The organism is Pseudotabrizicola sp. 4114 (genome assembly GCF_031457365.1).
Lineage (GTDB): Bacteria > Pseudomonadota > Alphaproteobacteria > Rhodobacterales > Rhodobacteraceae > Pseudotabrizicola.
In genome coordinates this window covers 57,489-285,597 of the sequence record NZ_JAVDWP010000004.1, presented here as the reverse complement: position 1 = coordinate 285,597, position 228,109 = coordinate 57,489, and the positions used below count along the sequence as shown (strand labels likewise).

General features: G+C 63.6%; 210 protein-coding genes, 4 tRNA genes and 1 pseudogene (2 of these 215 only partly in view). 114 read left to right on the top strand and 101 right to left on the bottom strand.

All coding sequences use genetic code 11. The features are described 5' to 3' along the window. The 8 genes from J2X53_RS11525 to uxaC form a co-directional block, all read right to left on the bottom strand. A protein-coding gene (locus tag J2X53_RS11525) for a mannitol dehydrogenase family protein (protein WP_349037632.1) crosses the window boundary here: on the bottom strand, positions 1-145 show its 5' portion. It extends 1,280 nt beyond the left edge of the window; the window shows 145 of its 1,425 coding nt (coding positions 1-145); it begins with the start codon at positions 143-145; the stop codon falls past the left edge of the window. Beyond that, a complete protein-coding gene (kduD, locus tag J2X53_RS11520) occupies positions 123-845 on the bottom strand; it encodes a 2-dehydro-3-deoxy-D-gluconate 5-dehydrogenase KduD (protein WP_349037631.1) in 723 nt (240 codons plus the stop codon). Before kduD ends, J2X53_RS11525 begins: the two co-directional genes overlap by 23 nt. Beyond that, entirely contained in the window at positions 842-1,666 is an 825-nt protein-coding gene (kduI, locus tag J2X53_RS11515; RefSeq protein ID WP_349037630.1) for a 5-dehydro-4-deoxy-D-glucuronate isomerase, read from the bottom strand. The genes kduD and kduI overlap by 4 nt, the downstream gene beginning before the upstream one ends. An 11-nt stretch (positions 1,667-1,677) precedes the next feature. Then, a complete protein-coding gene (locus J2X53_RS11510) occupies positions 1,678-1,986 on the bottom strand; it encodes a cupin domain-containing protein (RefSeq protein WP_349037629.1) in 309 nt (102 codons plus the stop codon). Positions 1,987-1,993: 7 nt separating this feature from the next. After that, on the bottom strand, positions 1,994-3,274 hold the full coding sequence (locus J2X53_RS11505; protein WP_349037628.1) for a TRAP transporter large permease: 1,281 nt from the start codon (positions 3,272-3,274) through the stop codon (positions 1,994-1,996). Then, the gene (locus J2X53_RS11500) at positions 3,274-3,801 is read right to left on the bottom strand and encodes a TRAP transporter small permease (protein WP_349037627.1); all 528 of its coding nucleotides are present in this window, start codon (positions 3,799-3,801) and stop codon (positions 3,274-3,276) included. Before J2X53_RS11500 ends, J2X53_RS11505 begins: the two co-directional genes overlap by 1 nt. Before the next feature lie 95 nt (positions 3,802-3,896). Further along, entirely contained in the window at positions 3,897-4,880 is a 984-nt protein-coding gene (locus tag J2X53_RS11495) for a TRAP transporter substrate-binding protein (protein WP_349037626.1), read from the bottom strand. Between the two features lie 25 nt (positions 4,881-4,905). Continuing rightward, entirely contained in the window at positions 4,906-6,312 is a 1,407-nt protein-coding gene (gene uxaC, locus J2X53_RS11490) for a glucuronate isomerase (RefSeq protein ID WP_349037625.1), read from the bottom strand. Between the two features lie 100 nt (positions 6,313-6,412). Here uxaC and J2X53_RS11485 point away from each other — a divergent pair, with 100 nt between their 5' ends. Continuing rightward, on the top strand, positions 6,413-7,123 hold the full coding sequence (locus tag J2X53_RS11485; RefSeq protein WP_349037624.1) for a GntR family transcriptional regulator: 711 nt from the start codon (positions 6,413-6,415) through the stop codon (positions 7,121-7,123). Between the two features lie 39 nt (positions 7,124-7,162). On the opposite strand, the gene J2X53_RS11480 is transcribed toward J2X53_RS11485, so the two are convergent. Beyond that, positions 7,163-8,488, bottom strand: a complete 1,326-nt coding sequence (locus J2X53_RS11480; RefSeq protein ID WP_349037623.1) for an aspartate aminotransferase family protein — start codon at positions 8,486-8,488, stop codon at positions 7,163-7,165. Between the two features lie 204 nt (positions 8,489-8,692). Between J2X53_RS11480 and J2X53_RS11475 the strand changes: the two genes are divergently transcribed. The 6 genes from J2X53_RS11475 to J2X53_RS11450 all read left to right on the top strand — a co-directional run bounded on the left by J2X53_RS11475 (position 8,693) and on the right by J2X53_RS11450 (position 15,355). Beyond that, positions 8,693-9,298: a TetR family transcriptional regulator C-terminal domain-containing protein gene (locus tag J2X53_RS11475; RefSeq protein WP_349037622.1), complete on the top strand. Its 606-nt coding sequence runs from the start codon at positions 8,693-8,695 to the stop codon at positions 9,296-9,298. Positions 9,299-9,494: 196 nt separating this feature from the next. Further along, positions 9,495-10,802 carry a helix-turn-helix domain-containing protein gene (locus J2X53_RS11470; protein ID WP_349037856.1) on the top strand — a complete coding sequence of 436 codons (1,308 nt, stop codon included), beginning with the start codon at positions 9,495-9,497 and terminating at the stop codon, positions 10,800-10,802. Positions 10,803-10,878: 76 nt separating this feature from the next. Then, on the top strand, positions 10,879-11,247 hold the full coding sequence (locus J2X53_RS11465; protein ID WP_349037621.1) for a response regulator: 369 nt from the start codon (positions 10,879-10,881) through the stop codon (positions 11,245-11,247). A 4-nt stretch (positions 11,248-11,251) separates the two neighbouring features. Further along, on the top strand, positions 11,252-11,542 hold the full coding sequence (locus tag J2X53_RS11460) for a hypothetical protein (RefSeq protein WP_349037620.1): 291 nt from the start codon (positions 11,252-11,254) through the stop codon (positions 11,540-11,542). 12 nt (positions 11,543-11,554) lie between these two features. Next, complete coding sequence (locus J2X53_RS11455) at positions 11,555-14,242, top strand: ATP-binding protein (protein WP_349037619.1); 2,688 nt, start codon at positions 11,555-11,557, stop codon at positions 14,240-14,242. A 99-nt stretch (positions 14,243-14,341) separates the two neighbouring features. Then, the gene (locus J2X53_RS11450) at positions 14,342-15,355 is read left to right on the top strand and encodes a FliM/FliN family flagellar motor switch protein (protein WP_349037618.1); all 1,014 of its coding nucleotides are present in this window, start codon (positions 14,342-14,344) and stop codon (positions 15,353-15,355) included. Positions 15,356-15,371: 16 nt separating this feature from the next. Here the strand turns inward: J2X53_RS11450 and J2X53_RS11445 are convergent, their stop codons facing one another. Genes J2X53_RS11445 through J2X53_RS11430 form a run of 4 tightly spaced genes read right to left on the bottom strand, consistent with a single transcriptional unit; the run spans position 15,372 to position 17,561 of the window. Then, positions 15,372-15,797, bottom strand: a complete 426-nt coding sequence (locus J2X53_RS11445; RefSeq protein ID WP_349037617.1) for a protein tyrosine phosphatase family protein — start codon at positions 15,795-15,797, stop codon at positions 15,372-15,374. Then, complete coding sequence (locus J2X53_RS11440) at positions 15,779-16,231, bottom strand: DUF6691 family protein (protein WP_349037616.1); 453 nt, start codon at positions 16,229-16,231, stop codon at positions 15,779-15,781. Before J2X53_RS11440 ends, J2X53_RS11445 begins: the two co-directional genes overlap by 19 nt. Position 16,232: 1 nt before the next feature. Beyond that, complete coding sequence (locus J2X53_RS11435) at positions 16,233-16,658, bottom strand: YeeE/YedE thiosulfate transporter family protein (RefSeq protein ID WP_349037855.1); 426 nt, start codon at positions 16,656-16,658, stop codon at positions 16,233-16,235. A 39-nt stretch (positions 16,659-16,697) separates the two neighbouring features. Next, positions 16,698-17,561: an MBL fold metallo-hydrolase gene (locus J2X53_RS11430; protein WP_349037615.1), complete on the bottom strand. Its 864-nt coding sequence runs from the start codon at positions 17,559-17,561 to the stop codon at positions 16,698-16,700. 159 nt (positions 17,562-17,720) lie between these two features. Here J2X53_RS11430 and J2X53_RS11425 point away from each other — a divergent pair, with 159 nt between their 5' ends. The 3 genes from J2X53_RS11425 to J2X53_RS11415 all read left to right on the top strand — a co-directional run bounded on the left by J2X53_RS11425 (position 17,721) and on the right by J2X53_RS11415 (position 20,180). Further along, positions 17,721-18,050: a TraR/DksA C4-type zinc finger protein gene (locus J2X53_RS11425; RefSeq protein ID WP_349037614.1), complete on the top strand. Its 330-nt coding sequence runs from the start codon at positions 17,721-17,723 to the stop codon at positions 18,048-18,050. 13 nt (positions 18,051-18,063) lie between these two features. Then, positions 18,064-18,285, top strand: coding sequence for a hypothetical protein (locus J2X53_RS11420; protein ID WP_349037613.1), 222 nt, complete (start codon positions 18,064-18,066; stop codon positions 18,283-18,285). A gap of 98 nt (positions 18,286-18,383) precedes the next feature. Next, positions 18,384-20,180 carry an enoyl-CoA hydratase-related protein gene (locus tag J2X53_RS11415; RefSeq protein ID WP_349037612.1) on the top strand — a complete coding sequence of 599 codons (1,797 nt, stop codon included), beginning with the start codon at positions 18,384-18,386 and terminating at the stop codon, positions 20,178-20,180. Here the strand turns inward: J2X53_RS11415 and J2X53_RS11410 are convergent. After that, positions 20,173-20,388, bottom strand: a complete 216-nt coding sequence (locus tag J2X53_RS11410; protein WP_349037611.1) for a hypothetical protein — start codon at positions 20,386-20,388, stop codon at positions 20,173-20,175. The two genes, J2X53_RS11415 and J2X53_RS11410, sit on opposite strands and share 8 nt — an antisense overlap. 122 nt (positions 20,389-20,510) lie before the next feature. Between J2X53_RS11410 and J2X53_RS11405 the strand changes: the two genes are divergently transcribed. Then, entirely contained in the window at positions 20,511-20,765 is a 255-nt protein-coding gene (locus J2X53_RS11405; protein ID WP_118152849.1) for a DUF2312 domain-containing protein, read from the top strand. Positions 20,766-20,807: 42 nt separating this feature from the next. On the opposite strand, the gene J2X53_RS11400 is transcribed toward J2X53_RS11405, so the two are convergent. Beyond that, positions 20,808-21,680: a hypothetical protein gene (locus J2X53_RS11400; protein ID WP_349037610.1), complete on the bottom strand. Its 873-nt coding sequence runs from the start codon at positions 21,678-21,680 to the stop codon at positions 20,808-20,810. A gap of 189 nt (positions 21,681-21,869) precedes the next feature. Between J2X53_RS11400 and J2X53_RS11395 the strand changes: the two genes are divergently transcribed. Together J2X53_RS11395 and J2X53_RS11390 are read left to right on the top strand one after the other, a co-directional pair. Then, the gene (locus J2X53_RS11395; protein WP_349037609.1) at positions 21,870-23,531 is read left to right on the top strand and encodes an iron ABC transporter permease; all 1,662 of its coding nucleotides are present in this window, start codon (positions 21,870-21,872) and stop codon (positions 23,529-23,531) included. Between the two features lie 43 nt (positions 23,532-23,574). Continuing rightward, positions 23,575-23,650, top strand: a tRNA-Thr gene (locus J2X53_RS11390). Between the two features lie 1,223 nt (positions 23,651-24,873). On the opposite strand, the gene J2X53_RS11385 is transcribed toward J2X53_RS11390, so the two are convergent. Next, complete coding sequence (locus tag J2X53_RS11385) at positions 24,874-25,266, bottom strand: hypothetical protein (protein ID WP_349037608.1); 393 nt, start codon at positions 25,264-25,266, stop codon at positions 24,874-24,876. A 149-nt stretch (positions 25,267-25,415) separates the two neighbouring features. Here J2X53_RS11385 and J2X53_RS11380 point away from each other — a divergent pair, with 149 nt between their 5' ends. From J2X53_RS11380 to J2X53_RS11370, 3 genes are all read left to right on the top strand, one after another. After that, positions 25,416-26,060, top strand: coding sequence for a hypothetical protein (locus tag J2X53_RS11380; RefSeq protein WP_349037607.1), 645 nt, complete (start codon positions 25,416-25,418; stop codon positions 26,058-26,060). Next, positions 26,057-26,344 carry a hypothetical protein gene (locus J2X53_RS11375; RefSeq protein WP_349037606.1) on the top strand — a complete coding sequence of 96 codons (288 nt, stop codon included), beginning with the start codon at positions 26,057-26,059 and terminating at the stop codon, positions 26,342-26,344. The genes J2X53_RS11380 and J2X53_RS11375 overlap by 4 nt, the downstream gene beginning before the upstream one ends. A gap of 83 nt (positions 26,345-26,427) precedes the next feature. Continuing rightward, positions 26,428-27,375 (top strand): DUF4238 domain-containing protein, encoded by a 948-nt coding sequence (locus J2X53_RS11370; RefSeq protein ID WP_349037605.1) that lies wholly within the window; start codon positions 26,428-26,430, stop codon positions 27,373-27,375. 166 nt (positions 27,376-27,541) lie between these two features. Here the strand turns inward: J2X53_RS11370 and J2X53_RS11365 are convergent, their stop codons facing one another. From J2X53_RS11365 to ytfQ, 10 genes are all read right to left on the bottom strand, one after another. After that, entirely contained in the window at positions 27,542-30,334 is a 2,793-nt protein-coding gene (locus J2X53_RS11365) for a DUF5906 domain-containing protein (RefSeq protein WP_349037604.1), read from the bottom strand. Between the two features lie 121 nt (positions 30,335-30,455). Further along, positions 30,456-31,352 (bottom strand): hypothetical protein, encoded by an 897-nt coding sequence (locus tag J2X53_RS11360; protein ID WP_349037603.1) that lies wholly within the window; start codon positions 31,350-31,352, stop codon positions 30,456-30,458. Then, the gene (locus J2X53_RS11355; RefSeq protein ID WP_349037602.1) at positions 31,349-31,546 is read right to left on the bottom strand and encodes an AlpA family phage regulatory protein; all 198 of its coding nucleotides are present in this window, start codon (positions 31,544-31,546) and stop codon (positions 31,349-31,351) included. The genes J2X53_RS11360 and J2X53_RS11355 overlap by 4 nt, the downstream gene beginning before the upstream one ends. Positions 31,547-31,662: 116 nt before the next feature. Further along, positions 31,663-32,562, bottom strand: a complete 900-nt coding sequence (locus J2X53_RS11350) for a hypothetical protein (protein ID WP_349037601.1) — start codon at positions 32,560-32,562, stop codon at positions 31,663-31,665. Next, on the bottom strand, positions 32,559-33,791 hold the full coding sequence (locus J2X53_RS11345) for an integrase family protein (protein ID WP_349037600.1): 1,233 nt from the start codon (positions 33,789-33,791) through the stop codon (positions 32,559-32,561). Before J2X53_RS11345 ends, J2X53_RS11350 begins: the two co-directional genes overlap by 4 nt. Positions 33,792-34,068: 277 nt before the next feature. Beyond that, entirely contained in the window at positions 34,069-34,812 is a 744-nt protein-coding gene (locus J2X53_RS11340; protein ID WP_349037599.1) for a FadR/GntR family transcriptional regulator, read from the bottom strand. Between the two features lies 1 nt (position 34,813). Continuing rightward, positions 34,814-35,812, bottom strand: a complete 999-nt coding sequence (gene yjfF, locus J2X53_RS11335) for a galactofuranose ABC transporter, permease protein YjfF (protein ID WP_349037598.1) — start codon at positions 35,810-35,812, stop codon at positions 34,814-34,816. Beyond that, positions 35,809-36,825, bottom strand: a complete 1,017-nt coding sequence (locus tag J2X53_RS11330) for an ABC transporter permease (protein WP_349037597.1) — start codon at positions 36,823-36,825, stop codon at positions 35,809-35,811. The genes yjfF and J2X53_RS11330 overlap by 4 nt, the downstream gene beginning before the upstream one ends. Next, entirely contained in the window at positions 36,822-38,348 is a 1,527-nt protein-coding gene (locus J2X53_RS11325; RefSeq protein ID WP_349037596.1) for a sugar ABC transporter ATP-binding protein, read from the bottom strand. Before J2X53_RS11325 ends, J2X53_RS11330 begins: the two co-directional genes overlap by 4 nt. A gap of 103 nt (positions 38,349-38,451) precedes the next feature. Continuing rightward, positions 38,452-39,423 carry a galactofuranose ABC transporter, galactofuranose-binding protein YtfQ gene (gene ytfQ / locus J2X53_RS11320; RefSeq protein WP_349037595.1) on the bottom strand — a complete coding sequence of 324 codons (972 nt, stop codon included), beginning with the start codon at positions 39,421-39,423 and terminating at the stop codon, positions 38,452-38,454. 400 nt (positions 39,424-39,823) lie between these two features. On the opposite strand from ytfQ, the gene J2X53_RS11315 reads away from it, so the two are divergent. Genes J2X53_RS11315 through J2X53_RS11305 form a run of 3 tightly spaced genes read left to right on the top strand, consistent with a single transcriptional unit; the run spans position 39,824 to position 44,826 of the window. Continuing rightward, positions 39,824-40,960 carry a glycosyltransferase family 2 protein gene (locus J2X53_RS11315; RefSeq protein WP_349037594.1) on the top strand — a complete coding sequence of 379 codons (1,137 nt, stop codon included), beginning with the start codon at positions 39,824-39,826 and terminating at the stop codon, positions 40,958-40,960. Between the two features lie 3 nt (positions 40,961-40,963). Further along, positions 40,964-43,273, top strand: coding sequence for a rhamnan synthesis F family protein (locus J2X53_RS11310; RefSeq protein WP_349037593.1), 2,310 nt, complete (start codon positions 40,964-40,966; stop codon positions 43,271-43,273). Further along, positions 43,270-44,826 carry a glycosyltransferase gene (locus tag J2X53_RS11305; RefSeq protein WP_349037592.1) on the top strand — a complete coding sequence of 519 codons (1,557 nt, stop codon included), beginning with the start codon at positions 43,270-43,272 and terminating at the stop codon, positions 44,824-44,826. Before J2X53_RS11310 ends, J2X53_RS11305 begins: the two co-directional genes overlap by 4 nt. Here the strand turns inward: J2X53_RS11305 and J2X53_RS11300 are convergent. The 3 genes from J2X53_RS11300 to J2X53_RS11290 all read right to left on the bottom strand — a co-directional run bounded on the left by J2X53_RS11300 (position 44,810) and on the right by J2X53_RS11290 (position 46,895). Beyond that, complete coding sequence (locus tag J2X53_RS11300) at positions 44,810-45,535, bottom strand: acetyltransferase (protein WP_349037591.1); 726 nt, start codon at positions 45,533-45,535, stop codon at positions 44,810-44,812. The two genes, J2X53_RS11305 and J2X53_RS11300, sit on opposite strands and share 17 nt — an antisense overlap. After that, on the bottom strand, positions 45,532-46,653 hold the full coding sequence (locus tag J2X53_RS11295) for a DegT/DnrJ/EryC1/StrS family aminotransferase (RefSeq protein ID WP_349037590.1): 1,122 nt from the start codon (positions 46,651-46,653) through the stop codon (positions 45,532-45,534). Before J2X53_RS11295 ends, J2X53_RS11300 begins: the two co-directional genes overlap by 4 nt. A gap of 168 nt (positions 46,654-46,821) precedes the next feature. Next, positions 46,822-46,895: transfer RNA gene (locus tag J2X53_RS11290), tRNA-Cys, on the bottom strand. A 338-nt stretch (positions 46,896-47,233) separates the two neighbouring features. Between J2X53_RS11290 and J2X53_RS11285 the strand changes: the two genes are divergently transcribed. Together J2X53_RS11285 and J2X53_RS11280 are read left to right on the top strand one after the other, a co-directional pair. Further along, entirely contained in the window at positions 47,234-48,352 is a 1,119-nt protein-coding gene (locus J2X53_RS11285; RefSeq protein ID WP_349037589.1) for an efflux RND transporter periplasmic adaptor subunit, read from the top strand. Between the two features lie 10 nt (positions 48,353-48,362). Further along, complete coding sequence (locus tag J2X53_RS11280) at positions 48,363-51,458, top strand: efflux RND transporter permease subunit (protein WP_349037588.1); 3,096 nt, start codon at positions 48,363-48,365, stop codon at positions 51,456-51,458. A gap of 22 nt (positions 51,459-51,480) precedes the next feature. Here the strand turns inward: J2X53_RS11280 and J2X53_RS11275 are convergent, their stop codons facing one another. Next, positions 51,481-52,509 (bottom strand): ornithine cyclodeaminase, encoded by a 1,029-nt coding sequence (locus J2X53_RS11275; RefSeq protein WP_349037587.1) that lies wholly within the window; start codon positions 52,507-52,509, stop codon positions 51,481-51,483. Between the two features lie 15 nt (positions 52,510-52,524). After that, entirely contained in the window at positions 52,525-53,448 is a 924-nt protein-coding gene (gene rocF / locus J2X53_RS11270) for an arginase (RefSeq protein ID WP_349037586.1), read from the bottom strand. Positions 53,449-53,560: 112 nt separating this feature from the next. Between rocF and J2X53_RS11265 the strand changes: the two genes are divergently transcribed. After that, positions 53,561-53,992 (top strand): Lrp/AsnC family transcriptional regulator, encoded by a 432-nt coding sequence (locus tag J2X53_RS11265; RefSeq protein WP_349037585.1) that lies wholly within the window; start codon positions 53,561-53,563, stop codon positions 53,990-53,992. A 241-nt stretch (positions 53,993-54,233) separates the two neighbouring features. On the opposite strand, the gene J2X53_RS11260 is transcribed toward J2X53_RS11265, so the two are convergent. Then, positions 54,234-54,308, bottom strand: a tRNA-Asn gene (locus J2X53_RS11260). A 59-nt stretch (positions 54,309-54,367) separates the two neighbouring features. Further along, positions 54,368-55,267, bottom strand: coding sequence for an MBL fold metallo-hydrolase (locus tag J2X53_RS11255; protein WP_349037584.1), 900 nt, complete (start codon positions 55,265-55,267; stop codon positions 54,368-54,370). 48 nt (positions 55,268-55,315) lie between these two features. On the opposite strand from J2X53_RS11255, the gene J2X53_RS11250 reads away from it, so the two are divergent. Further along, positions 55,316-56,638, top strand: a complete 1,323-nt coding sequence (locus J2X53_RS11250) for an ATP-binding protein (protein WP_349037583.1) — start codon at positions 55,316-55,318, stop codon at positions 56,636-56,638. On the opposite strand, the gene J2X53_RS11245 is transcribed toward J2X53_RS11250, so the two are convergent. The 3 genes from J2X53_RS11245 to J2X53_RS11235 are packed head-to-tail and all read right to left on the bottom strand — an operon-like array spanning position 56,635 to position 60,154. Next, the gene (locus tag J2X53_RS11245) at positions 56,635-57,288 is read right to left on the bottom strand and encodes an ATP-binding cassette domain-containing protein (protein WP_349037582.1); all 654 of its coding nucleotides are present in this window, start codon (positions 57,286-57,288) and stop codon (positions 56,635-56,637) included. The genes J2X53_RS11250 and J2X53_RS11245 overlap by 4 nt on opposite strands. Next, positions 57,285-58,958: an ABC transporter permease subunit gene (locus J2X53_RS11240; RefSeq protein ID WP_349037581.1), complete on the bottom strand. Its 1,674-nt coding sequence runs from the start codon at positions 58,956-58,958 to the stop codon at positions 57,285-57,287. The genes J2X53_RS11245 and J2X53_RS11240 overlap by 4 nt, the downstream gene beginning before the upstream one ends. Beyond that, complete coding sequence (locus J2X53_RS11235; RefSeq protein WP_349037580.1) at positions 58,955-60,154, bottom strand: ABC transporter substrate-binding protein; 1,200 nt, start codon at positions 60,152-60,154, stop codon at positions 58,955-58,957. The genes J2X53_RS11240 and J2X53_RS11235 overlap by 4 nt, the downstream gene beginning before the upstream one ends. A 191-nt stretch (positions 60,155-60,345) precedes the next feature. On the opposite strand from J2X53_RS11235, the gene J2X53_RS11230 reads away from it, so the two are divergent. Continuing rightward, on the top strand, positions 60,346-60,975 hold the full coding sequence (locus J2X53_RS11230; RefSeq protein WP_349037579.1) for a CDP-alcohol phosphatidyltransferase family protein: 630 nt from the start codon (positions 60,346-60,348) through the stop codon (positions 60,973-60,975). Here J2X53_RS11230 and J2X53_RS11225 read toward each other — a convergent pair. Continuing rightward, positions 60,972-62,189: an FAD-binding domain-containing protein gene (locus J2X53_RS11225; protein WP_349037578.1), complete on the bottom strand. Its 1,218-nt coding sequence runs from the start codon at positions 62,187-62,189 to the stop codon at positions 60,972-60,974. The genes J2X53_RS11230 and J2X53_RS11225 overlap by 4 nt on opposite strands. A 187-nt stretch (positions 62,190-62,376) precedes the next feature. On the opposite strand from J2X53_RS11225, the gene J2X53_RS11220 reads away from it, so the two are divergent. The 5 genes from J2X53_RS11220 (at position 62,377) to J2X53_RS11200 (ending at position 65,861) form a co-directional block, all read left to right on the top strand. Beyond that, entirely contained in the window at positions 62,377-63,009 is a 633-nt protein-coding gene (locus tag J2X53_RS11220; RefSeq protein WP_164608672.1) for an ATP-dependent Clp protease proteolytic subunit, read from the top strand. Between the two features lie 97 nt (positions 63,010-63,106). Further along, the gene (clpX, locus tag J2X53_RS11215; RefSeq protein WP_349037577.1) at positions 63,107-64,372 is read left to right on the top strand and encodes an ATP-dependent Clp protease ATP-binding subunit ClpX; all 1,266 of its coding nucleotides are present in this window, start codon (positions 63,107-63,109) and stop codon (positions 64,370-64,372) included. A 201-nt stretch (positions 64,373-64,573) separates the two neighbouring features. After that, a complete protein-coding gene (locus J2X53_RS11210; RefSeq protein WP_349037576.1) occupies positions 64,574-64,948 on the top strand; it encodes an NADH:ubiquinone oxidoreductase subunit NDUFA12 in 375 nt (124 codons plus the stop codon). Then, on the top strand, positions 64,948-65,439 hold the full coding sequence (gene mlaD / locus J2X53_RS11205; RefSeq protein WP_349037575.1) for an outer membrane lipid asymmetry maintenance protein MlaD: 492 nt from the start codon (positions 64,948-64,950) through the stop codon (positions 65,437-65,439). The genes J2X53_RS11210 and mlaD overlap by 1 nt, the downstream gene beginning before the upstream one ends. Next, a complete protein-coding gene (locus J2X53_RS11200; RefSeq protein WP_349037574.1) occupies positions 65,436-65,861 on the top strand; it encodes a DUF2155 domain-containing protein in 426 nt (141 codons plus the stop codon). The genes mlaD and J2X53_RS11200 overlap by 4 nt, the downstream gene beginning before the upstream one ends. On the opposite strand, the gene aat is transcribed toward J2X53_RS11200, so the two are convergent. From aat to accB, 3 genes are read right to left on the bottom strand one after another with little or no spacing between them, the layout of a single operon-like run. Further along, positions 65,756-66,466, bottom strand: a complete 711-nt coding sequence (aat, locus tag J2X53_RS11195; RefSeq protein WP_349037573.1) for a leucyl/phenylalanyl-tRNA--protein transferase — start codon at positions 66,464-66,466, stop codon at positions 65,756-65,758. The two genes, J2X53_RS11200 and aat, sit on opposite strands and share 106 nt — an antisense overlap. 55 nt (positions 66,467-66,521) lie before the next feature. Then, positions 66,522-67,868 (bottom strand): acetyl-CoA carboxylase biotin carboxylase subunit, encoded by a 1,347-nt coding sequence (gene accC / locus J2X53_RS11190; RefSeq protein ID WP_349037572.1) that lies wholly within the window; start codon positions 67,866-67,868, stop codon positions 66,522-66,524. Between the two features lie 5 nt (positions 67,869-67,873). Next, complete coding sequence (accB, locus tag J2X53_RS11185; protein ID WP_349037571.1) at positions 67,874-68,359, bottom strand: acetyl-CoA carboxylase biotin carboxyl carrier protein; 486 nt, start codon at positions 68,357-68,359, stop codon at positions 67,874-67,876. 248 nt (positions 68,360-68,607) lie between these two features. Here accB and J2X53_RS11180 point away from each other — a divergent pair, with 248 nt between their 5' ends. Then, entirely contained in the window at positions 68,608-69,933 is a 1,326-nt protein-coding gene (locus J2X53_RS11180) for an NAD(P)-dependent oxidoreductase (protein WP_349037570.1), read from the top strand. 24 nt (positions 69,934-69,957) lie between these two features. After that, on the top strand, positions 69,958-71,256 hold the full coding sequence (gene preA, locus J2X53_RS11175) for an NAD-dependent dihydropyrimidine dehydrogenase subunit PreA (RefSeq protein ID WP_349037569.1): 1,299 nt from the start codon (positions 69,958-69,960) through the stop codon (positions 71,254-71,256). A 32-nt stretch (positions 71,257-71,288) separates the two neighbouring features. Here the strand turns inward: preA and J2X53_RS11170 are convergent, their stop codons facing one another. Further along, positions 71,289-72,149 carry a LysR family transcriptional regulator gene (locus J2X53_RS11170; protein WP_349037568.1) on the bottom strand — a complete coding sequence of 287 codons (861 nt, stop codon included), beginning with the start codon at positions 72,147-72,149 and terminating at the stop codon, positions 71,289-71,291. 162 nt (positions 72,150-72,311) lie between these two features. Between J2X53_RS11170 and J2X53_RS11165 the strand changes: the two genes are divergently transcribed. The 4 genes from J2X53_RS11165 (at position 72,312) to J2X53_RS11150 (ending at position 79,849) form a co-directional block, all read left to right on the top strand. Beyond that, positions 72,312-74,753, top strand: a complete 2,442-nt coding sequence (locus J2X53_RS11165) for an FAD-dependent oxidoreductase (protein ID WP_349037567.1) — start codon at positions 72,312-72,314, stop codon at positions 74,751-74,753. Positions 74,754-74,811: 58 nt separating this feature from the next. Continuing rightward, a complete protein-coding gene (locus tag J2X53_RS11160) occupies positions 74,812-77,262 on the top strand; it encodes an FAD-dependent oxidoreductase (protein ID WP_349037566.1) in 2,451 nt (816 codons plus the stop codon). 108 nt (positions 77,263-77,370) lie between these two features. Continuing rightward, positions 77,371-78,924 carry a trimethylamine methyltransferase family protein gene (locus J2X53_RS11155; protein WP_349037565.1) on the top strand — a complete coding sequence of 518 codons (1,554 nt, stop codon included), beginning with the start codon at positions 77,371-77,373 and terminating at the stop codon, positions 78,922-78,924. 25 nt (positions 78,925-78,949) lie between these two features. After that, entirely contained in the window at positions 78,950-79,849 is a 900-nt protein-coding gene (locus J2X53_RS11150; RefSeq protein WP_349037564.1) for an NAD(P)-dependent oxidoreductase, read from the top strand. Positions 79,850-79,968: 119 nt separating this feature from the next. On the opposite strand, the gene J2X53_RS11145 is transcribed toward J2X53_RS11150, so the two are convergent. Further along, the gene (locus tag J2X53_RS11145) at positions 79,969-80,892 is read right to left on the bottom strand and encodes a CehA/McbA family metallohydrolase (RefSeq protein ID WP_349037563.1); all 924 of its coding nucleotides are present in this window, start codon (positions 80,890-80,892) and stop codon (positions 79,969-79,971) included. Between the two features lie 124 nt (positions 80,893-81,016). Beyond that, complete coding sequence (gene tyrS / locus J2X53_RS11140; RefSeq protein ID WP_349037562.1) at positions 81,017-82,267, bottom strand: tyrosine--tRNA ligase; 1,251 nt, start codon at positions 82,265-82,267, stop codon at positions 81,017-81,019. A gap of 56 nt (positions 82,268-82,323) precedes the next feature. On the opposite strand from tyrS, the gene J2X53_RS11135 reads away from it, so the two are divergent. The 5 genes from J2X53_RS11135 to J2X53_RS11115 all read left to right on the top strand — a co-directional run bounded on the left by J2X53_RS11135 (position 82,324) and on the right by J2X53_RS11115 (position 88,202). Continuing rightward, positions 82,324-83,418 (top strand): anhydro-N-acetylmuramic acid kinase, encoded by a 1,095-nt coding sequence (locus J2X53_RS11135; protein ID WP_349037561.1) that lies wholly within the window; start codon positions 82,324-82,326, stop codon positions 83,416-83,418. 157 nt (positions 83,419-83,575) lie between these two features. Next, a complete protein-coding gene (locus J2X53_RS11130) occupies positions 83,576-85,546 on the top strand; it encodes a heme lyase CcmF/NrfE family subunit (RefSeq protein WP_349037560.1) in 1,971 nt (656 codons plus the stop codon). Positions 85,547-85,551: 5 nt separating this feature from the next. Then, a complete protein-coding gene (locus tag J2X53_RS11125) occupies positions 85,552-86,010 on the top strand; it encodes a cytochrome c-type biogenesis protein (protein ID WP_349037559.1) in 459 nt (152 codons plus the stop codon). 96 nt (positions 86,011-86,106) lie between these two features. Then, positions 86,107-86,883 (top strand): enoyl-CoA hydratase-related protein, encoded by a 777-nt coding sequence (locus J2X53_RS11120; RefSeq protein WP_349037558.1) that lies wholly within the window; start codon positions 86,107-86,109, stop codon positions 86,881-86,883. 71 nt (positions 86,884-86,954) lie between these two features. After that, positions 86,955-88,202 (top strand): cyclopropane-fatty-acyl-phospholipid synthase family protein, encoded by a 1,248-nt coding sequence (locus J2X53_RS11115; RefSeq protein ID WP_349037557.1) that lies wholly within the window; start codon positions 86,955-86,957, stop codon positions 88,200-88,202. Here J2X53_RS11115 and ilvN read toward each other — a convergent pair. From ilvN to J2X53_RS11085, 6 genes are all read right to left on the bottom strand, one after another. Then, positions 88,188-88,748, bottom strand: a complete 561-nt coding sequence (gene ilvN, locus J2X53_RS11110; RefSeq protein WP_118152832.1) for an acetolactate synthase small subunit — start codon at positions 88,746-88,748, stop codon at positions 88,188-88,190. The genes J2X53_RS11115 and ilvN overlap by 15 nt on opposite strands. 103 nt (positions 88,749-88,851) lie before the next feature. Next, entirely contained in the window at positions 88,852-90,612 is a 1,761-nt protein-coding gene (locus tag J2X53_RS11105) for an acetolactate synthase 3 large subunit (RefSeq protein WP_349037556.1), read from the bottom strand. Between the two features lie 403 nt (positions 90,613-91,015). Then, positions 91,016-91,930, bottom strand: a complete 915-nt coding sequence (locus J2X53_RS11100) for a calcium/sodium antiporter (RefSeq protein WP_349037555.1) — start codon at positions 91,928-91,930, stop codon at positions 91,016-91,018. A gap of 111 nt (positions 91,931-92,041) precedes the next feature. Beyond that, positions 92,042-92,767 (bottom strand): aminoglycoside phosphotransferase family protein, encoded by a 726-nt coding sequence (locus J2X53_RS11095; RefSeq protein ID WP_349037554.1) that lies wholly within the window; start codon positions 92,765-92,767, stop codon positions 92,042-92,044. Positions 92,768-92,775: 8 nt separating this feature from the next. After that, positions 92,776-93,459 carry a response regulator transcription factor gene (locus tag J2X53_RS11090; RefSeq protein ID WP_349037553.1) on the bottom strand — a complete coding sequence of 228 codons (684 nt, stop codon included), beginning with the start codon at positions 93,457-93,459 and terminating at the stop codon, positions 92,776-92,778. Beyond that, a complete protein-coding gene (locus J2X53_RS11085) occupies positions 93,456-94,859 on the bottom strand; it encodes a cache domain-containing protein (RefSeq protein WP_349037552.1) in 1,404 nt (467 codons plus the stop codon). The genes J2X53_RS11090 and J2X53_RS11085 overlap by 4 nt, the downstream gene beginning before the upstream one ends. 252 nt (positions 94,860-95,111) lie before the next feature. On the opposite strand from J2X53_RS11085, the gene J2X53_RS11080 reads away from it, so the two are divergent. The 25 genes and pseudogenes from J2X53_RS11080 to J2X53_RS10960 form a co-directional block, all read left to right on the top strand. Next, the gene (locus tag J2X53_RS11080) at positions 95,112-96,197 is read left to right on the top strand and encodes a TRAP transporter substrate-binding protein (RefSeq protein WP_349037551.1); all 1,086 of its coding nucleotides are present in this window, start codon (positions 95,112-95,114) and stop codon (positions 96,195-96,197) included. Between the two features lie 204 nt (positions 96,198-96,401). Next, entirely contained in the window at positions 96,402-97,280 is an 879-nt protein-coding gene (locus J2X53_RS11075; RefSeq protein ID WP_349037854.1) for a TRAP transporter small permease subunit, read from the top strand. A 15-nt stretch (positions 97,281-97,295) separates the two neighbouring features. Further along, positions 97,296-99,647 carry a TRAP transporter large permease subunit gene (locus tag J2X53_RS11070; RefSeq protein ID WP_349037550.1) on the top strand — a complete coding sequence of 784 codons (2,352 nt, stop codon included), beginning with the start codon at positions 97,296-97,298 and terminating at the stop codon, positions 99,645-99,647. A 115-nt stretch (positions 99,648-99,762) separates the two neighbouring features. Then, complete coding sequence (locus tag J2X53_RS11065; protein WP_349037549.1) at positions 99,763-100,548, top strand: ThuA domain-containing protein; 786 nt, start codon at positions 99,763-99,765, stop codon at positions 100,546-100,548. Next, entirely contained in the window at positions 100,545-101,597 is a 1,053-nt protein-coding gene (locus J2X53_RS11060; protein WP_349037548.1) for a Gfo/Idh/MocA family oxidoreductase, read from the top strand. Before J2X53_RS11065 ends, J2X53_RS11060 begins: the two co-directional genes overlap by 4 nt. A 142-nt stretch (positions 101,598-101,739) precedes the next feature. Continuing rightward, a complete protein-coding gene (gene fabF / locus J2X53_RS11055; RefSeq protein WP_349037547.1) occupies positions 101,740-102,999 on the top strand; it encodes a beta-ketoacyl-ACP synthase II in 1,260 nt (419 codons plus the stop codon). Positions 103,000-103,002: 3 nt separating this feature from the next. Next, a complete protein-coding gene (mltG, locus tag J2X53_RS11050) occupies positions 103,003-104,181 on the top strand; it encodes an endolytic transglycosylase MltG (protein ID WP_349037546.1) in 1,179 nt (392 codons plus the stop codon). A gap of 205 nt (positions 104,182-104,386) precedes the next feature. After that, entirely contained in the window at positions 104,387-104,722 is a 336-nt protein-coding gene (locus J2X53_RS11045; RefSeq protein ID WP_349037545.1) for a hypothetical protein, read from the top strand. Next, positions 104,673-106,025 (top strand): terminase family protein, encoded by a 1,353-nt coding sequence (locus J2X53_RS11040; RefSeq protein ID WP_349037544.1) that lies wholly within the window; start codon positions 104,673-104,675, stop codon positions 106,023-106,025. Before J2X53_RS11045 ends, J2X53_RS11040 begins: the two co-directional genes overlap by 50 nt. A gap of 47 nt (positions 106,026-106,072) precedes the next feature. After that, entirely contained in the window at positions 106,073-107,263 is a 1,191-nt protein-coding gene (locus tag J2X53_RS11035) for a phage portal protein (protein ID WP_349037543.1), read from the top strand. Further along, positions 107,260-107,502: a hypothetical protein gene (locus J2X53_RS11030; RefSeq protein ID WP_118152398.1), complete on the top strand. Its 243-nt coding sequence runs from the start codon at positions 107,260-107,262 to the stop codon at positions 107,500-107,502. The genes J2X53_RS11035 and J2X53_RS11030 overlap by 4 nt, the downstream gene beginning before the upstream one ends. Positions 107,503-107,506: 4 nt before the next feature. Then, positions 107,507-108,055: an HK97 family phage prohead protease gene (locus J2X53_RS11025; protein ID WP_349037542.1), complete on the top strand. Its 549-nt coding sequence runs from the start codon at positions 107,507-107,509 to the stop codon at positions 108,053-108,055. Between the two features lie 34 nt (positions 108,056-108,089). Beyond that, positions 108,090-109,286: a phage major capsid protein gene (locus J2X53_RS11020; protein WP_349037541.1), complete on the top strand. Its 1,197-nt coding sequence runs from the start codon at positions 108,090-108,092 to the stop codon at positions 109,284-109,286. Positions 109,287-109,439: 153 nt separating this feature from the next. Continuing rightward, positions 109,440-110,042, top strand: coding sequence for a hypothetical protein (locus J2X53_RS11015; RefSeq protein WP_349037853.1), 603 nt, complete (start codon positions 109,440-109,442; stop codon positions 110,040-110,042). Continuing rightward, complete coding sequence (locus tag J2X53_RS11010; protein ID WP_349037540.1) at positions 110,039-110,377, top strand: head-tail adaptor protein; 339 nt, start codon at positions 110,039-110,041, stop codon at positions 110,375-110,377. Before J2X53_RS11015 ends, J2X53_RS11010 begins: the two co-directional genes overlap by 4 nt. Next, complete coding sequence (locus J2X53_RS11005) at positions 110,374-110,772, top strand: DUF3168 domain-containing protein (RefSeq protein WP_349037539.1); 399 nt, start codon at positions 110,374-110,376, stop codon at positions 110,770-110,772. Before J2X53_RS11010 ends, J2X53_RS11005 begins: the two co-directional genes overlap by 4 nt. A 26-nt stretch (positions 110,773-110,798) precedes the next feature. After that, the gene (locus J2X53_RS11000; RefSeq protein ID WP_349037538.1) at positions 110,799-111,212 is read left to right on the top strand and encodes a phage major tail protein, TP901-1 family; all 414 of its coding nucleotides are present in this window, start codon (positions 110,799-110,801) and stop codon (positions 111,210-111,212) included. Continuing rightward, positions 111,212-111,532 carry a gene transfer agent family protein gene (locus tag J2X53_RS10995; protein WP_349037537.1) on the top strand — a complete coding sequence of 107 codons (321 nt, stop codon included), beginning with the start codon at positions 111,212-111,214 and terminating at the stop codon, positions 111,530-111,532. The genes J2X53_RS11000 and J2X53_RS10995 overlap by 1 nt, the downstream gene beginning before the upstream one ends. Next, positions 111,529-111,768, top strand: coding sequence for a rcc01693 family protein (locus J2X53_RS10990; protein ID WP_349037536.1), 240 nt, complete (start codon positions 111,529-111,531; stop codon positions 111,766-111,768). The genes J2X53_RS10995 and J2X53_RS10990 overlap by 4 nt, the downstream gene beginning before the upstream one ends. Next, positions 111,725-112,378, top strand: coding sequence for a phage tail tape measure protein (locus tag J2X53_RS10985; protein WP_349037535.1), 654 nt, complete (start codon positions 111,725-111,727; stop codon positions 112,376-112,378). The genes J2X53_RS10990 and J2X53_RS10985 overlap by 44 nt, the downstream gene beginning before the upstream one ends. A gap of 9 nt (positions 112,379-112,387) precedes the next feature. After that, positions 112,388-113,020, top strand: coding sequence for a DUF2460 domain-containing protein (locus J2X53_RS10980; protein WP_349037534.1), 633 nt, complete (start codon positions 112,388-112,390; stop codon positions 113,018-113,020). Continuing rightward, entirely contained in the window at positions 113,020-113,880 is an 861-nt protein-coding gene (locus J2X53_RS10975; RefSeq protein WP_349037533.1) for a DUF2163 domain-containing protein, read from the top strand. Before J2X53_RS10980 ends, J2X53_RS10975 begins: the two co-directional genes overlap by 1 nt. Positions 113,881-113,884: 4 nt before the next feature. Further along, positions 113,885-114,364, top strand: a complete 480-nt coding sequence (locus J2X53_RS10970) for an NlpC/P60 family protein (RefSeq protein WP_349037532.1) — start codon at positions 113,885-113,887, stop codon at positions 114,362-114,364. Beyond that, entirely contained in the window at positions 114,365-118,261 is a 3,897-nt protein-coding gene (locus J2X53_RS10965) for a glycoside hydrolase TIM-barrel-like domain-containing protein (RefSeq protein WP_349037531.1), read from the top strand. A 70-nt stretch (positions 118,262-118,331) separates the two neighbouring features. Then, a pseudogene (locus tag J2X53_RS10960) lies at positions 118,332-119,024 on the top strand (IS5 family transposase); the annotation flags it as partial. A 185-nt stretch (positions 119,025-119,209) separates the two neighbouring features. On the opposite strand, the gene J2X53_RS10955 reads toward J2X53_RS10960, so the two are convergent. Further along, positions 119,210-119,401 (bottom strand): hypothetical protein, encoded by a 192-nt coding sequence (locus J2X53_RS10955; RefSeq protein ID WP_349037530.1) that lies wholly within the window; start codon positions 119,399-119,401, stop codon positions 119,210-119,212. 782 nt (positions 119,402-120,183) lie between these two features. Then, the gene (locus J2X53_RS10950) at positions 120,184-123,873 is read right to left on the bottom strand and encodes a vitamin B12-dependent ribonucleotide reductase (RefSeq protein WP_349037529.1); all 3,690 of its coding nucleotides are present in this window, start codon (positions 123,871-123,873) and stop codon (positions 120,184-120,186) included. Between the two features lie 804 nt (positions 123,874-124,677). Here J2X53_RS10950 and J2X53_RS10945 point away from each other — a divergent pair. The 5 genes from J2X53_RS10945 to rarD all read left to right on the top strand — a co-directional run bounded on the left by J2X53_RS10945 (position 124,678) and on the right by rarD (position 128,832). Next, positions 124,678-125,097 carry a Fur family transcriptional regulator gene (locus tag J2X53_RS10945; RefSeq protein ID WP_349037528.1) on the top strand — a complete coding sequence of 140 codons (420 nt, stop codon included), beginning with the start codon at positions 124,678-124,680 and terminating at the stop codon, positions 125,095-125,097. After that, complete coding sequence (locus J2X53_RS10940; protein ID WP_349037527.1) at positions 125,094-125,993, top strand: DMT family transporter; 900 nt, start codon at positions 125,094-125,096, stop codon at positions 125,991-125,993. The genes J2X53_RS10945 and J2X53_RS10940 overlap by 4 nt, the downstream gene beginning before the upstream one ends. 39 nt (positions 125,994-126,032) lie before the next feature. Then, complete coding sequence (gene eno / locus J2X53_RS10935; RefSeq protein WP_349037526.1) at positions 126,033-127,310, top strand: phosphopyruvate hydratase; 1,278 nt, start codon at positions 126,033-126,035, stop codon at positions 127,308-127,310. An 82-nt stretch (positions 127,311-127,392) separates the two neighbouring features. Further along, positions 127,393-127,809: a cupin domain-containing protein gene (locus tag J2X53_RS10930; protein ID WP_349037852.1), complete on the top strand. Its 417-nt coding sequence runs from the start codon at positions 127,393-127,395 to the stop codon at positions 127,807-127,809. Positions 127,810-127,896: 87 nt separating this feature from the next. Beyond that, positions 127,897-128,832, top strand: a complete 936-nt coding sequence (gene rarD, locus J2X53_RS10925; protein WP_349037525.1) for an EamA family transporter RarD — start codon at positions 127,897-127,899, stop codon at positions 128,830-128,832. On the opposite strand, the gene xth is transcribed toward rarD, so the two are convergent. Next, on the bottom strand, positions 128,799-129,578 hold the full coding sequence (xth, locus tag J2X53_RS10920) for an exodeoxyribonuclease III (RefSeq protein ID WP_349037524.1): 780 nt from the start codon (positions 129,576-129,578) through the stop codon (positions 128,799-128,801). The two genes, rarD and xth, sit on opposite strands and share 34 nt — an antisense overlap. A gap of 198 nt (positions 129,579-129,776) precedes the next feature. Between xth and J2X53_RS10915 the strand changes: the two genes are divergently transcribed. The 3 genes from J2X53_RS10915 to J2X53_RS10905 all read left to right on the top strand — a co-directional run bounded on the left by J2X53_RS10915 (position 129,777) and on the right by J2X53_RS10905 (position 132,140). Continuing rightward, positions 129,777-130,055 carry a hypothetical protein gene (locus tag J2X53_RS10915; RefSeq protein WP_349037523.1) on the top strand — a complete coding sequence of 93 codons (279 nt, stop codon included), beginning with the start codon at positions 129,777-129,779 and terminating at the stop codon, positions 130,053-130,055. Between the two features lie 76 nt (positions 130,056-130,131). Then, on the top strand, positions 130,132-131,196 hold the full coding sequence (locus J2X53_RS10910) for a hypothetical protein (RefSeq protein WP_349037522.1): 1,065 nt from the start codon (positions 130,132-130,134) through the stop codon (positions 131,194-131,196). After that, positions 131,196-132,140 carry a DMT family transporter gene (locus tag J2X53_RS10905; protein ID WP_349037521.1) on the top strand — a complete coding sequence of 315 codons (945 nt, stop codon included), beginning with the start codon at positions 131,196-131,198 and terminating at the stop codon, positions 132,138-132,140. Before J2X53_RS10910 ends, J2X53_RS10905 begins: the two co-directional genes overlap by 1 nt. Positions 132,141-132,199: 59 nt before the next feature. Here J2X53_RS10905 and J2X53_RS10900 read toward each other — a convergent pair whose 3' ends face one another. Further along, a complete protein-coding gene (locus J2X53_RS10900) occupies positions 132,200-132,526 on the bottom strand; it encodes an iron-sulfur cluster assembly accessory protein (RefSeq protein ID WP_118155228.1) in 327 nt (108 codons plus the stop codon). A gap of 81 nt (positions 132,527-132,607) precedes the next feature. On the opposite strand from J2X53_RS10900, the gene J2X53_RS10895 reads away from it, so the two are divergent. Continuing rightward, the gene (locus J2X53_RS10895; protein WP_349037520.1) at positions 132,608-133,825 is read left to right on the top strand and encodes a deoxyguanosinetriphosphate triphosphohydrolase; all 1,218 of its coding nucleotides are present in this window, start codon (positions 132,608-132,610) and stop codon (positions 133,823-133,825) included. A 3-nt stretch (positions 133,826-133,828) separates the two neighbouring features. Here the strand turns inward: J2X53_RS10895 and J2X53_RS10890 are convergent, their stop codons facing one another. Together J2X53_RS10890 and J2X53_RS10885 are read right to left on the bottom strand one after the other, a co-directional pair. Beyond that, complete coding sequence (locus J2X53_RS10890) at positions 133,829-134,302, bottom strand: disulfide bond formation protein B (RefSeq protein WP_349037519.1); 474 nt, start codon at positions 134,300-134,302, stop codon at positions 133,829-133,831. Then, on the bottom strand, positions 134,302-134,880 hold the full coding sequence (locus tag J2X53_RS10885; protein ID WP_349037518.1) for a YqaA family protein: 579 nt from the start codon (positions 134,878-134,880) through the stop codon (positions 134,302-134,304). The genes J2X53_RS10890 and J2X53_RS10885 overlap by 1 nt, the downstream gene beginning before the upstream one ends. 121 nt (positions 134,881-135,001) lie before the next feature. Between J2X53_RS10885 and J2X53_RS10880 the strand changes: the two genes are divergently transcribed. From J2X53_RS10880 to J2X53_RS10865, 4 genes are all read left to right on the top strand, one after another. Next, entirely contained in the window at positions 135,002-135,844 is an 843-nt protein-coding gene (locus J2X53_RS10880; protein ID WP_349037517.1) for a neutral zinc metallopeptidase, read from the top strand. A 55-nt stretch (positions 135,845-135,899) separates the two neighbouring features. Continuing rightward, a tRNA-Leu gene (locus J2X53_RS10875) sits at positions 135,900-135,983 on the top strand. A 757-nt stretch (positions 135,984-136,740) separates the two neighbouring features. Further along, a complete protein-coding gene (locus tag J2X53_RS10870) occupies positions 136,741-139,968 on the top strand; it encodes a Hint domain-containing protein (protein ID WP_349037516.1) in 3,228 nt (1,075 codons plus the stop codon). 224 nt (positions 139,969-140,192) lie between these two features. After that, on the top strand, positions 140,193-142,865 hold the full coding sequence (locus tag J2X53_RS10865) for a Hint domain-containing protein (RefSeq protein ID WP_349037515.1): 2,673 nt from the start codon (positions 140,193-140,195) through the stop codon (positions 142,863-142,865). On the opposite strand, the gene J2X53_RS10860 is transcribed toward J2X53_RS10865, so the two are convergent. Then, on the bottom strand, positions 142,851-143,456 hold the full coding sequence (locus tag J2X53_RS10860) for a nucleotidyltransferase family protein (RefSeq protein WP_349037514.1): 606 nt from the start codon (positions 143,454-143,456) through the stop codon (positions 142,851-142,853). The genes J2X53_RS10865 and J2X53_RS10860 overlap by 15 nt on opposite strands. Before the next feature lie 219 nt (positions 143,457-143,675). On the opposite strand from J2X53_RS10860, the gene J2X53_RS10855 reads away from it, so the two are divergent. Then, on the top strand, positions 143,676-144,722 hold the full coding sequence (locus tag J2X53_RS10855; protein WP_349037513.1) for a DUF2332 family protein: 1,047 nt from the start codon (positions 143,676-143,678) through the stop codon (positions 144,720-144,722). Positions 144,723-145,176: 454 nt separating this feature from the next. On the opposite strand, the gene J2X53_RS10850 is transcribed toward J2X53_RS10855, so the two are convergent. From J2X53_RS10850 to J2X53_RS10840, 3 genes are all read right to left on the bottom strand, one after another. After that, positions 145,177-147,597, bottom strand: a complete 2,421-nt coding sequence (locus tag J2X53_RS10850) for an FAD-dependent oxidoreductase (protein WP_349037512.1) — start codon at positions 147,595-147,597, stop codon at positions 145,177-145,179. Between the two features lie 93 nt (positions 147,598-147,690). Next, positions 147,691-148,287, bottom strand: a complete 597-nt coding sequence (locus tag J2X53_RS10845; protein ID WP_349037511.1) for a hypothetical protein — start codon at positions 148,285-148,287, stop codon at positions 147,691-147,693. A 141-nt stretch (positions 148,288-148,428) separates the two neighbouring features. Next, positions 148,429-148,830 carry a RidA family protein gene (locus tag J2X53_RS10840; RefSeq protein ID WP_349037510.1) on the bottom strand — a complete coding sequence of 134 codons (402 nt, stop codon included), beginning with the start codon at positions 148,828-148,830 and terminating at the stop codon, positions 148,429-148,431. Between the two features lie 68 nt (positions 148,831-148,898). Here J2X53_RS10840 and J2X53_RS10835 point away from each other — a divergent pair, with 68 nt between their 5' ends. Continuing rightward, the gene (locus tag J2X53_RS10835) at positions 148,899-149,468 is read left to right on the top strand and encodes a TetR family transcriptional regulator (protein WP_349037509.1); all 570 of its coding nucleotides are present in this window, start codon (positions 148,899-148,901) and stop codon (positions 149,466-149,468) included. Between the two features lie 4 nt (positions 149,469-149,472). Here the strand turns inward: J2X53_RS10835 and J2X53_RS10830 are convergent, their stop codons facing one another. From J2X53_RS10830 to J2X53_RS10810, 5 genes are all read right to left on the bottom strand, one after another. Beyond that, entirely contained in the window at positions 149,473-150,789 is a 1,317-nt protein-coding gene (locus J2X53_RS10830) for a branched-chain amino acid ABC transporter permease (RefSeq protein ID WP_349037851.1), read from the bottom strand. Positions 150,790-150,812: 23 nt separating this feature from the next. Beyond that, entirely contained in the window at positions 150,813-151,823 is a 1,011-nt protein-coding gene (locus J2X53_RS10825) for a branched-chain amino acid ABC transporter permease (RefSeq protein ID WP_349037508.1), read from the bottom strand. A 3-nt stretch (positions 151,824-151,826) separates the two neighbouring features. After that, positions 151,827-152,537 (bottom strand): ABC transporter ATP-binding protein, encoded by a 711-nt coding sequence (locus J2X53_RS10820; RefSeq protein WP_349037507.1) that lies wholly within the window; start codon positions 152,535-152,537, stop codon positions 151,827-151,829. Positions 152,538-152,638: 101 nt separating this feature from the next. Continuing rightward, a complete protein-coding gene (locus J2X53_RS10815) occupies positions 152,639-153,427 on the bottom strand; it encodes an ABC transporter ATP-binding protein (RefSeq protein ID WP_349037506.1) in 789 nt (262 codons plus the stop codon). 129 nt (positions 153,428-153,556) lie between these two features. After that, positions 153,557-154,738: an ABC transporter substrate-binding protein gene (locus tag J2X53_RS10810; RefSeq protein ID WP_349037505.1), complete on the bottom strand. Its 1,182-nt coding sequence runs from the start codon at positions 154,736-154,738 to the stop codon at positions 153,557-153,559. A 220-nt stretch (positions 154,739-154,958) separates the two neighbouring features. Between J2X53_RS10810 and J2X53_RS10805 the strand changes: the two genes are divergently transcribed. Then, entirely contained in the window at positions 154,959-156,113 is a 1,155-nt protein-coding gene (locus J2X53_RS10805; protein ID WP_349037504.1) for a PQQ-dependent sugar dehydrogenase, read from the top strand. 6 nt (positions 156,114-156,119) lie between these two features. On the opposite strand, the gene J2X53_RS10800 is transcribed toward J2X53_RS10805, so the two are convergent. The 3 genes from J2X53_RS10800 to J2X53_RS10790 all read right to left on the bottom strand — a co-directional run bounded on the left by J2X53_RS10800 (position 156,120) and on the right by J2X53_RS10790 (position 159,258). Then, positions 156,120-156,899: a M15 family metallopeptidase gene (locus J2X53_RS10800; RefSeq protein WP_349037503.1), complete on the bottom strand. Its 780-nt coding sequence runs from the start codon at positions 156,897-156,899 to the stop codon at positions 156,120-156,122. Beyond that, the gene (locus J2X53_RS10795) at positions 156,896-158,179 is read right to left on the bottom strand and encodes a caspase family protein (RefSeq protein ID WP_349037502.1); all 1,284 of its coding nucleotides are present in this window, start codon (positions 158,177-158,179) and stop codon (positions 156,896-156,898) included. Before J2X53_RS10795 ends, J2X53_RS10800 begins: the two co-directional genes overlap by 4 nt. Before the next feature lie 62 nt (positions 158,180-158,241). Continuing rightward, entirely contained in the window at positions 158,242-159,258 is a 1,017-nt protein-coding gene (locus tag J2X53_RS10790; RefSeq protein WP_349037501.1) for a GlxA family transcriptional regulator, read from the bottom strand. A gap of 170 nt (positions 159,259-159,428) precedes the next feature. Between J2X53_RS10790 and J2X53_RS10785 the strand changes: the two genes are divergently transcribed. Then, positions 159,429-160,799: a 3-deoxy-7-phosphoheptulonate synthase class II gene (locus tag J2X53_RS10785; protein WP_349037500.1), complete on the top strand. Its 1,371-nt coding sequence runs from the start codon at positions 159,429-159,431 to the stop codon at positions 160,797-160,799. Positions 160,800-160,860: 61 nt separating this feature from the next. On the opposite strand, the gene J2X53_RS10780 is transcribed toward J2X53_RS10785, so the two are convergent. After that, a complete protein-coding gene (locus J2X53_RS10780; protein ID WP_349037499.1) occupies positions 160,861-161,502 on the bottom strand; it encodes a PAS domain-containing protein in 642 nt (213 codons plus the stop codon). A gap of 246 nt (positions 161,503-161,748) precedes the next feature. Between J2X53_RS10780 and J2X53_RS10775 the strand changes: the two genes are divergently transcribed. Genes J2X53_RS10775 through J2X53_RS10765 form a run of 3 tightly spaced genes read left to right on the top strand, consistent with a single transcriptional unit; the run spans position 161,749 to position 163,801 of the window. Beyond that, complete coding sequence (locus tag J2X53_RS10775) at positions 161,749-162,645, top strand: YicC/YloC family endoribonuclease (protein ID WP_349037498.1); 897 nt, start codon at positions 161,749-161,751, stop codon at positions 162,643-162,645. A 2-nt stretch (positions 162,646-162,647) separates the two neighbouring features. Next, positions 162,648-163,283 (top strand): guanylate kinase, encoded by a 636-nt coding sequence (gene gmk / locus J2X53_RS10770; RefSeq protein WP_349037497.1) that lies wholly within the window; start codon positions 162,648-162,650, stop codon positions 163,281-163,283. Beyond that, the gene (locus J2X53_RS10765) at positions 163,280-163,801 is read left to right on the top strand and encodes a gamma carbonic anhydrase family protein (protein ID WP_349037496.1); all 522 of its coding nucleotides are present in this window, start codon (positions 163,280-163,282) and stop codon (positions 163,799-163,801) included. Before gmk ends, J2X53_RS10765 begins: the two co-directional genes overlap by 4 nt. A gap of 16 nt (positions 163,802-163,817) precedes the next feature. On the opposite strand, the gene J2X53_RS10760 is transcribed toward J2X53_RS10765, so the two are convergent. Further along, positions 163,818-164,189 (bottom strand): hypothetical protein, encoded by a 372-nt coding sequence (locus J2X53_RS10760; protein WP_349037495.1) that lies wholly within the window; start codon positions 164,187-164,189, stop codon positions 163,818-163,820. A 182-nt stretch (positions 164,190-164,371) separates the two neighbouring features. On the opposite strand from J2X53_RS10760, the gene J2X53_RS10755 reads away from it, so the two are divergent. Next, positions 164,372-165,391 carry an ATP-binding protein gene (locus J2X53_RS10755; protein ID WP_349037494.1) on the top strand — a complete coding sequence of 340 codons (1,020 nt, stop codon included), beginning with the start codon at positions 164,372-164,374 and terminating at the stop codon, positions 165,389-165,391. On the opposite strand, the gene J2X53_RS10750 is transcribed toward J2X53_RS10755, so the two are convergent. Next, positions 165,392-166,339, bottom strand: coding sequence for a nucleoside hydrolase (locus J2X53_RS10750; protein WP_349037493.1), 948 nt, complete (start codon positions 166,337-166,339; stop codon positions 165,392-165,394). It lies immediately after the preceding gene. A 120-nt stretch (positions 166,340-166,459) separates the two neighbouring features. On the opposite strand from J2X53_RS10750, the gene J2X53_RS10745 reads away from it, so the two are divergent. After that, positions 166,460-167,536: an exo-alpha-sialidase gene (locus J2X53_RS10745; protein WP_349037492.1), complete on the top strand. Its 1,077-nt coding sequence runs from the start codon at positions 166,460-166,462 to the stop codon at positions 167,534-167,536. Between the two features lie 31 nt (positions 167,537-167,567). Here the strand turns inward: J2X53_RS10745 and J2X53_RS10740 are convergent, their stop codons facing one another. Together J2X53_RS10740 and mazG are read right to left on the bottom strand one after the other, a co-directional pair. After that, positions 167,568-168,575, bottom strand: coding sequence for a Fe(3+) ABC transporter substrate-binding protein (locus J2X53_RS10740; RefSeq protein WP_349037491.1), 1,008 nt, complete (start codon positions 168,573-168,575; stop codon positions 167,568-167,570). An 82-nt stretch (positions 168,576-168,657) separates the two neighbouring features. Then, positions 168,658-169,488, bottom strand: coding sequence for a nucleoside triphosphate pyrophosphohydrolase (mazG, locus tag J2X53_RS10735; protein ID WP_349037490.1), 831 nt, complete (start codon positions 169,486-169,488; stop codon positions 168,658-168,660). A 58-nt stretch (positions 169,489-169,546) separates the two neighbouring features. Here mazG and J2X53_RS10730 point away from each other — a divergent pair, with 58 nt between their 5' ends. The 5 genes from J2X53_RS10730 to J2X53_RS10710 all read left to right on the top strand — a co-directional run bounded on the left by J2X53_RS10730 (position 169,547) and on the right by J2X53_RS10710 (position 173,240). Next, entirely contained in the window at positions 169,547-170,710 is a 1,164-nt protein-coding gene (locus J2X53_RS10730; protein ID WP_349037489.1) for an amidohydrolase, read from the top strand. A 110-nt stretch (positions 170,711-170,820) separates the two neighbouring features. Beyond that, complete coding sequence (locus J2X53_RS10725) at positions 170,821-171,219, top strand: DUF6636 domain-containing protein (RefSeq protein ID WP_349037488.1); 399 nt, start codon at positions 170,821-170,823, stop codon at positions 171,217-171,219. Positions 171,220-171,350: 131 nt separating this feature from the next. Further along, entirely contained in the window at positions 171,351-172,316 is a 966-nt protein-coding gene (gene speB, locus J2X53_RS10720) for an agmatinase (protein WP_349037487.1), read from the top strand. A gap of 13 nt (positions 172,317-172,329) precedes the next feature. After that, on the top strand, positions 172,330-172,785 hold the full coding sequence (locus J2X53_RS10715) for a DUF1499 domain-containing protein (RefSeq protein WP_349037486.1): 456 nt from the start codon (positions 172,330-172,332) through the stop codon (positions 172,783-172,785). Next, on the top strand, positions 172,782-173,240 hold the full coding sequence (locus tag J2X53_RS10710; protein ID WP_349037485.1) for a GNAT family N-acetyltransferase: 459 nt from the start codon (positions 172,782-172,784) through the stop codon (positions 173,238-173,240). Before J2X53_RS10715 ends, J2X53_RS10710 begins: the two co-directional genes overlap by 4 nt. Here the strand turns inward: J2X53_RS10710 and J2X53_RS10705 are convergent, their stop codons facing one another. Continuing rightward, entirely contained in the window at positions 173,241-174,410 is a 1,170-nt protein-coding gene (locus J2X53_RS10705) for an AI-2E family transporter (RefSeq protein ID WP_349037484.1), read from the bottom strand. A 160-nt stretch (positions 174,411-174,570) separates the two neighbouring features. Between J2X53_RS10705 and prfA the strand changes: the two genes are divergently transcribed. From prfA to J2X53_RS10690, 3 genes are all read left to right on the top strand, one after another. Continuing rightward, complete coding sequence (gene prfA, locus J2X53_RS10700; RefSeq protein WP_349037850.1) at positions 174,571-175,626, top strand: peptide chain release factor 1; 1,056 nt, start codon at positions 174,571-174,573, stop codon at positions 175,624-175,626. A gap of 11 nt (positions 175,627-175,637) precedes the next feature. Further along, positions 175,638-176,456 (top strand): peptide chain release factor N(5)-glutamine methyltransferase, encoded by an 819-nt coding sequence (prmC, locus tag J2X53_RS10695; protein WP_349037849.1) that lies wholly within the window; start codon positions 175,638-175,640, stop codon positions 176,454-176,456. 254 nt (positions 176,457-176,710) lie between these two features. Next, entirely contained in the window at positions 176,711-177,742 is a 1,032-nt protein-coding gene (locus J2X53_RS10690; protein ID WP_349037483.1) for a DUF4167 domain-containing protein, read from the top strand. A gap of 93 nt (positions 177,743-177,835) precedes the next feature. Here the strand turns inward: J2X53_RS10690 and rsmA are convergent, their stop codons facing one another. From rsmA to lptF, 6 genes are all read right to left on the bottom strand, one after another. After that, entirely contained in the window at positions 177,836-178,678 is an 843-nt protein-coding gene (rsmA, locus tag J2X53_RS10685) for a 16S rRNA (adenine(1518)-N(6)/adenine(1519)-N(6))-dimethyltransferase RsmA (RefSeq protein ID WP_349037482.1), read from the bottom strand. Between the two features lie 104 nt (positions 178,679-178,782). After that, complete coding sequence (gene pdxA, locus J2X53_RS10680) at positions 178,783-179,769, bottom strand: 4-hydroxythreonine-4-phosphate dehydrogenase PdxA (RefSeq protein WP_349037481.1); 987 nt, start codon at positions 179,767-179,769, stop codon at positions 178,783-178,785. After that, positions 179,766-180,995, bottom strand: a complete 1,230-nt coding sequence (locus tag J2X53_RS10675; RefSeq protein ID WP_349037480.1) for a peptidylprolyl isomerase — start codon at positions 180,993-180,995, stop codon at positions 179,766-179,768. The genes pdxA and J2X53_RS10675 overlap by 4 nt, the downstream gene beginning before the upstream one ends. An 83-nt stretch (positions 180,996-181,078) precedes the next feature. Next, positions 181,079-183,247, bottom strand: a complete 2,169-nt coding sequence (gene lptD / locus J2X53_RS10670; RefSeq protein ID WP_349037479.1) for an LPS assembly protein LptD — start codon at positions 183,245-183,247, stop codon at positions 181,079-181,081. Continuing rightward, positions 183,247-184,344 carry an LPS export ABC transporter permease LptG gene (gene lptG, locus J2X53_RS10665; protein WP_349037478.1) on the bottom strand — a complete coding sequence of 366 codons (1,098 nt, stop codon included), beginning with the start codon at positions 184,342-184,344 and terminating at the stop codon, positions 183,247-183,249. The genes lptD and lptG overlap by 1 nt, the downstream gene beginning before the upstream one ends. Further along, complete coding sequence (lptF, locus tag J2X53_RS10660) at positions 184,341-185,477, bottom strand: LPS export ABC transporter permease LptF (protein WP_349037477.1); 1,137 nt, start codon at positions 185,475-185,477, stop codon at positions 184,341-184,343. The genes lptG and lptF overlap by 4 nt, the downstream gene beginning before the upstream one ends. 161 nt (positions 185,478-185,638) lie before the next feature. Between lptF and J2X53_RS10655 the strand changes: the two genes are divergently transcribed. Together J2X53_RS10655 and J2X53_RS10650 are read left to right on the top strand one after the other, a co-directional pair. Continuing rightward, positions 185,639-187,111: a leucyl aminopeptidase gene (locus tag J2X53_RS10655; RefSeq protein WP_349037476.1), complete on the top strand. Its 1,473-nt coding sequence runs from the start codon at positions 185,639-185,641 to the stop codon at positions 187,109-187,111. A gap of 5 nt (positions 187,112-187,116) precedes the next feature. Beyond that, positions 187,117-187,575 (top strand): DNA polymerase III subunit chi, encoded by a 459-nt coding sequence (locus J2X53_RS10650; protein WP_349037475.1) that lies wholly within the window; start codon positions 187,117-187,119, stop codon positions 187,573-187,575. A gap of 155 nt (positions 187,576-187,730) precedes the next feature. Here J2X53_RS10650 and J2X53_RS10645 read toward each other — a convergent pair whose 3' ends face one another. The 6 genes from J2X53_RS10645 to serS all read right to left on the bottom strand — a co-directional run bounded on the left by J2X53_RS10645 (position 187,731) and on the right by serS (position 193,678). After that, the gene (locus J2X53_RS10645) at positions 187,731-188,306 is read right to left on the bottom strand and encodes a TIGR02281 family clan AA aspartic protease (RefSeq protein WP_349037474.1); all 576 of its coding nucleotides are present in this window, start codon (positions 188,304-188,306) and stop codon (positions 187,731-187,733) included. A 65-nt stretch (positions 188,307-188,371) separates the two neighbouring features. Further along, the gene (locus tag J2X53_RS10640) at positions 188,372-188,986 is read right to left on the bottom strand and encodes a MarC family protein (RefSeq protein WP_349037473.1); all 615 of its coding nucleotides are present in this window, start codon (positions 188,984-188,986) and stop codon (positions 188,372-188,374) included. A gap of 71 nt (positions 188,987-189,057) precedes the next feature. Continuing rightward, on the bottom strand, positions 189,058-189,513 hold the full coding sequence (locus tag J2X53_RS10635; protein ID WP_349037472.1) for a DUF2267 domain-containing protein: 456 nt from the start codon (positions 189,511-189,513) through the stop codon (positions 189,058-189,060). 3 nt (positions 189,514-189,516) lie between these two features. Further along, the gene (locus J2X53_RS10630; RefSeq protein WP_349037471.1) at positions 189,517-191,364 is read right to left on the bottom strand and encodes an ABC-F family ATP-binding cassette domain-containing protein; all 1,848 of its coding nucleotides are present in this window, start codon (positions 191,362-191,364) and stop codon (positions 189,517-189,519) included. 239 nt (positions 191,365-191,603) lie between these two features. After that, complete coding sequence (locus J2X53_RS10625; RefSeq protein WP_349037470.1) at positions 191,604-192,320, bottom strand: hypothetical protein; 717 nt, start codon at positions 192,318-192,320, stop codon at positions 191,604-191,606. A 53-nt stretch (positions 192,321-192,373) separates the two neighbouring features. Next, complete coding sequence (serS, locus tag J2X53_RS10620) at positions 192,374-193,678, bottom strand: serine--tRNA ligase (RefSeq protein ID WP_349037469.1); 1,305 nt, start codon at positions 193,676-193,678, stop codon at positions 192,374-192,376. 224 nt (positions 193,679-193,902) lie between these two features. Between serS and yajC the strand changes: the two genes are divergently transcribed. Genes yajC through J2X53_RS10600 form a run of 4 tightly spaced genes read left to right on the top strand, consistent with a single transcriptional unit; the run spans position 193,903 to position 197,263 of the window. After that, positions 193,903-194,226, top strand: a complete 324-nt coding sequence (gene yajC / locus J2X53_RS10615; RefSeq protein WP_349037468.1) for a preprotein translocase subunit YajC — start codon at positions 193,903-193,905, stop codon at positions 194,224-194,226. A 14-nt stretch (positions 194,227-194,240) separates the two neighbouring features. Continuing rightward, positions 194,241-195,908, top strand: a complete 1,668-nt coding sequence (gene secD / locus J2X53_RS10610) for a protein translocase subunit SecD (RefSeq protein ID WP_349037467.1) — start codon at positions 194,241-194,243, stop codon at positions 195,906-195,908. 11 nt (positions 195,909-195,919) lie between these two features. Then, complete coding sequence (secF, locus tag J2X53_RS10605; protein WP_349037466.1) at positions 195,920-196,891, top strand: protein translocase subunit SecF; 972 nt, start codon at positions 195,920-195,922, stop codon at positions 196,889-196,891. A 3-nt stretch (positions 196,892-196,894) separates the two neighbouring features. Then, positions 196,895-197,263, top strand: a complete 369-nt coding sequence (locus tag J2X53_RS10600) for an Mth938-like domain-containing protein (protein WP_349037465.1) — start codon at positions 196,895-196,897, stop codon at positions 197,261-197,263. Between the two features lie 62 nt (positions 197,264-197,325). Here J2X53_RS10600 and J2X53_RS10595 read toward each other — a convergent pair whose 3' ends face one another. The 6 genes from J2X53_RS10595 to miaA form a co-directional block, all read right to left on the bottom strand. Beyond that, positions 197,326-199,407: an ABC transporter ATP-binding protein gene (locus J2X53_RS10595; RefSeq protein WP_349037464.1), complete on the bottom strand. Its 2,082-nt coding sequence runs from the start codon at positions 199,405-199,407 to the stop codon at positions 197,326-197,328. A gap of 264 nt (positions 199,408-199,671) precedes the next feature. Next, positions 199,672-200,823, bottom strand: a complete 1,152-nt coding sequence (locus J2X53_RS10590) for an ABC transporter permease (protein ID WP_349037463.1) — start codon at positions 200,821-200,823, stop codon at positions 199,672-199,674. A 12-nt stretch (positions 200,824-200,835) separates the two neighbouring features. Then, positions 200,836-201,921, bottom strand: a complete 1,086-nt coding sequence (locus tag J2X53_RS10585; protein ID WP_349037462.1) for an ABC transporter permease — start codon at positions 201,919-201,921, stop codon at positions 200,836-200,838. Between the two features lie 105 nt (positions 201,922-202,026). Then, on the bottom strand, positions 202,027-203,655 hold the full coding sequence (locus tag J2X53_RS10580; RefSeq protein ID WP_349037461.1) for an ABC transporter substrate-binding protein: 1,629 nt from the start codon (positions 203,653-203,655) through the stop codon (positions 202,027-202,029). A 277-nt stretch (positions 203,656-203,932) separates the two neighbouring features. Continuing rightward, complete coding sequence (locus J2X53_RS10575) at positions 203,933-204,730, bottom strand: AraC family transcriptional regulator (RefSeq protein ID WP_349037460.1); 798 nt, start codon at positions 204,728-204,730, stop codon at positions 203,933-203,935. 139 nt (positions 204,731-204,869) lie between these two features. Next, positions 204,870-205,736, bottom strand: coding sequence for a tRNA (adenosine(37)-N6)-dimethylallyltransferase MiaA (gene miaA / locus J2X53_RS10570; RefSeq protein ID WP_349037459.1), 867 nt, complete (start codon positions 205,734-205,736; stop codon positions 204,870-204,872). 187 nt (positions 205,737-205,923) lie between these two features. Here miaA and pyrH point away from each other — a divergent pair, with 187 nt between their 5' ends. The 13 genes from pyrH (at position 205,924) to lpxB (ending at position 218,220) form a co-directional block, all read left to right on the top strand. After that, complete coding sequence (pyrH, locus tag J2X53_RS10565; protein ID WP_349037458.1) at positions 205,924-206,658, top strand: UMP kinase; 735 nt, start codon at positions 205,924-205,926, stop codon at positions 206,656-206,658. A 121-nt stretch (positions 206,659-206,779) separates the two neighbouring features. Continuing rightward, a complete protein-coding gene (gene frr / locus J2X53_RS10560; protein WP_349037457.1) occupies positions 206,780-207,343 on the top strand; it encodes a ribosome recycling factor in 564 nt (187 codons plus the stop codon). A 105-nt stretch (positions 207,344-207,448) separates the two neighbouring features. Continuing rightward, positions 207,449-208,189, top strand: a complete 741-nt coding sequence (gene uppS, locus J2X53_RS10555; protein WP_349037456.1) for a polyprenyl diphosphate synthase — start codon at positions 207,449-207,451, stop codon at positions 208,187-208,189. After that, the gene (locus J2X53_RS10550) at positions 208,186-208,986 is read left to right on the top strand and encodes a phosphatidate cytidylyltransferase (RefSeq protein ID WP_349037455.1); all 801 of its coding nucleotides are present in this window, start codon (positions 208,186-208,188) and stop codon (positions 208,984-208,986) included. Before uppS ends, J2X53_RS10550 begins: the two co-directional genes overlap by 4 nt. Positions 208,987-208,991: 5 nt before the next feature. Beyond that, complete coding sequence (dxr, locus tag J2X53_RS10545) at positions 208,992-210,176, top strand: 1-deoxy-D-xylulose-5-phosphate reductoisomerase (RefSeq protein WP_349037454.1); 1,185 nt, start codon at positions 208,992-208,994, stop codon at positions 210,174-210,176. 47 nt (positions 210,177-210,223) lie between these two features. Next, positions 210,224-211,561, top strand: coding sequence for an RIP metalloprotease RseP (gene rseP, locus J2X53_RS10540; RefSeq protein ID WP_349037453.1), 1,338 nt, complete (start codon positions 210,224-210,226; stop codon positions 211,559-211,561). Between the two features lie 72 nt (positions 211,562-211,633). Beyond that, the gene (locus J2X53_RS10535) at positions 211,634-211,771 is read left to right on the top strand and encodes a hypothetical protein (protein WP_349037452.1); all 138 of its coding nucleotides are present in this window, start codon (positions 211,634-211,636) and stop codon (positions 211,769-211,771) included. Between the two features lie 132 nt (positions 211,772-211,903). Beyond that, complete coding sequence (gene bamA / locus J2X53_RS10530; RefSeq protein WP_349037451.1) at positions 211,904-214,288, top strand: outer membrane protein assembly factor BamA; 2,385 nt, start codon at positions 211,904-211,906, stop codon at positions 214,286-214,288. Then, a complete protein-coding gene (locus J2X53_RS10525) occupies positions 214,288-214,923 on the top strand; it encodes an OmpH family outer membrane protein (protein ID WP_349037450.1) in 636 nt (211 codons plus the stop codon). Before bamA ends, J2X53_RS10525 begins: the two co-directional genes overlap by 1 nt. A 95-nt stretch (positions 214,924-215,018) precedes the next feature. Beyond that, positions 215,019-215,492, top strand: a complete 474-nt coding sequence (gene fabZ / locus J2X53_RS10520) for a 3-hydroxyacyl-ACP dehydratase FabZ (protein ID WP_349037449.1) — start codon at positions 215,019-215,021, stop codon at positions 215,490-215,492. Positions 215,493-215,495: 3 nt separating this feature from the next. Beyond that, positions 215,496-216,293, top strand: coding sequence for an acyl-ACP--UDP-N-acetylglucosamine O-acyltransferase (gene lpxA, locus J2X53_RS10515; RefSeq protein ID WP_349037448.1), 798 nt, complete (start codon positions 215,496-215,498; stop codon positions 216,291-216,293). Further along, a complete protein-coding gene (gene lpxI, locus J2X53_RS10510) occupies positions 216,290-217,087 on the top strand; it encodes a UDP-2,3-diacylglucosamine diphosphatase LpxI (protein WP_349037447.1) in 798 nt (265 codons plus the stop codon). Before lpxA ends, lpxI begins: the two co-directional genes overlap by 4 nt. After that, positions 217,084-218,220: a lipid-A-disaccharide synthase gene (gene lpxB / locus J2X53_RS10505; RefSeq protein ID WP_349037848.1), complete on the top strand. Its 1,137-nt coding sequence runs from the start codon at positions 217,084-217,086 to the stop codon at positions 218,218-218,220. The genes lpxI and lpxB overlap by 4 nt, the downstream gene beginning before the upstream one ends. 57 nt (positions 218,221-218,277) lie before the next feature. Here lpxB and J2X53_RS10500 read toward each other — a convergent pair whose 3' ends face one another. The 10 genes from J2X53_RS10500 to J2X53_RS10455 all read right to left on the bottom strand — a co-directional run. Further along, the gene (locus J2X53_RS10500; RefSeq protein ID WP_349037446.1) at positions 218,278-220,026 is read right to left on the bottom strand and encodes a capsule biosynthesis protein; all 1,749 of its coding nucleotides are present in this window, start codon (positions 220,024-220,026) and stop codon (positions 218,278-218,280) included. Beyond that, on the bottom strand, positions 220,004-220,663 hold the full coding sequence (locus J2X53_RS10495) for an ATP-binding cassette domain-containing protein (protein WP_349037445.1): 660 nt from the start codon (positions 220,661-220,663) through the stop codon (positions 220,004-220,006). Before J2X53_RS10495 ends, J2X53_RS10500 begins: the two co-directional genes overlap by 23 nt. Positions 220,664-220,823: 160 nt before the next feature. Then, on the bottom strand, positions 220,824-222,038 hold the full coding sequence (locus tag J2X53_RS10490) for a Na+/H+ antiporter NhaA (protein WP_349037444.1): 1,215 nt from the start codon (positions 222,036-222,038) through the stop codon (positions 220,824-220,826). A gap of 180 nt (positions 222,039-222,218) precedes the next feature. Further along, on the bottom strand, positions 222,219-222,851 hold the full coding sequence (locus J2X53_RS10485; protein WP_349037443.1) for a TetR/AcrR family transcriptional regulator: 633 nt from the start codon (positions 222,849-222,851) through the stop codon (positions 222,219-222,221). Beyond that, entirely contained in the window at positions 222,848-223,735 is an 888-nt protein-coding gene (gene ppk2, locus J2X53_RS10480; protein ID WP_349037442.1) for a polyphosphate kinase 2, read from the bottom strand. Before ppk2 ends, J2X53_RS10485 begins: the two co-directional genes overlap by 4 nt. A gap of 45 nt (positions 223,736-223,780) precedes the next feature. Then, complete coding sequence (locus tag J2X53_RS10475) at positions 223,781-224,731, bottom strand: alpha/beta hydrolase (protein WP_349037441.1); 951 nt, start codon at positions 224,729-224,731, stop codon at positions 223,781-223,783. Next, positions 224,706-225,623 carry a homoserine O-succinyltransferase gene (gene metA / locus J2X53_RS10470; RefSeq protein WP_349037440.1) on the bottom strand — a complete coding sequence of 306 codons (918 nt, stop codon included), beginning with the start codon at positions 225,621-225,623 and terminating at the stop codon, positions 224,706-224,708. Before metA ends, J2X53_RS10475 begins: the two co-directional genes overlap by 26 nt. A gap of 38 nt (positions 225,624-225,661) precedes the next feature. Further along, positions 225,662-226,531 carry an ATPase gene (locus tag J2X53_RS10465; protein WP_349037439.1) on the bottom strand — a complete coding sequence of 290 codons (870 nt, stop codon included), beginning with the start codon at positions 226,529-226,531 and terminating at the stop codon, positions 225,662-225,664. A 111-nt stretch (positions 226,532-226,642) separates the two neighbouring features. Then, positions 226,643-227,701, bottom strand: coding sequence for a hypothetical protein (locus J2X53_RS10460; protein WP_349037438.1), 1,059 nt, complete (start codon positions 227,699-227,701; stop codon positions 226,643-226,645). A gap of 110 nt (positions 227,702-227,811) precedes the next feature. Then, positions 227,812-228,109, bottom strand: the end of a protein-coding gene (locus tag J2X53_RS10455) for a DMT family transporter (RefSeq protein WP_349037437.1). Its footprint extends 587 nt past the window's final position; the window shows 298 of its 885 coding nt (coding positions 588-885); its start codon lies off the right edge, out of view; the stop codon is at positions 227,812-227,814.

Sequence of the window (228,109 nt, the reverse complement as noted above, 5' to 3'; positions counted from 1 at the left end):
AGTCCCCGCCAGAGGCCGACATCGCCTCTTCGATGTAAACCGCGCCATGGGCACGGAAAAACGCGCCAAGGCCCAGATGGATGATGCCGACAGGAACGGTCGGCGCGCTTCGGGTCAGGCGATCAGCGGGCAAGCCAGCCTCCATCAACATTAAGAACTGCGCCGTGGATATAGGCGGCGGCGGGGGAGGACAGAAAGACAGCCGCCTCACCGATATCATCGGCGCGGCCCCAGCGTCCGGCGGGGATGCGGTCGAGGATGGATTTGTTCCGGTCCGGGTCGGCGCGCAGCGCTTCGGTGTTGTTGGTCTCGATATAGCCCGGCGCAATGGCATTCACATTGATGCCCTTGGCCGCCCATTCATTGGCCAGCAGTTTGGTGATCCCCGCCACGCCATGTTTGGACGCGGTGTAAGACGGCACCCGGATGCCGCCCTGAAATGACAAGAGTGAGGCGATGTTGACGATCTTGCCACCGCCGCGTGTGAGGGCGGCTTTGGCAAAGGCCTGGCAGGTGAAGAACACCGCCTTGAGGTTCACATCCATCACCGCATCCCAGTCTTCCTCGGTGAACTCCACCGAATCCGCCCGGCGGATGATGCCGGCGTTGTTCACCAGAATGTCGATCTGGCGGCCCGCGAACACATCGCGCGCCGCCATCGGGTCGGCGAAATCAAGCGTCAGCTCTTCGCCGCCGGTCAGCGCCACGGTCTCGGCACAGGACGAGCGGCCCGCCGCGATCACATGCGCCCCGGCCCTTGCAAACGCTGTTCCGATGGCCTGACCGATGCCGGTATTGGCCCCGGTGACAAGGGCGGTCCGGCCGGAAAGCGAAAACGGGTTCACCGCAGATCCTCCATCTTGACCATTTCCACGTCGCGGTAATCGACGTTGTCGCCCGCCATCGCCCAGATAAAGGTATAGCTTGCGGTGCCTGCGCCACAATGGATCGACCACGGCGGCGAAATCGCAGCCTCTTCATTCTTGATGACCAGATGCCGGGTCTCGGCCGGGTCGCCCATGAAGTGAAACACCCGCTGGCCTTCGGGAATGTCGAAATACAGGTAAGCCTCCATCCGGCGGTCATGCAGGTGGGCCGGCATCGTGTTCCAGACCGAGCCGCCGTGGAACTGGGTATAGCCCAGCACCAGCTGGCACGAGGTCATCACCTCGGGGTGGATGAACTGGTTGATGGTGCGGTGGTTGACGGTTTCCGCAGCCCCCAGTGTGACCTTTTTGGCATCTTCCAGCTTGATCAGCTTGGCCGGATAGGCGTGATGCGCCGGGCAGGAGTTGATGTAGAACCGGCCCTGACCGGAGAAGGTGACCGCACCCGCGCCCATCGGCAAATACAGCACATCGCCCTTGGACAGGGCATAGGTCTCCCCCCCGGCAGAAACTGACCCATCGCCGCCGATGTTGACGATGCCCATCTCGCGCCGGTCCAGAATGCTGGCGGTGCCGGTTTCCTTGACCGCATCCAGCACCAGATCCTTGCCCGCAGGCACCGCGCCGCCGACGATCATCCGGTCGTAATGGGTATACAGCAGACGGATCTGACCGTCCTGAAACAGCCCCTCGCCATGGAAATTCGCGCGCAGGGCGGTGGTATCCATGCCCTTGGCCTCATTGGCAGAGATCGCCTGACGGGTTTCGACGTACAGCATAGGGAGTCCTTTCAGAGAAAATCATCACGGCGGGGGGTAAACCCGTCGATCAGCGTGCCGGGTTCAAGGCAGACACAGCCATGAACGGCGTTGGAGGGAATGACAAAGGCATCCCCGGGGCCGACCTCGAAATCGCGGTCGGCGATGGTAAAGCGAAAGCGGCCCGATTGCACAAAGGTTGACTGCACATGCGGGTGATGGTGCAGCGCGCCCGTGGCCCCGGTGGCGGCAAAGCGGAACGCCACGGTCATCAGCTCGGGCGCGTCGGCCAGCACCTGACGGGTGACGTGTTCGCCGGTCTCGACAATCGGATAGGTCATATCAGCCTCAATGGAACAGGGCGGGCAGCCATAGGGACAGCGCCGGGATATAGGTGACAAGCATCAGCGTGGCAAAAGCCGCGCCATAGAACGGCCAGATCGTGCGCACCGCCTGCCAGACCGAGATTCTGCCGACGGCGCAGCCCACGAACAGCACCGCCCCCACAGGCGGCGTACACAGCCCGATGCCAAGGTTCAGCACCAGAATAACCCCGAAATGCACCGGGTCGATGCCAAAGGCCACCGCCACCGGCAGAAAGATCGGAGTGGTGATCACGATCAGCGGGCTCATGTCCATAAAGGTGCCCAGGATCAGCAGGATGACGTTGATCAGCAGCAAGATCACGATCGGGTTCTGGCTGACGCTCTGCATCAGTTCGATCATCGCGGTCGGCACCTTGAGGTAGGCCAGCAGCCAGCCGAAAGACGCCGCACAGCCGATCACCAGCAACACCATGGCGGTGGTGCGCACCGCCGCCTTGACCGCGCCGACAAAGTCGTTCCAGCCCATGGTGCGATAGGCCAGCGTGGTGACCCCCAGCGCATAGATTGCCGCGATGCACGACGATTCCGACGCGGTAAACACGCCCGAACGCACGCCGCCAAAGATGATCCCGATCAGCAACAGCCCCGGAATGGCGTTGATCAGCAACAGACCCAGCATGGTCCAGCCCGGAAAGGCCTCGGTCGGGTAGTTCTTCTTGCGCGCCACCCACCAGGCTGCAGCGGCAAGGGAAAGCGCCAGCACCATGCCCGGAATAATCCCGGCGGTGAACAGATCGGCAATCGACAAGCGGCCCCCGGCCGAGATCGAATAGATGATCATGTTATGGGACGGCGGTATCAGCAGCGCGATGATCGAGCTGACCACGGTAATGTTCACCGCATAATCAACGTCATAGCCGCGTTCTTTCATCTGCGGCACCATCAGCCCGCCGATGGCCGAGGCATCTGCCGCAGCCGAACCCGAAATGCCGCCGAACAGCACGGATGAGGCGATGTTGACCTGCCCCAACCCGCCCCGGAAATGCCCGACCGCAGCCCCCGCCACGGCAATCAGCCGCCGGGCAATGTCGCCGCGCACCATGATCTCACCGGCGAAGATAAAGAACGGGATCGCCATCAGCGCAAACACCGACACGCCGGAATTCAGCCGCTGGAACACCACCACCGGCGGCAGCCCCATATAGAGCACGGTGGCAAAGCTGGACACGCCCAGACAGAACGCCACCGGTGTCCCGATCGCCAGCAGCACCCCGAAGGTGCCAAAAAGAACCCAAAGCTCCATCACGCCACCTCTTCGAGTTCTGTTTCGCCGAAACGTGCCGTGGGCAAGCCAGCGGCCCGTCGTGCCAGTCGTTCCAGTGAGAAAATCACCATCAGCATCCCGCCAACGACCAAGGGAATGAAATCCACCGCCCCGGTGATGCCGAGTGAGGGCAGGGTGATGCCATAGGCCGACACCATCAGCTGCCCGCCAAACCAGACCATGCCGATGCCAAAGGCGGTCACCACGATGTCGGACAGCGAAAACAGGATCAGCTTGACCCGCTGCGACACCAGATAGAGCAGGATGTCGAACGACAGGTGATACCCTTCGCGGATGCCGACAGCCGCGCCCAGAAAGATGAACCAGCCCATCAGGATCACCGCCGCAGGCTCGCTCCAGATGATGGAGTCGTTCAGCAGATAGCGGAAAAACACCTGCGCGCCGATGATGGCGGTCATCGCCACCAGCCCTGCGCCCGCCACCCACAGGGAAGCTTTCGCGACATACCCCAGCCAGACGGCCAGACGTAACAAACCCGGTTGCATAAAGCCCCCCTATGCCGCGCGCGGCGCCCCTTTATCTTGGCTTAAATATCCCACGGGGGTCCGGGGGTGTGAAACCCCCGGTCCCGCCGCTTGCCTCACTCGGTCGCTTGGATACGGGTGACCAGATCCTGCAGCTTCGGTGTGTTGGCGTGCTTTTCATAGACCGGGACCATCGCTTCGATGAACGGGGTCTTGTCGATGTCGGAGATCACTTCCACGCCTGCGGCACGGACTTTTTCTTCCGACTCCTTCTCGCGCGCGGCCCAGAGCTCGCGGTTGACCGGGATCGAGTCTTTCGCAGCCTGAACCACCAGCGCCTGATCCTCGGCGCTCAGCTTGTCGTAGCTGACTTTCGACATCACCAGAACCTCTGGCACGATCAGGTGTTCGTTCAGGGTGTAATAGCCCGCAACCTCGTAGTGACCCGAGGATTCAAACGACGGCCAGTTGTTTTCCGCCCCGTCGATCACGCCGGTCTGGATGCCGGAATACACCTCGCCGTATGGCATCGGGGTGGCATTGGCGCCAAGGGCCGACATCATGTCGACGAATACGTCGGACTGCATGACGCGCATCTTCATGCCCTTCAGGTCTTCGACCGAAGTGATCGGCTTTTGCTTGTTGTAGAACGAGCGCGAGCCGCCGTCGAAATAGGCCAGACCGACAAAGCCATGCGGCTCGAACGCGGCCAGGATCTCTCCGCCGATCGGCCCGTCCATCACGCGGTGCATGTGGTCGGTCGAGCGGAAGATGAAGGGCAGCGAGACAACCTTGGTTTCCTCGATGATGTTGTTGAACGGGCCCATCGAGACGCGGTTGAAGTCGATCACCCCGAACTTGGTCTGCTCGATGGTGTCTTTCTCTTCGCCCAGCTGGGCCGAGTGGAACACCTCGATACAGATCCGCCCGGCGCTGCGCTCTTTCAACAGCTCTCCCATGTGCTTGACGGCATCTACCGTGGGGTAGCCGTCAGGATGGGTGTCGGATGATTTCAGGGTCACTTCGCAATCTGCGAAAGCGGCCCCGGCAAAGGCGGTCGTTGCCAGCAGGGCAGCGGCCAGAGTGTTGAATTTTTTCATTATAGTCTCCTCCCGTTGAATGGCTTCACAGCCGGTAGGCTTGCTTTGCAAGCCGGTATGCAAGGTCGTGTGCGACCTCGTATGCATCAGTCTCGGACAGCCTGCCGGTGCGGACCAGCGTGGCGAGAAAGGCGCAATCCACGCGGCGGGCCACATCGTGGCGCGCAGGGATCGACAGATAAGCGCGGGTGTCGTCGTTGAAACCGACTGTATTATAAAACCCGGCGGTTTCGGTGGTCATTTCGCGGAACCGGCGCATGCCCTCGGCGCTGTCATGGAACCACCAGGCCGGCCCCAGTTTCAGTGCCGGATAGACCCCGGCCAGCGGGGCCAGTTCGCGGGCATAAGAAGACTCGTCCAGCGTAAAGACGATCACCGACAGCCGCGGGTCCATGCCGACCGCGTTCAACAGCGGGCGCAATGCTGTGACGTAATCGGTGCGGCCGGGAATGTCGAAGCCCTTGTCGCGGCCGAACATCGCCAGCATCGGGTCCGAATGGTTGCGCCGTGAGCCGGGGTGGATCTGCAGCACAAGGCCATCATCCAGGCTCATCCGCGCCATTTCGGTCAGCATCTGGCCGCGAAAGGCGTCGGCCTCCTCTGCCGAGCACGTCCCGCGCAGGGCTTTTTCGAACAACAGCGCGGCCTGATCTTGCGGCAGATCCTCGGTACGGGCGGTGGCGTGGCCGTGGTCTGACGAGGTGCAGCCGTAGCTTTTGAAAAACGCGCGCCGGATCCGGTGCGCGTTCAGATAGCCTGCCCATGTGGCGGTGTTTTCACCTGTCATTTCGCCCAGTTGTGCGACGTTGTTCGCAAACCCGTTGAACTCGGGATCCACCACGGCATCGGGGCGATAGGCCGGGATAACCCTGCCGTGCCAGCCGGAGTCGCGGATCTGCCGGTGCCAGCGCAGATCATCAAGCGCACCATCGGTGGTGGAAATCACCTCGATGTTGAAGCGGTCAAACAGCGCGCGCGGGCGAAATTCGGGAGTGGCCAAGGCACTTGCGATGCGGTCGTAATAATCATCGGCGGTGGCCGCCGACAGCGGCACATCGAAGCCGAATATCGTCTCAAACGCATGGTCCAGCCAGATCCGCGACGGGGTGCCCCGGAACAGATGGTAATTCTGCGCGAACAGATGCCAGATCTTGCGGCCATCGGTTTCGGTTGGGCCGCCATCGGCGCGCGGCACCCCCAGATCGGTCAGCGCGATGCCTTGCGAACACAGCATGCGGAACACGTAATGGTCGGGGGTGACAAACAGCTGGGCCGGATCGGGGAACGCCTCATCGGTGGCATACCAGCGCGGATCGGTGTGGCCATGCGGGCTGATGATCGGAAGGTCCGCCACTGTGTCATACAGCGCGCGGGCCAGCCCACGGGCGTCTGATTCGAGCGGGAACAGGCGGTCAGAGTCCAGCAGTGGCACTTGTATTTCCTTCTCCCTGTGCGCTTGATCGGCGAAAGATGCTTTGCAAGCGGCTGGCAAACTAATATGCTAGTATGCGAAACCTGTCAACGGAGGGACGATGTCTGAGAGCGCGCTTCTGAAGGTGCTGGAACCGATCAGCCGGCCCTCTGTCACCGATGCGGTGTTTGAAGAATTGCACCGTCAGATCCTTGCCCTTGACCTGCCGCCGGGCACCCGGATGTCAGAGGTGGATGTGGCAAAAATCATGGGCGTGTCGCGCCAGCCGGTGCGCGATGCGTTTTACCGGCTGTCAACGCTGGGGTTTCTGACCATCCGCCCGCAGCGGGCCACGGTGGTTTCGGCGATTTCCGAGGCGGCGGTGATGCAGGCGCGTTTTATCCGCTCGGCCATCGAGGCCGAAACCGTGCGCATGGCCTGTGTGCGGCTGGGAGAGGGCGACTTTGCCGCGCTGGACCGGGTGCTGGATCAGCAGCGCGCCGCGGTCGAGGCCCGTGATACGGTGGCGTTTCATGCGCTGGACGACCAGTTCCACCGCGAGATCTGTGAGCGCAGCGGCCATGGCTTTGCCTGGGATATCATCCGCGAGAACAAGGCCCATATGGACAGGGTGCGGTTTTTGTCGCTGTCTTTTGCCTCGCACGACGCGTTTGACGATCATCTGAAGGTGATGGCGGCGCTGCGCACCCGCGACCCGGCCCGCGCGATCGAGGCGATGCATGCCCATCTGTCGCGGATCAAGGTACAGATCCGCCGCATCCGGGCGGAACATGAGGCGTTTTTTGACGGCGATCCGGTGCTGGAGATTTAGGGTCAAAGCCCGGACTGGTGCCGGGCTTTGACAGTCGGTTCAGTCCAGCGCTTTCAGCACATCAGCCAGCGTGCCGATCAGCGTGTCGATCTGCGCCTTGCTGATCATCAGCGGCGGTGACATGGCGATGATGTCGCCGGTGGTGCGGATCAGGATGTTTTTGTCGTAAGCTGCCAGAAACGCCGCAAATGCCCGCTTTGTAGGCTCGCCCGCAATCGGGTCCAGCTCCACCGCGCCGATCAGACCCATGTTGCGCACGTCGGTCACATGACGCGAGTCGCGCAGGGAATGCAGCGCATCCTCCCAATAGGGGGCGATGTCGGCGGCGCGCTCGAACAGCTGCTCCTCCTTGTAGGTCTCCAGCGTGGCGATCCCGGCGGCCGACGCAATCGGGTTGCCGGAGTAGGTATAGCCGTGGAACAGCTCGATCATGTGCTCGGGGCCGTCCATGAAGGCGTCATGCACATCTGCCGTGGTCAGCACCGCACCCATCGGAATCACGCCATTTGTCAGGCCCTTGGCGGTGGTCATCATGTCGGGCAAAACGTCGAAGTACTGCGACGCAAACGGCGCGCCGAGGCGGCCAAATCCGGTGATCACCTCGTCGAAAATCAGCAGGATGCCGTGTTTTTTCGTGATCGCGCGCAGCTTTTCCAGATAGCCCTTGGGCGGCAGGATCACCCCGGTCGACCCCGCAACCGGCTCCACGATCACGGCGGCGATGGTTTCGGCCCCGTGCAGCGCCACCAGCTTTTCCAGATCATCGGCAAGCCAGGCACCATGCTCCGGCTGGCCGCGCGACCAGCGGTTCTGGTCCGGCAAATGCGTGTGAGGAAGATGGTCCACCCCGTTGAGAAGGCTGCCGAAATGCCGACGGTTGTTGACAATGCCGCCGACCGAGATGCCGCCGAAGTTCACGCCATGATAGCCGCGCTCGCGCCCGATCAGCCGGGTGCGGGTACCTTGCCCCTTGGCGCGGTGATAGGCAATCGCCAGTTTCAGTGCGGTTTCAACACTTTCCGAGCCGGAGTTCGTGTAGAACACATGCTCGATCCCCTTCGGCGCGATCTCGACGATGCGGTTTGCCAGTTCAAACGCGACCGGGTGACCCATCTGGAACGCGGGCGCATAATCCAGCTCTGCCGCCTGCTTCTGGATTGCCTCGGTGATCTTGGGCCGGCAATGGCCTGCGTTGCAGCACCACAGGCCTGCCGTGCCATCCAGCACCTGACGGCCATCAGAGGTGGTGTAGTGCATGTCCTTGGCCGCCACAAACATGCGCGGGTTCTTCTTGAACTGGCGGTTGGCGGTAAAGGGCATCCAGAAGGCGTTCAGGTCATTGGGGGCTTTGCGGTCCAGCGCCATGGTGTCGGGGTTCCTGTTGGGGCGGCCTTGCGGCGCGCGGATGGGTTTTGACCGGATGGTCAGATGTTGCTATCACTGCGGCCAAGCCAGTCAAGTGCCCGCCGGATCACCCTTGATCTTAGCATAGCCAGCCAACGCTCTGCCAATTGCATGATGGCGCATTCTGCGCCAACCTGTCCCTTCGGCCGCAGGAATGACGACACAATGCCAAGACCAAAGACCCGTATCCAGATCAGGAATTCCGAAACCATTCTGGAGGCCGCGCTGGATGTGTTTTCCGCCCATGGCTTCCGGGGCGCGACGCTGGATCAGATCGCCGAGGGGGCGGGGCTGTCTAAGCCCAATCTGCTGTATTATTTCCCGTCGAAAGAGGCGATCCACCAGACCTTGCTGACCCGGCTTTTGGAAACCTGGCTGGATCCGCTGCGCGAGATGGACCCGCAGGGTGATCCGGTGGCCGAGGTGATGGGCTATGTCCGGCGCAAGCTGGAGTTGAGCCGCGATTACCCGCGCGAAAGCCGCTTGTTTGCCATCGAGATCCTGCAAGGCGCGCCCCGGATGCGCGCGGCGATCGAGGGTGATCTGACCGCGCTGGTGGCGGAAAAGGCCAAAGTGCTGCGGCAGTGGATGGATGAGGGGCGGATCGCCCGGCTGGACCCGGTGCATCTGGTGTTCTCGATCTGGGCGCTGACCCAGCATTACGCCGATTTCGATGTGCAGGTGCGGACCGTTCTGGGCGAGGGGCATGACCCCTATGCCGAGGCCGGGGCGTTTCTGGAAACGCTGTATGCGCGGCTGCTGGCACCCTGAGGGGGCGTTTCAGGGTATGGTGCGCTTAGGATATGGGTATGGCGCACGTATGGTCCGGGTATGGCATCTGTTGCAGGTCTTGCAGGATGGGCCAGAGCGCGGCGCGCGACTTAACAAGCGTTTGTAAATTTACCCTATAGCTGTAAAGCTGGCGCTTTGCAGCCAGCGGTCCGTTATGCCCAACAGCCAGCCCAACCTGCCCGCCAGCCTGACCGGCAGCCTGATCCGCGAGCGGCGGCTGGCGCTGGGGTTGCGGCAGGGCGATGTGGCGCAGGCGGTGGGAATTTCGGCCAGCTATCTGAACCTGATCGAACACAACCGCCGCCGGGTCGGGGCCGAGGTGCTGGCGCGTCTGGCCGGGGTGCTGGGCACCGAGACGGCGATCCTGTCCGAAGGCGCGGGCGGGGCGCTGATTGATGATCTGCGTGCGGCCGCCTCGACTGCGCCGGGGATACAGCCAGAGCTGGACCGGATCGAAGATTTCGCCGGGCGCTTTCCGGGCTGGGCGGCGGTGCTGGCGGCGCAGCATCATCGCGCGGCGCAGCTGGAACGCGCTGTGGGTGCGCTGAATGACCGGCTGACCCATGATCCGCATCTGTCGGCATCGCTGCATGAGGTGCTGTCGGCGCTGGCCTCGGTCCGCTCCACCGCAGCGATTCTGGCGGATACCGAGGATATTGAACCGGACTGGCGCGAGCGGTTCCACCAGAACCTGCATCAGGACAGCGAACGGCTTGCCGCCGGGGCCGAGGCGCTGGTGGCCTATCTGGACGGGTCTGATACGGCGGTCGATACCGGGCTGGCCGCCCCGCAGGAAGAGGTGGAAAGCTGGCTGGCCGCGCGCGGTTGGCAATTGGCCGAGCTGGAACAGCCCGAAGGACTGGCGCAGCTGCTGGCCGAAGTGGCGGGCCTTGCCTCGGCCGCCGCGCGGTCGCTGGCGGCGGATTTTCTGCGGCAGGCGGCGGCAGAGGCGCAGCTCTTGCCCGATACCGCCCTGCGCGCCGCTTTGGCGCGGGGCGAGGACGACCCGGCGGTTCTGGCGCAGCGCACGGGCCTGTCGGTGCTGGCGGTGATGCGGCGGATTGCGCTGCTGCCGGGGTCGGTGGCCGGGCTGGTGATCTGCGATGCCTCGGGCACCTTGCTGTTCCGCAAGCCGGTCGATGGCTTTGCCCTGCCGCGCTTCGGGGCGGCGTGCCCGCTCTGGCCGCTGTTTGCGGCGCTGGCCCGGCCGATGCTGCCGCTGGTGGAGCGGGTCGAACCGGCGGGGCGGGCGGCGCGGGTGTTCCGCACCCTGTCGATCTGCGAGACCCGGTTGCCGCAGGGCTTTGCCGGGCCAGAGCTGCGCGAGGCGGCGATGTTGATTCTGCCCGATGACGCGCCGCGCGCGGCAGGGGCGGTGCTGGCGCTTGGCAGTTCGTGCCGGATCTGCCCGCGCGGGCGCTGTCCGGCCCGGCGCGAGCCGTCGATTCTGGCCGAAGCCGGGGCGGCGGCGGGCGTGCAATAGTCCTTTGACATACCCCGGCATTCGCCGGATAGTCGGTTTGCGTCCGGTTGCAGGCCGGAGGGGGGAACCAACACATATGACGGCGCGTGTGCTGCTCATCGAGGATGAGCCGAACATCTCCGAGGCTATTCGATTCATCCTGTCACGGGATGGATGCGATGTGACTGCGCTTGCCGATGGCACCGGCGCGCTGGATGCGGTGCGCGCGGCGATGCCGGATCTGGTGATCCTTGACCTGATGCTGCCCGGCGTAAGCGGGCTGGACATTCTGGCGCAGCTGCGCGCTGACCCGCAGACGCAGGCGCTGCCGGTGATGATGCTGACGGCCAAGGGGCAGGGCCGTGACCGTGAGGCGGCGGAACGCGCCGGGGCGAGCCATTTCATGACCAAGCCATTCTCGAACGATGACATGCGCGCCGCTGTGCGGGCGCTGACGCAGGGCTGACGCCATGGCCCAATCCCCCCGAACCGCGCCCCTGTTTCTGCGCCCGGCCAGCTACCGGCAGCGCAGGCGGCGGGATGCCGCGCGGCTGTTGCCGGTGATCGGGGTGTTTTTGCTGTTGCTGCCCGTGCTCTGGGCCCCGCAGGACACGTTTTACCGCGATACCGCGCCCGACGGGATTTACCTATTCGTGGTCTGGGCGGTGCTGATCGGTCTGGCCATGCTGATCTCGCGCAGTCTGACGGCCACCGATGAGGATGATCCCGAGGCGCCCGGCGATCAGGGCCTTGGGCAATAGGGGCGCGCGGCGATGCCCTTTAACATTCTGGTCCTGTCCTGCCTGGCCTATGTGATCTTTCTGTTCGGCGTGGCCTGGGCCGCCGAGCGGCGGGCGGATCGCGGGCGGCTGGGATGGCTGCAATCGCCGCTGATCTACACGCTGTCGCTGTCGATCTATTGCACCGCCTGGACGTTTTACGGCGCGGTCGGCTATGCGGCGCGGTCGGGGCTCGAGTTTCTGACGATCTATCTGGGGCCGACGATCGTGTTTATCGGCTGGTGGTGGATCTTGCGCAAGCTGGTGCGGATCGGGCGGCAACAGCGGGTGACCTCGATCGCCGACCTGATCTCCAGCCGGTTTGGCAAGTCGAACCTGCTGGGGGTGATCGTGACGGTGATCGCGGTGGTGGCGGCCACGCCCTATATTGCACTGCAATTGCAGTCGGTCACCCTGTCGTTCAGCGTGTTTGCGAGCCCCACCGATGACGGATTCGCCCCGCCCGGAACCGAGGCCACGGCGGTCTGGGTGGCGTGCGGGCTGGCGCTGTTCACCATTCTGTTCGGCACCCGCAATCTGGACGCCAAAGAGCAGCACCACGGCATCGTCACCGCCATCGCGGTCGAGGCGGTGGTCAAGCTGGTGGCGCTGATCGCGGTGGGGGTGTTCGTGGTCTGGTTCATGGCCGATGGTCCCGCCGACATGATCGCGCGGATTGATGCGTCGGAAATTGCCGACTGGAACCTGCAACCGGGCCGCTGGGCCGGGCTGTTGTTTGCGGCGGGGGCAGCGGTGATCTGCCTGCCGCGGATGTTTCAGGTGATGGTGGTCGAGAATGCCGACGAGCGGCATCTGGCCACCGCGTCCTGGGCGTTTCCGCTGTATCTGTTCGCGATGAGCCTGTTCATCGTGCCGATTGCCGTGATGGGGCTGGAGCGGCTGCCTGCGACTGCAAACCCGGATATGTTCGTGCTGACGCTGCCGCTGGCCGAAGGGCAGGGCGGGCTGGCGATGCTGGCGTTCCTGGGCGGGTTTTCCTCGGCCACCTCGATGGTGATTGTCGAGTCGATTGCGCTGGCGACGATGGTTTCCAACCACATCGTCATGCCGGTCTGGCTGCGGCTGCGCCCGGCAAAGGCGGTGTCGGGCGATGTGCGGCGGCTGGTTCTGCTGTCGCGGCGGATTTCCATCGGCGTGGTGCTGGGCCTGGGCTATGCCTATTACCGGATGTCAGGCGGATCGACGGCGCTGGCGGCCATCGGGCTGATCGCCTTTGTCGGCGTGGCGCAGTTTCTGCCGGCGATGGTGTTTGGCATCTTCTGGCGCGGTGCGACCCGGATCGGCGCGGCGCTGGGGATGACGGTGGGGTTCATCGTCTGGGCCTATACGCTGTTTTTGCCCTCATTCGGGGCCGATGCGGTGATTCCCGCCATGGTGTTCATCGACGGGCCATGGGGCATCGGCTGGCTGCGTCCACGCGCGTTGTTTGGCGTATCGACCATGGACCCGCTGCTGCATGCGCTGTTCTGGTCGATGTTTCTGAACACGGCGGCGTTTCTGACCGGATCGCTGCTGACCTTTCCCGGCCCGGTGGAGCGGATGCAGGGCGCGGCCTTTGTGCGGGTGTTTGACACCACCACCGGCAGCCCGCGCGGCTGGCAGCGTGGGCTGGCCGAACCCGAAGACCTGCTGGTGATGTCGCAGCGGATCATGGGCGACGAGGACGCGCTGGTGTTTTTCGAGGCCGAGGCCAAGCGGCAGGGCAAGGCGGGCTATCTGCCCGACCCGACGCCGGAGTTCATGGCGCGGCTGGAACGTCGGCTGGCGGGATCGGTGGGCGCGGCGACCGCGCATGCGATGATGAGCCAGCTTGCGGGCCGGGCCACGGTGACGGTCGAAGACCTGATGGCGGTGGCCAGCGAGTCGGCGCAGATCATGGAATATTCCGCCCGGCTGGAAAGCCAGCAGGAAGAGGTGACCCGCACCGCCCGCGCCCTGCGCGAGGCCAATGAAAAGCTGATGCAGCTGTCGATCCAGAAAGATGCGTTCCTGAGCCAGATCAGCCATGAGCTGCGCACGCCGATGACCTCGATCCGGGCATTTTCCGAGATCCTGACCGAGGGCGATCTGCCGCCTGAACTGGTGGCGAACTATGGGCGCATCATCCATGACGAGGCCAAGCGGCTGACGCGGCTCCTGGATGATCTGCTGGATCTGTCGGTGCTGGAAAACGGCACGGTGCAGCTGAATCTGGGGCTGTCGAACCTGAGCCAGATGATCGACCGGGCACTGGCATCGGCCAGCCATACCAAGCCCGAGCGCAGTTTCGTCATTCACCGCGATCTGCCGATGGAGAATATCTTTATCCGCACCGATGCCGACCGGCTGGTGCAGGTGTTCATCAACCTGATCTCGAACGCGCGCAAATATTGCGATGCGACAGCACCCGAGCTGCGCATATCGGTGCGGCAAAAGGGCGGGCGGGTGACGGTGGATTTTGTCGACAACGGCTCGGGGATTGCCAAGGACAGTCAGGCGCTGATTTTCGAGAAATTTGCCCGGCTGACCGATCAGACCCGGGCCGGGGGCGCGGGGCTGGGGCTGGCGATCTGCCGCGAGGTGATGGCCAATCTGGGCGGCACGATCAGCTATCTGCCGGGCCAAGGCGGGGCGGCGTTCCGCGTGGCGGTGCCGTTGCGGCTGGAGCGCAAAGCCGCGTGAAACGCCGGATGCTGCGGGTGCGATAAACCATTTGGTAACCCCGCTGCGCGAGACTGGCGCAAAGCGGGCAAGGATGGGATCGCCGTGGCGGGTGAGGTGATGCGTAAAAAGCTGCTGACCGGGCAGCAAGCCGCCGTTGACGGCGGGCCGGGCGCAGACCGGGCGTGGCGGGTGGCCTTTGCCCGCGCGACGCGCGACATGATGCAGTTGCCGGTCGATTTCGCGTCGCTGAGCATGACCCGGCTGTCGCTGGCCGAACTGCTGGACCTGCCGCCAGAACGCGCGCTGATCCTGATGCTGGAGGGCCCCGAGGATGGGCTGGGCCTGCTGATCCTGTCGCCCGATCTGCTGACGGCGCTGATCGAGGTGCTGACGATGGGCAAATGCGGCAACCAGACGCCCGAGCCGCGCAAACCCACCCGCACCGATGCCGCCATGCTGTCGCCCCTGGCCGATCTGGCGCTGTCGCATCTGGAAGAGGCCCTGGCGGAAGAGGGCGATCTGATCTGGACCAGCGGCTTTCGCTATGCGTCCTTTATCGAAGAGGCGCGGCCGCTGGGGCTGTTGCTGGAAGATATCAGCTATCGCGCGCTGACCGCCCGGCTGTCGCTGGCCCATGGCGCGCGGGTGGGGGACATGATTCTGATCCTCCCGGCAGAGGGGCGGGGGCGCAAGCCACGCCGCAAGGCCAATGCCATGCCCGATGCGGTGGCCCGCCCGGCCTTTGCCGCGGCCCTTGCCGCGCAGGTCGATGCCGCGACCTGCCAGATCGAGGCGGTGGTGGCGCGGATGTCGATGCCACTGACCGAGGTGATGCGCCTGTCGGTCAACTCGGTGCTGCCTTTGCCCAATGCCGCGCTGGACCGGATCAGGTTTGAGGGGATGGACGGGCGCTGCGTGGCCGAAGGCAAGCTGGGCCAGCACCGGGGCATGCGCGCGATCCGCCTGACATCGGGCGAATGGCGGGAGGAACAGGCGGCTCCGGCGCAGATGGCGTTTGCCGCCGCCGCACCGGCGGACTTGTCCGCAACGTCATGGGAGCTGGAAACGCCAGCAGGCGATGCGCCGCTGGCGTTTGATTTCGCAAGCTTTCCCGCCACAGGAACCGATTAGGCGGGGGCGATTTACGTCAGCGTTTGGCCAGGGTCTCGATCTGGGGCCGCAGCGCTTCGAGGTTGTAGCCATGGCGTGCCGGGATGCCGATCAGATCATCGGTCGGCATCTCGCCCGCCTGAGACAGCGCCCAGCAGATCGACGAGCGGTTGCCACTGGCGCAATAGGCCAGCACCGGCCCGGTGGCAGAAGTGATCGCCTCGGCCTGTGCGGTGACATTGGCCATCGTCAGCGCGCCGCCGATGACCGGGTTTGCCACATATTCCAGCCCTGCCGCCTCTGCCGCCGCCCGCATGGCCGCGGTGTGATGCGAGGGCGGGATTTCCGCGTCGGGGCGGTTGTTGATCACCCGGGTATAGCCCGCCGCCTTGATCGCCGCAAAATCCTCGGGGTCGATCTGGGGGGAGACGGCGTAGTCGGGTGTCAGCGGGCGGATGTCCATGCGGTATCTCCTTTGGGGGGCAGGGCGCGGCGCAATGCGGGCGTGGCGACCATAGCGGCGAGCATCGCAACAAGAAAGACCAGACCGCTTGCGCCGTTCAGGAAAGCCGCCGCAAAGGCCGGGCCGGGGCACAGGCCCACCAGCCCCCAGCCCGCCCCGAACAGCAGCGAGCCAAGGATCAGGTCGCGGTCCAGTTTCTGCGCGGGCTTTGCCGGGATGGGGGTGCCAAGGACCGAGGTCTTGCGCCGCTCTGCCACCTGCCAGGCGAGGACCATCGGCAGGATCGCGCCGCCGATCACAAAGGCCAGTGTCGGATCCCATGCGCCGAACACGTCGAGCCAGCCCTGCACCTTGACGGTATCGACCATGCCCGACACCAGCAGTCCCGCGCCGAACAACGCCCCGGAGAGGGCGGAAAACACCATGCGCTTCATGTCAGATCACCCCCAGCCAGTGGCGGAACATCAGAACGACCACACCGCCCGCCGCGATATAGGCGATGGTGGCTGCCAGGCCCCGCCACGACAGGCGCGAGATACCGCAGACGCCATGGCCCGAGGTGCAGCCATTGGCCAGCCGCGTGCCAAACCCCACCAACAGCCCGGCGGCGACCAGCAGCCAGATGTTGCCGGTCAGCCGCGTGTCAACGTGGTCATAAAAGCTGGCCAACAGCGGCGGGAACAGGATCAGACCCGTCAGAAAGGCCAGCCGCTCGCCCCGGTTGCTGCGGCCAGAGCCATCGACAAGGCCGCCGACAATGCCCGAGGCCCCCATGATCCGGCCATTCATCAAAAGAAAAAGCGCGCCCGCGCCGCCGATCATCAGGCCCCCGACAAAGCCCCAGATCCAGTCTTGTTCCAGCATATGCAGTCCTGTTGTCTGTAAAGGAAGAGGGGCCGGTTACAGCCCGTTCACCGGCACTTTCAGATAGGTGGTGCCATTGTCTTCCGGCTCCGGCATCTGTCCTGCGCGCATGTTGACCTGCAGCGACGGAATGATCAGACGGGGCATCGCCAGCGTGGCATCGCGGGTTTCGCGCATGGCCACAAACTCCTCGCGGCTTTTGCCGCCGCCGACATGGATGTTCAGCGCCTTTTGCGCGCCGACCGTGGTTTCCCAGGCGAATTCTTCCCGGCCCGGTGCCTTGTAATCATGGCCGACGAAAATCCGGGTCTGATCCGGCAGGGACATGATCTTTTGGACGGAATCGAACAGGGTGGCGGCCGAGCCGCCGGGAAAATCGCAGCGCGCGGTGCCGAAATCGGGCATGAACAGCGTGTCACCGACAAAGGCCGCATCGCCGATCACATAGGTCAGGCAGGCCGGGGTATGGCCGGGCGTGTGCAGCACATCGCCGCGCAGCTGACCGATGTGAAAGCTGTCGCCTTCGTGGAACAGCTGGTCGAATTGCGAGCCGTCGCGCTGAAAGCGGGTGCCCTCATTGAAGATCTTGCCAAAGGTGTCCTGCACGATCGTGATGCGGTCACCGATCCCGATCTTGCCACCCAGACGCTCTTGAATATAGGGCGCGGCAGAGAGGTGGTCGGCGTGGACGTGGGTTTCCAGAATCCAGTGCAGATCGAGGCCGTTGTCCTGAATATAGGCGATGACCTGATCGGCCGAGCGGGTATCGGTGCGCCCCGAAGCATAGTCGAAATCGAGCACGGAATCGATCACGGCGCAGGCTTTGCCAGTCGGCTCGGTCACCACATAGGTGATGGTATTGGTGGCTTCGTCAAAGAAACCCTGAACGGTGGGGGTCATGGTCATCTCCCGTGTGTTGTCTGAGCCCCAAGATAGGCGTAGGTCAGACATATTGCAAGATTTGAATATATAAACTGGCGGATTGCTGCCGCTTTTTGACCTGTATCAATGCCGGCTGTCCGGTCCGGTGCGAGATTGGCGCAGCACTCGGGGGACAGTATGCGCAAATCACCGGCAGATCGCAAAGCTCAACTTCTGGACCGCCGCGCCGCACTTGCGGAGCGGATGACCTCAATCGAAGCCGAGCTGGACAGTCATCAGAACCGCGACTGGGAAGAGCTGGCCACCGAACGCGAGAGCGATGAGGTGCTGGAGGGCATGGGTGTCGCGGCCCTGGCAGAGCTGCGGATGATTGATGCGGCGCTGGTCCGGGTCGAAGCGGGTACTTACGGACACTGCGCCCGATGTGAGGCCGAGATTGGCGACCAGCGGCTGGATGTGCTGCCGTTTACGCCATTTTGCCGCGATTGCGCGGCTTTGAGCGACTGAGAGGGAGAAAATGATGGGAACGCAACAGGATCTGCGGCGGATCGCGCAGCTGGCGGCGGACGCGGCAGACAGCGTATCGTATGGCCATAGCGCTCTTGCACCGCTGCTGAAAGAGATGCAGGCGCTGGGCGAGGTTTTGCCGGGATTGCGCCCGCCGTCTGCCCCGCTGTCACCAGAACAGCGGGCAGCGCTTGATGCCGAAATCGAGGCTGGCTTTGACAATATGCCGGTCTGACCGTGGCTTGCAGCAATACCCGGTGATCACAGCGGCTTGACCGCGCCCGCTGTTGCGCTGCACTGTGCGCAGGGCGGTGTGGTGACAAGGATATGACAGTGAGCAACGGCGTAGATGTGACCACAACGGACGCATTGGCCGAGATCACGTTGTCCCGCCCTGCCATCGGGGTCTGGCTGGATGCTGCACACCGCAACCGGCTGCTGGAGGCTTTGGCGGCCCTCGACCCGCGCCTGCCTGCGGTGCTGGTGCGCGCGGCGGACCGGGTGATGGCGCTGCACCCCGATGGTGGCCCTGATCTGCCGGGGCCGGACGATGCAGCGTGGCCGTCGCTGGCCAGTCTGTGTCTGGCGGTGGAGCAGTCTGCGGTGCCGGTGTTCGTGCTGCTTGAAGGCATGGTGTCTGGGGCGGCGGCGGAAATCGCGCTGGCGGCGCGGGCGCGGATCGCCACACCCGGCGCGCGGATCGGCTTTCCGGCGGCGCGTCTGGGGCTGATCAGCGGGGCCGGGGCCACCCAGCGATTGCCGCAATTGGTGGGGGCAGAGCATGCGCTGCGGCTGCTGACCAGCGGCAGGCCGGTTGCCGCACCCGAGGCTTTGGTGATCGGGCTGGTGGATCAGATCGTCGAAGGCGAGACGGCGGCAGAGGTTCTGGCGGCGGCGCAGGTCTGGGTGCAGTCCCAAGGGCCGCAGACCCGTGCGCCGCAGGGGCTGGCGGATGGTCGGGCCTATCTGGCGGCGGTCAAGGGGCTGCGGGCGACGGCGGCTCCGGGCAGCCTTGGCATGGCGCTGGCTGATTGCGCCGAGGCGGCGCTGTTGTTGCCGGCAGAACAGGGTCTGGCCTTCGAGGCTGCGATTGCGGCAGAGCGGGCGGCGCTGCCCCAGACGGCGGCGCTGGCGCATCTGGTGCGGGCCGAGCGGGCAGCGGCGCAGGTGCCAGAGCCATTGCGGGCGGTCAGGGTCGGGCCGGTGCTGCGGCCTGCACTGGTGGGCGCGTCGCCACAGCTGTCGGCGCTGGCCCTGATGACGCTGGCACGGGGGTTGCCGGTCACGGTGCTGGAGCGTGACCGCAGCAGACTGGTGCCGGTGTTGCAGAACATCGCGGCGCGGCAAGAGGCGGCGGTGCAGGCGGGCAGCCTGTCGCCTGCGCAGCGGGATGCCGACTGGGCGCGGCTGCGGGCGGTCTCTGACCCGGATGATCTGGCGCGGGCCGATCTGGTGGTGGTGGCCGCCGATACGCCGGTGCCGCTGGTGCCTGCAGCGGCGCCGCTGTTGATCATGGGGCGGGGCGAGCTGCCCAAGGGCGCGTTTCGTCTGGTGCTGTCGGGGCGGGTGGCCGAGCTTGGGTTGCCGGTCCATTGCCCGGCGGGGGCTGCGGCACAGGCGCAGGCATTTCTGCGCCGGATTGGCCAGATGGTGGTGCTGACAGGCGTGCAGTCACCGCTGGGGATCTCGGGGCGGCTGGCGGGGGCTGGCGGGGCCGCGCTGCGCGCGCTCTTGGTGTCGGGTGTCGAACCCGGGGCCATCCTGTCGGCGCTGACCGGCTTTGGTCTGGCGGCCCCGGCCTTGCCAAAGGCCGAGCCGGGCGCTGGCCCGCGCGCAATGTCGGCGGAGGAGATCATCAGCCGCTGGCTGGCCGCGCTGGCCAATGAGGGCGCGCGGATGCTGGCGGCGGGCTTTGCGCACGCGGCGGGCGATGTCGATCTGGTCGCGGTCCACGGGCTGGGCCTGCCGTCCGAGAGTGGCGGGCCGCTGCATCAAGCCGATCAGCGCGGGCTGATGATCCTGCGCCGCGATCTGCGGCTGTGGGGCGAAGAGGCTGATGTGTGGAAGCCGGTTCCGGCGCTGGATGCGCTGGTATCAAGCGGGCGCGGGTTTTCGGGCGCTGTCAGGTGAGCAGAATGCCGGTGACCACCACGATCAGCCCAAGGCCGGACACGGCCAGCGCGCCGAGGTTCAGCACCACCACCCGTTGCAGCTGCGCCTTGATCTGATCCTCCGGCAAGGCGGATTTGCGGGCGCGCATGGCAAGGAGGATGCACCACAGCAGCGTCAGAACGCCAGCCATGGTCAATGCAGCGCCGCCCCAGATCAGCATGTCCATCTGTCGCCATCCTTTGGAAGTGGTTCCGCGCCGCCTAGCCCAGCTTTGGCTTGCGCGCAAGCCTTGAACCCATCACGGGGCCACGGTAGGGATGGCGCCAAACAGCACAGCATGAGGCGATGATGAGCGACGTAACTGACAACTATTCCGTGACAGCCGACGAATTGCGCCAGTTCATCGAACGGGCCGAACAGCTGGCGTCTGAAAAGAAAGACATCGCCGAGCAGGAAAAGGAGTTGTTTGCCGAGGCCAAGGGTCGGGGCTACGACACCAAGGTGATGCGCAAGGTGATTGCGCTGCGCAAGCGCAAGCCCGATGAGATCGCCGAAGAAGAAGCGGTGCTGGAAATGTACAAGACCGCGCTGGGCATGGCCTGAACGCAGACGGCAAAGGGGCGCTTGCGCCCCTTTTTCATTTGCTCAGGCCGAAATGAAGGTGACCCCCGGCATCGCCCGGATGCGCGCCACGTCTTCGTGATAGGCGGCGGTCAGGGCGGCAACCGTGTCTTCGGTCCAGCCCGGCACCTCCAGCTCCATCTCGACCTGATCGGGCAGGGCGAATTTGTCGAGGAAGGCCGAGACGATGCGGCGGCGCTGGGTTGCCGTCTGCACCGGATGGCTGTCGATATAGGCGTTCATCCGCGTCAGACCTTCGGGCGACATGATCATGCTGATCAGCTCGTCAGTATCCGTCAGCGCCGTGCCTTCGCCGTGGCCTGACACTGCCTGCAGCACCTCGGGCCAGATCAGCGGCGTGTCTTCGTCGCACCAGATGGTAAAGGGCACGCCGGGGTTGTTGACCAGCACATCCTCGATCACCTCGGACCAGTGCAGATCCAGCGGATCAATGCCGGCCATGAACTGCTCAAAGCTCTTGTCGCGCAGTTTGGCATAAAGCTCGGGCAGAAAGGTGGCGGGGTTGCGGATGGCCAGATGGAATTCGGCCTCGATCTCGGGGAAGATCTGGGTAAAGGCGCGGACCCGTTCCGCCGCTGCGGGATAAAGCCGCTCTTTCAGCACCCATTGCGGAAAGGACAGGAAATTATCCCATGACAGGATCAGCCGTTCGGCCCGGTCCTCTTCCATGATCTGTTCCAGCACCAGCGCCTGCGTGTCGCGCCCGGCGGGCTGGCCCTTGAGCGTGATGGCGGTGTCGCGCAGCAAAGACCGATAGCGCGCGGGGCCGGGCACCACGATGCCTTGCTCGCCCAGGGTCTGGCGGTTTTTCAGCAGGCACCGCAGCAGACGTTCTTCGTCGGTGCAATGGGCGCCAAGGTGATAGACGATACGCATCCTGCTCTGGACCTGTCCTGTTCTTGATTGTGGCGGACTATAGGCCCATTCCTTTGGGATGACACGGGGGATGACACAGAGTGCCGCAGAAGAATTGCCGACAGAGTCCGTCAGGCCACGCTTGCGGGGCGGCTGATCTGGCGGCTGATCTGGACAGGGCAGGGCGCGCGGTGCTATCGGGGGGACAGGATGACCCAGCAAAACACTCAAGTTCCCCGCCGCCCCACCCTGCGCCTGCCGCGCCCTGATCTGTGGACTCTGGGCGCGATTGCGATTGCGGTGGTGGTTCTGGCCCCGATGGCCTCGGTGCTGTGGATCGCGTTTCACCCGACCGAGAACATCTGGCCGCATCTGTCATCGACGGTGCTGCCGCGCTATCTGGGCAATACGCTGGTGCTGATGCTGGGGGTGGCGGTGCTGACGGCGATGGTGGGCACCGGGGCGGCCTGGCTGACCACGATGTACCGCTTTCCGGGCCGCAACTGGCTGGATTATGTGCTGCTGTTCCCGCTGGCGATCCCGGCCTATGTGGGGGCCTATGCGCTGGTCGATTTCCTGCAATATGCCGGGCCGGTGCAGACCAGCCTGCGCGGGCTGATGGGATACGAGTCGGCGCGCGACTACTGGTTCCCGCAGGTGCGTTCGCGCGGGATGGCCATCGTGGTGCTGTCGGCGGCGCTGTACCCTTACGTCTATCTGCTGGCGCGCGCCGCGTTCCGCGAACAGTCGGGCGGATCCTATGAGGTGGCGCGCGCGCTTGGCTGCGGTCCGTGGCGGCTGTTTGGCCGGGTCGGCCTGCCGCTGGCGCGGCCTGCGATTGCAACGGGCGTGGCGCTGGCGCTGATGGAGACGGTGGCCGATTACGGCACGGTGCAGTATTTCGGCGTGCAGACCCTGACCACCGGGATTTTCTCGACCTGGCTGAACGGCAACAACGCCGGTGGTGCCGCGCAGATTGCGGGCGTGGTGCTGGTGCTGATCTTTGTCTTGCTGGGGCTGGAGCGGGTCAGCCGCCGCAATGCCCGCTTTCACCGCGTCGGGCGCTCGGCGCGGCCCGTGGAGCCTGCGGTGATGCCGCGCGGCGCGGGCTGGATCGCCTGTGCGCTGTGCCTGCTGCCGGTCTTGGCCGGGTTTGTGCTGCCGGTGGCGATGATGAGTTGGCACGCGCTGCGCCGCCCCGAGGTCTGGCTGTCGCCGGGGCTGACCCGGGCCTTTGTCAACACGCTGATCACCGGCGGGGTGGCGGCCTGCCTGACCGTGGCGGCGTCGATTTTTCTGGTCTACGGCTTGCGGATGGCGCATCGGGCGGCGGCGCGCTGGGTCTTGCCGGTGACCACGCTGGGCTATGCCGCCCCCGGCGCGGTGCTGGCGGTCGGCATCCTGATCCCGCTGGCGGCGCTGGATCACAAGCTGGCCGACGCGGTGCTGGCGGTGACGGGCTGGGACCCGGGGCTGATGCTGACCGGTACGGCGGCGGCGCTGGTGCTGGCCTATTCGGTGCGGTTCTTTGGCGTGGCGCAGGGGGCGGTCGACGCGGCCTTCGGCCGGATCTCGCCCTCACTGCCGATGGCGGCGCGGTCGCTGGGGCGCTCGCCGGGCGGCGCGCTCAGGGCCGTGCATCTGCCGCTGATGCGCGGTTCTGTCGCGACGGCGCTTTTGGTGGTGTTTGTCGATTGCGTCAAGGAATTGCCCGCCACCCTTCTGTTGCGTCCGTTCAACTACAACACGCTTGCGACGCGGGTGTTTGAACTCGCCAGTCTGGAGCGGCTGGAAGAGGCCGCCCCCGCCGCGCTGATGGTGATGGCGGTCGGTCTGCTGGCCGTCGCCCTGATGGCCCGCGCCAACCGCTGAGGGGCTTGCACCCGCCGCAAAGCGCGGTTATTTCAAGCGCAGTGCCTCTATAGCTCAGCTGGTAGAGCACCTGATTTGTAATCAGGGGGTCGCGGGTTCAAATCCTGCTGGGGGCACCATTTTTAATCAAATAAAAACAATGACTTACGCGAGAAGTCTTCGGGTTGCCCGTAAAGCTTGATCGCAACTGTCAGACATATGGCAGACATCTTGGCGGTTTCCACATGGGTATCTGGCAATGCCTCGGACAGTCGGATTCGCGCGCAGGCGCACCTCAAGGCACTGATCGGGATGCCAAATCCTGCGCCGAGGGGAAAACCCGACCAAAAATCCGCCCCATATGTAAGTCGATTAACCCCGGCAGCCTGACCCCCACCCCCCACCTACCTAGGGGGGGGGCATCTTCGTGCGCCTCCATCATACATCGCTACCGACTACCTCGCACCACCAAAGGTCGAAACAATCGGATTCGGTACAGCGGACAATGCCCGAGCAGACAGCTGAGGGCCGGAATCAGACATGGGGCTGAAACCTGGATCACAGCGGCGCTGATGTTCGCATGACACGCGATATGCGACGCCCCATGACACGCTCGCAAATCCGCATCACAGCGCGGCATCCATGCACGACACGCAGCGCTCAGCCGTCACGCGCGAACGCATGTCCCTCGCCCTCAGTCGAAACGCACAGCAGCAGCGAACCCAAGACACGCGGACGACGATCACGACCCCACACATGAAGCGCAGCACAACACTTCCGGACCCTTAGCGTCCACAGTGTGAGTGGTGCGGGGCAGGGGCCGAATAAGGATATGCAGGGCGATCCGGTGCTTGGGCCATCCGCGGGAACGGCACTGATACCCGCCCGCTTGAACCTTTCTTACAAATCTCTCTTGATCCTATTGAAAATACTTCAATATAATCAATGTTGTAAGAGTGTTAGATTTGTTAGATGGAAATTAAAGAGTATAGAGAAATATTGAAGTGGAGGGGGAATAATATAGGGTTTCAGGAGAAATCTTACAGATCGCAAAATCGACAATTCGTCTATACAAATCAATCGGTTCCCTGTAAGATTTGGGGCTTTAGAACTTTCTAACACATGAGGTACGTCGCTCGGTACATGAAGTTTTTCGCTATTTTGACGCGGAGTTATTCGCTATTTCCGCTTTGATGCCGCCCACCAAATTAGATCTGATATGGTTCATAAACCAATTTCTCGTTAGACCAAATAAGCTAATGAGGGGACATCGATATGCAGTCATCGCCAAGCACAGACGCTTTTCATCACCCCACTGTGGATGCTAAAAGGGAACGGCAAAGCGAGGCGAGAGCAAGTAGGTTCAGTTCCGAGCGTGGACCCTGAGCGCAGCTTGTGACTTCTCAGCCATTGCCTCCCAAGAGATGGGATCAGTAAACGGCACAAGCAGCAGACCAGAGATATTCATCGTTGCGGCAGCAGCTTGCTTCTGTGCCTCGTCTCGAACCGTGATCAGCTTGAACAGGCGGTCGAATGCCTTTGCGGCATGTTCGGACTCAGCCCGGGTAATGTCATCCATCCCCATATAGGTTTCAAACTCGATCTTCAATTCATCAAGCGATTGGCATTCTTGAAACCTGACAGGCCGGACACGTTTCGCTTTCTCGGCAAAGAGCAGTTTGGCGGCGTCAACGTCGCCCCCTTTAGCCCGCAGTGTCAAGCCAAGGATAATTCGCTCCTCGTCCTGCTCGTCCATATCGCCCTCGCAATCATAATTCACCTCATTATACGGGCGAACGCATTTCAATCAATCTCCTATGATCTAATTCGCCATGAATGAACGAAATTACCGTTTGATTGAGTGGGGTGGTTAAATTAAAATAATCGCAATAAGGGGAATTAGCGATGAAGCAGGGCGGCTCAATAGAGGAATACAGATTCCGCAGTCTGTTGGATCATGCGGTCCAGTATCGGGCGCTGATGGGCGGGGTTCAACTATATGGTCCTCCCTTGTCTGAAAACCTCCCGCAGTCGAACCTTCTCTATGGGCGGTTCTGGCACTCAAGGAATGACCTGTTCGACTCCCTGAAAGAGCTATGGGGTTACTGCCGCAACCATCGCGGCAATCATGGCTTGGATCATGTCCATGTCTACGCTCTGGACGGGCGGGAGGGGACTCGCAAGTTTCATGCCTACCTGTGGAAGCCTGAAACGGGCGACGCCATGCTTCCCCTAGATTATGGGCGCGCCATCGACCCACACAATCGCGCCTATTCTGCCTTTATCCTCAGAACACTGCTTGAGCAGAAAAAGGCGATCAAAACGTCCACAGTGGTCAAGAGAGCGCTGCCCTTGGCCCAGCATCATTTTGGCTCAGGCGTCAGCGACGAGACGTTAGGGGTACTGCTGCATAAGGCCCTGAAAGTGATGATAGCTTCTGAACCCCTGATCTATTCCAAAGAGTTGATCAATCCACGTTCCCCGACTGGCCGATACACGACGGTCGAGCATCTGGGCATCTACGACAAGGACGCGACATGGCTACTATGATCCCCCTCGACTTCGCCGCCTATGAACCCAAACTGACCCCAGAAGCGCAGGAGCGCTTTGAGCGTTGGCGGGTGATCTATGATGACATGGCCCACCATTGCAGGCAGGCCGGGGATTGGTCGTGGGCCGGGGAACTGGTTTACAAGGTCGCATCGGTCAAGCGCATGTGCCGCAAAATGCCCCAGCCCGTCAGCCTCGAGCACATGGAAACCATCATCGAACTGGTCAGCGAACACCACCGCTTGCCCGTGAAGCATAACCCTGTGGTCACTCTGACGGCCTGATCCCGCAACCTGAACTTGCTTGCCAAGCGTTCGCGCCCCGCGCTAGTGGTGGAAGGAGTTTACACTTAACCACTGGTGCGGCATTGGCCACTAAAGCGAACCATCACTACATTCCGCAATTCTACCTTCGGGGTTTTTCTGCTGGCGTTGGCCGACAGGCTCAAGTCTTTGTATTTGACAGCGATATCAAAAAGTCATTCACAACGCTGGTTAGGAATATTGGAAGCCGCAGGCATTTTAACCGGGTCGAAGCGCATGGTGTTGAGCCAAATCACATCGAAGACGCCATGTCCGAGATTGAGGCCAAGATTGCCCCGCACCTACAGCAGGTCATCGAAGCGAAGGCATTTCCCAGCCCTGAACACTTCAACTCAATTATGAACCTCATTGCGTTGACATCTGTTCGCAATCCTCGTCTTCGCGGAAACATGAGTGAATTTCACAAGCAGGTTGTTGAGCGCGTTATGGGACTGTCGATTTCAACGAAAGAGATTTGGGAATCCCAAACTAAGCAGATGCGCGAGAGCGGCGTCCCTGTAAAGGACGACCTGACGTATGAGGACATGAAGAGGTTTCACGACGAAAAGAACTATGAGATTGTTATAGATCAGACTCATCTAATTGGCCTTGAACTTAAAATGGTTGAGCCGGTGCTTGAACAGCTTTCGCAACGCAGTTGGTGTTTTGCCTGTGCGCCAGCCGGGCATCAATTCATCACCTGTGATGATCCAGCCGTGTTGAGCTGGACCGAAAAGGTCAAGCAACCGAACCCATGGTCGCCGGGTCACGGTTTGCAAAATACCATTGTGATGTTCACGCTGTCCCCGGAACTGGCACTTGTCGGGCTATTTGAGGACCTGCCCGAACGGTCGGACTATCGCCCTGAACAAGTCGTCGCCCTGAACACGGCTGTTGCGCGTCACTCGCGCAACCAGATCTATGCCAGAGACGGGGGCTTCATGTTGCACCTCAAGAACAGGCAGTTTGTGCGGGGTGACGAACTACCCCGCGTGTTCTTGGCGCGCGGATGACCCCCTGCCACTCACAGCCCCCGAAAAACCGCCCCTACACGCGCTGTCTGCGCTCGCGTATGTCAGGGGGCGCGAAAGCCCGTGACGCTGCTGCAATACAGGTTACAGCGAGCGCACGGGCGGCAGGGCGATCATGCGAGCGTCCACAGGGGGACGCGGGCGGGCATCAGCCCCGGTTCCATTCGCAGTCGGGGTCATCGCCCCAGTCATGCGCGGGGATGCTGAGGTGATCCAAGAAGCGGCGTCGGGCTTCGGCAAGGGGCGGCAGGCAGGTGCAGTGATACGAACCGGGAATCTGTCCCTTGTCGATCCCGCCAATGCTCATGCGCATTGTCCGGTTCGCCCCGTGAGTGATCGGCTTGAAGATCATCCCGACCTGAGACGGGACACCCTTCAAGTTGGGTTGCAGCTTGAGACACCGCTTCCATTCTGCCAGCGGCGTTACCCACACATCCCCGTGGATGCTGTTTCCTTGACGCTCAGACCAAATCGGCAGTTGCCCTTCTGACAGGATGGTAAAAAGAAGCTCGTTTGCACCCTTGAGCGACAATAGTTTCTGTTCACCCTTTTCCGCTGTCTGGGGTATTGCGCGGGGGTTGAAGTTGGAAATATCCAAATCCCTCAAGTAGCGCATGAAGGCCGGAAGTTCAGCCCGATAGCCCAAATACCCTGTCCTTTCGTTTGGATAGTATGCGTCCCAAAACGAATGGGTTGGACCAAAGATTGCCGAAACCCGCAGAACAAGATAACGGCGGTCGCTTGCTTCGATCTGCACGGCATGACGTTGGTTTGTGGTCAAGAATAGGCGCGCGTAGTTTCTGGCCGTCTTAACGTCCTTGAACTTACCCTCAAGCGCAACAAACTCGTCAGTGATAATGTTCTTCGCCTTGGCATTTGATGCGTCATCAACGGTCGCAAGCATTTCGGCCCCGTGAATTACCAACTTCTCCATGGTGCTGCTTGTAAACTGACCGAATACATGCTTTGGATCGCTTGTTTCAAAGCAATACTTCGCACCAATCAACTCTTTCACCAAGACTACAAGTTGCGATTTCCCTGCACCCTGCGCCCCTGAGTAAATCGCAATGGCAGCCTTGGGCAACTCCCAAGGGCGCTGAATGAGGTGAGCCAGATATTTAATCAGGTAGTCGGCCTTTTCGGGGTTCTCGGAGCAGATAACCCTCCAAAGGTGTTCGGATATGAGGGGCCAAGCAGAGCCTCCGTCAATCAAGGTCTCGTCAGCTTCAATAGCAAATCCCGTAAAGAGATTCCTGATGCGTCCGGTCGACGTATTCACAGATGGGGCGGTTGTGTCATACATCATGCGCGCGCCAATGTATTGATGATTCCCAGCTGTGCTGATCCATGCGCCAACAAAAGGTTTCTTTTCAATTTCGTCTTTCTTATGGTCGATCTCACCATAGTAGACATATTCGGAGAAGGCTTTCTGAAAGTCTCCTATAAGCTGCTCCGGTGCGTTAGGATCATCTATTTGAAAAACAACCACCTTTCCAAAATGATTCTTTACAATGTAGAATCTGGCATCAAACCATGACTTGAGGTACTCAAAGTTCCGATCCCGATGAATCCACCTGACAGCTTGGCAGATATACTGATCAAGCTGCGGAACTGTAATGTCATGGGCAAGATGAAGAGCTTTGATTTGCGCGTCTGTGCAAGCCGATGCCAGCTCGTGCTGCTCGAGTTTTCCGTATAGTTTGGCGAGTGAGCCTCTTTCCCTCTCCGAGATATAGAGAAACAGGGGTGCGATAACCTCAGCTGATGAATTGCTATGCAGCTCGTCGCGGATCATACGCTCCGCTTCTTTGCGAACCAAATGAATGACGTATTGGTTCAAAACGGCCTTATGCTCGTCCTGCCACAGGTCGGCACGAGTGTACTGCCGATCAAGGTCAATCTCACCATCGGTCGATGACGCTGCGGCTTTCTGGCGATCCGGTTCTTTCGCTATCAATGCCCTGTGCCAAGTTTCCTTGAAGGTGCGGTGCAGTTTATCAACTCTAGACTCACCACCCTTATCTTCGGCCCGCCGCACAAATCCACTATTTGCGATGACCCGGTAAACCGTATCTCCATCGGTGGTTATTTGCGCTGCAGAGCAGCAAAAGCCATACAAGGCTTCTGACCAGTCGTGCGCCTTGTTGCCATCATGATATACTGGTCCCAAGTCCCAGTCGCCCCCAAGGCGGGCGATAAGTCGCTTCTCGCTGCACTGGGCCGTGGTGATCGTAGCGACCACAGGTGGGGCTGCATCGGTGCCGTCCACCTCGTTGAACTTGCTGTGCAGCGACTTCACCTGCGATGAAATGTCCGCAATCTCCGTGGTCGCGTTTGGGGCGTCGGGCTGATGATCGCCCGTCACGACAAGGAAGGAACGGAGAAGGAGATCAATGCGGTATTCTGAGTGCTTACCGCTGGCCTTGTCAGTTGGGGGTTTGGGGCATCGCCCGACAAAGTGCCAACCCTTCCCCGATATTGATACTTCGCTATAAGTAATCGGCGTAAGCCGTTCTCGGATAAGGCGTTGCTGTCCAGCCGCACCCTCCCGATGTTTAGGGGCCACTTTGTCTAGGTCGTCCAGATCGACACAAGCGAAGGTGTTGCCGACACCCAGGACGAAGCCCAGTTCAAGGGTTGGGTCAGCTGCGATAGCCTGCATCGTCATATCGAACGTGCAGTGCATCGCGGGATCATGGGGATTGACGGGGTGGTCGGTTACGATGACCTTGCCCTGCATCAGCGAATTGGCTGTGACCTGATACGGCTTCTTGTCCCGGGCCACCATCCAGCAGTGCGTTGCCCTCATTTCCGCCGGGATGAACCTGTAACGGGTCGCGGCCAAATGTTCAGCGGGCGAGACCGCTTCATCTGTGGGCGTTACCTGCGGGATGCGAAGGGCACCGGTCGAAGCGTCAAAGGGTGTTGGAAGATTGGCCATGCGCTGCCTCAAAAGCTGGCAGAACAGGGAGAATGTCCGGCATGTGTCTGATTAAAACACGCGCCGGAACATAACCCATTCTGACAGAAGGTAAATTATTGTTCGACCCGGTGCTTGTTTGTCAGGAGGTCGATTTTTTCGCGTCTTCCAAGACTTTGTCGCGCGCCTTCTTGAACGCTGCTTGAGCCGCGGCGACGGCCTTCCCGTTGGCTTGATCTTGCCAGCGTGGGATATCCTCCACGTCAAAGCCCTCAACTGTCGCCGCTTGCTCGATGCTGATGCCCCGCGCCTCGGCCTCATGCTCAAGCCCGCGCAGGATGGTGTTAGCATGCAATTGCGTCTCCCGTGCCTGTCGAACAGCTTCCTTCTCGGCGGCGAAGTTCTCGCCCTTTCGGGGTTGCAGGGCGACTGCGGGGGGAACGCTGACCGTTGAAGTGTCCACATGGGCATATAGAACTGTCCCAGCCGCATCGACCAACCGAAGTCCCTTGCGCAAATGCTCGGGCACGAGAGGCGGCAGGTGCGGGTATTGGCTGACCATAAGGTCTTGGGGATTTGCGAGGACGTGCGGTGGTGGCGGATTGTTGAACCGCGTTGCAGCCTTTTCGAGCTCCACCACGCGATGAAGCAAACGGGCGAAGGAAGGGATACGTTCAATCAATTCGGCGATTTCGGATTTGCAGGCCGCCCGCTGTTTCACCAGAAGCGCGTAGTCGGCTTTCTGCCACTCGTCGCGTTCGGCAAGCATCAACTTATCACGGGTGTCAGCCAGCCTTGAAACAGATCCCTTGAGACGATTGAGGTGACGCCGCGTTGCAGCAGTACGCTGAATAGCCTCGTCCAGCGCAGACCCGGTGATCGCCATATCGTTCTCGGCAGCCTCATGCGTTGCCAATTCCGCCTCGACCTTTGGGATTTCAGCTTTGGCTCGCTCAATCACTGCTGTGACCTCACCGCTGTTTTTGGTATGAGTACCGGTGAGAATGTCCGAAACATCCTTTTCCAGATTATCGTTCATCTTGCCACCTCTTGAAGTGAGTTGATCCAGCCAATAATATCGCCGTAGCGCCACGCCACGGTATTTGGGCCGGTTTGCAGGGGTTTGGGGAATACGCCGCGCCGGATTTGCGCATAGAAGGTGCTGACCGAAAGTCCGGTCATTTCCGCAACCTGTTTGGCGCGCAAGAGTCTATGAGGGTCGTTGGTTTCCATGTGCGCAATCTCCACGCGTTCATGAAACTACGATAAGTGACCCGATGCAGGGGAACATCCCCCAAGTTAATTCATCAATATATCAATGCGTTGTGGTTTCCACAGGTGGCGCGCAATCAGCCCTTCTGCGCCTTCCGGTGGCGTTCCCATAGCTTGACTGCTGCGGGTTTGTCGCCATAGCTAACAAGCCCAGTGCTATAACGGCCCGGTTGTCGAAACACTTCATCAATCACTTCGCCGACCAGATGCACAGCACCGTCCCGACGTTCCCGGTCGTTCCTTTCAGCAGGAATGCCAAACTCTCGAACAACCTCCTGAACAAGAGCAAGAAACATTGCGTCACGGACCATCGGTTTGTTGCCGGGCCTTCCTTTGGGGCGGCGGGATTCTTTAAGTCGATCATCAAGGGGTTTGTGAACACTGTCTATATATCGACCGCCGTCCTTAAGGCGGGAGATGAGGCCCACCGCAAAGTCGTATATTGCTGCCCTGTCATAAGCGGACTGTTCTTTGGGCATCAGCGCAGCGTCGGTCAGCTTTTCGAGAATATCAATCTGGCGTTCTTCTGGTTCGTCTCGAAAATGGTCGTAATAATGTCCAATCCTCGATGCCGATTGGATGCGGCTATCAATGGCAATCAGAACGCTTTCCGCCGCTACCGGGCGTGGATAGGAATGCTGGTATTCTTTCAGGTTCTCACGAGCCAACTTTAGCAAGTCATCGTCGGAGGCGGTTTCTACCTGCGCCAACCTATCGCGTTCGGCGGCTCCTTTGGTGATCATTGCCGCCGCGTAGGCATTCACCGCTTGCTGATCAGCCTCCCAATACGAAGCCCAATCGGGAGCATCGGAACCGGGCGCGTCCCACCCAGAATGGGCGTGACCCATATGCTGGCGGAATGCTGAACCACCGGCACTAGCCGCATTTCGTTCGGAACGAGGGTCACGGATCAGCGCAAGCTGTGTCAGCACCCATCTCCGGGCAACCAGTGTGATTTCCTTATCCTGCTGGCTCATGACGCGATGCTGACTACCTTGGCACTGCGTTTCGTCACCAGCGCGGCCCAGCGATCAAGGACGATGGCCCGTTTGTCGAGTTGGGCCGACAGGTTATAAACGCGAGCAACGGCGCTTGCGGCTGACGCACTGGCCGAATGGTTCAGGATACGGTCAACGATCCCTTCATCTGCCCCGCCCTCGGCCATGATGGTTGCAAACGCTGTGCGGAAATCGTGGAACGTCCAAGGGGCCATGTCCTCGGGCAGCAGCTTGTCAATTTCTACCTTCACCTTGGAGAAGCCTGAAACGGAAGTTGTACCTGTGGTCGTGAACATGAGGTCACAGATCGGCTGGACCTGCCCGTTCCTCTTCTCAGCTTCCTGTTCAGCTTTTTGTTCCGCCTCTTGCTTCATAGCGGCAACGATTTCAAGCGCAGGTTCGGACAGGTGGACGATATGCGGCTTGCCGTTCTTGGTGCGCGCTCCGGGCAAGTCGATCCGCTGCTTGTCGTAGTCGATCTCCGAATGACGCAGGCCCACGATGTCCCCTCGGCGTTGCGCTGTCAGGATCAGGAGACGGACGATTGGTGTCCACAGGGGGGATAGCAAGCCCGCCGCGTCGTAGATGGCGCGCACCTCAGTCAGGGTCAGCAGGCGGTCGCGGGGCTTCTCGCGTGTCGCGCTTGGCAGGCCCAGACCGATGTTCTGGTCAATCAAGTCCCGCTTCCATGCGTAGGTTGCAAAAGCGCTCAACGCCGCCCGGTAACGATTGGCCGCAATGAGGGTGCCATTCGCAGCGACCTTTTCAACGAAGTCGCGGAGATGCTGCCGTTCCAGCTTGATGATCGGCTTATCCAGATGCTTCGCAAGCGCCGCGTCAAGCTGCTTGCGACGATCCTTGCCAGTACGAAGCTGGGCGAGGTGCCTTTTCTCATATTCATTCAGCACCATGCGCACCGTCTCGTCGCGCTTCACCTTGGCCTTGCGGTCAACCCCCTCAATCGCTTCCTTCTCAAGCGTCAGGGCTTTGTCCCGTGCTTCTGACAGACTGATGACAGGGAACCGCCCAAGGGTGTGGCTGCGCAAATTGCTTTCACCCCGGATGCGCTTCTCAAACACCCATGTCTTGATCCCGGTAGGGGCTACGCGGACCCGCAGGCCAACGCGCTTGCTGTCCGAAACGTCATACCGCTTTTCCTTCGGCTGCAACGCGGCCACCGACCGATCCGTAAGCATCACCCTTGCCATGGCCTATCCTTTTGCCAGTGTCTGCTGTCGGACATATAGCAGACAAAATTACACATCACGCATCGCTAACGCTTGCATCGCATGATAACGCGCTGCAATGTGTAGAACAACAAAAATAAAGGGTTTTCAATGCACTACACGGCACCCGCTGGAACGCCTCGGCCCGGCCTGCAATGTGTAGACTTCTTGATTTGTAATCAGGGGGTCGCGGGTTCAAATCCTGCTGGGGGCACCATTTTTCATGTTAGACTCTGACAGACGGACCGCCCGAGCGGGGTCACAGGCCGGTTGGCTTCAGCGTCCAGTGGTGATCCCGGGCCAGAATGGCGGCCATTGCCTCTGCCACCGGGGCGGGGTCGCCCTTGGTGACTGCATCGGTGAGCGCCTTGTAATGCGCTGATTTCTCAGTTGAAAACTCGGTGATGCCCGCCCGGATGCGGGCCAGTGTGGTCTGGACCACGCCGAATTCCACCAGCCCGGATGCCGCGCGCAGGAACGGGTTCTGGCTGGCCTCGCACAGGGTGCGGTGAAACTCGAACTCGGCCAGCGCATAGGGTTCGGCCAGTTCTGTCATCGCCTCGCGCTGATTCAGCCAGTAGTGCAGCATCCGCACCTGTTCGGCGGTGCGGCGGGTGGCAGCGAGCGTGGCGGTCTGCATCTCGATCGTCTCGCGCAGCTCGGTAAAGCTGGCGAGAAAGGCGGCATCCGGCCCGGCTTCCTGAATCCAGGCCAGCACCTGGCGGTCAAACAGGTTCCAGCGGCTGCGCGACAGGACACGGGTGCCGACCTTGGCCCGCGCCTCGACCAGCCCCTTTGCCTCCAGCGTTTTCAGCGCCTCGCGCAGCACCGTGCGCGACACGCCGTAGCTGTCCATCATCTCGGCATCATTGGGCAGGATCGTGCCCACCGCAAACCGCCCCGAGGCGATGCCAAGGCCGACTTCGGCAATCACATAGGAATGATAGTTCCGCGCCGTCTGCCTCCCGGAGAGCGCGCGTACGAGACTCCCCGGTTCGCTCATGTCAGGATTTCCTAAATGCCCTTTTGCGGGAGCCAAAACCTTTTTTGCCCGGCACAGAGGCCGAGAACACCAGTCTTTGCAGCAGAATGAACAAAAAGAGAAGCCCGCCGATGACGATCTTGGTCCACCAGCTGGACAGGGTGCCGTCAAACACGATGTAGGTCTGCACCAGCCCCTGTAGCATCACCCCGATGAAGGTGCCCGCGACAAAGCCATAGCCGCCGGTCAACAGGGTGCCGCCGATCACCACCGCGGCAATCGCGTCAAGCTCCACGCCAAGCGCCGACAATGAATACCCCGCCGAAGTGTAGAGCGAGAACACGATCCCCGCGATCCCGGCGAGGGTGGAAGACAGGGTATAGACCAGAATGGTGGTGCGCGCGACCGGCACCCCCATCAGCGCGGCTGAGGTCTCGTTGCCACCGAGCGCATAGACGTAGGAGCCAAAGCGGGTGCGGTGGGCCAGGATGATGCCGATGAGAAACACCGCCAGCATGATCATCGCAATCACGGTCAGCCGCCCGCCACCGGGCAGCAGGATATAGCTGCGCGAGATCGTGGTGTAGAGATCATGCTTGATGCCGATGCTGTCGGGCGACAGAACCGATGCGCCACCGCGCGCCAGAAACATGCCCGCCAGCGTGACGATAAAGGAGGGCACCTTCAGATAATGGATCGCCGCCCCCATCACCGCGCCAAAGCTGGCCGATGCCACCAGCGTGATGGCAAAGGCGACAAGGGGGTGCAGCCCGGCCCACATGATCAGCGTGGCAATCAGCACGGTGGAAAAGCCGATCACCGCCCCAACCGACAGATCAATCCCGCCAGAGATGATCACAAAGGTCATTCCCACCGCAGCGATGCCCAGAAAGGCGTTGTCGGTCAGGAAGTTGCCCAACACGCGGGTGGACAGCATCGACGGGTATTGCAGCACGGCGGCGATATAGGCCAGCAGGAAGATGGCCGTGGTCGCCAAGAGCGGGCGCAGCGCGCGGTTCATTCGGCGCTCCTTTTCGGGGGGGGTGTCAGGGGGGTAAAGCGGCGGCTGAGCCATTGCCCGGCCTGCGGCGATTGCAGCACCAGGATCAGGATGATCACCGCCGATTTGACCACCAGGTTGAACTGCGGCGAGAAGCCGGAAATCAGGATGCCGGTGTTCATCGCCTGAATGATCAGCGCGCCGACCACCGACATCGGGATCGAAAACCGCCCGCCCAGCAGCGAGGTGCCGCCCAGCACCACGGCCAGAATCGCATCCAGCTCCAGCCAGAGGCCCGCGTTGTTGGCATCGGCCCCACGAATGTCGCCCGCCACGATCAGCCCGGCGATGGCGGCGCAGAACCCGGCAAAGCTGTAGACCATGAGCAGCAGCAAGCGGCTGGAGATGCCCGCAAAGCGCGCGGCAGAGCGGTTGACGCCAACCGCCTCGATCAGCAGGCCAAGGGCGGTGCGGCGCACCGCCAGCGTGGTGATGATCATCAGCACCAGTGCGATGACCACCGGCATCGGCAGGCCCAAGAGCGCCCCGGTGCCGATGTAGCTGAGCAGCGGGTCGGAAAAGGTGACGATAGAGCCTTCGGTGATCAGCTGCGCAAGGCCACGCCCGGCGACCATCAGCACCAGCGTGGCGATGATCGGCTGAATGTCGAGATAGGTCACCAGAACCCCGTTCCAGAACCCGCAGACCAGCCCGGCCAGCAGTGCCACCGGAATGGCGATGGAGGCGGGTGTGCCGGTCGAGACCATGACGGCGGCGACGGCGCCAGAGATGGCCATGACCGCGCCGACCGACAGATCAACGCCCTTGGTCGCGATCACGGCGGTGACGCCGATGGCCAGAATGGCCACCGGCGCGCCCCGGTTCAGCACGTCGATCAGGCTGCCGAAAAACCGGCCATCCTGCCAGGTGACGGTGAAAAAGCCGGGAAACAACAGCCAGTTGATGAAGAGCACGGCGGCGAGCGCGGCAAATTGCGGGCGCAGCAGCGCCGCTGTCAGGGTCTGACGTTTCATAGCTGTGCCTCGCTCGGGATGGTGTTGTCGGCGATGGCGGCCACGATCACCGCGGGCGTGATGTCCGCGCCGTGCAGCTCGGCCACCATCTGGCGGTCACGCATCACCACCACGCGGTTGGAATAGGCCACCACCTCGTCGAGTTCGGACGAGATCACCAGCAGGGCCAACCCCTCTTCGCGCAAGCGGTTGATGGTGCGTACGATTTCGGCATGGGCGCCCACGTCGATGCCGCGCGTCGGCTCGTCCAGGATCAGAAAGGTCGGGTCATTGGCCAGCCAGCGGGCCAGGATCACCTTTTGCTGGTTGCCGCCCGACAGCAGCTTTACCGGCATGTCATGGTTGGCGGCGCGGATGTCCAGATCATCGGCATAGCGCCCGGCAATCTCGTCCTGTTCATCGCGCTGCAGGGCGCGGAACCAGCCCAGCTTGGCCTGCAGGGCGATGATGATGTTCTCGCGCACCGAGAGTTCACCGAAAATGCCGTCCAGCTTGCGGTCTTCGGGGCAAAAGCCAAAGCCGGCCATCACCGCCTGCGCCGGGTTGCGGATTTTCACCGGCTTGCCGGAGACCGTAATCTCGCCCTCATCGGCCGTATCGACGCCGAACATCAGCCGGGCCATTTCGGTGCGGCCAGACCCCAAGAGGCCCGCCACGCCCACCACTTCACCCTCATGCAGCGACAGGGTGAAGGGCGCGACGCGGCCCGCCCGGCCAAGGCCGGTAAAGGCGACCTTGATCGGCCCTTTGGCCGCCTCAGCCACGGGCAGGCTGCTGTGCGCATAGGCCAGATCCTTGCCCAGCATCATCCGCACCACCTCGGTCGCGGTGAGCGTGCTCAGGTCGCGGGTGCCGATCAACTGGCCATTGCGCAGGATCGTCACCCGGTCTGCCACGGCAAAGACCTGATCCAGAAAATGGGTGATGAAGACAATGCCAAGGCCGCGCGCCTTGAGTTTGGCCACCACTTCGAACAGCTTTTCCACCTCGTTGCGGTCAAGGCTGGCGGTGGGTTCATCGAGCACCAGCACCTTGCCGGAAAGCTCTACCGCGCGGGCGATGGCGACGATCTGTTGCACGGCGACGGAATAGCTGCCCAGTTCCGCCCGCACGTCGATATCAAGGCCATAGGTCGCCATCAGCGCGGTGGCGTGGGTCACGATGGCATGGCGCTGCACCAGACCAAAGCGGGTGGGTTGCCGCCCCAGAAACAGGTTTTCCGCGACCGACCGGTTGGGCAGCAGATTGACCTCCTGATAGACCGTGCCGATGCCAGAGCCTTGCGCGTTCAGCGGATCGGTAAAACGCACCGGCGTGCCATCCAGCAAGATCTCGCCGCCGTCGGGCTGATAGGCCCCGGTCAGGATCTTGATCAGCGTGGATTTTCCCGCACCGTTTTCGCCCAGAAGCGCATGCACCTCTCCCGGGCGCACCGCGAAATCCACACCATCCAACGCCCTGTGCTGGCCAAAGATCTTGACGATCCCCCGTGCCTCCAGCACCGGATGTGACTCACCCGTCATATCCCGCCCCCCGTTTCCTGCCTGCCACAGTTCTGCTTTTGCCCGCATAAAGCAATTCCGTCGGCGGAGGTTTCCCCGCCGACGGTTGCCTGATCGGGGTGGTTCAGTAGCCCAGACCCTTGCGGCGGTCGTATTCGCCCTGCGGGTCATCGGTGGGGGTGTAGAGTTTGGATTCGGTGATGATGAACTTCTCCGGCATGGTGCCTGCGTTCAGGAAGGCATCGAGCGCTTCAAACGCCGGGCCTGCCATGTTCGGCGTCAGCTCAACCGTGGCATTGGCTTCGCCTGCGGCCATGGCGGCAAAGATATCTGGCACGGCGTCGATCGAGACCACCAGAATGTCGCTGCCCGGCTTCAGGCCCGCATCCTTGATCGCCTGAATAGCCCCCACGGCCATGTCGTCGTTGTGGGCGTAGACCGCGCAGATATCGGCGCCGCCGCCTTCGGCTTTCAGGAAGCCTTCCATGACTTCCTTACCCTTGGAGCGGGTGAAATCGCCGGTCTGGCTGCGGATGATCGAGATGTTGGTGGCCGCGGCGATGCCTTCTTCAAAGCCTTGCTTGCGGTTGATGGCAGGGGACGAGCCGACGGTGCCCTGCAGTTCGACCACCTTGCACTCTTTGTCGCCGACGTTTTCGACCAGCCATTCGCCGGCCACGCGGCCCTCTTTAACCTGATCCGAGGCGACGGAGGTCAGATACAGATCTTCCGGCGCGTCGATGCCGCGGTCCAGCAGCACGACCGGGATTTCGGCGTCTTTCGCTTCGGTCAGCACTTCTTCCCAGCCGGTCGAGACGACGGGGGCGATCAGGATGGCGTCAACGCCCTGGGCGATGAAACCGCGCAGCGCCTTGATCTGGTTTTCCTGCTTTTGCTGGGCATCGGCAAACTTCAGATCAACGCCAAGCCGTTCGGCTTCGGCGCGTGTCACCGAGGTTTCTGCCGCGCGCCAGCCGGATTCGGACCCGATCTGCGAAAAGCCGATAACCTTGCCGGACAGCCCCTCGGCATAAGCCGTCGAAGACATGAGTGCGCCAATACCCGCGACCAGCGCGAGTTTCTTGATGATGGACATGGAATCCCTCCCTAGGATTGTGCGGCAGACGTCTCCTCCCGTCGACCTGAGAGGAGGCTAGCAAAAGTAATACTATATGTAAAATTCAATATGTGGTTGGGGTGAGGGAAAGCAAAACGGGTGTTCTGATGCGGGGGCGGAACTGCAAAGGCAGGCGGATACTGGATGAAGAAGTCATTTCAAGGTCTTGAATACAAACATATTATATATCTGTCCGATGGTGCTGCCTGTGTGCGTGCCTGATGCCCGGCAAAAACTGTCCAGGGTGCCGGTTTCGGCACTGCGGCTCTGTCGCGCATCCTGCGCTCCCCGGCGCATCAGGTGAGTCCCGGCAAAAATGCGTCCCGCAGATCTGGCCGGTTGAAGGCTGCCCCGCGAATCATACCAGACCGCAATGGGCTTGCACTGGCAAAGGCGGGCGTGGGAAGGTGAGGCGGGTATCCCGCTGCTGTGGCTGGCGCGGGAATGGTCGCCTTGCGTGCGGAGTGTGCTGTTGAAGATCCTTGCCTTCACCTGTGTCAAGAATGAGGGCCCGTTTCTGCTGGAATGGATCGCGTATCACCGTCTGATCGGGGTGACGGATTTTCTTTTCTTTTCCAACGATTGCGACGATGGCAGCGATCTGTTGCTGGACCGGCTGGCCGGTCACGGGGTGGTGCGCCATCTGCCGCACAGCGCCGCGCCGGGCAAAAGCGTGCAGTGGCAGGCGTTGCAAACGGTGGCGCGCGACCGGCTGACCGCCGGGTTTGACTGGGCGATGTTTGCCGATGTCGATGAGTTCCCCCTGATCCACGCCGGACAGCACCGGCTGGCCGATGCCATCGCTGCCGTGCCGCCCGACGCCGATGCCATCGCGATGCCGTGGCGGCTGTTCGGGGCCAGCGGCCATGTGCAGTTCGAGGACAGCCCGGTGACGGCGCAGTTCCTGCGCTCGGCCCCGGCGGATCTGTATCACCCGATTGCCGGGCGCTACATCAAGACGCTGTTCCGCCCGGCGCAGTTTCAGAAAGCCGGTGTCCACCGGCCCAAACGGCGGCCGACGGGTCCGGTGCCGGTCTGGTATGACGGTGCAGGCGCACGCCTGCCCGACGATTTTGCCGCGCGCGACAGCCAGATTGCGCTGCCGACGCTGACCGTGGGGCGCGGGGTGATCGAGCTGAACCACTACTCCCTGCGCTCGGTCGAAAGCTTTATCGTCAAGACCGCGCGCGGGTTGGCGAACCGCCGGGTCAAGACCATTGATCTGAGCTATTGGGTGGAGCGGAATTTCAACACGGTGGAAAACACCGCGATTACTCAGTGGTCCGCCGCATTGGCCACAGAGATTGCGTCGCTGCGGGCCCTGCCGGGGGTCGAAGCGTTGCACCTGCAGGGCTGCGACTGGCACCGGCAGCGCAGTGCCGCGCTGATCCGCACCGAAGAGGGCTACCGGCTCTATTGCGACTGTCTGCATGCGGCAGAATCCGCTGCCTTGCCGCGTCGGCTTGCCCTGCATCTCTACGCGGTGTTTGCCGAGCTGCGCGCGCAGGGTGCGTGAGCCATGGCGATATGCCTGCATATCGGACTGAACGCCTTGCGCTCGAATGCCGAGGGCTGGGGCGATCTGCAATATGCGCGCTGTCTGGCGGCCGCGCTGGAGCAGCTGGGCCATCAGACCCGGCTGTTTTTCCGCGACGAGAGCCCCGAACTGACCGGGCAGGGCGATGTGGTCTTGCGGATCATCGGGCCGCATCTGGATGAGCCGGTGCCGGACGTGCCCAACCTGCTTTGGGTGATCAGCCCGCCCAATCAGGCCTGGCTGGCTTGTCTCGCGCGGTATCAGGCGCTGTTCTTTGCGTCGGATATGCTGGCCCGGCAATGTGTCGCGCTGGGGCTGCCGGCCAGCTATCTGCCGCAGGCCACCGACACCGGCATTTTCAACCTTGCCGCACGGGGGCAGGCGCCGGTTGATATCGAGGTGAGTTTTGTCGGCAACCTGGCGCTGCGTGTGCCGCGCAGCACCGTGCGCGAGGCGATTGCGCTGGGGTTTGATGTCAGGATCTGGGGGCAGGGCTGGGACGGGGTGGTTCCGGCCCGTCATATTGGTGGCGACAGACTGGATATCGACGCCTTGGCGCAGGTTTACGCCCGCTCTCGCGTGGTGCTCAACAGCCATATGCCACATATGGCCGAGCTGGGGTTCATGAGCAACCGCAGCTTTGACGCGATGGCCTGCGGCGCACGGGTGGTGTCGGATCAGGTGCAGGGCTTTGCCGATCCGGCGCTGCCCGGTCTGACCCAGATCAGCGCGGATCAGGCGCTTGGCGAGACGCTGACACGGTTGCTGTCGGGACCGGCGGACGCGCAGGACCGGGCCGCCATCGCCGGACCGATGGCGGAGCATTACAGTTTTGCCGCCCGCGCCCGGACGCTTGCGGCAGAGGCGGCGCGGCAGCTGGCGCTTGGCCATGTGGCACCCCGCGCTTTTGCTTTGCTGCCCGCCCGTCCGCCGCGTGGCGGGGTGGTGAAAGTGACCCTCTCCGATTGCCCCTCAGACACCGAGGCGACGCTGCCCCCGCTGGCCGCGCGGCTGGATGCCCTGATCGCCTCGCATCAGCTGGAGGTGACGCTGCAGCTGGCAGACCCGACCTCGACCCCCGAGGACATCAGCCCTGAGGCGGCGATGCAGCGGGCAGCCATGGCGGTGATGCGGATCGGCGCCGTGGTCGCGCGCGAGGCGTCGCTGGCGCGGCTGACCGTGACCGGCCCCGGGGCCGAGGCCGGGTGCGGGGTCATTCATGCGGGCATGCCCGATCACCGGGCGGCGCAGCGGGCCGCGCGGGACAGGGCAACACCGCAGGCGCTTGCGGTGCTGGACACGGTCTGCGCCCGCGCGCGCCGGGTGCTGGACTGCCCGACGGGGGCGTTTCTGGCGCTGGAGGGCGGCGGGATCGACCCGGTGCAGGCCCGGATCCGGCTGCTGAACAACCGCCCGCTCTATGCCCACAGTCCAGCGGGCTTTTCGCGTGACCGGCAGAAACGGCACCTGCGGCTCTGGCCGCGCAACAGCCCGGTGGAGCTGGCGCGCCCGGTCGGGGTGTTCATCCACCTGTTCTATCCGGAGCTTGCGGCGGTGTTTCGCGACCGGCTGGCGCTGCTGGACCAGCCCTACCGACTCTATGTCTCGACCGACACACGCGCCAAGGCGATGCAGATCATGGCACAGCTGCCCGCCGCTGTGGTGCGGGTTGTGCCAAACCGGGGGCGGGATGTGTATGGCAAGCTCTACGGTTTTGCCGATGTCTACGCAGCGCATGATGTCGTGCTGCACCTGCATGGCAAAAAGTCGCCGCATGCCGAGGGCCTCGATCACTGGCTGGAGCATTGTCTGACCTGTCTTTTGCCCAACCGGGAAGAGGTGTTCCGCATCATTTCGCTGTTCCAGTCCGTGCCCGATCTGGGGCTGGTGGCGCCGCTCACCTTCAAATCGGTGCTGGCGGCGGCGCATTGGGGCGACAATCTGGACATCGCGCGCGAGTTGGTGGCGAGGATGCAGCCGCCGTGCCCGCTGCCAACCGACGCCGATCTGGATTTTCCGGTCGGCTCGATGTTCTGGGCGCGGCGGGCGGCGCTGGAGCCGTTGCTGGCGCTTGCACTGACGCCAGAGCATTTTCCGCCCGAAGCTGGCCAGCTTGATGCAACCCCGGCCCATGCGATCGAGCGGCTGTTCGGTGTGGTCTGTCAGGCGGGGGGCTACCGGCTGATCCGGGTGGCGCCGATGGGCAGCACCCAGCACAAGGCGCAGCAGATCGTCGCGCGCCGCAACGAAGATGTGCGACAGGCGCTGCAAGACGGGGTGTTCGGACCATGATGCCGCCTGTGGCCTGTGAGGGGTTTTTTGATGCAGGCTTTTATCAAGGCCAGCATGATACGCCAGTTGCCGACCCGCTGGGCCATTTCCGGGCTGAAGGGGATAGGCTTGGCCTTGATCCCTCGCCCTATTTCAGCACCCGGCATTACAAGGCGCTGTACCCCGGCTGGGCGGCGGAGGGCCATCCGACCGCGCTGGACAGCTTTCTGGCGCAGGACCGTCCGGGTGCGTGGCGCAGCCCGCACCCGCTGATCGACCCGGTGGCCTATCTGCGGCTGCACCCTGACGTGGCCGCTGCGGCGTTTTCCCCTGCAGGCCATTTCGCCCGCCATGGCGATGCCGAGGGGCGCAGCCCGTCTGACGGTTTTGATGCCGGGTTCTACCGGCGCTGTTACCTGCGGCTGCAAGAGACCTGTGCCTTTGCCCATTACATCCGTGTCGGGCAGGGCGCGGGCCATCTGCCCAGACCTGTGCTGCGCAGCCCGGAGCAGTCTGCCACTGCCATCCGGCAGGCCTTGGCCGGCCTCGCGCGCCCGATCCTGCTGGGGGTGCATGATGCGCAAGAGGCGGGCACGCCGATCCTGGTGCGCGACATCGCGCTGACCTTTGCCGCACGCGGGTTGTCGCCGGTGTTTGTGCTGCGCGATGGCGGGCCACTGGTGGCACGCTTTGCCGAGCTTGGCCCGGTGTTCGTGCTGGCCGAAGGCTGGGATGCGGCGGGGGTGTTCGCTGGCGTTCCGCGTGATGTGCCGGTGATCGTGAACAGCGGGGCCGCCGCCCAGTTGGCCCAAGGCGCGGCGCGGGCGGGGTTGCGGACTGTGCTGCTGATCCACGAGATGCGCGGCTATCTTGATGCGCTGGGTCTGGTGCCGGGGCTGGCTGCGGCGCAGGCGGCGGGGGCGCGGCTGATCGCGTCATTTCCCCGAATGGCCGAGGCGCTGCACCCCGATCTGGGCCGGTTGGAGGTGGTGCAGCCGGGCGTGACCCTGCCGCCCGCTGGGCGGGCGGATTTCCGGGCGCGCAGGCGCGTGCAAGCGGGGCGCAAGCTGTTCATCGGGGCAGGGCATGCCGACCGGCGCAAGGGCTTTGATCTGTTTCTGGACGCCGCGCAGGAGATCCATGCCCGGATGCCGGAGGCGGGTTTTGTCTGGCTGGGCGCGCTTGACCCCTGGGCGCAGGATCTGGCGCTGGCGGCGTGGGGGGCGGGCCTGCCGCTGAGCCTGCCGGGGTTCGTGACCGACTCGCTGGCCTGTTATGCGGCGGCGGCGGTCTACCTTCTGACCTCACGCGAAGACCCCGGCCCGGCGACGCTGATCCATGCGGCGGCCACGGGCACACCCTTTGTCGGATATGCCGCCGATATCGGGTTGCGCGGCACGGTGGATCCGCTGGGGCGCTTTGTGACCTGTGGCGACCGGGCCGGGTTTGTCGCGGCCGCGATCGGCTTTGCGCAGGGGGAGACGCAGGCCACGCGGCGCGCCCGGCGCGCCTTGCTGCGGCCCCATCTGGGGTTGGACCGCTATTGCGATCAGCTGCTCAAGGCGTTTGCCTGATCAGCGCCTGAAGCCGGACCCAGTCGCGCACCGGCATTGCCGGGTTGCCCATCATCCGCGCGCCGGCGGGCACGTCGCGCATCACCACCGCGCCCACACCGATCACTGCGCCGTCGCCGATCCGGATCGGGTGGCCGGGCCGACCGTTGCAGATGATGGCCCCCGAGCCAATGGTGACATGGCTGCCAATCCCGACATGGCCATTGATGATCGCGCCAAAGGCCAGCGTGGAAAAATCGCCGACGCTGACATCATGACCAATCACCGCCGCCAGAACCTGCACCCCGGTGCCCAGCACCACATTCGGGCAGATCCGCGAGGTCAGGTCGATCACGCAACCCGGCCCGAACCGGGCATCCGCCGCCACCGTGCCGGGCGTACGGTGCACGATACTGGCCAGAACCGCCCCCTCATGCGCCAGCCGCAGGGCGATGCGGGCGCGCACCGCGCCATCGCCCATCGACAACAGCACCGGAACCGCCGGAAGCTGCGCCAGCCGCTCTGCGCCCGAAATCACCGGCACCCCCAGTGTTGGGTGCGTGAAGCCATGCGACAGATCATCAATCACAGCCCGCAGCCGGACCCGACCCTGCCAGTGGGTCTGCAACACCGCCATCATCATCTGGCTGTGGCCCCGGCTGCCGTAGAGCACGACCTCATCAAAGCTGTCGACACCGCGGATCGGGGCCGGCAGTTCCGGATCTGTCATGACATCCCCCGCATCACCGCCTGCACAACCCGGTCCACCCCGGCCCGGCCCATGTCGCTGTGCAGGGGCAATGACAGATAGCGCTCTGCCAGAGCCGGGGCAATCAGGTGGTCACGGCTGGTATGCAGAGGGGCCGTCTCATAGCGGGTTCCCGGCCCGCACAGCACGGTAAACGGCGCGCGGGGCAGAATATCGTCGGCCTTCAGCGCGGCGATGACCGCAGCGCGCTGCTCTGGTGGCAGGACAAGCGTGTAATACAGATGGCTTTCCGAACTGCCGGGCCGGGGCCGCAGCAGGGACAGGCTTGTGACATCGGCAAAACCCGCATCATACCAGCGCCGCAGCTGCGCCCGGGCTGCGATCTCACCAGCCACATGGGGCAGCACCGCCAGCCCAAAGGCGGCGTGCAGCTCTGACATCTTGCCATTGATCCCCGGCCCGGTCATCCGGCCCTCCTCCAGCCCGAAGTTGCGCATCCGCGTCAGAGCCGTCGCCCGCGCCGGGTCACGCAGCACCACCGCGCCACCCTCTGCCGTGTTCAGCAATTTGGTGGCATGCAGCGACATTGCCGTCGCATCACCCCGCAGGCAGAGGTTTTCGCCCGCGATCTGCACATCCGGGGCTTGGGCTGCATCAAAGACCAGCCAGAGCCCATGCCTGCGCGCCAGATCTTCCAGTGCCGCGACATCGCAGGCGATCCCCTGAAAATGCACCGCCAGAATGGCCACGGTGCGGGGGGTGATCGCGGCCTCCACCGCCCTGGCGCAAAGCGTGCCGAACTCCGGCTCGACATCGGCAAAGACCGGGCGCAGACCGCACCAGTCAATCGCCTGAACCGACGCGGCAAAGCTGAGCGGTGGCGTGATCACCTCGCCCCCGGCGCGCAGGCCACCCAGCCGCAATGCCATCATCAGCGCCATCGTGCCAGAGGACACCAGACAGGCGGTCCCGCCGAGCAACCGGCTCAACTCCGCCTCAAACCGTGCATGCAGCGCGCCGCCATTGGTCAGACGCGCGGAGTGGAACACCGGATCCAGCAGCCGCAGAAAATCGTCCTGATGCGGCATCAGCGGTTGACCAAAGACCAACGGTGCAGGGCGGTCTGACCGATCAGACATACGGATTCAGCCTCCCCTCGGCATGCTGCGCCGCGCGATTGCAGCGCAAAGCGGCGCCCCGTCCCAGCAAAGCCCGAACGCCACCCGCAATTGGCACGCTTTTCCGCAAAGCTTCAACGGGCAATGACCCATTGGCTTTGAAGAGGCAGCATTACTGACTGAAAGATCTGGAGGCGGGTATCGGAATCGAACCGATCTTCACGGATTTGCAATCCGGTGCATAGCCTGCCTGCCCACCCGCCTCGCTGGGGGGGAATTATAGCAGCTTGGGGGGGCTTGCAAGAGCTCTGTTGCGATTGTGATGGGGGGGCGGAGGTCTGTGGGAAAGGGGAGGTCGGCGCAGGGCATGTCTTGGGTGAGGGGGTTGGGGTTTGATGGTTTGCGGGGCGTTTGCCCGGCAAATCAGCGCAAATCATGCAAAATGGCGGGTCGGTTGTTCAAATTTGCTGTACAGTATTCGCCCTTAAGCTGTGTCATCCGTATTGATATTGCTTGATCAAAGGTTCACTACATGCCGGAAAATCTTGTGCCGGACCTGTTTGTTTGTTCCCGCGCTTCCGCTGAAAAACGAGGCTTATCCATGGCAAAACGTCTGATTATCGCGATCCTCCTTCTTGGCCTGGTGGTCGGCGGGATTGTCTGGTTCAAGTATTTCCGCGACGGCATGATCGCGCAGTTCATGGCGGGCCGGGTGGCGCCGCCGGTGCCGGTGACAGTGCAGATGGTGGATCCGGTAACCTGGACGCCGGGCATTGATGCGGTAGGCACCGCCATTTCGGCGCGTGGCGTGGATCTGGCGATCGAAGCCGGCGGGCTGGTCCGCTCGATCGGCTTTGCGTCGAACGACCGGGTGACCGAGGGTCAGGTGCTGTTGCAGATTGATGATGACAGTGAGCGCGCGTCGCTTGCCGCAGCCGAAGCGGCCCTTGGCGTCACTCAGGCCGAGGCGGTGCGGGCGGCGACCCTGACCGAACGCGGAGTCGGGACCGCGAATGCGGTCGAGACGGCGCTTGCGCAGGAGCAAAGCGCGCGCGCTCAGGTGGCGCAGGTGCAGACCTCGCTGGATGCCAAGACCCTGACCGCGCCGTTTGAAGGCGTGATCGGGATTCCGCGGGTCGAGGTCGGGCAATACGTCACCCCCGGCGCGATCTATGCGACCTTGCAGGATCTGGATCAGATGTTTGTCGATTTCACCGTGCCCGAACAGCAGATCGGGGCGCTGGATCTGGGCCGAGAGATCACGGTCAGCACCGATGTCGGCTCTTTCAGTGCCGAGGGCCGGATCAGCGGGATCGAGCCTCAGGTTGACCCCAGGACCCGGCTGGTGTCGGTGCGGGCTGTTGTGGACAACCCCGGTGCGCGGCTGTTTCCCGGCCAGTTCCTGCGGGTGCGGGTGGCGATGCCTGCCGAAGAAGGGGTGATCACCGTGCCGCAGACGGCAGTGATTTCCAGCCTTTATGGCGACTCGATCTATGTTGTGAAGCCGGATGGCGACGGGCTGAAGGTCGAGCAGGCCTTTGTCACGCTGGGTCGCCGCGCGGATGACCGGATCGAAGTTATTTCCGGGATTGCGGATGGCGATCAGATCGTCACTTCGGGGCAGAACCGTTTGTCGAACGCGGCCAAGGTGGTGATTGACGACACGGTCGAGCTGTCGCCTCCGGCGGCAACACCTGCAGACTCTGCGGCCAGCGAATAAGGGGCTGAAGATGCACTTTTCCGAGCTTTTCATCCGCCGTCCGGTGCTGTCCAGCGTGCTGGCGGCGCTGATCCTGTTCCTTGGTCTTGCGGCCATGGTCAACCTGCCGGTCCGGCAATACCCCGAGGTGCAGGAAAGTGTGATCACCATCACCACCGTCTATCCCGGTGCGGCGCCCGAACTGATTCAGGGCTTTGTCACCGCGCCGATTGCGTCGGCGGTGTCGACCACGGAAAACCTTGACTATGTGACCAGCGACTCGCGGCCTTCGGCCTCGGTCGTCACGGTACAGATGAAGCTGGGGGCAGATCCCGATGTTGCGCTGACCGAGGTGATGTCCAAGGTTCAGCAGGTGCGGGGTCAGTTGCCGCAGGATACCGAAGATCCGGTGATCGCCAAGGGCACCGGCATGACATTTGCGCTGATGTATCTGGCGGTTCAGAACCCGAACATGACGCCCGAACAGCTGACCGAATATCTGGAACGGGTGGTGCGCCCGCGTGTGACCAATATTCAGGGCGTGGCACAGATGGAGATTCTGGGCTCGCAGAAATATGCGATGCGGATCTGGCTTGATCCTTTGTTGCTGTCGGCGCGTGGCGTCACGGCATCAGAGGTGCTGGCGGCGATCCGGTCGTCGAACTTTCTGTCGGCACCGGGCAAGACCGAGAATGAATACTTCTCGTATTCTCTGACGCTCGATTCCACCATCCAGAGCCCCGAAGCCTTTGGCGCGCTGCCGCTGGGGCAGGGTGACAGTGGCGTGGTGCGCCTGCGCGATGTGGCGCGGGTGGAGCTGGCCTCCGGGGCGAATGATGCCATCGTGACCTTTGCGGGCGAGCCGGGCATTTTCATCGGCATCATTCCTGCGCCGGGTGAAAACCAGCTGGATGTGGCCACCAACGTGCGGGAAGCCTTGCCGGGGGTAGAGGCAACCTTGCCCACCGGCATGACGATGTCACTGGTCTACGACTCGACCGAGACGATTTCGGCCTCGATCTCCGAAGTGTTCAAGACCATCGCCGAAGCGGTGCTGATCGTGGTGGTGGTGATCCTGCTGTTCCTGGGCTCGTTCCGCTCGGTTCTGATGCCCATCGTCACGATTCCGCTGTCGCTGATCGGGGTGTGCAGTGTGATGCTGTTGCTGGGGTATTCGATCAACCTGCTGACGCTGCTGGCGATGGTTCTGGCCATTGGTCTGGTGGTCGATGACGCGATTGTGGTGGTGGAAAACATCCATCGCCATATTGACGAAGGCATGACTCCCGCCGCCGCCTCGATCAAGGGGATGAAGGAAATCACCGGCCCGGTGGTCGCGATGACCATCACGCTGGCCGCCGTGCTGGCGCCGCTTGCCTTTACCGGCGGGCTGACCGGCGCGCTGTTTGCCGAATTTGCGCTGACCCTCGCGGGATCGGTGGTGATCTCTGGCATTGTGGCATTGACGATCACGCCGGCGATGTCGGCCCGTCTGCTGAACCATGGCGAGCCGGGGCGGTTCCAGCGGGTCGTGGACCGCACCCTTGGCGGGCTTGCCAACTGGTATGAACGCCGGGTGTCGTCTTCGCTCGATTACCGTCCGGTGACCATCCTGATGGTGGTGTCGCTGCTGGGGGCGACCGGGTTCATGTTCCTGAACACCTCCTCAGAGCTTGCGCCCGAGGAAGACAGCGGCGCGCTGTTTGCGATCATGAGCGGACCGCGTTATGCGACGCTCGACTACACCGACGCCTTTACCCAGGAGGTGAGCAAACGCACCGCCGGTATCGAAGAGGTGCAGACCTCGTTCTCGGTGGCCGGGATGGGCGGGGCCGGCAATACCGGCTTCTACATCTGGGCGCTGAAGGACTGGGCCGAACGCACCCGGGGGCAGGCCGAGATTCAGCAGCAGCTGCAAGGCATTCTGGACGGCACGCCCGGCCTGCAAAGCTACGTCTTTGCGCCGCCGTCGCTGCCCGGTTCGGGCGGCGGTTTGCCGATCTCGATGGTGATCCAGTCGATTTACGCGCCCGAGCGGGTGGTCGAAATTGCGGATGAAATCCGCAACCGCGCCATGGCATCGGGCATGTTCATCGTGGTGCAGAACAGCCTGTCGTTTGACGCGCCGCAGGTGCGGGTGACGATCGACCGTGACCGCGCCGCCCAACTGGGCGTGGCGGTCAGCGACATCGGGTCCACGCTGGGCCTGCTGGTCGGGGGGGGCGCGGTTGCGCAGTTCGACCGCGACTCGAACAGCTATGACGTGATCACGCAGGTGCCGCGCGAATGGCGTGACAACCCGGAAAAGCTGGGCGAGTTCTTTGTGCGCTCGGGCACCGGGGTCATGGTGCCGCTGTCTTCGGTGGTCAGCATCACGCCGACGGTGTCGGCGGCGTCGATCTCGCAGTTCAACCAGCTTAACTCTGCCACCCTGTCGGGGATGCCGATGATCGGCCTGTCGACCGGCGTGGCTCTGGCCGAGCTGGAGCGGATTGCGGCCGAGGTGCTGCCGGACGGGTTCTTCATCGAATATGCCGATCAGTCGCGGCTGGAGAAATCCGAAGGCAACACCATCCTGCTGGCCTTTGCGGCGGCGCTTGTGGTGATCTATCTTGTGCTGGCGGCGCAGTTCGAAAGCTTCCGCGATCCGCTGATCATTCTGATGTCGGTGCCCTTGTCGATCTTTGGCGCGATGCTGCCGCTGTATATGGGGGCAGGCACGTTGAACATCTATACGCAGGTGGGTCTGATCACGCTGATCGGCCTGATCACCAAGCACGGGATTCTGATGGTGGAATTCGCCAACCAGCAGCGTGAGGAACATGGTCTGCCACAGCGGCAAGCCATCGTGGCGGCCGCCAAGACCCGGTTGCGCCCGATCCTGATGACCACGGCGGCCATGGCTCTGGCCGTGGTGCCGCTGATCATCGCCGAAGGCGCAGGGGCTGCGGCGCGGCAGGCGATGGGTCTGGTGATCTTTACCGGCCTGCTGATCGGCACGATCTTTACGCTGTTCGTGGTGCCGGCGTTCTACACCCTGATCTCGCTGAGCGATGGCAAGTACCTGCTGCACAAGCGCAAGGTGGAACGGCAGTTCGGCGCGGATCCTGCCGCACAGGCGCACTGAACCTGAACACCGATCCTGCGCGTCACATGGCGCGCAGGATCATGCCAAACAGATCGCGCGGATCATCGGGGTCGGCGATCATGTCAAGCGGTTCGCAAAACCCGCTTTGCCCCAGTTGCGACCGGATGTAGCGCAGGGCGCTGAAATCCTCGATCGCAAAGCCCACACTGTCAAACAGCGTCACCTGCGCCGGATCGGTGCGCCCCGGCGCCTCACCCGCGATCACCTGCCACAGCTCGGTCACCGGATGATCGGGGTCCAGTTGCTGGATCTCGCCCTCGATCCGGGTTTGCGGCGGGTATTCGACGAAAATCGCCGAGCGCAGCAGAATGTCGCGGGCCAGTTCGGTCTTGCCCGGACAGTCGCCGCCCACACCGTTGATATGCACCCCAGACCCCACCATGTTGTCGGTCAGGATGGTGGCATTGGTCTTGTCGGCGGTGACGGTGGTGATGATGCCCGCGCCCAGGATCGCCTCTTCGGCGGTATGGCAGGCGGTCACGGTCAGCCCGCGCCCGGCCAGATTGCGCGCGCATTTCGCGGTGGCCTGCGGGTCCAGATCGTAAAGCCGCACCTCGGAGATGCCGCAGATCGCCTTGAAGGCCAGCGCCTGAAACTCGGCCTGCGCGCCATTGCCGATCAGCGCCATTGTGGGGGTCTTGGGGGCCAGCCATTTGGCGGCCATGGCAGACGTTGCCGCCGTGCGCAGCGCGGTCAGGATGGTCATTTCCGACAACAGGAGCGGATAGCCGGTCTCCACATCCGCCAAAAGGCCAAACGCGGTCACGGTTTGCAGCCCCTTTTTCATGTTGCCGGGGTGGCCGTTCACATATTTGAAGCCATAGGTTTCACCATCAGAGGTGGGCATCAGCTCGATCACCCCGACATCGGAATGCGAGGCGATGCGCGGGGTCTTGTCAAACTGCGGCCAGCGGCGGAAATCGGCTTCGATCTCGGCGGCAAGGTCCACCAGCACGCGTTCGATGCCCAGATGAAGAACCAGCTTCATCATGTTGTCCACGCTGACAAATGGCACAAGGTTGAGGGTCATGTGATCTGCTCCCCGTCACTTGGCGCGGGTCGGGCGGTCAAAGACCTTTTTGCCCATCAGACTGCCGACCAGATCCACCATCAGCCGCGCGGTGACGCCGCGATCATCCAGAAACGGGTTCAGCTCCACCAGATCCAGACTGGTCACCAGCCCGCTTTCATGCAGCAGTTCCATCACCAGATGCGCCTCGCGAAAGGTGGTGCCGCCGGGAACCGTGGTGCCGACAGCGGGCGCGATGGCGGGGTCAAGAAAATCGACATCCAGGCTGACATGCAGCATCCCGCCCGCGCTGCGGACCTTGTCAAGAAACGCCCGCAGGGGGGCTACCACGCCATGCTCGTCCAGCACCCGCATGTCGTTGATGGCAATGTCATGCTCCAGCAGCGCGGCATGTTCGGCCGGATCGACCGAGCGGATGCCATAAAGGCAGATCCGGTCCGCCGGGACCGGGGCTGGAAACGGCGGAAACACCTCAAACCCGGTGCGACCCGCAATATAGGCGACCGGGGTGCCATGCAGATTGCCGCTGGTCGTGCTGAGCGGCGTGTGGAAATCGGAATGCGCGTCCAGCCACAACAGGAACAGCGGCCGCCCGTTGCGGCTGGCATAGGCCGCAGCCCCGGACACTGACCCCAGCGCCAGCGAATGATCGCCGCCCAGAATGATCGGCATCGCGCCTTGGCTCAGCGCGTCATCCACCTTGGTGGACAGAACCTGCGTCCAGCCCAGCACCTCGGCCAGCGAATGCACCGCCGGGTTGGGGCAGGGCGGCGCGTCCACCTCGGGGCAGGTCAGATCGCCCCAGTCCTGCACGCTGTGGCCCTGACCGCCAATCGCCTGCGCCAGCCCGGCGACACGGTAAGCGGCAGGCCCCATCAGACACCCGGGGCGGCGTTGGCCCGCGTCAATCGGGGCCCCGATGAGAATGGTGTTTGGCATGGTGGCATCCTTATTGTTTGTCACAGGATTGCGCATAAAGATGGTGGATTCACCCGGCGTCCTGTGCAAACTGCACAGGAGTTTGCACCAAATGGCGAAAGGGTTGCGCAAAATGGACGATACAGACACCCGCCTGCTGTCAGAACTGCGCCGCGACGGGCGCGCGGCGATTTCCGATCTGGCCGACAGCCTCGGCCTGTCGCGCGCCACGGTGCGCGCCCGGATGGAACGGTTGGTGGAGCGGGGGGAGATCGCGGGCTTTACCGTGGTCACCCGCGCCGACGTGACCGCCGCCCCGGTGCGTGCGCTGATGATGATCGGGATCGAGGGCAAGGGAGCCGAGCGCACCATGGCCCGCCTTGCCGGCCTGCCCGCCGTGCAGGCGGTGCATTCCACCAACGGCCGCTGGGATCTGATCGTCGATCTGGCCACCCAGACCTTGCAGGAGCTGGACGAGGTGATCTTTCGCATCCGCAACATCGACGGCGTGATGACAAGCGAGACCAACCTGTTGCTCTCCACCCGCAAGGCCGGGCGACGATAGAGGGTTAAGCGCGGGGCAAAGGCTGAAGACGCTGACCCGCCGGTTTTCACGCTGACAGAAGCTGACCCCCATTATCGCCTGTCGAAAATGCCAGAAACACAGCGGCGAAACCCGCTGAATTCAGCCCCGGACAGGACGGTTCAAAACCAGATGTCAGATCATGAGAAACGGTGTGTCAATCCAAAGCGCTGTGTTTGAAAGGGATGGAATTCTTCCATCAATTCAAATTACTAGCTTACTTTGGCTCCGGCGGTAGGGATCGAACCTACGACCAATTGATTAACAGTCAACTGCTCTACCGCTGAGCTACGCCGGAACACGTGGGCCGTATAGCAAGTGGTTTTGGGGGCGTAAAGGGGATTTCCGGAAAAATCGTTACAAGGAGTCAGTTCGGGTGAAAATTGTGTCCGGGCCGGGGATATCCTGGCAGGTGACAACGTTTCTGGCCGCAAGATCAATGAGATGCGCCAGCACGTTTCTGATGGCGGCGGCGTGCAGTCCGGGGGGAATGTCGTGATAGATCCGGCGGGTCAGGTCTGTGGGGGTGGCTGGTGCGGGGCGCAGGGCGGCCAGCACCTCGGCTTCACGGGCGCGGCGGTGATCGGAGAGCGCTTGCAGGCGGGCTGCGACCTCGGGCACCGCCGGGCCGTGGCCGGGCAGCATCAGACTCCAGCGCTCTGACATCAGGCGGTCGAGCGACGCCATATAGGCTGCCATGTCACCATCGGGCGGCGAGATCAGGCTCGACGCCCAGCCCATGGCGTGATCGCCGGACAACAGCACATCGCCAAAGCCCAGGCAGATATGGCCGCCCATATGGCCGGGGGTGTGGATCACCCGCAACAGCGTGTCACCGCAAGGCAGCACCGTGCCATCGGTCAGCTGCCGGTCGGGACGAAAGCTGAGGTCGGCACCTTCACCGCCGCCGGCAAAACCGCTGTCAGCCAGACGTTGCATCAACGGGCTGCGACCTGAGCGGGCATCGCCAAAGGCGAGGACGGGGGCCGCCGTCAGGGCAGAGAGCCGGGGGGCGGCGGCAGAATGGTCATTGTGGGCATGGGTGACCAGAATTGCTGTCACTGTGTCAGTCGGATCAAGGGCCGCCAGTATGGTCGCCAGATGCTGTTCCTCTGCCGGGCCGGGGTCGACCACGATCACGCCGGCGCCGTGCCCGAGGATATAGGTGTTGGTCCCCGGTCCGGTCATCGCCGACGGGTTGGGGGCCAGAATCCGGCGGATGCCCTGTGCCACCTGCTCTGCTACTCCCGCCTGCATCTTCGTTGCCCGCTTTCATTTGCCGTATTGCCCGGCTAGGCTAGCGGCATGCGCCTGAGCCTCAAGCCCTTTTTGCCCCGCAGCCTGTTCGGCCGTGCCGCGCTGATCCTGATCGTGCCGACGGTCACGATTCAGCTGATCGTGTCGGTCGCCTTTATCCAGCGCCATTTCGAAGGCGTGACGCAGCAGCTGGTGCATGGCGTGGTGATGGAGCTGGCGCTGATGCGCGACGTGCTGGATGCGGCAGACAGTCTGGAGGCGGCGCTTGCGGCGGTGCAGCCGCTGGCCGAGGCGGTGGAGATCGGGGTCGAACTGCCGGCGCGCTCGGTTACGCCAACCGACCGGCGCGACTGGTGGGATCTGACCGCGCGTCCGGTGATCGCCGAGCTGCGCGAGCGTTTGCCCTATGTGCTGTCGATTGATCTGGCCACCGTAAGGGGCACGGTCCTGCTGGCCGAACAGACCCGCCACGGGCCGATCCTGTTTTCCCTGTCGCGCACGCGGGTGTCAGCGTCAAATCCGCATCAGCTGCTGGTGATCATGATGCTGGCCTCGGTGCTGATGACGCTGATCGCCTATATGTTCCTGCGCAATCAGTTGCGGCCGATCAAGCGGCTGGCCGAGGCGGCAGAGGCGTTTGGCAAGGGCGAGGCGGTGCCCTACCGTCCGCGCGGTGCGCTGGAGGTGCGGGCAGCGGGGGCGGCGTTTCTGGACATGCGGTCGCGGATCGAACGCGCGATTGAAACCCGCACGCTGATGCTGTCGGGGGTCAGCCATGACCTGCGCACCCCGATCACCCGGCTGCGGCTGGGTCTGTCGATGCTGCCCGAGGATGATGAGGTGCAGGCGCTGTTGTCGGATGTGCGCGAGATGGAGCGGCTGGTCGATGAATTCCTCGCCTTTGTCCGGGGCGATGCGATGGAAGAACCGGTCGAGGCTGATCCGGCGCAGATTGCCGCGCGCATCGTCGATAATGTGGCGCGGTCAGGCCATAGCCTTGACTGGGAATCGCGGCTGATGACGCCGGTCATGCTGCGCCTGCGGCCGCAGGCGGTGCAGCGGGCGGTCGAGAACCTGATCGGCAATGCGTTTCGTCATGCCGACAGCGTCCGGCTGACGCTGTCGGCCAATGACCGCAGCCTGCGGTTTGTGGTCGAGGACAACGGGCCGGGAATTCCCGAGGCGCAGCGCGAGGCGGCGATGGCGCCCTTTACCCGGCTGGGGGCCGCGCGTGACCCCAACCGGGGCGGCGGGGTGGGCTTGGGCCTGTCGATTGCCGCCGATGTCGCGCGCAGCCATGGCGGGCGGCTGATTCTGGGCCGGTCCGAGGCTTTGGGCGGGCTGCGGGCCGAGCTGATTTTGGCGCGCTAAAGCGTGACCGGGGTGCCAAGCGGGGTCACCACGCGTCCTCCGGCGGCCTGTGCGTCTTCCGGGTCATGCGTGACCAGCACCGCCGGCAGCCCCTCCTGCCGGATGCGTGACAGCACAAAGCTGCGGATCTGGGCGCGCAGACCGGCATCCAGCCGCGAAAACGGCTCATCCAGCAACAGGGCGCAGGGTCGGGCCAGCAGGGTGCGCATCAGCGCCACCCTAGCGCGCTGCCCGCCCGACAGGGTGGCGGGATCCCGCGCGGCAAAGCCCGACAGACCGGCCTGATCCAGTGCGGCATCGACCTGCGCGCGCCGGGCGCTCCGGCCTTTGACCGCGGGCGGCAGCGCAAAGGCCAGATTGGCGCCGACCGACAGATGCGGGAACAGCACATCATCCTGAAACAGCAGGCCGACCCGGCGCAGATGCGGGGGCAGGGTGGTGATGTCGCGCCCGGCCAGAATCACCCGGCCCGTGGTGCGGAAGGCGGGGGCAAGCGTGCCCATCATCGCAGCCAGCGCGGTGGATTTGCCCGATCCGGAGGGACCCATGATGGTCAGCACCTCGCCGGGGGCGATGGTCACGTCCAGTGCCACCACCCGGGTCTGGCCCTGGGTGATCTGAAGGGTCTGCAGCTCCAGCACGCCGGTCATGCGCTTACCGCCATGCCACGCCGGTTGCGGAACAGCACCGCAGGCACCAGCAGCGCAAGGGCAAAGCCAAGCGCGGGCAGCACCATCTGCAACAGCGCATAGGTGCCGATCAGCCGCCGGTTGCCGCCCGACGACAGAGCCACGGCCTCGGTCGTCAGGGTTTCCACCCGGCCGCCGCCGATCAGCAGCGTTGGCAGATATTGCCCGACCGACACCGCCAGCCCCACCGCCGCCGCCGTCAGCACCGGGCGCAGCAGCATGGGCAGGCGCAGCCGCCAGAACACCCGCGCGGGCGTTGCCCCCAGCGACAGACCGGCGACCGAGATGCGGGGATCCCAGGCGCGCCACGCCGGGGCGAGCGACAAAAAGACGTAAGGCAGCACAAACACCAGATGGGCGGTGGCCACGGCCAGCCAATGCCCCTCGACCCCGCTGCGCAGGGCGGCGATCTGCAACCCCGGCAGAAACGCGACTTGTGGCACCAGTAGCGGCAGATAGAGCACCCAGAGCGCGCCCGCGCCGGGGGAGAGGGCAAAGCGGTGCTCTGCCTCCAGACAGGCGAGCACCAGTGCCAGCGACAGCGCGGTGGCGGCGACAGCGATCATCAACGTCAGCCCGCCGGTGCTGGCCAGATCGGGGGCGGCGCGCATCCATGTTTTCAGCGACAGCGTGTCGGGCAGGGCATCGGGAAACTGCCACAGCCCGGCCACCGACCACACCGCCAGCCCCGCCAGCCCAAGGATCAGCGCCGCCGCCGTCGCCGTGCCGGTCAGCACCGCAACCAGCCGCGCAAGCGCGTCTAGCGCATGGGCGCGCAAGCCGTTTTCGGCAAGGCGGATCAGGGCCAGCCCGGCGATCCGCTCGGCCAGAACCCAGGCCAGAAGCGCCGCGATGACCACCGCCAGTTGCAGCACCGCCCCTGCGGCGGCTGTCGCCCGGCCGGTCAGCATCGGGTCGGCCATCCAGATCACGACCTGCCCCGACAGGGTGGCGGGCCGGGTCGGCCCCAGGATCATCGCCATTTCCACTGCGGTCATCGAATAGGCCAGAACCGCATAAACCGGCAGGCGCAACTGGCTGTAAAGGCTTGGTAATACCGAAATCACAAAAGCCGCGATCCGCCCGGCGCCCAGGCTTTGCGCCACATTCATCCGCCGCGCCACATCGGCTTGCGGCAGGGCGGCAAGGGCCATCAGGAACAGGAACGGCACCTCTTTGGTGACCAGCCCCAGCGTCAGCGACAGGCCGTAAGGGTCGTTCAGGATCAAAAGGTCCGGCGGCTGGGTCCAGCCGGTGGCCCAAGGGGACAAAAGCCGCGCAATCCAGCCCGAAGGGGCGATCAGAAACGCCAGCCCAAGCGCCGCTGCGGCATGGGGAACTGACAGCAGCGGGGCCAGCAGATGCTGGATCAGTGCAAAGATCCGCGTGCCCCACAGGCTCGCGACCAGCAACAGCGTGACCGCCAGCGACAGGGCGGTGGCCGCAACACCGGTGGTCAGCGACAGCCAGACCGCAGGCGACAGGCCGGGCCAGTCAAGAAGGGCGCGAAAGCCCTTGGCATCATTGGCAAAAGCCGGAATCAGCGTGCCCAGCAGGCCCGCCGCCACCGGCACCACCAAGAGCGCCAATGTCAGCCGGGGGGCCCACCGTAGCGGGCCGCCCATGATCATTGGGCGACGCCGTAGCGCTGCATCCAGTCTTGCCCGATCCGCACCATCCAGCTGCCATGCGGCTCCAGCAGCGCGGGGCCAAGATCGGCGGGCGACAGGGTGGCAACACCCAGTTCCAGCGCGTCAAAGCGGGCGCGGTCTGAGTCTTCAAGGGAAGAAAGGTCCAGAACCGTTTGAAATCCCAACACATCCGGGTCTTGGGCGCGGGCCTGAATCTCGGGATCCAGCAGCAGATTTGCCACCACTTGCGCGCCCGCCTGATGGGCTGCGTTGAACGGGATCGCAACAAACGACGCGTTGCCGATGGTGCCGCCGTCGAAGGTGAAGGTGCGCACCGTATCTGGCAGGGTTCCGGCAGCAATTTCGGCGCTGGCGCGACCGGGGTTGAGGGCGAAACCGATGTCGACCTCGGCATCGGCCAGCAACTGCCCCAGCGCCGGTTCGTTCTGCGGATAGGCCTTGCCCGCGCGCCACAGCGCCGGAGTGACTGCATCGAGCCAGTCCCACATCGGGGCGATGGTCGCCTCATATGTGGCCTCATCCAGCGGCTGTTGCATCACTGACGGGTCGGCCAGCGTGCCATAGGCCACCTGTTTGAGAAAGGTGGTGCCCAGATAATCGGGCGGCTGCGGATAGCTGAAGCGGCCCGGGTTGGCCATGATAAAGTCTTTCAGCGCATCCAGACTGCGCGGCGGTTCGGGCAGGCGGGCGCTGTCATACTCGAACACGAATTGCGCCATGGCCCAGGGCGATTCATACCCTTCGGTCGGCAGGGTGAAATCGGTGACCACGGCGGGTTTGCCCGCCACATCGACCAGTGGCCAGTTCGGCAGGCTGGTCGCGAAGGGGCCGAACAGCAGGCCCTGCTCCTTCATCGCGGCAAAATTCTCGCCGTTGATCCAGATCAGATCGACCGCGCCGCCCGTGACCGTTCCCGCATCGCGTTCGCCCAGCACCCGCGCGACGGCATCGGCGGTGGAGGCGAGTTTGACATGTTCAATCGTCACGCCATGCCGGGCCTGTGCCTGTTCGCCGACGAAGGCAATGAAATCATTGATCTTTGGATCACCGCCCCAGGCATGCCAATAGACCGTCTGCCCCTTTGCCGCATCAAGAATGCTGTCCCAGCTGGTCTGTGCCTGAGCCGGCAGGGCGAAGAGGGCGGCGGAGGCGATCAGGAAATGGCGTCTGTGCATGGTAACCCCTGTGTGACGGCCTTTGGAGCGGCCCGTTTGCCCGCTTGTCGCGGGATACCCCTTCGGGATAGGCAAGGCAAACCCCCGCGCGCAAGCGTATTTCGCCGGACACAACCGTTCGTGAGGCCGGAGGGGGCTGGACGACAGGGTGACGCCCGGCAATGATCCGGCCCATCAAGGAGACCTGTGCAATGCTTGACGGAGCCATGCGCCGCCTGATCGACCCATCGTTGAACCGCACCGGGCGCTGGCTGGCGGCGCGCGGGGCGACGGCGGACGGGATCACCCTGCTTGGGCTGGGGTTCGGGCTGGCGGCGGCGGGGATGATTGCCGGCGGTCTGCCGGGTTGGCTGGCGCTGGTGCCCTTGCTGATCGGGCGGGTGCTGGACGGGCTGGACGGCGCGGTGGCGCGGGCCACGTTCAAGACCGATTTCGGCGGCTATTTCGATATTTTCTGCGACTTTGTTTTTTACGCCGCGATTCCGCTGGCCTTTGTGCTGCGTGATCCGCAGGCAAACGGCGTGGCGGGCGCGTTTTTATTGGCAGCTTTTTATACAAATGCGGCCAGTTTTCTGGGCTATGCCATCATTGCCGCCAAGCGGCGGATGAGCACGACGCAGCAGGGTGAAAAGTCGCTGTATTACGCGGTTGGCCTGCTGGAAGGCACCGAAACGATTGTGTTCTTTGCTTTGCTTTGCCTGTTTCCCACGATTTTTCCCCCCGCAGCGCTGGTGTTCGGCGGGCTGTGTCTGGTCACAGCCTCGGCTCGCGTGGTGTTGGGGCGGCGGGAGTTCTTTGATGCGCCGTCGGGGCGCGATTAGACCAGACCCTGCTGAACCAGCGCGCGTGCGGTCTGGTGAAAGCGGAAAAATCCTTGTGTGGCATGCGGCCAGAGTGCGGCATCATAGGGCCGCATTGCCCGCACCAGACGGATGTTTTCCGCCGCCAGTCTGGTGTCGAGCGACGCCAGAAGGCTCGCCACCGGGCCGACCGGAGCGAAGGGCGTGACGATCTGGGCAGCCCCGCTTTGCCGGGCCCAGGCCACCAGCGCATCGACCGCGCCCGGGCCCTGTACCGGACCATGCAAGGTGGACAGATCTGCGGCCAGACGGCGGCTGCAATCGGTGACCGCACGGCGCAGGAACTCTTTGATCAGTGGCGAGACCGGGCGGGGGGAACGGGCATCGGGGGCCAGCAGAAAGGCCGTCGACAGCGGGCGCAGGCCCACCTGTAGCAGCCAGTCGGGCGACAGATCGTCTTCGTGCAGCAACAGCGCGGTCGGCAGGGTGCGGTTCCACAGCCCGCCTTGCGGGCAGGGGCCGGGCACCGGGCTGGGGGGGGCGGCAACCGGAAAAACCCTTTGTGCCAGACCCTTGGGCCAATGGCGCCCATCGCTGAGCGTGGTGATCACCTCGGCCTGTGCCAGGTATTGCTTGCCCGGGGTGTGCAGCCCGGCGACCCAGCGCCAGGACAGCGTGTTTGCGGCAGGGTCGCCATCGAGCAGATGGCGCAGAAAGAAATCCGCCCCCAGCTGCCAGGGCAGGTGCAGGGTGTAGATCCAGATCGAGGCAAAGCACATCCGCTGGTGATTATGCAGATAGCCGGTCGCGGTCAGATCGCGCGCCCAGTGATCAAACCCGTCAATGCCGGTTTGTCCGGTGCAGGCGGCCTCAAAGGTGTGGGCCAGAGGGCGGTCGCGGTCGAGCCGGGCGAGGGATGCCGCCACACCGGCCTGCGTCTCGCGCCAAATCTGCGGCCGCATCTCCAGCCAGCCTTTCCAATAGGCGCGCCACAGCACTTCGGCGACAAAGGTATCGGCGCTGTCACCGTGCGCGTCGCGCGCGGCGCGGATCACCTCGGCCTCGGTCAGCAGACGGCTGCGCAGATAGGGCGACAGCTGCGAGACATGCGGGTGGCCGGGCCGGTGCAGGTTGCGGTGCTCTGCATAGGCGCTGCCCGCATGGGGAATGAACTGTGCCAGCTGCGCAAGGGCGCAGGCGCGGGTTGCGGCGGAAAAGGTGGGTGTCATCTGCATGGTCAGCGGGAGCTAGCGCACACGACCCCGTGATCAAGTCCGCCGCATGCCGTGATTCGTTGCATTGCCTTCCGGGCCTTGCGGAAACGAAAAATCCGCCTGCCCTTGCAGCCCCCGCATCGCCCTACTAAGACTCTGTCAACGACAGCCCCGTATTCACCTATCAGACATCCAAGAGGCAGGCCCCATGCGCGACCCCGTTGATCACTACATGAACACCCTTGTCCCGATGGTTGTCGAACAGACCAGCCGGGGCGAGCGGGCCTATGACATCTTCTCGCGCATGCTCAAGGAGCGGATCATCTTTCTGTCCGGCCCGGTGCATGATGGCATGTCGTCGCTGATCTGTGCGCAGCTGCTGTTTCTGGAGGCGGAGAATCCGTCAAAGGAAATCAGCATGTACATCAACAGCCCCGGCGGTGTGGTGACCTCTGGCCTGTCGATTTATGACACCATGCAATACATCAAACCCAAGGTATCCACCCTGGTGATCGGGCAGGCGGCCTCGATGGGCTCGCTGCTGCTGACCGCTGGCGAAAAGGGCATGCGCTTTTCCCTGCCCAACAGCCGGGTCATGGTCCACCAGCCCTCGGGCGGGTATCAGGGGCAGGCGACGGATATCATGATCCACGCCCGCGAGACCGAGAAACTGAAGCGCCGGTTGAACGAGATTTACGTCCATCACACCGGCAATTCCTATGAAACGGTCGAGGCGGCGCTGGAGCGTGACAACTTCATGTCCGCCGAAGATGCCAAGGCCTGGGGTCTGATCGACGAGATCGTGGCCAGCCGTGGCAAGATGGATGACACGACGAAGTGACGCCTTGCCCCCCGGACCTTGCGTCCGGGGGGCGATTTGACATTGTGGAGGGTCCGGGCTTGGCCTAGACTTGTCCCGACAAGGCTTGAGGAAACCCATGGCGAACAATTCCGGCGACAGCAAGAACACGCTTTACTGTTCCTTCTGCGGCAAAAGCCAGCACGAGGTGCGAAAGCTGATTGCCGGTCCCACCGTATTCATCTGCGATGAATGTGTGGAACTTTGCATGGATATCATCCGTGAAGAGACCAAGGCCACCGGCCTGAAATCGACCGATGGGGTGCCGACACCGCGCGATATCTGCAAGGTGCTGGATGATTACGTGATCGGCCAGATCCATGCCAAGCGGGTGCTGTCGGTCGCGGTTCACAACCATTACAAGCGGCTGAACCATTCATCGAAATCCGATATCGAGCTGTCAAAGTCCAACATCCTGCTGATCGGCCCGACCGGCTGTGGCAAGACCTTGCTGGCCCAGACTCTGGCCCGGATTCTGGATGTGCCCTTTACCATGGCCGACGCCACCACACTGACCGAAGCGGGCTATGTCGGCGAGGATGTCGAGAATATCATCCTGAAACTGCTGCAAGCCTCGGAATACAATGTCGAACGGGCGCAGCGCGGCATCGTTTATATCGACGAAGTCGACAAGATCACCCGCAAATCCGACAATCCCTCGATCACCCGCGATGTGAGCGGAGAGGGCGTGCAGCAGGCCCTGCTGAAGATCATGGAGGGCACTGTGGCATCGGTGCCGCCGCAAGGGGGCCGCAAACATCCGCAGCAGGAATTCCTGCAAGTGGATACCACCAACATTCTGTTCATCTGTGGCGGCGCCTTTGCCGGGCTTGAAAAGATCATTGCCCAGCGGAACAAGGGCTCGGGCATTGGCTTTGGGGCCGATGTGAAAGACCCCGATGCGCGCGGCGTGGGCGAGCTGTTCAAGGAGCTGGAGCCGGAAGATCTGCTGAAATTCGGGCTGATCCCTGAATTTGTCGGCCGTCTGCCGGTGATCGCCACGCTGACCGATCTGGATGAGCCGGCACTGGTCACCATTCTGACCGAACCCAAGAATGCTCTGGTCAAACAATACCAGCGCCTGTTCGATATCGAAGGGGTGAAGCTGACCTTTACCCCCGACGCTCTGGTGGCAATCGCGCGGCGCGCGATCAAGCGCAAGACCGGTGCGCGCGGCCTGCGCTCGATCATGGAAGACATCCTCTTGGACACCATGTTCGAGCTGCCCGGGATGGAGGGCGTGCAGGAGGTCGTGGTCAAGGAAGAGGCGGTGAATGCCGGGGCCAAACCGATGCTGGTCTATACCGAAGCGCCGAAGAAAAAAGAAACCGCCAGTGCAGGCTGACTGACGGGGATCGACGGACACAAAGGCGCGGGCTGGTCCCGCGCTTTTGAATTTTCGCAGAAAATTCGATCTGATGGCCGGGATGATTTTTCTGCGAAAAATCGCGCAAACGCCCGCTGGTGGCGCAGGGGGCACGCGTGCTGCCCCTAGACCTTGCCCGCCATTTCCGCCATATCAGGCACAAGCAACCGGAGGCTCCCGATGTATTTCCTCAAGCGCCTGCTCACCTGGTGGAACAGCCAGACGATTGGCACCCAGATCTTTACCGCCCGCAAAGGCATAAGGGTGGGCGAGGATGATCAGGGCAACATCTATTACCAGACCGCTGACGCGAAAAAGCGCTGGATCATCTACAATGGCGAGATGGAAGCCTCGCGCGTGTCGCCCGACTGGCATGGCTGGCTGCATTTCACCTGGGATCAGCCGCCGACCAAATCGCCTCTGACCCATAAGGTCTGGGAAAAGCCGCATCAGGAAAACCTGACCGGAACCCAAGGCGCTTATGCGCCTGCAGGGTCGCTGCGCCGCACGGCGCCGGTGGCCCGTACCGATTACGAAGCGTGGCAGCCCGAATAATGGCCTCGGAACGCGCTGAAATTCTGGCGGGCGCTGCGGTGCTGGCTGTGGCGGTGGGTTTTCTGGCCTATGCCGCCAATTCTGCCGGGCTGATGGCGCGGGTGGGTGAGACCTATCCGCTGACCGCCAGCTTTCGGGCGATGGACGGCATCAGTGTCGGCTCTGATGTGCGGATGGCGGGGATCAAGATCGGCACCATCAGCGACTTGCGTCTGAACCCGCAGACCTTTTTTGCGGATGCCACGATCCGGCTGCGCAGTGACATCCTGTTGCCAGACGACAGCGCGATCCTGATTTCCTCCGAAGGGCTGCTGGGCGGCAATTTTGTTGAAATCGTGCCCGGTGGCTCGCTGGATAACCTCGCGCCCGGCGATGAGATCGAGGATACCCAAGGGGCTGTCAGCCTGATCACCCTGCTGATGAAGTTTGTCGGCGGCGGGTCGGATACTCCGGCGGCGACAGAGGCGGCGACAGAGGCGCCCATAGAATGAAGCGGTTGTTGCTTTTGGCGCTGCTGCTGGCCCCGGTGCCTATGGCGGCGCAGGATATGGCCTCTGCCCCCGGTGGCACGTTGCGGTTTCTCGACAAGGTGACGGGCCGGGTGCAGGATCTGTCCTTGTCGCGCGGGCAGTCGGTGGCGCTGGGGCGTCTGACGGTGCAGATGGATGAATGCCGCTTTCCCCGCGACAACCCGGCTGCGGATGCGCAGGCACATGTGACCGTGGTGGATACCACCGCCACCCGGCCGATGTTTACCGGCTGGATGCTGGCCTCCAGTCCGGCGCTGTCGGCGATGGATCACCCGCGCTATGATATCTGGGTGCTGTCCTGCGACTCCGGTTTTGTGGCCCCCGAGGTGACCGAGCCAGAGGAAGACCCGGACGCGCCACTCGAAGAAATCAACGAAGGATAGGGCGCATAGCCGGGCGGATCGAACCGCGCCGGCTGGCGCAGGGCGCGGTCAAGTCTGCGGTGGTATTCAGCGCGCGGGATTTCTGTAGCGCCAAGGCTGGCCAGATGCGGGGTCAGGAACTGGGTGTCGAACAGCGTAAAGCCGCCCGCCCGCAACCGGTGTACCAGCCAGGCCAGTGCGATCTTTGACGCGTTCGTGCGGCGAGAGAACATCGATTCGCCAAAGAACGCCGACCCCAGAACGACGCCATAGACGCCGCCGATCAGCTGCTCAGCCTCCCACACCTCCAGACTATGCGCGCGACCCTCGCGGTGCAGCGCCTGGTACAGGGCAAAGATCGGGGGGTTGATCCAGGTTTCCGGGCGGTCAGCGCAGGCCGCAACCACGCCCGAGAAATCGGTGTCTACCGTCACCTGATACTGGCCGCGCAGCACAGCGCGGCGCAGCGAGCGCGAGATGTGGAACTGGTCCAGATCGAACACGCCGCGGCGTTTGGGGTCGACCCAGTGGATCTCTTGTGATGTGGCCGAGTCTGCCATTGGAAAAATTCCCATGGCATAGGCCTGCAACAACAGGTCGGGTGTGATCTGCAAGGAGTCTGTCATGTCACAGCCACTGTGTGACGGGCGGCGGGGGGGCAGGCCGCCCCCCCGTCTGGGCTTAGCCGAACTGGGCAGCCAGCCATTTTTCCAGCCAGTGAATGTTGTACTCGCCCGACTGGATGTCAGGCTCGTTCAGCAGGGCATCGAACAGCGGCACCGTGGTCTCGACCCCGTCGATGATCAGCTCGCCCAATGCGCGGCGCAGGCGGGCCAGTGCTTCGGGCCGGTCGCGGCCATGCACGATCAGCTTGCCGATCAGGCTGTCGTAATAGGGCGGGATCGAATAGCCGGAATAGAGCGCCGAATCCATCCGCACGCCAAAGCCGCCGGGGGCGTGGAACATCTGCACCTTGCCGGGGCAGGGCGAAAAGTTCGGCAGCTTTTCGGCGTTGATCCGCACCTCGATGGCGTGGCCATTGATCTCCAGCTCGTCTTGCGTGAACGACATCGGCAGGCCCGAGGCGACGCGGATCTGTTCGCGCACCAGATCAACGCCGAAGATGTACTCGGTGACCGGGTGTTCAACCTGCAACCGGGTGTTCATCTCGATGAAGTAGAACTTGCCGTCTTCATACAGAAACTCGACCGTGCCCGCGCCGATATAGTTGATCTTGGCCACCGCTTCGGCACAGATCTTGCCGATGTCGGCGCGCATTTTCGGGGTGATCGACGGGCCGGGGGCCTCCTCAAAAACCTTCTGGTGGCGGCGCTGCAAGGAACAGTCGCGCTCCCCCAGATGCACGGCATTGCCCTTGCCGTCGCCAAACACCTGAATCTCGATATGGCGCGGTTTTTGCAGGTATTTCTCGATATAGACTTCGTCATTGCCAAAGGCATTCTTGGCCTCGGACCGGGCGGTGCGGAACGCGACTTCCAGTTCGGCGGCATTTTTCGCCACCTTCATGCCGCGTCCGCCGCCACCGGCGGTGGCCTTGATGATCACCGGAAAGCCGATCTTTTCCGCCACGCCGATCGCGGTCTCGAAATCGGGCACGCCACCGTCGGACCCCGGCACGACCGGTATGCCCAGCTCCATCGCGGTGACCTTGGCGGTGATCTTGTCGCCCATGATGCGGATATGTTCGGCATTGGGGCCGATGAAGGTCAGGCCGTGATCCTGCAACGCTTGCGCAAAGCTGGCGTTTTCGGACAGGAAGCCATAGCCCGGATGCACGGCTTGCGCGCCGGTGATCTCGCAGGCCGAGATGATCGCGGCCTTGTTGAGATAGCTTTCGGTGCTGGAGGCCGGGCCGATGCAGATCGACTCGTCCGCCATGCGGACATGCATGGCGTCGGCGTCGGCGGTGGAATGGACGGCGACCGATTTGATCCCCATTTCGCGGCAGGCGCGGATCACGCGCAGCGCGATCTCGCCCCGGTTGGCGATCAGGATTTTTTCAAACATCGGCGTCACTCGATGATCAACAGCGGCGCGCCGAATTCGACGGCGGTGCCATCCTCGACCAGAATGCGCTTGATGGTGCCGGCGCGCGGGGCGGGGATATGGTTCATGGTTTTCATCGCTTCGATGATCAGAACTGTCTGCCCCTCGGCCACGGTGGCGCCGATGGTGATGAAGGGTGTCGCGCCGGGTTCGGCCGCCAGATAGCAGGTGCCGACCATGGGCGAGGTGACTGCGCCCGGATGCTGGGCCGGGTCATCATTGCCTGCGGCTGCTGCTGGTGCGGAGGCCGGGGCCGGGGCTGCGGCATAGACCGGGGCAGGGGCAGCCATTTGGGTGGTGACGATATTGGCCTGTTTGACCACGCGCACCTCAAGGCTGTCATCCTCGCCATATTCGCGCTTTACGCTCAGCTCGGTCAGTTCGTTCTTGTTCAGCAGTTCTGCAAGGGCCGAGATAAAGGCCACGTCTGCGTCGGGGGAATGTTTGCTCATGCCGTCCTCTATTGGCGTTTATGCCAGTTGGTGACCGTCTTACCATGGCGCAAAGGCCTCGGTCGGGGCTGTCCGCTTATAACCCGCGTTTTCGGGCGAGAAAAGCACCCATTCGGCTGTGCAATTTTTGGGCACTCTGGCAGGTGACTCCCGAAATTTTGTGGCGCAGTAAAATTTACCATTTGATAAAAAAATGGACCTGTGCCAGCGTTTTTTCAAAGATCATATAAACAGGGAGACGACCGCCCATGACCAACAGCCCGCTGACGCCCGGCATTGCCCCCGCGCGCCTGCCAGCCGACAGGATCGCCGGGAACTTTGCCGACCACGAACCCCCGCTGGATCAGCACGAAGCCCGAGTCGCGGCGGATCGCTGCTATTTCTGCCATGATGCGCCTTGCGTCACGGCCTGCCCGACCAGCATCGACATCCCGCTGTTCATCCGCCAGATCGCGACCGGCACGGCAGAGTCTGCGGCGACCACGATCTGGACCCAGAACATTCTGGGCGGCATGTGCGCCCGCGTCTGCCCGACCGAGACGCTGTGTGAAGAGGTCTGCGTGCGCGAAGTGGCCGAGGGCAAGCCGGTGGAGATCGGGCGCTTGCAGCGCTTTGCCACCGATACGGCGATGGCGCGCGGCCTGCATCCGTTTACGCGCGCGGCCCCGACCGGGCGGACGGTGGCGGTGGTCGGGGCAGGGCCTGCGGGGCTTGCCTGCGCGCACCGGCTGGCCATGCATGGGCATGACGTGGTGGTCTATGAGCGCCGGGCCAAGGCCGGGGGGCTGAACGAATACGGCATCGCGAGCTATAAATCGACCGGGGGGTTTGCGCAGAAAGAAGTGGAGTGGCTGCTGCAGATCGGTGGCATCACCGTGCAGACCGGGGTGGAGCTGGGCCGCGATGTGACGCTGGAGGGGCTGCTTGCCATGCATGATGCGGTGTTTCTGGGCATCGGTCTGGGCGGCGTCAATGCGCTGCGCGCGGCGGGCGAGGACAAGGCCGGGGTGGCCAATGCCGTCGATTTCATCGCCGAGCTGCGCCAGACCGATGACCTGACCACGCTGCCGGTGGGCCGCGATGTGGTGGTGATCGGCGGCGGGATGACGGCGGTGGATGCCGCCGTACAGTCAAAGCTGCTGGGGGCGGAAAACGTGACCATCGTCTACCGGCGCGGACAGGACAGGATGAGCGCGTCATGCTACGAGCAGGACCATGCCACCAGCGTCGGCGTGCGGATCATCTGCAACGCGGCCCCGGTGGCGGTGCATGGCAATGGTGCGGTGCGCGAGGTGGAGTTCGGCTATGTGGCCGACACCGCCGACGGTCTGCAGCCGACCGGTGAGACCTTCCGGCTGAAGGCTGATCAGGTGTTCAAGGCCATTGGCCAGACCCTGAGCGGTGTGCCGGCGGGGGCGGCGCTCGATGGCGGCAAGATTGCCGGATTGCCCGTGCGGGTCTGGGCCGGGGGCGATTGCACGGGCGGGGGTGAAGACCTGACCGTGACCGCAGTGGCGCAGGGCCGGGATGCGGCAGAGGCGATTCATTTGTCCCTGATGGGGGTGGCGGGCTGACCCCCGCCCTACGGAGAGATTGACATGGCAAACCTGACAACCGATTTCATCGGCATCAAATCCCCCAACCCGTTCTGGCTGGCCTCGGCCCCGCCCACGGACAAGGAATACAACGTCCGCCGCGCGTTCGAGGCCGGGTGGGGCGGCGTGGTGTGGAAAACCCTCGGCTCCGAAGGGCCGCCGGTGGTCAACGTCAACGGGCCGCGCTATGGCGCGATCTGGGGCGCGGACCGCAGGCTCTTGGGTCTGAACAACATCGAGCTGATCACCGACCGCCCGCTGGAGGTGAACCTGCGCGAGATCAAATCGGTCAAGCGCGACTGGAAGGACCGGGCGCTGATCATTTCGCTGATGGTGCCCTGCGACGAGGAATCGTGGAAAGACATCCTGCACCGGATCGAGGATACCGAAGCTGACGGGGTCGAGCTGAACTTTGGCTGCCCACATGGCATGGCCGAGCGTGGCATGGGCTCTGCCGTGGGGCAGGTGCCGGAATATATCGAGATGGTCACCCGCTGGGTCAAACAGCACTCGCGCATGCCGTGCATCGTCAAGCTGACGCCGAACATCTCTGACATTCGCAAACCTGCCGAAGCCGCGAAACGTGGCGGGGCGGATGCGGTTTCGCTGATCAACACCATCAACTCGATCACCAGCGTTAACCTCGACAGCTTCAGCCCCGAGCCGATGATTGACGGCAAGGGCACCCATGGCGGCTATTGCGGCCCGGCGGTCAAGCCGATCGCGCTGAACATGGTGGCCGAGATTGCGCGCTCGCCCGAGACCTATGGCCTGCCGATTTCCGGCATCGGCGGCGTGACGACATGGCGCGATGCGGCAGAGTTCATGGCGCTTGGCGCGGGCAATGTGCAGGTTTGCACGGCGGCGATGACCTATGGCTTCAAGATCGTGCAGGAGATGATTTCGGGCCTGTCGCAATATCTGGATGACAAGGGCATGACCTCGACTGCCGATCTGGTTGGGCGTGCGGTGCCGAATGTCACCGACTGGCAGTTCCTGAACCTGAACTATGTGACCAAGGCGCAGATTGATCAGGATTTGTGCATCAAATGCGGCCGCTGTTATGCGGCGTGTGAGGATACCAGCCATCAGGCGATTGCGATGCTGCCGGGCCGGGTGTTCGAGGTGAAGGACGACGAATGCGTTGCCTGCAACCTGTGTGTCAACGTCTGCCCGGTGGAGAATTGCATCACCATGACCGAGATGCCCAAAGGCGCGGTGGACCCGCGCACCGGAGATACAGTGGGCGATTACGCCAACTGGACCACGCATCCGAACAACCCGAGCGTGGCAGCCGAGTAGGGCGGGGGTCTCCCCGCCACACCTTTTCAGGATCACCGCGCGCCGGAGCTTTGCAGCCTGCGGCGCGCGGCCTCGGCCATCCGCTTGTGGGTGGTGCCGGTGCGGTTGCGCAGGTGCATCGCGGCATAGACCGGCTGGCGGATCACCGGCGCGTCCGTGACCATCTGAAACCCGCCCGCCGCCACCAGATCGCGGGCGTGGCTTTCCATCACATAGCCCGCCCCGCCGAGATGGGTGAGGAGCAGCGCCACCGCGCTGCTTTGGCCAACCGACAGGGGGGCTGCGGTCAGATGCGGCAAAAGCTGGTGATGCGCCGTCTCGAACGCGGGGGAGAAGTTGGCGCAGACATACCGCTCGGGCGTGATGGCCGAGAGGCTTTCGGTGTCGGTCGAGATCAGCCGGTAAGGAATGTCGGGCAGCGAGTCGAAATAGAGATCGGGCTGGGGTTTGGGCGTGAACAGGATCGCGAAATCCAGGGCACCTGTGACCAGATCAGCGCACATCTGGGTGGAGTAATCGGGTTCGACATAAAGCGCCGCCTGCGGCAGCAAGGCGCGGAAGGCGGCGATCAGCGCGCCCAGATGGGCAGGCACCAGATCGTTCTGGATGCCGATCCGCAGGGAAAGCGCCGCCGTGCCGCTTTGCGCCACCGCCCTGCGCGCCATCATCCATTCCTGCCTGAGCAGACGCGCATGGGGCTCAAACTTCAGCCCCTCGGTGGTGAGCTGCGTGCCCGCGCGCGAGCGGGTGAACAGCCGCGCCCCAAGCGCCTGTTCCAGAGCGACCACCCGGCCGGAGACGGTGGATTGCGTGAGGCCGAGGCGCTCGGCGCTGCGGTGGAAGCTGCGGGTCTCGATCAGGTCGAGGAAGGTGTCGATAAGCTCGATCTGCATGGCGTTGGTCCTGTGGCAAACCCCGGGGCTCTGCCCCGGACCCCGGGATATTTCAGCCAAGATAAAGCTGATCGGGATTTCCGATCAATAGGGGGCATGCGGGTGAATTGAAAGGCTTTGCGCGCAGGCGGATAGTGCGGGCAGAAGCAGCGGAGAGTCAGCATGGCAGGGTTACCGGGCAGCGCGCGGGTGGTGATCATTGGCGGGGGCGCGGTGGGGGCGTCCTGCCTGTATCATCTGGGCCTGGCGGGGTGGCGCGACTGTGTGCTCTTGGAGAAAAACGAGCTGACGGCGGGCAGCACCTGGCATGCGGCGGGCAATGTGCCGACGTTTTCCAGCAGTTGGTCGATCATGAACATGCAGCGCTATTCGGCGGGGCTTTATCGCGGGTTGGGGGACGCGGTCGGCTATCCGATGAACTACAACGTCACCGGCTCGGTCAGGCTGGGGCATTCTGCGGAGCGGTTGCTGGAGTTCCGCCGCGTGGCCGGGATGGGCGCGGCGCAGGGGATGGATCTGGAGGTGCTGGGGCCGGACGAGATTGCGGCGCGTTATCCGTTTGTGCAGACGGCAGGCTTGAGCGGGGCGCTCTATGATCCTTATGACGGCGATATCGACCCGGCGCAGCTGACGCAGGCCCTCGCCAAAGGCGCGCGGGATATGGGCGCGCATGTCGAGCGGTTCTGTCCGGTGACGCAGGCCGCGTGGACCGGGGCCGAATGGGTGCTGACCACGCCGAAGGGGGAAATCCGGGCCGAATATGTGGTGAATGCGGGCGGCTATTACGCGGCCGAGGTCGGGCGGATGTTTGGCCGCCGGGTGCCGATGATGGTGATGAGCCATCAGTATCTGTTGTTCGACACCATCCCCGAGCTGGAGGCCTGGACCAAAGAAGTGGGGCACAAGCTGCCGCTTTTGCGCGATGTCGACAGCTCATATTACCTGCGGCAGGAAAAGATGGGCTTCAACCTTGGCCCTTATGAGAACCCGTGCCGGGCGCATTGGGCGACGCCGGATGACCCGATGCCGGAGGATTTCAGCTTTCAGCTGTTCCCCGACGATCTGGAACGGCTGGAATGGCACATCACCGACGCGATGGCGCGGGTGCCGCTGCTGGCCGAGGCCAATCTGCAAAAGGTGATCAACGGGCCGATCCCCTATACCCCGGATGGTAACCCGCTGATCGGGCCGATGCCGGGGGTGCCCAATGCCTTTGAGGCTTGCGTGTTCACCTTTGGCATCTGTCAGGCTGGGGGCGCGGGCAAGGTGCTGGCCGAATGGGTGACCGAAGGGGCGACCGAATGGGACATGTGGTCTTGCGACCCGCGCCGCTTCACCGGGTTCGAGGATCACGATTATTGCGTGGCCAAGGGGATGGAGGTGTATGGGCACGAATATGCCATGCAGTTCCCGCATCATGTCTGGCCTGCGGGGCGGATGAAGAAGCTGAGCCCGGTGCAGGACCGGGTGGCCGCTTTGGGCGCGCAGTTCGGGCCTTACAATGGCTGGGAGCGTGCGCTTTGGTACGCGGCGGACGGCGATGACACCTCCGAGGCGGCGCAGCAGACATGGGCCCGTGAGGGGCCGTGGTTCCGGGCGGTCAAGGCGGAGTGCGCGGCAGTGCGGGATGCCTGTGGCATCCTCGACCTGCCGGGGTTTTCGCGCTTTGTGATCCGGGGGCCGGGGGTGGCGGCGTGGCTGGCGCAGCAGATCACCGGGCGGGTGCCATCGGTTGGGCGGCTGGGGCTGGCCTATTTCGCCGACGACAAGGGGCGGATCATCACCGAGATGAGTGTCGCGCGGCTGGCCGAAAACGCGGTGCTGCTGATCACCGCCGCCACCGCGCAGGCGCATGACAAGGACTGGCTGCAGCGGCATTTGGGCTCGGGGCTGGTGCTGGAGGATCAGACCGACGCCTGGAGCACGCAGATCGTCACCGGGCCAAAGGCGCGGGACGTGCTGGCGGGGGTGACAGATGCCGATCTGACGCGGCCCTGGCTGACCTGGCAGGAGGCACGGATCGCCGGGGAGGAGGTGCTGCTGATGCGGGTCAGCTTCGCAGGCGAACTCGGCTGGGAGGTTCATTCGCGGGTTGGCGATACGCCCGGCGTCTGGGACGCGGTCTGGCGTGCGGGGCAGGCGCATGGGCTGCGGCCCTTTGGCATGTTTGCGCTGAACAGCTTGCGGATCGAAAAGGGCTACCGGGCGTGGAAGGGCGATCTTTCGACCGACTACACGGTGCTGCAGGGCGGGTTGGAGCGGTTTGTCGACTGGGGCAAGAGCGATTTCCGGGGCCGGGCGGCGCTGATGGCGGAACAGCAGGCCGGGGTGACCAAGCGTTTTGTCACGCTGCGGATTGATGCGGGCGAACTGGACCCGCCTTATATGGCGACGCTCTGGCATCAGGGCGTTGTGGTGGGCGAGGTCACCAGCGCGGGCTGGGGGCATCGGGTGGGGGCATGCCTTGGCCTGGGGATGCTGCGCGCCGATCTGGCGGTGCCGGGGAGGGTGGTGGAGGTGGAGGTGTTCGGGGAACGGGTGCGGGCGGAGGTGTTGCCGGAGGGGCCGGCGTGGGATGCGGCCAACGCGCGGTTGCGCGGCTGAGAGGACAGGACCGGGGGGCTGTCTGCCCCCCGGACCCCCCGAGAGTATTTGAGCCAAGATGAAAGGGCATGACGTGGGTTTGCCGGAACAAGCGCGGGCGGTGATTATTGGGGGCGGCATTTCGGGCTGTTCGGTCGCCTATCATCTGGCGAAGGCTGGGTGGACGGATGTTGTGCTGCTGGAGCGCAAGCGGCTGACCTCGGGGACGACCTGGCATGCGGCGGGGTTGATCGGGCAGTTGCGCGGATCGGCCAACATGACCCGGCTGGCGCGCTATTCGGCGGGGCTTTATGTCGGGCTGGAGGCGGAGACCGGGATTGCCACGGGGATGCGGCAGGTGGGGTCGATTTCGGTCGCGCTGACCGCAGACCGGATGGAGGAGCTGCGCAGGCAGGCGACGCTGGCGCGGATCTTTGATGTCGAGGTGGGGGAGGTTTCTCCGTCTGAAATCAAGGCGATGTATCCGCATCTGAACGTAGGCGATGTGCTGGGCGGGGTGCATCTGCCGCTGGACGGGCAATGTGACCCGGCCAATATCGCCATGGCGCTGGCCAAGGGCGCGCGGATGCGCGGGGCGGTGATTGCCGAGGGCGTGGCGGTGACGCGGGTGACCACGGCGGCGGGCCGGGTGACTGGCGTGGAATACACCGGGCCGGAGGGGCCGGGGCATATCGCTGCCGATGTGGTGATCAATTGCGGCGGCATGTGGGGGCGGGATCTGGCGGCGCAGAATGGCGTGACGGTGCCGCTGCATGCCTGCGAGCATTTCTATCTGGTGACCGAGCCGATTGCCGGTCTGGGCCACTTGCCTGTGCTGCGGGTGCCCGATGAATGCGCCTATTACAAATCCGACGCCGGCAAGATGATGCTGGGGGCGTTCGAGCCAAAGGCCAAGCCCTGGGGCATGGGCGGCATCCGGGCGGATTTCGAATTTGACACGCTGCCCGAGGACTGGGACCATTTTCAGCCGATCCTTGAGGCCGCGATGGAGCGGATGCCGCTGTTCCAGACGGCGGGCATCCACACCTTTTTCAACGGGCCGGAGAGCTTTACCCCCGATGACCGCTATTATCTGGGCGAGGCACCGGAACTGGGCGGATATTGGGTGGCGGCGGGATATAACTCCATCGGCATTGCGTCGAGCGGTGGTGCGGGGATGGCGCTGGCGCATTGGATTACCGAAGGTGAGCCGCCGTTTGATCTGTGGGAGGTGGATATCCGCCGCGCGCAGCCGTTCCAGAAGAACCGCCAGTATCTGCGCGAGCGGGTGAGCGAGACGCTGGGGCTTTTGTACGCCGACCATTACCCCTACCGGCAGATGGCCACCAGCCGGGGGGTGCGGCGCAGCCCGTTGCATGGCGCATTGGCGGCGCGCGGGGCGGTGTTTGGTGAGGTGGCAGGCTGGGAGCGGGCGAACTGGTTTGCCATGGGCGGGCAGGAGCCAGCGTATCGCTATGGCTGGGGCCGGGCGAACTGGTTTGACAACCAGCGCGCCGAGCATAGGGCGGTGCGGACGGGCGTTGGCCTGTTCGACATGACCAGCTTTGGCAAGATCCGGGTCGAGGGGCCGGGTGCCTGCGCGTTTCTCAACCGGGTTTGTGCGGCGCAGGTCGATGTGGCGGTCGGGCGCGTGGTCTATAGCCAGATGCTGAATGCGCGCGGCGGCATCGAAAGCGACCTGACGGTGACGCGGCTGTCGGAAACCGCATTCCTGCTGGTGGTGCCCGGGGCGACCTTGCAGCGCGATCTGGCCTGGCTGCGCCGCCATTTGGGGACGGATTTTGCGGTGATCACCGATGTCACGGCTGGCGATGCGGTGCTGTGCCTGATGGGGCCGCGCGCGCGCGAGGTGCTGGGGCGGGTGTCACCGCAGGACTTCAGCAATGCCGCGCATCCCTTTGGGACTGCGCGGGAAATCGAGATCGGCATGGGGCTCGCGCGGGCGCACCGTGTGTCTTATGTGGGCGAGCTGGGCTGGGAGCTGTATGTGCCGACCGATCAGGCCGCCCACGTGTTCGAGGCGCTGGTGGAGGCGGCGCCCGAGCTGACGTTGTGCGGGCTGCATGCACTGGACTCTTGCCGGATCGAAAAGGCCTATCGCCATTTCGGCCATGACATCACCGATGAGGATCACGTGCTGGAGGCCGGGCTTGGCTTTGCCGTCAGCCGCAAGAAACCCGGCTTCATCGGGCGCGACGCCGTGCTGCGCAAAGAGGACGCAGGGCTGTCGCGGCGGATGGTGCAGTTTCTGGTGCGCGATCCCGAGGCGATGATCTTTCACAACGAGGCGATTGTGCGCGATGGCAAGATCGTCGGGCCGGTGACCAGCGGCAATTACGGCCATGCTTTGGGCGGCGCGGTGGGCTTGGGCTATGTGCCTTGCGCAGGGGAGAGCGAGGCGGATGTGCTGGGATCACGCTATGAGATCGAGATTGCCGGGCGGCGGTTTGGCGCAGAGGTTTCCTTGGTGCCGATGTATGACCCCACTTCTTCGCGGATGCGCCTGTGACCAGCGCCGGGGGGCTGTCAGCCCCCTGCAGCCAGTCGGTTTCTCGAACCGATGGCGAAACCGACTGGCTACCCCGAGGATATTTTCAGATAGAAAATGGGTGACGCGATGAGTGATCTTGGCGAAGTGTGTGAACCATCGCGGGCGCGGCGGTCGGGCGGGCGGGGGGCGCGGGTGGCGTTGCGCTCGGCCCCCTTGTCGGACGCGATGCGGCCCATTCGGCCGGGGATGCCGGGCGGACAATACCGGCCGCTGACCGACGCCGGGATGGCGCGCATCCATCAGGCGGCCTTGCAAGCGCTGGAGGAGATCGGGCTGTCCCAGGCCCCGCCCTCGGGCGTGGCGATCATGACGGCGGCGGGGGCGGTGCAGGGCAACGACGGGCGGCTGCGGTTTCCGCGCGCACTGGTCGAGGATATGCTGGCGGTGGCCGCGCGCGACATCACGCTTCATGCCCGCGACCCGCGCCATGACATGCATCTGACCGGCAGCAATGTGCATTACGGCACCGCCGGGGCGGCGGTGCATATCGTGGACCCGTTTACGCTGGAGTATCGCGACAGCACCGCGCAAGATTTGTATGACGCGGCGCGGCTGGTCGACAATCTGGACAACATCCATTTTTACCAGCGCACCATGGTCTGCCGGGATGTGGTCGACAACCGCGATATGGATCTGAACACTTTGTATGGCTGTCTGGCCGGCACGGTGAAGCATGTCGGCACCTCGTTCAGCGATCCGGCACATGTCGCGGATTGCTTCGACATGCTCTACATGGTGGCGGGCGGTGAGGAGAAATGGCTGGAGCGGCCTTTTGTCAGCAACTCCAACTGCTTCGTCGTGCCGCCGATGAAGTTCGCCGAAGAAAGCTGCATTACGATGGAAGACTGCATCCGGCGCGGGATGCCGATGCTGCTGCTGTCAGCGGGGCAGGCCGGGGCAACGGCACCCGCGCCGATCGCGCTGACCATTGTGCAGGCGGTGGCGGAGTGCCTCGCGGGGGTGGTCTATGCCAATTCCATCAAAAAGGGCGCGCCCTGCATCTTTGGCACCTGGCCTTTCGTCAGCGATCTGCGCACCGGGGCGATGTCGGGTGGCTCTGCCGAGCAGGCGTTGCTGACGGCGGGCTGTGCGCAGATGCACAGGTTCTACGACCTGCCGGGCGGGGCGGCGAGCGGCATTTCGGACAGCAAGTTGCCCGACATGCAGGCCGGATGGGAGCAGGGGATCACCAACACCCTTGCCGGTCTGGCCGGGCTGAACCTGTGTTATGAGGCGGTGGGGATGCATGCCTCCTTGCTGGGGTTTTGTCTGGAATCGCTGGTGCTGGGCGATGACCTGCTGGGGCAGGCGATGCGCTGTGTGCGCGGGATCGACGTGACCGAGGACTCGACCTCCATCGAGGCGATGAAAGAGGTCTGCCTTGGCGGGCCGGGGCATTACCTTGGGTCAGATCAGACCCTGCGGCTGATGCAGACCGAATACACCTATCCGGTGGTGGGCAACCGGATGAGCCCGAAGGAATGGACCGAGGCGGGCAAGCCGCTGCTGCTGGAAAAGGCGCTGGAGCGCAAGAATGCGATTCTGGCAAAGGCAGGCTGCCGGGTGGACCCCGAAATTGACGCCGCGATCCGGGCAAAATACCGGATTCATTTTCAATGAGGCGCGCCATGAGCGGAGATGCAAGATGAAGATCGGCTATATCGGCCTGGGCAATCTGGGCGGGCATCTGGCGGCCAGCCTGATCCGCGCGGGGTTTCAGGTGGTGGTCCATGACCGCGACCCGGCGTTGGCGGAGCGGCATCGCGCGCTGGGGGCAGGGGTGGCCGACAGCCCGGCGGATCTGGCGGCTGAGGTGGACCATGTGTTCACCTGCCTGCCGTCGCCAGCGGTGTCCGAGGCCGTTCTGGCACAGGTGCTGACCACCGCCCGTCCGGGCATGAGCTGGGTGGAAAACTCCACCCTTGGCCGCGAGGATGTGTTGCGACTGGCGGGCCTTGCGCAAGCCACGGGCCTGCGGATGCTGGAGGCGCCGGTGACAGGCGGCGTGCATCTGGCCGCGCGGGGGGAAATCACCGTGCTGGTCGGCGGCGACGCTGACCTTTTGCAGCTGCACCGTGCGGCGCTGATGGCGATCGGCAACCGGCTGTTCCACATGGGGCCGCTGGGGTCGGCGGCGGTGATCAAGGTGATCACCAACATGCTCGCCTTCATCCATCTGGTCGCTGATGGCGAGGCGCTGATGCTGGCCAAACGCGGGGGGCTGGATCTGAAAACCGCGTGGGAGGCGATTGCGGCCTCCTCGGGCAGCAGTTTCGTGCATGAGACCGAAGGCCAGCTGATCCTGAACGGCAGCTATGACATCGCCTTTACCATGGATCTGGCGCTGAAAGACCTTGGCTTTGCCATGGGCTTTGGCCGTGAGTTCGGGGTGCCGCTGGATCTGGCAGGGCAGACGATGCAGACCTTTGTCAGGGGGCGGGCCGCCTATGGCGGGGCGGCGCAATCGACGCAAGTGGTCAAGCTGCTGGAAGATTCGCTTGGCACCGATCTGCGGGCAGAGGGCTTTCCGGCGCGGCTGGAGTGATGGGGGCGCTGCCCCCAAACCCCCGGAGTATTTTCGCCAAGATGAACGCAGTCTTTCCTCCCCCATTCATCTTGGCCCAAATACTCCCGCGCGGAGCGCTCCCGCAGATGCCGCGCGCGCTACCGCCAGATCGGATTGGACCATGCCTTTTTGCCGGCGGCGTCCATCAGGGTAACGCGCAGCCAGGGGCTGGTGCCAAAGCGGGACAGGTCCATCTCGGACGTGGTCATCGAAGACCCATGCACCGCGCGGGCGGCGGTGCCTTGGCCCTGCACGATCATCGCGGCGACGGCGGAGCTGTCGACCTCGATGCGGTCGTCATGGAGGCGGATGTCGCGCAACTCTGGCCCTTGGCTGGAGTAGAACTCTCCGGCTTTCAGCGCGGCAAGCAAAGCCTCGGGCGTGCTCTCTGGCGCTTTGACCATGACCCAGCCGCCGAAATGGTCGGGCTCGTGGAAATGCGCGTCATCGGTGGCGATCATGGTCAAGCGGCGGCCCTCGGTCAGCAACAGGTCGGCGATGGCGGCACCGTCGGGCCGGTCGCAGCCCATGGCGCAGCCGTGGTTGTAGATCTCGACTGCATGGGCGGCAGTGACGGCGCGCGCATCGGCGAGGGTGAGGCCGGACCATTGCGGGTGGGCGATGGCGACAAAAGCCCCGGCGGCGACGGCGCGGGCGGCCAGCTCTTGTGCGGTTTCCTGCCCGGGTTTCGGGTGGAAATCCGGGCTGTCAGACGGCGCAAAGTCGGCAGGCAGGCCGACGGCGAGGATGTGCCACAGCTCGCCATTGGCCATCGCGCCGGAATGCAGCTCGGCCCCCAGAATGGTGGTAAAGCCCTCGGCGCGGAAGGGAAGGGTATCCACGATCGGATAGTCGTAGCAGCCGACGAAATGATCGGTCAGCGCCAGAAAATCATAGCCTTCGGCCCGGTAGCGGCGGCAGACCTCTGCCGGCGGCAGCACGCCATCAGAGCGGGTGGAATGGGTGTGCAGGTTGCCACGCCAGAAGCGGCCAGCGGCGGAAAAAGCGGTGGGGCGGAGCATGCCGGAGCGTCCTTGGCCAAGGGGATGATTGCGACCCTAGCCACCGCACATGACGCTGACAAGACTGCGCCTCCCCTCCCCCTTGTGGGGAGGGGATGGGGGTGGGGGGAGTGCCAGCAGTGGCCTAGCCCAGCGTCACCAGAGCGTGGCGCTTTTTCCCCGCCGTCAGTTTCAAGGGTTCCGCCAGATCGCCCGCGCCAAAGCGGCGGCCGCTGTCGGTCACGATGTCATCGTTCACCCGCGCCCCGCCTTCGGAGATCAGGCGTTTGGCATCCTTGCCACTGGCCGAGAGCCCTGCGCGCACGAACAGTTGCACGATGCCGATGCCGTCCGAGATTTCCTCGGGCGAGAGGCTGACGGTTGGCAGATCGTCGCCGATGCCGCCCATCTCGAACACTTCGCGCGCGGTGGCTTCGGCCGCCTGTGCCGCATCGGCCCCGTGCAGCAGCGTAGTCACCTCATTGGCGAGGATCACCTTGGCCGCGTTGATCTCGGCGCCTTGCAGCGCGCCCAGACGCTCACATTCCTCCAGCGGCAATTCGGTGAACAGCTTGAGGAAGCGGCCCACGTCAGCATCGGTGGAGTTGCGCCAGAACTGCCAGAACTCATAGGGCGAGAGCATCGCGCCGTTCAGCCAGACCGCGCCATTGGCCGATTTGCCCATCTTGCGCCCGTCGGAGGTGGTCAAAAGCGGTGTGGTCAGCCCGTAAACCTCATGATCCACCACCCGGCGGGTCAGATCGACGCCGTTGACGATATTGCCCCACTGGTCCGAGCCGCCCATCTGCAACAGGCAGCCATAGCGGCGGTTGATTTCAAGGAAATCATAGGCTTGCAGGATCATGTAGTTGAATTCGAGGAAGGACAGCGATTGCTCGCGGTCCAGCCGCGATTTCACGCTATCAAACGACAGCATCCGGTTGACGCTGAAATGCCGCCCGATGTCGCGCAGGAATTCCAGGTAGTTCAGATGATCCAGCCATTCGGCATTGTTGAGCATGATGGCATCGGTCGCACCCTCGCCATAGGCAAGGTAGCGGGCAAACACCTGCTGCATGCCGGCGATGTTCTCGTCGATCTTTTCCGGTGTCAGCAACGGCCGTTCCTCGGCGCGGAATGACGGATCGCCCACCTTGGTGGTGCCGCCGCCCATCAGGGTGATCGGCTTGTGACCGCATTTCTGCAACCAGCGCAGCACCATGATGTTGAGCAGGTGCCCGACATGCAAGGACGCCGCCGTGGCATCATAGCCGATATAGGCGGGCACGACCCCGTTCAGAAACGCCTCGTCCAGCGCCTGATAATCCGTGCAATCGGCCAGAAAGCCACGGGTCATCATCACGCGCATGAAGTCTGATTTCGGATGGTAGGTCATAGCGTCCTCGTGTCATACTTCCGGGCGGTATAGCGGTGCGGGGGGCGCAAGGGAAGATGCGAGGTTCGGGGCCGGTCTGGGCGTTGGGAGCGATGTCGGGCACCTCGCTGGACGGGGTGGATGCGGCGATGGTGCTGACCGATGGCCATGGTATCAGCGAATTTGGCCCCGATGCCTACCGCGCCTATACCGGAGAGGAACGCGCGGTGATCCGCGCCGCCTTTGGCCGCTGGCAGGGCGATCCGGGCGTGGCCGAGGCGGCGGAAGTGGTGGAAAGCGCCCATGCCGCGGTGCTGTCGCGGTTTTCCGGCGCAGAGGTGGTGGGGTTTCATGGCCAGACCCTTGCGCATGATCCGCGCGGGCAGGGCACGCATCAGGCCGGCAACGGCGCGCTGCTGGCCGGGGTGCTGGGCGTGCCTGTCGTGTGGGACTTCCGGTCAAACGATGTGCAGATGGGCGGGCAGGGCGCGCCGCTTGCGCCGTTCTTTCACCACGCCTGCGCCCGCTTTGCCGGGCTTGAGGTGCCTGTGGCGTTTCTGAACCTGGGCGGCGTGGGGAACCTGACATGGGTTGATCCGGGCGTTGACCGGCCAGAGCTGCCGGGCGCGCTGATGGCGTTTGACACCGGCCCCGCCAATGCGCCGCTGAATGATCTGATGCTGGCGCGGCTGGGGCAGGCTCAGGATGCGGGCGGGCAGCTGGCGGCGTCCGGCACGGTGGATGAAGGCGTGGTGGCGGCGTTTCTGGCCCATCCCTATTTCTTCAAGATGCCGCCAAAGTCATTGGACCGGAACGATTTTCCAAACCTGTTGCCTGCCGTTTCCCATCTGTCGGATGCTGATGCCGCCGCAACCCTGACCGCCTGTGCCGCCGCTGCTGTGGCGCGTGGGGCAGAGCATTTTCCAAAACCTGTCGCCCGGGTTCTGGTCTGTGGCGGCGGGCGGCACAATGCGGCGCTGATGGCCGCGTTGTCCGCGCGCATGGGCCTGAGCGTCGAGCCGGTAGAGGCCATCGGTCTGAACGGTGACATGCTGGAGGCGCAGGCCTTTGCCTATCTTGCGGTGCGGGTGATGCGTGGGTTGCCGACCTCGGCCCCGGCGACCACCGGGGTTCCGGCGGCGGTCGGGGGCGGGCGGATCAGCCGTCCGTAGCGCTCGCTCTTAGCGTGCGCTGCGCCCTTCTGGCTTGGGTTTTCGCGAGTTTTCCCGGCCAAACCGCCCGCGCAAGCGTGACCGCGACACGGGCGCGCATCCCATGGCGTGTGACGGGGTTTGGGCTTAAGGTGATCTGAACGCGTGGGGGTTTCGCATGATCGTTGAATTTGGTCACTTTGCCTTGGTTCTGGCGCTGGCGGTTGCGGTGGTGCAGATGCTGGTGCCGATGTGGGGCGCCTACCGGCGCAATGCCGCGCTGATGGCGGTGGCGGAACCGGCGGCGATGATCCAGTTCGTGCTGGTCGCGGCCAGTTTTGCCGCGCTGACCTATGCCTTTGTCACATCAGACTTTTCTCTGGTTCTGGTGGTGCAGAATTCGCATACCCTGAAGCCGATGCTCTACAAGATTTCAGGCGTCTGGGGCAACCATGAGGGGTCATTGCTGCTTTGGGCGCTGATATTGGCGCTGTTCGGGGCCTGTGCGGCATGGTTTGGCGGCAATCTGCCGCCGACGCTCAAGGCGAGGGTGATCGCGGTGCAGGGCTCGATTGGCGTCGCGTTTCTGGCGTTCATGCTGTTCACCTCGAACCCGTTTCTGCGGCTGGCGGTGCCACCGCTCGACGGGCAGGACCTGAACCCGCTGCTGCAAGACCCCGGCCTCGCGTTCCACCCGCCGTTTCTGTATCTGGGCTATGTGGGCCTCAGCATGGCGTTTTCCTTTGCCGTGGCCGCCCTGATCGAAGGGCGGGTCGATGCGGCCTGGGGGCGCTGGGTGCGGCCCTGGACGCTTGCGGCGTGGATATTCCTGACCATCGGCATCGCTCTGGGCTCGTGGTGGGCCTATTATGAGCTTGGTTGGGGCGGGTTCTGGTTCTGGGACCCGGTGGAGAATGCGTCGTTCATGCCGTGGCTGCTGGCGGCGGCCTTGCTGCATTCGGCGATCGTGGTGGAAAAGCGCGAAAGCCTGAAGGCCTGGACCATTCTGCTGGCGATCATGGCCTTTGGCTTTTCGCTGATCGGCACGTTCATCGTGCGGTCCGGGGTGATCACTTCGGTGCATTCCTTTGCCAATGACCCGGAGCGCGGGGTGTTTATTCTGATGATCCTCGGGGTGTTCATGGGCGGTGCCTTGACGCTGTTTGCGTTCCGCGCAGGCAGCATGGAGGCCAAGGGGTTGTTTGCCATGGTCAGCCGCGAGTCTGCGCTGGTGGCCAACAATCTGTTGCTGTCGGTCGCGGCGTTCGTGGTGTTCATCGGCACGATCTGGCCGCTGCTGGCCGAGCTGTTCTTTGACCGCAAGCTGAGCGTGGGGGAGCCGTTTTTCAACGCGGCCTTTTCGCCCTTTGCCGTGGGGCTTGCGGTGATCCTGCCCATCGGCGCGATGATGCCGTGGAAGCGCGGCGAGCTGGTGCGCGGGATGCGGCCCTTGATCCCGGCGATGCTGCTGGCGTTCTCGGTCGGCGCGCTGGTCTGGGCGATGCAGACCGGGCGCACGGCGCTGGGGCCGGTGGGTGTGGCGCTTGGCATCTGGGTGGTGCTGGGTGCTGCCATTGATCTGTGGAGCCGGACCGGGCGCGGGCCGGTGGCGGGCCGGATCGCCCGGCTGGCGCGTTTGCCGCGTGCCGATTGGGGCAAGGTGACGGCGCATGCCGGCATGGGCATCACGGTGTTTGCCGTCTGCGCCATGCTGGCGTGGAAGACCGAAGACATCCGCATCGTGCAAGAGGGTGCCAGCTTTCCGCTGGGGCCGTATGAGGTGACCTTGGCCTCGGTCGAAGAAGTGCAGGGGCCGAATTACCTGAGCACCCAAGCCACGATGGTGGTGCGCCGGAATGGCGCGCTGGTGGCGACGCTGACCCCGGAAAAGCGGTTCTATCCGGTGCAGGCGATGCCGACGACCGAAGCCGCGATTGATTACGGGTTCCTGCGCGACATCTATCTGGTGATCGGCGATCCGCAGGCGAATGGCGGCTATGCGGTGCGGTCGTACATCGAGCCCTTTGCCAACTGGCTGTGGGGCGGCTGTCTGATCATGGCCTTTGGCGGCTTCCTGAGCCTGACCGACCGGCGCTACCGGGTAGCCGCGGGGGCGAGCCGCCGCACCGCTGCGGTTCCGGCGGAGTGACGGGCATGACGCGGTTCCTGCTGGTTCTGATGATGGTCCTTGCCCCGCTGTCGCCGGCCTTTGCGGTGCAGCCCGGTGAGGTGCTGGCCGATCCGGGGCTGGAGGCGCGGGCGCGCGCGATCAGCCGCGATCTGCGCTGCCCGGTGTGTCAGGGCGAGTCGATTGACGATTCCAATGCGCCGATCAGCCGCGATCTGCGGCTGGTGGTGCGCGAGCGGATCATGGCGGGCGATACCGATGCGCAGGTGATTGACTTTGTGGTCAGCCGCTATGGCGAATTCGTGCTGTTCAACCCGAAGCCCGAGGGCGCGAACCTGATCCTGTGGCTGGCCGGGCCGGGGGTCTTGCTGCTGGGCGGGCTGGGGGCATTCCTCTATATCCGCAGGCGCGGTCAGGCGGCGGCCCCGGTCGAGGCGCTGACAGCCGACGAACAGGCGCGGCTGCGCGAGTTGATGAAGAAGTAACTCCGGGATCACGTGACGCCCGCAAGTGACGCGGCGTTTGGCCTTTTCTTGGGCGCCGCTGCGGGTAGTCTCACGCTCAAACACTCAGGGGGTCATATGGATTATCAGACGATCAGCGTCACCGAAGACGGCGGCATCACCACCATTTCCCTGAACCGGCCCGAGGTGATGAATGCGCTGTCCAGCCAGATGCGGGCGGAGCTGCTGGATGCCATGCGCCATGGGGCCAGATCGGCGCGGGTGATCGTGCTGACCGGAACCGGGCGGGCGTTCTGCTCGGGTCAGGATCTGGGCGACCGGGCAAAGATCGCCGAGATTGATCTGGAGCGCACCCTGCGCGACGAATACGAACCGCTGCTGCGCGCCATCATGGATTGCCCGGTGCCGACCATTGCCGCCGTGAATGGCGCGGCGGCAGGGGCCGGGGCCAATCTGGCGCTGGCCTGTGATGTGGTGATCGCGGCGCAGAGCGCCAGTTTCATTCAGGCGTTCACCCGGATCGGGCTGATGCCGGATGCGGGCGGCACCTATTGGCTGCCGCGTCAGGTCGGCTTTGCCCGCGCCATGGGGGCGATGCTGTTTGCCGACAAGATCTCTGCACAGCAAGCGGCGGACTGGGGCATGATCTGGGAAGCAGTGCCGGATGACGGTTTTGCCACCCATATCGCCGCCCGCGCCGGGGCCTTGGCACGCGGTCCGACGGTGGCCTATCGCGGCGTGAAACAGGCGCTGCGTCAAAGCTACGCCAATGATCTGGAGGCGCAGCTGGCGCTGGAAGCGCGGCTGCAAGGCGCCTGCGGCCAGACCCGCGATTTCATGGAGGGCGTCGTGGCGTTTCTGGACAAGCGCCCGGCGGATTTCGAAGGGCGCTGAAAACGCCTTTCCATGCTTGCACAGCCTTATTACGCTGGTGTCACAGGACATAAGAATCCGGGGGCAGGCGGATGTGGATCAGGGCGTTGCAGGCTGTGCTGGAGCGGGGCATCCGTGAGGGCCGCCTGCATGTCCGGTTTCCCGATGGCAGTGCTGCCAACTATGGCGCGGGCACTGGCCCCGAAGCGCAGGTGGTGATCACCGACCCGGCCCTGCCGCGCCGTATCTTGCTCAACCCCCAGATGGCGCTGGGGGAGGGGTACATGGACGGGGGCCTGAGCTTTCCCTCCGACGATGATCTGCGGGGGTTCCTGCAGATCGCGGCGCGCTCGGCGCAAGGTGGGCGGCTGCCCTTGCCGATGCGGCTGGCGCATGGCCTGCGGGTGCGGACCAAAGGGGTGATGCAGTGGAACACGCTGCGCGTGGCCCGGCGCCGGGTGCAGCAGCACTACGATATTCCGGATGCGTTCTACGCGCTGTTTCTGGAGGATGAGCTGCAATACACCTGCGCCTATTACCGCGATGACGCGATGACGCTGGAGGCCGCGCAGGCGGCCAAGATGGCGCATATCGCGGCCAAGCTCTGCCTGCGGCCGGGGCTGCGCGTGCTCGACATCGGCTGCGGCTGGGGCGGGCTGGCGCTGTATCTGGCGCGCCAGCATGGCGTGCATGTCACCGGGATCACCCTGTCACCGGTGCAGCTTGAGGCGGCACAGGCCCGTGCCGCTGTGATGGGGCTGAGCGACCGCGTCGCGTTCCGATTGCAGGATTACCGCGATGTGCCCGACCGCTTTGACCGGGTGGTAAGCGTGGGCATGATGGAGCATGTCGGCGTGCCGCAGTATCAGGCCTATTTCGACAAGATCCACGGGGTGCTGGCCGAAGATGGCGTCGGGCTGATCCATTTCATCGGGCGGCATACGCCGCCGCGCGTGCTGTCGCCGTGGTTTCAGAAATACATCTTTCCGGGCGGCTATTCGCCGGCGTTGTCGGAAGTGATCCCACGGGTGGAACGTGCCGGACTGGTGGTTGCCGATCTGGAGGTCTGGCGGGGGCATTACGAACGCACGCTGCGCGATTGGCAGCAGCGTTTCCGCGCGAATGAGCCGCGTGTGCGCGCCATGTTCGATGACCGTTTTATCCGGATGTGGTGGTATTACCTGATCGCCGCCGAGGTCAGCTTTACCGACATGGGCATGGTGCTGTTCCAGATGCAGATCGCGCGCCGCGCCGATGCGGTGCCGCGGGTGCGGGACTATCTTCATCCCGCACCGCTCAATCATCGTGGCCAGTCAGACCCCGCTTCAGACCCCGCGTGACAGCGCTGCCACCCCGGTGCGGGCAATCTCGCGCAGGCCCAGCGGGCGCATCAGCTCGGCAAAGCTGTCGATCTTTTCCGGTGTGCCGGTCATCTCGAACACGAAAGACTCCAGCGTCGAATCCACCACATGGGCGCGGAAGATCTCGGCCAGCCGCAAGGCCTCGATCCGGTGCTCGCCGCGTCCCACCACCTTGAACAGCGCCAGTTCGCGCTGCACCGAGGGGCCTTCTTCGGTCAGGTCATGCACTTCGTGTACCGGAACGATCCGGGCCAGCTGCGCCTTGATCTGCGCGATGATCTGCGGCGTGCCCCGGGTCACGATGGTGATGCGCGAGCGGTGGCCGGTGTGGTCGACCTCGGCCACGGTCAGGCTGTCTATGTTGTAGCCGCGCCCCGAGAACAGCCCGATCACGCGGGCCAGAACCCCGGCCTCGTTGTCGACGATCACGGCCAGGGTATGGGCTTCGATCACCTCGGCATAGGGGTCGCGCAGGTCATAGGCGGAATGGCTGGTCGAGCCTTGTTTGATATTGAGCGGCGACATGGGCCTGCCCTTTCATCTTGGCAAAAATACTCTGGGGGTCCGGGGGCAAAGCCCCCGGGGGTTCAGCAAAAGATCACGCGACAGGGCGTCGCACGGCGGGTCATCACACCAGCACGGCGCCCTTGGCTCCGATCACGCCCTGCGTGTCGGCGTCGCCGAGCAGCATCTCGTTATGCGGTTTGCCTGACGGGATCATCGGGAAGCAGTTTTCGTGCTTTTCCACCAGACAGTCAAAGATCACCGGGCCGTCATAGCGGATCATCTCCATGATGGCGTCGTCCAGATCCTTGGGGTCGCTGACCTTGATGCCCTTGCAGCCAAAGGCTTCGGCCAGTTTCACAAAGTCGGGCAGCGATTCCGACCAGCTTTGCGAATAGCGTTCGCCGTGCAGCAGCTCCTGCCACTGGCGCACCATGCCAAGGCGTTCGTTGTTCAGGATGAACTGCTTGACCGGCGCGCGGAACTGCATGGCGGTGCCCATTTCCTGCATGTTCATCAGCCAGCTGGCCTCACCGGCGACGTTGATCACCAGCGCCTCGGGATGGGCGATCTGCACGCCGATCGAGGCGGGCAGGCCGTAGCCCATGGTGCCGAGGCCGCCCGAGGTCATCCAGCGGTTCGGGGCTTCAAAGCCAAGGAACTGCGCGGCCCACATCTGATGCTGGCCGACCTCGGTGGTGATGTAGCGGTCCATGCCCTTGGTCAGGGCCTCCAGCCGTTCCAGCGCGTATTGCGGTTTGATGATGGCGGTCGAGTTGGTATAGGTCAGGCATTTCACGGCCCGCCATTCGTTGATCTGCTTCCACCATTTCGCCAGACCGTCCTTGTTGACCTTGCGGCCCCGCGATTTCCAGATCCGCAGCAGGTCTTCGAGCACATGGCCGACATCGCCCAGGATCGGCACATCGACACGGATGACCTTGTTGATGCTGGAGGCGTCGATGTCGATATGCGCCTTGCGCGAGTTCGGCGAGAAATCCTTGATCCGGCCGGTGATGCGGTCGTCAAAGCGCGCGCCGATGTTGATCATCAGATCGCAGCCATGCATCGCCAGATTGGCCTCGTACAGACCGTGCATGCCCAGCATGCCCAGCCAGTTCTTGCCAGATGCCGGATAGGCGCCCAGACCCATCAGGGTCGAGGTGACCGGAAAGCCGGTGGCTTCGGCCAGTTCGCGCAAGAGCTGGCTGGCGGCGGGGCCGGAGTTGATCACGCCGCCCCCCGTATAAAGGATCGGGCGTTCGGCGGTTTCGATCATTTCCACCAGACGGGTGATCTGGTCGATGTCGCCTTTCAGCTTTGGCTGGTAATGGCTGACCTTGATCTTTTCCTTCACCACATAGTCCGAGGTGGCGAACTGCACATCCTTGGGGATATCCACCAGCACCGGGCCGGGGCGACCGGAGCGCGACACGTGGAACGCCTGATGGATGGTGGCGGCCAGATTGGCGGTGTCTTTCACCAGCCAGTTCATCTTGGTGCAGGGGCGGGTGATGCCGACGGTATCGGCCTCCTGAAAGCCGTCGGTGCCGATCATGAAGGTGGGCACCTGACCCGACAGGACCACGATCGGGATCGAGTCCATCAGCGCGTCAACCAGACCGGTCACCGCATTGGTGGCCCCGGGACCAGAGGTCACCAGCGCCACGCCGACCTTGCCGGTCGAGCGCGCATAGCCTTCGGCCATATGGACCGCGCCCTGTTCGTGGCGCACCAGAATGTGGCGGATGTCGTTTTGCTGAAAGATCTCGTCATAGATCGGAAGGACCGCGCCGCCGGGGTAGCCAAAGACCACATCCACGCCCTGATCTTTCAGTGCCTGCACCACCATCCGGGCGCCGGTCATCGTCTGCGTTCCCGTCATCGACTGTGTCCCCGTCTGTGTCATCGTCCGTCTCTCCGCCTGTGCCAGTCTGGCCTGATCTGTCGCAACAAAAAGCCCCCGGGGTTTCCGGGGGCGCATGGGAACCTGTTATGGTCAACCGTTACCGGCCCATGCGCCAAAAACCCCCAAGTACGAGAATATGCAGCATCGCCGCCCCCTCAAAGCCTTACGTTGGGCAAACTATGGCGGCGGATTGGGGGCGTCAACCGCAAAAAACAGAATAAAGTGTCCCTGATGGCGGCTATTTTTGATTTTTTATTGCGTTTGCGTGTCTGCGGGCGACATTTATGGAAAATTCCGCACTGCTTGCTGCTGTGGCCCGTGGTGAGTCGCGCCTCATACCCGCCGGTGAGCGTCAGCGGCGGGTATGGGCGCAGGTGCATCAGGCCATCATCAGCCCGACATATCCGGCATAGACTGCCAGCAAGGCCACGCCTGCAAGACGCGGGATGCCCTTGAGCAGCACCGCGAACAGCACCAGCAAGACGGCGGTTCCGGCGACCCATGGCATATCGACGCTGGCAAAACGCGGGTCGGCGGGGATCGGAGTGATCAGGGCGGTGATGCCGAGGATCGACAGAATGTTGAAGATGTTCGAGCCGATCACGTTGCCGACCGCGATTTCGGTCTGCTTGCGAAAGGCCGCAATCACCGATGTTGCCAGCTCTGGCAGGCTGGTGCCGACGGCGACAACGGTGAGGGCGATCACCGCTTCGGACACGCCGAACGACTGCGCGATGATCGTGGCGCTGTCCACCAGAAGGCGCGCGCCGATGACCAGCACGACCAACCCGCCAAGGGTTTGCGCAATCGAGATTGGCATCTTTGCCGGGGGTGCGGCGTCAAGATCTGGTTCCTCCTTGCCCAGCGTGAAGGCCATGACCATGAAGATCGCGAGGCCGATCAGCAGGATTACCCCGTCCGTGCGGGAAATCACCCCATCAAGCAGCATGACCCAGAGTGCTGCGGTGGCCACGATCATGATGCCCAGATCGCGCCAGACCTTTCGCAAGGGGATCATCAGCGCTGCGATGACCGCCGAAGTGCCCAGGATCAGCAGGATATTGGCGATGTTGGAGCCGAGAACATTGCCGATGGCAATGGCGGGCTGACCGGCGAGGGCGGCCTGAACCGAGACCAGCAGTTCGGGGGCCGAGGTGCCGAAGCCCACGATGGTCAGGCCGATCACCATGGGCGACAGGTTGAAGTGGCGGGCGATGTTCGATGCGCCGCGCACCAAGTACTCGCCGCCCAGAAAAAGGGCGACGAGCCCGATGCAGAACAGAATATAGGTCAAGATGGCTTCCCCGTTGGTGGCTGTTGGCCTGTGGTTCGGTATGGCCATGACTTTGGTGCGCGCGGCTGAAATGCAAGGGGCGCGGGGAAAGTTCGCTTTGGGCGTCGGGTTTTATCGGCCGGTGTTGCCGCCAAGGCTGAACCGGACCAGCAGATTTCGGGCGTGATCCGGTTCGGAGTGCCAGCATGAGGCGATTTCCAGCGCCAGATGGGCGCGGTTGATTTCGGGCGGTTGGGGGGCGGCATGGATCAGGTCCAGCGCGGGCAGATCAACGCGGGATTCATCCCAGTCGATCAGGCAGGGGCCATGGTCGGTCAGGATCACATTGGCCGGGCCAAAGTCACCGTGGATCGGTTGGGCGGGGCTGTCCGCGACGGCGGCCCATGCATTGCGCAGCGGTGGCAGGATATCGGCGGGCAGGGTGGTGAGGTCGATGTCGCCGCTGTGGGTCCGGGTTATGAGTTCGGGCAGGCTGCAAAAGCCGGGGCGCTGGGGCAGGCCCGGGCAGGCGGCGTGAAAGGCGCGGAGGCGCGGGACTAGGGCGGCCATGTCAGGGGCTTGGGCCGCGCGACCCTGAACCCATGGCTCGATGGTCCAGCCGTGATGCGAAAGCTGGCCGGAGGGGCTTTGCTGCAGGGTGGGGACAAGGAAGCCTGCGGTGCGGGCGGCGGTGTGTAGGGGCGCGAGCCAGTGCAATTGCGCCTCAGTCCGGCGGGTAGATTTGGCGACGACCGGGCCATCTGGCCCGTCGCAAAGCCAGACGGTATTGCGATGGCCGCCGGTGAGGCGCCGTCTGGGGTGCAGGCCAAGGGCTGCGGGTGGGGCAGGCTCGGGCATTGCTCTGGCTACCTGCCCTGTCCGGTGCCCTGCAACACGCCATGTTCCATCGCATAACGGGTTAGGCCGGCGGTGGAGGCGATACCGAGCTTACGCTTGATGTTCTTGCGGTGGGTTTCGACCGTGCGCACCGATATATCCAGCGCGATCGCCACCTCTTTGTTGGACCGGCCCTGCGCCAGTTCCAGCAGGATGGTCTGCTCGCGGCTGGTCAAGGGTTCGCGCGCGTCATTGGCAAGCGGTTTGAGGCTTTCGCTGGCGCCGGTGCACAGATAGCGGCGACCCTGCATCACGGTGTCGATGGCGAGTTTCACCTCTTCGGTCGGCACGTCCTTGAGCAGGTAGCCCATCGCGCCATGGCTGAGCGCGGTGGAGATGTATTCGGGGCTGTCGTGCATCGACAGGATCAGGATCCGGGTGTCGGGGCGGCGTTCCAGAATGATTTCGGTCGCGGTCAAGCCGCTGATCTGTGGCATGTTGAGGTCAAGCAGCATCACGTCAGGGTCAAGCTCGGCCACGCGGTCAATGGCGTCGCGGCCATTGGACAGGGTGCCGACGACGTGGATATCGTCGTAGGTTTCCAGAATGGCGCGGATGCCTGCGGCCACCATCGGGTGATCATCGACGATCAGAACGCGGGTCGGGGACAGACCTGCTGTCTGAGGCAGAACAGGGTGGGTGGTCTGGGTCATCCTTGCGCCTCTGCGGTTCCGGTCGGGGGGAGCATGTGGGAGAGCGGCACCTGCGCTTCGATCAACGTGCCGGTTCGGGATGACAGGATGCGCAGGGTGCCGTCAAGCCGTTCCATCCGTTCGGCCATATTGCGCAGGCCAAGCCCGTCGCGGCGGTTGGGCGGCATGCCGTGGCCGTTGTCCTCGATTCTGACGACAGCGCCGGTCTTGGTGCCGCGCACCAGCATCTTGACGTGGGTGGCGCCGGAATGGCGTTCGATGTTGGTCAGCGCCTCTTGGGCGATGCGGTAGAGGGCGATTTTCGCCTCGGGGTCGAGCCGGTTGCGGAACGGGTTGGTGACATAATCGACGGTGATGCCGGTGCGTCGGCCGAATTCTTCGGCCAGCGATTGCAGGGCGGGGCCAAGGCCAAGGTCATCGAGCACGCCGGGGCGCAGATCGCGGCTGATGCGGCGCACCTCTTGGATCGCGCCGTTGAGGTTCTCGATGCCTTGCCCCAGGCTTTCGCCCGCGCGGGCATCATTGATGGTCAGCCGCCTGCGGGCCAGTTCCAGCGTATAGCGCACGCCGACAAGGATCTGGCTGATGCTGTCATGCAGTTCGCGGGCAACGCGGCCGCGCTCTTCTTCCTGGGTGTCAAAGATGCGCTGGGTGAGGGCCTTGAGCTTCTGGTCGGCAAGACGGCGTTCGCGCAGGTTGAGGATGAGGCCAGACAGGAACACCGCCAGCACGGCGGCGGCGGTGATGGCCCCGATATAGACAAAGGTGCGGGTGACGCGCGCCTCGGTCTCGGCGCGGGCGGTGGCAACCGAGGTCAGCACATCGTCGATGAAGACCCCGGTGCCGACCACCCACCGCCAGTCTTGCAGGCCGATGACATAGGTGATCATCCGCCCGTTGCGGCCCGAGGTGGGTCGGGGCCAGACATAGGTGTGAAACCCCGAGCCCTGCCGCGCCAGTTCGATCAGGCGGTCAACGACCGGGGTGCCTTCGCTGTCCTTGAGCCCGGCCCAGTCTTTTTCGATCAGCCAGGTCTGACGCGGGCTGACGATATTGCGGCCGTCGTAATCGTAGACAAAGAAAAAGCCGTCGCTGCCATAGGTCATCGCCGCAAGGATCTGGGCTACGCGGGTCTTGGCAATCTGATCGTCGGGCAGGGCGTTGCCATAGATCGGGCCAAAGGCGGTGCGGGCGATGGAGAGGTAGTTTTTCAGCTCGGTGCGCTTGGTGGCGATCAGCTGCGCCTCGAGCACCGCGATTTCACGCTCTGACATCTGCCGCGCCTCACGCGTGACCAGAACCGACAGGATTGCCATGGCCAGAACAAGCGGCAGCGTGGCCAACAGAAAGACCTTTTGCCCGTAGCTGAGCCTGTGTCTGCCCGTGCGGCCCGTGGCCATGCCGTTTCCCCCACCCGACGCTGCCGGGCAGAGTGCGGTCGGATGCGGTCCGGGTCAACGGGGGAGCGGGGGTGGGGGCGCGAAATCTGTGGGGCGTCGGGGGTGCGTTGCCGCTCGCAGCGCTTTTCCGCGTTTTGGAGAGCGATCTGCGTAGTTGTCGGTATTTTCGCAGAGCTTTGGTCACGATATTGTCATCAGGCCGGGATGGTGGAGGCCATCCAAGGATAAATCATAAACGGGAGGAGAGTGCTGATGGACCGTCGTTCCTTTTTGACGAAGGCTGCGCTGGGGGGCGCAACTGCTGCTGCCGCGACCACGCTGGCCGCACCGATGTATGCGCAAGGCAACCGCACGCTGACGCTGGTGACAACCTGGGGTCGCGGTCTGGCGGGGGTGCACGACTCGGCGCAGCGCTGTGCCGACATGATCACCGCGCTGACCGATGGCCAGCTGACGGTGGATCTGAAAGCGGCCGGAGAGCTGGTGGGTGCGTTCGAGGTGTTTGACGCCGTGACCTCGGGTCAGGCCGATATGTATCACGGGGCGGACTACTACTTTGTTGGCCAGCATCCGGCCTATGCGTTCTTTACCGCCGTGCCGTTTGGCATGACCGCGCAGGAGCTGGCGAACTGGTATTACCACAATGGCGGCATGGAGCTGCATGACGAGCTGGGCCAGATCTTTGGCATCAAGTCGTTCCTTGCCGGCAACACCGGCGCGCAGGGCGGCGGTTGGTTCCGCAAGGAGATCACCGGGCCGGAGGATTTTCAGGGGCTGAAGTTCCGCATGCCCGGTCTGGGCGGGCTGGCGCTGGGCAAGATGGGGGCCTCGGTGCAGAACATTCCGGGGTCGGAGGTCTATCAGGCGCTGTCGTCGGGGGCGATTGATGCAACCGAATGGATCGGGCCCTGGGCTGATGAAAAGCTGGGTCTGCAGGAGATCACCAAGATCTACTATCCCGCAGGGTTCCACGAGCCGGGCGCGGGCCTGTCGCTGGCCACCAACCGCGATGTGTTCGAAAGTCTGACCCCGGTGCAGCAGAAGATCATCGAGATCGTCTCGGGCGAGGGCCACCAGTGGAACCTGGCCCAATTCCTGACCCAGAACGGGGCGGCTTTGTCGCGGTTGCAGGCGGCGGGCGTGCGCACGATGGAATTCCCCGACACGGTCTGGGATGCGTTTGGCGCCGCAAGTCAGGCGGTGCATGACGAGAACATGGGCGATGAGATCTACAAGAAGGTCTACGACTCTGCGATGGCGTCGATGAAATCGTCGTCATCCTGGCTGAAAATCTCGGACGGCACCTACACGGCGCAGCGCGACCGCGTGCTGGGATAAGGGGCGGGCCGCTGGCGGGCCTTGGCCTGCCGGTGGTGTGTCTGTGCGACTTACCCCGGGGGGATCCTCCCCCCGGACCTCCCTGGGATATTCATGAACAGATGACAGGGGAGGTTGGTCCCGGCTCTTGGGGCTGGGAGGGTTCTGGATTGGACGGGGGGCGACGTGCTGGACGGCATTTGGTGGGTGATCGGCAATATCGGCATGGCGTTTGTCAACTTCGGGACAGCCATTGCCAATCCGGGGCTGTGGCTGAACTGGGCGGACCGGGAGGCGCTGGCCCGGTTCATCTATTACGGGGCCTCGGTCGAGTTTTTCTTTGTGGTGCTGACGCTGTTTCTGGTGCTGACCGCGATCGGGATGGCGCGCAACCGCGTGATGTGGGGCATGGTGCGCGGGCTGGAGGGGTTTGCGAACGGGATCGGGCGGTTTGTGGCCTGGTTCGGGCTGTTGATGGTGCTGCAGCAGATCGTGATCATCTTTCTGCAGCGCATTTTCCGTGTGGCGACGCTGGAGTTTGGCCCCTTTGCGCCCTTTGGCTACCCGCTGTTGCCGGGGCCGTCGTTCCTGCGTGATCTGTCGTGGTGGTCGGAAGAGCTGAAGCTTTACAATGCGATGATCGTCTGCCTGTGCATCACCTATACCTTTGTGCAGGGCGGTCATGTGCGGGTGGATCTGATCTATGCCAATGTGCGGTTCCGGACCAAGCGGGCCATCGACATGGCAGGGTGCCTTTTGTTCATGATGCCGACGGCGGTGCTGACCTGGTTGTACTCGTGGTATTTCATGTGGCGGTCGCTGGTCACGCCGAAGGTGTCGGCGAGCGACAAGCTGGAGTCGTTGCTGGCCAAGGCGCGGATTTTCAAATGGAATGTCGAGACCATCGCGTTTTCGCCCAATGGATTTGACGCTTATTACCTGTTCAAGCTGCTGATGATCGCGTTTTGCGCGCTGGTGTTCATTCATGCCTGGGCGTTCCTCTGGCGGTCGTATCTGGAGTTTGTCGAGGGGCCCGCCGCCGAGGGGCGCTATCTGGACCGGGATGCGCCGGGCAGCAGCACCCAAGACCTGCAATCACGATAAGGGGCGGATCTGAGCATGCTATTTGGTCTGGACGGGGTTGAGGTCGGCCTGATTATCATCTTCCTGTGCCTGTTTGGCGGGATCATTTCGGGGTTTCCGGTGGCCTTTGCCATCGGCGGGGCCGGGATCATCGGTTTTGGCATCATTGCGGCGCTGGATTCTGGGGGGGTGCTGATCCATCAGGCGATAGACTCCGGGTCGGAGGCGTATCGCGCGCTGCTGGCGCAGGGGGTGGCGGCGATTGACATCACCACATTCCGCTATCCCGATCTGCCACGGGTGGAGGTGTCGTTGTTTCCGGGCGGCTGGGAGGTGGCGATGGACCGCAACCTGTCGTTCATCGTCAACCGGATGAACGAGCGGGTCATTGCGGGGGCGTCGATCGAGACGCTGCTGGCGGTCTTGATGTTCGTGATGATGGGCATCGTGCTGGAGCGGTCCAAGATCGCCAATGACCTTTTGACCACGATGGCGCGGGTGTTTGGCCCGCTGCCAGGGGGACTGGCGGTTTCGGTTGTTGTCGTAGGTGCGTTTCTGGCGGCCTCGACCGGGATTGTCGGGGCGACGGTGGTTACGATGGGGCTGCTGAGCCTGCCGACCATGCTGCGCGCCGGGTACAGCCCACAGCTGGCGACCGGGGTGATTGCGGCGAGTGGGACGCTGGGGCAGATCATTCCGCCGTCGATTGTCATTGTGCTGCTGGGCACGATGGCCGGGGATCTGTACGCCTCGGGTCAGGAAGTACGGGCGCAGGCGGCGGGTTGCACCGATGCGCTGACCTATCTGGGCCGGGCGGCGGTGGTATCGGTGGGCACGCTGTTTCAGGCGGCGATTTTGCCGGGGCTGATGCTGGCGCTGCTCTATGCGGTCTATGCCTTTGGCTATGCGCTGATCAACCCGTCAAAAGCGCCGGCGATCCAGCTGACCCAAGGATCGGGCCAGATAGTGACCCGGCGTGAGGCGACGACGTGGTTTCTGATCGCGCCGGTGGCGCTGATCGGTGGATTTCTGATGCTGAGCCAGATCAACCTGATCGGCTCGCAGGACATGACGGTGGACAGCTTCAGTGCGGGTGGGCAGGGGGCGTCGCTGCGCACCAACGTGTCTGAGCCGTGCAAGGCCAGCATGATCGCCCTGCACGGGCAGGGCGCCTGGGATGCCGCGGTGGCGGAGCAGGCGGCGATTGCCGAGTCCGGCGGTGCGGTGCAGGCGCGAGCGCTGACGGCGGAGGAGCGGGCTGCGGCACGGGTCGCGCGGGAAGACAGCCGGGCCCCGATCGGGTCGGGCGTGGCGGTGCTGTTGTTGCTGGCGGCGCTGACCCTGACCACGGCGCGGGGGCTGGCCCCGATGGCGGATCATCGCCCGGTCTGGATCGGGCTGGCCGGGGTGGTGCTGGGGCTGGCGGTGGATGCTCTGATGATCGGGCCTTTGATGTCGCCGGGGATCAGCTTGCTGTGGCTGGCGGTGCCATTCGGGCTGGTGGTCTGGGCGGTCTGGGCGGGGATGCCGATGCTGACGCAGAGCGATATCGTGCGCGTGGTGTTCCCGCCGCTGGTGCTGGTGGTGGCGGTGCTGGGATCCATCCTTGGCGGGATCACCAACCCGACACCGGCTGCAGCGCTGGGGGCAGGCGGTGCCTTGTTGCTGGCGGCCTACCGCAGCCTGAAGGACAGCGAGCGCAGCCCCCGGATGATTACGGCGGCGTCGTTTGCGCTGGTGATCATGCTGCTGGTCGGGGTGAACTTTGACCTGCGGCTGGGGCTGGGGACCACCACGACCGAGCAGATCATTGCGTTCTGGGTGGCGATGGCGACCTATAGCTTTACCATGTTCGGCATTCTGTATGCCTGCTGGGTGTTGTGGCGCGGGGCGGTGCTGACCTCGGTCGTGCGCGAAACCGCCAAGATCACCAGCATGGTGTTTGCCATTCTGATCGGCAGCCAGATCCTGAATCTGGTGCTGATCAGCTTTGGCGGTGAGCATTACATCCAGAGCTTTCTGCGCAGTTTCGACAATGAGCTGACGGCGTTTCTGATCGTGATGCTGGTGCTGTTCATCCTGGGCTTTGTGCTGGATTTTCTGGAGATCATCTACATCGTGGTGCCTATTGTCGGGCCGGTGATCTATGGCGGCACGTTTGACCCGAGTTGGGTCACGATCATGATCACGGTCAATCTGCAGACCAGTTTCCTGACGCCACCGTTCGGCTTTGCGCTGTTCTATCTGCGCGGGGTGGCCCCGAAAGAGGTGACGACGCGGCACATCTATACCGGGGTGATCCCGTTTGTGCTGATCCAGATCGGGGCGCTGCTGCTGTTGTATTTCGCGCCGTGGATCGTGACCATCGTGCCCAATCTGCTGGGCTGACCCCGGTTTTCCTGCGGGCGGCGAGGCTCTGCCGCCCGGCCATCGACCCCTCTGCCAAAGCGCTTTGGTTAGTGCTATCCAGCCTGCGTTAGCGCAAGCAAGGGAGAGATTCGCGATGGCGATCCGGGTGACGGTCTGGGGTGAGAATGTTCACGAGCGGGAGAATAAGGTCGTGGCCGGGATTTACCCCAACGGCATGCACACGGCGATTGCCGATGCGCTGAACCGCGATGCGGGGATTGCGGCCTCGACCGTCACGTTGCAGGACCCGGAGCATGGGCTGACGGCGCAGAAGCTGGCCGAAACCGATGTGCTGATCTGGTGGGGGCACGCGGCGCATGGTGATGTGGCCGATGCGGTCGTGGAGCGGGTGTGCAACGCGGTCTGGTCCGGCATGGGGGCGATTTTCCTGCACTCGGCGCATTTTGCCAAACCGTTCAAACGGCTGATGGGCGCGCCCTGCAACCTGACATGGCGCGAGGCGGGCGAGCGGGAGCGGATCTGGCTGACCAGCCGTAACCACCCGATTGCTGCCGGGCTGCCGGATCATTTCGAGCTTGAGAATGAGGAAATGTATGGGGAGCCGTTTGGCGTGCCCGAACCGATGGAGACGGTGTTCGTGTCGTGGTTTCAGGGCGGCGAGGTGTTCCGCTCTGGCCTGACCTACAAGCGCGGGGCGGGGTCGGTGTTCTATTTCCGGCCGGGGCATGAGACCTATCCCACCTATCACAACCCGCATGTGCAGCGGGTGATCCTGAACGCAGTGAAATGGGCGCATAATCCAGGCCTGCGCTTGGCGGATGCGTCGGCGGCCCCAAATGTGACGGTGGATCAGGCGCTGGAGCCGATCGAGGAGCGGGGGCCACGTCTGCACCATGATGGTGAGGAGGGGTTTCGGTGACGGTCCGGCTTTTGATCCTTGGCACCGGTGGCATGGCAAACAACCATGCCGAAGGGTTCGCCCGAATTGACGGGGTGGAGCTGGTGGCGGGGGTGGATACCCGGCCCGCGCAGCTGGCGGCGTTTTGCGACAAGCACGGCATTGCCCATCGCTTTGCCTCGGTTGCCGAAGCGGTCGATTGGGGGCAGTTTGATGCGGTGACCAACGTGACCCCGGATGCGGCGCATTTCGCCACCACGACGCCGATGCTGGCGGCGGGCAAGCATGTGCTGTGCGAAAAGCCGCTGGCGACCAATGCGGCGGATGCCGAAGCGATGGCGATTGCGGCACAGGCTGCGGGCGTGGTGAACATGGTCAACCTGACCTATCGCAACGGGGCTGCCTTGCAAAAGGCGGCGGCGATGGTGGCAGAGGGCGCAATCGGCAAGATCCGGCATTTCGAGGCATCCTATCTGCAAAGCTGGCTGACCCAGCCCGCCTGGGGCGACTGGCGCGACGAGCCGCAATGGCTATGGCGGCTGTCGTCGGCGCATGGGTCAAAGGGGGTGCTGGGGGATGTGGGGATCCATATTCTCGACTTTGCCAGCTTTATCGCCGGGGAGCAGGCGGTCGATGTCTCGGCGCGGCTGGCGACCTTTGACAAGGCGCCCGAAGGCCGGATCGGCGAGTATACGCTGGATGCGAATGACTCGGTCACGATGCAGGTCCGGCTGGAGGGCGGGGCTTTGGGGGTGGTGCATGCGACGCGCTTTGCCACCGGGCACATGAACGATCTGCGGCTGCGGTTGTTTGGCGACACCGGCGGGCTGGAGGTGAGCTTTGAGAACAGCGTCAGCCGGTTGCGCGCCTGCACCGGCCCGGATCGCCTGACGGCGACCTGGCACGAGGTGGAGTGCCCGGAAACGTCGTCGGTCTATGAGCGCTTCATTGCGGCGATCCGGGGGGAGGCTCCGGCGCTTCCCGATTTTGCCCGTGGTGCGGCGCTGCAGCGTCTGCTGGACCGGGCCGAGGAAAGTGCAGGGCGCGGGGGGCTGGTGCTGCCGGTCTGATCCTTTTCTGTCGACAAATATTCCGGGGGGGCTGGCCCCCCACTTTCCGCCGGTCAGCCCCGGATGACCGCCCCGGCGGTTGCACTGGCCATGGCCCGCGTGTATCAGGCGAAAAAGCCTTATCGAGCTTAGGAGACATCGTATGCGTCGTGTCGTTGTGACGGGTCTGGGGATGGTGACGCCGCTTGCCTGCGGGGTCGAGGAAACCTGGAGCCGGTTGATTGCCGGGCAGTCCGGGGCCGGGCCGATCACGCGGTTTGACGCGTCGAATGTGGTGACGCAATACGCCTGCGAAATTCCGCTGGGCGATGGCAGCGACGGTACTTTTAATCCTGACGACTGGATGGAACCGAAGGATCGCCGCAAGGTGGATGATTTCATCCTGTACGGTATGGCGGCGGCCACGCAGGCGGTGCGCGATTCCGGCTGGGTGCCGCAGACCGATGAGGACAAGGAACGCACCGGCGTGATGATCGGCTCGGGGATCGGCGGGTTGTCGTCGATTGCGGAAACCGCGGTGCTGATCAAGGAAAAAGGGCCGAAGCGGGTGTCGCCGTTCTTTATCCCCGGCGCGCTGATCAATCTGGTGTCTGGGCAGGTTTCGATCCGCTTTGGCTTCAAGGGGCCGAACCATGCGGTGGTGACGGCGTGTTCCACGGGCGCGCATGCCATTGGTGATGCGGCGCGGCTGATCATGTTGGATGATGCCGACGTGATGGTGGCGGGCGGGGCGGAGAGCCCGATTTCAGAGATCGGGATCGCCGGGTTCAACGCCTGCAAGGCGCTGTCGACCAAGCGTTCTGACGACCCGACAAAGGCAAGCCGCCCCTATGACGCCGACCGTGACGGGTTTGTCATGGGCGAAGGCGCGGGTTGCGTGGTGCTGGAAGAATACGAGCATGCGAAAGCGCGCGGCGCCAAGATCTATGCCGAGGTGCTGGGCTATGGCTTGTCGGGCGATGCCTATCACATCACCGCCCCAAGCGAGGATGGTGATGGCGGGTATCGCAGCATGGCGGCGGCGCTGAAGCGGGCCGGTCTGACGCCTGCGGATGTGGACTACATCAATGCGCATGGCACCAGCACGATGGCGGATACCATCGAGTTGGGCGCGGTGGAGCGGCTGATGGGCGATGCGGCGGCGGGGGCGACGATGTCTTCGACCAAGTCGAGCATCGGGCATTTGCTGGGCGCTGCGGGTGCGGTGGAGGCGATTTTCTGTATCCTCGCCATCCGCGATCAGGTGGCACCGCCGACGATCAATCTGGACAACCCGGCGGTCACGCCAAAGCTGGATCTGGCGCCGAATGCGGCGGTCCATCGCAAGATTGACGTGGCGTTGTCCAACTCGTTCGGCTTTGGCGGCACCAATGCCAGCCTTGTCATCGGCAAGGTGCGCTGAGGGATGTGGCGCTCGATCGCGTCGAACGCGCTGACGCTGTTCATTGTGCTGCTGGTCGTGGCTGCGGGGATTCTGGCCTGGGGGCGTGAGGAATACACCGGGCCGGGGCCGCTGACCGATGCGATCTGCTTCCGGGTCGAGCGCGGGGCGTCGCTGAGTTCGGTGAGCCGGGCGCTGGAGGCGCAGGGCGCGGTGTCGGATGCGCGGATTTTCCGGATCGGCGCGGATTACTCGGAGAAGGCGCAGCTTCTGAAGTTCGGCAGCTACCTGATCCCTCCGGGGGCGTCGATGGTGGATGTGCTGGCGTCGCTGACCGAGGGCGGGCAATCGACCTGCGGGCGTGAGGTCAATTTCCGGATCGGCGTGAACGCGGCGGATGTGATTTTGCGCGAGCTGGATGCCGCCACGAACCGCTATGTCGAGGTGGTGAAGTTTGATCCGGCGGTAGAGGCGTTGCCGCAGGCCTATGTCGATGTGGTTGCGGAATCCGATCTGCGGTTCCGGGTGACCTTGGCCGAGGGTGTGACCAGCTGGCAGGTGGTAGAGGCGCTGAAACGCGCCGATTTCCTGACCGGTGAGGTGGCTGCGGTGCCGCCGGAGGGGAGCCTTGCCCCCGACAGCTATGAGGTCGACAAGGGCGCGGACCGCTCCGCCCTGTTGGCGCGGATGACGGCGGCGCAGGAACAGATCCTAGCGGCGCTTTGGGCGAGCCGGGCGGATGGGTTGCCCTATGCCACGCCGGAGGAGGCCTTGATCATGGCATCCATTGTCGAAAAGGAAACCGGGGTTGCCGAAGAGCGCCGGCAGGTGGCGAGTGTGTTCGTCAACCGGCTGGAGCGCGGGATGCGGTTGCAGACCGACCCGACGGTGATTTACGGCGTGACCATGGGGCAAGGTGTGCTGGGGCGCGGTCTGCGGCAGAGCGAATTGCGGCGCGCGACGCCGTATAACACCTATGTCATCGACGGCATGCCGCCGACGCCGATTGCCAATCCGGGGCGGCTGAGCATCGAGGCGGCGCTGAACCCCGATACGACGGACTATATCTTCTTTGTGGCCGATGGCACTGGTGGCCATGCCTTTGCGGTGACGCTGGAAGAGCATAACGCCAATGTGGCCCGCTGGCGCGAGATTGAGCGCACGCAGGGACAGGATGGCCAGACCGGGGTGCAGGGGGAATAGCGCCCGCTGATGATTAACAACTGGTAAACGGATCGCCCGCTAAGTCTTTGTAGTAATTGTGTTTTTGGCTTGACTTGGCGCGCGGTCCGATGTATCACTTGTGACATGCTAGAAGAAGTGTCGAGAGCGGCGGGGTGATACCCCTGTCCGCTCTTTTTTCATTTCTACTCGTCCGGAGGGATAGCGAGGCGGGTGGCAGCACAGCATGACAATCAACTTCACTGCAACGGAAGCGGACAAGACCCAAACGCCTGAAGACCTGTTGCGGGTGGCCGAGCAGCAAATGGGGCGCGCGGTCGTCAGGCTGCATCAGGTGATTGAAGAGGTGGAGGCCGGGAAGTTCGATCAGTTGACCGAGGCAAAACGTGTCGCGGACAATCTGACCAGCTTTATCCGGTTGTTTATGGATGAGAGGAACAAAGTTGACAAACTCCGCAAAAATCTTGCCGGGGCTCTCGGAACCGGTGAGCTCGACTTTGCCGCCGCGCGCGATGAGATCGGGCGGCGTCTGGCTCTCCTCCGCGACGCCGGAGGTGATTGACGACTTTCTGGGCGGGCTGTCCAACGAGGCGTTGCTGGCCTTGCCGTGGATGTTTGAATTCTGGGCGCTGCCGCATCAGCTGCCCCCCGAAGGTGCCTGGAAAAGCTGGGTCATCATGGGGGGGCGCGGTGCGGGCAAGACGCGGGCCGGGGCCGAGTGGGTGCGTGCGCAAGTGGAAGGTGCGCGCCCGTCGGACCCCGGCCGGGCAAGCAGGGTGGCGCTGGTGGCGGAAACGCTGGATCAGGCGCGCGAGGTGATGGTGTTTGGCGAAAGCGGCATTCTGGCCTGTTCTCCCCCCGACCGGCGGCCGCAATGGAACGGCACGCGGCGGATGCTGACCTGGCCGAACGGGGCCACGGCGCAGCTGTTTTCGGCGCATGACCCGGATACGCTGCGTGGACCGCAGTTCGATGCGGCCTGGGTGGATGAGCTGGCGAAGTGGAAAAAGGCACAGGAGACCTGGGATCAGCTGCAGTTTGCGCTGCGGCTGGGGGCCAATCCGCAGCAGGTGGTGACCACGACGCCGCAGAACATTCCGGTGCTGAAGGCCATTCTGAAAAACCCCTCGACGGTGATGACCCACGCGCCGACCGATGCCAACCGGGCGTATCTTGCGAAATCGTTCCTGGAAGAGGTGCAGACCCGCTATGGCGGGCAGCGGCTGGGGCGGCAGGAGCTGGAGGGCGAGCTGATCGAGGATATCGACGGCGCGCTGTGGACCACGGATATGCTGGAGGCCGCACAGGGGCCGTCGCCTGACCGGTTGAACCGGATCGTGGTGGCGGTCGATCCGCCGGTGACCGCCAAGGCCACATCGGATGAATGCGGAATCGTGGTGGTGGGGGTGATGACCGAGGGCAATCCGCGCGACTGGCGCGCGGTGGTGCTGGAAGATGCCAGCATCAGCGGCACCCCCACCGACTGGGCGCGGGCGGCGGTGGCGGCCTATGAGCGGCACGGCGCTGACCGGATGGTGGCCGAGGTCAATCAGGGCGGTGACATGGTGGAAGCAATGATCCGCCAGCAAGGCGCACTGGTGGCCTATCGCGGGGTGTCGGCGTCGAAGGGCAAGAGTTCCCGCGCCGAGCCGGTCGCAGCGTTGTATGAGCAGGGCCGGGTGGTGCATTGCGGCAGGCTGCGCAAGCTGGAGGACCAGATGTGCCTGATGACCCGGAGCGGGTTCAAGGGGGTCGGCAGCCCGGACCGGGTGGATGCTTTGGTCTGGGCCCTGCACGAGGCGATGATCGAACCGGCCAAGGCCTATGGCGGCGATCCGCGGATGCGAATGCTGGAACGGCGCTGACGCGCGCGTCGGGGACGGGAGTTCCCGCAGAACGGAGATCGGAAAACATGGTGTTCAACTTTCTGCGGCGGGGCGAGGTTTCGCCCGCGCCCTCTGCCGTTATGGAAACCAAGGCGAGTGCCACCGGGCGGGTCGCGGCCTGGGGATCATCGGGCCGGGTGAAGTGGAGCCCGCGCGATGCGGCTTCGCTGACCCGGACCGGGTTTCTGGCCAATCCGGTGGGCTTTCGTGCGGTCAAGCTGGTGGCCGAGGCGGCGGCGGCGCTGCCGCTGGTGTGTCAGGATGCCGAGCGGCGGTTTGACAGCCACCCGGTGCTGGGGGTGATCAACCGCCCGAACGGCGCGCAGGGGCGGGCCGAGTTTCTGGAGGCGGTCTACGGGCATTTTTTGCTGAGCGGCAATGCCTATCTGGAGGCGGTGCCGGGGGCATCAGCGCTGCCGGGGGAACTGCATGTGCTGCGCTCTGACCGGATGTCGCTGGTGCCGGGGCCGGATGGCTGGCCGGTGGCCTATGACTATACGGTGGGCGGGCGGACGCACCGGTTTGACATGCGCGGCGCGGTCAAACCGATCTGCCATCTGAAGGCGTTTCATCCGCAGGATGACCATTATGGCTTGTCGCCGATGCAGGCGGCGGCGGTGGCGGTGGATGTGCACAACGCGGCCAGCTTCTGGTCGAAAGCGCTCTTGGACAATGCGGCGCGGCCTTCGGGAGCGATTGTCTACAAGGGCGTGGACGGGCAGGGATCGTTGTCGAACGACCAGTACGACCGGCTGGTGGGGGAGATCGAGGCGAACCATCAGGGCGCGCGCAATGCCGGACGGCCGATGCTGCTGGAGGGCGGACTGGACTGGAAACCGATGGGATTTTCGCCCTCGGACATGGAGTTTCAGAAGACCAAGGAGGCGGCGGCGCGGGAAATCTCTGTCGCTTTTGGCATCCCGCCGATGCTGCTGGGGATTCCTGGCGATGCCACCTATGCCAATTATCAGGAGGCCAACCGGGCGTTTTACCGGCTGACCGTACTGCCGCTGGCGGCGAAGGTGATGGCCGATGTCAGCCATTGGCTGACCGGGTTTTCGGGGGAAGAGGTCGAGTTGCGGGTCGATCTGGACCAGATCCCGGCGCTGGCGGCGGAGCGCGATCAGCAATGGGCGCGGGTGGGGGCGGCGGATTTTCTGACCGTGGCCGAAAAGCGGCGGTTGCTGGGGTTGCCTGCGGTGTCTGACGAGGCATGACGATCCGCAAGCCCGGAGGATCACGGTTCTTGTACGACAGCTTCGATGCGGCGGCGGCGCGGATCGAGGCGAATGAGCGCGTGGCCGAAGAGCGTTGGGCGGCGCTGGACTACCGGCTTGGCCAGATCGACGCGGTGCTGGAGCGACTGGAAAAGCGCATCTGGCTGGGCGTTTACGGGGTTGCGGCCTTTCTGCTGGCGCAGGGGGCCGAGGCCATTCTTCAGGCGGCGATGAGGTGAAGGGATGAACGATATTGGCGCGCCGGAGCGGAAGTATCTGCGACCGGAGCAAGGGCTGACGGTGACCGATGGCCAGGTGGTCGAAGGCTATGCCAGCCTGTTCGGGATAAAGGATCAGGGCGGCGACGTGGTGGTGGCCGGGGCTTATGGTGCCAGTCTGAAGCGGCTGGCGGCCAAGGGGGCCAAAGTCAAGATGCTGTGGCAGCATGACCCGGCACAACCGATCGGGGTCTGGGATGAGGTGCGCGAGGACGCGCATGGCCTGTGGGTCAAGGGCCGTATCCTGACGGAAGTGGACCGGGGCCGTGAGGCGGCGGCGCTGCTTGCGGCAGGGGCGATTGACGGCTTGTCAATCGGCTACCGCACAGTGAAGGCGGAACGCAACGGCAAGGGCCAGCGGCTGTTGTCGGAGCTGGAGCTTTGGGAGGTGTCTCTGGTGACGTTCCCTATGCTCTCTGAGGCGCGGGTGCAGGCAAAGTCGGATGACGACTGGCACTGGCGACAACTGGCGCGGGTCTTTGATGACGCGCGCCGACAACTGGCCGAGCGGTAACGCCCCGGCCTTCGTTCAAACATCAGGAGTGACGATGACCGAGAGAAAGGCTCGGGCCGGGGAAGATATGCCCACGGCCCTGCATCCGGGTGCGGAGGTCAAATCCGCAATGGCCGGATTCATGAATGAACTCAAAGTGTTTCAGGCAGAAGTGAAACAATCGCTGCAACATCAGGAAGAGCGACTGACCATGTTGAACCAAAAGACGATGAGCTATGGCCGTCCGGCCCTTTCCGCCGCCGCTGATCACGATGCCCCGCATCAGAAGGCGTTTGACGCCTATCTGCGCTCGGGCGATGATGACGGGTTGCGGGGGCTGGTGCTGGAGGGCAAGGCGCTGAACACGGCGGTGGCCGCCGAGGGCGGCTATCTGGTGGACCCGCAGACGGCGGATACGATCCGGTCGTTGCTGGTGTCGACCTCTTCGCTGCGGTCGGTCGCCAATGTGGTGCAGGTGGATGCGGTGTCGTTCGATGTGCTGATCGACCGGACCGAAGTGGGGTCAGGCTGGGCCACCGAGGCTGCGGCGCAGACCGAAACCGCAACCCCGGCGATTGAGCGGATCTCGATCAAGCTGCATGAGCTGTCAGCGATGCCAAAGGCCAGCCAGCGGCTGCTGGACGACAGCGCCTTTGATGTCGAGGGCTGGCTGGCTGGCAAGATCGCGACGCGGTTCATCCGGGCGGAGGCGGCGGCTTTTGTCAACGGCGATGGTGTGGACAAGCCGCGCGGTATTCTGCTGCCGGCAAAGGTTGCGAATGCGTCGTGGACCTGGGGGTCACTGGGCTATGTGCCGACAGGGGCTGCGGCCGATTTTTCGGCGGCCAATTCGGCGGACTGCATTGTCAATCTGGTCTATGCGTTGGGGGCGGATTACCGGGCCAACGGCACCTTTGTCATGAACTCGAAGACCGCCGGTGCCGTGCGCAAGATGAAGGATGCCGATGGCCGCTTCATGTGGTCGGACGGGTTGCAGGCCGGTGAGCCGCCGCGCCTGATGGGCTATGCGGTGCTGATCTGCGAGGACATGCCGGATGTGGCGGCCAATGCCTATCCGATCGCCTTTGGCGATTTTGCCTCGGGTTACACCATCGCCGAGCGGCCGGATCTGCGCATTCTGCGCGATCCGTTCAGCGCCAAGCCGCATGTGCTGTTCTATGCCAACAAGCGCGTGGGTGGCGACATCACCGATTTTGCGGCGATCAAGCTGCTGAAAGTGGCGGTGTCGTAACGCAAGGGTCGCGGCCAGCCCAGGCGTACGGGCTGGCCTGATTTCGGGCGCGCGCAGGAAAATCCATGCCGTCTAGCTGCTCCCCCCTCCGACCGAGCGGTGTGGGGCGCGCGCCCGATCTTTGCAGAACGGCGGGGCAATCGGAGAGAGATGATGATGTTGACCGAGCAGACCGCGGTGCCGTCAGAGGCACTGCCGGTGCAGGCGATGAAGGATCATCTGCGTCTGGGCACCGGCTTTGCCGATGACGGATTGCAGGATGGGTTGGTGGTGGCCCATCTGCGGGCCGCGATTGCGGCCATCGAGGGGCGCACCGGAAAGGCGCTGCTGGCGCGGCGGTTCCTGCTGCGTTTGAACCGCTGGCGCGAAGATCGGGGCGCGCAGGCCTTGCCCATGGCCCCGGTGTCGGCGCTGGTATCGGTGACGCTGCGCGATGTGGCGGGGGGGGCGACGGTGGTGCCGAGCGACCGCTATCGGCTGGAGCCCGACATGGCCCGGCCGCGGCTGCGGGGAACCGGGCGGAGCTTGCCCGCCATTCCTGAGGAGGGCACAGTCGAGATTGTTTTTGACGCGGGCTTTGGCTCCGGCTGGGATGCGGTGCCCGTGGATCTGGCGCAGGCTGTACTGCTGCTGGCCGCGGAGTTTTACGAGGCGCGCCATTCTGGCGGGCAGGGTGGCCCGGCTCTGCCACTGGCGGTTCAGGCGCTGATCGAGCGCTGGCGCACAGTGCGGGTTCTGGGGGGAGGCAGCGCATGAAGGCGGTGCATCTGAACCGGCTCTTGACGTTGGAGCAGTCGGTTTCCACCCCTGATGGCGCGGGGGGATTTTCGACCTCGTGGCATGCGGTCGGAACCCTGTGGGCCGAGGTCGTGCCCGGGACCGGGCGGGAGCTGGGTGGGGAAGAGGTCAGGCAAGCAAGTGTTCCGTACCGGATCACGCTGCGGGGGGCGGCTGCTGGTTCGCCCCGCAGGCCGGTGCCGGGGCAACGCCTGACGGACGGGGGCCGCGTGTTTCAGGTCCTGGCAGTGACTGAACGGGAGGCGGCGGGACAGTACCTGATCTGCTTTGCACGCGAGGAGACACCGTCATGAGCTATGGCGCAGCAGCTGCCCTGCAGGCAGCGGTCTATGGGGTATTGGCCGGTGCTCCGGCGCTGGCCGGTGTTCTGGTCATGGATGCAATGCCGCCGCAGGGTGCGGCGGGAACCTTTGTGCTGATTGGCCCGGAAGAGGTGCTGGACCAGTCGGACAAGACCGGGGACGGCGTAGAGCACCGGATCGTGGTCAGCGTGATCAGCGATGCCAGTGGATTTCTGACGGCCAAGGCTTTGGCGGGTGCGGTGTCAGACAGTCTGGTGGGGGCGACCCCGGCGCTGAGTATTGGTCGCATTGTCAGTATCCGCTTTCTGAAAGCGGTGGCCCGGCGGCTGGCAGAGGGCGAGGTGCGGCGGATCGACCTTACCTTCCGTGTGCGAATTGAACTTTAAACATCTGAAATTTCTGGAGAATGAGCATGGCTGTGCAAAGCGGAAAAGATCTCTTGCTGAAACTGGATCTGACGGGGGACGGCAGCTTTGAAACCGTGGCGGGCCTGCGGGCGACGCGGATCAGTTTCAATGCCGAAACGGTGGATGTGACAAGTCTGGAAAGTGCGGGCGGCTGGCGCGAGTTGCTGGGCGGCGCGGGCGTGAAGTCGGCCTCGATTTCGGGATCGGGCGTGTTTCGCGATGCCAATACCGATGAGCGGGCGCGGCAGATTTTCTTTGACGGCGAGGTGCCCAACTTTCAGGTGATCATTCCTGATTTCGGGATTGTGGAGGGGGCATTCATGATCACCTCGATCGACTATGCCGGCAGCCACAATGGCGAGGCGACCTATGAGATGTCGCTGGCCTCGGCGGGTGCTCTCAGCTTTGTGGCGCTGTGATGGCGAACCCTTGGGCGGGCGAGGTGGCGGTGGTGCTGGACGGCCGCCGCCATGTCGCCAGGCTGACGCTCGGAGCGCTGGCCGAGTTGGAGGAAGCTCTGGCGACGGGGTCGCTGATTGACCTGGTGCAGCGGTTCGAGGCGGGCCGGTTTTCGACGCGCGATGTCTTGGTCTTGCTGGTTGCAGGGTTGCGCGGCGGCGGGTGGCAGGGCACCGCCGCCGATCTGCGCAGTGTCGAGATCGGTGGTGGCCCGATGGAGGCTGCCCGCGTCGCGGCAGAGCTGCTGGCGCGGGCCTTTACCCTGCCGGGTGAGGCATGAGCGGCATCGACTGGCCGGGCCTGATCCGGGTGGGGTTGCACCAACTGGGGCTGGAGCCGGGCGCGTTCTGGCGGCTGACCCCGGTGGAGCTGAGGATCATGCTGGGGGCGGATGCGGCGAGCCCGCCCCTGACACGGGCGCGGCTGGCAGAGCTGGCGGCGGCCTTTCCTGACACATCGAAGGATATGGAACATGGCGCAGATCGAAGAGCTGCAGGAACAGGTGGCAGCACTTGAGGCAACGCTGGGGGCATCGTCGGCGATGATTGGTGCGTTCGAAGGCGAACTGGCGAAGATGCAGACCACCATGCAGTTTACCGGGCGGGAGGTAAACAGCCTGTCCAATGGTATTGGTGGGGGGCTGCGACGGGCGTTTGACGGGCTGATCTTTGACGGAATGAAGCTGTCGGACGCGCTGCGGATGGTGGCGCAGTCGATGATCAACGGTGTGTACAACGCCGCGATGCGGCCGGTGCAGGGCGCCATGGGGGGGCTGGTCGCGCAGGGCGTGAGCGCGGTCATGGGGAGCATGATGCCATTCAGGGATGGCGGTGCTTTTGCCCAAGGCCGGGTGATGCCCTTTGCCAAGGGCGGTGTGGTGTCCAGCCCGACCAGCTTTCCGATGCGGGGTGGGCGCGGCCTGATGGGCGAGGCGGGGCCGGAAGCCATCATGCCACTGGCGCGGGGGGCAGACGGGCGTCTTGGGGTGCAGGCCGCAGGCGGTGGCCGCCCGGTGACCGTGGTGATGAACATTCAGACCCCGGATGTGCAGGGATTCCAGCGCAGCCAGAGCCAGATCGCGGCGCAGGCGTCGCGGGCTTTGGCCCGTGGTCAGCGGAACAGGTGAGGACACAGAATGGCGTTTCATGAGATCAGATTTCCGGCCAACCTGAGTTTCGGTTCGATCGGTGGGCCGGAACGGCGGACGGACGTGGTGACGCTGGCCAATGGCCATGAAGAGCGCAACACCCCATGGGCCCATTCCCGCCGCCGATACGAGGCGGGGGCAGGCCTGCGGACGTTGGACGATATCGACGCGCTGATCGCGTTTTTCGAGGCGCGCCGGGGCCGGATGCACGGCTTTCGCTGGAAGGATTGGGCGGATTACAAATCCTGCCTGCCATCGCACAAGCCGACTGCCATTGATCAGGTCATCGGCACGGGTGACGGGATACAGACCGTCTTTGCTCTGACGAAAACCTATCGGTCAGGGACTGAAACCTACACCCGGCGCATCACCAAGCCTGTCGCCGGGACAGTCCTGGTGGCCGTGGCGCGCGATCCGAAGGTGGAGGGGCAGGAGTTTTCGCTGGATGCCGCTCGGGGTGAGATCACCTTTGTCGTCCCGCCAGATCTGGGTGTTTCAGTCTACGCGGGTTTTGAGTTTGATGTGCCGGTCCGGTTTGACACCGACATGATCATGACTTCGATTGCGTCTTTTCAGACGGGCGAGGTGCCGGATGTACCGGTTGTGGAGGTGCGTATCTGATGCAGCATGCTTTGCAAAATCATCTGAAAACCGGATCGACCACTGTCTGCCGGGCCTGGCTTGTACGGCGCCGGGACGGTGAAACACTGGGATTTACAGACCACGACGGCGATCTGACGTTTGACGGAATTCAGTTCGCTGCACGCAGCGGGCTGACGGCGGGCGCGCTGGAAAAGACAAACGGTATGGCGGTCGACAATACCGAAGTGGTCGGCGCACTGTCGGATGCTTCAGTGCGTGAGGAGGACATTCTGGCGGGGCGCTACGATGGCGCGGAAGTTACGAGCTATCTGGTGAACTGGGCCAATGTGAACGAGCGCTCGATTTTGTTCCGCGGGACGTTTGGCGAGATGACCCGCAGTCAGGGATTGTTTCGTGTTGAACTGCGAGGCCTGACCGAGGCGCTGAACGTGCGGCATGGCCGGGTGTATCACGCGGAATGCGGGGCGGTTCTTGGCGATAACCAGTGCAAGGTTGATCTGACAGCCACCACCATGTCTGTTGTTGTCCCGGCTCGGGCGGTGTTGGACGGCAGGGTGATTAATGTTCCGATACTCGCAGACTATTCTGAGGGCTGGTTTGCGGATGGTCAGTTGCAGATTCACACTGGAATCGGAAAAGGACAATCGGGCCGGATCAAATCGGATACGACGGTTGGCCAGAGCCGGATTGTTGAGATGTGGCAGAGCTTTGGCGTGCGACCACAGGCTGGTGACCAGATCCGGCTTGTCGCAGGCTGCGACCGGCGCGCGTCAACCTGTCGGCAAAAGTTTGGCAATTTCCTGAATTTCAGAGGGTTCCCGCACATCCCCGGTGAAGACTGGATGCGGTCGAGTCCAAGCAAAAGCGGGCGGAGGTGACCAGATGCATGGGGAACCCGTCTTTGTCGAGCCCGCAGGGCCCATCCTGCAAGAACGAATTGTGCAGGAAGCACGCACGTGGCTGGGCACACCTTACCGCCACCAGTCCACAACCCGCGGAGCCGGTACCGACTGTCTGGGGCTGATCCGCGGGGTCTGGCGGGCTGTGATCGGGCCGGAACCGCTGACTCCTCCCGCCTATTCGATGGATTGGTCAGAGCCATCGGGGGAAGAGATTCTGATGCAGGCCGCAGGCCAATGCCTGTTGCGAAAATCTGACCCGACACCCGGTGCCGGGGATGTTCTGTTGTTCCGAATGCGGGATGGGTCTGTCGCAAAGCATCTTGGCATCGTTTCCACACTGGAGCCGACCCCCAAATTTATCCATGCCTATACAGGCTATGGGGTGGTCGAAAGCTCTTTGTCTGGCCCGTGGGCGCGTCGCATCGCGGCCGTATACTGTTTTCCTGAAAAGGCGGAATGAATGGCGACGATCGTTTTTGCCGCAGCAGGGGCTGCGCTGGGTGCCGGCTTTGGCGGGACTGTTCTGGGGCTTTCCGGTGCCGTCGTTGGCAGGGCCCTGGGGGCCACGCTCGGGCGGGCTGTTGATCAGCGGATCATGGGGTTCGGTTCCGATGCCGTTGAAGTCGGAAGACTCGACCGGTTTCACATCATGGGCGCCAGTGAGGGAGCGCCGATTCCGAAATTCTGGGGCAGGATGCGGTTACCAGGGCAGGTGATCTGGGCTTCACCGTTTCGGGAGACCAGCCGCAAGAGCGGCGGTAAAGGCATGCCTTCGCCAAAAACTGTGGAGTATTCGTACTCGGTCAGCCTTGCCATCGCATTGTGCGAGGGTGAAATCCTCGGGATCGGCCGGATATGGGCGGATGGTGATGAAATCTCGCCGAAATCGCTGAATATCAGGGTGTACAATGGAACGGAGGTTCAACTTCCCGATCCGCTGCTCGAGGCACATCTGGGCAATTCATTTGCCCCGGCTTACCGTGGTGTTGCCTATGTTGTTCTGGAAGAGCTCGAGCTTGCGGCTTACGGTAATCGCGTTCCGCAGTTCAGCTTTGAGGTCATGCGCAGAGCGCAGGGTGCCGAGGCAGAAAAAGTGCCCGATCTCCAGGATGCAATCAGGGCCGTCGCGCTTATCCCTGGAACGGGCGAGTACGCCCTTTCGACCCGGAAAGTGGTTGAGGAAAAAAGTTTTTCCTTTTTCCGGGTGCTGAATGTGAATGCACCAAGCGGAGGAACTGATCTTCAGACATCCTTGGACCAGCTCACGCAGGAGCTGCCGAAGTGTCAGGCCGTCTCATTGGTTGTGTCGTGGTTTGGCAATGACCTGCGCTGTGGGTTTTGTGATGTTCAGCCAAAAGTAGAGCGAAATACAGATGTTGGAATTCAGCTTCCTTGGCGGTCAGGCGGAGTGACCCGGACTGAGGCACTTGAAGTGCCCCGTGTTGAGGGACGCTCACTTTATGGAGGTACGCCTGCTGACTCATCGGTGATTGATGCTATTGTTGCACTGCGGGCGCTTGGCCAATCGGTGATGTTCTATCCATTTATTCTGATGGAACAAATGAACGGTAACAGCTTGCCTGATCCTTATTCTGACAACACATTCCAGCCTGCTCTTCCTTGGAGGGGGCGTATTACTCTTTCTAATGCACCAGGCAGAGAGTACAGCCCGGATGGAACCGAGGGGGCTGCAAGTGAAGTATTCGCCTTTTTTGGTTCCGCCCAAAGCGGTGATTTCTCTATTAATAACGGAGAGTTGTACTATAACGGTGAGCAAAAATGGGGATATCGTCGCTTTATCCTGCACTATGCATTTTTGTGCAAGCTTGCCGGAGGCGTCGAGTCCTTCTGCATTGGATCTGAAATGCGAGGTCTCACCCAGATCCGTGGCCCCGAGCATCGCTTTCCAGCCGTGGAAGCGCTTGTGAGTTTGGCAGCAGATGTCCGCGCAATTCTTGGGTCAGGAGTCAAGCTGAGCTATGCAGCTGACTGGAGTGAATACTTCGGGTTTCATACAGAGGACAACATTTACTTTAATCTGGATCCACTTTGGGCGAGCGACAACATAGACTTTATTGGTATTGACAATTACATGCCGATTTCGGACTGGAGAGACGGTACTCAACATGCAGACGCAGCGTGGCGATCTATCTACAACATCGAATATCTGAAATCAAATATCGCCGGCGGAGAGGGTTTTGATTGGTATTATTCGGGGCCCGAGGGTGTCGAGGCGCAAAACCGTCTCCCGATCCATGATCTCGGATATGGAGAGGACTGGGTTTTCCGGTATAAAGATCTGACATCATGGTGGTCTCAGCCTCATCACAATCGGATCAATGGTATCAGGTCAGAACAACCAACGTCATGGGTTCCTCGATCCAAGCCGATGCGGTTCACAGAATATGGTTGCGCTGCGATTGATAAAGGTACCAATGAGCCGAACAAGTTTCTGGACCCAAGGTCTTCTGAGTCATCACTCCCACGTTCTTCGCTCGGAATAAGAGATGACTTTATTCAAATGCAGTATTTCAGGGCCAGTCATATGTACTGGGTTGATCCGGGAAACAATCCGGCATCACACCTATATGCAGGATCGATGCTTGACCTTGATCACTGCTATGCCTGGGCCTGGGACGCAAGACCGTATCCGGACTTTCCCAGAAATGTTGATCTCTGGTCTGATGGTGAAAATTATTACCGTGGACATTGGCTGACCGGACGTGCAACGTCTGTTCCGCTGGATCGACTGGTTCTTGAGCTTTGTGAAGATTCAAGTCTGTCTGGAGTAAACATAAACCACCTATACGGTTCAGTTCATGGGTACTCTGTTTCAGAGAATCAATCCGGAAGGTCCGCGCTTCAACCCCTTGCTGTTTCTTATGCATTTGATTGTATTGAGGACGAAGGCTGCTTGCGTTTTAACTCCAGAAACATCTCAGAAGTCATTCAGGTGGCGGAATGTGAACTGGCGGTACATGAAGGTGATTTGTTGGTCTTGGAATATGTCCGTTTGCCAAAATCTGAAATTGCTTCGAGCATTCGGTTTTCTTACATCGGCGCCGATGGTAATTTTTCTGCAGCTGTCGCAGAGATTGTCGATACCCGAACATCTCTATACTCTGTGCTGGAGTCTGAGTACCCAATTGTTTTTCCGATGGGTGCCGCAAAGGCCATGGCGAGTCGGTGGTTGGCTGAAGTAAACATTTCAAATGACCAAGTTTCGTTCTGTCTACCACCCTCTTTATATGGAGCTAAGATTGGATCTACTGTCATTTTGAGAGGTGAAAGCTACCGGATTGACCAACTTGAATTTGATCAAAAGCTATCTGTAAAAGCAGTTCGTGTTGAATCTAGTTCCAGCAGTCACACTGGCAATGTGGATCAGTCCGTATGGAATCCGCATATATCCTCACCTCCGGTCTTGGGTTTCTGGATGGATTTACCGATTCTTCGTTCAACTCAAATTCAGCATGCCCCATTCTTAGCGGTTTCTTCGAATCCATGGTTGGCTCCGGCTGTACTTTGGTCGTCAATCGAAGACTCTGGATATTCTATTAACACACTTTTTGAGAACTCCTCGTACATTGGACGAACTCAAAGTCAGCTGACACTCTCTCCGATGGGAGTGTTTGACCGAGGTCCGGCACTTCTAGTCGAGATGCCGAAAGGTGAAATGGAATCCGTCTCTTTGTCCGGCTTGTTGTCAGGCGGAAACCTGATGGCTATTGGTGATGGCGATCCGGATAAATGGGAGATTCTGCAATATAGGGAAGCGGAACTCATTTCCCCGGGGCTCTACGCTGTGTCTATGCGTCTTAGGGGCCTGTTTGGATCTGATGCGATTATGCCACAAGTCTGGCCAACTGGAAGCTATGTTGTCCTGATTGATGAAAGAATAAAACAAATATCGCTTTCTATCGAGGAATTGAACCTAGAACGACACTATCGGATTGGATCATCTGACCAAAACCCAGGATCAGATCTTGTTCAGTACAGGATCACAGCATTTAAGGGTATAGGGTTGCGTCCTCTTTCAGTTGCGCATCTCACTTGTCACATTGAAAATCAAGATCATCTTTTCCGTTGGATTCGTAGAACAAGGGTAAACGGAGATTCGTGGGAAGGGTATGATGTTCCTTTGAATGAGGAACGTGAGATATATCAGTTCGATGTCAAGTCTGAAGGCGGTGAAGTGTTGATGTCCAGAACATTAGACCAGCCAAACTTTACCTATTCTATGAATCACCGCCTGGCAACTGGCGCTACTGGTCGATATTCTGTCGAGGTTTCTCAAACATCCTTGATCTATGGCTGTGGGGCAAAAAAAACTTTGGATATCGACGTGTCTATTTAGGGTCAGGACCCATTGATCGGTTTGAGTGTGGCGTGCCTGGGTGTTTCAAGGTCGCGAACTGACGGGGGTGATGCGCAACCTATTCTGGATGACGGACGCGCAGATGGCTCGGCTTCGGCCGTTCTTCCCGAAGAGCCATGGGGTTCCGCGGGTCGATGATCGTCGAGCTCTGAGCAGCATAGACTTCATCGATCGCAATGGCTTGCGGTGGCATGATGCGCCGAAGGAGTATGGCCCGCCAAAGACCCTCTACAACCGTTGAAAGCGGTGGAGCGACAAAGGTGTCTTCGCCAGGATGGGGAATGGGCTGGCCGCCGAAGCCGTAGTTCCGAAGACGGTGATGGTCGACGCGACCTGTCTCAATGCGCATCGCCCGGAGACCGGCCTGCGTTCGAAAAGTGGGATCAGGCGACCAAAGGGGACGCCTGATCGGCCGGACCAAGGGTGGCATGAACACCAAGCTGCACGCTGTCACCGATGCCGAGGGCCGCCCAATCCGCTTCTTCATGACCGCAGGCCCCCTCTTGGCGATGCGCGCATCGCCCGTCGGTCAACGAGTCAGTGATCACACCGGCGCCGCCACAACGCTGGGTCGCGGCCAAAGGCGGAAGGGGTTCTGGCAGACCGGGGCTATGACGCCGACTGGCTCAGAGATGCGTTGAAAGACAAGGGGATAATTCCAATGCATCCCGGGTCGGACGTCGCGCCGCAAGCCAATCAAGAAAAGCGACGCGACAAACGGCGAAACAGGATTGAGATCATGGTCGGCCGTCGCCCTCGCAACAACCGTCATGTTCTGGCTATGAAACAAGAACGTGTCCTGACCCTTCTGTATTTGGGTTCTGGCAGACTGGCGCAGTCACCGGCCCCGGCCAATGGCGGAGTGGTGCGCTACCTCTGACCCTTGTGACATGACCACACTTCTTAGCCAGTCGACACCGCCTCTCTTCATCGTCTCGAACAGTTGATTGCGGTCTTGGAAGGCAGGATCACCCCGGTCATCGCCAGTGACAATCGCCTGTCGGAGACCGCCATCGTTCTTCGTTCCATCCCGGAAATCGGCCCGGTTGCCAGTGCGATGCTGATCGCAGAAATGCCCGAGATCGGCACCATCACCGGCGAAGAGGCGGTGGCACGCACTGAATTGGCCTTGGTCGCGCACGACACGCGGAAGCCTTCTCGGGAAACGGGCCATCGCTGGAAGCTGCCGTGCCCTGCGGCACGTGAGTTACTAAGCCGCACTGGTCGCTGCACAGCACAACCCAAACCTGCGATCCTTCGCAGATCGCCTCCGCAAGGCTGGAAAACCGCACAAGATCATCATCACCGCAGTCGCAGGAATGAAACCGTCGCTGAATGTGGACCCAGCATCCCGCCAGCTGCAGGCAGTTGTTGCACCCGTCTTTTCGCACCAGTTTATTGAACACATAAAGCGAACTGCTGAACCGGCGGCTGTCAGAATCGCGCACCAGAGACGATAGATTGTCCGGCCCCTTGCGACAGTCGACCGGATGACCCGCGAGAAATTCCCGCGCACCGGACGAGTTCATGCTTTGCGCACCGGGCGGATGAGACGGCGCAAGGCAGCATCGCCAAGATCGGGCGCGACGTGGATGATGACAGCGCTCACTAAAGTTTCCGATAGCGGCACAGGGGCGCTTGCGGGAACATCCTCTCTCTGCTTGTCTAGGAAGGTCTTGGACCAGCCGAACAGTTGCGGCGACGAAATCCCCGGACGGCGGGCCAACGCGGAAACATTCGCGCTAGGCTCCAGCGCCGCCCAGTCTCACGCCAAGGCGTGACCCTGATCGCAGACATGGAACTTGCGATCAGATCAACGCCGGAAGCCTGCTCCGGACCAGACCGGACACGCGATTAAGCCAGGCCGTTCCCTTTCCACTATACTTAATAGCGCAACATGCTCAGCTGCACCCCGAGGTCCCGCCGCACGTATTGCATTTCATGCAGGTTCCGTTTCGCACCAAAGTGTAGTTGCCGCATTCCGCACAAGGGTCGCCCTCATAGCCTTGCATTTTGGCTTTGGTCCGGGCGGTCATATTGGTGGCGGTGCCAAGTGCATAGGTTGATGTGGTTTCGGAAAAGCCTGTCGCGCGCGCCTGTGGCATCAGTGTGTTGAGCACCGACACCGGATCGGTGCCGTTGGCCAATGCGGTTGCCCCCATACCACCTTGCAGCACCACGAGTTCCTGCGGCAGACGCTTGCGAAGATACCCTGTCGATGAGATCTGCCGGAGCACTTCCAGGCCGCGTGAGGCAGCGGCGTCATTCATTGGCGCCAAATTCGGCTTGCCTTCATCATCCCCACGGCCAAGATCGTCAAATGATGCGCCAGTGGGTTTGACATGCGCAAGATCGGTGCGGTCGAGGTAGGAAATCGCCAGCTCGCGGAAGATATAGTCGAGGATTGAAGTCGCATTCTTGATGCTGTCATTGCCCTGCACCATGCCAGCCGGTTCAAAGCGGGTAAAGGTAAATGCCTCCACGAATTCTTCCAGTGGCACTCCGTATTGCAGGCCGACTGACACTGCGATGGCGAAGTTGTTCATCATGGCACGGAAGCCAGCGCCTTCCTTGTGCATGTCGATGAAGATTTCGCCCAGGCTGCCGTCCTGATACTCGCCGGTACGCAAGTAAACCTTATGCCCGCCGACGATGGCCTTTTGGGTATACCCTTTGCGCCGCTCAGGTAGCTTTTCCCGGTGGCTGCGCACGATTTCCTTGATGATCACCTTTTCGACGATTTTCTCGGCAATTACGGCGGCTTTTTCGTGGAGCGACCCGGTCGCAAGGATCTCTTCGGCCTCTTCGTCATCTTCGATCAATGCCGATGCCAGCGGCTGGCTCAGTTTCGATCCGTCACGGTACAGCGCATTAGCTTTGATCCCCAACGAATGCGACAGCTCATAGGCCGCCAGCGTTTCTTCGATGGAGGCCGAGTTTGGCATGTTGATGGTCTTGGAAATCGCACCCGAGATAAAGGATTGCGCTGCGGCCATCATGTAGATGTGGCTGTCAACCGACAGGTAGCGCTTGCCTTTCTTGCCGCAGGCATTGGCGCAATCAAATACTGAATAGTGGTGCTGTTTCAGGAAAGGTGCGCCTTCCAGTGTCATTGTGCCGCACACATGGTCGTTACAGGCGTCGATCTGAGCCTTGGTAAATCCAAGGTGCCGGAGCAGGTCAAAACCCGGATCAGCCAGTTTTTCTACCGGAATGCCCAGCGTGCCTTTGCAGAAATCTTCTCCCAGCGTCCATTGATTGAACACAAAGCGGATGTCGAAGGCCGACGGCAGGGAGCTTTCGATCTTCTCGATCTCACGCGGGCCAAATCCATGTCCCAAAAGGGAGGTGTGGTTGATCGCAGGCGCCTGTGCGATGGAGCCATGGCCGACAGCATAGGCGACGATTTCGGCAATCTGGTGGCTGGGATAGCCCAATGCCTCCAGCCCAGCCGGAACCGACTGATTGATGATCTTGAAATAACCGCCGCCGGCCAGTTTTTTGAACTTCACCAGCGCGAAATCGGGCTCGATGCCGGTGGTGTCGCAGTCCATCACCAGACCGATGGTGCCAGTTGGGGCGATCACAGTGGTTTGCGCATTGCGATAGCCGTGTGCCTCCCCCAGAGCCAATGCCTCATCCCAGGCAGATTTGGCAAGAGAAACAAGCGATTGGTCGGGGCAGTTGATGTGATCCAATGCAACCGGATTGACGTTGACCGCCTCATAATCCCCGCGCGCATGCGCGGCGGTGCGGTGATTGCGGATCACACGCAGCATATGGGCACGGTTGCGCGCGTAACCGGGGAAAGCTCCCAACTCGGCTGCCATCTCGGCGCTGGTGGCATAGGCCACCCCGGTCATCAGCGCAGTCAGCGCGCCGCACAGGGCACGGCCTTCCTTGCTGTCATAACCAAGGCCCATGTTCATCAAGAGCCCGCCGATATTGGCATAGCCAAGCCCCAGCGTGCGGAAATCAAACGACCGCTGCGCAATCTCGGGTGACGGGAACTGCGCCATCATCACCGAGATTTCCAGGGTGATGGTCCACAGCCGCGAAGCGTGGATATAGGCCTCGGCATCGAACGTGCCGTTCCCGAAGAACGTCAGCAGGTTCATCGACGCCAGATTGCAGGCGGTATCATCCAGGAACATGTATTCCGAACATGGGTTCGACCCGCGGATCGCACCGTCTTCGGGGCAGGTGTGCCAGGCGTTCACTGTGTCGTGGAACTGGATGCCGGGGTCAGCGCAGGCCCAGGCGGCGTGACCGACCTGATCCCACAGATCGCGCGCCTTGATGGACTTCGCTTCTTTGCCATCGGTGCGACGGATCAGCGCCCAGTCGGCATCCGCCTTCACCGCGTCCAGAAAGGCATCCGTTACCCGCACCGAGTTGTTGGAGTTCTGGCCGGAAACGGTGGTATAGGCCTCGGAATCCCAGTCCACATCATAGGTGGGGAACTCGATGCTGGTATAGCCCTGTTTCGCATATTGCAGAATGCGGTTGGTGTAAGTGTCCGGGATCATCGACTTTTTCGCCGATTTGATCGCCGCCTTCAGCGCCACGTTTTTGGCCGGATCAACCGAAGCCTCGGCCGACCCATCCCACTGCCGGATCGCGGTGAAAATCTCGTTCAGCCGCACCTCGTGCAGCTTTGATCCGGCGACCAGAGAGGCGACTTTCTGTTCTTCGATGACCTTCCAGTTGATGAACGCCTCGATATCGGGGTGATCCATATCGCAGATCACCATCTTGGCCGCCCGCCGCGTGGTGCCGCCCGATTTGATCGCGCCCGCCGCCCGGTCGCCGATCTTCAGAAATCCCATCAGTCCTGAGGATTTTCCCCCGCCCGACAGCTTTTCGCCCTCGCCACGCAACGAGGAAAAGTTGGTGCCGGTGCCCGAACCGTATTTGAACAGCCGCGCCTCTCGCACCCACAGATCCATGATGCCGCCGTCGCCGACCAGATCATCCTTGACCGACTGGATAAAGCAGGCATGCGGCTGCGGGTGCTCATAAGCGCTGGTGGATCGGGTCAGCTTGCCGGTCTGGTGATCGACATAGAAATGCCCCTGCGACGGGCCGTCGATGCCATAGGCCCAATGCAGGCCGGTGTTGAACCATTGCGGGCTGTTCGGCGCGGCCATCTGGCGGGCCAGCATGAAGCGCATCTCGTCATAATAGGCCTGCGCATCGGCCTCGGTGGAGAAATAACCACCTTTCCAGCCCCAATAGGTCCAGGCCCCGGCCAGACGGTCAAACACCTGCTTGGCGCTGGTCTCGCCGACGATGCGCTGGTCTTGCGGCAGATCTGCAAGCGCCGTTTCATCCGCAACCGAGCGCCACAGGAACGCAGGAACACCCTTTTCCTTCACCCGCTTCAGCCGGGCAGGCACACCCGCCTTGCGGAAGTACTTCTGGGCCAGCACATCCGAGGCGACCTGGCTCCAGCCGTCGGGAACTTCGACGGCTTCGTTGCGAAAGACGATCTTGCCATCGGGATTGCGGATTTCAGAAATGGTGGTGGTGAACCCCATTGCCCCATACGCACCCGTTGTCTCGGTCGTGAACTTCCGCTCGATCTTCATGTGCCTGTCCTCGTTGCGTGGCCCCGGTTGATACCCGGTCGCGGCCTGTTGATCCCCAATCACCCGGCGGCAGAGAGGGGGCAAAACAGCTTCGGGCCTTGCCTGCGCCGTGCAGACAAGACGGCTTCGCCACACAGCGATGACCTGCTCGATGGGTCTTTGCCCCGTCCTGCGGACCACTATATTTAGTGTGTCGCTGGGTTCGTCTGTCAAACTGTCGTAAGGATGCGGTCTCGGCAACCACTTTTTTACGAAGCCGGGGTAAAATATTGCTTGACCCTGAACTGCGCCATTTTGTGTGTCTTGGCAGACTTCTCAGAATAGCGGCGCAGCGATTGTGGACATATCTGCGGATAAACCTCGGGACAGTTTGACAACGCCACGGCCAGGATCACGGAATTCGCCTGCGAACCCGCAGGTTTGTCGCGAGGGGCTAAGATCCGGTCTGAATATCGGCTGGCTTGGGGATTATTGTGAGCCCGACTGTCCAGGTGATTCCCGCAGGGCCCGGCACTGGTCTGTTCGGTCTGCATCACTGTGACCGGGGGGCCATAGGCAGGCCCGCTACCAGAATCACAGCGCTGACATCCGGCAGCAAAAACGATGGCATAAATGCAGCCGGTCGGTTGATCTTTCGCCTCCGTCGCAAAGTTCAGCCGCGACGAGATGTGCATCCAGCCATGCGAACCCCAAGATATGGTGCGTCGCCCGCTGCCACCGCGCGGACACGTCCCGACCAAAGGGGTGGCGCGCGCGGCACCTCTGGGCTAAAGCGGAAAGACACCTTGCCTGCAAAGCACGCCAATGACCGACATCATCGCCCGTTGTGAGGCCAAGGGCCTCCGAATGACCGAACAGCGCCGCATCGTCGCCCGCGTGGTGGGCGAGGCTGAGGATCATCCCGATGTCGAAGAACTGTACGCCCGCGCCGCCCGCATTGACCCGCGCATCTCGCTGGCAACTGTCTACCGCACGGTAAAACTGTTCGAAGAGGCGGGGATTCTGGAAAAGCTGGAATTCGGTGATGGCCGCGCCCGCTATGAAGATGCCGAACGCGATCACCACGACCACCTGATCGATGTGAACTCCGGCGAGGTGATCGAATTTGTCGACCCCGACATCGAAGAGCTGCAGGAACGGATCGCCGCGCGTCTGGGCTACCGGCTGATCGGGCACCGGCTGGAATTGCTGGGCGTGCCGATCACCAAATCGCAAAAACCGTGAGCAGCGCCGATAATCCACGTGCCGCAGGGTTGATGGTGGCCAGCATGGCTGGCTTTGCTTTGGAAGACCTGTTCCTGAAACGTGCTGCCAGTGCGATGCCTCCGGGGCAGGTGATTGCGATGATGGGGGCAGGGGGCGCGGTGGTGTTCTGGCTGATCGCCGCCCGCCTGCGCCAGCCGATCCTGACCCGCCGCGCCCTGACCGGGGCGGCGGCGCTGCGCACCCTGTCCGAGGCACTGGCCGCCATGCTCTACATCACCGCGCTGGCTCTGATCCCGTTGTCGGTCAATTCGGCGCTGCTGCAAGCCTCACCGCTGGTTGTGACGATGGGGGCGGCTCTGGTTCTGGGCGAAAAGGTCGGCTGGCGGCGGTGGACGGCCATCGCGGTCGGCTTCCTTGGCGTTCTGATCATCCTGCAACCGGGAACCGAGGGCTTTCGTCTGGCAGGCCTGCTGACGGTGGCCTGCGTGTTCCTTATGGCGTCGCGGGATCTGTCAACACGGGTGATGCATGTCAGCATCGGCACGTTCCAGTTGACCACATGGGCCTATCTGGGGTTGGTGCCTGCGGGTCTTGTGCTGATGGCCATGCAAGGGCAATCCCTGCAAGCCATTGATCCGTCGCAATGGGTCGATCTGACCGGCGCGCTGGTCACCGGGCTGTTCGCCTATTACGCCGTCACCGCCGCCATGCGCCTGGGCGAAGTCTCGGTCGTGGCCCCGTTCCGCTATGCGCGACTGGTGTTTGCGATGATTCTGGCGATGATCTTCTTTGGCGAACGCCCGGATGTCTGGATGCTGACCGGGGCCGCACTTGTGATCGGATCGGGGCTTTACACCTTTGCCCGCGAAGCCAGGGTCAAGCGCGCCCTTTCCATGAAGGCCGACCCAAGGTAAAGACGGGGCCGAGAGCATCATCCGCAGAACGGAGCCCCCATGAGCACGATCATCGACATCCACGCCCGCGAAATTCTCGACAGCCGCGGCAATCCCACTGTTGAAGTGGACGTGACGCTGGAAAGCGGCGCCATGGGACGCGCCGCCGTGCCTTCGGGTGCCTCGACCGGCGCGCACGAGGCCAATGAAAAACGCGACGGCGACAAGAACCGCTACAAGGGCAAGGGCGTGCTGGAGGCGGTTGCTGCCGTCAATGGCGAGCTGGCCGAAGAACTGGTGGGCTATGACGCGACCGAACAGGTCGGCATCGACCGCACCATGATCGAGATGGACGGCACGCCGAACAAATCCCGTCTGGGCGCCAACGCCATTCTGGGCGTGTCGCTGGCCGTGGCCAAAGCCGCCGCCGAATTCACCGCGCAGCCCCTGTTCCGCTATATCGGCGGCACCTCGGCCCGCGTGCTGCCGGTGCCGATGATGAACATCATCAACGGCGGCGAACATGCTGATAACCCGATTGATATTCAGGAATTCATGATCATGCCGGTCGGCGCGGACAATATCCGCGACGCGATCCGCATGGGGTCGGAAGTGTTCCATACGCTCAAGAAAGAGCTGCAACAGGCCGGTCACAACACCAATGTCGGCGATGAGGGCGGCTTCGCACCAAATCTCAACTCCGCCCGCGACGCGCTTGATTTCATTCTGAAATCCATCGAAAAGGCCGGGTTCAAGCCGGGCGTCGATATGTATCTGGCCCTCGATTGCGCCGCGACTGAGTACTTCAAGGGCGGCAAGTATGAGATGAAGGGCGAAGGCAAATCGCTGACCATCGCTGAAAATGTCGCGTTCCTGGCCTCGCTCGCGGCCGACTATCCGATCATCAGCATCGAAGACGGTTGCTCGGAAGACGACTGGGAGGGCTGGAAACTGCTGACCGATACCATCGGCGACAAGATCCAGCTGGTGGGCGACGATCTGTTCGTGACCAACCCCAAGCGTCTGGCCGAAGGCATCGCCAAGGGCGTTGCCAACTCCATGCTGGTCAAGGTCAACCAGATCGGCACCCTGACCGAAACCCTGCAAGCCGTCGATATGGCGCATCGCGCGCGCTATACCAATGTGATGAGCCACCGTTCCGGCGAGACCGAAGACAGCACCATCGCCGATCTGTCAGTCGCCACCAACTGCGGCCAGATCAAGACCGGCTCGCTGTCGCGCTCGGACCGGTTGGCGAAGTATAACCAGCTGATCCGTATCGAGGAAATGCTGGGCGAGACGGCAGAATACGCCGGGCGCTCGATCCTGAAGGTCTGAGACAGTCTTGCGGCGGAGGCTCTTGCGGCACGTCCGGGAGCCTCCGGCGGGAGTATTTTTGCCAAGATGAATGGGGCAGGGCATGGATGAGGCTGACCGGATCATTGCCCATCTGGGCCTTGCCCCGCATCCCGAAGGCGGCTGGTATCGCCAGACATGGGTGGGGCCGGTTGTAGACGGCCGCGCCAGCGGCACGGCGATCCTGTTCTTGTTGAAAGCGGGCGAGCGCAGTCACTGGCACCATGTCGATGCCGATGAAATCTGGCTCTGGCATGCCGGCGCGCCGGTGGTGCTGTCGGTTGGGCTGGACCGGGCGGTGGATCATATGCTGGGGCCCGAGGTGTTGCACGGCCAGATGCCGCAGCTCGTGGTGCCCACCGGACACTGGCAGGCCGCGCGCTCTACCGGGGCCTACAGTCTGGTGTCCTGTACCGTCAGCCCCGGGTTTGACTTTGCGGGCTTTGTGCTGGCCGCGCCGGAGTTTGACCTGCCGCGCTGAGACAGCGGGTGCATGATCACCCCTGCTGATTGTGCCCGTCACAAATTGCCATTGGTGGGCAGGCGGCCAAAGCGCTATGCGGTCGGCATGACTGACGCATCCCTCCCCAAAAACGAAGACAGCCTGTCCGGCTTTTTCTATGCTCTGGGCGCCTATGTGTTCTGGGGCTTTTTGCCGCTCTACATGAAAGCCCTGGCGCATGTGCCACCCGTTGAGGTGATTGCCCACCGGGTGCTGTGGTCGCTGCCGATTGCGCTGGCGGTGATCGTCTGGCTGGGGCGGACGCAGGATCTGCGGCAGGCGTTCCGCACACCGCGCACCTTGATGATGGGCGCGGCCACGGCGACGCTGATTTCGGTCAACTGGGGCATCTACGTCTGGGCCATCGGCGCGGGCTATGCGTTGGAGGCAGCGCTTGGCTATTACATCAACCCGCTGTTTTCTGTGCTGCTGGGGCGGATCCTACTCAAGGAAGCCCTGACTGCGGCGCAATGGGCAGCGATTGCCTTGGCCGCTGCCGCCGTGATCCTGCTGACGATCGAGGCCGGGCGGCTGCCGGTCGTGGCGCTGAGTCTGACCCTGACCTGGGGCCTTTATGCCTATCTGAAAAAGTCGCTGCCCATCGGCCCCAATCAGGGCTTTACGCTGGAGGTGATGCTGCTGGCCCCGCTGGCGCTTGGCTATGTGATCTGGGCGCAGGTCCAGGGCGACTCGCATTTTCTGCAAGGCGTGGGGCGGGATGATCTGCTGCTGATCGGCAGCGGGATCGTCACGGCCATTCCGCTGATGATCTATGCCAATGGGGCCAAGCGGCTGCGGCTGTCGACCATCGCGATGATGCAGTATATCGCGCCGACGATGATCTTTCTGATCGCGGTCTTTGTCTTTGACGAGCCCTTTGGCACGGTGCGCCTGATCGCCTTCCCGATGATCTGGGCGGCGCTGGTGATCTACACTGTCTCGATGCTGCGCGCCCGCGGGCGGGCGCGTCAGTCGTCCAGCGTGATCCAGACCGGCACGTGATCTGACGGCTTGTCGCCCGCGCGCACCTCGCGGTCGATGCCGGCACCGGTCAGCCGGTCGGCGGCTTGCGGCGACAGCAGCAGGTGGTCGATGCGGATCCCGTTGTTCCGCTCCCACGAATTGGCCTGATAGTCCCAGAAGCTGTAGTGCCCCGGCCCTTGTTCGCGCGCGCGAAAGGCGTCGAGCAGACCAAGGTTCAGCAAGCGACGATAGGCCTGCCGGGTCTGCGGCAGAAACAGCGCGTCGGTGACCCAGGCGTCGGGCCGTGCGGCATCTTCGGTCTGCGGGATCACATTATAGTCGCCTGCGCAGACAAAGGGCTCTTCCAGCGCCAGCAACGCGCGGACCCGCGCCTCCATCCGCGCCATCCACCCCAGCTTGTAGTCATACTTCGGCCCCGGCGCGGGGTTGCCGTTCGGCAGATACAGGCCGCAGACCCGGACCGGGCGGGGTGCCATCACTGTGGCCTCGATCCAGCGGGACTGCGCGTCAGCATCATCGCCGGGCAGGCCGCGCGTCACATCCTCCAGCGGCAGGCGCGACAGGAGCGCGACGCCGTTGAAGCCTTTCTGGCCATGGGTCTCGACGCGGTAGCCCATGTCTTCGAACATCGCGCGCGGAAATCCCTCATCCACCGATTTGATTTCCTGCAGACAGACCACATCCGGTTTCGCCGTTGTCAGCCAGCGGGGCAGGGCGTCGATCCGTGCCTTGATACCGTTGATGTTGAAAGTCGCGATCAGCATCTGCCTGCCTTTCCTGTTGTGCGTCAGCTATCGGCCAAGGGCCAGCACAACGCAAGACCGGATAGGGTCTGCGGACATGACTTATCCACAAGGTTGCGAAATTTGTGGATAACTAAACCGGGGATTGAATTTTTTCATCCGAATCAATTTTGAGCCGCTAGCGTGGGGATGTTGAATCGCTGAAACCTGGAGGGTAAAATGGTCACCAACGCCGCGCTACGCCTTGATATTGTTGAAGAATATAGTTCCCGTGCTGATATGTTTTCGGGCGACGCGACTGCGATGATGACCTCGGTTGCGTCATCAATGATGACGAGCGTTGCCTCATCCATGATGACCTCCGTGGCATCGTCCATGATGACATCGGTGGCTTCTGCCGCGATGACCTCTGTTGCGCAGAACAAGGCAGCGCTCGATCTGGCTGGCAAAATCGCCGGAACCCAGACCTCCATGATGACCAGTGTTGCCGGGATCTGACGAAGTCGGGGGCGCAGGGTCACTGCCATGAGTCTGCGCCCAAGCTGAGCCGTCCCCTGAACCCCTAGGGTGCATCATGACCAATGTTGTCTCGCTCCGGCGGCAGGGAGCATTGGCCGGCGATCCGGCCATTCCCGCCCTGATCGACCTGTTTGCCACGCGCAGGCGGGGCAGTCATGATGCGTTCTGGCTCAAGGAAAACGCCGAGCTGTTGCAGATCCTGGCCGCGTTGGGGGCAGGATCGCAGGCAGATCTTGACCCGCTGCGGCTGCGCGCCGGGGCCTTGATGCACGAGCTGCGGTTTTTCCCGCAATATTACCGCATGTATCTGTCGCTGGCTGTCGATCTGCGCGATCTGGGCCTGACAGAGACGCCGGTCGAAGAGATGGTGGCCTTTGTGCAGGCGCAGGATCTGCCCGCGATTGAACTGTCCGATACCCATCGGGGGGAGGCGCTGTTGCTGCTGCGCCGCGCCGGGGTTGCTGCCGTGGATCCGGCGCTGGAGGCGCGTCTGGCGCGCTTTGCCGCCAATTCCGCCGCGTTTTGCCTGCCCAACCGCCGCGCGGCCTATGACCTGACCCATATCGTCTTTCATGCGGCCGATTATGGCCGCAAGACCATTCCCCGTGATCCGGCCCGCAGGCTCAGTCTGATCCATGCCGGGATCGTGGCCTGGCTGGAAGGCAATCTTGACCTGCTGGCCGAGGTGACGCTGGCCCTCCGCCTGTCGGGCGAGGCCGTGCCTGCGTCTTGGGCAGCCGAGGTCGCGCAAGGAGCAGGGGCCGTGACCTTTGAGCCCGGCAGCGCCGCCGGGCCGTTTGACGATGATTACCACCAGTATCTCGTGCTCAATTGGGCGCTTGGTCTGTCGGGGGGCTGCGCGTTTCGTGGCGGCGTCCCGGGCACGGCGCGGCTGATCCGCCAGCCCCGCCGCAACGGGGCCGCCCTGCACGAGCTGTCATTGGCGCTGCTGGAAATGGGTGAGGCGCGCCAGCCGGATTGGGCACGGATGCGGTGGCGGTTGCTGCCGAAACTGTCCGAACCGGCACGGCAACGGCTCGCATGCGTCGAATCGCTGCCCGAATTTGACGGCTTCTTTGCCGGGTTTTCGCGCGCCGGGTCGCGGGACGGGAGGGCGTGATGAGGCAGGCCTTGCGCGCACCTTGGGTTCTGGGGGTTGGGTTTCTGCTTGCCTCGACACTGGCGGCGACGTTGGCGGATGGCACGGTCAAGGATCTGTCGACCCGGCTGGAGGCTCCGCAGGTGTTCTTCCTTTCCGGTCTGATCATGGCAGGCCTCAGCCTGCTGGCGGCGCGGGCCGGGTCGCGGATCGGTCTGTTCACAACCAGCTGTCTGAAAACCAAGATGCCCGGCCTGCTGCTCTGGCGATCGGTGGCAACGGTGGTGGCCTCGCTGGGGTTTTTCTACGCCATCGCGCTGATCCCGCTGGCCGAGATCTTTGTGTTTGTCGGGCTGATGCCGCTGATGTCGGCGCTGATGTCACGCCATCTGCTGGGGGAACGCGTCGATCTGACGGCTTGGGCCGGGCTTGGGCTTGGGCTGATCGGGGTGTTGATGCTGTTTCCCGACGGGCTGTCGGGGCTGAGCCTGGGCCATCTTGCCGGGTTCTGCGGTGCCTTTGCGGGCACGGTGTCGCTGGTGCTGTCCCGGCTGATGGCCCGGCGGGAGGCGAATACGCTGGTGCAGGTGTTCTATCCAAATCTGGCCTTGGCCGCCGTTGCCGCCCTGATGCTGCCAGCGATCTGGCAACCGATGGCGCTGGTCGATGTGGGCCGGATCCTGCTGTATTCGGTGCTGCTGTTTGTGGCCCGCTGGACCATGGTGATGGTGATGCAGCGTCTGCGCGCGCCGGTCGCCTTGCCGCTGATGAACATTCAGTTTGTCTGGATGGTCGCGGTCGGCTTTGTGTTCTTTGCCGAAATCCCCGCTGCCACCACGGTTATTGGCGCGCTTCTGGTCATGTGCGCCGGGGGCATAGCCCTGATGGAACAGGTGCGGTTAGACAAGATGGCAAGGCTGTCACAACTGGAAGGCCGGGCCGCTGGCGCTGTGCCCGCCGAATAAGTGCAGGGGAAACGGTAAGAAAAAGCCACCCCAGGGCGGCGGCTTTTTCTGTGATGCCTCTACATCGAAAACGACACCCCACAGCCGCAACTGCTGCTGGCGTTGGGGTTTTCAATCACGAACCGCGCGCCGATCAGCTCTTCGGTGAAGTCGATCACCGCATTCTGCAAGAACGGCAGCGAGACGGAATCGACCAACACCCGCTGGCCATTCTTTTCCAGCACCAGATCATCCGGCACCGGATCATCCAGCTTGATCTCATACTGAAAGCCCGAACAGCCGCCACCTTCGACCGCGACGCGCAGCGATTTCTGCTCACCCGTCATTTCGGCAATTTCGGCCAGACGCGCAAAGGCGCGGTCGGTAACGCGGGGGGGCAGGGTCAGGTCCATGATTTTTCACATATCCTTGGGGTTCATCGTGCAATATAAGGGCTGAACAAGACTTCAACAAGAACGGGCAGTTCCATGCTTGCGCCTTTTGCCTGCCAACCCGATGCCTCCCGCGGCCGCCTGCATCAAGAACGCATGTCGTCCTTCCGCTCGCCCTATCAGCGCGATCGCGACCGGATCATCCATTCCTCGGCTTTCCGGCGCCTGAAACACAAGACCCAGGTGTTTGTCGAGCATGAGGGCGATTATTACCGCACCCGCCTGACCCACTCGATCGAGGTGGCGCAGGTCGCGCGCACGATTTCGGGCGTTCTGGGGCTCAACACCGATCTGGCCGAGTGCATCGCTCTGGCGCATGACCTTGGCCACACCCCCTTTGGCCATACGGGCGAGGATGCCTTGGCCGTGCTGATGCAGCCCTATGGCGGCTTTGACCACAACGCTCAGGCCCTGCGCATCGTGACGCGGCTGGAACGGCATTACGCCGATTTCGACGGGCTGAACCTGACATGGGAATCGCTCGAAGGCATCGCCAAGCACAACGGCCCGGTCACCGGCGAAAACGCCGATGCCAAGCACGCCGGCCCCTTGCCCTATGCCCTGGCCGAGGTGAACGCCCAGTGGGATCTGGCCCTGCACACCCATGCGAGCGCCGAGGCGCAGGTGGCGGCCATCGCCGATGACGTCGCCTATTCCCACCACGACCTGCATGACGGCCTGCGCTCCGGCCTGTTTGACGAGGCGGATCTGATGGAACTGCCGGTGACCGGCCCCGCCTTTGCCGAGGTCGATGCGCTGTATCCGGGCCTCGACCCGATGCGCCGCCGGCATGAGGCGTTGCGCCGGGTGTTTGGTCGCATGGTCGAAGATGTGATCGCGGTGGCCCAAGGCCGGCTGGAGGCGGCGCAGCCGCAGTCAGTCGATGATATCCGCATGATGGGCACCACCATCATCCGGTTTTCCAAACCACTGTATCAAGAGCTGAAGGCGATCCGCAGCTTTCTATTCCACCGCATGTACCGCGCGCCTTCGGTGATGGAGGTGCGGGCCAAGGTGACGCAGGTGGTGCAGGATCTGTTCACCTCGTTCATGGCCGACCCGCGCCTGTTGCCCGATGAATGGGAACATGCGGTGCAGGCCAGCACCGATCAGACCGAACTGGCGCGCACGGTGGCCGATTACGTGGCGGGCATGACCGACCGTTTCGCCATTCAGGAACACGCCCGTCTGTGCGGCGGCGCGCTGATCCAGACCCATACCGGCCCTGACTTTGGCCCGAATTTCCCGACCTGAGGCTCAGGCGCGGCGCGCGGCGAGGGTCCAGATCCCGGCCAGCCCCAGCGAAGCGATCATGTTCCACCCGGCCATCGAGATGCCAAACATCGCCCATGGCACCTGATCGCAGCGCACCGGGGCGGCAACGGCGGCGTTGGGGTTCAGCAGGTCATCCATGCTGACCCCGGCAATCGAGCCGCCGGAACAGGATTGCAGCCCTTCCCACCAGCCCAGTTCCACCCCGGCGTGAAAGCCGCCGATGGCCGCCGTGGCAAGTGCTGCCAAAGTGCCCAGCACCATCAGCCAGCGGTTCGGCACCAACAGCGCCAGCACCATGATCCCCACCGCCACCGCATGCGGCCAGCGCTGCCACAGGCACAGCGCACAGGGTGCCAGCCCGCCAAGGTATTGAAAGGCAAAGGCCCCGGCCAGAAGCGCGGCAGAGCCAGCCCCGGCAAAAGCCACCAGAACGCGCGAGGGCAGGGTGGTCAGCATCACAACACCTTCAGGACGACAAAGCCACCGACAAGCAGCAGCATGAACAGCGTGAACATGAGCCCAAGCCGGCGCTCAATGAAATCACGAATGGGTGCGCCGAATTTCCACAGCAGCGCCGCGACCACGAAAAACCGCAAGCCGCGTGCCACAATCGACGCCACGGTGAACACCACCAGATCCAGCCCGGTCGTGCCCGACAGGATGGTGACAACCTTGTAGGGAAACGGTGTGACCCCGGCGATCAGCACCGACCATGCGCCCCATTCATTGTATCTTTCGCTGAACACCTCGAAATTCCCGGTCTTGCCATAGAATTCCAGCACCGGCAGCCCGACGCTTTCATACAGGACTGCGCCGATCCAATAGCCGAACATGCCCCCCAGCACCGAAGCCACCGTCGCCACAAACGCAATCACAAAGGCGCGGCGCGGCGCGGCCAGGATCATCGGGATCATCAGAATATCGGGCGGAATCGGAAACACCGAGCTTTCGACAAAGGCCACAAAGGCCAGGGCCCAGAGCGCACGGGGGTGCTCGGCCAGCCGGATTGTCCAGTCATACAAGGCGCGGATCATCTGGTCCCCCATTGCCGTTGCTGCGCTTGCACCATGACGGCTTTGCCGCGTCAAGGATGCTTTGCGGGGAACCAGACATCATGTCAGGGTGTTGGTCGGGATCAGGGACAAGGGGACGGGTATGGATTGGCGCGGACGGCGGGGCAGCCGCAACATCGAAGACCGTCGCAGCAGCTCTGGCGCCAAGGCGGGCAGCATCGGCGGGGTGGGCGTGATCGCGGTCCTGCTGATCGGCTATTTCCTTGGCATCGACGTGAGCCCGCTGTTGCAGGATACCACCCAACCCTCCGGCACGCCTGCCGAACTGACGCAAGCCGATCAGGAGGCGGGGGAGTTTGTCTCGGTCACACTGGCCGATACCGAAGAGGTCTGGGCAGAGCTGTTCCGCAGCCAGCTGGGGCGGGAGTATCGCCCGGCCACGCTGGTCCTGTTCAAGGATGTGACGCAAAGCCCCTGTGGCGGCGCATCCGGGGCGACGGGGCCATTCTATTGCCCGGCGGATCGCAAAGCCTATCTCGACACCGCATTTTTCACCGTTCTGGAAGACCGGCTTGGCGCCAGCGGTGATTTTGCCGCCGCCTATGTGGTGGCCCATGAAATCGCCCATCATGTCCAGAACGAGCTGGGCATTCTGGGTCAGGCGAACCAGTTGCGCCAGCGCTCCAGCGAGGCGGACAGCAACGCCATTTCGGTGCGCATCGAGTTGCAGGCCGATTGCCTGTCCGGCGTCTGGGCGGGCACCGCCGCGCAGAAATTCGGCACGATTGACCGCGATGATTTCGAAGAGGCGGTGAATGCCGCCCGCCAGATCGGCGATGATACGCTGCAAAGAAGCGCGGGCCAGCGCCCGATGCCGCACACCTTTACCCATGGCAGTGCCGAGCAACGGTCGCGCTGGTTTGTGACCGGCCTGCAGACCGGGCAGATCGCCGCCTGTGACACCTTTTCCACCGATGATCTCTGAATGCGTTGATCCTGTTGACGCCGCCCGAAGGGGCGGGTAAACGATCATCCACGTTGCCCGAGTGGTGGAATGGTAGACGCAGCGGATTCAAAATCCGCCGCCGCAAGGCTTGTCGGTTCGAGTCCGACCTCGGGCACCATCTTCTCAGATCTGATGTTTCTAGCGCACGATTCGTGCCGGGTCTTGGGCGTTGGGCGTCGATTCGCTTCAAACTTGAGTAAATTCCGCAATTGATGCCAGATCGGCAACCCAAGCGCCTGAATGCGTCTGAAAAGCGGGCGAAAATGTGACTCCGGTTAATCACTTTTTCGCTCTTCACCTATTGTTTCCGGTCGACAGGTAAACTCTGCAGGACTCAAACGGGCCAGATGACAAAAAATGCGGGAAATGGCGGGTTTCTGGCAATCTGAATCTTCCGGCAGTTGCATGAACGGAAACGACGCCTGCAGTATTACACACGCTATGATTGTTTTATTCATCCAGAGCGTGTTTTTTCAGGGGAGTTGCAAAGGTATTGGCAGTTATATCCGCACCGGCCCTGCCTTTTTTTACTTTCCGTAAGCATTAATGGCAGGTAATCATCACATCGTCTTGCTGGGTAAGACAAATGGCCGTGGGGGCGGTCGTCTTGTGACAGTGTGCTGCCAGGCACCCTAAACAGAAAGCCGGAGTCTGGTCCGACGGAAACGTCGGATCCCGTTTCCGTATGTACATGAACTGTCGGGCGCAAGCCTTTGACGGAACGGCTTTTTGTTGTCTCAGACGGCAGGTCTCGTGGCGTTGTGGTGTGGGGCATGTGTCCTGTGCTGAAACGCCGATATGCCGGCCTGATTTCTGGTCGGCATGGGTTTTCGGGTAGGGCGTGTTGCCGCCCAGATGCTATGAGGAATTGGACAATGCCGGTTATCGCGCTCTACAATCTGAACGATCCGTCGACGACCGCAATTGACAGCGCCGTCGGCAATGGCGCTCAGAACGGTACCTATTTTAACGGCGCAACATCTGTCGGCGGTCGTGCCGTGCTGGATGGCGTTGATGATATCATCAAAATCCAGGATGACCCCGCCTTTCAGCTGGACCGTGGGACATTGGAAATTCAGTTCAGCCTGGAGCCAGGCACCACGCTGAGCCAACCGCGCACCATTCTGTCGCGTGACAGCACCGGGGAAACCGATGGCGGTTATCGCATCGAATCCTTGCCGGATGGCGTGATCCGTATCAGCCACGAAAGTGCTGATGGCACCACGGTTTATGAAACCGAGCCCGGCTTTCAGAGCGCGGGCGATGAGATCAAGGTCTCGTATTCCTGGGATGCGACCGGCACCGGCGGATATGTCCAGATCAGCAACCAGACCACGGGCGGCAGCTTCACCGACACCGTGCCGAACACGCTGACCATGGATATGGGCGAGATCAACCAGAACTGGGTGATCGGTGCCAGCCAAGACACCTCTCCGCCCGCAAGTCTGCAGAACATTGACGAGCATTACAAAGGCTCGGTCGAGTATTTCTCGATCTCTGACTCGATCGACAATATCCCGGTCGATGGCGCGCCTGTTGCCAACCCTGACTCTGTGACCACAGAGCAGTTCACCGATGTCACCATCGACGTTCTGGCCAATGACACCGACCCGGATGGCCAGCCGCTGACCGTGACCTCGGCCACTGCGGATCATGGCGATGTGACCATCAACCCGGATGGCACCATCACCTATTCGCCAGAGCGCGATTACAACGGCCCGGATGACACCATCACCTATACAATCACCGACCCGGACGGAAACACCTCGTCCTCGACCGTTGCCGTGACCATCATCAACGTCAATGACGTGCCAGTGGCGAATGATGACTATGCCTCGACCGCGCTGAACACACCGGTTGTGGTCGATGTGCTGGCCAATGATACCGATGCTGATGGCGATGTGCTGACCATTGTCGGCACGCCGACCACCTCGGATGGCACGGTTGTTGTGAACCCGGACGGCACGATCACCTTTACGCCCAACACCGGTTTTACCGGCGCGGCGGTGGTGAACTATACCGTCTCGGACGGCAACGGCGGCACCGATGAGGCGCTGGTGGTGATCGAGGTTGGCGTGGCTGATGGCCGTGACGGCGTGGTGCGCGGCACCCCCGGCGGTGATCTGATTGACGGGTCTTATGTCGATCCGTTCGATGGCGATGTGGTTGACGGCGAAGATGCGATCATTCCGGGCGATGCCCCGAATGATGACCGCATCGTCGCGGGGGACGGCGATGACACCATTTTTGCCGGTGAAGGCAACAACACGGTGTTCGGCGGCAACGGCAACGACCAGGTGTTCGGCGGACCGGGCGATGATGAGATTCATGGCGAAGACGGCGATGACACCATCGACGGTGGGGGCGGCCGCAATGTGATCTACGGCGGCGACGGCGATGATGTCATCGACACGCGCGTGCCGCTGCCGCTGCCCGATGTCGATTATCCCGGCCTGTACCCGGCAGACACCGACCCGGAAAACAACCGTGACACCATTTATGGTGGCAACGGCAATGACACGATTTTCTCGGGCGACGATGCCGACCGGGTGTTTGGCCGCGACGGCCACGATTACATCGACGGTGGCGTCGACAACGACTCGCTGTATGGCGGGGCGGGGAATGACACCATCATCGGTTCCGAAGGCAATGACAGCATTGACGGCGGTCGGGGCGATGACCTGATCTTTGGCGGGCTGGACCTGTCCTTCCCCGATCAGATCAACATCCCCAACGACGCAGGCGATCTGCGCCCGCAGAACAATGCCGATTACATCACGGCCGGGCTCGGCAATGACACCATCTACGGCATGGATGACGATGACACCATCCTGGGTGACGAAGGCAATGACCTAATCTACGGCGGCGTTGATAATGACCTGATCTTTGGCGGCACCGGCGAAGACACTCTGTATGGCGATCATGGCAATGACACGCTCTATGGCGGTGGCGACGACGACAGCATGTATGGCGGCATCGGCAATGATCTGCTGGAGGGCGGTCTGGGCAATGACCTGCTGGATGGCGGCGACGGCAATGACGTTCTGCAAGGCAGCGACGGCGATGACACCCTGCTAGGTGGCGCCGGGGATGACACGCTGGAAGGCGGGTTCGACAATGACCTGATGGACGGCGGCACCGGCAACGATCTGCTGGTCGGCGACGCGGGTCAGGATACGATGATCGGCGGTGAAGGATCTGACACGCTGTTCGGTGGGTTCAGTGATGACCTGATCCACCTTGGCGACCCTGTCACCGGCGTGCCTGATGCCTACGTCGATCAGGCGTTCGGCGGGGCTGACCGCGACACCTTTACCGGTGTGGGCGCAGGCGACTCGGTGTTCGGCGGTTCCGAAGGCGACGACTTTGATACGCTTGATCTGCGGGGCACTGGCGCGCGCAACGTGGTGCGCACCAATGTTGACAGTGATGGCAACGGCTTTGACGGCTATGTCGAATACCTCGACTCTGACGGCAATGTCACCGGCCGGTCCGAGTTTACCAACATCGAAAACATCATCTGCTTTACCCCCGGCACGCTGATCGCGACGCCAAAGGGTGAGGTTCTGGTGGAACAGCTGCGCGTCGGTGACAAGGTCATCACCCGTGACAATGGCATTCAGGAAATCCGCTGGATGGGTGCCAAGGAAATGGGCTGGCATGACTTTGCCGGCAACCCGCACCTGCGCCCGGTGATGATCAAGGCTGGCAGCCTTGGCAATGGCCTGCCCGAGCGTGACATGATGCTGTCGCCGAACCACCGCCTGCTGGTGGCCAACGACCGCACCGCACTGTACTTTGACGAGCATGAGGTTCTGGTCGCGGCCAAGCATCTGATCGGCGGTCAGGGCATTCAGCAGGTGGACTCGGTGGGCACCACCTATTTCCACTTCATGTTCGACCAGCACGAAGTGGTGTTGTCGAACGGCGCCTGGACCGAAAGCTTCCAGCCCGGCGACTTCAGCCTCAAGGGTCTGGGCAATGCACAGCGCACCGAGCTGATGGAACTGTTCCCCGAACTCAAGGCACCTGCCGGGGTCGAGGCGTTCCAGGCCGCCCGCAAGACGCTGAAAAAGCACGAAGCCAGCCTGCTGGTGCGCTGAAAACAGTTATGCAGCGCGGATCGGGTCCGCGGGTCGCATCCCGGTTCGACGGCAAAGGGGCTCCGAAAGGGGCCCCTTTGTCCGTTCTGAGCGCATGTCATCCGCTACTGTTTCGCTGCCAGAAACAAACCCGCTGGCAGACACCTTTTGGCCACCATCTGCCCCAGTCGCGCCCTGTTCAGCACGTATCCAAAATTTAACTAAAAGATTTTGGATACCCCCACATGGCCACGATCTCCGGCAACAACCAGGACAATACGCTCACCGGCACCAATGATGCGGGTGACCTTATAAATGCCAATGGCGGCAATGATGTGGTCAACGCTGGCGGCGGCAATGACACGGTTTTTGGTGGCACCGGCAATGACACCCTGAACGGTCAGGACGGCAATGACAGCCTGCACGGCGACGACGGCGCGGACCGGCTGTTCGGGGGCGCAGGCAATGACACGCTTTTTGGTGGCATTGGCAACGACTCGCTTGAGGGCGGCATCGGCAACGATCAGCTGTCTGGCGGCGACGGGCTTGATACTCTGCTGGGCGGAACCGGCGATGACCTGCTCGACGGCGGGGTGGGCAATGACCAGCTGTTTGGCGGGGATGGCACCGATACGCTGCTTGGCGGGGCTGGCGACGACTCGCTTGACGGCGGGGCTGGCAACGACCTGTTGTCGGGTGGCGAGGGGGCTGACACGCTGCTGGGCGGGATTGGCAACGACACCTTTGATGGCGGCGCAGGCAACGACAGTCTCAGCGGTGGCAGCGGGACAGATGCCGTCACCTATGCCTCTGAAACTGCGGCGGTCAACGTCAACCTCAATACCGGCTCGGCCACAGGGGCCTCATCGGGCACCGACAGCCTGAGCTCGATTGAAAACGTTACCGGCACCGGGTTCAACGACACCCTGACCGGAAGCAATGAGGCCAACCTGATCGAGGGTGGCGCCGGCGCTGATCTTATCGACGCAGGCGCGGGCAGCGACACGGTTTATGGCGGCGCGGGCGATGACACCATCCTCGGCGGCAGCGAGAGCGGCGCGATCTACGGCACCAACGCGCCTGCGCTGACCTATAATCTGATCTACTTTGGCACCGCCGCCGATATTGATCCGACCGAGAGCAATGGCGCCTCAGAGAACGCCGCAAATCTGCTGGCCACCTATGGCAGCGCGGCTGCGCCGCTGTCGGGCAGTATCGTGCGGGCCACGGCGGTTGATCTGAACGGCGATGGCATCCTGTCGGACAATGACAGCAACAATACCGGAAATACCGAGCATTTCCTGATTGACGGTGTGCCAGCCTATCTGGATTCCACGCAAGTCTATGATGCGACCGTCACCTTTGCCGACGGTACCACCGGCACCTTTACCGCTGTGGTCATTCAGCTGACCGATGGCCGCGTCTATCTGGCCCCCGAATACGAAATCAATGCCGACTCGGCGCTGCTGAACAGCGGGCCGATCACCTCGATCGCACTGACAGGGGTGAACACGGCAGATACCAATCTGTACGCACAACGGCTCGACAGCTCTTATCTGGGCACCGCTGACAACGACCTGCTTTTTGGCGGCGACGGCAACGACTCGATCACAGGCGGCAGCGGCAACGACACTCTGCATGGCGATGCCGGAAACGACATGCTGGACGGCGGTGCCGGGGCCGATCAGCTTTACGGCGGCGTCGGCAATGACTCGCTCTTTGGCGGTGACGGTACTGACTATCTGGACGCCGGAGACGGCGATGATGTCAGCTATGGCGGCGCGGGCAATGACACGGTCTACTTCGGCGCGGGCAATGACACGGTATTCGGCGGCGCGGGCGATGATGTCATCGACGACATCAATGGCGCGCAGCTTCTGGGTGACAACCTTGTCTACGGTGGCGCCGGCAACGACACGGTCTGGTCGGGCGGCGGCAACGACACGGTCTATGGCGACGCCGGCGATGACGTGCTGTGGGGCGAGGGCGACGATGACCTGATCTACGGCGGCACCGGCAACGACACGCTGTACGGCGGCACCGGCAACGACACGCTGTACGGCGGTGACGGCAACGATACGCTGTATGGCGGTGACGGGGCAGATGCGCTCTACGGTGGCAGCGGCCGCGATCTGTTCTTTGGCGGTCCCGGCGACACCATCTTTGGCAGCGACGGCGGTGATGACTTTGACACGCTTGATCTGCAGGCTTGGGGCCGGGACGCGACAAATATCCATTTCGAGGCTGGCAACCGTGAGAACGGCTATGTCGAGTTTCTGAACCCCGATGGCACGGTTGCGGGCACGCTCTATTTCACCGACATCGAAAAGATCGTGCCCTGCTTTACCCCCGGCACGCTGCTGACCACGCCGACCGGGCTGCGGCGGGTTGAGGCATTGCAGCCGGGCGATCAGGTTCTGACCCGCGACAGCGGCTTTCAGGAAATCTGCTGGGCCGGGCGGCGCGATCTGGGGCTGGCGGAACTGGTGGTCAACCCGGCGCTGCGCCCGGTGCGTATCGCCAAAGGCGCGCTTGGCGACGGGCTGCCACGACGCGATATGCTGGTCTCGCCACAGCACCGCATGCTGATCGAGGATTCGCGGGCCGAGCTGCTGTTTGGCGAGCGGGAGGTGCTGGTCGCGGCCCTGCATCTGGTGGGCCGCCCCGGGATCACCCAGGTGATGCCACGCGGGGTCAGCTATATTCATCTGATGTGCCCCCAGCACGAGATTGTGCAGGCCGAAGGCGCCTGGACCGAGAGCTTTCAGCCGGGCTCCGGCACGCTGGGCCGGATGGACCGGGCGCAGCGCGACGAGGTGCTGGCGCTGTTCCCCGAGCTGTGCGCGGGGGGCACGGCCTATCCGGCGGCGCGGGCCACGCTCAAGGCGCATGAGGCGCGCGTGCTACTCGCGGCCTGAACGCCATCGGGCCCAGTCTTCGGGCGTGTCGAGGTCGGTGGTGGCATGCTGGCCGGGCAGGGCGATCAGGCGCAGGCGATCGGCATGCGCTTTCAGCACCTGTCGCGCGCCATCATCGCCGCTCAGACCCGTCAGATCCGCGCGTGCCCATGGCGGAAAGATCACCGGGTGGCCGGGCTGGCCCGCCGCATCGGTGGCGCGCAGGATCTGGTCGGGGGTGCTGGCATGGGCGGCGGCCATCAGGCTCAGGTCTGCGGCGGTCAGCTCGGGCAGGTCGGCCAGCAGCAGCATCACCGCCGCCTGTGGCGGCAGGCCGGTCAGACCGGCCCGAAGGGTGGTGGCCATGCCTTGCCCGGCATCAGGGACGGTCAGGCGGGTCAGGGCCAGCCCGTCCAGCGCTGCGTTTCGGGCGGGGCGGTCGGGGGGAAGGGCGACGGTCACCGGCAGGCCGGTGGCCACGGCGCGACCGGCCAGCTGGCGCAACAGGGGCTGGCCGCCGACCAGTTCCATCAGCTTGTCCCCGCCGCGCATCCGGGTCGAGTTGCCTGCGGCGAGGATCAGGATATGTAGCAGGGGGGCGGGCGTGGTCACGGGTTCCCCCTGTGATACAGAGATGAAGATCTTTAGAAATCAGTAAGTTGATCTGCGCGTGTTTACCCTTTGCTAAGGGTTTGAGCGCTCTGTTTGCGCGGATCATGGCGGCGGGCGCGGGACGTGGCAAGCCGATAAAGGGTCAAATCTGTTGACCTTTGGCGGGCTCTGCGGCAGCTTTTGGCAAACGCGGTGGCTGTGATGCCAGAGGAGGCCGTGATGTCACACCTGTCAGATCCGTTTGCCAAAGCCCTGCGCGATCAGGCCGCAGCCTGCGACGCCCTTGGCTCACCCTTTACCGCGCGGCTGTTGCGGGTGCTGGGGCAGGTCTGGCCGCAGCACACCGGGTTGGCGCAAAAGGTGGCGGCGTGGCCGGGCGATTTGGGCCCGCGCGCCGCCTCGGTGCCGCTGCGCATTGCGGGCGGGCTGCATGCGCTGGTGCGGGCGGGGCGGGTGCCGGAGCTTGCGGCTTGCTATCCGCCGGGGGAATGCGATGCGGCAGTTCTGGCGCAGGCCTTGGCCGGAGTTTTGCAGGCGGAAGATGCGTTCTTGTGTGACTGGGTGCGGACCGCGCCGCAGACCAATGAGGTCGGGCGCTCGGCCGTGTTGCTGGCCGGGGCGGCAGAGGTGGTGGCCCGCTTTGGCCTGCCGGTGCGGCTGTCGGAATTGGGCGCGAGTGCCGGGCTGAACCTGTGGTTCGACCGCTATGCGCTGGAGGTGCCGGGCGGGGTGATCGGGGTAGCGCGCAGTGCCGTGACGCTGCGCCCGGAGTGGCGGGGCGCGGTTCCGCCTGTGGTGCCGCTGCACGTCGCCGCGCGGCGCGGTGTCGATCTGCACCCGCTGGACCCCGGCCGCGATGGCGCGCGGCTGTTGGCCTTTGTCTGGGCCGATCAGGCGGAGCGGCTGGCGCGGTTGCAGGCAGCGCTCGGCATGGCAGAGGGCGGTATGGTGGAGGCGGGTGACGCGGCTGACTGGCTGGAGGCCCGGCTTTTGCAGCCGCATCCGGGGCAGCTGCATCTGGTCTATCATACGATCGCGCATCAGTATTTTCCTCAAAGCGTGCAGGCGCGGATCGAGGCGGCGATGGTCGCGGCAGGGGCGCGGGCCACGCCTGACGCGCCCCTGGCCTGGCTCGCGATGGAGGCTGACGCGGGCGGTGAGGGCGCCGGGGTGACCCTGCGGCTCTGGCCCGGTGATCTGCGGCTGGTGCTGGGGCGCGCCGGGTTTCATGGGCAATGGGTCGACTGGCGTGGGATGGGGGGGTGAAGGGGAGACCCCCGCCTTTGTACTGCGGCGGTGGAGAGCCGCATGGCAAAGCACGGGGCGACGGCAAGGCGGGTGCTTCCCTCCCCCCTTGTGGGGGAGGGAGAGGGTGGGGGGGTGCCCCGGCCAGCGCCCCCCACCCCCGGCCCCTCCCCACGAGGGGGAGGGGAGGCGCTTTTGGCTGGTGGCGGGCGCGGCAGGTGCGTGGCGGGCCGGGGGCGATGCAGCATAGGGTGAACCCGTCGGTGCTGCGAGGAACCACCCGCCTGAAAAATACTGCAAAGAGAGTGGCGGGGTGAACCCCGCCCTACGGATGGGGGGCCGGTCCGCGTGAGGGCGTTGCGTTGCGCCGGGAGCCGAGGGCGCAAAGGGGGGGCTCGCCCCCCCTCGTCGCTGACGCTTTTCACCCCCTGAGGACATTCTGAAACAGATGAAGGATTGGCAGGGGCAGGCAGGGTCAGGCGCGCATGCGGCCGCCATCATCCCAGAGCGGCGCGAGGGTGACTCGGGCGGGGCGGCGGTGGCCGAGGATTTCGATCTCGACCGGCAGGCCATCGGTGATGCTGCCCTCGGGCAGAAAGCCCATCGCGACGGAACGGCCGGTGGTGTGGCTGTAGCCGCCGGAGGTGCAGTAGCCCTGCACGGTGCCGTTCAGCCAGATCGGCTCCCACGCCACCACGTCGGCACCCTCAGCCTCGACGATGAACTGGGTGAGGCGGCGTCTCGGGCCGCTGGCCTTTTCCGCGGTGGCGGCGGCTTTGCCGATCCAGTCGCTGGGTTTGTTCCAGGCGATGAAGCGGTCGAGGCCGGTCTCCGCCGGGGTGTAATCAGGGCTGAATTCGCGGCCCCAGCTGCCGAACCATTTGTCGAGCCGGAGTGACATCATCGCGCGCATGCCGAACGGACGTAGCCCAAGGTCTGCCCCGTGCTGGTTCAATATATCCCACAGGTGGCGGACCGACATCTGATCGGTGAAGATCTCGTAGCCCAGATCGCCGGTGTAGCTGACCCGCTGCACAAAGCAATTGGCCATGCCGATGGTCAGGCGTTTGGCATCCATGAACTTGAACGCCTCGGGGGATACATCGGCGCGGGTGACGCGGGACAGCAGCTCGCGCGCCTTTGGCCCCGCGATCTGAAAGCCGGAGCGGGTGTCGGAGATGTTTTCAACCGTGACACCCTCGGCGGCGTTCTGGTCGAACCAGCGCTGGTGCCAGCCTTGGGCGCCATAGCTGGCGGTGAGCTGGAATTCGGTTTCCGACAGGCAGGTGACGGTGAAATCGCCGATGATCTTGCCGGAATGGGCCAGCATCGGGGTGAGCGAGAGCCGCCCCGGTTTGGGGATGCGGCCTGCCATGATTCGGTCGAGCCACGCGCGGGCGTTTTGCCCTTTGACCAGGTATTTGCCGAAGTTCTGCAGCTCGTTGAGGCCGACGCCATTGCGGACGGCCATCACCTCCTGCGCCGTCGCCTCCCAGGCGTTGGAGCGTTTGAAGCTTGGGGTCTCATGGCGCGGCTCGCCGAGCAGGGCGTGGTAATTGACCACCTCCAGCCCGTATTGCTGGCCCCAGACCGCGTTCATGCCGTCGAACACCTCATACATCGGGGTGGTGCGGAAGGGGCGGGCGGCGGGGCGCTCCTCGTTCGGGTAGGAGACGTTAAACCGCATCTGGTAGTTCTCGATCACCTTGGGCACGGTGTAGCCGGGGCTGGTCCAGGTGCCGAAGCGCGACACGTCAAAGCCGCGCGGGTCGCGTTCGACCTCGCCCTCGATCATCCATTGCGCGAGTGCGAGGCCCATGCCGCCGCCTTGGGAAAAGCCTGCCATGACCGCGCATGCGGACCAGTAGTTGCGCAGGCCCTGCACCGGGCCGATCAGCGGGTTGCCGTCGGGGGCAAAGGTGAAGGGGCCGTGGATCACGCGCTTGACGCCGGAGCGTTCCAGCACGGGGAAGCGGCGGTAGGCGAAATTGACCGAGTCCTCGATCTTGTCGAATTGCTCGTTCAGCAACTCGTGGCCGAAGGTCCAGGGGGTGCCGTCGACCGCCCAAGGCTCGCAGGGCTTTTCATAAAAGCCGATGCACAGGCCCCGGCCCTCCTGCCGCAGATAGGATTCGCCGCCGGGGTCCATCACATGCGGGAATTCGCGGCCCGATTTCAGAATCTCCATGATTTCGGGAATGTCGTCGGTAACGAGGTACTGGTGCGCCATCGGCAAAAGCGGCAGGTAGACGCCCGCCATGGCGCCGATTTCGCGCGCCCAGAGGCCACCGGCGTTGACGAGGTGTTCGCAGGTGATGGTGCCTTTTTCGGTCACGACCTCCCAGCCGTCTTTGGTCGGGTTCGTTTCCAGCACGCGGTTGTGCAGGATGATCTCGGCCCCGCCCATGCGGGCGGCTTTGGCATAGGCGTGGGTGGTGCCCGAAGGGTCGAGGTGGCCATCGAGCGGATCGTAAAGCGCGCCGAGGATGCCCTCCAGATTGACCATGCCATCGGTCAGCTCGTGGATCTCCTCCGGGCCCAGAATCTCAGTGTCCAGACCCATGTAGCGGTGCTTGGCGCGTTCGGCTTTGAGCTGTTCGAACCGGGCTTCGTTGTCGGCAAGGGTGATGCCGCCGACGTGGTGCAACCCGCAGGACATGCCGGTGATCGCCTCCAGCTCCTTGTACAGCCGGATGGTATAGCCTTGCAGCGCGGCCATGTTGGTGTCGCCGTTCAGGGTATGAAACCCGCCCGCCGCGTGCCAGGTCGAGCCGGAGGTCAGCTCTGACCGCTCGATCAGGGTGACATCGGACCAGCCGAGTTTGGTCAGGTGATACAGAACCGAACAGCCGACGACACCGCCGCCGATCACGACCACGCGGGTATGGGTTTTCATTGCAGGACTCCGTTGCCTTTGCCGGTCAGAGTGGCCGGGCGGGGCGCGGGGGGCATGTCAGCGCGCGACAGGAAATGTCGCGGATGGCTGGTCTTAAACCGGGTCGCCCCGATGCTGGCCGGTGCTGTCGGTCCACCAGCAGGCAAGGGTGGATTCCGCACGGGTGCGGCCGTTTTCGTCGGCGGTGACCAGGCTGCGGTGGCACAGGATGCCCGCAATCTCCAGCGATCCGGTGGCGGTATGGCCCAGACGGGCCGAGATCACCTTGTCGATCAGATCGGGGCTGAGGTCTTCGGGCCGGGCACTGCCTGGGTCGGCAATGATGGCGGCCAGTCGGGTACGCTTTGCGTCATCTTCGGCGATGATCCGCGCCACATCGGCCCGGAAGGCGGGCTCAGACGCGATATACGCCTCCAGCGCGGGCAGGGATTTCGCGGGCGGCTTCTTCAGCTTCAGATTGCCGGTGTCATACAGAATGCGCAGCACCCGCGCGCCGATGGGCGAGGTCAGCTGCACATGGGCATCGTGAAAGGCAAACTCGCGATCCTCATCCGACAGCCGCAGCGTGGCAGGCCGCCCCTCCAGCACCGCCCGGCGCAGACTGGCAAGCGCCGGGGTGCGGTGGATGTTGGGGATCAGGTCGATGACCGACAGCGCAGGCCGCATGAGCGTTCTGATTTCCCACAGCATGATGATCACCCTTTCCGCAGCACAGTGGCTGCCGTGCAGCCCGGTGCTGCCCAAGGGGGCGGGTATAGCGCGCAGGGCGGCGGATGGGAACAGGGGGGAGTGACGGGCATCGAGCCCGTCACAGCAAACACCCGGGTCGGGTCAGATCACCGCCACGGCCTCGATCTCGACCTTGAACTGGGGTCCGGCCAGAGCGCTTACCCCGATCCCGGTCAGGGCGGGGGCCTGTCCGCCAAACATTTCGGCGACCGGGGCCATCAGGGCGGCGATGTCTTCGGACTCCAGATCAACGACATAGATCCGCAGAGACACCACATGATCCGGTGTGGCCCCGGCTGCGGCAAGGGCGTTGGAAAGATTGCGCAGCACGATCGTCACCTGATCGGCAAGGGCGGGCGGTACGGGGGTGCCGTCAACGGATACGGCGACCTGACCGGAGATAAAGACCATCCGGCCGGGGGAGGCGACGGCAAGCTGCGAATAGCCCAGCGGGCCGGCGTCGGGCAGATTTTCGGGGTTCAGTTTCTGGATGTCAGGGCTCATGATCAGGATTCCTTGCGCGTTATCCTCTACACATGTAGAGGACGCCTATGTAGAGGATTGGAAGTCGATTGATAACCACCCGTCGCGAGATAATTCTGGATGCGGCCCTGTCGCTGGTTGCGCGCGAGGGTCTGGCTGCGCTGACCCATCGCGGCACCGATGCGGCAGCGGGGCTGCCGCCCGGCTCCACCTCCTATTACTATCGGCGCAAGGCCGAGCTGTTGGAGGCAATGATTGACCGGCTGGCCGAGCGGTTGCAGGCAGAGTCAGAGGAGTTGAAGAGCGCGTTCACCACAGTGCTGGCCAACCAAGGCCGCGAGGCCGCGTTTGCCTTTGTGGCGGATGAGCTGGTGGTCTGTGCTGATGCGGACCGCGATCTGCTGATTGCCCGGCTGGAGATCATGCTGGCCGCCTCGCGCGATCCGGCCCTGAGCGGTGCCTGTGAGCGGCTCGCACAGGCCGCGATGCGGCCCATGCTGTTCTTTGTCGATCTTCTGGCGGGTCCGGCTGTCGGTCAGGGCTGCGCGATGGCCTGCGCGGCGCTGCTGGACGGGCTGATGTTGCCCTATGCCACCGGACAGGGCGCGGCCCCAACCGCAGCACAGGTCCGCGCGGCCTGTAGCGCCTTGCTGGACTGAACTGTCACCTTTCCGGCAACAGCCCCTTCGGCGCGAACCGCAGCACCAGGAGCAGGATTACCCCCATGGTCAGCAGCCGCATATGGGCGGCGGAGTTGATCAGATGGGCCTTGAGCCAGCCGTCTGACATGCCAGAGGTCAGCACGGTCATCAGCCCGTTGCCGATGGGTTCCACCATCACCCAGAGCCACCAGATCAGGAAACCGCCGAGCACCGAGCCCCAGTTGTTGCCGGACCCGCCCACGATCACCATCACCCAGACCAGAAAGGTAAAGCGCAAGGGTGAGTACGAGCCGGGGGTGAGCTGGCCGTCGAGCGTGGTCATCATCGCGCCCGCAATGCCGATGACGGCGCTGCCAAGGATGAAGACCTGCAGATGGCGGCGGGTCACGTCCTTGCCCATCGCCTCGGCCGAGACCTCGTTGTCGCGGATCGCGCGCATCATCCGGCCCCAGGGGCTGTGCAGGGCTGCCTGTGACAGCCAGATCAGCGCCAGCAGCACCCCGGCGAACAGGCCGGTATACATCAGCCGCACCACGATGGACGAGGCGGTGACCGGGTCAAAGCCCCAGCTTGTCGCCCAGTCGACAAAGCCTTGGGTGCGTTGCAGGTCCACCTCATAGGGCACCGGGCGGGGCAGGGAGATCACGTTTTTCACACCGCGCCCAAGCCAGTCTTCGTTTTTCAGCACGGCGAGGATGATTTCGGCGATGCCCAGCGTGGCGATGGCCAGATAATCCGAGCGCAGGCCGAGTGCGGTCTTGCCGATGGCCCAGGCGACGGCGGCGGCCAAGAGGCCCCCCACCGGCCAGGCCATCAGCACCGGCAGGCCCAGCCCGCCGAGGTTGCCATGCGCGGCGGGATTGTTCGCCTCCACCGCCTGCACGGCGGGGTCAAAGACGGCGCGGAAGAGGAAGAAGCCGACGATCAGGATTACGGCCACGCCAAGGGTGCGGATGCGGCCCTTTGGCAGTTTTGCGGCGGCCATCACCGCGGCGGCAATGGTGGCCGCCCCCATCATCAGGCCAAGCAGGATGCCCGGGCCGCCCGCGGCCCAGCCACCGGGCGCCGGGGAGGACGAGACCAGCACCACCGACAGCCCGCCAAGCGCCACAAAGCCCATGGTCCCGACCGAGAACAGCCCGGCATAGCCCCATTGGATATTCACCCCCAGCGCCATGATCGACGAGACCAGCGCCATGTTGACGATCAGCAGGGCGAGGGTCCAGCTTTGCAGCATGCCGGTGGCGAAGAACAGCACCGCCACCAGTGCTGCGAGCAGCAGGCCACGGCCCGGCCCTGCGGCGGCCTGTGCGGTCATCTGCGATGTGCCTTGTGCGCCGCTCATACCGATTTTCCTTTGAACAGGCCGGTGGGCATCACCAGTAACACGATGATCAGGATCACAAAGCTGACCGCGAATTTATAGTCGGTGGACATCAGCTGCACGAGGCCGCTGGGGGCCATCGCCTCAGGCACCAGATAGGTGACCACCTTTTTCCAGGCGTAGGTCACCATCACCTCGGAAAACGCGATGACAAAGCCCCCGGCGATGGCGCCAATCGGGCTGCCCAGACCGCCGACAATGGCGGCGGCAAAGATCGGCAGCAGAAGCTGGAAATAGGTGAAGGGGCTGAAGCCCTTGTCCAGACCATAAAGCGTGCCTGCAGTGGTGGCGAGTGCCGCGGCCACGATCCATGTCACCGCAACCACCCGGTCGGGGTTGATGCCCGACAACAGCGCCAGATCCTCGTTGTCGGAAAAGGCGCGCATCGACTTGCCGGTGCGGGTCTTTTGCAGGAACCAGAACAGAGCCGCCACGGCGATCATCGCCACAACCAGCGTGACACCTTGGGTGGTGCGGATCGCCAGCCCCTCGGCCAGACCGGACCAGCCGCGGAAATCGCCCGCCGTGACGATGAAGCGCTCGCCATCGGTAAAGCTGATGTCGCTGGTGCCGATGATGAAGCGGGTGACGCCGTTCAGGATGAACATCACGCCCAGCGAGGCCATGACGAGGATCACCGGCGCGGCCTTGACCCGGCGGTAATAGCGGTAAACCACGCGGTCGGTGATCAGCAGCAGCACCGCCGTCAGCGCGATGCCGATTGGCAGCGCCAGCAGGGCGGTGGGTAGCGGGCCGAAACTGATGCCCATCGATTGCAGACCCCAGGTCAGCAGGATCACAAACACCGTGCCGATGGCCATAGTGTCACCATGGGCAAAGTTGGAAAACCGCAGGATGGAATAGATCAGCGTCGCCCCCAGCGCGCCAAGCGCCAGCTGCGCGCCGTAGGCCAGACCGGGGATGAAGACGAAGTTGAGAAAGGCCACAAGGGCATTGAGGATGTCCATGGCTCAGCCCCCCAGGAATGATTTGCGCACATCGGGGTCGGCCAGAAGGGCCTGTCCGGTGCCGGTGAAGCGGTTGCCGCCCTGCACCAGAACATAGCCTTTGTCGGCGATCTCCAGCGCTTGCCGGGCGTTCTGTTCCACCATCAGGATCGAGATGCCGGAGCGCGCCACTTCGATGATGCGGTCAAACAGCTCGTCCATCACGATCGGGCTGACGCCTGCGGTCGGTTCGTCGAGCATCAGAACGCTGGGTTGCGTCATCAGCGCCCGGCCCACCGCGACCTGCTGGCGTTGACCGCCCGACAATTCGCCTGCGGCCTGATGGCGCTTTTCCTTGAGGATCGGGAACAGGGTATAGACCTGATCCATCGTGGCGCGGATGTCATCGCGGCGCAGGAACGCGCCCATCTCCAGATTTTCCTCGACCGTCATCGTGGTAAAGATGTTGCTGGTCTGCGGCACAAAGGCCATGCCCTTGGCCACCCGCGCTTGCGGGGTCAGGGTGGTAATATCCTCGCCCTTGAGGCGCACAGCGCCGGCGCGCAGCGACAGCATGCCGAAAACGGCCTTCATGGCGGTCGATTTGCCCGCGCCATTGGGGCCGACGATGACGGCAATCTCGCCCGGTTCCACCGCGATGGTGCAGGCGTGCAGGATATCCGCGCCGCCATAGCCGCCGGTCATCGCCTCGCCGATCAGAAAGGGCTCAGCCATGGGACATGACTCCCACGAATTTTCTGCGAAAATTCACTTTTGCAATTTTCGCAGAAAATTGGTGATTTACCTGATTTTCGCAGAAAATCAGGCGTGTCTGGTCAGCCATGGGCGGCCTCCTTGATCTTGTTCTTCAACCCGGTGCCCAGATAGGCCTCGATCACGCGCTCGTCGTTCTTGACTTCGTCCACCGTGCCCTGCGCCAGCACGCGGCCTTCGGCCATGACGATCACCGGGTTGCACAGCCGCCCGATAAAATCCATGTCATGTTCGATCACGCAGAACGTATAGCCGCGCTCGGCATTCAGCCGCAGAATCGCGTCGCCGATGGTGTTCAGCAGGGTGCGGTTCACCCCGGCGCCGACCTCATCCAGAAACACGATCCTGGCATCGACCATCATCGTGCGGCCCAGTTCCAGCAGCTTTTTCTGCCCGCCCGAGATCTGGCTGGCCTTCTGATCGGCCAGATGGTCGATGGTCAGGAATTTCAGCACATCCTGCGCCTTGGCGCGCAACCGCTCTTCTTCGGCGCGCACCGCACCGCGGCGGAACCAGGCGTTCCAAAGCACTTCGCCCTGTTGCGCGCCGGGCACCATCATCAGGTTCTCGACGCAGCTCATCGAGCCGAATTCATGCGCGATCTGAAAGGTGCGCAAGAGGCCCTTGTGAAACAGCTCATGCGGCGGCAGGCCGGTGATATCCTCGCCCGCCATCTGGACCGTGCCGCTGGTCGGTTTCAACCGCCCGGCCACCACGTTGAACAGCGTGGTCTTGCCCGCGCCATTGGGTCCGATCAGCCCGGTAACCGAGCCTGCCGCAATCGAGAGCGACGCGCCGTCAACCGCGCGAAACCCGCCGAAATGGCGGTGAAGGTTCTGAACCTTGATCATGCATTTCCCCTGAACCTTCCGTCGCAGGATCCGGATTTTCCGGGCGCGGAGGCTTTGTCTTATGGCAACGGCGTCTTATGGCAACGGCCCGGATTGCTCCGGGCCGCGCTTGGTGATCTCAGGCCGCGATCAGCGGAACCGGATGGTTTCGATCTTGCCGTCCTTGATCTCGATCTCGCGGTAGTTGCCCGCGCTTTCGCCCGGCCCGATCAGCTCAACGGCCGTTGCGCCGATGTAGTCGATGTCGGTGCCTGCGGCGATCAGCTCCAGCGCTTTGCCCAGCTCACCCGGCAGGATCGGCTCGCCCGGAGCGTTGGCCAGATCCATCACCTTGGGGGCCCAATCCTTGGAGTCTGTCGATCCGGCAGCGGCCATGGCCAGCATGATCAGCGCAGCAGCATCATAGGATTCCGGCGCAAAGGCCGAGGTGCCGTCAAAGCCAGCGGCAGTTGCAAGGCCCTGGAACAGTTCAGCGCCCTGGCTGTCGGTGCCGGGGTATTGGCCGAACGAGCCGTTCAGCCCGTCGCCGATGTCATCGACCAGCTTCTGGCCGACCATGCCGTCGGGCAGGACGAAGGTGGAAAACGCACCCGAATCGAGCGACGCCTGAATGATCGACTTGCCGCCCTTGTCGGTATAGCCCGCCACGACCAGCACATCGCCACCGGCGGATGCCAGAGATGCGACTTCGGCCGAGTAGTCGGCTTTGTCATCTTCATGCGGGGCGTTGATGGTCACGGTGCCGCCCGCTTCGGTAAAGGCGGCGGCAAAGCTGTCGGCCAGACCCTTGCCGTAGTCGTTGTTGGTATAGGTCAGCGCGACGGTCTTGATGCCCTTGTCCATCAGGATTTCGGTCATCACCACGCCCTGACGCGCATCAGAGGGGGCGGTGCGGAAGAACAGCCCGTCATCTTCGGCGGTCGACAGCGCCGGCGAGGTGGCCGAGGGCGAGATCATCGCGACGCCATTGGTGCGCGCGGCGTTTTGCAAAATCGCGCCGGTCACACCCGAGCAATCGGCGCCCATGATGGCCTTGATGCCTTCGGCGGTGATCAGACGGTCGGCAGCGGCAGTCGCGGCAGCGGCGTCGATACAGGTCGAGTCGGCGCGGATCGGAACCACGGTGCCAAGGGTGAATTTACCCGATGTGTTGGCTTCGGTGATCGCCAGTTCAGCCCCGGTGGCCATGTTCGGTGTGATCGATTCCAGCGGGCCGGTGAAGCCCAGAATGATGCCAATCTTGACATCTTCAGCCGAAGCGGCCCCGGCAAACAGCGCGGTGGCGGCGGTGGCAAGAAGCAGTTTTTTCATTAAAAGTCTCCCATGTCGGACTGTTATCCTGGGCGAGACGTTAAAGGGCGGTTTCGCAAAAGAAAAGCGCCTTGTGGCCGGGAAATCTGTCGGGTGACGTTCCGTCAACCGCCTTCAGAAAATGCGGGCACCGGTCACGGCGGGTCACGGTTGCGTGGGTTTGCTGGAACTCGCGGGAAAACCCCCACGTTGACAGGCGTAAGCCATCACAGGAGATGACATGACCGCTTTCCGCCCGACCGCCCGGCGCGCCCCGCTGTGCGCCGCCCCCGCCGCTGCTTTTGCCCTGATGGCGGGGCTGGCGCAGGCCCAGACCCCGGCTTCGACCACGGTGGAAACCTCTGCCGGGCCGATGCAGATCAGCCCGGTCGCGACCGGGTTGGATGAGCCTTGGGCGGTCGGGTTCTTGCCGGATGGGGCGGTGATCGTGACCGAACGTGCGGGGCGGCTGTTGTTGCTGCGCGATGGCGAATCCGCGGAAATCGACGGCGTGCCAGAGGTTTACGCCCAAGGGCAGGGCGGATTGCTGGATGTGATGATCCCCCGCGATTTCGAGCAAAGCCGCGAGGTGTGGCTGACCTATGCCGCTGCGGTCGATGGCGGGGCCGCGACCGCAGTGGGCAAGGGGCGGCTGTCCGACGACGGCAGCACGCTCGAGGGCTTCGACATGCTGTTTGTCGGCGATGGCCGCTCTGGCGGGCGGCATTTTGGCAGCCGGATGGTCGAGGCCGGGGATGGATCGGTGTTCATCACCACCGGCGACCGGGGCACTGGCCCGGCGGGGATGGAGGCGCAAGACCCCGAAACGGTCGAGGGCAGCGTCATTCACCTGAGCCGCGACGGGGCGACGGCGACGACCATCGAAGGCTGGCGGCGCGGGATCTATTCCATCGGGCACCGCAACGCGCAGGGTGCAGCCCTGGGCCCGGATGGCGCGCTCTGGCTGGTCGAGCATGGCGCGCAGGGCGGCGATGAGCTCAACCGGGTCGAGCCGGGCAAGAACTACGGCTGGCCGGTGATCAGCTACGGCGTGAATTACAACGGCGCCAGCATCGGCGAGGGGCAGGCGCAGGACGGCATGGAGCAGCCCTTGCACTACTGGGATCCGTCGATCGCACCGTCGGGGATGATTGTCTATTCGGGCGCATTGGTGCCGGAGTGGGCGGGCGATATCTTTACCGGCTCGCTCAACACCAGTTTCCTGTCGCGGCTGGACCCCGACACCGCTGCCGAGACCGGCTTTGCCGAAGAGCGGATCGAGACGGCGGAGACGGCACGGGTGCGCGAGGTGCGCGAGGCACCGGACGGCTCAATCTGGTTTGTCTCGGTGATCGAGGGGGCAATTTACCGGCTGGCGCCGGCAGAGGCGGGTTAAGCCCGGTCAGGGTCCGGTGACCGCAAAATCTTGCACCTGCGTCGCCGGATCGGCGGCATTGCGAAAGTGCCACCATTCCTTGGCATAGCCCTTGAACCCCTCGGCCGCCATCGCGCGGCTGAGGGTTTTTCGATTGGCCTGCGCCTGCGCGGAAACCTTGGCAGTGATGGCCGACAGCGGCGAGAAACAGTCGAAAGCTGTGCCCATGTCGGGGCCTTCATCGGCGCGCTCATCCACAGGCCCGTCGCACTGACCGGCACCCGGAAAATCGACCAGCGGCACGACGGCACCTTTCAGGCGCAGGCCGACATCGACGGTATGGCCGATGGAATGGCCCGAGCGGCGGGCGATGAAGCCGCCGGGGATCAGATCAGCGCGGTCAAGTGCGGGGTGAAAGACCTGCGCCGGGGTCAGGGCCTGTGGCGGGGTATCGCCTGCGGGCTCCGTGCCGGGCGGGCGGTGGTCGGGTGGGTCGGCTTGTGCGGCCCAGTCGGCGAAATGCGCGACCGCGCGTTGCGGGCGGTAGCAGTCGTAGACGACCAGACCAAACCCTTGTTTCGCCAGCCGTTTTTCGACCCGGATCAGCGCCTGCGCGGTGGCGGTGGTCAGAATGCACTCGGGCGCGTCATAGCCGGGCACCGGCGCACCGGTGAAGTTGAAGCTGCGGGCGTAGCGAATATCCTGCGCGATCTGCGGCGCGAGCGCCGACAGGCGGGCAAAGCCTTGCGGCAGGTCTTCCGCACTGGCCGGGGTGGCCAGCAGCAGCGCAACGGCAAGCCGCTTCATTCCCGCTCCAGCCCGTTGCGCGAGACCCAGGCCTGTTGGCCGTTGTAGCTGACCAGACACCAGTCGCCCCGGCCGCCGCCCGGATCGGATTTGCGGCATTCGCCCACCGCCAACCCGCCGCTGCGTTCGGGGATGCGGAACAGGATGGTGTGCATGGTGCCGGGGCCGGAGCGGGCATTCATGAAGCCTTCGGACACCCCGGCCTTGACGCGCCAGGTAGGTGCAACGACGGGTGCGGGAAGAGGGAACACGACAGGTGCCGCCACCGCCGCCGGCAGCGTGACGGGCGGCGGCGGTTGCGTCAGCTCTGCCGCGCGTTCGGCGGCGGTGCGGGCAAAGACGCTGCACCCGGCATGGGTGATGGCGAACGACCGCAACAGGCCGGGGTCGGACAAAGCCGCCACCGCCTGCCAGTCGCGGGCCGCTGCCGCGCAAGGGTCTGGCGTGGGGGCGGGTGGCGCGGCGGTCTGCACCGGGGCCAGCGGGGCATCCGCGTGCGCCACCGCAGCGTTCAGCACGAAATCGCCGGTCAGCTCGTCATAATAGGCCGGGCGTTGCTTATAGTTGATGGTGCCCGCCGTCGCTTCGACCTGTGCTTTCAGGGTGCGCGCCATGTCCTGCACCGACAGGCCGGGGGCGGTCAGCAGCGGCAGCAGCGCGCGGGTAAAGACCGAATTGGGGTCGGTATCGGCCGAGGACAGCGCATCCAGCGCCGATTGCCCGGTGCCTGCCGAGAACAGGATGAACGCCCCCTCGGGCGCGGTCACCGGGGCCAGACCCCGCGCGCCGCCGGCAGAGCGGGTGCCGTCGCGCGGGAAGGGGTTGTCGCGGCAGGCGTCAAGGATCAGCACGGTCACCCGCGCGCCGCGCGATTGCAGGGTGAACAGGATGTCATCGACCGCCAGACTTTCGGCGGTCAGAAACGCCTCATCGCCGGGGCGGGCGGCGGGGGCATCGGCGGGCAGCAGGTAATTGCGGCCCTGCACCTCGACCCCGTGACCGGCAAAGTAGAACAGCACCTCATCGCCGGGCTGGATCGCGCTGGCCAGATCCGACACCCCGCGCGTCATGGCGCGGCGGTCGGCATCGGTCAGCGCGGTGACGCCAAACCCAAGCGATTGCAGGGTGCCCGCGATGGCCTGCGCATCGTTGCGGGCCTTTTTCAGCGCGGGCAGGCTTTCGTAACTGTCATTGCCGATGACCAGCGCGCGCCGTTCGGGTGCCGCATGGGCCGCAAGGGCCAGAACCGTCATCAGAACGGCAATCACCACGACCCGCATTTCCACGCCCCATATCCGCCCTGCCGCAGCGTAACACGCCGGTTTTCGATCCGGCAAGTCTGTCAGATCGACAGCCGGGTGGGCGGCGTCGGCCCTTGCGAGCCACGCTCGCGGTAGGGGGTGGTGTTGTAATGGCTGCGGTAGCATTTCGAGAAATGCGACGGCGAGGCAAAGCCGCAGGCGAGGGCCACATTGATCACGCTCATATCGGTCTGCATCAGCAGGTTGCGCGCCTTGCCCAGACGCAGCTCCATGTAGTAGCGCTTGGGGCTGCGGTTCAGGTAGCGGCGGAACAGACGCTCCAGCTGGCGGGTTGACATGTCGACCTGATCGGCCAGATCGGCGGGCGACAGCGGATCTTCGATATTGCCCTCCATCATCTGGATGACTTGGCTCAGCTTGGGGTGGCGCACGCCGATCCGGGTCGGGATCGACAGGCGCTGCGTGTCCTGATCGGTGCGGATGGTCGAATAGATCAACAGGTCGGCCACGGTATTGGCCAGATCCTGCCCGTGATCTGCGGCGATCAGCTTGAGCACCAGATCAATCGACGAGATGCCGCCCGCCGTGGTCAGCCGGTTGCCATCGATCACAAACACCGATTTGGTCAGCCGGACCTGTTCGAATTCCTCCAGAAACCCGTCCTGATTTTCCCAGTGGATCGTCGCCCGTTTGCCATCCAGCAGCCCCGCCTTGGCCAGAGCATAGGCCCCGGTACACATGCCACCGATGACGTTGCCGCGCCGCGCCTCACGCCGCAGCCAGTTCAGCACCGGCTTTGTCGTGGCGCGCTGAATGTCGATGCCGCCGCAAACGAGGATGGTGTCGTCGCGGTCCACATCCTCCAGCCCGATGTCGAGCTTGAAGGTGGCCCCGTTGGAACAGGTGGCCTCAACCCCGCCTTCGCCCGCCAGAATCCAGCTGTAAATCGGCTTTCCCGCGACGTAATTTGCCAGCCGCAACGGCTCGATCGCGCAGGAAAACGACATCATCGTAAATCGGTCCAGCAGTACAAAGACAAAGCGTCTTGTGGCTGGGGTCGCATCGGTTTTCTGAGCGCGGGTGGGTGGCGAGGACATCTTGCGACCTGTTCATGTCGGATATGGGCGTATCAGACAGGAAATCCGGCCTTTCGCAAGGGGGCAGTTTGGGCGTTTGGCCCTTTGCAAGCGGCGGTCCAGACCGTATACACCGGGCCGATACCGTGAGCGACCCCGCAGTGGGCCCCAACGTGGGTAAGGAGAAGGCCATGACCAAAGGCTGGCAGAAATCAGACTGGCGCGCGAAACCGCGGGTGCAGATGCCTGATTATATGGATAGCGCCGCGCTGAACGCTGTTGAAGCGCAGCTGGCAAAGTATCCGCCGCTGGTTTTTGCGGGCGAGGCGCGGCGGCTGAAAAAGCAGCTGGCGCTGGCGTCGGAAGGCAAGGCGTTTTTGTTGCAGGGCGGCGATTGTGCTGAAAGTTTCGCCGAATTCAGCGCCGACAACATCCGCGACACCTTTCGCGTGATGCTGCAGATGGCCATCGTGCTGACCTATGGCGCGAAAGTGCCGGTGATCAAGGTCGGCCGGATGGCGGGGCAGTTTGCCAAGCCACGTTCGGCCCCGACCGAGATGATTGGCGGCGTGGAATACCCCAGCTACCGGGGCGATATCATCAACGGCTTTGACGCGACGCCCGAGGCGCGCCAGCCCGATCCGCAGCGCATGCTGCAAGCCTATACCCAGGCGGCGGCCAGCCTGAACCTGTTGCGCGCGTTTTCGACCGGCGGGTTTGCCGATATTCACCGGGTCCACTCGTGGACGCTGGGCTTTGCCGAGCATGACAAGGCCGAGCGCTACCGCGAACTGTCGAACCGGATCTCGGACGCGCTCGATTTCATGAATGCGGCGGGGGTGAATTCGGACACCGCGCATATGCTGACCACGGTGGAGTTCTACACCAGTCACGAAGCGCTGCTGCTGGAATATGAAGAGGCCCTGTGCCGGGTTGACAGCATTTCGGGGCAGAACGTGGCGGGGTCCGGTCACATGATCTGGATCGGCGACCGCACCCGGCAGCCGGATGGCGCGCATGTGGAATTCTGCCGCGGCGTGCTGAACCCGATCGGGCTGAAATGCGGGCCGACCACCACGGCAGAAGACCTCAAGGTGCTGATGTCAAAGCTGAACCCGCAGAACGAGGCGGGCCGTCTTACCCTGATCGCGCGCTTTGGCGCGGGCAAGGTGGCCGAGCATCTGCCGCGTCTGATCAAGGCGGTGAAGGAAGAAGGCGCAGCGGTGGTCTGGTCCTGCGACCCGATGCACGGCAACACCATCAAGTCGCCGTCGGGCTACAAGACCCGGCCGTTCAACGCGGTGCTGTCGGAAGTGCGCGAGTTCTTTGCGGTGCACAAATCCGAAGGCACGATCCCGGGCGGCGTGCATTTCGAGATGACGGGCAAGGACGTGACCGAATGCACGGGTGGTCTGCGCGCGGTGACGGATGAAGATCTGTCGGACCGCTACCACACCGCCTGCGATCCGCGCCTGAATGCCAGCCAATCACTGGAACTGGCGTTTCTGGTCGCCGAAGAGCTGCTGGCGTTTCGCGATGCCGGCCAGAGGATCGCGCTGTAAGGCCACGAATTTTCTGCGAAAATTCAAAAACGGCGGTGCAGTATGCGCCGCCGTTTTTGCATCAGGATTTGACCAGCCTCAGATAAGGCACGCCGGGTTTGGCGCGCGGCGGGGGTGGCAGGGCGGCTCCGGGTTGCGGCTGCTCGGTGGCGACAGGCGCAGGCCCGGCCCCGGTTTGCACCGGCTCCAGTTTTGTGGCGGTGATCGAGAACCGGCGCGGGGCGCGGCCGGTGGGGCCGTCCAGATCCAGACAGCCGATGGCGAGGCTGCTGTCGCCCTGCGCGTTGAGCATTGGCAAGAGTTGTATCCGCCCGCGCAGCGGTGCGCGGCCAAGGTGGCGTTCGGCCAGCAGATCCAGCGTCAGGATCGACGGCGTGCGGAACACCCGCTCCAGATCCAGTTGCAGACGGTCGCGGGCATCGCCAAGGAACAGGCACGACATCGGCATGCCACGAATATCCATTGACATCAGATCATTGAAGACCATTCCTGCGATGCGGAACCGGGCGATGCCCGGCGCGATCCGCTCGATCAGAAAGCTGTGTTCCAGCGCGCCGACGATGCCGCGCGGATCAACCCGGTCACGGCGCGGCAGCATGTCGCCTTCACGCAGGGCCTCCCAATAGGCGCGCAACCCGGCGATCATGCCGGAATTGAGAGGATCAGGGCCGCCGGAATTGCGACCGTTCCATCCGGTTGTCATCTCTGTCACTCCACGTCGACCGGTCAGGGCCCGATCTGGGTTTCGTCTGTTGTCTTGGCCGCCTGCAGGTTGCCGCGCCCTTTGCGGGCGTGATATGCGGGGTAAACCGTGCCCAGCCGTTTGGCGGGCCAAGAGGATATTGCGTCGACTCACGTCCGTTTGTCAGGAAACAGACTACACCAAAGGATGGGGTCGGGGTCGGGAATCTTAACAAATGGTAAACGCCTAGAAGGCTGAGGAGAGCTGATGACCATATCCATGACCGGATTTGCCGCCCGCAAGGGCCAGCGCGCGGGCTTTGTCTGGGTCTGGGATATCCGGTCGGTCAATGGCAAGGGGCTCGATCTGCGGCTGCGGCTGCCCGATTGGGTCGATGGGCTGGAACTGGCGGTGCGGGCCGAGGTGCAAAAGGCACTGTCGCGCGGCAATGTCAGCCTGTCGCTGAAGGTCAGCCGTGACGGCAATGAGGCCGAGGCCGGGTTGCAGGTCAATGCGCCGGTGCTGAATGCGGTGCTGGCGGCGCTGCAACAGGTCGAGGGCGCGGCGATGCAGGCCGGGGTGACGCTGGCGCAGGCCACGGCGGCAGATGTGCTGGCGGTGCGTGGCGTGCTGGAGACGGCCTCCGCCGACGAGGATACGGCGCCGCTGCGCGCGGCGCTGCTGGCCGATCTGCCGGCGCTGCTGGCCGGGTTTGCCGCGATGCGCGCCAGCGAGGGCGCGGCGATGCAGGGCGTGATCGCGGCGCAGCTGGACCAGATCGACGCGCTGACCCATGCCGCACAGGCCGAGGCCGAGGCGCGGCGGGATGTGGCGGCTGCCAGCCTGCGCGAGGCGCTGGCGCGGGTGCTGGACCATGCCGAGGGCGCGGATGAGGGCCGGGTGGCGCAGGAACTGGCGCTGATCGCGGTCAAGCAGGATGTGACCGAAGAGCTGGACCGGCTGAGCGCCCATATCGCGGCGGCACGCACGCTGCTGGCGGAAACCGGCCCGGTCGGGCGCAAGTTCGATTTCCTGATGCAGGAGTTCATGCGCGAGGCCAATACGCTGTGTTCAAAGGCGCAGTCGCTGGCGCTGACCCGGATCGGGCTTGACCTGAAAACCGTGATAGATCAGATGCGCGAACAGGTTCAGAACGTGGAGTGAGCATGCAACGCCGGGGTCTTTTGCTTATCTTGTCATCGCCTTCCGGGGCGGGCAAATCGACCTTGGCGCGGCGGCTGATGGACTGGGATCCGACGATCCGGTTTTCGGTCTCGGCCACCACGCGGCCACCGCGCGCTGGTGAAATCGACGGCCAGCATTATTATTTCCGCGACCGCACCGCGTTCGAGACGATGATCGCCGAAGGCGAGATGCTGGAACATGCCGAGGTGTTCGGCAATTTCTACGGCTCTCCCCGCGCCCCGGTCGAAGCCGCGATGCGCGAGGGGCGCGATACGCTGTTTGACATCGACTGGCAGGGCGGCCAGCAGATCCGCAATTCGGCGCTGGGGCGCGATGTGGTGTCGGTCTTTGTGCTGCCGCCGTCGATTGCCGAGCTGGACCGCCGTTTGCGCGGCCGCGCGCAGGATACGGATGAGGTGATCGCGGGCCGGATGGCGAAAAGCCGCGATGAGATCAGCCATTGGGCGGAATATGATTATGTGCTGGTGAATGACGATCTTGATATATCTTTCAACAGCTTGCAGACCATTCTTGAAGCAGAGCGGATGCGCCGCGACCGCCAGCCTGCCTTGTCCGATTTTGTGCGCGGCCTGAACCGGGAGTTTGAGCAACGATGATCTACGCCCTTGGCGATATTGCCCCCGTGATCGACCCCACCGCCTGGATCGCCCCTGATGCCAATGTCATCGGGCGGATCGTGCTGGAGGCCGGAAGCTCGGTCTGGTTCGGCGTGACCCTGCGCGGCGACAATGAGGTGATCCATGTGGGCGCCGGCTCGAACGTGCAGGAAAACTGCGTGCTGCACACCGACATGGGCCATCCGCTGACCATCGGCGCCAATTGCACCATCGGCCACAAGGCGATGCTGCATGGCTGCTCCATCGGTGAGGGCTCGCTGATCGGGATGGGCGCGACGGTTCTGAACGGCGCAAAGATCGGGCGCGGCTGTCTGATCGGGGCGGGGGCGCTGATCACCGAAGGCAAAGAGATTCCGGATTTCAGTCTGGTGATGGGCAGCCCCGGCAAGGTGGTGCGCCTGCTGGATACCGATGCGCAGGCAAAGCTGCTGCGCTCTGCCGAAAGTTACCGCGCCAATGCGGCGCGGTTCCGGGCCGGGCTGCGGCTGATAAGCTGACCTGTCTGCCGGGCGGTCAGCGCACCACCAGCTTGACCGCCATCGGCTTGGCGGCGCGGCTCAGTTCACGCTCGACCATCCTGGGGTTGGGCAGCGGCGGGGCCACCACCGTAACCGGGCCGCGGTAACCCGCCTCAACCAGATCGGCGATGATATCCAGCGCGTCCGCCTTGCTGCCCAGCAGCAGACAGCCGATCATCGGATCTTCGATCTGGTCCAGCCCGGCGGTGGCAATCGCCTCGGGCTCGAGCGCCACGACCCGGCGTTTGCCTGCCAGCGCAACCGCCAGCGCCATTGGCAGACCGATGCCGACAAACGGGCCGGGGGCCGCGCCCGGGCCGGTCGGGCGCGGCGCATTGCCGTCTGGCGTAGCATTCACAATGGCCAATGAGACGCTCCTGTGGGGCGATAGGGGGTTGGGGTCTCGGAGGAGGGAACTGGCACTAGGGTGACGCAACGGCAAGGCATGCATGAGCTATAGCCCGGAACTGTTCTGATTCAAGCCAGCGTCTCGCATTCGGATGATATAACGGGTATGGCACGTGTGAAAAAGACGTTTCGGGGGGAAAGATGATTGAAGCGGCCTTGTTGAGCGGCGTTCCCTTGCCTGCGCTGATTGTCGGCCCTGATGAGCGGATTACCGTGATGAACCCCGCTGCCGTCGCCATGTTCGGGGCGGCGATGCTGGGGCGGCATCACGCAATTGCGCTGCGCCACCCCGAGGTGCAGGCGGCGCTGATGCGGGCCCTGCGCCAGAGTGAGGGCGGTGTCGCGCGGCAGGTGGTGCCGGGCCCGTCGCAGGATGCGGTCCACCGGGTGACGGTCACGCCGCTGCCACACGAGGCGGGGGTGCTGTGCGTGCTGGAGGATCTGTCCGAAGTCGAACAGATGGGCCAGATGCGGCGCGAATTCGTGGCCAATGTCAGCCACGAGCTGCGCTCGCCGCTGACCGCGCTGACCGGGTTCATCGAGACGCTGAAAGGTGCCGCCAGAGACGATCCCGCCGCCCGCGAACGCTTTCTGACGATCATGGAGCGCGAGGCCGGCCGGATGAACCGGCTGATCCGCGACCTTTTGCATCTGAGCCGGGTCGAGGCCGAAGAGCGGATCCGCCCCACCGCCATGGTGGATCTGGTCGAAATCCTGCGCTCGACCAAGGCGACGCTGCGGCCATTGGCCGAATCCTCGGGGGTGACGGTGCGGCTGGACCTGCCGGACGGGCTGAAAACCCAGGTGCCCGGCGATGCCGATCAGCTGGTGCAGGTGTTTCAGAACCTGATGGAAAACGCGGTGAAATACGGCGGTGCCGGGGGAGAGGTCGTGGTGCGGCTGACCCCGGACAGCCTGCCGAAATCGGCCGCGCTGCGGATTGAGGTGATTGATCAGGGCGAGGGTATTGACACCCAGCACCTGCCACGCCTGACCGAGCGGTTTTACCGCGTGGATGGCCACCGCTCGCGCGAAAAGGGCGGCACCGGGCTGGGGCTGGCGATCGTCAAGCATATCGTTCAACGTCATCGCGGGCGGCTGAAAATTGACAGCACGCGCGGCGTGGGCAGCACCTTTGCGGTCATCCTGCCGTCTGAATGATCAAAGACGGCCAATCCGCTCGGCCAGCAGGGCAAAGAAACCGTCGGCATCCAGCGCGCCCATAAACAGCGCATTGGGCTTGCGGTCGGTCACGCCCCACCAGTCGGCCACGGTCGCGCCCATGGTCAGCTCTGACGTGGTTTCGATCTCGACATTGATCTGGCGACCGCTGAACAATTCGGGCCGGATCAGCCAGGCGATGACGCAAGGATCGTGCAGCGGCGCGCCCTCGCTGCCGTATTTCTGCTTGTCGAAGCGTTCAAAGAAATCGGTCCATTCCGCCACCAGACGGCCCGGTTCGGTGTTCAGCGCCCGGAACGCCGCGATCCGCGCCGGGGTGGTCAGGGCCTTGTGGGTCACATCAAGCGGCATCACCACGATGGAAACGCCGGATTTGAACACAACATCAGCGGCTTGCGGGTCGACGTAAATGTTGAACTCGGCCACGGGCGTGACGTTGCCCTGCTCGAAATACGCGCCCCCCATCAGGATGATCTGCTGAATGCGCGGGATGATGTCGGGCGCGCGTTGCATGGCGGTCGCCAGATTGGTCAGCGGGCCAAGTGCGCATAGTGTGACGGTCTGTGATGGTTCCGTGCGCAGCGTGTCGATGATGAAATCGACGCCATGCTGATCCTGCAGCGCGATGGTCGGCTCAGGCAGCACCGGGCCGTCCAGCCCGGTCTCGCCATGCACAGCCTCGGCGGTGACCAACGGGCGCAGCAGCGGGCGGTCGCAGCCGGCAAAGACGCGGGTCTCCGGCTTGCCAGCCAGTTCGCAGATGATCAGCGTATTGCGCGCGGTCAGCGCCAGCGGCACGTTGCCCGCGACGGCCACGATTCCCAGCACCTCGATATCCTCGGGGCTGGCCAGTGCCAGCATGATGGCGACGGCGTCGTCCTGTCCCGGATCGGTGTCGATGATGATCTTGCGCGGATGGCGGGTCATTCAAGTCTCCTGTCAGCGCGCGAGCCAATGCCAACGCGGGTGATTTGTCCAGATGGTAAAATAATTGTCTGAAAAGCTGTGTGATGGTAGCTTCAGTACAATCGGTTGTGGGAGGCTGCGATGGGACGCGCGACACTGCTGGTCGGAACAACCAAGGGATTGTTTTTACTGTATGGTCGTGACGGATGGCGTGTCGAGGGGCCATTTTGTGACGGTATGGGAATCAATCATGCCTTGGCAGAGGGTTCTCAGATCTGGGCTGCCGGGGGGGGTGGCTGGTTTACCGCCGGGGTCTGGCGGCGGGAAAATGACGGGTGGATCCTGTCAGGGAGCGGCTTTGACGACGGCGTGCAATCGGTGTGGTCGCTGGCGCGCGATGGCGACCGGCTGCTGGCGGGCACCAAACCCGCCGCGCTGTACGAGTCGCGCGATGAAGGGGCCACCTGGGTGAAACTGCCCGGCCTGAACGCGGTGCCGGGGGCGGATCACTGGCAACCGGGGGCGGCGGGGCTGGTGCTGCACACCATCCTGACCGATGGCAAAGGCGGGATCTGGGTCGGAATCTCGGCGGCAGGGGTGTTTCACTCGGCCGATGGCGGCCTGACATGGGAGTCGCGCAACCGCCGCAGCAACCGTCCCGGCCCGGCAGGTGCGCTGGCACGCCATTGGGAGGGTGAGGAGTTCCGGCGCGAGGATGAGATTTTCCACTGTGTTCATAACATGATGTGGGGTGCGACGCCGGGGTTGATCTATATGCAGAACCATCAGGGCGTCTATCGCAGCCGGGATGGGGCGCTGTCCTGGGAAGAGGTGACGGCGGGTCTGCCATCAACCTTCGGCTTTCCGATCGGCGCGCATCCGCATGACCCCGGCACGGTCTGGACCTTTCCGCTGAATGGCGACAGTGAGGGCCGGTTTCCACCGGGCGCATCGGCGGCGGTGTGGCGGTCGCGCGATGGCGGCGAAAGCTGGCAGGATACGCGTGAGGGACTGCCGGTAAGGGATTGTTTCTTTACGGTATTGCGGCAAGCCATGGCGGTGGACCGTCACACCCCGGCGGGGGTGTATTTCGGCACCAACTCCGGTTCGGTGTTTGCCAGTGAGGATGAGGGCGACAGCTGGACAGAGATCGCACGCCATCTGCCGACGGTACTGTGTGTCGAGGTGGTGGTGGAACAGCAAAAGACCCCGGAGTGATCCGGGGCCTTTGTCTTTTGGTGTCAGTAGATTAGCCGTCGAAGTTCACTTCTTCGATCAGCTTCAGCGCTGCCGGGCGCAGCTTTGCTACTTCGGTCAGCGGTTTGGTGTCTGCGGTGAACTCACCCCAGCTTGCCACCAGCTCTGACCGCTCCACCCCAGCCTTGACCGGGAATTCGTAGTTGGTTTCGGCGTAGATCTTTTGCGCCGTGTCTTCGGTCAGCCATTCCATGAACTTGATGGCGTTTTCCTTGTTCGGGGCGGCTTTGGTCAGCGCGACGCCCGAGACGTTCACATGGGTTCCGCCATCGGTAAAGGTCGGGAACACGATGTTCACAGCCTCGGCTGCGGCGGCTTGTTCCGGGTTCGCCAGCATCTGACCGATGTAATAGGTGTTGCCGACAGCAATGTCGCATTCCCCGGCTGCAATCGCCAGAACCTGATCGCGGTCACCGCCATCGGGTTTGCGGGCGAGGTTGGCTTTCACGCCTTCGAGCCAGGTCTTGGCCGCTTCTTCGCCATGGTGGGCGATGACAGCGGCGGTCAGGGCAACGTTGTAATCATTGGTGCCCGAGCGGATGCAGATGCGGTCTTTCCACTTCGGATCGGCCAGATCTTCGTAAGTTGTCACTTCGCCCTCGGCCACGCGGTCTTTGCTGGCATAGACGATGCGGGCGCGGGTGGTCACGCCGAACCAGTGGTTGGCGTCATCGCGCAACTCGGCCGGGATATTGGCGGCCAGAACTTCGGACTCGACGGGTTGCGTCACGCCGGCATCGACAACCTGGGTCAGACGGGCAATGTCAACGGTCAGCACCAGATCGGCGGGCGAGCGGTCGCCTTCGGCCACCAGACGCTCGGACATGCCTTTGTCAACGAATGCGATGTTCACGGTGATGCCGGTTTCTGCCGTAAAGGCGTCGATGATCGGCTGGATCAGTTCGGGCTGACGGTGGGAATAAATGTTGATCTCGTCGGCCAGGGCGGGCATCGCGACGGTGCCGAGGGCAAGGGCTGCAAGGGAAAGACGGAAGGTCATGGCTTTGGTCCTTTGGTCGGAAATTATGCCGCCCATAAACCTGACAAAAATCCTTCGGTCAATAGTTGAGTGAAAAACTTGGTCAGCCTTTTGCGGCTTTGGCCGCCTTTTCCTCAGCCTTGGCCCGGTCCCATAGCGCATCCATTTCGGCCAGATCGGACTCAGCCGGGGTGCGGCCCTGTTCGCCCAGCCAATCCTCGATCCGCTGGAAGCGACGGGTAAACTTGGCATTGGCGGCCCGCAGCGCGGCTTCGGGGTCGACGTTCAGGTGCCGCGCAAGATTGGCCATGACGAACAAAAGGTCGCCGAATTCTTCGGTCACCTCGGCTTGCGACAGGGTGTCGCGGGCCTCGACCAACTCTGCCGCTTCCTCGGTGATCTTGGCCACCACCTGATCGGTGGAGGGCCAGTCAAACCCCACCCGCGCCGCGCGCTTTTGCAATTTGACCGCCCGCATCAGCGCGGGCAGGCCAAGCGCCACGCCGTCCAGCACGCGGGCGGGGCCGCGCTCCGCCGCTTTCAGCGCTTCCCAGTCGGCGGTCTGCTGGTCTGCGGATTTGTCGCGGGATTCGGTGCCGAACACATGCGGATGCCGGGCGATCATCTTGTCGGAAATGCTGCGGATCACGTCATCCAGATCGAAATGCCCGGCTTCTTCGGCCATTTGCGCGTGAAACACCGACTGAAACAGCAGATCCCCCAGCTCGCCGCGCAGCTCGGGCCAGTCCTGCCGTTCGATGGCGTCGGCGACCTCATAGGCCTCCTCGATCGTATAGGGCGCGATGCTGGCGAAATCCTGTTCCAGATCCCAAGGGCAGCCGCTGGCGGGGTCGCGCAGCCGGGCCATGATCGCGCACAGGCGCGGCAGGCCGCCGTCGGGGTCGTGGATCAGGTCATCTGAGGCAGGGGGCATTGCAGGCACCAATGTTTTCCGATTTGATCAAAGGCCGAAGTCCAAAGGAGTAAGACCCATGCCTGTCCTGAACCGTATCGCGGCTTTTGCCGAAGAAATGAAGGGCTGGCGTCGGCATTTGCATGCTCACCCCGAGCTGGAGTTCGACTGCCACAATACGGCGGCCTTTATCGTGGCGCGGCTGCGCGAGATGGGGGTGGATGAGATTCATGAGGGAATCGCGAAAACCGGGGTGGTGGCGATCATCAACGGGCAGGGGGCGGGGCCGACCATCGGGTTGCGCGCCGATATGGATGCGCTGGCGATACAAGAGATGACGGGGGTGGATTACGCCTCGACCGTGCCGGGCAAGATGCACGCCTGCGGGCATGACGGGCATGTGACCATGGCGCTGGGGGCGGCGAAATATCTGGCCGAGACCCGGAATTTTGCAGGAAAGGTGGCGATCCTGTTCCAGCCCGCCGAGGAAGAGGGCGGCGGCGGCGGCGTGATGGTGCAGGAAGGGGTGATGGACCGTTTTGACATCGCGCGGATCTTTGGCATCCACAATGCGCCCAACATTCCGCTGGGGCATTTCCAGACCACGCCGGGGCCGCTGATGGCCTCGGTCGATACGGCCTGGGTCACGGTGACCGGCAAGGGCGGGCATGGGGCGACGCCGCATGACTGTGTTGATCCGGTGGTGGCGGTGGTGGCGATGGTGCAGGCGGTGCAGACCATCATTCCGCGCAACGTCTATGCGCTGGATGAGGCGGTGATCTCGGTCACGCAGATCCATGCCGGCACCGCGTCGAACATCATCCCCGAAGTGGCCACCTTTTGCGCCACGATCCGGTCGTTCAGGCCGGAGGTGCGGGATCTGCTGAAACGGCGGGTGCATGAGATTGTGGCGGGGCATGCGGCGGCGTTCAATGTGGGCGCCGAGGTTGACTATGACTGGGGCTATCCGGCGACGGTGAACACGCCGGAGGAGGCGGATTTTGCCGCCGCTGTGGCGGCCGAGATTTCGGGCGAGGCAGCGGTGAATGCGCGTGCCCCGCGGGAGATGGGGTCAGAAGATTTCAGCTATATGCTGGAGGCGCGGCCGGGCGCCTATCTGTTCATGGGGATCGGGCCGGGGGCGGGGCTGCACCATGCGGGTTATGATTTCAATGATGAGGCAGCGCCAGTGGGGGCGAGTTTCTTTGCCCGGCTGGTGGAGCGGGCGCAGCCGCTGGGGTGACAGGGGTTTCACCGCCCATGTTCCCGCTATCTAACGGAAATCGGGGCTGCTAGCCTGCCGGGCGGGGTGAGTCTGGCCATCAGGGCCAGCCGCCGGAGCAGGGTGCAGGGATGAGACTGATTTTGACTGTGGCGGCCTTGGCCGCCGGTCCGGCGATGGCGGAAGATTTCTATGCCTTTCAGTCGCCCACCGGCAATATCGGCTGCTATATCGCGATCGAAGAAGAGACGATGGCGCGCTGCGATCTGGCCGAATTTACGCCCAGTTTCCAAGACAGCGGCGACTGCGAGCTGGATTTCGGCCATGCCTTTGCCGTGGGCCAGTATGGCCGGGCAGGCGCGATCTGTGCCGGGGATTCGGCGCTGAATGACGAGGCCGAGGTGCTGGAATACGGCGAAGAGATCTATATCGAAGGCATCACCTGCTGGTCGGAGCCGACTGGCATGAGCTGTGCCAATGACAACGGCCACGGATTCTCGGTGTCAAAGCGCAGCCAGGAGGTGTTCTGAACCGGGAACGGGCTTTTCCGCCGCGACGGGGTTGACAGGCCGGGGCGGCTCTGGCCATCTCGCGCCCAACCGGATCTGGCGCGTCTCCGAGGGACAGAATGACGACCGTTTGGCCAACGGGAGTGTTTGACATGGCTCTGGAAGATGCGAAATCGCAAGTGGATACCGCCTTTACCCGCAAGGGGTTAAAGGGGCTGGCGTTCGAGAATGCCTTTGCCGGGGCGACCAGTTTTCTGCGCCGCACCTATACCAAGGATCTGACCGGGGTGGATCTGGCGATCACCGGGGTTCCGTTCGATCAGGCGGTGACGCACCGCACCGGCACACGCTTTGGCCCGCGCGCGATCCGCGAGGCGAGCGCGTTGCAGCCGTTTGACCCGCCCTATGGCTGGCCGACCAACCCGTTGGAAGAGATGGCCATTGTCGATTACGGCGATGTCGCGTTTGACTATGCCCATACGCCCAGCTTTCCCGGCCTGCTGACCGATCATATCCGGGGGATTCTGGCGGCGGGGCCGGGCACGGTGACGCTGGGGGGTGACCATTTCATCACGCTGCCGATTCTGCGCGCCTACGCCGAGAAATACGGCCCGATGGCGGTGATCCATTTCGATGCGCATTCCGACCTGTGGCAGGATGACGACATGGACCGGATCGACCACGGCACGTTTTTCTACAAGGCGGTAAAGTCGGGGGTGATTGATCCGGCGGCGAGCGTGCAGATCGGTATCCGCACCCAGTGCGACGATTATCTGGGGGTAGAGTACATCGACGCCCGCACGGTGCATGAGAAGGGCACCGCCCATGCCGTGGCGCGGGCGAAACAGATTGTCGGCGACCGGCCGTGCTATGTGACCTTTGACATTGATTGCCTCGATCCTTCTGCTGCACCGGGGACCGGCACGCCGGTCTGGGGGGGCTTGCACAGCTGGCAGGCGGCGGCCTGTTTGCGCGATCTGGCGGGGATCAACATGGTGGGCGGCGATATCGTCGAGGTCTCGCCTGCCTATGACACCACCGGGGCCACGGCGATTGCAGGCGCGCATGTGGCGCATGAGCTGATTTGCCTGTACCATTGGGCAAAATTCCGCAGGTGAAAAGGGCATGCGCATGATGGGGCTGATCTTTGCCGTTCTGATCGTGGCGGTGCTGGGGCCGATGGCTTTCGTACGGCTGGCCCCGAATGATCCGGCGCGCTGGCATGTGGCGCAGGATGGTCCGGGCTGGGCCAAGGCACCCTGGGATGCGGTGCTGTCGGAAACTGGGGGCGCGCGGCTGCGCCTGTCGGCTGCGACGGGCGCGCCGGTCGATCTGCTGGCGCGGCTGGATGCGGTGGCTTTGGCCACACCGCGCACCACCCGGCTCGCCGGATCGGTGGCGGAGGGGCGGATCACCTACGTCACCCGCTCGGCCCTGTGGGGCTTTCCCGACTTCACCACGGCAGAGGCGCGCGACGACGGGCTCTACATCCACGCCCGCCTGCGCTTTGGCCGCGAAGACATGGGCGTAAACGCCAAACGGCTGGAGGGCTGGCTGGCGGCGATGTCGGAGGGGGGAAAGGCATGACATTGACATTTCGTAAGGCCCGCGCCGATGATCTTGCGGCGATTGTCGCCATGCTGAGTGATGATCCATTGGGGCAGGCGCGGGAAGCGGCGGGGGATCTGACCCCTTACCGCGCCGCCTTTGCCGATATCGAGGCCGATCCCAACCAGTTTCTGTGCGTGGTGGAGCGGGAGGGCGCGGTGGTCGGCACCCTGCAACTGAGCTTTATCCGTGGGTTGTCGCGCGGCGGGGCCAAGCGTGGCCTGATCGAGGCGGTGCGGGTGGCGCGGGAGTGCAGGGGCATGGGCATTGGCCGCGCCCTGTTCGAGTGGGCGATCAGCGAATGTCTGGCGCAGGGCTGCGGGATGGTGCAGCTGACGACCGACAAGTCCCGCACCGATGCGCACCGGTTCTACGATGCGCTGGGGTTTGAGGCGTCGCATGTCGGCTACAAACTGGCGCTTGGGGCGCCCTGATCAGGGGCTGTCGGCAGGGGACTCGGACCCCTCTTCGGCCAGTGGCACCGGGTCGTCTCCGGCCAGGAAGTTGCCCAGTTTTTCCAGCCCCGGCACGTGGTCGCAGATCACCGAGATCACCACCAGCAGCGGCACGGCGATGATCATGCCGATCACCGACCACAGCCAGGCCCAGAGCGCGACGGTCAGGAACACCACCACCGCATTCATCTGCAAGCGGCGGGCGACGAAATATGGGGTGATCAGCTGCCCCTCCAGCGTGGTGAAGGACAGATAGACGGTGGCGATCATCACCGGCCAGAAAATGTCGGAAAACGTGACCAACCCCACCAGAAGCGCGATGCCGACGCCGGTGATCGCGCCCAGATAGGGGATGAAGTTGAGCGAAAACGCCAGCAGCCCGAACAACAGCGGCGAGGGCATGCCAAAGGCCCACATCGCAAGGCCGATGGCGACGCCCAGACAGGCGTTGATCAGGGTGATCGCCCCCAGATAGCTGCCCAGACTTTCCTCGATCTCGCGCAGGGCGGAATAGGCATTGCGCTTTTCGCGCAAGGAATCAAAGCTTTGCACGATTTTCAGATAAAGCATGTCGCCCGAGGCAATCAGGAAGAACAGCAAAAACAGGGTCAGCGCGACCTGACCCAGAATGCCGGGGGTGGTATAAAGACCATCCAGAATGGCCGAGGCCACGTTGATCCCTGCGGTCGTCTCGGACGCGGGGGCGGCTTGGCCGTCACCCTCGACCTCCACCTCGGCCTCGATCTGGGTCATGGCGGTGTCGATGGTCTCAAACGTGCCGCGCAGGCGTTGCAGCTTTTCGGTCAGCGCTGACTGGATGTCGGGCATGTCGGCGATCAGTTGCCCGGCGGGCCCCGAGACCGACCAGATCAGCGCGATGATGCTGAGAAACAGCCCAAGGACGATGCCCGCTGCCGTCACACCGGGGGCAACACCCAGCCGCGACAGGCGGCGGCGGACCGGCACGAAGACAAAGAACAGCAGGATCGAAAAGGTGATCGGCATCAGAAAGTCGCGGGCAAAGGCGATGGCCGCGATCATCGCCAGAATGAACAGGCCGACAACCGGCCAGGACGGGCGGGGCCAGTCCGGGCGGCTGTCGCGGTCGATCGGAAATTTGTGAACCGCAGTATAGCTGACAGGCGCCATGATGACCGTTTTTCCCCCAAAGCCCGGCGCAGAGCACGGGACAACAGCAAAGCAAACGCGTCTGACCGGTTCCGGTTCCGCTGGTCACGGGGATTTTCGCTGTGCGCAGCTGCCTATGCCGGGCCTTGACCAGACCGCGCAATCGCGCGACACCGCGCGGATGGTTCCGTTTGACAGACTTGCCCAGATCACCCAGCGCTTTGAGTTTCTCGAAGCGAAGCTGAATGCTGGCACAGCCCCGGGCGAGATTGCGGGTCTGAGCCGGGAATATTCGGCGCTGAAGCCGGTGGTCGATCAGATCGCCGCCTATCGTCGCGCGCTGGATGATATGCGCGATGCCGAGGGCTGGCTGACCGACCCCGAGATGAAGGCCCTGGCCGAGGAAGAGCTGCCGCGTCTGCGCGCGCGCATTCCGGTCATCGAACAGGCGCTGCGGGTGGCGCTGCTGCCGAAAGACGCGGCGGATGAGCGGCCTGCCATCCTTGAAATCCGGCCCGGCACGGGCGGCGATGAGGCGGCGCTGTTCGCGGGCGACCTTTTGCGCATGTATCAGCGCCATGCCGAGGGAAAGGGCTGGCGCTTCGAGATTCTGGAGCAGCAGCTGTCCGACCTTGGTGGCATCAAGTCGGTGACCGCGCATGTGCAGGGCGAGGGGGTGTTTGCCCGGCTGAAATACGAGGCCGGCACCCACCGCGTGCAGCGCGTGCCGGAAACCGAGGCGCAGGGGCGGATCCACACCTCTGCCGCGACAGTGGCGGTGCTGCCCGAGGCGGAAGAGGTGGATCTGGACATTCCGGCCAGCGACATCCGCATCGACACCATGCGCGCCTCGGGGGCGGGCGGGCAGCATGTGAACACCACGGATTCGGCGGTGCGCATCACCCACCTGCCCACCGGCATCATCGTGACCAGTTCGGAAAAATCACAGCACCGCAACCGCGAGATCGCGATGCAGGTGCTACGCGCCCGGTTGTTCGATTTGGAGCGCGAGCGGATCGACCAGGCGCGGTCGGCGGATCGCAAGGCGCAGGTGGGGTCGGGGGACCGGTCAGAGCGGATCCGCACCTATAACTTCCCGCAGGGCCGGATGACCGATCACCGGATCAACCTGACGCTCTATTCGCTGGCGCAGGTGATGGCGGGCGATCTGGACGCAATCATTGACGCGCTGCAGGCCGAGGATCAGGCGCAGAAACTGGCCGAGGCCGGGCTGTGACCACGCTGTCCATGGCGCTGGTGCAGGCGGTGCGCGCGTTGCGCGCGGCGGGCGTGCCCGATGCGGCGGGCGATGCGCGGGTGCTCTTGGCCCATGCGGCGGGGCTTGCGCCGGACCGGCTGACCCTGCATTTGCCCGATACGGCGGCGGCAGAGGTGCTGGCCCGCTACGACCTGCTGATCCAGCGGCGCGCTGCGCGCGAGCCGGTGTCGCATCTGACCGGCGGGCGACTGTTCTGGGGGCGGCGGTTTATCGTGAGTGCGGACGTGCTCGACCCGCGCCCCGAGACGGAGGTGCTGGTGGCCCAGGCTTTGCGTGCACCGTTTGCCCGGCTGCTGGATCTGGGCACCGGATCGGGGGCGATCCTGCTGTCGCTGCTGGCGGAACAGGCGGGGGCAGTCGGCCTTGGCGTTGATCTGTCCGGGCCTGCGTTGGAGGTGGCACAGCGCAATGCCGCAGCGTTCGGGCTGACCGACCGCTGCCGCTTTGCCCAAGGGTCGTGGTTTGCGCCGGTGGACGGGCAGTTTGACCTGATCGTATCGAACCCGCCTTATATCACTGAGGCCGAGATGGCGGATCTGTCGCCCGAGGTGCAGCGCTATGAGCCGCATCTGGCCTTGACCCCCGGTGGCGACGGGCTGGATGCCTACCGCGCCATCGCGGCGGGGGTGGCGGTGCATCTGGCCCCGGCGGGGCGGGTGTTGCTGGAAATCGGACCGACCCAGGCGGCGGCGGTGGCGCAACTGCTGGCACAGGCCGGGCTGAGGCAGATCCGGGTGCTTTCCGATCTGGACGGGCGCGACCGGGTGGTGGCGGCGCAGGCGGGCTGACGCCGTTTGCCGCCTGACAGGCTGCGAAAAATCATCACAGAACCGCCGATCCTTGCAATATGACGCAGAATCGACTTGTCAGACGCAGCGTTGCGTGATTATTCAAAGGCAGGCGCTGTCCTAGCGCGGTGGGCATTTCGGCCCCCGTTCAGACTGTGCTTAAACCCGACCTTGCCTCAGTTTCCCGTCACAGGGGTTGCACCATGCCGGTGCTTCATATCCGGGCAAGCCGGACATTCGGATCAAAGGACAAGATGCGCTCTTCCAAGTCCCGTTCGCGTTCCAAGCAGAACCGCCCGCGCACGCTCGGCAATATCATCAACCGGGTGTTCGAAAGCTCGGGCCCCGAGGGCAAGGTGCGTGGCACGCCGCAGCAGATCATCGAGAAATATCAGCTGTTGGCGCGCGATGCCCAGCTGTCGAATGACCGGGTGGCGGCTGAGAATTTTCTGCAACACGCCGAACATTACACTCGCATGCTGAGCGAAGCGCAGCGCGAAATGGCCGCCGAACAAGAGGCGCGTCAGCAGCAGTTCGGCCAGAATGGTCAGAACAATGGTCAGCACGGCGGCCAGAACAATGGTCAGCAGGGCAGTGGCCAGCAGGGCGGCCAGAACAATGGCCAGCAAGGCTATTCGCAGGGCGGCCAGAACGGCAACCGCGATGGATACCGTGACGGCAACCGCGATGCCAACCGCGACACACGCAACTGGCGCGATGACCGTGTCGTCGATCCGGGGCAGGGCGATCAGCCCGAACCCAGCATGATCGACGACCCGCGTGGCGAAGACACCGGACTGGTTGAAACGCCCGAGGCCCGCCCGGTCAGTGACGCGCCCCGCCGTGAGGATCGCCCGCGCCGCAATGACCGCCCCGAGGGCGAGCGCAACCGCAACCGCGACGAAAACCGCAACACCCGTGGCCCGCGCCCGCCGCGCCCCGAGCGGACGGCAGAGGATCGCCCCGCAGCGGTTCCCCCCGCACCAGAGGCTGCCCCGCAGCCGGTGGCCGCAGCACCCGAGGCCGCAAAGCCCGCCGTTGCAAAGACCGAGCGTGCAAAATCTGAGCCAAAACCATCTGAGACAAAACACTCGGAGCCAAAACAGGTTGAGCCAGCACAGACTGAGCCGGCTCAGGCTGAGGCTGTGACCCATGAGGTGGCCGAGGCTGGTAAAGCGGCAGAACCAAAGGTGCGCCGCCCGCGCGCGCCAAGAAAGCCGAAAGACAGCGCAGAGTCCGGCGACAAGCCGACCGACGACAAAGGCCCGCGTGAGGCCGCAGAGTAAGAGCCCGCAGAGGAAACCGACTGACACGCCGCCCTTCGGGGCGGCGTTGCTTTATGCGGGTCAGCCCAAGCTTACGACCGCCTGCCGCGCCGCTCAGCGCGCGGCCACCGCCCGCGCCAGTGCACAGAACTGTTCCAGCCCGATCTCTTCGGCGCGCTGGGTCGGCACGATGCCCACCCCCTCCAGCAAGGCCTCGACATCGCCGCCCAGACCCTTGAGGCTGGAGCGCAGCATCTTGCGGCGCTGGTTGAAGGCCATGGCGGTCACGCGGGACAGCACTGCCGCATCGGCGGGAAAGCGTGGCGCTTCCAGCCGGGTCAGATGCACCACCGCCGAATGCACCTTGGGCGCCGGGGTAAAGGCTTCGGGCGGCAGGTGCATCACGATCTTTGGCTCGGCCCGCCATTGCGCCAGCAGCGCCAGCCGTCCGTAATGGTCGGTGCGGGGCTTCGCCACGATGCGCTCGGCCACCTCTTTTTGAAACATCAGCGTCAGCGAGGTCCAGAACGGCGGCCAGACCGCAGGCGACAGCCAGCGGATCAACAGCTCGGTCCCGACATTATAGGGCAGGTTCGACACCACCCGGATCGGCGCGTTCAGCCGCGCCGCTACATCCAGCTCCAGCGCGTCGCCCTGCACGATCTCCAGCTGCCCGCGGTATGTGGCGGCAATCTCTTCCAGCGCGGGCACGCAGCGCGGGTCTTTCTCCACCACCAGCACCCGCCGTGCGCCTTCGGCCAACAGCCCGCGCGTCAGACCGCCGGGGCCGGGGCCCACTTCCAGCACGTCACAGGCCGACAGATCCCCGGCCATCCGGGCGATCTTGGCGGTCAGGTTCAGATCGAGCAGAAAGTTCTGCCCCAGCTGCTTTTTCGCCACCAGATCATGCGCCCGGATCACCTCACGCAGGGGCGGCAAGCCATCAATCGTGCTCAAAAGCAAAGCCCTTTCATGTTGGCAAAAATACTCCACGGGGGTCGCCATTGGTGCGCCATTGGTTCAAGCCCAATGGCGACGGGTGTGAAACCCCCGCTGCGACATCACCGCCCGCGCGCCGCCGCCCGCGATGCCGCCATGTCCCACGCCATCCGGCAGGCTGCAACCAATGAATCGGGCAGGGCCACCCCTTTGCCCGCAATGTCAAACGCCGTGCCATGATCGGGCGAGGTGCGCACGAAGGGCAGGCCCAGCGTCACATTCACCCCGCCGTCGAAATCCAGCGTCTTGATCGGGATCAGCGCCTGATCGTGATAGGCGCAGATGGCGGCATCATAGCGGGCGCGGGCGCGGGGGTGAAACATCGTGTCGGCGGGCAGGGGGCCGGTGATGGCCATGCCCCCGGCTGCCAGCCGCGCGACCACCGGGGCGATCACGGCGGCGTCTTCATGGCCCATCGCGCCGCCTTCGCCCGCGTGCGGGTTCAGACCGGCGACGACGATGCGCGGCGCGGTGATGCCGAAATCGCGGATCAGCCCGGCATGGGTCAGGCGGATCACCTGATCCAGCAGGGCGGCGGTCAGGGCGGCGGGTACGTCGGCCAGCGGAATGTGGATGGTGGCGGGCACCACGCGCAACAGGGGCGAGGCCAGCATCATCACCACCGGCACATCGCCGGCCAGATGCGCCAGGTATTCGGTGTGGCCGGGAAAGGCAAAACCGGCACCATCCTTCAGCACCTTCTTGTGCAAGGGCGCGGTGACGATGGCCGAGGCCGCGCCCGATTGCACCAGACCCACCGCGCGGGCGATGACCTCGATCACGCCGATGGCATTGGCGGGCTCGGGCTGGCCGGGGGTGACGGGGGCGGCAAAGCGGTGCGGCAGCACCGGCAGATGATCGGGGGGCACCGCCTGCGCCGCCCCTGGCTCTGCCACTTCGGTCCAGAGCGTGCCGGGGGGCAGGTGGCGCGGGTCGCCCAGCCAGACAAAGGGCACAGCGGCCCCCAGAATTGCACGGGCCTGCACGGCAAGCTCCGGGCCGATCCCGGCCGGTTCACCACAGGTCATGACCAGCGGCGACCGGGTCATGGTGTGCTGATGATCGCTTCCGAGCGCAACTCTTCGAGATAGGCTTCGGCCAGCAGGGTCAGGCGGCGCGAGATCAGCTGTTCGCGGATCGCTTCGCGGTCAATCGGGCCGTCGACCTTTGGCCCACGACCGCAGAGCATCAGGAACACGCGCGCCCCGCCACGGGTGATGGCGGTGGAGTATTCGCCGGGGTCCAGCTGCGCCAGTTGCAGCGCCACATCGGCGGGCAGTTCTGGCACAGAGCGGGTTTCCACCTTTAGCTGGCTTTCGGGCAGGCCGCGCGCTTCGGCAAACAGATCCTTGCAGCCGTCAACGCGGGTGTGAAGCGCTGCAGCCTGCGCCTGCACGTCCGGCGTGTTGGGCATCAGGAATTCGGCATATTCCACCTGAACCTCTGGCGCGGCGGATGCGTCTTCGGCCACGTCGCGCAGCTGGAACACGGCCACCGCATTCGGCAGGGTCACCGGCTCTGACACCTGACCGGGGCCGAGGGCGAGGACAAGTTCAACGATCTGCGGCGGCAGTTCCGAGGTCGGGGTCCAGTCCAGCCGGCCGCCGCTCCCGGCAGAAGGCGAGGCGGAATAGCGGCGGGCAGCGGCGGCAAAGCCGTCTTCGGTGGTGATTTCGTCCCGCAACTGGCGGGCAAGGGCCTGCTGCGCTTCGGGGTCGCCTTCGACGGGCAGGATCAGTTCGGACAGCAACAGCTGCATGCCGGTGTTGACGGTGCCGCCAACGAGGGCGCGGTCAATTTCCGCCTCGCTGATGGTAAAGCTGCCAGCGTAGCGGCCGCGCACCAATTCGCGCCACAGCAGGCCATTGCCGGCAAAGTCCCGGAAGGTTTCCATCGAGACCCCGGCCTCACCCAGCGCCTCGACAAATTCGGCGGCGGTCAGATCCGCGCGGCTGGCGAATTCCTCCATGCCTGCGTCAATCTGTTCCTGCGTCAGGCGCAGGCCAAAGCGTTTGGCCTGCGCTGCGGCCAGACGGTCCTGGGTCAGACCCTTCATCGCCTCTGCCTCGGGGTCGCCGGGCACGCGCAGCAGTTTCAGAAACAGCTTGCGCTGATCCATTTCGTAGCGGGTGATCACAGAGTCATTGATGCGCATCACGACCTGAAACGGCGATCCGTCCTGTGCCGCAGCGCTGTGCGGCACCGTGGCGAGAGGGGCCGCGAGGGTGGCCATCAGGGCGGTCGCCCGGAAGAGTTGAGAGAAAGCTGTCGTCATGCGTACTGCCGTCACTGTGCTTGCGCCTTTCACGTCTTGCGCCCGATTGGTCTGCCCCGTTGGTCTGTCCGGCCCCGGTCCGCCTAGCGTCTGCAACTGCGCGCAGGCCCGGCGATGGTGCCGGCACCAAAGCCGACCAGATCGACCGAAAGGCCGAAATCTGTTGTCGGCTTCACACTAGTCGAGGATGCGTATCGACGCGAGAGAGAAAGATCGACCAGGACGCATTCGTTGCGGAACTGAATCCCCAGCCCGCTGCGGTTGGCGCGACGCGCCTCGAGGTCATAGCGGGCCTGCGCGCGGGCGGTCCAGACTTCGTTGATCTTGTAGCTGCCGTCAAACGCCAGTTCGGCGATGTCGGCGGGGCGTTCTTCGGCGGGGTCGGCGGTCAGAAATACATATGACCCCGCAACGCCATAGCGTGCCCCGGCCAGATCGAGCCGGGTTTCGGATTTGGTCAGTTTGAACCCGTCGCTGAGCAGCACCCGCTGGCTGATGCCCATGCCCTGTGGCAGGGTCAGATGCGCGGCGGCAAGCCAGTCGGAATTGCGCCCGTCAAGGCCGGAGGCGGCCGAGAACTGGCCCAGATCTTCGGTGCGGAACACCCGGCCCACGGCGGTGGACAGGGTCCAGCCCGCCGGATCGACACGGGTATACCCGACCCCGAGGTTGAGCCGTCCGCCCCGCTCAATCGCGTCAGAGCCGGGATAGCGGTTCATCGAGAACAGGTTGCCTTCGTCAAATTCCACCAGAAGGGAGTCTTCGTTGGGCAGGGATTCGGTGCCTTTGGGGGCCCAGACAAACTGCACCACGGGCTCGATGACATGGCCGGTGCCATCCGCCCCCGACTTGGCCCAGGGCCAGCGCAGTTCGACCGCAACACCGCCGTGCAACCGCGACGGGGTGCCGCCAAAGCTGTTGTCCTGCGTGATGCGGTAGGCGTCGGCGGTGACTTCGCCCAGCGTGCCAGCAACCATGCCAAGGGGCAGATCCCAATTGCGCCGCCAGTCCAGCCGCAACGAGGTGCGGGTGACATCGCGGCCAAGGGCGGGCAAGGGACCGTAGCGGCCATCGGGATCGGTCGGATCACTGGAGCTGCGGTAGTGGCCATGGGTCTGAAACCGCAGCCCGGCCTCACCGCCCAGCGGGCCGCCGGAAAACCGGCGGTGATACGTCAGGTCGGTCACGATCGTCGGCAGCGTGGCATTCGACTCGCCCGGGCGGATCGAGCGGATGCCGACCAGACGGCCCTGTATCAGCTCGTTGCGCCGGGTGCGGCTGATCTCGACCCGGCTGAGCAGACGGTCAGAGCCGGGCAGGCCGTAGTCCTGCTGATACTCGGGGTCGCTGACGAGAATCCCGTCAAAGGTCAGGACAAAATCGCGCGGCAGGGAAAACTGGCCGACGGCGGTCATGTAGTACCGGGTGTCGCCCGGTATCAGCTCATCGCGCGACACCGCGCCGTTCAGCTCGATCTGACCGGTGGCAAAGGCCTGACGGTAGCGCAATTCGACCGTGCGGCCGGACTTGGTCGAAAGATAAGGGGTGATGGTCAGGTCACGGTGCGGCCCGAGGGTCTGGAAATACGGCAGCTTGATCCCGGTGCCGAGCCCCGAGGTGGTGCGCAATTCGGGCCGCAGAAAGCCGCTGGTGCGGGTCAGGGTCGGGTCTGGCATGCGCAGGCGCGGGAAATAGGCGACCGGCAGGCCCGAGACGCGGAACTGGGCGTGATCGAAATAGATCTGCCGTTCCTGCTGGTCGTGCAGCACCCGCCGCGCCCGGATTTCCCACAAGGGTGCTGCGCCGTTGCAGATCTTGCACGATGAGGCGACCGCGTTGTCAAGCTGGGTATAGCGGCCCCCGACGCGCTGGATCTGGTTCGCGGCCAGTTGCAGCTCCCGGTTCAGGACCAGACGGGCGCTGGTCAGCACGCCTTCCGTCAGGTCAGCGGACAGATCGGCCTGCGAGGCGACAAGGATGGTGCTGTCGCCATCGACCAGAACAATCGGGCCGGTGATGGTCAGCCGGTCGGCGGCCCGGTCATAGATGATGCTCGCCGCGCGCAGGGTGCTGCCCTGATAAAACACCTCGACCCCGCCATCGGCGATCAGCTTGCCCCCGGCGTCGATGCGGACGGTATCGGCCACAAGTGCTGCCATTTCCTGCGCCGAGGTGGTCTGCGCCGGGGTCAGCGTCAGCAGGGCGACGGTGGCAAGAGAGGTGAGCAGACGGCGCAGCATCGGGGACCGCATCAGCCATCCTCCAGATGCAACAGCAGGCCAAGTGCCAGCAGGATGGCAGCGACCGGGGCGGCCCAGGCAGAAAGCAGGATCGGGATTTGACCGTTATTCCCAAGGACTTGTGCAAAGTTTCTGAGAAAGAAGATAAAGAAGCCGCCCAAAATGGCCAGCAGCACATAGATGCCGGTCTTGCCCAGCCGTGCATGGCGCATGGTGAACCCGGCGGCGATCAGCACCATAGCGGCCAGCAGCAGCGGCTGCGCCAGTTCCATCTGATACCAGACCCGGTGGGCGCGGGCCGAAAAGCCCGCCCGTTCCAGCCCGGCGATATAGGCGGGCAGGCCCCAGAACGGCACCGCCGAGGGCTGGCCAAAGCTGTCGCGAATACGCTCACGCGTCAGGTTGGAAGCTAGGGTGGCGTCTTCGGGCAGGATCATGGCTTCTCGTTCGGGGTTTTCGCTTGTCATGTCCCAACGCTTGGCCCCCGTCAACGCCCATGCGCCGGGCAGCAGCTGCGCGCTTTGCGCCTCGACCCGTTCGGCGGCCAGACCATCGGGGCCGAACAGCATGAAGGTCACGCCAAACAGCTCTGTCCCGTCGGAATTGGCGCGCAGGGCATGGATGACGGTCTGCCCGTCTTCGGTGCCCTGCCGCAGCCAGAGGCCGGAATCGGCCAGCGACAATGTGCTGCCGGCCCCGTCTGCAGCGGCGGCCCAGAGCCGGTCATATTCTTTTTGCGTGGCGGCGACCAACGGATTGAAGACCGCAATCGTCAGCCCGCCGATCATCAGCGCCATCAGCACCGGGGCCAGCAGAAACCGCAGCGCCGAACGCCCTGCCGCGCGGATCACCACCAGCTCGGACGACCGCGCCAGCGACAAAAACAGCGTGATCGCCGCCAGAATGGTGATCAGCGGCAGGATGCGGTAGAGGTTGGCGGGCGTGTTCATCGCCGCCAGATGCAAAGCACCGGTGGTGCCGATGCCCTGACCGGAAAAGCGGCGCAGCTGTTCGACCATGTCGATCAGCATCATGATCGCCCAGAACGTGCCCAGCACCTGCAGATAGGCCCAGAGAAACCGCCGCGCGATATATCGGGACAGGATCATGCCATCCCCCCCGCTGCCGCGCGCTGGTCGCGGCTGAGCCAGCGCGGGCGCTGCGACAGCCAGAGCAGAAACACCCCGATGCCGATGCCGAAAACCGGGGCGGCGTAGACGGCGGGCCAGGCCAGCTCGGACCGGATGGCAAGGCCGGTGCCTTGGGTGTTGATCATCTGCACCAAAATCAGCAGCACCACCGCCATGCCGATCTGCCGCCACAGGCCAAAGCGGCTGAACGCCCCCAGCAAGAGCGCGCCAAAGCCGATCAGCGCCGTGGCTACGGCCAGAAACGGCTGGGCGATGCGGTTGTGTCCCTCTTGCAGCAGATTGGCGCGGCTGGAGCCGACCTCGGCCACCAGTGCCGCATCGGCGCGCAACAGCTCCAGGGTCGAGGCCTCATCCAGCGTGCGGGTGCCGGGGGCCGTCACACCCAGCATGCCGCCCAGATCATAGGAAGCATCGGCAAAACGGGTGACCGAAAGCCTGCGGCTGGTGCGGTCAAGATCCTGCGTCATCCCGTCAAACATCAAGAGTTTCGGCCCTTGATCACCGCGCGCCAGCAAGGCGCGCCGCGCGGTATAGGTGGTGGTCACATTGGGATTGCGGTCATCCGACAGAAACACGTCGCGCAATTCGCCGGTGGCGGCGATCTCGCGGATATAGAGGGTCATCCCGTCGCCGGGGTGCATGAACTGGCCGTCGCGCAGAAAGCGCGCGGTGACATTATCGGCAATCTCGGCGCTGCGCGCGGTCAGCGCCGCGCGGCTGGCGGGCACCAGCACATGGGTCAGCACCGACATCATCAGCATCACCACCAGTCCGAAAACCAGCACCGGGCGCGCCAGCCGGAACGACGAAAACCCGGTCGCCTGCATCACCACCAGCTCGGAATCGCCCATCAGCCGGTTGGCGACATAAACGGCAGCGACAAAGGTCGAGATCGGCAGCACAAGGCGGATCACATTGGGCAGGGTCAACAGCGAGAATTCCACGAACACCAGCGCCGATTGCCCGTCGCCGATCAGCTGGTCAAACAGCCCGACGGCGCGGTTGACCCAGTACACAGACACCAGCAATAGGGAAAAGAACCCGAACAGCGCAAGAAGTTGCGACAGCAGGTATCTGTCGAATCTTGGCACGGCTTTGTTTGCTCCCTCGCTCGCATTGCGGCCAAACTAGGCGAAATGCGCGGGATTGGAAACTGGTATCTGGTCATTGCCGGGGGCGCGGGCTAGCCTTTGCCAACCGTGGCGCACTGCTGCCAAAGCAAATCCGCCTGACCAAAGATCCGAGGACCATGATGACCCAACCTGTGCCGATCCAGTTTCGTGAAAATGATGCCGAGGCTCTGGCCAACCAGCCGGGGCGGATCGTGCTGTTGGCCGAACCGGGCGTCAGCCTGACGCCACTGGCGCGCAAGCTGGACAAGCTGACCCGCGGTGCTGTGACCCGGGCGGCAGCGTCAGAGAGCTTTGCCGCATTGAAACCGGGCGAGGGGCTGGAGCTGGGCTTTCCCGCCGGGCTGGCGGCAGAGACGGTGCAGATCCTGCGGCTGCCGCGCAAGGCGACGCAGGCGCAGGCGCGCAAGGCCGGCGCTGCGGTGGGGGCAAAGCTGTCACCGCTGGAGACGCTGGTGCTGGCGGAAAACCACGCGCTGGCCGCCGACATCGCCTTTGGTCTGGCGATGCGCGCCTATGACTTCACCCCGCACAAGACCGCAGCACCAAAGCCGGTCGGCCCGGTCACGCTGATGGTCAGCGCGCCCGAACAGGTGGCGGCGGCGGCCAATGCCGGGGCTGCGGTGGCCGAGGGCGTGTTTTTCACCCGCGATCTGGTGAACGAGCCCGCCAATGTTCTGACCACCTATGATTTTGCCGCCCGTCTGGCCGCCATGCACGAGCTGGGGCTGGAGGTGGAGATTCTGGAGGAAGACGAACTCCTCAAGCTGGGCATGGGCGCGCTTTTGGGCGTTGGCATGGGGTCGGAGACACCGTCAAAAGTCGTGGTGATGCAGTGGAACGGCGGACCCAAGGGCGAGGCCCCGTTTGCGCTGGTCGGCAAGGGCGTGGTGTTCGACACCGGCGGCATCTCGATCAAGCCCGCAGGCGGCATGGAAGACATGACGATGGATATGGGCGGCGCCGGTGTGGTGGCGGGTGTGATGCGCACGCTGGCCCTGCGCAAGGCAAAGGCCAATGTGGTGGGGCTGGTCGGGCTGGTGGAAAACATGCCCGATGGCCGCGCCCAACGCCCCGGCGATGTGGTGAAATCCATGAAGGGCGACACGATCGAGGTGATCAACACCGATGCCGAGGGCCGTCTGGTGCTGGCCGATGTGCTCTGGTACGCGCAGGAGCGGTTCAAGCCCTCGGGCATGATCGACCTTGCCACGCTGACCGGGGCGGTGATCGTGGCGCTGGGGCATGAGAATACCGGCGTGTTTTCCAACGACGACGCGCTGTGCGACGCCTTCCTCAAGGCGGCAAAGGCCGAGGGTGAGGGCGCATGGCGGCTGCCGATGGGCGAGGCTTATGACGCCAAGCTGAAATCCCGCATCGCTGATATGATGAACGTCGGCGGGCGCGACGGCGGCGCGATCACGGCGGCGCAGTTCCTCGCGCGGTTTGTAAAGCCGGATGTGCCGTGGTGCCATCTGGACATCGCGGGCACGGCGCTGTTGAAAGCCGACAGCACCCTTGCGCCCAAGGGCGCGACCGGCTGGGGCGTGATGGCGCTGGACCGGCTGATCCGCGACCGTTTTGAAGCAAAGTAGGCCCCATGGGCATCGTGATGTTCTACCATCTGACCCGGTCCACGGCGGAACAGACCGCGCGGGTGCTGATCACCCGCGCGCGTGGCCAAGGCTGGCGGCTGATGATCCGGGGGACAGAGACAGCTGAACTCAACCGTCTGGATGCCCGGCTCTGGACCACGCCCGATGACAGCTTTGTGCCGCATGGCCTTGCCGGCGGCCCGCATGATGCCCGCCAGCCGGTGCTGCTGGGCACCGGCCCGGTGACCAATGGCGCGAAGGGCCTTTTGCTGATCGACGGGGCAGAGGTGGACCCGGAAGAGGCGGCGGCGCTGGAGCGGGTCTGGATCCTGTTCGACGCCGACAACCCCGACCGCCTGTCACAGGCCCGCCACCAGTGGAAACAGCTGACCAGCGCAGGCCTGCCCGCGCAATACTGGTCGGAAGAGTCGGGGAAATGGGAGAAAAAGGCCGAAAAGGCCTGACCTGCCGCTGTTGCGCTTTTGGCTGATGTCGGACTGCGCTCCGCGCGGGAGTATTTCAGAAAGGTGCAATGGACAGGGCGATGCCTGCTCATTGCACCTTTCTGAAATACTCCCGCCGGAGGCTCCCCCAAGTTCCGCAGCGCAGTCGGTGGCAGTCAGCGCCGCAGGATCATCTCGCCGCCGGTGATCTCGATGCTGTAGCGGCCCAGATAGGACATGCCCAGCAGCGAGGTGTCCAGATCGCCCTCATTGACCACGGCGGTCACGCTGGCATCGCGGTAGGGGCCAAGCTCCACATCGGTCAACGTGACGCGCGCGGTGCGCACGATGCCATTGGCGGTGCGCGCCTCGCCGATGAAGGCAAGTGCGTCCGGGTCTATACCCAGCCGCCGGGCATCGGGCAGGCTCAGCACCATCTGGGTGGCACCGGTGTCGACCATGAACGGAATGGGCGTGCCGTTGATGGTGAGCGTCAGATAATAATGGCCATCCGGGGCGCGGGGCAGGCGGATCTCGCCGCCCTCGACCACCGCCTGCCGGGGCAGCAGGCCGGGGCGCAGGTCGTGCCAGAGACCATAGCCCGCCATCAGCCCGACCACGATCAGCCCCCAGGCGGCGGCGGTGCGCAGGGCCTGACCCATGCGGCCGCGAAACTCCACGATGATATAGCCGCCGACCGCCGCCAGCAGCAGCCCCAGATAGGCCAGTCGCGCGATCATGTCGCTGTCCATGGGCGGAGTCCTTTCCTTTGGGATCAACCTGGGGGCGCAGGTGGCGACGTACAATCGGCGCGCGGTCAGATCAGCCCGGTCTGGCGGATGCCGTCGATCACGAATTGTACAGACAGCGCCGCCAGCAGCATTCCCAAGAGCCGGGTGATGACGATGGTGCCGGTACGGCCCAGCATCCGCTCCAGCGGCGGCGAGGCGAGCAGGAACAGGAAGGTGACCAGGATCATCCCCCAGGTCAGGCCCAGAACGGCAAAGGTCGCGGGCCAGTCACCACCGCCCTGACCGATCAGCAGGATGATCGAGGCAATCGCCCCGGGCCCGGCGATCAGCGGCGTGGCGAGGGGAAAGACCGATGGGTCGTGGTCTTCGTCTGCAGTCTGGCCCTCGCGCCGCTGGGTGCGGCGTTCAAACAGCATGTCCAGCGCGGTGAGGAACAACAGGATGCCACCCGCGATGCGGAAGGCCGACATCGAGATGCCGATGAAGCCAAGAATCGCCTCTCCCGCCAGCCCGAACATCGTCAGGAGCGCGGTGGCGATCAGGCAGGCGCGCTGTGCCATCGCGCGGCGCTGCTCGGCGGTCATCCCCCGGGTCAGCGCAATGAACAGTGGTACCAGACCCGGCGGGTCGATCACCACGAACAGCGTGGCAAAGGCGGTGATGAGAAAGGCGGTTTCCATTCGGGCAGGCTAGCGCGCTGCACCGCGCTTGCAAAGCGGCGCGCCGATTTTTCGCAGAAAAATCGTGGGGGTCAGACGATGCGCGGGCCCAGTGTGGCCGGGTCGATGCCGGGGGTGGACCAGAAGTCGGCGGCAAAGGCGGGCAGGGTGGCCAGCACCCGGTCGAGATCGGCGCGCGGGACGCATTTGCGCAGGGCAATGGCGGTGGCGGCAACGCAGGTGTCCGGCGTCAGGTTGTGATGCGGGCGCAGCGCTTTTGCCTGCGCCGTCCAGTCGGCCCGGCTGCCGGGCGGCAGCGGCGGGGAAATCTGCCACTGCGCCACCAGAACAGCCCGCAGCACCGAGGGCAGCACCTGCGCAAAATCGATCACCTGTTGCGGCGTCAGCCGGTCGCGAAACGCGCGCAACACGCCCTCCACGGCCGTATAGGCCATGTTGTCGCTGATCAGGCCCATCTCTTCGCGCACGTCCGCCAGAAACCCCTGCCATTCCCGGCTTGCGTGGCGATAGGTCCAAGGCATCGGCATGGTTTAGGCCGCGCTTTCCAGTTTTTCCTGCGCCGCCAGCCACATCGCCTCGGCCTTGTCGAGGGCGTTCATCACCTCGGCGTATTTCTTGTTCCAGGTTTCCAGCTCGCCGATGCGGGCGGCCTCATAGAGCTCCGGGTCGGCCAGCTTTTTCGCCAGCTTGTCGCGCATCTCGTTGAGCTTTGACAGCCGTTCCTCGCATTTGCGAACCTCGGACCTGAGCGCCAGAACCTCATCCCGGCTGGCCTTTTTGACCTTTTCCACCGGCTTGGCGGCTGGTTTTTCAACCTCATCCCCGGCCAGCAGCATGCGGCGATAGGCTTCCAGATCTTCGGTATAGGGCGTCACGGCGCCGCCCTTGACCAGCCAGAGCCGGTCGGCCACGAGGCTCAGGAGGTGCATATCGTGGCTGACCAGGATCACGGCGCCGGAGTATTCGGTCAGCGCCTCGACCAGCGCTTCGCGCGATTCGATATCAAGGTGGTTGGTCGGCTCGTCGAGGATCAGAAGGTGCGGCGCATCCAGTGTCGCCAAGAGCAGCGACAGCCGGGCCTTTTGCCCGCCCGACAGGCGGCCGACCACGGTTTCGGCCTGATCGGCCATCAGGCCAAAGCCTGCGAGGCGGGCGCGCAGGCGGGGTTGGCCCTCGGCGGGGCGCTGGCGTTGCAGGTGTTGCAAGGGCGTCTCGTCGATATAGAGCTCATCAACCTGATGCTGCGCGAAATAGCCGATGCGCAATTTATTTGAGCGGGTGATCTTGCCTGCCATCGCATCAAGCTTGCCGGCGAGGAGTTTCGACAGCGTCGACTTGCCCTCGCCGTTGCGGCCCAGAAGCGCGATGCGGTCGTCCTGATCAATGCGCAAGGACAGGTTTTTCAGGATCGCCGGGCCGCCGTAGCCGACCGCCGCGCCTTCCATGTTGATGATCGGCGGCGACAGCTCTTCGGGGGCGGGGAAGGTGAAGACCACCTTTTTCGCATCCTCGGGGGCGGTGATCGTCTCCATCTTTTCCAGCATTTTCACGCGGGACTGGGCCTGCACCGCTTTCGAGGCCTTGGCCTTGAAGCGGTCAACAAAGCTTTGCAGATGGGCGCGGCGGGCTTCCTGCTTTTTGGCCTCGGCCTGCAGCACGGCACGGCGTTCGGCGACTTGCCGGGCAAACTGGTCATAGGGGCCGGACCAGTAGGTGAGCTTCTTCTGGTCCAGATGCAGGATGCCGGTGACGGCGCGGTTCAAAAGACCCCGGTCGTGGCTGATGATCAGCACGGTATGCGGGTATTTCTGCAGGTAGCTTTCCAGCCACAACGCGCCCTCAAGATCGAGATAGTTGGTCGGTTCGTCCAAGAGCAAGTAGTCGGGCTGCGCGAACAGCACGCCGGCAAGCGCCACGCGCATCCGCCAGCCGCCGGAAAAGTCGGAGCAGGGGCGCTTTTGCGCCTCGGCGTCGAAGCCAAGGCCCTTGAGGATGCTGGCGGCGCGGCCTTCGGCGGACCAGGCGTCGATGTCGGCCAGACGGGCCTGAATTTCGGCGATGCGGTGCGGGTCTTGCGCGGTGTCGGCCTCGGCCATCAGTGCGGTGCGTTCCTCATCGGCCTGCAACACGGTGTCGATCAGCGAGGTTGAAGACGACGGCACCTCTTGCGCGACGCCGCCGATGCGGGCGCGGTTTGGCAGGCTGATGGTGCCGCCCTCCAGCGCCAGCTCGCCCCGGATCAGGCGGAACAGCGTGGTCTTGCCCGCGCCGTTGCGCCCGACAAGACCGACCTTGTGGCCGGTTGGAATGGTGGCCGAGGCCCCCTCAAACAGGGGGCGGCCTTCGACATTATAGGTGATATCTTCAATGCGTAACATGCGGCGTGGCTTGCCCTAGCGCGAGAGAGAGGTCAAGCGCTGGCGAGGGCCTGACGCCGGATTGCGTGGCGCGCGCGCGCATTTTGCGGCTGGTGGTGCGCGTCCCACCCCCAGCCCCTCCCCACGAGGGGGAGGGGAGGCGCTTTGTCGGACAGCTGTCAGTCTTGGTGCCAATGCAAGGCTGTCGCTTCCCTCCCCCCTTGTGGGGGAGGGAGAGGGAGGGGGGCTTGGACCGGGCGTCAGACGGTGACGCGCCGTTTGTGCCAGGTGTAAAAGGTCAGGGCGGCCATTGCGGCGGCGGCGGCGGCGGCGATCAGGGCCACGAAAACACTGCTGCCGGCATTGGCAACCATGATGCCGATCAGCGCCCAGACCACGGTCAGGCCATAAAGCGGCATATAGGGGCGCAGCCATTGCACCACGCCCGCGATGACCAGCACCACGGCCATCATCACGATCGCGCTTTCGCTGTCGCTCAGCACGCCGTAGCCGCCGAGCAGCACGCCAACCGAGACGGCAGAGGCCGCAGAGAGCCAGCCCGCATAGACGGCGAGCGGGGCCGAGAGCATCCAGCGGTCATAGAACTCATCAGCCTGAAGGAAGGCGACCATGGCGGTGGCCAGCATGAACAGGATGGCGAGGGTCGCCAGCAGCGGGAAGCTGCCCGCGATGGCCAGCCAGACCGTGCCGATCAGCAGCGACACGATCAGCGGCACCCGCACCTCATCCCAATCCATGCTGTGGGCACGTTTCCAGTAGCCGTAAGCGGCGTGGAGGATCAGCCAGACATAGATCACCGACCAGATCGAGAACGCATAGCCCGCCGGTTGCACGGCAGGCTCCGGGATCTGCACCGGAAACCGCCCCGGGTCATAGCCGGTAAAGGGCGGTGTGACAAAGGGTGCCACCGCGAAGGTGAGCGTGACGAGGATCAGGAAAATCGCGCGGAGGGTCATGAGCTACCTTGAAAACAGTGTCATCGGGCAAACGCGCCCGCCGCGCTTTGGTTTCACACCAGTTGGCCGGTCGCAGAAATCCGGGTCTTGCCGCCCAGATAGGGGTGCAGCACGGCGGGCAGATCGACCGAGCCATCGGCCTGCTGGCCGTTTTCCAGCACCGCGATCAGGCAGCGGCCCACCGCCAGGCCGGAGCCGTTGAGGGTGGCGACGAAATCGGGTTTGCCCGGCCCGCCTTCAGACTTGGCCGGACGATACCGCGCGTTCATCCGGCGGCCCTGAAACTGGCCGCAGGTCGAGACCGAAGAAATCTCGCGGAACTGGTTCTGGCCGGGCAACCACGCCTCCAGATCAAAGGTGCGCTGCGCGCCAAAGCCCATGTCACCGGTGCACAGCACGATGGTGCGGTAGGGGATTTCCAGCTTTTCAAGGATGGCTTCGGCGCAGGCTCGCATCCGCTCCTGTTCCTCCAGATGCGACTCGGGGGTGCAGATTGTCACCATCTCGACCTTTTCGAACTGGTGCTGGCGCAGCATGCCCGAGGTGTCCTTGCCAGCACTGCCCGCTTCCGAGCGGAAGCATTGGGTGTGCGCGGTCATGCGGATCGGCAGCTGCGCCTCGTCCAGAATGTCGCCCGCGACGGTGTTCGTCAGCGTGACTTCGGAGGTGGGGATCAGCCACCAGCCGTTGGTGGTCTGGTAGCTGTCTTCGGCGAATTTCGGCAGCTGGGTGGTGCCATACATCGCCTCGTCCTTGACCAGCACCGGGGTCCAGGTTTCCTGCAGCCCGTGTTCGTCGATATGGGTGTCGAGCATGAACTGCGCCAGCGCGCGGTGAACGCGGATCACCGCCCCCTTGAGCACCACAAAGCGGCTGCCCGAGAGTTTGGCGGCGGTCTCGAAATCCATGCCGGGTCTGACGCCCGCAATCTCGAAATGCTCGACGGGGGTGAAGTCGAACGTGCGGGGCGTGCCCCAGCGGTGGATTTCGACGTTATCCGCCTCATCCTTGCCACCCGGCACTTCCGGCAGCGGCAGGTTGGGAATGCCCGCAAGCAGATCGCGCAGGGCGATGTCCTGCTCTCCGGCCTCGGCGGTCAGACGCGCGATGTCGGCCTTGGTCTGGGCCACCAGCGCGCGCAGGCGTTGAAATTCGCCGTCATCGCCGCGTGCCTTGGCCGCCCCCACCTCTTTGGAGGCGCGGTTCTGCTCGGCCTGCGCGGTTTCTGCCGCCACGATCCTGGCCCGGCGGTCACTGTCGAGTGCCAGAATCTCCGACGACATCGCGGACAGTCCCCGGCGTGCCAGGGCGGCGTCGAAGGCTGCGGGGTTTTCGCGGATGGCTTTGATGTCGTGCATGATGGCCTCTTGGTGTTGTCGTCCCGGCTTATGCAACAAATGCGGGCGCGGGAAAAGGTGGCGCGAAAAGCTGACCAAAAGCCCTACCATTCCGGGCACACCCCGCATATATGGCAGGCCAAGGGCCGCAAACGGGCCCGTCTTGCAGCCGCAAAGCCCCGCAGATAGGGTGCGCGGCAATGAAAACCGCGGGGTTGCCCCGCCCGACAGTGATGAGGATGCCGATGTTCGCAACCCCCGCCTTTGCTCAAGCCACCGGTGGTGGCGCTGCCGCTTTCACCAGCTTTGTGCCGCTGATCCTGATTTTCGGGATCATGTACTTCCTGCTGATCCGCCCGCAGCAGAAGAAACTGAAAGAGCACAAGGCGCTGGTCGAGGCGCTGCGCCGCGGTGATCAGGTGCTGACCCAAGGCGGAATCGTGGGCAAGGTGACCCATGTGAACGAAGACGGCACCATCGTGGTCGAAATCGCCGACAACGTGAAGGTCAAGATCGTCAAGGCGACGATCGTCTCGGTCATGAACAAGACCGAACCAGCCGCCGCCTGAAGGGGAAGCCAGCGATGAACGCTATGCCGCTGTGGAAGCGTGTGATTATTCTTGCCATTTGCGCATGGGGTATTGTCGCGGCTGCACCCAACCTGAACTACACCAATATCGAGCGTCACAATGACGCCCGCGCCGCGGTTGAGGCGGCAGGGGGTACGGCCACTGCCGAACAGGCCGCCGATCTGGCGCTGTGGCCGGATTTCCTGCCGTCGTCGCTGGTCAATCTTGGCCTTGATCTGCGCGGTGGCGCGCATCTGCTGGCCGAGGTCAAGGTCGCGGATGTCTACAAGGCGCGGATGGATGCGCTGTGGCCCGAAGTGCGCGATGCGTTGCGTGATCAGCGCAATGCCGTCGGCAATGTGCGCCGCATGCCAAGCCCGGATGGCACCCTGCGGGTGGCGATTTCGGAACCCGGTGGCATGGCTGCGGCGCTGGAGTCCGTGCGGGCTCTGGCGACCCCGGTGGTCAGCCTGACCGGCGTGGGCCAGAATGACATCGATGTCAGCGCCGAGGGGCTGGAGATCGTGATCCAGTTGTCGCAGGCCGAACGGGCCGCGACCGATGACCGCACCATCCAGCAAAGCCTGGAGATCGTGCGCCGCCGGGTCGACGAGGTTGGCACGCGCGAGCCGACGATCCAGCGGCAGGGATCCGACCGCATTCTGATTCAGGTGCCGGGCATCGGCTCGGCGGCGGAACTCAAGGCGCTGATCGGCACCACCGCCAAGCTGACCTTCAACCCGGTGATCGGGCGCACCACCGACGCGGGCGCAAGCCCCGGGCCGCGCAATCTTTTGCTGCCGTCGATGGACGAATCCGGCACCTACTACATTGTCGAGGAAAGCCCGGTGGTGACCGGCGAAGAGCTGGTCGATGCCCAGCCCGCCTTTGACCAGAACAACCGCCCCGCCGTCAACTTCCGCTTCAACCCGCAGGGCGCGCGCAAGTTCGGCGACTACACCGCTGCCAATATCGGCGCGCCCTTTGCCATCGTGCTCGACTCCGAGGTGATTTCCGCCCCGGTGATCCAGAGCCATATTCCCGGCGGATCGGGCATCATCACCGGGTCGTTTTCGGTTGAGGAAAGCACCGAGTTGGCGGTTCTGTTGCGGGCAGGGGCCTTGCCGGCCGAGCTGACCTTTCTGGAAGAACGCACCATCGGCCCCGAACTGGGGCAGGACAGCATCGACGCCGGCAAAATCGCCGCGCTGATCGCGATGGGGGCGGTCGTGTTCTTCATGATCGCCAGTTACGGCCTGTTCGGTGTCTTTGCCACGGCCGCGCTTGGCATCAACGTGGCCCTGCTGTTCGGCGCGCTGTCGACCATCGGCGGCACGCTGACGCTGCCGGGGATCGCCGGGATCGTGCTGACCATCGGCATGGCGGTGGATGCCAACGTGCTGGTGTTCGAGCGGATCCGTGAAGAGTTGCGCAACGCGAAGACTCCGGGCCGCGCCATTCAGCTTGGCTATGAAAAGGCGATGTCGGCCATCATCGACGCCAACATCACCACCTTCATCACCGCCACCGTGCTGTTTGCGGTTGGCTCCGGTCCGGTCCGCGGCTTTGCGATCACGCTGGGCATCGGGATCATCACTTCGGTCTTTACCGCGCTGTTCGTGACGCGGGTTCTGGTCGAGATCTGGGTCGGCTGGCGCCGCCCCAAGACCATTATCGTGTAAGGGAAAAGATCATGGCTTTTCGTCTGCGGCTTGCGCCCGAACACACCAATATCAACTTCTTTGCCTATCAGTGGGCGATGCTGGTTGCCTCCTGCGTGATGATCCTGGCCTCGATTGCGCTCTGGGCGGTGATGGGGCTGAACTTCGGCATCGACTTTCAGGGCGGCACCACGATCCGCACCGAAAGCAACCAGCCGGTCGATGTCGCGGCCTACCGCGCCGCGATGACCGGGCTGGAGCTGGGCGATGTGGCCATCACCGAGGTGTTCGACCCCAGCTTTGATGCCGATCAGTTCGTGGCTCAGGTCCGCATCGCCGCGCAGGACGGGTCCGAGGCGGTGACGCCGGAAACGATCCAGCTGGTCGAGGAGGCGCTGAAAACCGTCGATCCTTCGATCACCTTTCCGTCGGTGGAATCGGTCGGACCCAAGGTCTCGGGCGAGCTGATCTGGAGCGCCATTCTGGCGGTACTGGGCGCGTCGGGGGCGATCCTGATCTACATCTGGCTGCGGTTCGAATGGCAATATGCGGTGGGGGCGGTGGCGGCGCTGGTGCATGACATCATCATCACCATCGGGGTGTTTGCGCTGTTCCAGATCAAGTTCGATTTGGCCATCGTCGCGGCACTCCTGACCATTCTGGGCTATTCGATCAACGACACGGTGGTGATCTTTGACCGGCTGCGCGAGAATCTGGTCAAGTACAAGACCATGCCGCTGCGCGATGTAATGAACCTTTCGGCGAACGAGACGCTGTCGCGCACCCTGATGACCACCGGCACCACGCTGATCGCGCTGATCGCGATGCTGATCTTTGGCGGCGACGTGATCCGTGGCTTTGTGTTTGCCATCACCTTCGGCATCGTGATCGGCACCTATTCCTCGGTCTATATCGCCAAGAATCTGGTGCTGATGATCGGGCTGGACCGGACCGACAAGCCGAAAAAGGGCACGCCCGATGAATACGCTGACATTGACGCCTGAGCCATGCGCCTGACCGAAATCACCTATGGCACCGCAAAAGCCATCGACGGCTATGGCCCCGGATTTTTCCGGGTCGACGGCCATGTGCTGCGCGGGGCTTGCCTGATCACGCCCTGGGATGCCGGGCTCTGGGGCGGGTTTGACGATACCGAAACGCCGTTGTCACTGGCAGGCCGGATCGACGTGCTGTTCGTCGGCACCGGGGCTGAAATCGCCCACCCGCCCGCCGGTTTCCGCACCCTGCTGGAGGCGTCGGGCATCGGCGTTGAAGTCATGAACTCCCCCGCCGCCTGCCGCACCTATAACGTGCTGTTGTCCGAGGGCCGCCGCATCGCCGCCGCCCTGTTGCCGGTCCACAGCGTCAAGGGCTGACCGGCTGCCCGTTCATCTTGGCAAAAATACTCCCGCCGGAGGCTCCTGTCCTTGCCACCCGCCTATTCGGCGGCAATGGTGATCACCGGTTCCATCGCCGCCAGTTGCTCTTGGGACAGATGGCACTTGATCTGATGCCCGCCCGCCAGCACCTGTACCGGCGGCAGCACGGTTTCGCACAGGTTGCCGGGCACCTGGGTTTTCCAGCGGCAGCGGGTCTGGAACGGGCAGCCGGGGGGCGGGTTCATCGCGGAGGGAATATCCCCCTCCAGCACGATGCGGCGCTTTTTCACGCGGGTGTCGGCGATGGGCACGGCTGACAGTAGCGCCTCGGTATAGGGGTGGTAGGGTGGGGAGAACACCTGATCGGTGGTGCCGAGCTCGACCACATGGCCGAGGTACATCACCATCACCCGGTCTGACAGATAGCGCACGATGGACAGATCGTGGCTGATGAACAACAGCGTGGTGTGGTTCTCGCGCTGGATATCCATCAACAGATCAGTGACTGCGGCCTGCACCGAAACGTCGAGGGCCGAGACGGGTTCATCGGCCACCACCACCTTGGCGCCGCCGGCAAAGGCGCGCGCGATGCCGACGCGCTGCTTTTGCCCGCCCGACAGCTGGCGCGGCATCCGGTCAGCAAAGGCGCGTGGCAGTTTCACCATGTCGAGCAGGGTCAGCATCCGGTCTACCCGGTCGGCATCATCCTTGCCCTTCTGGAAAATCTCCAGCGCGCGGATGATCTGGCGACCGACGGTCATGCTGGGGTTCAGCGTGTCAAACGGGTTCTGGAACACCATCTGCAGTTTTGACACCGTATCGGTGTGGCGCGCCTGTATCGGCGTGTCCTGCACGTTTTCGTCAAACAGCATGATCTGGCCGCTGGTCGCGGTTTCCAGCCCCATCAGCACCTTTGCAAAGGTGGATTTGCCACAGCCCGATTCGCCGACGATGGCGAGGGTCTCGTTCTCATGCGCCTCGAAGCTGAGCGACTCATTGGCCTTGACCACCTTTTCCGCGCCGCCGCCAAAGGCTCCGGCAGAGACGGAATAGTATTTCTTCAGATCCTCCATCTTCAGCACCAGACGGCCGGGCGGCAGCTTTTCGGTAACCTTGCCGATCTTGGCGGGCGCGTCCCAGTCGATTTCGGACCAGCGCAGGCAGCGGGTGGCGTGGCGGTCGTGGCCTGGCACCGGCAGCATGGGAATCTCGCCCGCGTTGCACAATCCGTCGCGGAAATAGTCGCAGCGCGGGCCGAAATTGCAGCCTTTGGGCCGCTCATGCGGCAGCGGGAAATTGCCGGGAATGGCGATCAGCGGATGGGTGTTCTTGTCCGCGCCGGGCAGCGGGATCGAGCGGAACAGTGCCTGCGTATAGGGGTGGCGCATCTTGTCGAACACTTCGATCACATTGCCGGTCTCGACCGCCTCGCCGGAATACATCACGCAGAGCCGGTCGCAGACATCGAGGATCAGGCCGAGGTTGTGGCTGATGAACAGCATTGAGGTGCCGTATTTGGTGCCCAGATCCTTGACCAGATCGACGATCCCCGCCTCGACGGTCACATCCAGCGCGGTGGTCGGCTCATCGAGGATCAGCAGTGCCGGTTTGGCCATCAGCGCCATGGCAATCACGATGCGCTGCTGCTGGCCGCCCGACAGCTGGTGCGGATAGGCGCGCAGGATGCGGTCGGGGTCGGGCAGGCGGACATCGGCGATGATCTGGCGCGCGAGCTTCAGCGCGTCCGTGCGGGCCATGCCCTGATGGATCATCGGCACCTCGGCCAGCTGATCGCCGACGCGCATCGCCGGGTTCAGGCTGGCCATCGGCTCCTGATAGATCATCGCGATTTCCGAGCCACGGATCTGGCGCAACTCTTCTTCGGTCATTTGGGTCAGATCGCGGCCCTTGAACTTGATCGAGCCGGAAACGATGCGGCCGTTCTTGCCAAGGTCGCGCATCACGGCAAGGGCGACGGTGGATTTGCCGCACCCGGATTCGCCCACGAGGCCCATGGCTTCGCCCGGCATCACGGTGCAGGAAAAATCCATCACCGCCGGGATTTCACGCAGGCGGGTGAAGAAGGAAATCGAGAGGTTCTCGATTTCGAGGATGGGTTTGGAAGGGTCCCAGTCGGTCATATCGGACTCCAGAGGACTGAATAAAGTGATGAAATCGCAGTCAAGACCGCTGTGATCCCAGCAAATGCAGCGCCCCATTTATTGCGTGTAGCTGTTTTGGTCGCCCAGATTACTCCGGGTGCTACAACTTCTTTGTAGTTGTTCGGAGCAGTTGTCCCCCATCCAAGGTACTTCGGCGGAGGGACCAAAGCACTCGCCCACCAAAAGCCTGCAGCAATCAGAGCAGAAATGGCGGCGGCAACATTCAGGGATGTCGGTATCATATCAATCCCTCATGCTTTCTTCACGCAAGCCATCGGCGAGCAGGTTCAGGCCGAGAACAAGGCTCATCAGGGCAAGGGCGGGCACGACGGCGGGGTGGGGGTAGATCGACAACAGGCGGCGGCCATCGTCGATGGTGCTGCCCCAGTCGGGGGATTCTGGGCTGACGCCGAGGCCGAAGAAGCCGAGGGTGCCGAGGAGGATGGTGGTATAGCCGATGCGCAGGCAGAAATCGACGATCAGCGGCCCGCGCGCATTGGGCAGGATCTCCCACAGCATGATGTACCACGGGCCTTCGCCGCGGGTTTGCCCGGCGGCGACGTAATCGCGGGATTTCAGGTCCATCACGATGCCGCGCACGATGCGGAACACGGTGGGGGCGTTGACGAACACCACCGAGACAAAGACGTTCAGGAGGTTCGGGTCCATCGACCAGATGCCGGTTGGGTCCATGTTGAAGGCCAGCCCGGAATAGGCCCAAAGGCCGATGACCAGCGAGACGCCGACATAAAGGTTGCGCCGGGCCGGGGTGGTGAAATAGCGGCTGTTCAGGAGGACGCAGACAAAGATCACCGGGAACAGGAACAGCACGGCGGCCAGCACGATCGGCACGCCGGTGGAGCGGATTTCCGGCGTGACCAGCAGGTAGAACAGCAGGATCACCGGGAAAGCGAGGACCAGATTGGCGATGAAGCTGAGGCCGGTATCGAGCTTACCGCCAAAGTATCCGGCGGGCAGGCCAAGGGTGATGCCGACCATAAAGGCGATGACGGTGGCGGCGGGGGCAATCGTCAGCACCCGGCGTGCGCCCATCACCACCCGGCTGAACACGTCGCGGGCCAGATGATCGCCGCCCAGCAGATACCATTGATCGGTATCCGGCAGCGGCGTGCCGGGCAGGGCGTTCTTCAGCCCCGACAGCTGTGCAATCGGGTTGAAGGTGATGATCATGTCGGCGAAAATCGCCGTGAACACCCAGAACATCACGATGACAAAGCCGGTCATGCCGACGTTGGAGTCAAACAGCTTGCCATAGAGGCCAAGCCGGCGGCGGAACTGCAGCGACAGGGCGACGGTGACGATCAGCGCCGCCCAGACCGGCCAGAACTGCACGGCCATCTTGGCAAAGATCATCGGCCAGGAGAGGGGTTCCATATGCGTTATTCCTCAGCTGAGCCGGATGCGGGGGTTCAGGAACACATAGCCGATGTCAGAGATCAGCTGCGTCACGAGCACGACAAAGACCGCAACAACGGAACAGGCGAGCAGAAGCTGGATGTCGTTGTTGCCGGCGGCCTGGACCAGCGTCCAGCCGAAGCCTTTGTAATTGAACAGGGTCTCCACGATCACCACGCCGTTCAGCAGCCAGGGAAACTGCAGCATGATCACGGTAAACGGCGCAATCAGCGCGTTGCGCAGCGCGTGTTTCAGGATCACCTGATGAAAGGCCACGCCCTTGAGCCGCGCGGTGCGGATGTATTGCTGGGTCATCACCTCGGTCATCGACGCCCGTGTCATCCGGGCGATATAGCCGATGCCGTAGAGCGCGATGGTCATCACCGGCAGGGCGAAGTTCCAGAAGGTGATCTTGTCGATTGCGCTTGTGGCGGTGCCCAGAAACAGCGTGCGCCCCTCGATCCAGCCCCAGTCGGCGAGGATGGGCGAGATGCCGGTGGTGGCCGAGGCAAAGATCACCACCAGGATCACGCCCGAGACATATTCCGGTGTGGCGGTGGTGGCGATGGCAAAGGTCGAGAGCACCCGGTCGGTGCGGCTGCCTTCGCGCATGCCTGACAGGACACCGATGATCAGCGACACCGGCACCATCACCAGCATCACCCAGAGCATCAGCCAGGCGGTCGAGGACAGCTTTTCCGAGACGGTCTTGATCACCGGCTCGCGGAACACGGTAGAGGTGCCCCAGTCGCCCTGCAGGATGCCGCAGAACCGCGGCGCGGTGTCGGTCGTCAGAGCCCCCTGAATGCAGCGCCCGCGTGTCACCCCAGTGCCATCGGTGCGGACCCAGCCGGGGGCGACGCCAAGCCATTGGCCGTAGCGCATCACCATCGACCCGCCGTGGCCATTGTTTTCGATCCAGGACAGCACCGCGTCATCGCTCATGCGGACCGAGCCTTCGGTCCGCGCCAGCTTTTCGAGGTTGGGGGCAAGGTTGGTCAGGCAGAACACGACGAAACTGAGCGTCAGAGCAGTCAGTATCATCACGCCGACCCGGCGCAGCAGAAACGGCAGCATGGCTTTATCCTTCCCTTGCAGGGGCAGCAAAGGGTGGCGTTGCGAGGAGTGGCTGAGCGGGGAAGGCGGACTGCGGCACAGGTGCCGCAGTCCCTTTGGTGCGGATCAGGCCAGCGACCACTTGTAATGGTGGTGCTCGAACGACGGGTGCATGTCGATGTTCACCCCGTCACGCGCATGCCGGTAGAGCGAGCGCCAGAACGGCTGGATGATATAGCCCTCGTCCTGCAGAATGGTTTCCAGCGTCACCATCACCTCGCGCCGGGCATCGGCATCGGCCAGCGACAGCGCTTTGGTCATCGCCGCGTCAAACTCCGGGTTGGCCATGCCGGTTTCGTTCCACGAGCCGGTGGAGGTATAGGCCAGGCTCATGTTCTGCACCGCCAGCGGGCGGTGGTTCCATGTGGTGGAGGAGAACGGGTATTTCTGCCAGTCGTTCCAGAACGTTGACCCCGGCATCACCGTGCGCTTGATATTGGCGCCTGCGTCACGCAATTGCGCGGCCACAGCATCGGTCGAGGCAGCTTCCCAGCCATCATCGAGCGAGATCAGCTCGAATTCGGTGTCAAGCATGCCAGCCGCTTCCAGCGCGGCTTTCAGCCCGGCCGGGTCGATGGTCTGCTTCGGGATTTCGGCATATTCCGGGTGAACCGGGCAGGCATGGTGGTTTTCGGCGGTGGTGCCCAGACCGTTGTAGCCCAGTTCCAGCACGACCGCCGGATCGACGGCTTTCTGGATCGCCTGACGGATGGCTTTGTCCTTGTACAGATCGCCATTGGCCGAGTTCATCCGCATCACGATGGTCGAGGCCGTCACCGCTTCCAGCTTGTTCCAGCCAAGGCCGTCCAGCACGTCGATGAATTCGCCGTTGGTTTCGTAGTTGCAGTCGATCTCGTCAGAACCTGCAAGCGCCACCATGGCGGCAGGATCGGTGCCGAAGTCGATGTAGTGGATTTCATCCAGCGGGACGGTGCCGCCCCACCAGGTATGGTCTGCGTTGCGGGCCAGAATGGCGCGCTGGCCGACCGCCACTTCGCGTGGCAGGTAGGGGCCGGTGCCGATCGGGTTGGCCGAAGGGTCAGAGCCATCGACATAAGACGAATGCAACACAGCCGCCGGGTAATCCGACAGGTTGGCAATCACGGCCACGTCAGACTCCGACATCAGCAGTTGAACGGTCATGTCATCGACCTTGACCACCGCGCCGTCGCGCAGCGATTTGGTGCCCTCATCGACCAGACCCAGGAAGCGCGAGGCCATGGCATTGCCCTCGGCCGCGCCATCGGTCCAGCGGGTGAACATGCGCACCACGTCATCGGCGGTAAAGGCGTCGCCGTTGTTCCAGGTCACGCCGGGGCGAACCTTGAGCGTGTATTGGGTGGCGTCTTCATTCGCCTCCCACGATTCCAGCAAGCGGCCTTCAAATGTGCCGTCGGGGTTGTACTGCACCAGATATTCCAGCCAGCCACGATAAACGTTAGCGATATGCGGCCAGTCGGCGGTGCGCGGGTCTTTCTGCGCCTTCACCTCCATGCCGACACGCAAAATGCCGCCGGTCTTGGCCTCTTGCGCCTGTGCCGGGGCCTCAAGGCCCAGCAGGGCATAAGCGGCGGGCGCGGTGATGCCCAGAGCGGTGGCGCGGGTCAGAAATTCGCGGCGGCTGAGCTTGCCGGCGCGCACCTCGCTGGCAAGCGTGGTCGCGGCCGGATGAAGCATCTCGGTCTTGTCGGTCATCTTATGTCTCCCTGATGGCAGTCCCATCATTATGTCGTTTTTCACGATTGCGCCGGGCTTGGCCCCATGGGGACATGACCAGTCTGTTCTTACCCGGCACAGGCAGAATTACGCCGGGGCATTGGCCCCATTGCGCAATACTTTGCTTCTTGCGTCAACGCCCGAAGTCGCTCTTTTGTCGCGCAAAAACGACATCGTGTCGACCATCTGGCGGACATTTTCCGGACCAATGGCCGGATTGAACGGTGCAACCGCCGGAATTATGGCCGGACCGATCTCAGATCTCGCGGCGGAACGCGGTGGGCGAGCGCCCGGTCAGATGCTGGAACGAGCGTGTAAAATAGGCGGGAGAGGTAAACCCCAGCGCTTCGCCGATGCGGGCGACCGGTAACTTGGTTTCGGCAAGCATCCGGCGGGCCTCAAAAATGCGGCGGTCCTGCAGCACTTCGATCGCAGAGCGCCCACAGGTAAGGCGGCAACAGCGGGTCAGGTGGGTGGGGGTCACGCCAAGGGCCGCGGCAAAGGCGCCGACCCCGGTGCCCTTGCGGAACTCCTGTTCCAGCAGGGCGGTGTAGCGCTCGACCAGACGGCGGGCGGCATCGGGCTTGGGCGTCTCTGGCGCGGCCTTGACCGCCTGACGCTCCAGCCAGACGCCCAGCAACCCAAGGTAGTGCCGGGTGGCGCGGTCATGGGCGGGGATGTCGCTGTCCATCTCGCGTTGCAGCGAATCGAGAATCACATTGATCTCTTGCTGGGCATGCACTTCGCGGATGCGCAGGTGCTGCGCGGTCTCGGGCAGGGTCACCGTGGTGTCGCGGCCAAAGAACACCGCCGTGCCAAAGACTTGCGGCCCGACCTCAAACCCGTGCATCACACCCGGTGGGATGAACACCGCATTGTGTGCCGTATAGCCCCGGGTGGCACCGGCGATGGTGATCCGGCCCTGTCCTTTGGTGAACCACAAAAACATCGGTTCCGAGATGGCGCGCATCGCTTCGACCCGCCAGCGCCCGCCAGAGGCGAGCCGGGGGATGGCAGTCACACGCAGTTGGGATAGGGCGCTAAGGTCGTTCATGGCGTCCTGCTCGGTTGGGGCTGGGGACAGATAAACAGCCCATGCCCGGCAACCCAAGCAGAAATGTGACCTTCTCCACAGATCCGATGCCCGCCTGTGGATAACTTGCATCGCTCTGGCTCGGCCAGAGCGTGGAATTTCAGGGCAACGGGCGCGGTGTCCAGTCGCGCATCCGGTTGCGGAACCAGGTCCGCTGGCGCTTGGCATATTGGCGGCTGGCAAGCTTTGCCGCCACTGTGGCCGCATCAAGCGCCATCTCGCCCCGCAGATGCGCGATCAGCTCGGGCGCGCCGATGGCCCGCGCCGAGGGGCGGTTTTCCTGCCAGTGCGGCAGCTCGGCCCGCGCCTCCTCCAGCGCGCCCGCCGCCAGCATCAGATCGAATCGCCGGTCGATGCGGGCGTTCAGCCAGCCGACATCGGGGCGCAGCACCAGTGCCTCGGCCCTGTCGCGCGGCACCAGCGGCGCCGGGGTGTCGGCCTGCCAGGCGGCCAGGCCGCGCCCGGTGGTGCGCAGCACCTCCCAGGCGCGCTGCACCCGCGCCGGATTGGCCAGATCAATCCGCGCCGCCGTCTCTGCATCCAGCCCCGCCACCATCGCCGCCAGATCGCCCATGCGCAGCGCATCACCCTCGGCCCGCACCTGCGCCGGAATCTCCGGCACCTCGGCCAGGCCTTCGGTCAGCGCCAGAAAATACAGGCCGGTGCCGCCGACAATCACCACCGGCTGCTCAAGATACGCCCGCACCTCGCGCAGCCAGTGCCCGACGGAATAGGCCTCGTCCCGCCCGACATGGCCATAAAGCGCGTGCGGCAGCGCCACCTCTTCCGCGACCGAGGGCCGCGCTGTCAGCAGCCGCCAGCAGGCATAAACCTGCAAGGCATCGGCATTCACGATCACCCGCGCGTCGCGCGCGGCCAGCTCCATCGCCAGTGCCGACTTGCCGCTGGCGGTCGGGCCTGCGATCAGCACCGGGGCTTCGCGCGATATGTCAGCCAATCCGCTCATCTGTCTGCGCCCGTTCATCTTGGTAAAAGTACTCCACGGGGGTCGCCATTGGTGCGCCATTGGTTCAAGCCCAATGGCGACGGGTGTGAAACCCCCGCTCCGACGCCTGTCACAGGTTGAACCCGCCGCCGTTTTGCGACAGTTTGCGCCGCAGTCCAATTGCAAAAACGAACCACGGGGAAAGCCCATGACCATAGCGACCCTAGATGGCGCAGTTAAATACAACCGCGTGATGCTGAAAATCTCGGGTGAGGCGTTGATGGGGGATCTGGGCTATGGCCTGCATCCGCCCACGGTGGAGCGTGTGGCGCGCGAGATCAAGGCGGTGCATGATCTGGGCGTCGAGATCTGCATGGTGATCGGCGGCGGCAACATCTTTCGCGGCCTGCAAGGTTCTGCGCAGGGGATGGAGCGGACGACGGCCGATTACATGGGGATGCTCGCCACGGTGATGAACGCGCTGGCCATGCAGGCGGCGCTCGAATCGCTGGGGGTGTATACCCGCGTCATCAGCGCCATTCCGATGGATCAGGTCTGTGAGCCCTATATCCGCCGCCGCGCGGTGCGGCACCTTGAGAAAAAGCGGGTCTGCATCTTTGCCGCAGGCACCGGCAACCCCTATTTCACCACCGACACCGCTGCGGCGTTGCGGGCATCGGAAATGGCCTGTGAGGCGATCTTCATGGGCAAGAACGTCGATGGCATCTACGACAGCGACCCCAAGATCAACCCCGATGCCAAGCGCTACGGTGACATCACCTACGATGATGTTCTGCAGCGCAACCTCAAGGTGATGGATGCCTCTGCCATTGCGCTGTGCCGCGACAACCGGATGCCGCTGGTGGTGTTTGCCCTGTCCGAGCCGGGCGGGTTTCAGGGGATCATGGCCGGGCGCGGCACCTACACCATCGTGCATGACTGATCCTTGCCGCCCGCGTGGCCCGGTGTGAGCCGGGGCTATACCCATGCGCCGGCTTCGATTATAGACGGGAAAAACGCCCGCCGGGCAGGGACCGGCCGGGCGCTGACGAAGGAATGAACCTATGGCTGACGATTTCGAACTGGATACCGACGATCTTTCCCGCCGGATGGATGGCGCGATCAACGCGCTGCGCACCGAATTTGCAAGCCTGCGCACCGGGCGCGCCTCGGGCTCGATGCTGGAGCCTATTCAGGTTGACGCTTACGGCCAGATGACACCGATCAACCAGCTGGGCACGGTCAACGTGCCGGAACCGCGGATGGTCACCATCAACGTCTGGGACAAGGCCATGGTCAACAAGGTGGAAAAGGCGATCCGCGAGTCAGGGCTGGGCATCAACCCACAGACCAATGGCACCATCATCATGCTGCCGATCCCCGAACTGAACGAACAGCGCCGCAAGGAACTGACCAAGGTGGCGGCGGGGTATGCCGAACATGCCCGTGTCGCAGTGCGCAACCTGCGCCGGGACGGGATGGACCAGATCAAGAAGGCCAAGAATGATGGGCTTTCGGAAGACGATGTCAAGTTCTGGGAATCAGAGGTGCAGGACATGACAGACAAGTATATCAAGCTGGTGGACCAGACGCTTGAGGGCAAGCAAGCCGAGATCATGCAGGTCTGATCCCGTGGACCGGACCCCGGGTTTTTTCGCCCGGCGCGACAGATGACATTGTTTTTCCACTCCGGGCGGCGCTGCCCGGAGGAATTTTGAAAAAAGGGACAGCGCTTGGCTTCGACCGACACGGCAGATCACAAGCAGCCCCGCCCGGCGGAACATGTGGCCATCATCATGGATGGCAACGGTCGCTGGGCCACCAACCGGGGCTGGCCGCGCCTGGTCGGGCATCGCAAGGGGGCAGAGCGGGTCAAGGAAATCGTGCGCTGCGCCCCCGATCTGGGCATCCGCTGGCTGACGATTTACGCGTTTTCGACTGAAAACTGGAAACGCTCCACCGAAGAGGTGGTGGGGCTGATGTCGATTTTCGCCCGCTATATCGAGCGCGAGGCTGACCGGCTGGCCGCCGAAGGCGTGCGGATGCGGTTCATCGGCGACCGCTCGCCGCTGAACCCCAAACTGCGCAAGCTGATGGACGGGATCGAGACCCGCACGGCGGGTTTTACCCGGCTGAACCTGACGGTGGCGATCAATTACGGCGGGCGTGACGAGCTGACCCGGGCGATGCGCGGCATCGCGGCGGATGTGGCCGAGGGGCGGGTGGCGCCAGATACGGTCACCGATGCGCTGATCGGCTCGCGGCTGGATACCGCGGATCTGCCCGACCCCGATCTGGTGATCCGCACCAGCGGTGAAACCCGGACCTCGAACTATCTGATCTGGCAGACGGCCTATGCCGAATATGAATTCACGCCAACGCTGTGGCCGGATTTCTCGCCGGCTGAACTGGCGCAGATCCTGTCGCGCTTTGGCAACCGCGAGCGCAGATTTGGCGGGGTCGCAACCGGATGACCGAGGCGATTGCCCGCTGGGGAGATCTGAAAAAGCGCGCCATATCAGCGCTGTTCATGCTGGTGGTCGGCGCCGGAGAGCTGTGGCTGGGTGGCACACCGTTTTCGCTTTTGGTGATCGCGCTGACCGGGGTGATGTTCTGGGAACTGGCCAACATGACCGCGCCGGGGCGCAAGGGCACGCCGGTGGCGATGGGGCTGGTGGCCGCCGCCTGTCTGGCCGGGGCCGAGCTGTTCCGCGATGATCTGGCATCGACCCTGCTGATCCTGCCGGGGCTGGCGCTGGCGCTGACGCCGCGCCGGGACCGGCGGATTGCCACGGTGTATGGCATTGCGATCATGGTCGCAGGCTACGGTCTGATCGAGCTGCGCAGCCCCGGGGTGCCGGCGATCCTGTGGCTGGTGGCGATTGTGATCGTGTCGGATGTGATGGGCTATTTTGTCGGGCGGATCATGGGCGGGCCAAAGTTCTGGCCCGCGATCAGCCCGAAAAAAACCTGGTCGGGCACGGTGGCGGGCTGGGTTGGCGCGCTTGCGGTGTCGCTGGTGTTTGTCGCCACCGGCCATGCGCCGTGGCAGGCGGTGGTGCTGGCCCCCTTTGCCGCCTTTGCCGGGCAGTTGGGCGATATTGCCGAAAGCTGGATCAAACGGCGGTCGGGGGTCAAGGATTCCTCGGGGCTGATTCCCGGTCATGGCGGGTTTCTCGACCGCTTTGACGCGCTGATCGGGGCCGTGGTGCTGATCATGCTGCTGGGGCTGTTCACGTCCTTGCCGATGCCCGCGCCGTTGGGGGGCTGAGGGCGGTGCGCAGCATTTCGATCTTTGGCGCGACCGGCTCGGTCGGGGAAAGCACCTTTGACCTGATCTGCCGGGCGGGCGGGGCAGGGGCGTTCCGCACCGTGGCGCTGACCGGCGGGCGCAATGTCGCGCGGCTGGCCGAGATGGCGCGGGTGTTGCAGGCCGAAATTGCAGTCTGTTCCGATGAGAGCTGCCTGCCCGCGCTGCGCGACGCTCTGGCCGGGACGGGGATCGAGACGGCGGCGGGGGATGCGGCGATTGCCGACGCCGCCGACCGGCCTGCCGACTGGGTGATGAGCGCGATTGTGGGCGCGGCTGGCCTGGTGCCGGGCCTGCGCGCCCTGCGCCATGGCCGCACGCTGGCACTGGCCAACAAGGAAAGTCTGGTCACCGCCGGGCCCTTGCTGATGGCGACCGCAGCGGCGCATGGCGCGCAGATCCTGCCGGTCGACTCTGAGCATTCGGCGATCTTTCAGGGGCTGGTCGGTGAAGACATCGCTTGCGTCGAGCGGATCATCCTGACCGCCTCGGGCGGTGCGTTGCGCGACTGGCCGATGGCGGCGCTTGCGCGCGCCACGGTGGCCGAGGCTTTGGCGCATCCGAACTGGGCGATGGGGCAAAGGATCACCATCGATTCGGCGTCGATGTTCAACAAGGCGTTGGAAGTCATTGAAACCCGCGAATATTTCGGGATCAACCCGGATCAGATCGAGGTGATCATCCACCCGGAATCGCTGATCCATGCGCTGGTCGGGTTTCAGGATGGCGCGATCATGGCGCATATGGGCGCGCCCGACATGCGCCATGCCATCGGCTACGCCCTGAACTGGCCCCAACGCGCGCCCTTGCCGGTCGCGCGGCTGGATCTGGCGCAGATCGCCACGCTGAGCTTTCGCGCGCCCGACCTGAACCGCTACCCCGCGCTGCGGCTCTGCCGCGATGTGATGGCCGCGCGCGGGCTGGCGGGGGCGGTGTTCAACGCCGCCAAGGAAATCGCGCTGGACCAGTTTCTGGCGGGGCAGATCGGGTTCATGGATATGGCGGGGGTGGTGGAAAGCACGCTTGCCCGCGTTATGCCGGAGATGTGCCTTGAATCCGACGTGATGACCCTTGAGGACATCCTGAGCGCAGACCATCTTGCGCGGGTGCGGGCGGTTGAGGCGGGATCGGCTCTGGCAGCAACGCGCTAAACCTGACATTGCGGCCCCTTGGCAGCCTCTGACTTGAAGGAAAACCGGTGGATCTGATTGGTCTTGTTCCCAGCTTTGGCGGTCTTGTCTGGACCGTGATCGCCTTTGTTCTGGCGCTGTCGATCATCGTCGCCATCCACGAATACGGCCATTACATCGTGGGCCGCTGGACCGGGATTCATGCCGAGGTGTTCAGCCTTGGGTTCGGGCCGGTGATCTATTCCCGGGTCGACAGCCGGGGCACCCGCTGGCAGATCGCGGCGCTGCCGTTTGGCGGCTATGTCAAGTTTCTTGGGGATTCCAACGCGGCCTCCGGCAAGGACGGCGAGGCGATTCAGGGACTGTCCGAGGCCGAACGCAGGCGCACCATGCACGGTGCCCCCCTGTGGGCGCGCGCGCTGACGGTGGCGGCGGGGCCTGCGTTCAACTTTGTCAGCGCGCTGTTGATCTTTACCGCGATGGTGCTGTGGACCGGGGTTGCGACCGAGGATGCGACGGTCGGCAAGGTGCCTGACCTGCCGTTCGAGGGCCAGACCCTGCAACCGGGCGATACGATTGTGGAGCTGGCTGGCCAGCCGACGCCGGATCTGGCCACGCTGGTCACCGTGGCCGACGCGCTGCCGCCCAGCCCCTCGGTGCCCTATGTGGTTGACCGGGCAGGGGTGCGGGTGGTTTTTGATGGGCCCTATCCATTCCCGCCGCTGGCGGGCGGGGTGCAGCCGCAGACGGCGGCGTTTGCCGCCGGGCTGAGGGCGGGCGATGTGATCCTGGCGGTCGACGGAGCAGCGATTTCCGCGTTTTCCGAACTGCGCACGCTGGTGGGCGAGTCGGACGGGCGTGATCTGCGCCTGACGGTCTGGCGGGCGGGCGAGGTGTTTGACGCGACATTGACGCCGCGCCGGATGGATCTGCCGCTGCCCGAGGGCGGGTTCGAGACCCGCTGGCTGATCGGGCTGAGCGGCGGCATCGGGTTCGAACCGGTGCTGCGCACCCCCGGCCCGGTCGAGGCCGTCGGGATCGGCGCACGGCAGACCTGGATGATCGCCACCACCTCGCTGTCGGGGCTTTATCACATGATCACCGGCGCAATCTCCAGCTGCAACCTGCGCGGGCCGATCGGCATTGCCGAAAGCTCTGGCGCGGCGGCGAGTCAGGGCGTGGAAAGCTTTGTCTGGTTCATCGCCATGCTGTCGGTGGCGGTGGGGCTGATGAACCTGTTCCCGATACCGGTGCTGGATGGCGGCCATCTGGTGTTTCACGCCTATGAGGCGGTGGCGGGCAAGCCGCCCTCTGACCGGGCGTTGCAGATCATGATGGCGGGCGGGCTGGCGCTGCTGCTGTCGCTGATGGTTTTTGCCCTGACCAACGACCTGTTCTGCCCGTAAACACAGGGCCTCACGCCATAAAGGGGCCATATTCATCGGCTATGCAGGACGGGTACTTGAGAGGGTTTCGTCATGCAGCTGGTCATGCAAGGGTATCGCGGATTGTCGTTTCTGGTCTGGCTGAATGCTGACCGGATCTTCACGCTGGGAACCGTCGTGGCGGGCCTGCTGGCAGGGGCCTATCTGGGCACCGCCATCGTCGGTCACTGAGCGCGGGCGCATCGCTGCTGCACAAGCGCAACGTCTCGGCATTTCGGCCACAAATCCCCCGGCAACGCTTTGACAAGCCCGGCACTTCGGGCTAGTGAAGACACAACAGTTTGTTGATAATGGGGCGTTGTCATGCACGATACAGCGGGTGCCGCGGCGAAAGCCTCGCGCGACGGGGCAAGCGTTCGCAAGCGTCTGCTGACGGTGCTTTTCCTTTCCACGGCAACGGCTTCGGCTTCGATCTTCATGCCCGCGTTTGCGCAGCAATATGCGTTCAACCAGGTCGTGATCGAGGGCAATCGGCTGGTGGACAATGCCACCATTCTGGGCTTTGCCGGAATCAGGCGCGGAGAGGCGTTGTCGCAGGGCGGGCTGAACGATGCCTATCAGGGGCTGGTCCGGTCCGGCCTGTTCGAGACGGTCGAGATCGTGCCGCAGGGCAGCCAGCTGGTGATCCGGGTCAAGGAATACCCGATCGTCAGCGTCATCAACTTTGAGGGCAACAAGCGCCTGAAAGATGAGGATCTGGCCGAAATCATCCAGTCGAAACAACGCCGGGTCTATTCGCCCAGCGTGGCCGAAGCCGATGCCGCCGCCATTGCCGAGGCCTATCAGGCCCGGGGCCGGATTGCCGCCACAGTCACGCCGAAGCTGATCCGCCGCAGCGGTGGCCGGGTCGATCTGGCATTCGAGATCACCGAAGGCCGCGTGACCGAGATTGAACGTCTGTCCTTTGTCGGTAACCGTGCCTTCAGCGACCGCCGCCTGCGGCAGGTGCTGGAAACCAAACAGGCCGGTTTGCTGCGCACCCTGATCCAGCGCGATACCTTTGTTGCCGAGCGGCTGGAGGTGGACAAGCAGATGCTGCGCGATTTCTATCTGGCGCGCGGCTATATCGACATTCAGGTCACCGATGCCTCGGCCGAAGTCGCGCGGGAGCGGGATGCGGTGTTTGTCAGCTTCTCGATCCGTGAAGGCCGGCAATACCGCTTTGGCAACATCACCACGACTTCGGAAGTGAATGGCGTGGACGCTGCCGAATATGGCGCGCTGTCGCGTGTCCGTTCGGGCGTGCCCTATTCGCCGCTTGTGGTGGAAAACACCATCGCACGGATGGAAAATCTGGCGCTGCGCAAGGGGCTTAACTTTGTGCGTGTCGATCCTCGGATCACCCGCAATGACCGCGACGGTACGCTGGATCTGGAATTTGCGCTGGTGCGGGGCGAGCGGGTGTTCGTCGAACGCATCGACATCGAAGGCAATACCACGACGCTGGATCAGGTGATCCGCCGTCAGTTCCGCAGCGCCGAAGGCGACCCCTTCAACCCGCGTGAAGTGCGCCAATCTGCGGAACGGATCCGCGCGCTTGGCTTTTTCTCGGATGCGCAGGTTGATGCGCGGCCAGGGTCAGCGGCGGATCAGGTGATCGTTGACGTGAACGTCGAAGAGCAGCCGACCGGCTCGCTGTCCTTTGGCGCGAGCTATGGGGCGGATGCCGGGGTCGGGGTGAACGTGGGCTTTGCGGAATCCAACTTTCTGGGGCGCGGACAGGCCTTGTCTGTCGCGATTGCCACCGGGTCGGACAGCACCAGTTCTTCGCTCTCGATCACCGAACCGGCGTTTCTGGGGCGTGACCTGTCGCTGTCGCTGGGGGCGTTCTACAACATCACCGACCAAAAAAACGCGATCTATGACACCGCCAATGTCGGCGCGCGCGTGGCCCTGTCCTTCCCCGTGGGAGAGGTGAGCCGGCTGGAACTGCGCTACGGTCTGTCGAAAAACACGATCAAGAATTATCAGGGCAAGGATGTGAACGGGGACGGCGTTATCGACCCCGTGACCGAGCGCAACCCGACACTGGTGGCAGAATCCGCCCGCGACGGCGAGTTTACGTCGGCCCTTGGCTATACCTACAGCTATGACACCCGGATCGGCGGGCTGAGCCCGGATCGCGGCATGGTATTCCGGTTCAGCCAGGATTTTGCCGGTCTGGGCGGCGATGCAAAGTATATCTCCAGCGAGGTTCAGGCGCTCGGCGAACGCAAGATCCTGAGCGAAGAGGTGACGTTGCGCGCCATTTTCGAAGCCGGGACGATTTCGCCGGTGGGCGGATATGATACGCGGGTTACCGAGCGGTTCTTTGGCAATGGCAAGATCCGTGGCTTTGAGGGCAACGGCATCGGCCCGCGCGATCAGGTCACCGGTGATGCACTTGGCGGCAACTTTTATGCTGTCGCCCGGTTCGAGGCCGATTTCCCGATTGGTCTGCCCGAAGAATACGGGCTGAGCGGCGGGCTGTTCATGGATGTGGGCTCGGTCTGGGGTCTGAAAGGCACTGTGGTTGACGCGCTTGGCGCCCCGATTGACACCGGCTTCAACCCACGTGCGGCGGTTGGCGTTTCGGTGCTGTGGGATGCGCCGATCGGGCCGCTGCGGTTCAACTTCTCGAAAGCGCTGAAAAAAGAAGACTACGACAAGGAACGGTCGTTCGACCTGACGATCTCGACCCAGTTCTGATGCGGCGGTCGGCCTTGCGCGGCGCTTTGGTGGCCGGGCTGGCAGCTGTGCTGGCCGGGCCGCTTCCTGCGCAGGAGGCGGAGCCTGTGCCGCCTTTGGTCAGTCTGCAATCGGCTGTGGTCACGCTGGACCGCAACCGGCTGTTTGAGGAAACCCGGATGGGGCAGGCTATTCTGGCGCGGCTTGAGGCCGCGTCGAATGACCTGATGGCCGAAAACCGCCGGCTGGAAGCGGCGCTGGAGGCCGAAGAGCGGCAGATGACCGAACGCCGGGCGACCTTGCCGACGGCACAGTTTCGCGAACTGGCACAGGAATTTGACACACGGGTTGAGGAATTGCGCGTCACCCAGGAGGCGAAAAGCCGGGGGCTGACGCGGCAGCGCGACATTGAACAGCAGCGCTTTCTGGAGGCTTCGGCCCCGGTGCTGGCCGATCTGATGCAGGATCTGGGCGCGGTGGCGATCATTGACCGCTCGGTCGTGGTGCTGAGTTTTGACCGCTTCGATATCACCGCACAGGCCATTGCGCGGCTGGATGCCGAACTGGGCGACGGCGCCGATCTGGTTCCTGCGCCAGAGGCAGAGCCTGAACCGGGGCAGGCGGATGAACCGCCGTCCGCGCCTGCCCAGCCCTGAGATTGACGCGGGTGCCTTGCCCCTGCGCGTTTCACTTGTTAGCAAAGCCGGAACAGCCGTGCAGCCAGCACGCATCGATCAGACGGGGATCATGAATGACCGAACAACCAACGGATATGGGCCAGACTGCCGACATCGCGCTGATTCAGCGCATCCTGCCGCATCGCTACCCGTTTTTGCTGGTCGATAAGGTCGTTGATATTCACGTCAACAAAAGCTGTGTCGGCATCAAATGCGTGACCATGAACGAGCCGCAGTTCACCGGCCATTTTCCGGGCGTGCCGATCTTTCCCGGTGTGATGGTCATCGAGGCGATGGCGCAGACCAGCGGAATTCTGGTCGGGCTGTCGATGGATCTGGTCGACAAGAATGCGAATGTATTTTTCATGGGCGTCGATGGCGTCAAATTCCGCCGCAAGGTGGTGCCGGGCGATGTGCTGGAGCTGCATGTCAAGGCGCTGCGCGGCGGTGGCCGGGTCTGGAAGTTCGAAGGCCGCGGCATGGTCGGCGACGAGCTGGCCTGCGAGGCGGAATTCACCGCGATGTTTGACGTGCCGAAAAAGGCGTGACGGATGAGTGTTGACCCCACAGCCCGCATTCACCCGATGGCCGTGGTTGAAGACGGGGCCACCATCGGCGCGCGTGCCGAGGTGGGCCCGTTTGCGGTGATCGGGGCCGAGGTGAGCCTGGCGGCGGGCGTGGTGGTGAAATCCCACGCGGTGGTGACCGGCTGGACCGAGGTGGGCGAGGATACGGTGATCTTCCCCTTCGCCTGTGTCGGCGAGGTGCCGCAGGATCTGAAATTCAAAGGCGAGCGGACCCGGCTGATCGTCGGCGCGCGTTGCAAGATCCGTGAAGGCGCTACACTGAACACCGGCACCGAGGGCGGTGGCGGCGTGACCAGGGTCGGCGACGATTGCCTGCTGATGACCGGTTCGCATGTGGGCCATGACGCCACGATGGGCAACCGCGTGGTGCTGGCCAATCAGGCCGCGATTGCCGGACATTGCCAGATCGGCGATGATGTGATCGTGGGCGGGCTGTCGGGCGTGCATCAATGGGTGCGGGTCGGTCGCGGCGCGATCATCGGGGCTGTGACCATGGTGACCAATGACGTGCTGCCGCATGGTCTGGTACAGGGCCCGCGCGGGGTCTTGGATGGTCTGAACCTTGTCGGCCTGAAACGGCGCGGGGTGGAGCGGTCAGAGATCACCGCTTTGCGCGCCGCCTATCAGATGCTGGCGCAGGGCGAGGGGTCGTTCCTTGACCGCGCCCGCCGTCTTGCCGATGAGACCGAGAGCGCGCATGTGCTGGAGATGACCGATTTCATCCTCTCGGCCAGCGACCGCAGTTTCCTGACCCCGAAATGAGCCGGACCGCCGTGATCGCCGGGGCGGGCCGCTTGCCCGCCGCTGTGGCCGGGGCACTGGAGGCGCCCTTGGTCTGCGCACTCGACGGGTTTGTGCCCGACGGGCTGGCGGTGGATATGGTGTTCCGGGTCGAGCGGCTGGTGCCGTTCTTCCACGCGCTGGAAGATGCGGGCGTGACGACCGTGACCTTTGCGGGTGCGGTGCAGCGGCCACGGCTCGACCCGGCGCTGTTCGATGCGGGCACGGCGCAGCTGGTGCCGCGCCTGATGGGAGCGATGGCACAGGGCGATGATGCCACCTTGCGCGCGGTGATCGGGCTGTTCGAAGAGTTCGGCTTCACGGTCGCGGGCACGGCCGAGATTGCGCCGGATCTGGTGCCGGGGGCCGGTGTGCTGTGCGGTACGCTCAGCGCGCAGGATGAGACGGATGCAGAGCGCGCGGCGACCATCGTCACGGCGCTGGGGGCGGTGGATGTCGGGCAGGGCAGCGTGGTGGCGCAGGGGCTGTGCCTCGCGGTGGAGGCTTTGCCGGGCACCGATGCGATGCTGCGCGGGGTGGCCGAGGTGCCAGCGTCGCTGCGGCCACAGGGTACGCGCGGCCTGTTCTACAAGGCGCCGAAACCGGCGCAGGATCTGCGCGTCGATCTGCCCACACTCGGGCCAGAGACGGTGGCGCGGGTGGCTGAGGCGGGTTTGGGCGGTATCGTCTGGCAAGCGGGCGGGGTGATCTGTCTGGACCTTGACCGGATGATCGCCGCCGCCACGGATGCAGGCCTGTTCCTGTGGGCGCGCTGACGCTGTTCCTGATCGCGGGCGAGCCTTCGGGCGACCGGCTGGGCGCGGCTCTGATGGCCGGGCTGAAATCGCTGTCACCGTGCGTACAGTTCAACGGTATCGGCGGGCCGCTGATGCAGGCCGAAGGGCTGGACAGCCTGTTCCCGATGGAAGAGCTGTCGGTGATGGGTCTGGTTGAGGTGCTGCCGAAGTATTTTGCGCTGAAACGCCGGATCGCGCAGGCGGCGCAGGCGGTGCTGACATCGGGCGCGCAGGCGCTGGTCACAATCGACAGCCCCGATTTCTGCCTGCGGGTGGCGGCGATTGTCAAAGCGGCGCGGCCCGAATTTCCGGTGATCCACTATGTGGCCCCCTCGGTCTGGGCCTGGCGTCCGGGGCGGGCGGCGAAGATGGCCCGCGTGGTTGACCATGTGCTGGCGCTGTTGTCGTTCGAGCCGCCCTATATGACTGCCGCCGGGATGAGCTGTGATTTTGTCGGGCATCCGGTGGTGTCAGAGCCTTTGGCGACGGTGGAGGAGCGGGCGCAGATGGCAGGCGAGGGGCCGCTGATCCTGGCCCTGCCGGGGTCGCGCAAGGGCGAGGTGACGCGGCTGGCCCCGGTGCTGGGGCAGGTGGTGGCCCGGATCAAGGCGGTGCATCCCGATGCGCGGGTGGCCTTGCCCACGGTGCGCGGGGTGGCCGGGCTGGTGCAGGATCTGACCGCCGACTGGGCCATTCCGCCACAGATCATTCAGGATGCGGCCACCAAACGCGCGGCCTTTGCGGCGGCGGATGTGGCGATTGCGGCCTCGGGCACGGTCAGTCTGGAACTGGCGGCGAATGATTGCCCGATGGTGATCGCCTATGACATGAACCCGCTGACGCTGTGGCTGATGCGGCGCGCCGCGCTGATCGACACGGTGACGCTGGTGAACCTTGTCTCCGACAGCCGTGTGGTGCCGGAGTTCATCGGCCCGGACTGCCGGGCCGACCGGATCGCGCCCGCAGTCCTGCGGCTGCTGGAGGATCTTGGCGCGTCGCAGCGCGACGCGATGCAGCTGACGATGGAGCGGCTGGGCCGCGGCGGCTTGCCGCCGGGCCTGCGCGCAGCGCAGTCGGTGCTGGGGTTTCTTGGCCGCAAAGCCGTTGCTTAAGCCACCTGCCCCTCCCCCCAAAGGGGAGGGGCGGATGGCCAGAGCCGGAAAGACGCCTCAGGCCGAAACCTGTTCGCGCAAGATCGCGGCGGTCATCGAGATCATCAGATAGATGCCGGCAAAAACCAGCAGCGCGACCATCGTGTTTTCAAACGCCCGCGGATAAGTCGCCTCGTCCGGCGGAAGCGGGCTGACCGACACCGACAGATAGCGCACCTGACGGTTGGCATCGGTACGCGCGGTTTCCATCGACTGCAGCGATTGCGACAAGAGCAGCTGCCGGGTCTGCACATCGGCCTGTGCCACCAGCAATTCGGACTGCACCTGCGCCAGCGATTTGCCGCCCTCGACACCTTGGGTCAGGCGCGAGCGCAGGGTGGCAATCTCGGCTTCAAGTGTGCCGATCCGGCGGCGCAACGGCTCCATCCGGGCGGCGTTGGGGGCGGTGTTCGATTCCATCTGCGCCAGGCTCAGCCGGTCCTGACTGAGCTGGGTTTCCAGCTGGCCGATCTGTGTGGTGATCAGGCTGACCTCGACCTCTGACGACAGGATCTTGAACTGTTCCTGCAGATCCACCACCTTACGCTGCGCCGTCAGCATTGCGGCTTCGGCCAGCTCATAAGACTCGCGCGCACCTTGCATCTGATCGGCGCGCAGACGTTGGGTCAGGTGATCGACCTGCTCTTCGGCATAGCCGATCAGCGCCTGCGAGAAATCCGCCGAAACCTGCGGATCGGCGGCAATCACCTCCATCTTGATGATGCCTTCGGTTGGGTCATAGGCAATTTTCACATTGCGCTGAAACACCTTATAGGCCGACTCCCGTGTGGCATCGCCCCGCAGCCGCTGGATCGGATCAATGAATTCCTGCGAGAAATGGGCAATGAAATTCTTGTCCTCATCCAGCCGCACCATCGCATCGCGCGATTGCAGATAGCCCTGCACCGCAATCGAATCCTGCGATGTGGCGAATTGTGTGCCCGACAGCAGCCCGCCCATGCCCTGCGCCCCGGCAGGATCGGCCTGCTGGATCACGAATTCCGCCTTGGTGGCATAAAGCGGCGTGGCGACCATATAGTAATACCAGCCCGCCAGCAGGGTCGGCAGCCCGACGAAAAAGAACAGCCGCGCCATCAACAGTGCCGACTTGCGGCGGCGACGTTTCGCCAGATCGCGTTGAATACGCTGGATTTCCGACAGATGCGACTCTTCGGCGCGCACCTCGGTCGAGGGCACCTTGATCGGCCTGACCGTCTGCGGCAGCTGTACCCCGTCGCCCCGTGGGCCGACCGTCAGCGCGCGTGACTGGGCCTCGCCAGCGGCGTCTTCGGCGTCAGCGCTGATCATCTCCATGATGGTGGATTTCTGGAACGGGTCGAGGCCCGCTGCGCGCAGCAAGCGGACGGCATCAAAATCCGAGGTGGCTGGCAGCCCGTATTTCTGCGCCATCCGCCGCGCCATCCGCAACTGACGCCCGGTCAGCCCTTCTTTGCGGATCTGATCCAGCTCTCCGGGGCTGGCCGGGGCGGTGGCGCTGCCGCTGCGTCGGGCGGGGGCGGCCTCTGGTCCGGCAGCGCCAGCGTCCATCATCGCCACGACCTGCTCGCTTGCGGTCGGAAACGGGTCGGAGCCAAAGCCGTCATCGGTGACGGGTGCTGCGGCCCGTGCCGCCGGACGCAGAGCGCCAGCCGCAGGCATCGACACCGCCTGCGCCGCCGGGCGGGGGCGTGGCGGCAGCGGAGCGGCCGTCACTGCCGGATCGGCGCGGCGCAGGTTGTAGCGCTTAACCCTTAGCTTGATAGTCATAAAGCTGCTTCGCCTCTTCCAGAGTGTCGAATATGTATAGCTGCCCGTTGCGCAGCACAGCGGCCTGTTGGCAGAATTTTTCCAGCGTCTGCGCCTGATGGCTGACAATCACCACCGTCGCGTTCTGCAACCGCTCCCGCAGGATACGCCCGGCCTTGCGGTTGAACGCCACATCGGTCGTGGCGGGCATGCCTTCGTCGATCAGATAAATGTCAAACTCCAGCGCCAGCATCAGCGCAAAGGAAAACCGCGCCCGCATGCCCTGACTGTAGGTGCCGACCGGCATATCGAAGTACTCTTCGATGCCACACAGCCAGCGGCAGAAGCTTTCGACATAATCCGGGTCCAGCCCGTACAGCCGGGCGACATAGCGGGAGTTTTCGGTCGCGGTATGTTTGTTGACAACCCCGCCCATGAACCCCAGCGGAAACGAGATCCGGCTGGTGCGCGACACCCGGCCTTCATCCGGTTTTTCCAACCCGGCCATCATGTTGATGATGGTGGTCTTGCCCGCACCATTCGGGGCCAGAATGCCAAGGGACTGGCCAAGATCGACACGGAACGACGCCTGATCCAGAATGATCTTGCGCTGTTTTCCGGTCCAGAATGACTTTGAAACGCCATCGAACTCGATCACACACTGCCCCCATGCCGGCAAGATCCCGGCCTTTGCCTGCGCCGTACCATGCCTGCTTGCCGGTCACGGATCAATTTGCCCTGACCAGCCCTGACAAGATCCTAAAGCGGCTTTCGGGCAGCATTATGTCCGACTGGCCTGACCATATGCAAGCGCGTGTCTAGCGCGGCCGGATCAACCGCGCCGTCACAAAAGCGGCACCCCCCGCCAGCAGGGACAGCACCAGCCCCAGCCGCGCGGCCTCGGCCATGGCGCCACCGGGCAGCGCACTGTCCAGCGCCAGAACCGGCACGGTAAAGCCCATGCCGGTCAGGATCGCAATCACCAGCAGATCGCGGCGCTGCACCCCTTGGGGCAGCGCAAAGCCGAACAGCCGCGCCGCCGCCATCGCCCCCAGCAGCACCCCCAGCGGCTTGCCGATCCAGAGGGCTGCCAGAACGCTGGCCGTGGTCGGGGAAAGGGCCACCACATCCACGCCGCCCCGGGTCAGCCCGAACAGGAACAACACCAGCGCCAGTGGTTTGACCAGCAGATGCGCCAGCCGGTTCAACGGGTCGTGCAGGAACTCTTCCGCCTCGGCGAACAGGCCAAAAGCCCGGTCGGCATGCGGAATGACCGGCACCAGCGGCAGCAGACCCAGCGCGCCCGGCAATCCTGCCAGCACAACGCCCAGCCACGACACCACCCCCGCCACGGCATAGGGCCACAGCGCAAAGGCCCGGCGGTGGTCACGCTCGGTCAGATCGCTGCGGGCCAGCCGGGCAAAGCCGAACCAGGCCACCGCCACCGCCGCCAGCGTCAGCCCCAGCCAGACCAACCGCAGCCCGCTGGCCGGATAGGCCAGCCCCAGCACGATCAGCCCGGCAATGTCATTGGCAATGGTGATCAAGAGCAGCAGATGCAGCGCCGGATGCCCGTTGCCAAAGATCAGCCGCCCGACCAGATAGCACAGCACCACATCCGACCCCAGCGGCACCGGCCAGCCTGCGCCGGGGGGTGTCTCCATCGCTGTCTCGACCAGCGCGCCGCTGATCAGCCAGACCAGCACAGCGCCAATCCAGCCGCCCAGCATCGCCCCCAGCGGCAATCCGCCGCGCCGCCCGGTCAGCGCGCCGCGGTCCAGCCGGATCGCCTCCCACAGCTCCTTGGCGATAAAGAACAGGAACAGCGCCATCAGCCCGTCGGAGACGATGTTCACCGGCGTCAGCGCAAGCGGAAAAGGGGCGAGCCAGAGCGGCAACGGCAGCTCGGCCAGACGCCATTCGATGGCGTCATAATAGCTGGCAGGTGACAGCGTCAGCCACAGCGTCGCAACCGCGATTCCGGCCAGCAAGGCCAGCCCGAAATGCCGCACAAAGGGAGAAACACGATACATGGCAGCGACCCGTTCCAAACCGCCTGATGGCGCAGGCCCCTGACCCTTACCCCCCACCCGGCGCAGCTTCAATGCAGACCCGCCGCGAAGACCGGCACTGTTGCCCGATCACCCTGACCTGCATTGCTGCTTTGCAAATACTCCCGCGCGGAGCGCATCGACACTGGCCTCCCGCAGAGGTCAGGTCGGTTTGGCCCCGTCCGGCGGCAGCAGCCCCAACCCGCGCAGATAGATCCCGATTCCGGCTTCCAGCAGATCCTCGGGCGGGAACGGGCTGCGCACGCCGCCATTGGCGCTGCCGCGCATATACAGCTCGACCACGCCATGGCTCATCGCCCAGATATGGGCCGAAAACATCGTGGCCGGCGGGCGCATGCCGGGGGGCAGGTGTTGCGACAGGCTTTCCGCCGCGCGCTCCAGCACCGCCCGCGCCTTGTGGGCCACCAGCGCCAGATCGGGATGCTCGTTCAGGTTCAGCCCGGCCTCGAACATCGCCATGTAATGGCCGGGATATTTGCGCGCAAAGGCGAGGTAGGCCCGCCCGGTCGCCTCGAACGCGGCCAGAGCGGTGGGGCGGCCGTTGTCAAAGGCAAATTCCATCAGGGCGGCGAAAATCTCATAGCCCTGCCGTGCGACTTCGGCCAGCAGATCCTCGCGCCCGGCAAAGTGGCGGTAGACCGCAGCCGGGGTAACATCCGCCGCCTTGGCCGCTTCTGACAGGGTGAATCCGGTGGGCCCCTGATTGGCGATCAGGTCTAGCGCCGCCTCGACCAGCGCCTGTCGCAGATTGCCGTGGTGATAGCCACGTTTCACGCGCGCTCCTTGCCCGAACTGGTCCGCAGCTCTGGCCCGCCGCAGATCAGCGGGTCCGGCGTGCCGATGACCGCAAGATCACGGCCCTTGTAATCGACCGAAGCCAGAATGGTCTGCACCGCAGCGATCCGCGCCCGTTTCTTGTCATCGGACAAGATCACAGTCCAGGGCGCAAAGGCGAAATGGCTGCGCGCCATCGTCTCATCAATGGCTTCACAGTAAGACTCCCATTTCGCCAGCCCCTCGATGTCAATCGACGACAGCTTCCACTGTTTCAGCGGGTCTTGCTCGCGTGCGAGAAAGCGTTTGAGCTGTTCGGCCTGTCCGACTTCCAGCCATATCTTGCGGAAGATAAAGCCCTCTTCCACCAGCATCCGTTCAAAATCAGGCAGTTGTGCAAAGAAATGTGCGCGCTGTTCGGGCGTGCAAAAGCCAAAGACGTGCTCGATCATCGCGCGGTTATACCAGCTGCGGTCAAACAGGGCGATTTCACCCTTTGCCGGCAGCCAGTCGATGTAGCGCTGAAAATACCATTGCGCCGCCTCGTGGTCCGAGGGTTTGGCCAATGCGACCACGGTACAGGCCCGCGGGTTCAGGTTTTCGCGCATCGCCCCGATGGTGCCGCCTTTGCCAGCCGCATCCCGGCCCTCGAACACCACCACCAGCCGTTTGCCGGTCGCTTTCAGATCAGACTGCATCTTGACCAGTTCGATCTGCAGCGCATCCATCTGCGCCTGATAGGCCTTGCCCTTCATCTCTTCGCGGTAAGGATAGGACGGGTCCAGAATGTCATCCTTGTCGGCGGCCTGAATTGCCTCGCGCACCGGCTTTGGGGCCTTCTTCTGAAAGAATGCGCTGATCGCGCCGTCAAATGGCAGTTTCATGGCTTTATCCTTGGTCTGTCACGGCAAGTATGGCGATTGCCCGGCTCAGCGCAATCCGGCGCGGGCGGCGGCACGGTCAATCGCCGCAATCACCGCCTCTGGATGGGTGTGGTGCGGCATGTGGCCCGCACCGGGCAGAACGGTCAGATGTCCTTGCGGGATCAGATCCATCAGCGGCGCCGAATGGATATGCAGCGGAACGATGGTATCGGCATCGCCATGCACCAGCTCTATGGGCAGATCAAGCTGCGGGTAATCCTGTCGCATCACCTCAATTTGCGGGCGCAAGCTGTTGATCTGCATTATGTTTGCTGCCATAGACTCGCGCCGCAACGTCAGGCCGATGCCCAGATGATCGGCATATCCCGGCGGGGCAGTCTGGGGCGCGAAAACCTGATCAATGGTGCGGCGCACAAAGCCGTGCGACACAAAGGCCGAGGCCAGCGGCACCAGCGTCGCCCGCCCCAACGACGTGGCGGTGATCCGATACCAGGAATCCAGCTCTCCCGGCCAGGGCAAGGATGGGGACGAGATCAGCACGAGTGCGGCGGGGGGCGTTTGCAAGGCCCAGGCCAGGGCGACAGCGCCGCCGTAGCTTTGGCCCAGAACGATCGGATTTTGCACGCCAATCTGCGCCACCGCCTGTTGCAGCAGACGGGCCTGATCCTGCACACTCGCGCCATTGTCGGGCAATGGGTCGGAATAGCCCAAGCCCGGCCTGTCCACCGCGATCACCCGGTAGCGGTCTGACAGCTGATCCATCAGCGCAAAGGTGAACTCGCGCAGATTGCCGTTCGCACCGTGGATCAGCACCAGATCCGGGCCGGAACCCGCCATCTGCAGATGCACCCGCACCCCATCAACCGCCACGAACTGCCCGGTCGGCGGATGTAACTGCACCGCCGCCTGTTCCCGCGCGGACAGCCGGCCATTGGTCGCGGCGATCAGGCCAAATCCGATGAGCGCCGCACTAGCGGCCAATATCTTGTGGGTCATAGGGCGTGGATTGATAAATCTCGTTGATCCAGTTGCCATATAGAAGATGGGCGTGACTTCTCCAGCGATTCAGCGGCGGCATCGCGGGGTTGTCATCGGTGTAGTAGTTCAGCGGCACATTGATCGCGGTGCCATTGGCAATATCGCGGTCATATTCCTGTTTCAGCGTGTCGCTGTCATATTCGAAATGGTTGAAGATGTAGAGCGCCCGATGCTCCGGGTCTTCGACCAGACAGGGGCCGACCTCATCGCTGCCCAAGAGGGTGCGCAAGTCCGGGCTTGCGTCAATCTCGTCCTGCCGCATCTCGGTCCAGCGGCTGACGGGGATCACGAAATCATCCGAGAACCCGCGCAGATAGGGCGAGGTGGGGGCAAGATTGCGATGGCGGAAGCAGCCAAAGGCCTTGTGATCCAGCAGGTGCTTTTTCACGCCATGAAAATGGTTGATCATCGCCATGCCGCCCCAACAGACGCCAAAGGTCGACTGCACGTTTGTCTGCGTCCAGTCAAAGACTTCGCTGAGTTCCTGCCAGTAGGTCACGGCATCAAACTCCAGATGTTCGATCGGCGCGCCGGTGATGATCAGCCCGTCAAACTTTTCGTCCCTGACTTCCTGAAACGGGCGATAGAACGCCTCCATATGCTCGGCGGCGGTGTTCTTGGTCTGATGTTCCGACATGCGGATCAGCTCGAAATTGATCTGCAGCGGCGTCGCGCCGATCAGGCGGGCAAACTGGTTCTCGGTCTGGATCTTTTTCGGCATCAGGTTGAGCAGCCCGATTTTCAGCGGCCGGATATCCTGCCGCGCCGCGCGTTCGGGCGACATGACCATGACGCCTTCGTTCCGCAGAACGTCAAAGGCGGGCAGGGTCTCTGGCAGGGTAATCGGCATGGGGTGCTTCCTTTGGAGCCGGGGATGTAGGGTGCGGATCAGCGCCGATCAATGGCGCGGGCAATCAGCATGTTGAACGCATCGGTGTCTGTGACCATTGCCACCTCTTGCGCCGTCACAGTCACGCCCCAGCCCGCCATGGCGGCATAACGCGGCTGGCGATGGGCCAATGCGCGGGCATAGGTCCAGCGGACGAAATGATCCGGGTCGCAGGTTTCTTCGGATTTGTCATGGGTTACGCGGTATTCTTCCCACGCGGCATGAAGAAAGCCGGGCTGGTAATACATCGGCTTTGGCGCGCGGTCAAACCGGCGGACCAGTTCGGCGGTGTGGTCGTCAGAGCCTTTGATCCAGACCAGCAGCAAGCTTTGCGACAATTGCCGCATCACCGGGTCGTCGGCATCGTTGGCCTCGACCACTTCGCAGATGGACCCTGAGGTATCGCAGACAAAGTTCTGATAGCCATAGATAGTATCCGCGCGTGAGATGAAGTGCGCGGTGTCCAGCATGGCAGAAACCTCGGCCTTGCGGTGCTGTTCCTGACGGATCATGTATTCGGCAAACGGCAGCCCGCCCTTGGCCGGATCGCCCGGTTTGCCCAGATAGGTCGACAGCGGCGCCAGATTGTCAAAGGTGATGTTCGACGCGATATAGACCGAGTCGGTCATCAAGAGCTCGCGCAAGAGCGGCACTTTCATCGCCTCGCGCTTGAAATTGTCGGCGATGAATTCGTTCATATAGCGGGTGCCGATCCGGTAATCGACCGAGTAGTGAAACCAGCCGCCAGAGTCTGGGCGGCTGTCGCGCAGCATGGCGGACAGGTGGGTCTTGCCCAGACCGGACATGCCAAAGAGCAGCACGCGCTTTTGCTGACTCGCCAGATACTCTGCCCCGGTCGCGTAGATCATCGCCTTGCCCTTTTCATTGCGCCTGACAGTTACCGCCCCCGGCCTGCGCCTTCAATGCAAAACCCGCCCCGGTGAGGGGGCGGGCCAGTCGTTGCCTCCGGGCAGGTCAGCTCAGAAGGTGAAGCCGACCTTCATGCCAACCGCGACAGCCTTGTTGCCGGTAAAGCGGCTGTTGCCCCGCAGCGCAGTTGCATCGCCGATATCGACATAGCGCACACCAGCGGTGATTTTCATGTTCTGATGGGTATAGGTGCCACCGATCTGGATGCTTTTCTGCCCGTCGGTCGGGCCAAGGTTCCCGACGATGCCGCCATGGTGCTTTTCATAGCCGATCGAGATCGCGCCCGAGAACGCATCGCTGAACTTGCGCCCGATCCCGATGTTGTAGGTGATGGTATCATGCTCGTAGCTGACCAGCGGATTGACCGAAGGCGGCAGCAGCGGACCATCAAGCCGGGTCACGGACCAGTCCATCCAGCGGATCGAGCCGAACAGCAGCGTGTCGGCCGCTATACCGGACTGCGCATCCAGCGTCAGCGACTGCGGCAACTTGACCGGCACATCAAATGTCATTGGCACGCCGGCAATTGTGGTGTTCAGCGTGTGCTTGGTCTCGGACGCATAGGTCAGCGCCACGCGCAGGGCGATTTCGGGCTTTTCATAGGCCACACCGATCAGGTAGCCAAGATCACGGTCATTGCCGAACTTGGCGCGATAGTTGCCTGCTGCGGGCAGGAACAGATCGCCACCGATCCCGACAGAGCGCAGGCCGCCATGGACCGAGAAATTTTCATTGAACTTGTAGCGCGCGACGGCGGCAATGGTCTCACCGCGCAGTTTCGCGGAGGATCCGGCCAGCGGAAAGCCGGTGCCGGTCGGATAAAACACATCTGCCCCGAAGGTCGGGTCAACGGTCAGGCCCAGTGACAGCTTTTCATTGATGTCGGTTTTGACCGCAAAGCCAAATGTCGTATAGTCTTTCAGAACACTGCCCGTCGCGACCGACGGCATCGGAGCCAGCACGCCCGACACTTTGGGCGACACCGAGCCAAAGCTCAGCTCGGCGTAATTCCCCTTTTCAAACATGAAGCCCAGCGGCAGGGCCGAGCGTTCAAAGCCCCCCGCCTGAACCGAACCGGCCGATACTGCTGCGGCCGCAGCTGCGATCATCATTTTTTTCATGGTTTCCCTCATCCCCGAAACAGGATTTCCCCTGTGATGACGCTATTTGACGCAGGCTTTGCAGGTCAATCAATGACGCCGCGTCATATTTTTATCAATCAGCGGGTGTGTGTCTTTCGGGTCTCGGACCGGATGTTGATCCAGTTCGCAAAAAGGATCAGCGCCGCGCCAAGAAACAGCAGCGCCTCCAGCTGTTCCTGATACAAAAGCGCACCCGCAAGCGCCATCAGCGGCAGGCGGGTAAAGTCGATGGGCATCACGAACGTGGCCGGGGCAAGACGCAAGGCAGAGGTCAGGCACAGATGTGCGACCAGCCCGGTGACCCCGATCAGCGCCAGCCAGGGCGCGGTCGCGAGGGTGGGCCAGGTGATGTGACCGTCGATCGCGGCCAGAACC

Excerpts from the sequence above, each read along its gene's own strand:
- J2X53_RS10845 (WP_349037511.1), bottom strand. The coding sequence starts at position 148,287 with ATGCTGTGGGAAATCAGAACGCTCATGCGGCCTGCGCTGTCGGTCATC.
- J2X53_RS10815 (WP_349037506.1), bottom strand. The coding sequence starts at position 153,427 with ATGATCAAGGTTCAGAACCTTCACCGCCATTTCGGCGGGTTTCGCGCG.
- J2X53_RS10795 (WP_349037502.1), bottom strand. The coding sequence starts at position 158,179 with ATGCGGGTCGTGGTGATTGCCGTTCTGATGACGGTTCTGGCCCTTGCG.
- J2X53_RS11035 (WP_349037543.1), top strand. The coding sequence starts at position 106,073 with ATGGTGTTCAACTTTCTGCGGCGGGGCGAGGTTTCGCCCGCGCCCTCT.
- J2X53_RS10460 (WP_349037438.1), bottom strand. The coding sequence starts at position 227,701 with ATGATCGCAGCTGCGGCCGCAGCAGTATCGGCCGGTTCGGTTCAGGCG.
- bamA (WP_349037451.1), top strand. The coding sequence starts at position 211,904 with ATGCACGATACAGCGGGTGCCGCGGCGAAAGCCTCGCGCGACGGGGCA.
- J2X53_RS11325 (WP_349037596.1), bottom strand. The coding sequence starts at position 38,348 with ATGACGGGTGAGTCACATCCGGTGCTGGAGGCACGGGGGATCGTCAAG.
- J2X53_RS11180 (WP_349037570.1), top strand. The coding sequence starts at position 68,608 with ATGACCAACAGCCCGCTGACGCCCGGCATTGCCCCCGCGCGCCTGCCA.
- J2X53_RS11070 (WP_349037550.1), top strand. The coding sequence starts at position 97,296 with ATGCTATTTGGTCTGGACGGGGTTGAGGTCGGCCTGATTATCATCTTC.
- J2X53_RS11040 (WP_349037544.1), top strand. The coding sequence starts at position 104,673 with ATGAGATCGGGCGGCGTCTGGCTCTCCTCCGCGACGCCGGAGGTGATT.
- J2X53_RS11015 (WP_349037853.1), top strand. The coding sequence starts at position 109,440 with ATGATGTTGACCGAGCAGACCGCGGTGCCGTCAGAGGCACTGCCGGTG.
- J2X53_RS10855 (WP_349037513.1), top strand. The coding sequence starts at position 143,676 with ATGTCACACCTGTCAGATCCGTTTGCCAAAGCCCTGCGCGATCAGGCC.
- J2X53_RS11300 (WP_349037591.1), bottom strand. The coding sequence starts at position 45,535 with ATGACAGATCCGGAACTGCCGGCCCCGATCCGCGGTGTCGACAGCTTT.
- J2X53_RS10800 (WP_349037503.1), bottom strand. The coding sequence starts at position 156,899 with ATGAAGCGGCTTGCCGTTGCGCTGCTGCTGGCCACCCCGGCCAGTGCG.
- lptD (WP_349037479.1), bottom strand. The coding sequence starts at position 183,247 with ATGCGGTCCCCGATGCTGCGCCGTCTGCTCACCTCTCTTGCCACCGTC.
- J2X53_RS10490 (WP_349037444.1), bottom strand. The coding sequence starts at position 222,038 with ATGTATCGTGTTTCTCCCTTTGTGCGGCATTTCGGGCTGGCCTTGCTG.
- J2X53_RS10475 (WP_349037441.1), bottom strand. The coding sequence starts at position 224,731 with ATGACCCACAAGATATTGGCCGCTAGTGCGGCGCTCATCGGATTTGGC.
- J2X53_RS11120 (WP_349037558.1), top strand. The coding sequence starts at position 86,107 with ATGGATTATCAGACGATCAGCGTCACCGAAGACGGCGGCATCACCACC.
- J2X53_RS11350 (WP_349037601.1), bottom strand. The coding sequence starts at position 32,562 with ATGAGCCAGCAGGATAAGGAAATCACACTGGTTGCCCGGAGATGGGTG.
- J2X53_RS11210 (WP_349037576.1), top strand. The coding sequence starts at position 64,574 with ATGTATTTCCTCAAGCGCCTGCTCACCTGGTGGAACAGCCAGACGATT.
- eno (WP_349037526.1), top strand. The coding sequence starts at position 126,033 with ATGAGCACGATCATCGACATCCACGCCCGCGAAATTCTCGACAGCCGC.
- ilvN (WP_118152832.1), bottom strand. The coding sequence starts at position 88,748 with ATGTCGCCGCTCAATATCAAACAAGGCTCGACCAGCCATTCCGCCTAT.
- preA (WP_349037569.1), top strand. The coding sequence starts at position 69,958 with ATGGCAAACCTGACAACCGATTTCATCGGCATCAAATCCCCCAACCCG.
- aat (WP_349037573.1), bottom strand. The coding sequence starts at position 66,466 with ATGACAGACTCCTTGCAGATCACACCCGACCTGTTGTTGCAGGCCTAT.
- tyrS (WP_349037562.1), bottom strand. The coding sequence starts at position 82,267 with ATGACCTACCATCCGAAATCAGACTTCATGCGCGTGATGATGACCCGT.
- J2X53_RS10895 (WP_349037520.1), top strand. The coding sequence starts at position 132,608 with ATGCTTGCGCCTTTTGCCTGCCAACCCGATGCCTCCCGCGGCCGCCTG.
- J2X53_RS11275 (WP_349037587.1), bottom strand. The coding sequence starts at position 52,509 with ATGACCCTCAACCTTGTGCCATTTGTCAGCGTGGACAACATGATGAAG.
- J2X53_RS11380 (WP_349037607.1), top strand. The coding sequence starts at position 25,416 with ATGAAGCAGGGCGGCTCAATAGAGGAATACAGATTCCGCAGTCTGTTG.
- J2X53_RS11455 (WP_349037619.1), top strand. The coding sequence starts at position 11,555 with ATGCCCTTTAACATTCTGGTCCTGTCCTGCCTGGCCTATGTGATCTTT.
- J2X53_RS11105 (WP_349037556.1), bottom strand. The coding sequence starts at position 90,612 with ATGACGGGAACGCAGACGATGACCGGCGCCCGGATGGTGGTGCAGGCA.
- J2X53_RS10630 (WP_349037471.1), bottom strand. The coding sequence starts at position 191,364 with ATGTTACGCATTGAAGATATCACCTATAATGTCGAAGGCCGCCCCCTG.
- J2X53_RS10765 (WP_349037496.1), top strand. The coding sequence starts at position 163,280 with ATGATCTACGCCCTTGGCGATATTGCCCCCGTGATCGACCCCACCGCC.
- J2X53_RS10650 (WP_349037475.1), top strand. The coding sequence starts at position 187,117 with ATGGGCATCGTGATGTTCTACCATCTGACCCGGTCCACGGCGGAACAG.
- J2X53_RS11295 (WP_349037590.1), bottom strand. The coding sequence starts at position 46,653 with ATGTCTGATCGGTCAGACCGCCCTGCACCGTTGGTCTTTGGTCAACCG.
- J2X53_RS11495 (WP_349037626.1), bottom strand. The coding sequence starts at position 4,880 with ATGAAAAAATTCAACACTCTGGCCGCTGCCCTGCTGGCAACGACCGCC.
- J2X53_RS10830 (WP_349037851.1), bottom strand. The coding sequence starts at position 150,789 with ATGACCGCACAGGCCGCCGCAGGGCCGGGCCGTGGCCTGCTGCTCGCA.
- rocF (WP_349037586.1), bottom strand. The coding sequence starts at position 53,448 with ATGCCAAACACCATTCTCATCGGGGCCCCGATTGACGCGGGCCAACGC.
- J2X53_RS11145 (WP_349037563.1), bottom strand. The coding sequence starts at position 80,892 with ATGCTCCGCCCCACCGCTTTTTCCGCCGCTGGCCGCTTCTGGCGTGGC.
- J2X53_RS11155 (WP_349037565.1), top strand. The coding sequence starts at position 77,371 with ATGAGTGATCTTGGCGAAGTGTGTGAACCATCGCGGGCGCGGCGGTCG.
- J2X53_RS11170 (WP_349037568.1), bottom strand. The coding sequence starts at position 72,149 with ATGCAGATCGAGCTTATCGACACCTTCCTCGACCTGATCGAGACCCGC.
- J2X53_RS10525 (WP_349037450.1), top strand. The coding sequence starts at position 214,288 with ATGCGGCGGTCGGCCTTGCGCGGCGCTTTGGTGGCCGGGCTGGCAGCT.
- kduI (WP_349037630.1), bottom strand. The coding sequence starts at position 1,666 with ATGCTGTACGTCGAAACCCGTCAGGCGATCTCTGCCAATGAGGCCAAG.
- J2X53_RS10930 (WP_349037852.1), top strand. The coding sequence starts at position 127,393 with ATGGATGAGGCTGACCGGATCATTGCCCATCTGGGCCTTGCCCCGCAT.
- J2X53_RS11025 (WP_349037542.1), top strand. The coding sequence starts at position 107,507 with ATGAACGATATTGGCGCGCCGGAGCGGAAGTATCTGCGACCGGAGCAA.
- J2X53_RS11030 (WP_118152398.1), top strand. The coding sequence starts at position 107,260 with ATGACGATCCGCAAGCCCGGAGGATCACGGTTCTTGTACGACAGCTTC.
- J2X53_RS10780 (WP_349037499.1), bottom strand. The coding sequence starts at position 161,502 with ATGACAACCGGATGGAACGGTCGCAATTCCGGCGGCCCTGATCCTCTC.
- J2X53_RS11510 (WP_349037629.1), bottom strand. The coding sequence starts at position 1,986 with ATGACCTATCCGATTGTCGAGACCGGCGAACACGTCACCCGTCAGGTG.
- J2X53_RS11475 (WP_349037622.1), top strand. The coding sequence starts at position 8,693 with ATGCCAAGACCAAAGACCCGTATCCAGATCAGGAATTCCGAAACCATT.
- J2X53_RS11090 (WP_349037553.1), bottom strand. The coding sequence starts at position 93,459 with ATGACCCAGACCACCCACCCTGTTCTGCCTCAGACAGCAGGTCTGTCC.
- J2X53_RS10585 (WP_349037462.1), bottom strand. The coding sequence starts at position 201,921 with ATGCTGCCGTTTCTGCTGCGCCGGGTCGGCGTGATGATACTGACTGCT.
- J2X53_RS11395 (WP_349037609.1), top strand. The coding sequence starts at position 21,870 with ATGACCCAGCAAAACACTCAAGTTCCCCGCCGCCCCACCCTGCGCCTG.
- J2X53_RS10535 (WP_349037452.1), top strand. The coding sequence starts at position 211,634 with ATGCAGCTGGTCATGCAAGGGTATCGCGGATTGTCGTTTCTGGTCTGG.
- J2X53_RS10825 (WP_349037508.1), bottom strand. The coding sequence starts at position 151,823 with ATGGACATCCTCAATGCCCTTGTGGCCTTTCTCAACTTCGTCTTCATC.
- J2X53_RS11010 (WP_349037540.1), top strand. The coding sequence starts at position 110,039 with ATGAAGGCGGTGCATCTGAACCGGCTCTTGACGTTGGAGCAGTCGGTT.
- pdxA (WP_349037481.1), bottom strand. The coding sequence starts at position 179,769 with ATGACCCGGTCGCCGCTGGTCATGACCTGTGGTGAACCGGCCGGGATC.
- J2X53_RS11375 (WP_349037606.1), top strand. The coding sequence starts at position 26,057 with ATGATCCCCCTCGACTTCGCCGCCTATGAACCCAAACTGACCCCAGAA.
- J2X53_RS10635 (WP_349037472.1), bottom strand. The coding sequence starts at position 189,513 with ATGCCGATGCCTTGGACCTATCGCCACGCAAGCCGGGAATGGCAGGGG.
- J2X53_RS10865 (WP_349037515.1), top strand. The coding sequence starts at position 140,193 with ATGGCCACGATCTCCGGCAACAACCAGGACAATACGCTCACCGGCACC.
- J2X53_RS10740 (WP_349037491.1), bottom strand. The coding sequence starts at position 168,575 with ATGACCTTCCGTCTTTCCCTTGCAGCCCTTGCCCTCGGCACCGTCGCG.
- J2X53_RS11305 (WP_349037592.1), top strand. The coding sequence starts at position 43,270 with ATGATGCCGCCTGTGGCCTGTGAGGGGTTTTTTGATGCAGGCTTTTAT.
- J2X53_RS11400 (WP_349037610.1), bottom strand. The coding sequence starts at position 21,680 with ATGCGTATCGTCTATCACCTTGGCGCCCATTGCACCGACGAAGAACGT.
- J2X53_RS10710 (WP_349037485.1), top strand. The coding sequence starts at position 172,782 with ATGACATTGACATTTCGTAAGGCCCGCGCCGATGATCTTGCGGCGATT.
- gmk (WP_349037497.1), top strand. The coding sequence starts at position 162,648 with ATGCAACGCCGGGGTCTTTTGCTTATCTTGTCATCGCCTTCCGGGGCG.
- yajC (WP_349037468.1), top strand. The coding sequence starts at position 193,903 with ATGTTCGCAACCCCCGCCTTTGCTCAAGCCACCGGTGGTGGCGCTGCC.
- J2X53_RS10945 (WP_349037528.1), top strand. The coding sequence starts at position 124,678 with ATGACCGACATCATCGCCCGTTGTGAGGCCAAGGGCCTCCGAATGACC.
- J2X53_RS11385 (WP_349037608.1), bottom strand. The coding sequence starts at position 25,266 with ATGGACGAGCAGGACGAGGAGCGAATTATCCTTGGCTTGACACTGCGG.
- J2X53_RS10785 (WP_349037500.1), top strand. The coding sequence starts at position 159,429 with ATGACCAAAGGCTGGCAGAAATCAGACTGGCGCGCGAAACCGCGGGTG.
- J2X53_RS10725 (WP_349037488.1), top strand. The coding sequence starts at position 170,821 with ATGAGACTGATTTTGACTGTGGCGGCCTTGGCCGCCGGTCCGGCGATG.
- J2X53_RS11075 (WP_349037854.1), top strand. The coding sequence starts at position 96,402 with ATGGCGTTTGTCAACTTCGGGACAGCCATTGCCAATCCGGGGCTGTGG.
- J2X53_RS11135 (WP_349037561.1), top strand. The coding sequence starts at position 82,324 with ATGCGAGGTTCGGGGCCGGTCTGGGCGTTGGGAGCGATGTCGGGCACC.
- J2X53_RS10840 (WP_349037510.1), bottom strand. The coding sequence starts at position 148,830 with ATGAGCCCTGACATCCAGAAACTGAACCCCGAAAATCTGCCCGACGCC.
- J2X53_RS10575 (WP_349037460.1), bottom strand. The coding sequence starts at position 204,730 with ATGAACGACCTTAGCGCCCTATCCCAACTGCGTGTGACTGCCATCCCC.
- J2X53_RS11450 (WP_349037618.1), top strand. The coding sequence starts at position 14,342 with ATGCGTAAAAAGCTGCTGACCGGGCAGCAAGCCGCCGTTGACGGCGGG.
- J2X53_RS11095 (WP_349037554.1), bottom strand. The coding sequence starts at position 92,767 with ATGCCCGAGCCTGCCCCACCCGCAGCCCTTGGCCTGCACCCCAGACGG.
- J2X53_RS11225 (WP_349037578.1), bottom strand. The coding sequence starts at position 62,189 with ATGCAGATGACACCCACCTTTTCCGCCGCAACCCGCGCCTGCGCCCTT.
- frr (WP_349037457.1), top strand. The coding sequence starts at position 206,780 with ATGGCTGACGATTTCGAACTGGATACCGACGATCTTTCCCGCCGGATG.
- J2X53_RS10980 (WP_349037534.1), top strand. The coding sequence starts at position 112,388 with ATGGCGTTTCATGAGATCAGATTTCCGGCCAACCTGAGTTTCGGTTCG.
- J2X53_RS11000 (WP_349037538.1), top strand. The coding sequence starts at position 110,799 with ATGGCTGTGCAAAGCGGAAAAGATCTCTTGCTGAAACTGGATCTGACG.
- J2X53_RS10675 (WP_349037480.1), bottom strand. The coding sequence starts at position 180,995 with ATGACGACAGCTTTCTCTCAACTCTTCCGGGCGACCGCCCTGATGGCC.
- J2X53_RS11285 (WP_349037589.1), top strand. The coding sequence starts at position 47,234 with ATGGCAAAACGTCTGATTATCGCGATCCTCCTTCTTGGCCTGGTGGTC.
- J2X53_RS10755 (WP_349037494.1), top strand. The coding sequence starts at position 164,372 with ATGATTGAAGCGGCCTTGTTGAGCGGCGTTCCCTTGCCTGCGCTGATT.
- J2X53_RS11500 (WP_349037627.1), bottom strand. The coding sequence starts at position 3,801 with ATGCAACCGGGTTTGTTACGTCTGGCCGTCTGGCTGGGGTATGTCGCG.
- J2X53_RS11430 (WP_349037615.1), bottom strand. The coding sequence starts at position 17,561 with ATGACCCCCACCGTTCAGGGTTTCTTTGACGAAGCCACCAATACCATC.
- J2X53_RS11425 (WP_349037614.1), top strand. The coding sequence starts at position 17,721 with ATGCGCAAATCACCGGCAGATCGCAAAGCTCAACTTCTGGACCGCCGC.
- J2X53_RS11365 (WP_349037604.1), bottom strand. The coding sequence starts at position 30,334 with ATGGCCAATCTTCCAACACCCTTTGACGCTTCGACCGGTGCCCTTCGC.
- J2X53_RS10805 (WP_349037504.1), top strand. The coding sequence starts at position 154,959 with ATGACCGCTTTCCGCCCGACCGCCCGGCGCGCCCCGCTGTGCGCCGCC.
- J2X53_RS10870 (WP_349037516.1), top strand. The coding sequence starts at position 136,741 with ATGCCGGTTATCGCGCTCTACAATCTGAACGATCCGTCGACGACCGCA.
- J2X53_RS10645 (WP_349037474.1), bottom strand. The coding sequence starts at position 188,306 with ATGGACAGCGACATGATCGCGCGACTGGCCTATCTGGGGCTGCTGCTG.
- J2X53_RS11310 (WP_349037593.1), top strand. The coding sequence starts at position 40,964 with ATGGCGATATGCCTGCATATCGGACTGAACGCCTTGCGCTCGAATGCC.
- J2X53_RS10995 (WP_349037537.1), top strand. The coding sequence starts at position 111,212 with ATGGCGAACCCTTGGGCGGGCGAGGTGGCGGTGGTGCTGGACGGCCGC.
- secF (WP_349037466.1), top strand. The coding sequence starts at position 195,920 with ATGGCTTTTCGTCTGCGGCTTGCGCCCGAACACACCAATATCAACTTC.
- secD (WP_349037467.1), top strand. The coding sequence starts at position 194,241 with ATGAACGCTATGCCGCTGTGGAAGCGTGTGATTATTCTTGCCATTTGC.
- J2X53_RS11465 (WP_349037621.1), top strand. The coding sequence starts at position 10,879 with ATGACGGCGCGTGTGCTGCTCATCGAGGATGAGCCGAACATCTCCGAG.
- speB (WP_349037487.1), top strand. The coding sequence starts at position 171,351 with ATGGCTCTGGAAGATGCGAAATCGCAAGTGGATACCGCCTTTACCCGC.
- J2X53_RS10590 (WP_349037463.1), bottom strand. The coding sequence starts at position 200,823 with ATGGAACCCCTCTCCTGGCCGATGATCTTTGCCAAGATGGCCGTGCAG.
- J2X53_RS10890 (WP_349037519.1), bottom strand. The coding sequence starts at position 134,302 with ATGCTGACCACCCTGCCCTCGCGCGTTCTGGTGGCTTTTGCCGGGGCT.
- J2X53_RS10775 (WP_349037498.1), top strand. The coding sequence starts at position 161,749 with ATGACCATATCCATGACCGGATTTGCCGCCCGCAAGGGCCAGCGCGCG.
- J2X53_RS10550 (WP_349037455.1), top strand. The coding sequence starts at position 208,186 with ATGACCGAGGCGATTGCCCGCTGGGGAGATCTGAAAAAGCGCGCCATA.
- J2X53_RS11020 (WP_349037541.1), top strand. The coding sequence starts at position 108,090 with ATGACCGAGAGAAAGGCTCGGGCCGGGGAAGATATGCCCACGGCCCTG.
- J2X53_RS10850 (WP_349037512.1), bottom strand. The coding sequence starts at position 147,597 with ATGAAAACCCATACCCGCGTGGTCGTGATCGGCGGCGGTGTCGTCGGC.
- ppk2 (WP_349037442.1), bottom strand. The coding sequence starts at position 223,735 with ATGAAACTGCCATTTGACGGCGCGATCAGCGCATTCTTTCAGAAGAAG.
- ytfQ (WP_349037595.1), bottom strand. The coding sequence starts at position 39,423 with ATGTCCATCATCAAGAAACTCGCGCTGGTCGCGGGTATTGGCGCACTC.
- J2X53_RS11265 (WP_349037585.1), top strand. The coding sequence starts at position 53,561 with ATGGACGATACAGACACCCGCCTGCTGTCAGAACTGCGCCGCGACGGG.
- J2X53_RS11065 (WP_349037549.1), top strand. The coding sequence starts at position 99,763 with ATGGCGATCCGGGTGACGGTCTGGGGTGAGAATGTTCACGAGCGGGAG.
- J2X53_RS11150 (WP_349037564.1), top strand. The coding sequence starts at position 78,950 with ATGAAGATCGGCTATATCGGCCTGGGCAATCTGGGCGGGCATCTGGCG.
- J2X53_RS11345 (WP_349037600.1), bottom strand. The coding sequence starts at position 33,791 with ATGGCAAGGGTGATGCTTACGGATCGGTCGGTGGCCGCGTTGCAGCCG.
- J2X53_RS10465 (WP_349037439.1), bottom strand. The coding sequence starts at position 226,531 with ATGATCTACGCGACCGGGGCAGAGTATCTGGCGAGTCAGCAAAAGCGC.
- J2X53_RS11220 (WP_164608672.1), top strand. The coding sequence starts at position 62,377 with ATGCGCGACCCCGTTGATCACTACATGAACACCCTTGTCCCGATGGTT.
- J2X53_RS10655 (WP_349037476.1), top strand. The coding sequence starts at position 185,639 with ATGACCCAACCTGTGCCGATCCAGTTTCGTGAAAATGATGCCGAGGCT.
- J2X53_RS10595 (WP_349037464.1), bottom strand. The coding sequence starts at position 199,407 with ATGACCGACTGGGACCCTTCCAAACCCATCCTCGAAATCGAGAACCTC.
- J2X53_RS11255 (WP_349037584.1), bottom strand. The coding sequence starts at position 55,267 with ATGCAGGCGGGAGTAGCAGAGCAGGTGGCACAGGGCATCCGCCGGATT.
- lpxA (WP_349037448.1), top strand. The coding sequence starts at position 215,496 with ATGAGTGTTGACCCCACAGCCCGCATTCACCCGATGGCCGTGGTTGAA.
- J2X53_RS11045 (WP_349037545.1), top strand. The coding sequence starts at position 104,387 with ATGACAATCAACTTCACTGCAACGGAAGCGGACAAGACCCAAACGCCT.
- J2X53_RS11410 (WP_349037611.1), bottom strand. The coding sequence starts at position 20,388 with ATGGACATGCTGATCTGGGGCGGCGCTGCATTGACCATGGCTGGCGTT.
- J2X53_RS10715 (WP_349037486.1), top strand. The coding sequence starts at position 172,330 with ATGATGGGGCTGATCTTTGCCGTTCTGATCGTGGCGGTGCTGGGGCCG.
- J2X53_RS10975 (WP_349037533.1), top strand. The coding sequence starts at position 113,020 with ATGCAGCATGCTTTGCAAAATCATCTGAAAACCGGATCGACCACTGTC.
- J2X53_RS11445 (WP_349037617.1), bottom strand. The coding sequence starts at position 15,797 with ATGGACATCCGCCCGCTGACACCCGACTACGCCGTCTCCCCCCAGATC.
- mazG (WP_349037490.1), bottom strand. The coding sequence starts at position 169,488 with ATGCCCCCTGCCTCAGATGACCTGATCCACGACCCCGACGGCGGCCTG.
- J2X53_RS11360 (WP_349037603.1), bottom strand. The coding sequence starts at position 31,352 with ATGAACGATAATCTGGAAAAGGATGTTTCGGACATTCTCACCGGTACT.
- J2X53_RS11200 (WP_349037574.1), top strand. The coding sequence starts at position 65,436 with ATGAAGCGGTTGTTGCTTTTGGCGCTGCTGCTGGCCCCGGTGCCTATG.
- J2X53_RS10950 (WP_349037529.1), bottom strand. The coding sequence starts at position 123,873 with ATGAAGATCGAGCGGAAGTTCACGACCGAGACAACGGGTGCGTATGGG.
- J2X53_RS10820 (WP_349037507.1), bottom strand. The coding sequence starts at position 152,537 with ATGGCTGAGCCCTTTCTGATCGGCGAGGCGATGACCGGCGGCTATGGC.
- metA (WP_349037440.1), bottom strand. The coding sequence starts at position 225,623 with ATGCCGATTACCCTGCCAGAGACCCTGCCCGCCTTTGACGTTCTGCGG.
- mlaD (WP_349037575.1), top strand. The coding sequence starts at position 64,948 with ATGGCCTCGGAACGCGCTGAAATTCTGGCGGGCGCTGCGGTGCTGGCT.
- J2X53_RS10880 (WP_349037517.1), top strand. The coding sequence starts at position 135,002 with ATGGATTGGCGCGGACGGCGGGGCAGCCGCAACATCGAAGACCGTCGC.
- J2X53_RS10910 (WP_349037522.1), top strand. The coding sequence starts at position 130,132 with ATGACCAATGTTGTCTCGCTCCGGCGGCAGGGAGCATTGGCCGGCGAT.
- lptG (WP_349037478.1), bottom strand. The coding sequence starts at position 184,344 with ATGATCCTGTCCCGATATATCGCGCGGCGGTTTCTCTGGGCCTATCTG.
- J2X53_RS10915 (WP_349037523.1), top strand. The coding sequence starts at position 129,777 with ATGGTCACCAACGCCGCGCTACGCCTTGATATTGTTGAAGAATATAGT.
- J2X53_RS11485 (WP_349037624.1), top strand. The coding sequence starts at position 6,413 with ATGTCTGAGAGCGCGCTTCTGAAGGTGCTGGAACCGATCAGCCGGCCC.
- J2X53_RS10640 (WP_349037473.1), bottom strand. The coding sequence starts at position 188,986 with ATGGAAACCGCCTTTCTCATCACCGCCTTTGCCACGCTGTTCGTGGTG.
- J2X53_RS10990 (WP_349037536.1), top strand. The coding sequence starts at position 111,529 with ATGAGCGGCATCGACTGGCCGGGCCTGATCCGGGTGGGGTTGCACCAA.
- J2X53_RS10690 (WP_349037483.1), top strand. The coding sequence starts at position 176,711 with ATGCGCTCTTCCAAGTCCCGTTCGCGTTCCAAGCAGAACCGCCCGCGC.
- rarD (WP_349037525.1), top strand. The coding sequence starts at position 127,897 with ATGACTGACGCATCCCTCCCCAAAAACGAAGACAGCCTGTCCGGCTTT.
- serS (WP_349037469.1), bottom strand. The coding sequence starts at position 193,678 with ATGCACGACATCAAAGCCATCCGCGAAAACCCCGCAGCCTTCGACGCC.
- clpX (WP_349037577.1), top strand. The coding sequence starts at position 63,107 with ATGGCGAACAATTCCGGCGACAGCAAGAACACGCTTTACTGTTCCTTC.
- J2X53_RS11245 (WP_349037582.1), bottom strand. The coding sequence starts at position 57,288 with ATGACCGGCGTGCTGGAGCTGCAGACCCTTCAGATCACCCAGGGCCAG.
- J2X53_RS11235 (WP_349037580.1), bottom strand. The coding sequence starts at position 60,154 with ATGCACAGACGCCATTTCCTGATCGCCTCCGCCGCCCTCTTCGCCCTG.
- J2X53_RS11440 (WP_349037616.1), bottom strand. The coding sequence starts at position 16,231 with ATGAAGCGCATGGTGTTTTCCGCCCTCTCCGGGGCGTTGTTCGGCGCG.
- J2X53_RS10500 (WP_349037446.1), bottom strand. The coding sequence starts at position 220,026 with ATGACTATCAAGCTAAGGGTTAAGCGCTACAACCTGCGCCGCGCCGAT.
- pyrH (WP_349037458.1), top strand. The coding sequence starts at position 205,924 with ATGACCATAGCGACCCTAGATGGCGCAGTTAAATACAACCGCGTGATG.
- J2X53_RS11420 (WP_349037613.1), top strand. The coding sequence starts at position 18,064 with ATGGGAACGCAACAGGATCTGCGGCGGATCGCGCAGCTGGCGGCGGAC.
- yjfF (WP_349037598.1), bottom strand. The coding sequence starts at position 35,812 with ATGAACCGCGCGCTGCGCCCGCTCTTGGCGACCACGGCCATCTTCCTG.
- J2X53_RS10905 (WP_349037521.1), top strand. The coding sequence starts at position 131,196 with ATGAGGCAGGCCTTGCGCGCACCTTGGGTTCTGGGGGTTGGGTTTCTG.
- J2X53_RS10745 (WP_349037492.1), top strand. The coding sequence starts at position 166,460 with ATGGGACGCGCGACACTGCTGGTCGGAACAACCAAGGGATTGTTTTTA.
- J2X53_RS10580 (WP_349037461.1), bottom strand. The coding sequence starts at position 203,655 with ATGACCGACAAGACCGAGATGCTTCATCCGGCCGCGACCACGCTTGCC.
- J2X53_RS11230 (WP_349037579.1), top strand. The coding sequence starts at position 60,346 with ATGCTTGACGGAGCCATGCGCCGCCTGATCGACCCATCGTTGAACCGC.
- prfA (WP_349037850.1), top strand. The coding sequence starts at position 174,571 with ATGGTTCCGTTTGACAGACTTGCCCAGATCACCCAGCGCTTTGAGTTT.
- J2X53_RS11460 (WP_349037620.1), top strand. The coding sequence starts at position 11,252 with ATGGCCCAATCCCCCCGAACCGCGCCCCTGTTTCTGCGCCCGGCCAGC.
- J2X53_RS10970 (WP_349037532.1), top strand. The coding sequence starts at position 113,885 with ATGCATGGGGAACCCGTCTTTGTCGAGCCCGCAGGGCCCATCCTGCAA.
- J2X53_RS11330 (WP_349037597.1), bottom strand. The coding sequence starts at position 36,825 with ATGAAACGTCAGACCCTGACAGCGGCGCTGCTGCGCCCGCAATTTGCC.
- accC (WP_349037572.1), bottom strand. The coding sequence starts at position 67,868 with ATGTTTGAAAAAATCCTGATCGCCAACCGGGGCGAGATCGCGCTGCGC.
- prmC (WP_349037849.1), top strand. The coding sequence starts at position 175,638 with ATGGCGCTGGTGCAGGCGGTGCGCGCGTTGCGCGCGGCGGGCGTGCCC.
- J2X53_RS11125 (WP_349037559.1), top strand. The coding sequence starts at position 85,552 with ATGACGCGGTTCCTGCTGGTTCTGATGATGGTCCTTGCCCCGCTGTCG.
- J2X53_RS10730 (WP_349037489.1), top strand. The coding sequence starts at position 169,547 with ATGCCTGTCCTGAACCGTATCGCGGCTTTTGCCGAAGAAATGAAGGGC.
- J2X53_RS11240 (WP_349037581.1), bottom strand. The coding sequence starts at position 58,958 with ATGATCATGGGCGGCCCGCTACGGTGGGCCCCCCGGCTGACATTGGCG.
- J2X53_RS10750 (WP_349037493.1), bottom strand. The coding sequence starts at position 166,339 with ATGACCCGCCATCCGCGCAAGATCATCATCGACACCGATCCGGGACAG.
- J2X53_RS10985 (WP_349037535.1), top strand. The coding sequence starts at position 111,725 with ATGGCGCAGATCGAAGAGCTGCAGGAACAGGTGGCAGCACTTGAGGCA.
- J2X53_RS10600 (WP_349037465.1), top strand. The coding sequence starts at position 196,895 with ATGCGCCTGACCGAAATCACCTATGGCACCGCAAAAGCCATCGACGGC.
- J2X53_RS11160 (WP_349037566.1), top strand. The coding sequence starts at position 74,812 with ATGAAAGGGCATGACGTGGGTTTGCCGGAACAAGCGCGGGCGGTGATT.
- J2X53_RS11250 (WP_349037583.1), top strand. The coding sequence starts at position 55,316 with ATGCGCCTGAGCCTCAAGCCCTTTTTGCCCCGCAGCCTGTTCGGCCGT.
- lpxI (WP_349037447.1), top strand. The coding sequence starts at position 216,290 with ATGAGCCGGACCGCCGTGATCGCCGGGGCGGGCCGCTTGCCCGCCGCT.
- miaA (WP_349037459.1), bottom strand. The coding sequence starts at position 205,736 with ATGAGCGGATTGGCTGACATATCGCGCGAAGCCCCGGTGCTGATCGCA.
- J2X53_RS10965 (WP_349037531.1), top strand. The coding sequence starts at position 114,365 with ATGGCGACGATCGTTTTTGCCGCAGCAGGGGCTGCGCTGGGTGCCGGC.
- accB (WP_349037571.1), bottom strand. The coding sequence starts at position 68,359 with ATGAGCAAACATTCCCCCGACGCAGACGTGGCCTTTATCTCGGCCCTT.
- J2X53_RS11130 (WP_349037560.1), top strand. The coding sequence starts at position 83,576 with ATGATCGTTGAATTTGGTCACTTTGCCTTGGTTCTGGCGCTGGCGGTT.
- fabF (WP_349037547.1), top strand. The coding sequence starts at position 101,740 with ATGCGTCGTGTCGTTGTGACGGGTCTGGGGATGGTGACGCCGCTTGCC.
- J2X53_RS11355 (WP_349037602.1), bottom strand. The coding sequence starts at position 31,546 with ATGGAAACCAACGACCCTCATAGACTCTTGCGCGCCAAACAGGTTGCG.
- J2X53_RS10810 (WP_349037505.1), bottom strand. The coding sequence starts at position 154,738 with ATGAAAAAACTGCTTCTTGCCACCGCCGCCACCGCGCTGTTTGCCGGG.
- J2X53_RS11005 (WP_349037539.1), top strand. The coding sequence starts at position 110,374 with ATGAGCTATGGCGCAGCAGCTGCCCTGCAGGCAGCGGTCTATGGGGTA.
- J2X53_RS11080 (WP_349037551.1), top strand. The coding sequence starts at position 95,112 with ATGGACCGTCGTTCCTTTTTGACGAAGGCTGCGCTGGGGGGCGCAACT.
- J2X53_RS11480 (WP_349037623.1), bottom strand. The coding sequence starts at position 8,488 with ATGGCGCTGGACCGCAAAGCCCCCAATGACCTGAACGCCTTCTGGATG.
- J2X53_RS11085 (WP_349037552.1), bottom strand. The coding sequence starts at position 94,859 with ATGGCCACGGGCCGCACGGGCAGACACAGGCTCAGCTACGGGCAAAAG.
- mltG (WP_349037546.1), top strand. The coding sequence starts at position 103,003 with ATGTGGCGCTCGATCGCGTCGAACGCGCTGACGCTGTTCATTGTGCTG.
- J2X53_RS11280 (WP_349037588.1), top strand. The coding sequence starts at position 48,363 with ATGCACTTTTCCGAGCTTTTCATCCGCCGTCCGGTGCTGTCCAGCGTG.
- J2X53_RS11115 (WP_349037557.1), top strand. The coding sequence starts at position 86,955 with ATGTGGATCAGGGCGTTGCAGGCTGTGCTGGAGCGGGGCATCCGTGAG.
- J2X53_RS11165 (WP_349037567.1), top strand. The coding sequence starts at position 72,312 with ATGGCAGGGTTACCGGGCAGCGCGCGGGTGGTGATCATTGGCGGGGGC.
- J2X53_RS10625 (WP_349037470.1), bottom strand. The coding sequence starts at position 192,320 with ATGACCCTCCGCGCGATTTTCCTGATCCTCGTCACGCTCACCTTCGCG.
- xth (WP_349037524.1), bottom strand. The coding sequence starts at position 129,578 with ATGCTGATCGCGACTTTCAACATCAACGGTATCAAGGCACGGATCGAC.
- J2X53_RS10790 (WP_349037501.1), bottom strand. The coding sequence starts at position 159,258 with ATGTCCTCGCCACCCACCCGCGCTCAGAAAACCGATGCGACCCCAGCC.
- fabZ (WP_349037449.1), top strand. The coding sequence starts at position 215,019 with ATGACCGAACAACCAACGGATATGGGCCAGACTGCCGACATCGCGCTG.
- J2X53_RS11340 (WP_349037599.1), bottom strand. The coding sequence starts at position 34,812 with ATGAGCGAACCGGGGAGTCTCGTACGCGCGCTCTCCGGGAGGCAGACG.
- J2X53_RS11505 (WP_349037628.1), bottom strand. The coding sequence starts at position 3,274 with ATGGAGCTTTGGGTTCTTTTTGGCACCTTCGGGGTGCTGCTGGCGATC.
- J2X53_RS10885 (WP_349037518.1), bottom strand. The coding sequence starts at position 134,880 with ATGATCCGCGCCTTGTATGACTGGACAATCCGGCTGGCCGAGCACCCC.
- J2X53_RS11405 (WP_118152849.1), top strand. The coding sequence starts at position 20,511 with ATGAGCGACGTAACTGACAACTATTCCGTGACAGCCGACGAATTGCGC.
- J2X53_RS10705 (WP_349037484.1), bottom strand. The coding sequence starts at position 174,410 with ATGGCGCCTGTCAGCTATACTGCGGTTCACAAATTTCCGATCGACCGC.